This is a genomic window from Variovorax sp. Soil_C_12, from assembly GCF_057657375.1.
Genome location: NZ_JBDGIO010000005.1, coordinates 278,422 through 480,239, shown reverse-complemented (window position 1 = coordinate 480,239; position 201,818 = coordinate 278,422). Strand labels below are relative to the sequence as shown.

Genomic DNA, 201,818 nt, shown 5'->3' with positions numbered 1-201,818 from the left:
GTGGTAGTAGCTGATGTACTGGAGCGCGGCGGCAACCGACTCGATCAGGTCGGTTTGCTGGATGATGGTCATGGCAGAGTCCGTGGGAGGGGAAAGTACTCGCGCAAATGCGAGCCGTTCTTGTTTGCAACGATACTGGGCGGATGCCCTGGTGCGCCAGGCGCGCCCTCCATTTTGACAGCGGAGCTTTTTTCATGGCGATATCCACCCAGACCCGAATCGAACGCGACACCTTCGGCCCGATCGAGGTGCCGGCCGGCAAACTGTGGGGGGCGCAGACGCAGCGCTCGCTGCAGAACTTCGACATCTCCGGCGAGCAGCAGCCGCGCGAGATCATCAAGGCCCTGGCGCAGGTCAAGCGTGCGTCGGCAGTGGTGAACCATGCGCTGGGCTTGCAGGACGAGAAGAAGACGCAGGCCATCGTCGCCGCGGCCGACGAGGTGATCGCGGGCAAGCACGGCGACGAGTTCCCGCTGGTCGTCTGGCAGACCGGCTCCGGCACGCAGACCAACATGAACGTGAACGAGGTGCTGGCGAACCGCGCCAGCGAGCTGCTGGGCGGCGAGCGCGGGGAAGGGCGTCTCGTGCATCCCAACGACGACGTGAACCGCAGCCAGTCCTCGAACGACGTGTTCCCGACCGCGATGCATGTCGCGGCGGTCGAGGCGCTCACGCACCGGCTGCTGCCGGCCATCGCGCAGCTGCGCGGGACGCTGGACAAGAAGTCGAAAGAGTTCGCCGACATCGTCAAGATCGGCCGCACCCACCTGCAGGACGCAACGCCGCTCACGCTGGGCCAGGAGTTCTCGGGCTATGTGGCCCAGCTGGCCCATGGCGAGGCGCACGTGCGGGCCGCGCTGCCGCATCTGTGCGAGCTGGCGCTGGGCGGCACCGCGGTCGGCACCGGGCTCAATGCGCCCAAGGGCTATGCCGAGCAGGTGGCGGCCGAGCTCGCGAAGCTCACCGGCCTGCCCTTCGTCACCGCGCCCAGCAAGTTCGAGGCGATGGCCTCGGTCGATGCGTTGGTGCATGCGCACGGGTCGCTCAAGACGCTGGCCGCGAGCATGACCAAGATCGCCAACGACGTGCGCTGGCTCGCCAGCGGGCCGCGCAGCGGCATCGGCGAGCTGAGCATTCCGGAGAACGAGCCGGGCTCGTCGATCATGCCCGGCAAGGTCAACCCGACGCAGAGCGAGGCCGTCACCATGCTGGCCGCGCAGGTGTTCGGCAACGACGTCGCGATCAACATCGGCGGCGCCTCGGGCAACTTCGAGCTCAACGTGTTCCGCCCGATGGTGGCGCACAACTTCTTGCAGAGCGTGCGCCTCCTGGCCGACGGCATGCGCAGCTTCAACGACCACTGCGCGGTCGGCATCGAGCCCAACCGCGAGCGCATCACCGAGCTGGTGCAGCGCTCGCTGATGCTGGTGACGGCGCTCAACACCCACATCGGCTACGACAAGGCCGCCTTCATCGCGAAGAAGGCGCACAAGGAAGGCAGCAGCCTGCGCGAGGCGGCGATCGCCTCGGGCCACCTCACGGCCGAGCAGTTCGACCAGTGGGTGGTGCCGGAGAAAATGACCGGCCGCTGAGGATCAGTGACCGGCGGAAGGCGGCGGCGCCATCAGCCGGTCGGTGAACGCGATCGCCATCGCCGACAGCAGGAAGGCGATGTGGATCGCCGTCTGCGCGATCAGCACGCGGTCGGTGTAGTTGTCGGCGTTGATGAAGGTCTTGAGCAGGTGGATCGAGCTGATGCCGATGATGGCGGTCGCCAGCTTGACCTTCAGCACGGACGCATTCACGTGGCTCAGCCACTCGGGCTGGTCGCGGTGGCCTTCGAGGTTCATCCGGCTCACGAAGGTCTCGTAGCCGCCGACGATCACCATGATCAGCAGGTTGGAGATCATGACCACATCGATCAGCGCCAGCACCACCAGCATGATCACCGTCTCGTTGAGCGTGGTGACCGGGGCCGTGGTCTTGTAGCCGATGCTGGTGATCAGCGATTTCAGCGCCTCCTCGCTGCCGAAGGCCGCTTCCACCAGATGGAGCAGCTCGACCAGGAAGTGCACCACGTACACGCCCTGCGCGACGATCAGGCCCAGGTACAGCGGCAACTGCAGCCAGCGGCTGGCGAAGATCAGGTTGGGCAGGGGGCGCAGCGGCGAGGATTTGCCGGCGTGTTTCTGGAGGATGGGGTCGAGATTGGACATCGGTGGGCAGGCCGGTGGGGTGGGGGCGGGGAACGCGCGATTCTAGAGTGCCCCCGCGGCGCCGATCGGAGTGCCCCTAGGGCGCCGATGTGTCACGATGCAGTCGCTAACATGGAGCGTCAGTCATCCGTAAGTGCGGGCGCTGACATTAGCGCCCGTCAGTTTCCAGCTATCTACCGGAGGCAAAGAATGAGCAGCACGATCGAGTCCGTCCTGGTCGAGAACCGCGTGTTCCCGCCCGATGCCCGCGCCGCGAAGGGCGCACGCATCGACAGCATGGCCGCCTACGAGGCCCTGTGCAAGGAGGCCGCCGACGACTTCGAGGGCTTCTGGGCCCGACAGGCCAAGGCCAACGTGGTGTGGACCAAGCCCTTCACGCGCACCCTCGACGAATCCAAGGCGCCGTTCTACAAGTGGTTCGAGGACGGCGAGCTCAACGCCTCGGCCAATTGCCTCGACAAGCACATTGGCACGCCGGTCGAGAACAAGACGGCCATCATCTTCGAGGCCGACGACGGCAAGATCACCCAGGTCACGTACAAGGAGCTGCTGGCGCGCGTCTCGCAGTTCGCCAACGCGCTGAAGGCGCAGGGCATCCGCAAGGGCGACCGCGTCATCGTCTACATGCCGATGACCATCGAAGGCGTGATCGCGATGCAGGCCTGCGCCCGCATCGGCGCGACGCACAGCGTGGTGTTCGGCGGCTTCTCCGCCAAGGCGCTGCAGGAGCGCATCATCGATGCCGGTGCGGTGGCGGTGATCACGTCCAACTTCCAGCTGCGCGGCGGCAAGGAGCTGCCGCTCAAGGCGATCGTCGACGACGCACTCGCGCTCGGCGGCTGCGACACGCTCAAGACCGTGCTCGTCTACCAGCGCACCGCGACCGCCTGCAACATGGTCGCCGGCCGCGACAAGACTTTCGATGAGGTGCTCAAGGGGCAGGGCAGCGAATGCCCGCCGGAGCCCGTGGGCGCCGAGCACCCGCTCTTCGTCCTCTACACCTCGGGTTCGACCGGCAAGCCCAAGGGCGTGCAGCATGCCACCGGCGGCTACCTGCTGTGGGCCAAGCTCACCATGGACTGGACCTTCGACATCCGGCCCGAGGACGTTTTCTGGTGCACCGCCGACATCGGCTGGATCACCGGCCACACCTACGTCGCCTACGGTCCGCTCGCGGCCGGCGCCACGCAGGTGGTGTTCGAGGGCATCCCCACCTTCCCGCACGCGGGCCGCTTCTGGCAGATGATCGAGAAGCACAAGGTCACGGTCTTCTACACCGCGCCGACCGCGATCCGCTCGCTGATCAAGGCTGCCGACAGCGACGAGAAGGTGCATCCGAAGAACTGGGACCTGTCCTCGCTGCGCATCCTCGGCACGGTGGGCGAGCCGATCAATCCCGAGGCCTGGATGTGGTACCACCGGAACGTCGGCCGCGAGAAGTGCCCGATCGTCGACACCTTCTGGCAGACCGAGACCGGCGGCCACGTGATCACGCCGCTGCCCGGCGCCACGCCGCTGGTGCCCGGCTCCTGCACGTTGCCGCTGCCCGGCATCATGGCCGCGATCGTCGACGAGACCGGCAAGGACATCCCGAACGGCGCCGGCGGCATGCTGGTGATCAAGCGGCCCTGGCCCTCGATGATCCGCACCATCTGGAACGACCCCGAGCGCTTCAAGAAGAGCTACTTCCCCGAGGAGATGGGCGGCACCATCTACCTGGCCGGCGACGGTGCCGTGCGCAGTGCCGACCGCGGCTACTTCCGCATCACGGGGCGCATCGACGACGTGCTCAACGTCTCGGGCCACCGGCTCGGCACGATGGAGATCGAGTCGGCGCTGGTCGCCAAGACCGACCTGGTGGCAGAGGCCGCAGTGGTCGGCCGCCCCGACGACGTGACGGGCGAGGCGGTCTGCGCCTTCGTCGTGCTCAAGCGCGGCCGTCCGAGCGGGGACGAGGCCAAGCAGCTGGCCGCCGAGCTGCGCAACTGGGTGGCCAAGGAGATCGGGCCGATCGCCAAGCCCAAGGACATCCGCTTCGGCGAGAACCTGCCCAAGACCCGCAGCGGCAAGATCATGCGGCGCCTGCTGCGCAGCATCGCCAAGGGCGAGGCCATCACGCAGGACACCTCGACCCTCGAGAACCCGGCCATCCTGGAGCAGCTGGGCCAGGCTTACTAGCCCAGCCACGCCCGGCACCCGGGCCTCCGTCCGACAGGGGCGGAGAGCCGGATGCGTTACAAACAACCCATCGAATGTCGAGGAGAGACTTCCATGGGATTGAGAACAGGCGTGCTGCTGGTGGTCGTGCTGCTGATCGCAGCGCTTGCGGCCCTCAACTGGGGCGTGCTCGCCGCGCCCACCATGATGTCGCTCGGCTTCATGCAGGTGACGGCGCCGCTCGGCTTGATCATGCTGGCGCTCACGGCGCTGCTGGGCATCTTCTTCGTGGCCTATTTGGTCTACCTGCAGACCACGGTGCTGCTCGAGACGCGCCGCCATACGAAAGAGATGCAGGCCCAGCGCGACCTGGCCGATCGCGCCGAGGCCTCGCGCTTCACCGAGCTGCGCAACTTCCTGGAAACGCAGGAGAACACCCACATGGCGCGCAACGCCGAGCGGCATGCGGCGCTGCTGGCGCGTGTGGAGCAGCTGGAGACCATGATCAAGGTGCGATCCGACCAGACCGACAACACGCTGGCCGCCCACATCGGCCAGCTCGAAGACCGTTTCGACCGCAGGTCGCCGGCCACGACGGTGGCGGCGCCCGTCGCGGGCATGCCGCCGCCCGTTTGAGCGCCGCTACTTCGCCGACAGCACCCAGGCCGCCAGCTTCTTGGCGTCGGCGTCGCTGACCTGGTTGTTGGCGGGCATCGGCACCGCGCCCCAGACGCCGGAGCCGCCCTTCACGATCTTGGTGGCCAGCATGTCGGCCGCGCCCTTGTTGTCCTTGTACTTGACCGCGATCTCCTTGAAGGAGGGGCCGAGGATCTTGCGGTCGACGGCGTGGCAGCTCATGCAGTTCTTGGAGGTGGCCAGTGCCAGGTCGGCCAGGGCGGGGGCCGAGGCGGCCAGGCCCAGGGCGGCGACGAGAAGCGCTCTTTTCATAGGGGCGGGTGACGTGGGTGCGTTAAAGTCGATCCAACGCGATTGTAGGTAGCGCGGTGCACGGCCCATCCTCATGCCGGCCGGACGATCGGAGGAGTTCTTTCATGTGGTTTCTTTTGCTCGGCCTGATCGCAGTGGGCCTCAAGTACTTCGAGGTCGGCTTCGTGGCGCAGTGGAGCTGGTGGGTGGTGCTCATCCCGTTCGGGCTGGCCGTCGCCTGGTGGGCCTGGGCCGACGCCTCGGGCTACACCAAGCGCAAGGTGGTCGAGCGCGAGAATGAACGCCGGCAAGCCCGCATCGACCGGCAGCGCAGTCAGATGGGGCTGCTGACCAGCCGCTCCAACCGCCGCCGCCGCGGCCGCTGAGCCGCCCGGCCTGCTTCGCGCTCGAGCGCGCATGGACGAGCAGCTCGTCAACCGGGCGCTGCTGATCTTCTTCGGCGCCTGTGTTCTTGGCCCGCTGTCGGGCGCCTTGCTGGGTTGGAAAAAGGGCTTCGAAAGCGGCATCGCGCTCGGCTGCCTGGTCATCGGGCTCACCGGGCTGGCGATGGCGGGCTGGGTGGCACTGCAGCGCCAGGCCTCGATCGCGGGTACCGAAGTCGTTCAAGGGCGGCTGGTCGAGTTCGTCGAGGAAACCCACAAGGACGCCAAGGGCCAGCGCACGACCACCGTCGCGCCGATCGTCGAATACACGGCGCCCGATGGCCAACAGCGCCGCGTCAAGGGCCTGGGCGGCAGCCAGCGCCATGCCGAGGTGGGCGAGGCCGTCGAACTGCGCTATCGCCCGGCCGATCCTTCCCAGGCCGTGGTGGCGGACTTCCAGAACCTCTGGGGCGCCGTGCTGGGGCTGGGCATCTTCGGGCTGTTCCCGACGCTCTTCGGCCTTTTTTTCGTCGGCGCCCTGCGCGACGCTCGCCGCGGCCCGGTTTCGCGCGCGGAGGCGACGCCGGCGCAGCAGCAGCGGCGCACGCGCCTGACCGTCATCGCCAACGTGGTCTTCCTGGGTGGTTTCGTCATCACCTTTGTCGGCGACGATGTCGCGCGCTCGCTGGGCGCAGGCTTCATGACGATCGGTGCCGGCGCGCTGCTTCACTTCGTGGCCCAGAGCCTGCCGCCGGCAGCGGCCTTCCAGCCGCGCTTCATCCTCGTGATCGTGGGACTGGGCTTCGGAATCTTCGGCGCCAGCGCCTGGGTGTTGGCGGGCTAGGCGGGCTAGGCGCCCAGGCTGTCGCGGGCGATCAGCGGCGCGACGAAGCGCCGGCCCAGCTGGTGGAGCGACCAGAAGACTCCGGTGATGACGCCCGCCAGCACCAGCCCGGCCACGATGTCGAGCGGGAAATGCACACCCACGTAGATGCGGGCCCAGCCCGTCAGGACGGCGAGCGCCAGGATTGCGAGCCCGATCTTCCTGAGCGCCGGCCTCATGCAGAACACCAGGCCGACGGTGAACATCACGGTGGCATGCGCGCTCGGCAGCGAGCCGCGGATGCCATGCTCGATATGTGCCGGGCTCAGGCCCAGGACGAAAGGCCGCGGCATCGCGAAGACTTCGGCCAGCTCATGGGCCAGCAAGGAGGCCGCGGCGGCCGTGACCAGCGCTGCCAGCGCATAGAGCCGCTGCGCGGGCCACCGCCATGCGGCCCATGCCATCAGGGCCACGCACACCCAGGAGGCGCCCTCCGCCACGTTGCTGGCAAACCAGAGAAGCAGTGCATCGGGATCGTGGCCGGCGCCGAGTACCTGGAAGAGTGCGATGTTCAGCGCCTGCATGCCGGGCATGATAGAGCCGAGGTGCGGCGATTTGATGAATGCACCCTGAACGCTCCGTTCAGGATCGTCTCGGGACGTACCGCAGCCTCAACCCACGCCCAGCAACTGGTGCAATCGCGTGCTGGTGGTGGTGTACTGCAACGGCACCGCCTTGCCGGGGAACACGATCTCGGTGGCGCCCCAGGCCGCCAGCGTGGCCTCGTGGAAGCCGCAGACGATCAGCTTCTTCTTGCCCGGGTAGGTGTTGATGTCGCCGACCGCGAACACGCCGGACTCGCGCGTCTGGAAGCGTTCGGTGTCGACCGGGATCTGCTTGCGCACCAGGTCCAGCCCCCAGTCGGCGATGGGGCCGAGCCGGGGCGAGATGCCGAGGCAGGCGATGAGCGCATCGAGCGGCAGGCTCAGGGTCTGCGCGTCGGGTGTGGCGATCTGCAGCGCCTGGCCATCGAAGGCTGTGGGCTGGCCCACGGCGAAGCGCAAGCTCCCTTCGGCCACCGCCGCCCGCATGCGCGCCACCAGCCCCTCGTCGGCCTGGAAGCCGTCGCGCCGGTGCACCAGCGTGACGTGGCGGGCCCGGCCCACCAGCGCGAGCGCGGTGGCCAGCGCAGCGTCGTCCCCGCCATTGACCACCACCGCCTGGCCGTCGAAGCGTTCCAGCGATTCCGGGTGATAGAAAAGCGCCGTGCCCTCGAAGCGCTGGATGTCCTCCAGCGCGATGCGCTTGGGGACGAAGGCGCCCACGCCCGCGGCGATGAAGACCGTCTTTGCGAGAAAGCTTGTGCCCTTGGAGGTGCGAAGCAGCAGGCGCTGGTCGGGCTGGCGTTCCAGGCTCGCGACCTGCTGCTCGAAATGGAAGCTGGGCTTCAGCGGCGCGAGCTGCTCCAGCAGCGCAGTTGCCAGGCCATGCCCGCTGGTCGCCGGAATGCCCGGGATGTCGTAGATCGGCTTGTCGCCGTAGAGCTGCACGCACTGGCCGCCCGCCGCGGGCAGCGCGTCGACGATGTGGCAGGGGATCTCGAGCAGGCCCAACTGGAAGGCCTGGAACAGCCCGACCGGGCCGGCGCCGATGACCAGCGCGTCGGTCTCGATGGGCGCGGGAAGCGTGCTCAGCGCACCAGCTCCCCGATCTTGTCGGTCTTGTCCTTCCACTCGTCGGCATCCGGCAGCGCGGGCTTGCGCTTGGTGATGCTCTTCCAGCCATCGGCCAGGGCCAGCTCGGCGTTGAGCTTGATGAAGGCGAGCTGATTGGCGGGGAGGTCTTCCTCGGCGTAGATCGCGTTGACCGGGCACTCGGGGATGCAGACCGCGCAGTCGATGCACTCGTCCGGATCGATCACCAGCATGTTGGGACCTTCCCTGAAGCAGTCCACAGGACAGACATCGACGCAATCGGTGTACTTGCAGCGGATACAGGCTTCGGAGACGACGTGGGTCATGGCGGGGCGTTGGATCGTTCGGGAAAACCAGGAATTTTAGGCCTTTGCCGGCGAGGGCTGCACGAGCACGGCCGCCGAGGTGCGGTGGGATGCGGTGTCGACCAGCACCAGCGAACCCAGCGCGCGCGATTGCGCGAAAGGCAGCACGGCGAGCGGCTGCTGCAGGGAGAGCACCACGTCGCCGATCGAGTTGGGCTCCAGCCGGTCCGCGGGCTCGGAATCGAGCGTCGTGATGTTGACGCGGTCGATGATGCGCGCCACCTTGGCCTTGACCCAGCGGTGGCCCTGCAGCGCCCAGTAGACGCGGCCCGCGGCCAGCGGCTCGTCGTCCAGCCAGGCGATGGTGGCGGTGATCTCGCGCACCGGCTCGAAGGCCTCGGGCGCCAGCAGCCAGTCGCCGCGCGAGACGTCGAGCTCGCGGTCGAGCACGATGCCGGCGCTGTGGCCCGCATGCACGGTCTTGGGCTGGCGCGTGTGGCTCAGCACTTGCGCCACGGTCGCGACCTGGTTGCCCGGCAGCACGGCGACGCGCTGGCCCGGCTCCACGTGGCCGCTGGCCACCCGGCCCCAGAACACGCGGCGGCCCTTGGAGGTGTCGGCCGAGCCGGAGAACTTCTCGACCCACTGCACCGGGAAGGCGAAGGGCACGGCCTCGTCCTGCTGGGTGACGGGCAGGTCCTCGAGCAGCTCGATGAGGCTCGGGCCCTCGTAGCCGCACCAGTCGGCATGGCGCGAGGCCACGTTCCAGCCCTTCAGCGCCGAGATCGGCACGGTGGCCGCGACATTCACGCCGGCGGCCTCCGCGAAGCTCGCGAGTGCTTCCGAGATGCGCTCGAAGGCGAGCTGTGCATCGGCAATGGCATCGAGCTTGTTGACGGCGAAGACGATGGACTGCACGCGCAGCAGGTGGCACAGAAGCGTATGACGGCGCGTCTGCGGCAGCAGCTCGCGCTTGACGACCTCGCCGTCACCCACCTCGGCGGCCCAGGCCAGCTTGGTCGCGTCGACCAGCACCACGGCGGCGTCGGCGCTGGAGGCGGCGGTGACCATGTTGCGCGTGTACTGCTCATGGCCCGGCGCGTCGCCGATGATGAACTTGCGCCGCGCCGTGGAGAAGTAGCGGTAGGCGACGTCGATGGTGATGCCCTGTTCGCGCTCGGCCGAGAGGCCGTCGGTCAGCAGCGCCAGGTCGGTCTCTCCGCCGCGCTGCACACCAGCCAGCTGGTCCTGCAGCACCGTCTTGCTGTCGACCAGCAGTCGGCCGATCAGCGTGCTCTTGCCGTCGTCGACGCTGCCGCAGGTGATGAAGCGCAGGGCCGTGCCGGTGTCGCCGTGGATGGCCTCGGCCGCGGAGGAAGTGGTGGTCGTCGCAGTCATCAGAAGTAGCCGTCTTTCTTGCGCTTCTCCATCGAAGCCTCGGAAGTCTTGTCGTCCATGCGCGTGGCGCCGCGCTCGCTGACCTCAGCGGCCAGCGTTTCGATCACCACGTCGGCGGCATCGGCCGCCAGGCTCTCGACCGGGCAGGTGCAGGTGATGTCGCCCACGGTGCGGAAGCGCACGTCGCGCAACTCGATCTGCTCGCCGTCGCGCGGCGGCGTGAGCTCGGTCACCGGCACCAGCAGGCCGCGGCGCTCGATCACCTCGCGCTTGTGGGTGTAGTAGATCGAGGGCAGGGCGATCTTCTCGCGCTCGATGTACTGCCAGACGTCCAGCTCGGTCCAGTTCGAGATCGGGAACACGCGGAAATGCTCGCCGGGCGCCAGGCGGGTGTTGAACAGGGTCCAGAGCTCGGGGCGCTGGTCCTTGGGCTGCCATTGGCCGAAGGCATCGCGGTGGGAAAAGATGCGCTCCTTGGCGCGGGCCTTCTCCTCGTCGCGGCGCGCGCCGCCGATCAGCGCGTCGAAGCGGAATTCCTCGATCGCTTCGAGCAACGTCACCGACTGATGCACGTTGCGCGACTCGCCCGGATGCGCCAGGCGCACGGTGCCGCGTGCCATCGAATCCTCGACGCTGCGCACGATCAGCTCGGCGCCCAGTTCCTGCGCACGGTGGTCGCGGAAGGCCGTCACTTCCGGGAAGTTGTGGCCGGTGTCGATCATCAGCAGCGGGTAAGGCAGGCGGCCGGCGCCGAAGGCCTTCTCGGCGCACTTCAACAACACGAGAGAGTCCTTGCCGCCCGAGAACAGCAAGGTCGGGCGCTCGAAGGAGGCAGCGACCTCGCGCAGGATGAAGATGGCCTCTTCCTCCAGCGCATCGAGCTGCGTGTTCGACAGGCGGGTCGGAGCGTGTGCGGTGTGCAGCAGCAGGTCGTGTTCGGTTCTGGCGTTCATCGGGTGCGGTGCTCAGTGCGGGATATCAGTGAAACGTTGGCGCTCAATGCGCGAGATGCAAGCCGCATTCGCGGTTCTCTTCGCCCTTGGTCGGGTCCACGTAGTCGAAGTTGTTGGGCAGGCCATGCGCTTCGCAGTAGGCATACAGATCCTTGGACGACCAGTGCAGCAGCGGGGCAACCTTGATCAGGCCATCCGGATTGACGCTGACCGCGTCCATTTGCGCGCGCACGGCTGTGTCGGTGGCCCGAAGCGCGGTGAACCAGACCTTCGGTGCCGTCTCGCGCAGCGCACGGGCAAAGGGCTCCAGCTTCACTTCCTCCGTGAAAGCGGCATGGCGCGGATCGTCGAGCGCCGGCGTCGGGCCCTCGACCGCTTCGCGATGCGCCCGCGAGCGGCGCGGCAGATAGATATGCAGATCCAGACCGAGCAGCTTCGTCACCTCGTCGGCAAACCGGTAGGTGGCCTCGGTGTTGTAGCCGTTGTCCATCCAGACCACGGGAACATCAGCCTTTGCGCGCGTCACCATGTGCAGGATCACGGCCTCGAACGGGCGAAAATTCGTGGTGACGATGGCGGGCTGGCCCAGGCCGATCGCCCAGTCCACCAGGCCCTCCGCGTTGTGGCCGAGTTCGGAGTTGATGCGTGGAAGATCGATGCTCATGTCGAAGGTTCTCATGCGGCCTTGGATGCCGCCGAGGCGAAGTGCGGCGTGGGCTGCACCGCATCGCCCTGGTAATAGGTCGCGAAGCGGTCGAACTGGCGCTGGGCTGCCGAGGCGTCCACGCCTTCCTTCAACACGGCGCTGGAGAAGCCGGTGCGCTGCATCTGCACCAGCTGGTCGATCAGCACGTCGCCGGTGGCGCGGATGTCGCCCTTGAAGCCCAGGCGGCGGCGCAGCAGGAAGGCCTGGCTGTAGGCGCGGCCGTCGGTGAATTTCGGGAAGTCCAGGTCGATGCGGTCCACGTCGTCGAGGCAGACCTCGATCGCCAGCGGGTCGGCGTCGTTGGCGAGCTGCAGCACGTTCGGCTCGCCGTCGTCCACATGCTCCTCGGCCGAGAGGATGCGAAGCGTCTTGTTCATAGGGCCCCCACGCTCGGCACTGTCGTGTCCTCGCTGCCCCCCAAGGGGGCGCGAGCTTGCTTGAAGCGGTTCTGCGCTGCGCTCATGCCGCCTCCTCCACCTTGAAGCGCGCACCGTTGGCCGCGGCCTTGAAGGGCTCGATGCCCACGCGGCGCAGCGCGTCGATGAAGGTCTCGCCGGCCTCGCGGGTGTCGCGGTAGGTGTTGAGCACTGCCTCGATCACCTCGGGCACCTCGGCCGCCGAGAAGGACGGGCCGACCACCTTGCCCGGCTGCGCCGCACCCGACAGCGCCGAGCCGTCGGAGCCGCCCAGCGTGACCTGGTACCACTCCTTGCCGTCCTTGTCGACGCCCAGGATGCCGATGTGGCCGCTGTGGTGGTGGCCGCAGGAGTTGATGCAGCCGCTGATGTGCAGGTCGATCTCGCCCAGGTCGTCGAGCTCGTCCAGGTCCTGGTAGCGCTCGGTGATGGCTTCGGCGATCGGGATCGAGCGCGCATTGGCCAGCGCGCAGAAGTCGCCGCCGGGGCAGGCGATCATGTCGGTCAGCAGATGCACGTTGGCGCTGGCGAAGCCGGCCTCGCGGGCGGCGAGCCACAGCGCGTGCAGGTCCTCGGCATGCACCCAGGGCAAGAGCAGGTTCTGGTCGTGCGTGACGCGGGCCTCGCCGGCCGAGAAGCGGTCGGCCAGCCGGGCCGCGGTGTCGAGCTGGTCGGCCGAGGCGTCGCCGGGCGCCTGCCCGATGCGCTTGAAGGACAGCGTGACCGCGCGCAGCGCCGGGTTCTTGTGCGGCGCCACGTTTCGCTGCAGCCAGCGCGCGAACATCACGTCGTCGGCGGCCTGCGCACGCAGCTCGGCATCGGTCTGCTCGGCGCTCTGGAACACGCGGGTCGCGAGCTGGGGCGGCACGAAGGAGGCGGCCACGCGGTCGAACTCGGCCTGCGGAATGGTGTGGGGCGCGCCGTCGTGCTCGAGGATCTGCTTGTACTCGGCCTCGACGTCGTCGATGTAGCGCTGGCCCTCGGCCTTCACCAGGATCTTGATGCGCGCCTTGTACATGTTGTCGCGCCGGCCGTAGCGGTTGTAGACCCGCACCACGGCCTCGAGGTAATTCATGATCTGGTTCCAGGGCAGGAACTCGCGCAGCACGGTGCCGACGATGGGCGTGCGGCCCATGCCGCCGCCCACCTGCACGCGGAAGCCCAGCTCGCCGGCCTCGTTCTTCAGCAGCTTCAGGCCGACGTCGTGCCAGCCGGTGGCGGCCCGGTCCTCGGCGGCGCCGGTGATGGCGATCTTGAACTTGCGCGGCAGGAAGGCGAACTCCGGATGCAGCGTGCTCCACTGCCGCATGATCTCGGCGAAGGGGCGCGGATCGGCAGCCTCGTCCACGGCGATGCCGGCGCGCTCGTCGCTGGTGATGTTGCGGATGCAGTTGCCGCTGGTCTGGATGCCGTGCATATCGACCGACGCCAGCAGGTCCATCACGTCGGCCGACTTCGACAGCGGAATCCAGTTGTATTGCACGTTCTGGCGCGTGGTGAAGTGGCCGTAGTGCGTGGGCAGCTTGTGCGTGCCGAGCAGGCCCTGGGTCTTCTGCGCGGTCTTGTAGACCTCGGCCTCGGGCTCGTCGTACTCGCGCGCGATGCGCGCCAGCACCCGCAGTTGGGCGCTTGAGAGCTCGCCGTAGGGCACCGCCACGCGCAGCATCGGCGCGTAGCGCTGCACGTACCAGCCGTTCTGCAGGCGCAGCGGCCGGAATTCGTCCTCGGCGAGCTTGCCGGCCTGCCAGCGTTCGAGCTGGTCTCGGAATTGCGCAGCGCGCTGGCGTACGAACTGGCGGTCGAAGTCTGTGTATTGGTACATCGTGTTTTTCTGCTGCTGGAAGGCGTGCGTCCACGGCCCCGTCAACGCGAGCCGGGACTTTAAAAGCGGGCCTTATGGAAACAAACTATTTTTTGGTTCGCGCTTTATGCGGATAAGCTTATTCACCAGTCCCCATGCGGGTTTCGGGGCGATGGAATGCTTATTCGGGATAAAGGCCGAAGGCAGCGCAGCCGCCTCCGGCGCGCGCGTCGCGCCTCGAACACCAGCTGATTCTAGGAAGCGGTGCCGCGGCTTGCACCGAGCGCGTCCTGGATGTCCTCCAGCCCGCGCCCGCGCGTCTCGATGCCGCTGCGCACCAGCATCAGCGCCGCCACCGCCATCGGCAGCGCGATCAGCAGGGCCGAGACGGCGAAATGGCCGAACACGCCCAGCACGCCGAAGCCCGCGCCCAGGATGCCGCCGAACTTGGAGCCGGCCGCCACCACGCCGGAGCCGGTGCCGCGCAGGTGGACCGGGTAAATCTCCGCGGCGTAGGGGATCAGCATCGCGATCACCCCGCTAGAACTCACCAGCAGCAGCGCGGTGGTCAACACCATCGCGAGGCTGGACTGCACCCGCGCCAGCCCCAGCGCAAAGAACAGCAGCAGCGTCGCAGCCGTGAGCGCGATGAACAGCACCAGTGCCTTGATGCTGCTCCAGCGGTGGTAGAGCCAGATGACGATCGCGATGCCCGGCAGGGCCAGCAGGGCCGACCGTGCCAGCAGCGCGCTGGCGGCGGTGGGGTCCATGCCCATGCTGCCCAGGTTGGTCGGCAGCCACAGCAGGAAGCCGAAGTTCACCAGGCCCCAGGCCACCCCGCAGACCATCAGGCCCCAGGTGATGCGCGCGTGGCTGCCGCGCAGCAGCTGCCGGATGCCGCCGGCCGGCGGTTCCTCCTCGGCCACCACGGCGGCGGCGTCGGGCTGCCTGGCCCTCGCGGCCTCGGAGCCGGCGAAGCGCGCGAGCACCGCGCGCGCCTCGTTGTCGAGCCCCGCGTTGGCGAGGAAGCGCGGCGATTCGGGGATGTAGCGGCCCAGGAAGACGATCAGCAGCCCGGTCGGCAGGCCCAGCAGCCACAGGGCGCGCCAGCTGAATTCCGGCACCAGCAGCGCCGCCGATCCGGCCGCCAGCAGGTAGCCGGCCGAGGTGCCGACCCCGCCCAGCGCCACCAGCAGCCAGCCGCGGTGCGCGGCCGGCACGGTCTCGGCCATCAGCGTGAAGGTGATGGGCAGCAGCCCGCCGGCCGAGGCACCCATCAAAAAGCACATGGCGAGGTTCCAGCCGAAGGCGGGCATCGCGCCGCAGATCGCGGTGCCGATGAACATCAATGCCGACAGCAGGATCGCCGCGCGGCGCCCGAACACATCGGCCATCCGGCCCCAGAGCACCGAGCCCACGGTGGTCCCCGTGAGCGCCACCAGCGCCAGCACGCCGGCGGTCTGCTTGCTGATCTCGTATTCCTTCGTCATGCCCGGCATCACGAAACCCAGCGTGGCGGGCTTGAGCACGTCCACCGCGAGGGCGATCACCAGCACGATCACCAGCTTCCAGTGCTCGCCGTTGAGCGGCACGCCGTCGGCCACATGGAACTGCAGGTGGCGGTCGCCGTGCAGGCTCTTCTTCATCTGCGCGATGCGCGGCATCAGGCCGTACATGGCCAGCAGCACGCCCAGCGGGATCATGGCCATGCCGGCGAGCATGGTGGCGTCCATCTCCATGCCCACCATCTGGTAGCCGGTGTGGCGGCCCATCATGAACATCGGCGCATGGGCCAGCACGCCGCCGATGATGGCGATGCAGCCGAGCCAGAAGGCGATGGGGTGGTGGAAGGAGAAGTTCTGGGGCTTCATGCGTGTTCTCGAGGATGGCGCTGCATGTTAGCGAAGGGCGCCTGCGCGGCTCAGCGGCACAGGCCCCAGCCGCCGACCTCGAGGTGGAAGTGATCCGCATGCACGGCGTTGTAGTCGGGGCCGAGCACGCCGTCGAAGAAGCGGCAGGCGCCGGCATGCGCATCGCGCAGGAAGAGCGCCTCGGCGTCGCCGTCCTCCCAGTCGCGCCGCACGGTGATGCGCCGCCGGTCCTCGCGCACGAAGCCCGCGACGTCGAGCGCATCCGCGGTCGCGTGGCGGCTGCGGCGGCCGCTCGTTCGAGCCTGGCCTTCGCCGGTGTTGATATCGCGACAGGCATAGCTGCCCAGGTGCTCCAGTGTCACGATGGGCACGCCCAGGCGCAGCGTTGCCGCCGGCTGCAGCGCGTGGCGCTCCCACATCGCGAAGGACAGCGCGGCCCCGCAGCTCAGCACTGTCGGCGAAGACAGCGCCAGGCTCTGGCCGCTGCGCAGGCGCACCGCATTCTGGAAGCCGCAGCCGGGCCCGGTGCTGCGGTCGGGGACCGTCTCGTACGCCAGGCCGGTGCCGGCCAGGGCAGCCAGGCAGCGTGCCGGGTCGCGGCGCGCGTGGCGCAGCTTGAAGCCGGTCAGCAGGTTCGGCTCGGCCGCCACGTCGAGCGGCGCCCACGGGTTGAAGGCTTCGGGAATCCGGATCGAGCCGCTGTGCAGGGCCCAGCCCAGCGAGAGCAGCGCCGCCAGCACGGCGATCCATGCCAGGTGAACGACGATGCGGCGAGCGCGGGAAGAGGAGGGGGCAGGCACGTCGCCCCAAGTCTAGGGGCCCCTAAAGGACGAAGTGCGCCACCGTCACGTAGTGGCTCGCCGTGCCCGCCAGCACGAACAGGTGCCAGGTGCCGTGCGCATGCCGCCAGCCCAGCGGGTTGCGATAGAACACCGTGCCCGCCGAGTACCACAGGGCGCCAACCAGCAGCCAGGCCAGCCCGGCACCATCGAGTCGCTCGACCAGCGGCACCGCCGCCAGCACGCCCAGCCAGCCCATGCCCAGGTAGAGCGCCAGCGAAGGCGCCGGCGGCTCGCCCGGCCGCATCTCGCGCACGATGCCGAACAGGGCTGCGCCCCACGCCGCGGCCAGCAGCGCCCAGCCCCAGGCGCCCTGCAGCGTGACCAGCGCGAAGGGCGTGTAGCTGCCGGCGATCAGCAGGTAGATCGCGCAATGGTCCACCCGCTGCCAGAACAGCTTCGTGCGGCCGCGCGTGCTGTGGAACAGGGTGGAGGCCCCGTACAGCGCCACCATCGACAGCCCGAACACCAGGGCGCTCGCGGTCTTGGCCGGGTCGTTGCCGGGCATCGTCTTCGTCAGCAGCAGGGCGGAGCCGGCCGTGGCCAGCATCAGGCCGAGCAGGTGGCTGTAGCCGTTGAAGCGTTCGCCTTGGTACATGGGGTCACCTCAAAGGAATTGGGTCGAGTGGGCCGCGGCATTGCTGCGCCGTCATGACATCTGACAACGAACGTCGCGCTCGCGCATCACCCGTTGGGCTTAGACGTACCGCATTCGCGGGACCCCCAAAAGCACTGGCCAGCCTGCTTGGCGCAGGCGCGCGCCTCAGCGCAGCAGCAGCGCCGACAGCCCCTGGCCCGCCAGCAGCCCGCCCAGCAGCAGCATCACGGAGCCCACGAAGGCATCGAGCCAGCGCCAGGCGGCCGGCTGTGCGAAGAGCGGCGCCAGCAGGCGGGCGCCGATGCCCAGCGTCACGAACCAGCCCGCGCTGGCCAGCGCGCTGCCGGCGATGAAGGCGGCCTTGCCGGCGCCGGGCTGCTGCGCGCCGACGGCGCCGACCAGCAGCACGGTGTCGACATACACATGCGGGTTGAGCAGCGTGAAGGCTGCCGTCTGCGCCAGCACGCGCGGGAGCGGACTGGCGCCGCCGCCGGCCCGCGCCGCATGCAGCGCACCGGGGTTCAGCGCACGCCGCCAGGCCAGGGCCGCATAGGCGAGGAGGAACAGGGCGCCGCCGAGGGTCAGCAGGGGCGCCAGCGCCGGCAGGCTGTCGAGCACCCGGCCCATGCCGAGCACGCCGACCGCGACCAGGAGCGCGTCGGCCGCGGCGCAGAACAGAACCACCGGCAGCACGTGCTCGCGCCGCAGGCCCTGGCGCAGCACGAAGGCGTTCTGCGCGCCGATGGCGACGATCAGGCCCAGGCTCAGGGCGAATCCGGTGGTGAAGGAGGGGAGGAAGAAGCGATCCATGCGCCGATCATTGGCGCTGCTGCAGAATCAGTCCAGTTAACTTATCTGCGGCTGCATTAGGAATACTTCATTGCTCGACTACCTTTCCCTCTCGGCCGTTGCGCAGGTGGTGCGCGAGGGCAGCTTCGAGCGCGCGGCGCGCGCCCTGCATGTCACGCCCTCGGCGGTGTCGCAGCGCGTCAAGCAGCTGGAAGACCGGCTGGGCCTGGCGCTCATCGTGCGCGGCACGCCGTGCGTCGCGACCGAGGCGGGCGCCTGGCTGTGCCGCCACGTGGAGCAGGTCGGCATGCTCGAGCGAGAGCTTCACAGCGCCCTGCCGGCCCTCGGCGCGCTCGATGCGGGCGAGCAGCGCGTGACCCTGCGCGTCGCCGTCAACGCCGACAGCCTGGGCACCTGGCTCATGCCCGCGATCGCGGCCTTCGGCGCGCGCGAACCGGCCCTGGTGAACCTGAGCATCGACGACGAGACGCACACGGCCGAATGGCTGCGCACCGGCGCCGTGCTCGCCGCCGTGACCGCCAGCCCCAAGCCCGGCCAGGGCTGCCGGAGCGTGCCGCTGGGCCGCATGCGCTATCGCGCGACGGCGAGCCCTGCTTTCAAGAAGAAGTACTTTGCGCGCGGCGTGACGGCGAAAGCCCTGGCCGAGGCGCCGAGCCTGGCCTTCAGCCGCAAGGACAAGCTGCAGGCCCAGTGGCTGCAGGCCGTGTGCGGCCAGGCTGTCGAGGTGCCGCGGCACTGGCTCCCCTCGACCCAGGCCTTCGTGGCGGCCAGCGTGGCCGGCGTGGGCTGGGGCATGAACCCCGCGACGCTGGTGGAGCCGCACCTGCGCGACGGCAGCCTGGTCGAGCTGGTTCGCGGCGCTGACCTGCAGGTGCCCCTGTACTGGCACCACGTGCGGTTGAGGATCCCGATGCTGGAGCGGCTTACCCAGGACGTGGTGGCGGCGGCGCGCGAGGGGTTGGAGCCCTGGGACGACGTCAAGGCCACCAGTGCCGGACGGTGACCGCGATCACCCGCGCTGCCTGGGTGCGCAGATCGCGGGCCGGTGCGGGCAGCGGCGGCGCGCGCCGCGGCGGGAGAGGGGGAATCAGGAAAAGATGCCGGCCTTGCGCCGGTGCGCAGGCGGGGGGATGGAGGGTGTGCATGCCGGGGTGCCTTTGGTTTTTTCTTGGGACGGCAGGGCATCTTAGCTGTATAAAAATACAGTGTCATGACAGCCTCCTGCCAAACCCCCATCCGGCTCGGAAGAAGAGCGCCGGCCGTTCCTCAGCCGCCGCTGCGCCGCACCTGCACCGTCGCCTCCAGGCCCTCGTAGGCCTCGGGCTTGCCGAACCAGCTCCCGCTGATGGGCGCCGCCAGCGACGGATCGCGCGCGACGCCCACGCGGATGAGCAGGCCGCTGCCCATCAGCAGGTTGTTGGTGGGGTCGAAGGCCACCCAGCCGGCGCCGGGCAGGTAGGCGTGCAGCCAGGCGTGCGTGGCGCCCGCGCCGGTGATCGTCTCGCCGGGCGCGGCTGTATCGCCATCGAGCGCCGAGTCGTAGAGATAGCCCGAGACGAAGCGCGTCGCCACGCCGAGCCGGCGCGCCGCCTCCATCATGAGCAGCGCGTAGTCGCGGCAGCTGCCGCTGCCCAGCGTCAGCGTCTCCAGCGGCGTCTGCGTGCCTTCCTCGTCGCGCGACGTGTACTGCAGGCTCTGGCCGATGTGGGCGTTCATGCGGGTCAGAACCTCGAGCGTCCCATTGGGCTTGTCGACGTGCAGGAACTGGTGGGCCCAGCGGATCAGTGTGCCTTCCGGGTCGTCGTGGTGGGGGCGCAGGTAATGTTCCAGGTCCAGCCGCTCCTGCACCGAGTAGGCGAAGGGCAGGTACTCGGCGGCCGGCTCCAGCGTGAGCAGGTCCGGCGGCGCCGGCACGTGCTCGATGGTGAAAGAGCACACGATGCGCAGCTCGGTCGCCTCGCCCTTCGGCTGCACCAGCGCGATCGAGTTGGAGTAGGGGTCCTGGATCATGCGCACGTGCGCCTCGGGGCTGACCTGCAGGTCGGTGGCGAGCACGCGCAGGTCATGGCTGTCGCGCGGCCTGAACATCACGCGGTGCAGGCCGAAGCGCACCGGCTGCTTGTAGCGGTAGACGGTGGTGTGGGTGATGTCGTAGCGGATGGTCATGGCGGATTGTCTTGCTTCGATGTGACGGCATCCATCCCTTCGGTCGCCGCAGGCGCGCCGTGGCGCTGCGCGGCCGGCCCGCGCTGCGCGTCGAGCGCCCGGGCCTGCGCGGCCGGCAGCGGCAGGGGTTCGCCATGCCAGCGCGCCGCCAGCAGTTCGGCGCACAGCGCGGCAAAGCTGAGCCCGCGCGAGCCCATCGCCGTGCACAGCCAGATGCCGCCTGGCGCCTCCGCGTCCCGCGGCCCGACCAGCGGCCGCCGGTCGCTGGAGGCGCAGCGCACGCCGGCCCACGCCTCGAGCTCGCCACGCTCGAACAGCGGCGCGAGCTGCCGTGCCGCCTCCGGATGCAGGCGCGCGAGACGCTCGCGGTTGGATTCGGTGTCGTCGCTGCGAAGACTCGCCTCGCCGTTGTCGCGATCGAAGGTGGCGCCGGTGAGCCAGAGCGGGCCACCGGGGTCGGGCACGTGGGCGATGAGGTGGCCGTCGCCGTTGATGGGCATCGGGGGCAGGCGCATGTGCGCGGCCATGCGTCCCCAGGCGAGCTGGCCACGCACCGGCTGCAGCGGCATCGCCGGTGCCAGCGCCGAGCTCTCATGGCCGGCCGCGATCACCACGCGATCCGCCTCGGCCAGCAGTTCGCCTTCGGCATCGCGCAGCAGCCAGGGGCCGGAGCCTTCGATCCGCGCGACGCGGCATCCCATCCGCACGCGGATGCCGGGCTGATCCAGCCAGGCCTCGACCAGCCGCGCAGGCCGCACCCAGCCGCCGCGCGCGTGCCAGATCCCCACCGCATTTGCGGGCAGGCCGGCCTCGCGCAACTGCTCGGCCGAGGCGTGCCAGGACTCGTTCGGCCCCTCGGCGCTCCAGCCCAATGGCAGGCGGGCGGTGTCGGGGCTGCGACGCTCGAGCACGCCGCCGGCGCGCCAGTCCTTGCCTTCGGCCAGCAGCGTGCATGCCTGTTGCCAGGTGGCCCGCACGCCCGCGCGCGTGAGGCGCGAGAGCAGAGCGTCGTCGGGCGAGACATGCGGCGCGAGCACGCCTGCGGGCAGGCCCGAAGCGCCCGCTGCTGGACGGGCGCCGGCCTCCAGCACCAGCACCTGCCAGCCGCGCCGCGCCAGGCTCGCCGCGACGGCAGCGCCAGCCAGCCCCGCGCCGACCACGACGCAGCGACCGGGCGAGGAGACCACCGCCGGGTCCAGCCCGCGTTGCCGCAGCGGCCACGAAGGCTCGAACACGCCCTGCAGGCAGTCGCGCTTGGGCGGCAAGCCCGCTGCCTTGTGCAGCTGAAAGCCGCAGGGCGCCAGCGCATCGCGCACCCCCCGCGCCACGGTCCAGGTCGCCAGCCGCGTGCCGCGCCGCGCGAAGCGGGCGACGGCCTTGAGCGTCTCGGCCGACCACATCTGCGGATTGCGCTCCGGGCTGAAGCCGTCCAGGAAGATGCTGTCGGCCTCGAAGCGATGCAGGGCGCGCAGCATGGGCTGCACATCGCCGATGCACAGCGTCAGCAGCACCTGCCCGCCCTCGAACGCCAGGCGGTGGAAGCCGGGGAGCAGCCCCCACCACTGCGCGGCCAGTTCGGCGGCCAGGGGTGCGAGCCCGGGCTGCGCCGCCGCGGCTCGCAACAGGTCATCGCGCGCGACCGGGTAGGCCTCGATCGAGACGAAATGCAGCAGCCGTGGCCGCTGCGGATCGGCCCGCCAGGCCTGCCAGCTTGTCAGAAAGGAAAGGCCGAGCCCGAAGCCGGTTTCGAGAATCCGCCATTGCGGCTGGCCGGCCCAGGCCTCGGGCAGGCCGCAGCCGCCCAGGAACACATGCCGGGCCTGCGCCACGGCACCGCTTTCGGAGTGATAGATGTCGCCGAAGCGCGTGCTGTGCGGCACACCGTCGGCGCCCCAGGCGACCGGCTCGGCCATCGCGCGAGCCAGGGGATCAGTTGGGCGGCGGGGGAACGTAACCCTGCGCGACGTCGGCACCTTCGCCGAAGAAATGCTTTTCCATCTGGCGCGCCAGGTACTGGCGGGCGCGCGCATCGGCCAGGTTCAGCCGGTTCTCGTTGACCAGCATGGTCTGCTGCTTGAGCCAGGCGGCCCAGGCCTCCTTGCTGACGCTTTCCCAGATGCGCTTGCCGAGTTCACCCGGGTAGGGCGGGAAATCGAGCCCCTCGGCCTCTTTGCCGAGCTTGATGCACTGGATCATGCGTGCCATTTGGATTGCCTCTTGAAGCGGTGGGGGTGGCTTAGTTGATTTGGCTATTTAGAACTGAGAACTCGGTCGTTCCCCTTTCCTTATGCCGAATTCAGAATTCGAAGCTTCACTGTTATGCCTTCCTGAAGCACAAGACCATGAGCTACCGCCGCGACTTTATCAAGCTTTCCCTCGCCGCCGCCGCTGCGGCCGGCATCGCCCTCACGGCATTGCCGTCGTTCGCGCAGGGCGTGACGCTGCTCAATGTCTCCTACGACCCGACGCGCGAGCTCTACGTGGACTACAACAAGGCCTTCGCCGCCTACTGGAAGGGCAAGACCGGCCAGGCGGTGACGGTCAAGCAGTCGCATGGCGGCTCCGGCAAGCAGGCGCGCTCGATCATCGACGGCATCGACGCCGACGTCGCCACGCTGGCGCTGGCCGGCGACACCGATGCGCTGGTCAAGCATGGCGGCCTGGTCAATGCCGACTGGCAGAAGCGCCTGCCGCACAACTCGGCCCCCTACACCTCGACCATCGTGTTCCTGGTGAAGAAGGGCAACCCCAAGGGCCTCAAAGACTGGGACGACCTCGCCAAGCCCGGCGTGCAGGTGATCACCCCCAACCCCAAGACCTCGGGCGGCGCGCGCTGGAACTACCTGGCTGCCTGGGAATTCGGCAAGCGCAAGTTCGGTGGCGATGCCAAGGCCAAGGAATTCGTGTCGAAGGTCTACAAGAACGTGCCGGTGCTGGACACTGGTGCGCGCGGCTCCACCATCACCTTCGTCCAGCGCGGCGTGGGCGACGTGCTGCTGGCCTGGGAGAACGAGGCCTTTCTGGCGCTGAAGGAATTCGGCCCCGAGAAGTTCGAGATCGTGGTGCCCTCGGTCAGCATCCTGGCCGAGCCCACGGTGACGGTGGTCGACAAGGTGGTCGACAAGAAGGGCACGCGCGCCGTGGCCGAGGAATACCTCAAGTACCTGTACTCCGACGAAGGCCAGGACATCGCGGGCCGCAACTACTACCGCCCGACCTCCGACAAGGCCAAGGCCAAGTACGAGAAGCAGTTCCCCAAGCTCACGCTGTTCACCATCGACCAGGCCTTCGGCGGCTGGGCCAAGGCGGACAAGGAGCACTTCGCCGACGGCGGGTCCTTCGACCAGATCTACAGCGCAAAGTAAGAGCGCCCCGATCGTGACTGTTCTCCTGATTGCCGGCAGCCCGTCGGCCCCTTCGCGCTCGGCCGTGCTGCTCGATGCGGTGGCCGCGCGGCTGGCGCTGCGCGACGTGCCGGTCGAGCGGATCGCGATCCGCGAACTCGCGGCGCATGCGCTGCTGCTGGGCGAGGCCTCACATCCGGCGATCCAGCATGCCGCCGAGCAGGTGCGAAAGGCCGATGCGATCGTGATCGCGACGCCGGTCTACAAGGCCGCGTACAGCGGCGTGCTCAAGGTCTTCCTCGATCTGCTGCCGCAGTCCGCGCTGCGCGGCAAGACGGTGCTGCCGCTGGCCACCGGCGGCAGCCCGCACCACATGCTGGCGCTGGACTATGCGCTGCGGCCGGTGCTGCAGTCGCTGGCGGCGCGGCACATCCTGCCGGGCGTGTATGCGACCGACGGGCAGGTGACGCTGCAGCCCGAAGGGGCCTACCAGCTGCAGAGCGAGCTGGCCCAGCGCCTCGACGACGCGGTGGACGCCCTCGCGCACGAAGGCCTCAAGCTGCCGGCGACGAACGGCTTCGAACCGGTGCCCTTCTCGCGCGTGCGATGTAGCGTCTGAAGCCCGGGCCCGCGGGCCCGGCGCGTCTCTCTCCCTCCCAATTCTTCCTGCGTTCTTCGCCGCCGCGCGTGCGGCGTGGGACGGCTCACGCCTGAAAGACACTCACCATGAAGACCTTGCATTCATCGAAGCGCCGTGCCTTGATCCGCGGCGCCGCCGCGGCGATCGCCCTGCCATCCCTGGCCGCGTTCGCCCAGGCACCGGCGCGGCAGTTGCGCATCGGCCACCAGAAGGGCGTGCTGAGCCTGCTCAAGGGCCGCGGCACCCTGGAGAAGCAGCTGGCGCCGCTGAACGTCTCGCTCAAGTGGACCGAGTTCACGGCCGGGCCGGTGCAGCTCGAAGCGCTCAACGTCGGCTCGATCGACTTCGGCGATGTCGGCGAAGCGCCGCCGATCTTCGCGCAGGCCGCGGGTGCGCCGCTGGCCTACGTGGCGGCCACGGTGCCGCGCCCGCAGTCGGAAGCGGTGCTGGTGCCCAAAGGGTCGGCGATCCGTTCGGTGGCCGAGCTCAAGGGCAGGAAGGTCGCGCTCAACAAGGGCAGCAACGTGCACTACTTCCTGGTCAAGCTGCTGGACAAGCATGGCCTGGGCTATGGCGACGTCAACGTCGTCTTCCTGCCGCCCGCGGATGCGCGCGCCGCCTTCGAGAAAGGCTCCGTCGACGCCTGGGTGATCTGGGACCCCTTCCTCGCCGCGGCAGAAAAGGCGCTCGAGGCCCGGGTGCTGGCCGACGCCGCGGGCGTGGTCGGCAACCGCGGCTACTACTTCTCCTCGCTCGGCTATGCAGAGAAGAACGCCGATGTGATCCGGATCCTGACCGAGGAGATCAACAAGGTCGACCAATGGGGCCAAGCGAACAAGAGCGCCTACGCCGCCGAGCTGTCGCAGCTGTGGGGGATTCCGCAGCCGGTCGTCGACGTCGTGGTGGGCCGCTGGAAGTACGGCACCGGGCCGATCACCAAGGCCATCCTGGCGGAGCAGCAGAAGATCGCCGACACCTTTTTGTCCCTCGGGTTGATCCCCAAGAAGATCAACGTGCTCGATGCAGCGGCCGCCGGCATTGCCTGACAGCGCGCTGTGGCGCCTGCGCGCCGTGCGGGTGCTTCGCACCACGGCACGGGAGTGGGGCCTGCGGCGCTTTCTCTTCGCCATCTGATCGAGATCACACCATGCAAGTCTTCTGGTTTCTTCCCACCCACGGCGACAGCCGCTACCTCGGCACGACCGAAGGTGCACGTCCTGTCGACCTGGCCTATCTGCAGCAGGTCGCCGGCGCGGCCGACCAGCTCGGCTACGAGGGCGTCTTGATCCCCACCGGCCGTTCCTGCGAGGACCCGTGGGTGATCGCGGCCAGCCTGATCGGCGCGACGCGCCGGCTCAAGTTCCTGGTCGCGGTGCGGCCCGGCCTGCACCAGCCCAGCCTGGCCGCGCGCATGGCCGCGACCTTCGACCGGCTCTCGGGCGGGCGCGTGCTGGTCAACCTGGTGACCGGCGGCGACCAGGCAGAGCTCGAGGGCGACGGCGTCTTTCTCGACCATGCATCGCGCTACGAGCAATCGGCCGAGTTCATCCGCATCTGGCGCGAGATCATTGCGCGCAGCCATGAGGGCCAGGCCTTCGACTATGAGGGCAAGCACTTGAGCGTGAAGGGCGCGAAGCTCTTGTACCCGCCCACGCAGAAGCCGTATCCGCCGGTGTGGTTCGGCGGCTCCTCGGCGGCGGCGCACGAGCTTGCGGCGGAGCAGGTCGATACCTATCTGACTTGGGGCGAGCCACCCGCCGAAGTCGCGAAGAAGATTGCCGACGTTCGCGAGCGTGCCGCAGGCAAGGGCCGCACCGTGAAGTTCGGCATTCGCCTGCATGTGATCGTGCGCGAGACGGATGACGCGGCGTGGAAAGCTGCCGAGGACCTGATCAGCCGCGTCGATGACGCCACCGTGATCCGCGCCCAAGCGGCCTTCGCGCGCATGGACTCCGAAGGCCAGCGCCGCATGGCCGCGCTGCATGCCGGCGGTGCCAAACGCACACGCGCCGAGCTCGAGATCTCGCCCAACCTCTGGGCCGGCGTGGGCCTGGTGCGCGGCGGCGCCGGCACGGCGCTGGTGGGCGACGCGAAGACCGTGGCGGCGCGCATCGAGGAGTACGCGGCGCTGGGCCTCGACAACTTCATCCTCTCGGGCTACCCGCACCTCGAAGAGTCGTACCGCTTCGCCGAACTGGTGTTCCCGCTCCTGCCGCGCAAGCGCCGCCCGAGCCTGCCGGGCGGGTCGCTGACCGGCCCTTTCGGCGAAGTCGTCGCCAATCTCGATGCGCCTTCGCGCCTCGTTTCCCAAAGCTGATCGCGAGGATTTCTACTCATGACTGAACAAGTGCAGCCACTGCCGGTCGCGGCGCCTTTGCTGGGGCCAGCTCGAGCCTTCGGGCTCGGCGTCGCCAGGCGTCTCGTGCCCTGGCTCGTGCCCGTGGGGCTGATCGTCGCGTGGCAGATCGCCTCGTCGCTCGGCTGGCTCTCCACCCGCGTGCTGCCGGCGCCGGTCGACGTGGTCAAGGCCGCGTGGACGCTGGCCGTCTCCGGCGAGCTGTGGACCCATGTGAAGGTGAGCGCCGGCCGGGCCTTGTCGGGCCTGGCCATCGGCGGCGGGCTCGGGTTGGCGCTGGGGCTCCTGACCGGCTCGGTCAAGTTCTTCGAGACGTTGCTCGACTCCACCATCCAGATGGTGCGCAACATCCCGGCGCTGGCGCTGATTCCGCTGGTGATCCTCTGGTTCGGTATCGACGAGTCAGCCAAGCTGTTCCTCATTTCGGTGTCGGTGTTCTTCCCGATCTACCTCAACACCTTCCACGGCATCCGCAACGTGGACCCGCAATTGATCGAAATGGGCCGCACCTACGGGCTCTCGCGCTGGCAGCTCTACAAGGAAGTGATCCTGCCCGGCGCGCTGTCATCGATTTTGGTGGGTCTGCGCTTCTCGCTCGGACTCATGTGGGTGATCCTCATCGTGGCCGAGACGATCTCCGCGCAGGCCGGCATCGGCTACCTCACGATGAATGCGCGCGAGTTCCTGCAGACCGACATCGTGCTGGTGGGCATCCTGCTCTACGCACTGCTCGGCAAGCTGGCCGACGTGTTCGCCCGCGGGCTCGAGCACTGGTGGCTGCGCTGGCACCCGGGCTACCAGTCAAAGTGAAGGAGGAGGGCGACATGACTTCTTCCCTCACTCGCCGCGCCGCGCTGGGCGCACTGGCTTCGCTGGCGGGCGGCGTGGCCTTCGCGCAAGGCGCCGCATCGTCGACGATCCGCATTGGCTACCAGAAATCGTCGACGCTGACCGTGGTGCTGAAGGCCCAGGGCACGCTGGAGCGCCAGCTCGCACCGCTGGGCGTCAAGATCAGCTGGCACGAGTTCAGCAGCGGCCTGCCGCTGCTCGAGGCGCTCAACCTGGACAACCTCGACTTCAGCGCCGACGTGGCCGACACCGTGCCGGTGTTCGCCCAGGCCGCGGGCGCCAAGCTGACCTTCGTCGCGCAGGAGGCGCCGTCGCCGGCCGCGCAGGCGATCGTCGTGCGGGCCGATTCGCCCCTGCAGTCCGTGGCCGACCTCAAGGGCAGGAAAGTCGGCTTCGCCAAGGCCGCCGGCGTGCACTACCTGCTGATCGCGGCGCTCGACAAGGCCGGCCTGTCGTTCAAGGACATCGAGCCCGCCTACCTGACGCCGGCCGACGGCCGCGCCGCCTTCGAGCGCGGCGCGATCGATGCCTGGGTCGTGTGGGACCCCTTCCTCTCCGCGGCGCAGCGCCAGTCGAAGCTGCGCGTGCTGGCGGACGGCACCGGCATCGCGTCGTACCAGCGCTACTACCTGGCCGGAACGCCGTTCGCGAACGCGCGCCCCGACGTGCTGCGCGTGCTCTACGCCGAACTGCACAAGGCCGGCCTCTGGGTCAAGCACAAGCCCGCCGAAGCGGCCGCGCTGCTGGCCCCGGTGTGGGGGCTCGACACGGCCACGGTCGAGCAGGCCAACGCCAGGCGCAGCTACGCGGTGCGGCCCGTGGTGGCCGGCGGACTCGCCGAACAGCAGCGCATTGCCGATGCCTTCTTCGCCGAGAAGCTGCTGCCCCGAAAACTCAATGCGCTCGACGCGGCGCTCTTCAACCCCGGAGCCTGAGAAACAACATGAGCGCCATCCTCCAGCAAGGCCATCCCGGCGTGCGCCTCGAAGCGCGCGGCCTCCACAAGCGCTACGGCACGCGCGAGGTGCTGCGCAACACCCAGCTCACGATCGAGCCGGGCCAGTTCATCGCCATCGTCGGCCGCAGCGGCTGCGGCAAGAGCACGCTGCTGCGCCTCGTCGCGGGCCTCGAAGAAGCCTCCGAAGGCGGCCTCTACACCGACGGCCAGCCCGTCGACGGACTGCACGACGACACGCGGATCATGTTCCAGGAGGCGCGCCTCTTGCCCTGGCGCCGTGTGCTCGACAACGTCACGCTCGGCTTGCCGCCGGCGGCGCGGGCGCGCGGCGAGGAAGTTCTGGCGCAGGTCGGCCTGGCCGATCGCAAGGCAGAGTGGCCGGCGCGGCTGTCGGGAGGGCAGCGCCAGCGCGTCTCGCTGGCCCGTGCGCTGGTGCATCAGCCGCGGCTGCTGTTGCTCGACGAGCCGCTGGGCGCGCTCGATGCCTTGACGCGCATCGAGATGCACCGGCTGATCGAGAACCTGTGGCAGCGCCACCGCTTCACGGCCCTGCTCGTCACGCACGATGTGCAGGAGGCGGTGGCGCTGGCCGACCGCGTGATCCTGATCGAGGACGGCCGCATCGCGCTCGACGAGAACATCGCGCTCGCGCGGCCGCGCTCGCAGGGCGATCCGGCCTTTGCGGCGATCGAGAAGCGCATTCTCGACCGCGTGCTGCAGAAGCCCGATGGCGAGCCGGCCAAGGACACGCGCTGGGCCTACGGGCCGGCGCATGCCCTGCGCTGGGCCGTCTGATCCCTTTCTTCTCTTTTCTTTTTTTCAACAGGAGCTACCCATGTCCATCCAAGCCATCAACGTCCGCAACCAGTTCAAGGGCAAGGTCCGCGAGATCATCCGCGGCGATGTCGTCTCCGAAGTCGACGTCGAGACCGCCTGGGGCATCGTGACCTCGGTCATCACCACGCGCTCGGTCGACGAGCTTCAGCTCAAGCCCGGCTCCGACGTCGTTGCGCTGGTGAAGTCCACGGAGGTGTCGATCGCCAAGCTCTAGGGCCCTGCGGCGGGGCCCCGAGCCTCGCCCCTTTCAATCGGATTAACCCCTGCATATGCAGCACTGAGGTCGTGTAAAGCAGAAGCGTTAGCGACTTTGGTTGAAGACGGTAATCTTCACCTCGACATTGCCGCCCGTTCTTTGTTCAGCTATCTTCCGCCGTCCTAAAAGTCAGGGAGAAAGAGTTGAAAGAATGGGTACGACCCCTTGCCTGCGGCGAGGGCGCAGCCACGCCGGCCACGACAACAACGTCCGCACCAAAGCCCCATCCGGCACTCGTTGCACTTTGCACGCTGGCGCGCCTGCATCAGGTCGCCGCAGATCCGTCGACCTTGGCGCATCAGCTGAGTCTTGGTCCCTGCGATGTGGTCGACACCCCCATCGTGCTGCGCGCGGCCAGGCTGCTGGGGCTCAAGGCCAAGCTCTCGCGCACCACGCTCGATCGCCTGGGCATGACGCCGCTGCCGGTGCTGGCGCTGATGCACGGCGACGAAGGCAAGACGCGCTGCGTGATCCTCGGCCGGTGCGATGCGCACCGCGTGCTGTTCCAGGATGATCCTTCCCAGGGCTCTTCCTGCCCGGTGATCGAGCCCCTGGAAGTCTTTGCGCAGCACTGGACCGGCGAGATCATCCTCATCACCAGCCGCGCCAGCCTTGCGGGCGAGGTGGCCAAGTTCGACTTCTCCTGGTTCGTGCCCAGCCTCGTCAAGCACCGCCGCCTGCTGGTCGAGGTGCTGGCCATTTCCTTCATGCTTCAGCTCTTCGCGCTGGTGAGCCCGCTGTTCTTCCAGGTCGTGATGGACAAGGTGCTGGTGCATCGCGGCCTCACCACCCTCGATGTCCTCGTCGTCGGCCTGCTGGTGGTGGTCATTTTCGAGAGCCTGCTCAACGGGCTGCGCGGCTACATCTTCGGCCACACCACCACCCGCATCGACGTCGAGCTCGGCACGCGACTGTTCCGCCATCTGGTGCAGCTGCCCCTGGCCTACTTCCAGGCTCGCAGGATCGGCGACTCGGTGGCGCGCGTGCGCGAGCTCGAGAACATTCGCAGCTTTCTCACCGGCAATGCGCTCACCGTCGTGCTCGACGTGCTGTTCTCGGCGATGTTCATCGGCGTCATGCTGTTCTACAGCGTCTCCATGACGCTCATCGTGCTCGCGAGCCTGCCGCTGTACTTCGGCCTGAGCCTCGCCGTCGTGCCTGTGCTGCGCCGGCGCCTGGACCAGAAGTTCGCCCGCGGCGCCGAGAACCAGGCGCTGCTGGTGGAGACCGTCGGCGCCATCCAGACCGTCAAGGCCACCGCACTCGAACCCGTCTTCGGCCGCCGCTGGGACGAGCAGCTCGCCGCCTACGCCTCGGCCAGCTTCCGCACGCAGAGCCTCGCGAGTTGGGCCCATGAGGGCATCAACCTCATCGGCAAGCTGGTCAACGCCGCCACGCTCTGGTGGGGTGCGCACCTGGTGATGGACAACCAGCTCAGCGTCGGCCAGTTCGTCGCCTTCAACATGTTCGCCCAGCGGGTGGCGCAGCCCATCATGCGCATGGCTCAGCTGTGGACCGACTTCCAGCAGACCGGCATCTCGATGGCGCGGCTGGGCGACATCCTGAACAGCCGAACCGAGGTGCCGTCCCATGCGGCGGCGCAGCTGCCGGCGCTGGAAGGGAGAGTGACGCTGGAGAACCTGACGTTCCGCTACCGTCCGGAAGCCGCACCCGTGCTCGATGGCGTGAGGCTCGACGTGTGCCCCGGCGAAGTGATCGGCATCGTCGGGCGCTCCGGCTCCGGCAAGAGCACGCTGACCAAGCTGGTCCAGCGCCTCTACCTACCGGAGCAAGGCCCTGGTGGATGGGATCGACATCCGGCAGATCGACGCAGCCCAGCTGAGAAGACAGATCGGTGTGGTGCTGCAGGAGAACGTGCTGTTCAACCGCAGCGTGCGCGAGAACACCCTGAACAGCTGGTACGCGGGGAGTCAATACCACGTCGAGGAGTTCAGGACCAGCGACGGCCATGTGCTGATCGACACCCAGGTGCAGAACCTGGTGCAGGCGATGGCCAGCTTCTCGCCGCCGGCTCCTGGCTCGGTGACCGCGACGCCATTGAATGATCAGGCCAGGCTGGTGCCGACGCTTGCTTCTCCGCTCTGGGGGTAAAGAAGCAGGTGCAGGCGCTGGTCGCGTCCGCGGGGGCGCTCAAACCAGCGTCGCCCTCCGCACCGCCAGCTCCCACCGCGCCATCTTCTCCTGCGCCTTCTCACGGCTCAGCGTCGGCAGGAAGCGCCGCTCCACCCGCCATTGCTTCGACAGCTCCCCCGTATCGCGGTACACACCGGTCGACAGTCCGGCCAAGTACGCAGCGCCGAGCGCCGTGGTCTCGATGACCTCCGGCCGCACCACCGGAATGCCCAGCAGGTCCGCCTGGAACTGCATCAGCAGGTCGTTCACCGCGGCACCGCCATCCACCCGCAGCTCCGCCACCGGCGTGCCACCCGCGGCCACCGCGTCGCGGCTCATGGCCTGCAGCAACGCAGCGCTCTGGTAGGCGATGCTCTCCAGCGCCGCGCGCGCGATATGCGCGACGGTGGTGCCGCGCGTCAGCCCCGTGATCGTGCCGCGCGCATCCGCATTCCAGTAGGGCGCGCCGAGCCCGGTGAAGGCCGGCACCATCATCACCCCACCCGCATCGGGCACGCTCTCGGCCAGCGCCTGCACCTGCGCGCTGCCCTGGATGGCCTTCAGCCCATCCCGCAGCCACTGCACCACCGCGCCGCCGACGAACACGCTGCCCTCCATCGCGTACTGTGGCGGCATGCCGGGCGCCTGCGCGGCGCTGGTCACGAGCAGGCCGTTGTGCGAAGGCTGGAAGTCGCCGCCCGTGTGCATCAGCAGGAAGCAGCCGGTGCCATAGGTATTCTTGGCCATCCCGGCCTCGAAGCAGGCCTGGCCGAAGAGGGCGCTCTGCTGGTCGCCGGCCACGCCGCCGATGGGCAGCGGCCGGTCGAACAGGCCCACGTCGGTGTCGGCGAAATGCGCGCTCGAAGGTTTGACCTGCGGCATCAGCGAGGCGGGGATGTCCAGCGCCTTGAGCAGGTCGGCATCCCACTGATGCGTGTGCACATTGAACAGCATGGTGCGCGAGGCATTGCTCACGTCGCTCACATGCTGCTTGCCGCCTGTCAGCTGCCAGATGAGCCAGCTGTCGACCGTGCCGAAGGCCAGCTCGCCGCGCTCGGCCGCGGCGCGCGCGCCGGGCACGTTGTCGAGCAGCCAGCGCAGCTTGGTGCCGGAGAAGTAAGCGTCGATCACCAGGCCGGTCTTCTCCTGGATCGTGCCGGTCATGCCGTCCTCGCGCAGCTTCGCGCACATCGGCTCGGCGCGGCGGTCCTGCCAGACGATGGCGTGATGCACGGGCTGGCCCGTCTTGCGGTTCCACAGCACCGTTGTCTCGCGCTGGTTGGTGATGCCCACCGCGTGGATGTCGCTCGCCTTCAGCTTGGCCTTGGCCAGCACCTCGTGCGCGGTGGCGAGCTGGCTGCTCCAGATTTCCATCGGGTCGTGCTCGACCCAGCCGGGCTGCGGATAGATCTGCGTGAGCTCCCGCTGGGCGATGGCGACGATGCGGCCTTCGCGGTCGAAGACGATGCTGCGGGAACTGGAGGTGCCCTGGTCGAGGGCGAGCAGGTAGGTCATAAGGAAAGGTCCTTGATCAATGTTCGCGCGCGATCTCGCAGCGGACCTGCGCCTGCGCCAGCAGCTCGGGGAAGGGCGGTGGCGGCTCCGCGTCGGTGAACAGGCAGTCGATCTGCGACAGCTTGGCCAGCTCGATCATCGCCGGGCGGTTGAACTTGCTCGCGTCGGCCGCCAGCCAGACCTCGCGCGCCTGCGCAATGATGGTCTGCGCCACCTTCACCTCGCGCAGGTCGAAGTCGCGCAGCGTGCCGTCGGACTCGATGCTGGAGACGCCGATCAGCGCGATGTCGACCTTGAACTGGCGGATGAAATCGACCGTGGCCTCGCCCACGATCGCGCGGTCGCGCAGCCGCACCGAGCCGCCCGCCACGATCACCTCGCAGTTCGGGTTGTCGCTCAGGATGGTCGCCACGTTGAGGTTGTTGGTGATCACGCGCAGCCCGCTGTGCTGCAGCAGCGCCTTGGCGATGGCCTCGGTGGTGGTGCCGATGTTCAGGATCAGCGAGCAGTCGTTCGGCACCCGCGCGGCGACGGCGTGCGCGATGCGCGCCTTGCCCTCGGCATGCAGGGTCCCGCGCTGCTGGTAGCCGATGTTCTCGGTGGTCGAGCTCGGCACCCGCACGCCGCCGTGAAAGCGCGTCAGCAAGCCTTCGTCGGCCAGGCGCTGCACGTCGCGGCGCACCGTCTGCAGGGTCACGTCGAGCATGTCGGCCAGCTGTTCGACCGTGACCGAGCCGCGCGTGCGCACGGTGTTGAGGAGCTTGAGCTGGCGAGGATTCGAATTCACGCGAATGGAAGAGAGCGCAAGGCGGGTTACTTTAGAACGAAAGAAAACGAAGAGTCTTAAGGGTTAACGACTAGGAAAATCGCGCCTTAAGGAACCAAAATGAAAAAAAGCGAAGATTCTTCGAGCAAAATTCGAGACCCCGAGAGACCCATTCCAAGACCGTGAGTGCAACCCCTCCATCCTCCTCGGCCGCCGCCCTGGCTGCCTGCGACGTGCTGATCGTCGGCGGCGGCATCAACGGCTGCGGCATCGCGCGCGATCTGGCGGGCCGCGGCTGGCGCGTGTTGCTGTGCGAGAAGGATGACCTCGCGGCGCACACCTCTTCTTCTTCCACCAAGCTGATCCACGGCGGGCTGCGCTACCTCGAGTACTACGAGTTCTCGCTGGTGCGCAAGGCGCTGCAGGAGCGCGAGGTGCTGCTGCGCAGTGCGCCGCACATCATGTGGCCGCTGCGCTTCGTGATGCCGCACGACCCTTCCATGCGGCCCGCCTGGATGGTGCGCATGGGCCTCTTCCTCTACGACCACCTGGCCCGGCGCGAGGTGCTGCCGGCTTCGCGCGCGGTCGACCTGCGCGCGCACGCGGCCGGCGCGCCACTCAAGCCGCAGTTCAAGCGCGGCTTCGTGTATTCGGACGGCTGGGTCGACGATGCGCGGCTGGTGGTGCTCAATGCGCTGGATGCGCGCGCCAAGGGCGCCGAGGTGCTGACGCGCACGCGCTGCGTGAGCGCGCAGCGCGATGCCGACGGCTGGACCGCCGTGCTAGAAGGCCCGGCCGGCCGGCGCACGGTGCGCGCCCGCGCGGTGGTGAACGCCGCGGGCCCCTGGGCCGAGTCCTTCCTGCGCGGCGTGGCGCAGCCCGCCAAGGGCGAGGCCCTGGCGACCCGGCATCTGCGCCTGGTCAAGGGCAGCCACATCGTGGTGCCGCGCCTCTTCGCACACGACCATGCCTACATCTTCCAGAACCCCGACAAGCGGATCATCTTCGCGATCCCCTACCAGGACGCCTTCACGCTGATCGGCACCACCGACATCGAGCTGAGCGGCGACGACCCCGGCGCGGCGCGCATCGGCGCGGACGAGATCGACTACCTCTGCACCCAGGCCAGCCGCTATTTCGAGAAGCCGATCGTGCCGGCCGACGTGGTCTGGACCTACTCGGGCGTGCGCCCGCTGCTCGACGATGCCTCGGGCGATCCGTCGGCGGTGACGCGCGACTACATGCTCGAATCGAACACCACCGCGGCGCCGCTGCTGTCGGTGTGGGGCGGCAAGATCACGACCTTCCGCAAGCTCTCGGAGGACGCGGCCGAAGAGGTGGGCCGCATGCTCGGCGAAGCGCGCCCGGCCTGGACCGAGGGCTCCTTCCTGGCGGGCGGCGACCTCTCGGGCTGGATCGGCGCCGCCGCGCGCCCGGACGAAGACTTCGGCCGTTTCGTGGCCGCAGTCCGTTCGAGGCATCCGTGGCTCGATGCCGCGCTGGCACGCCGCCTGGCGCGCGCCTACGGCGCCCGCGTCTCGGCCGTGATCGGCGGGGCGCAATCCATGAACGACATGGGCCGTGCCGTGGCCCCCGGCCTGCACGAGCGCGAGCTGCACTACTTGCGGGACGAGGAGTGGGCCTGCAGCGGCGAGGACGTGCTGTGGCGCAGGTCCAAGCTGGGCCTTCATTTCACGGCGGAAGAACGCGAACGGGTCGGTGCCTGGATGCAGCAGCAGGCCCGGACCCAAGAGCAGCAAGAAGGAGTTGCATGCAGCTGACACTCGAGCGCATCACCAAGAAGGTGGGTGCGCAAACCTGGCTCTACGAGCAGAGCATCGCGCCGAGGCACGGCGCGGTGACGGTGCTGCTCGGCGCCACGCAAGCCGGCAAGACCAGTCTGATGCGGCTGATGGCCGGGCTGGACACGCCCACCTCGGGCCTGGTCCTGGTCGACGGCAAGAACGTGACCGGCGTACCGGTGCGCGAGCGCAACGTGGCGATGGTCTACCAGCAGTTCATCAACTACCCCTCGCTGAAGGTGGCCGACAACATCGGCTCGCCGCTCAAGCTGCGCGGCGAGAAGAACGTCGAGGCGCGCGTGCGCGAATTGGCCGAGAAGCTGAGCATCGGCATGTTCCTCGACCGCTACCCCGCCGAGCTCTCCGGCGGCCAGCAGCAGCGCGTGGCGCTGGCGCGCGCGCTGGCCAAGAACGCGCCGCTGGTGCTGCTCGACGAGCCGCTGGTCAACCTCGACTACAAGCTGCGCGAAGGCCTGCGCGAGGAGCTCACGCAGCTCTTCGCCACCGGCGACTCCACCGTGATCTACGCCACCACCGAGCCCGGCGAGGCCCTGCTGCTGGGCGGCTACACGGCGGTGATGGATGCCGGCGAGCTGCTGCAGTACGGCCCCACGGCCGAGGTCTTCCATGCGCCGCAGTCGCTGCGCGTGGCGCGCGCCTTCAGCGACCCGCCGATGAACCTGCTGGCCGGGCGCGTGGCGGCCGGTGGCGTGCAGCTGGCCGGCGGCCCGCTGGTGCCGCTCACGCTCTCGCCGGGCGTCGACGGCGCCGTCACCATCGGCCTGCGCTCCAGCGCATTGGACGTGCGGCCGGGCGAGGGCGACATCGCGATCCCCGGCAAGGTCGAGCTGGCCGAGATCTCGGGCTCCGACACCTTCGTGCACGTCGAGACTTTGGTGGGCGAACTGGTGGCCCAGCTGACCGGCGTGCACCGCTTCGAGCTGGGCGCCGCGATCACGCTCTATTTCCCGGCCTCGCAGGCCTATCTGTTCGACAGCGCCGAACGGCTGGCCGTGGCGCCCGCCTGGCGCAGACAAGGAGGCTGAGGTGGCACGCATCGACCTCGACCTGGCACACGCCTATCGCCCCAACCCCACGCAGGACAGCGACTATGCCTTGCTGCCGCTCACGATGAGCTTCCGCGACGGCGGCGCGTACGCCTTGCTCGGCCCCTCGGGCTGCGGCAAGACGACCATGCTCAACGTCATCTCGGGCCTCTTGGTGCCCTCGCGCGGCACCGTCAGCTTCGACGGGCGCGATGTCACGCACGCGTCGCCGCAGGAGCGCAACATCGCGCAGGTGTTCCAGTTCCCCGTGATCTACGACACCATGACCGTGGCCGAGAACCTGGCTTTCCCCCTGCGCAACCGCAAGCTGCCGGCCGAGCAGATCAGGAAGCGCGTGGGCGAGATCGCCGAGATGCTCGACATGAGCGGCCAGCTGAACCAGCGCGCCGCCGGCCTGGCGGCCGATGCCAAGCAGAAGATCTCGCTGGGGCGCGGGCTGGTGCGCAGCGACGTGTCGGCCGTGCTCTTCGACGAGCCGCTGACGGTGATCGACCCCAACCTCAAATGGCAGCTGCGGCGCAAGCTCAAGCAGATCCACCGCGAGCTCAAGCTCACGCTGATCTACGTCACGCACGACCAGGTGGAGGCGCTGACCTTCGCCGAGGAGGTGGTGGTGATGACGCGCGGCAAGGCGGTGCAGGTGGGCAGCGCCGATGCGCTCTTCGAGCGGCCGGCCCATACCTTCGTCGGCCATTTCATCGGCTCGCCGGGCATGAACTTCCTGCCGGTGCTAAGCAGCGGCTGGTCGCTCGAAGTGGCGGGCATGCGGCTCACGACGCAGCGCACGTTGCCCGAGGGCGCGCTCAAGCTGGGCATTCGTCCCGAGTACGTCACGCTGGCCGAGCCGAGCGCGGCCGGAGCGGTGGCGGCGACCGTCGTGCAGGTGCAGGACGTGGGCACGCACCAGATGCTGACGGCGCAGGCGGGGGAGAGCGTGATCAAGGCGCGGCTGCCTTCCGACGTGGAGGTGCCGGCGGCGGGTTCGCCGGTCTGGCTGAAGGTGGTGGACGCGCATACGTGCTTCTACCGAGACGAGGAGCTCGTGGCATGAACGGAACAACCAAGCCGATCAACCAGAAGGCCTGGTGGCTGGTGCTGCCGGTGCTGCTGTGCGTGGCCTTCTCGGCCATCGTGCCGCTGATGACGGTGGTCAACTACTCGGTGCAGGACATCATCTCGCCCGAGCGCCGCGTCTTCGTCGGCACCGAATGGTTCGCCGCGGTGATGCGCGACGACGAACTGCACGGAGCGCTGTGGCGCCAACTCGGCTTCTCGCTGGCGGTGCTGCTGGTCGAGATTCCGCTGGGCATCTGCCTGGCCCTGTCGATGCCCTCGACGGGTTGGAAGTCTTCCGCCGTGCTGGTGATCATTGCGCTGTCGCTGCTGATCCCCTGGAACGTGGTGGGCACCATCTGGCAGATCTACGGCCGTGCCGACATCGGCCTGCTCGGCTGGGCCCTGCAGAAGCTGGGCATCGACTACAACTACACGGGCAGCGCGACCGATGCCTGGCTCACGGTGCTGGTGATGGACGTCTGGCACTGGACGCCGCTGGTGGCGCTGCTGTGCTATGCCGGCCTGCGCTCCATCCCCGACGCCTATTACCAGGCCGCGCGCATCGATGGTGCCAGCCGCTTCGCCGTGTTCCGCTACATCCAGCTGCCCAAGATGCGCGGCGTGCTGATGATCGCGGTGCTGCTGCGCTTCATGGACAGCTTCATGATCTACACCGAGCCCTTCGTGCTGACGGGCGGCGGGCCGGGCAACGCCACCACCTTCCTGAGCCAGTACCTCACGCAGAAGGCCGTGGGCCAGTTCGACCTGGGTCCGGCGGCGGCCTTCTCGCTGATCTACTTCCTGATCATCCTGCTGTTCTGCTTCGTCCTCTACAACTGGATGCAGCGGGTGGGTACGCAGGCCGTGGAGGAGCCCCAATGAACGAGAAGAGATTCCGCAAGCGCAGCATCTTCCTGCTGCTCTACATCCTGTTCGCCCTGTTGCCCATCTACTGGATGGTCAACATGAGCTTCAAGACCAACGAGGAGATCCTTTCGAGCTTCTCCTTCTTCCCGCAGCACTTCACCTGGGCCAACTACGCGCGCATCTTCACGGACGAGTCCTGGTACTCGGGCTACATCAACAGCCTGATCTACGTGGGCATCAACACCGTGGTCTCGCTCACGGTGGCGCTGCCGGCGGCCTATGCCTTCTCGCGCTACTCGTTCCTCGGCGACAAGCATGTCTTCTTCTGGCTGCTGACCAACCGCATGACGCCGCCGGCGGTGTTCCTGCTGCCATTCTTCCAGCTCTACACGACGGTGGGGCTGATGGATACGCACCTGGGCGTGGCGCTGGCGCACCTGCTTTTCAACGTGCCGCTGGCGGTGTGGATTTTGGAAGGCTTCATGAGCGGCATCCCGCGCGAGATCGACGAGACGGCCTACATCGACGGCTACTCCTTCCCGCGCTTCTTCCTCACCATCTTCCTGCCGCTGATCAAGGCGGGCGTGGGCGTTGCGGCCTTCTTCTGCTTCATGTTCAGCTGGGTCGAGCTGCTGCTGGCGCGCACGCTGACCAGCGTGAATGCGAAGCCCATCGTGGCAACCATGACGCGCACCGTGAGCGCCTCGGGCATGGACTGGGCGACGCTGGCGGCGGCGGGCGTGTTGACGATCGTGCCGGGCGCGATCGTGATCTGGTTCGTGCGGCATTACATCGCGAAGGGCTTCGCGATGGGGCGGGTTTGACAAAAGAAGAAAGGAGCTCGAGATGTTCGAATGGATGGTCTGGACCACCCCCGTGGCGGTCTTCTTCAGCTGCATCGCACTGATGCTGGTCGGCATGACCGTATGGGAATTCAAGTCGCCGACGACCCTGCGCCGCGGCTGGCTGCCGATGGAGACCACGCGCGGCGACCGGCTCTTCATCGGCCTGCTGATCGCGGCCTACATCAATTTGATCTTCATCGGCCTGGCCGGCAAGTTCCAGGAATGGCTGGCGCTGGAGGCCGAGCCCTCGATCTGGATCAGCTTCGTGCTGTCGATGCTCGTGCTCGCCCTGGTCATGCGCAAGGGCTGAATTCTTTTCACGCTGTCCGGCTCTTCGCTTTCCCGGGGCCGGGATCTGCACAACACCGGGAAGCACCTAGAGGAGACATCCATGAAGATTCGCTACACAGCGCTGGCACTGGCAGCGGCGGCGCTCGCCATGCAGAGCGCCTCGGCGGGCGAAGCCGAGGCCAAGAAATGGATCGACAGCGAATTCCAGCCGTCGACCCTGAACAAGGACCAGCAGACCGCGGAGATGAAATGGTTCATCGACGCCGCGAAGAAGTTGCAGGCCAAGGGCGTGCGCGAGATCTCGGTGGTGTCGGAAACGATCACCACGCACGAGTACGAATCCAAGACATTGGCCAAGGCCTTCGAGGAGATCACCGGCATCAAGGTCAAGCACGACCTGATCCAGGAAGGCGACGTGGTCGAGAAGCTGCAGACCTCGATGCAGTCGGGCAAGTCGATCTACGACGGCTGGATCTCCGACTCCGACCTGATCGGCACGCACTACCGCTACGGCAAGGTCATGAACCTGACCGACTACATGGCCGGCAAGGGCAAGGAATACACCAACCCCGGGCTGGACCTGAAGGACTTCATCGGCACCAAGTTCACCACCGCGCCCGACGGCAAGCTCTACCAGCTGCCCGACCAGCAGTTCGCCAACCTCTACTGGTTCCGCGCCGACCTGTTCGCGCGCCCGGACCTGAAGGAGAAGTTCAAGGCCAAGTACGGCTACGACCTGGGCGTGCCGCTCAACTGGAGCGCCTACGAGGACATCGCCGAATTCTTCAGCGTGGACGTGAAGACCATCGACGGCAAGCCGATCTACGGCCACATGGACTACGGCAAGAAGGACCCGTCGCTGGGCTGGCGCTTTACCGATGCGTGGCTCTCGATGGCCGGCACCGCCGACATCGGCACGCCCAACGGGCTGCCGATCGACGAGTGGGGCATCCGCGTGGGCGACGACAAGTGCACGCCGGTGGGCGCCAGCGTGTCGCGCGGCGGTGCGACCAACTCGCCGGCGGCGGTCTATGCGCTCACCAAGTACGTCGACTGGATGAAGAAGTACGCGCCGCGCGAAGCCACCGGCATGACCTTCGGCGAAGCCGGCCCGGTGCCCGCGCAGGGCCAGATCGCGCAGCAGATCTTCTGGTACACCGCCTTCACTGCCGACATGACCAAGCCGGGCCTGCCGGTGGTCAATGCCGACGGCACGCCCAAGTGGCGCATGGCGCCCGGCCCGAACGGCCCGTACTGGAAGCAGGGCATGCAGAACGGCTACCAGGACGTCGGCTCGTGGACCTTCTTCGCCGCCCACGACGAGAACCGCACCGCGGCCGCCTGGCTCTATGCGCAGTTCATCACTGCCAAGACCACTTCGCTGAAGAAGACCATCGTCGGCCTGACGCCGATCCGCGAGTCCGACATCCAGTCGAAGGCGATGACCGACATGGCGCCCAAGCTGGGCGGCCTGGTCGAGTTCTACCGCAGCCCGGCGCGCGTCGCCTGGTCGCCCACCGGCACCAACGTGCCCGACTACCCCAAGCTGGCGCAGCTGTGGTGGAAGAACGTGGCCGAGGCGGTGACGGGCGAGAAGACCCCGCAGAAGGCGATGGACAACCTGGCCGACGAGATGGACAACGTGATGGGCCGCCTGCAGCGCGCCGGCATGGCCAAGTGCGCGCCCAAGCTCAACGCCAAGGGCGACGCGGGCAAGTGGCTGAGCGACCAGCATGCGCCGTGGAAGAAGCTGGCCAACGAGAAGCCCAAGGGCGAGACCATCGACTACGACAAGCTGCTGACGGCCTGGAAGGAAGGCAAGGCGCGCTGAGCATCCGAGCGTCCTGCAAGGGCTGCTGTGCGACGGGCACAGCAGCCCTTTTTGCTTTGGGTCGGCGGCTTTGCTAGCCTCGCGCGATGCTCGGGCGACGCGAATTCATCCTGCTGGCCGCGGCCCTGGCCGGCCGTGCCCATGCGCAGCAGGGCGACGACGCGATGGCCGAACGCTTGCGCGCCGGCCGCTGCGCGGTGTTGTGGCGCCATGCGCTGACCACTTCGGGCGTGGGCGATCCGCCCGGGTTCAGGCTGGACCAGTGCGACACCCAGCGCAACTTGAGCGATGCGGGCCGGGCCCAGGCCCGCGCGGCCGGCGAATGGTTCCGCAGCCGCAGCCTGCGGCCGCGCGCCGTGCGCTCCAGTGCGTGGTGCCGCTGCAAGGACACGGCGGAGCTGGCTTTCGGTGCGCACGAACTGTGGACGCCGCTCAACTCCAGCTTCGGCAATGCGCAAGTCGCGCCCGAGAACCGGAAGCTGCTGCTGGAAGGCCTGGCGCGCATTCCGGCCGGCGCCTTCGAGGTCTGGGTCACGCACCAGGTCAACATCACGGCGTTCACCGGCGAGGCCGTGGCGATGGGCGCGGCCGTGGTGGTGGACCGCGCCGGCCAGGTCGTGGCGCGCGGGCTGTTCGGCGCCTGATCAGGCGATCGCGCCCTGCAGGTTGAGGCGGGCCTGGGCCTCCAGGCGCGCGCGGATCGACGGCGTGAGGTAGAGCGGATCGCGCGCCAGGAAGCCGCCGAGGATCTGGCGCCGCCGCGGCTCGAAGACCTCGGGCGGCACATGGGCGTATTCGATGCGGATCTGCTGCTCGTACTCGGCGAAGCGCGGCGCCGGCGCGCCGAGGATCGAGAGGTCGATGTCGACCAGCAGTTGCGCATCCGCCTCCTCGGGCTGTGCCTGGTGGCGGGTGGCCATCACCAGCGCATGCACGCGCTGCGCGGCCCCGGCGTCCACGCCGGCATCGCGCAGGGCCTGCCGAGCCCAGTCGGCACTGCGTTCCTCGTTGTCGTGGCGGTGCACGTCGTAGATCGCGTCGTGGAACCAGAGGGCCAGCGCGATCTCGGCAGGGCGCATGGCATGGCGGCGCTCGAGCGCCAGGCCATCGAGGCATTCGTCCAGATGCTGCAGCGTGTGGTAGGCGCGATGTGCCTCGCCGTAGCGCGCGAGCAGCGTATTGAAGAGTGCATCGTCAGGCGCCTGCACACCCAGCGCGCACCAGGCCTCGGCCCATGCGGCATGGCGCGCATCGGCCTGCATCAGTTCTCCATCGCGGCGCGCACCTCGCGCCCCAGCTCGATCACCGACATCGCGTAGTAGCTGCTCCAGTTGTAGCGCGTGATCACGTAGAAGTTCTGCGTGCCCGCCACGTAGCTGGGCGCGTCGGCGCCGTTCTGCAGCTCGACCAGCGCCAGCAGGCCCTTGTGCCGCAGCGCCTCGCCCTCGAGCACCGCGCCGCCGGCCACGAAGCTGTCGGCGCTGAAGCTGGGCAGGATGTCGGGCGCCAGCAGCACCTCTTTCTTGAGGCGCGCCTCGTCGAAGCCCACGGGGTAGATGGGCTGCATGCCCGGCTGCCAGCCGAAGGCCTTGAAGTAGCTGGCCACCGAGCCGATCACGTCGGTCGGGTTGTTGACCAGGTCGATGCGGCCGTCGCCGTCGAAGTCGATCGCGTACTTGGCGATGCTGCTGGGCATGAACTGCGGCATGCCCATCGCGCCGGCATAGCTGCCCACCGGCACCATCGGGTTCTCGGCGGTGCGGCTCTCGGTGCTGAGGAAGCTCTCGAGCTCGCCGCGAAAGAAGGCCTGGCGCTCGGCCGCGCGCGGATGACCCTGCGGGAAGTCGAAGGACAGGGTGGCCAGCGCGTCGATCACGCGGAAGTTGCCCATGTCGCGGCCGTAGATGGTCTCGACCCCGACGATGCCGACGATGATCTCCGCCGGCACGCCGTACTCGGCCTCGGCGCGCGCCAGCGTGGCGGCATTGGCGCGCCAGAAGCGCACGCCGGCGGCGATGCGTACCGGGTCGATGAAGCGGCTGCGGTAGACGCGCCAGTTCTTCGCCGTGCCGCGGGGCGCCGGCAGCATCAGCCGCGGCACGCTGGGCAGCAGGCGTGCGTTGCCGATGGTGGCGCGCACCCAGGCGCGGTCGAGGTTGCGCCGCGCGGCCACGTCGTCGGCGAACTGCATCGCGTCATCGCGCGTGGCGTAGGGCGTTTCGCCGCGCACCACTTTCTGGGCCGAGGCGGGAAGGGCGGGGAGGGCGGCGCCCAGCAGGACGAGGGCCAGGGAGAAGGCGGTCGGGAGGAGGCGTCGCATGGGTGCCGATTGTGCCGTCCGCGTGCAAGTCCCCGGCGCGCGACACAAGTGGTTTCAGCGCGGCCAGGGCAGGTGACGGAACTCGGCGCGCAGGGCCGCCAGCGTCGGGCCGGGCGTGGCGGCATAGCGCTGCGCCTCGAGGCGCAGCAGCCAGTCCTGCGCGGCCTGTGCGCCGTTGCCGAAGCGTTCGGCGAGGCGCCCGGCCATCTGGCGCGGCGGCGTGCCCTCGGGCAGCTCGATGCCGGCTTGCCCGAGCCGCGTGCGCGCCTGGCCCAGCAGCCGGAGCCAGGGGTCGTGCCGGCTGCGCTCCCACAGCGTCCAGCCGGCGCCCGCCAGACTCGCCAGCACCACCAGCGCCAGCAGGACGGTCGCCAGGTCCTGCAGGCTGGGTGCCTCGAAGCCGAGGTTCTTCAGCAGGTCGAGCTGGCGGCTCTGGGTGTAGCTGAGCACCCACTGGTTCCAGCCGTTGTTCACCGCCTCCCAGGCGGCGCGCAGGTTCTGCGCCAGCGTGGGGCTCATGGCGACCATCGCGCCTGCGAACAGGCCCGGCTGCGGCACCAGGCGCTGAAACTGGCCGACGCGGTCGGGCGAGACGGCGCCGGTCGGATCGACGCGCACCCAGCCCGTGCCTTCCTGCCACACCTCGGCCCAGGCATGGGCGTCGCTGTGCCGTAGCGTCCAGTAGTTGTCGACGCCGTTGAGCTCGCCGCCCTGGTAGCCGGTCACGATGCGCGCCGGGACGTCGAGCGCGCGCATCAGTACCACGAAGGCCGAGGCGATGTGCTCGCAGAAGCCGGCCTTCTTGTCGAACCAGAACTCGTCGGCGGTTTCCTGGCCGTAAAGGCCGGGCTCCAGCGTGTAGCTGTAGCCGCCGGTGCGCAGGCGCTGCAACGCAGCCTGCACGAAGGCGCGGGTGTCGGCGCCGGCGAGGCTGGGGTCGCGCTTCATTTGCGCGGCCAGTGCTGCGGTGCGCGGATTGGAGCCCGGCGGCAGCGCAACGTAGGGCCGCAGCCCGGCGCCGCGGCGCTGCGGCCCGCTCTGGAACTGCGTGTAGCTCTCGGCGCGGTAGCGCACCAGGTCGTTGATCGGCCGGTTCGCCAGCCATTGCAGGTCGGCCGTGCCGAAGAGCTCGTAGCCCGCCAGCTCCGGCTTCTCGGGCGTGGCATCGAGCGTCAGAAGCCAGGGGCGGTTGCTGGGCTCCAGCGTGACCTGGTAGCCGATGGGCTGGCCCTGCACGCGCAGGTTCTGCGCGGTGCCGCGCGACAGGAGCGGGGAGGCGGTCCATTCGCGGCCGTCGAATTGCGACAGCACCGGGCCGCGGAAATACAGGTCGCGCTGCGCCGGCACGCGGTCGTCGTCGAACTTGATGCGCGCGGCGATGCCGTCGTCGAGCGCCAGCTGCGCGATGCTGCCCACGCGCATCGTGTTCGACAGACCGCTGCGCCCGGCCATGGCGTCGCCGGGCGTGCCCCACAGCGGCGCCATGCGCGGGAAGAGCAGGAACAGCACCAGCATGATCGGCGCGCCGAGCAGCGCCATCCAGCCGGCGGTGCGCGCCGCAAGCATCAGCGGCGGCCGGCCGACCGGCATGTGGGCATTGACCAGCGCGGTCAGCAGGCCCAGCAGTGCCAGCAGCATGGCGAACGCCGTCAGGAGCGACTGCGAGTAGAAGAAGTTCGTGAGCATCGTGAAGAAGCCCAGGAAGAAGACCACGAAGGCATCGCGGCGCGCGCGCAGCTCCAGCGTCTTGAGGGCCAGCAGGATCACGATCAGCGTCACGCCGGCGTCGCGGCCCAGCAGCGTGCGGTGGGTGGCGTAGGTCACGAGCAGCGTGACCGTGAGCAGCCCGATGCGCCACCACTTGCTGGGCAGCGGGCGGGCCTGCACCGCGAGGCTGCCGCGCCAGAGCAGGACGACGGCGGCGAGGGTGCTGCACCACCAGGGGATGTTGGGGAGCTGGGGCAGGAGGATGAGGGCGATCACGCCCAGCAGGAAGAGCGTGTCGCGGGCTTCGCGGGGGAGGGCCTGGAGCTTGAGGGCGGGCTTCGCGGGGATCAACATAGCGCCAGCACCTCCAGGCAACGCCGCCTGTGTGCCTCGCCTTGCGACGGCGTCACGGTCCGGCCGGCAACGCGCAACCCGTAGTCCACGCCCAGCCGATCCGCCATCAGCACCCACGCGCAAAGCCGCGACAGGCGCCCCTCCGCATCGGCCAGCCCCGTCGCCTGCGCATCCAGCCACAGCTCCTGCCGATGCGCCTGCTGGGTATCGCGGCTCACGAGGTCCTCGGAGCCCACGGCCTGCGCTTGCGCCGCGCGCTTCCAGACCACCAGCTTCAGCGGATCGCCGCGCCGGTACGCCCGCACCCCGTCGTACTCGCCCGCCACGCTGGCGCGCAGTGCCGAGGAGGCGGCCTGCCCGGCCAGCGGCTCGCCCGGCGGCAGCGGCGGCGGGTGCGACTCGGGCGCGGGATAGACCAGCACCTGCGAGGCCGGCCGCCACACGGTCCAGACGCGGAAGGTGCCGAGCGGGAAGCGGGTCTCGGCCGTGAGCGTGGGCGCCGGATGCAGCCCGCGGCGGTCCGGCCTGAAAGCGACCTCGACCGTGGCGCTGCCCTGCGCCGGCACGTCGCTCCACGACCATTGCCCGCTGTGGCGCACCGCCAGCCCGATGCCGTAGCGCGTGCTGCGCCGCGCGTTGTTCAGCACCACGCGCAGCACGGCCGCCGCCCCCGCGTACTGCGGGTCGGGCGCCATCAGCCGCAGGCCCAGGCCGCGCAGCGTGCCGTGGCCCACGTGCATCCCGACGGCCACGCTGCCGGCCAGCAGGAAGGTCAGCAGGTAGCCCAGGTTGAGCTGGTAATTGATCGACCCGATCAGCAGCAAGAGCAGCGTGGCACCCAGCATCCAGCCCGCTGTCGAGGGCACGATGTAGACGTTGCGCTGGGTGAGCTCCAGCGTGTCGGAGGGCGGCCGGCGCGACAGGAACCAGCCGTCGATGCGCGAACGCAGGGCCGCCGTCATGCTTTACGGGAGCGGGACGGCGGCGACCATGGCACGCACCTGCTCGACCGCGCCGCGCCCGGCATCGCCGACCGGCGTGAGCCGGTGCGCGATCGTCTGCGGCAGCACGGCCTGCACGTCGTCGGGCGCCACGTAGTCGCGGTTGGCCAAGAGCGCCTGCGCCTTGGCGGCGCGCAGCACCGCGATGCCCGCGCGCGGCGACAGGCCCTGCAGGAACCAGCGGCCCGAGCGCGTCGCGGCGATCAGGTCCTGCACGTAGTTCAGCAGCGGCTCGGCCGCATGCACCTGCAGGACGCGCTGCTGCAGCGCGGTGAGCTCGCCGGCGGTCAGCAGGGCCGGCAGGCGGGCCAGCATCTCGCGGCGGTCGGCGCCGGCGAGCAGCTCGCGCTCGGCCGCGCGGTCGGGGTAGCCCAGCGAGATGCGCATCAGGAAGCGGTCCAGCTGCGATTCGGGCAGCGCGAAGGTGCCGAGCTGGTCGTGCGGGTTCTGCGTCGCGATCACGAAGAAGGGCGAGGGCAGGGGGCGGGTCTCGCCCTCGACCGTGACCTGCTTCTCCTCCATCGCCTCGAGCAGCGCGCTCTGGGTCTTGGGGCTGGCGCGGTTGATCTCGTCGGCCAGCAGCACCTGGGCGAAGATCGGCCCCGGGTGGAAGACGAAGGCCTGCTCGATTCGGTCATAGATGGCCACCCCCGACAGGTCGCCGGGCATCAGGTCCGCCGTGAACTGCACGCGCGAGAACTGCAGCCCGAAGGTGTGCGACAGGGCGTGGGCCAGGGTGGTCTTGCCGACCCCCGGCACGTCCTCGATCAGCAGGTGGCCGCCGGCCAGCAGACAGGCCACGCAATCGCGCACCTGCGCCTCTTTGCCCACGATCACCGTGTTAAGCTGGCCGAGCAAACTGGCGAGCTTCGCGGCGACGTCCATTTTTGTATCCATATGCAAACAATACCGTAAGCCTTGCGGCCCCATGCCGCGTGAGGCTACGACGCGATTCGATCATGGGCAAAACCGGCTATTTCACACACCGCGACTGCTGGAAGCACGAGATGGGCCCCGGCCATCCCGAATGCCCCCAGCGGCTCGATGCCATCGAAGACAGGCTGCTGCTGACCGGCGTGACCGATGCGCTCGAACGCGGCGAGGTGCCGCTGGCCACGCTGTCCCAGATCACGCGGGCCCACAGCGTCGCACACATGGAGCACCTGGAAGCCCTGAACGATCGCCTGGTCGCCGACGAGCCGTCCGGCGGCCCGTGCTATGCGGCCATCGATCCCGACACCACCCTCTGCCGTTCCACCGTTCTCGCGGCCCGGCGCGCCGCCGGCGCAGCCATCGCCGCGACCGACGCGGTGATCGCGGGCGAGCTCGACAACGCCTTTTGCGCCGTGCGCCCGCCCGGCCACCATGCCTGCCACGACCGGGCGATGGGCTTCTGCTTCATCAACAACGTCGCCGTGGGCGTGCGCCATGCGATCGAGGTGCATGGCCTGGAGCGGGTGGCGATCGTCGACTTCGACGTGCACCACGGCAATGGCACCGAGGACATCTTCAGCAACGACCCGCGGGTGCTGATGGTGAGCTTCTTCCAACACCCTTTCTATCCGTACAGCGGCACGGATCATCCGGCGCCCAACATGCTCAACATCCCGGTGCCGGCCTACACCAAGGGCATGGACGTGCGCGAGTTGATCGAGGCCTGCTGGATTCCACGGCTCGACGAATTCCAGCCGCAGATGATCTTCGTCAGCGCCGGCTTCGACGCGCACCGCGACGACGACCTGGGCCAGATGCGGCTCAACGAGAACGACTTCGCCTGGATCACCGAGCGCATCCGCGACGTCGCGCGGCGCCACGCCAAGGGCCGCATCGTCTCGATGCTGGAGGGCGGCTACAACCTCGATGCGTTGGCTACGAGCGTCGAGGCGCACGTGCGGGTGCTGGCAGACCTCTAGGCCGATGAATTTCGACGATTTCCGCCAGCGGCTCAGCCAGATCCACGCCGAGACCCTCTGGGTCGAGATCGCCGCGCTGGTCGCCTGCGTGGCGCTGGCATGGGGCCTCTGCCGCTGGTTCGGCCGCGACCAGCCCAAGGATTCGATCTGGTTCGGTGAGCGCACCTTCGACGGCCTGCTGTTCCCGGTGCTGGCGCTGCTGCTGACCGACCTGGCGCGCCGCTTCGTGCTGGATTTCCAGCCGGTGCTGGTGCTGCGCATCGCCGTGTCGGTGTTCCTCTCGCTCGCGGCAATCCGCTTCTTCGCGCGCGTGCTGCGCGCCGTGTTTCCGGCCTCCGCGCTGGCGCGGCTGGTGGAGCGCACCATCTCGTGGGTCGCCTGGGTCGCGGCCGTGCTGTGGATCGTCGGGCTGCTGCCGGCGGTGCTGACCGAGCTCGACAACATCAAGCTCGCCTTCGGCAAGAACCAGGTCAGCCTGCGCACCATGCTGGAGGGCACGCTGTCGGCCGCGCTGGTGCTGATGGTCGCCCTGTGGGTCGCGTCGACAGTGGAAAAGCGCATCCTGCGCACCGCGGTGACCGACCTGTCGATGCGCAAGGTGGCCTCCAACGCGGTGCGCGCCTTCCTGCTGCTGATCGGCCTGCTGTTCGCGCTGTCGGCCGTGGGCGTGGACCTGACCGCGCTCTCGGTGCTGGGCGGCGCCCTGGGCGTCGGCCTGGGCTTCGGCCTGCAGAAGCTCGCGGCCAACTACGTGAGCGGCTTCGTGATCCTGCTGGAGCGCTCGATCCGCATCGGCGACAACGTCAAGGTCGACGGCTTCGAGGGCCGCATCACCGACATCAAGACCCGCTACACGCTGGTGCGGCAGGGCAACGGGCGCGAGTCGATCGTGCCCAACGAGTCGCTGATCACGAGCCGGGTGGAAAACCTCTCGGTGTCCGACCTCAAGTTCAACCTCACGACCAGCATCGTCGTCGGCTACGACAGCGACGTGGCGCAGGTGCAGGCCATCCTGTGCGAGGCCGCCGCCGCGCAGCCGCGCGTGCTCGACGACCCTGCGCCGGTCGCCTTCCTGACGAACTTCGCGCCCGACGGGCTGGAGTTCACGCTCAACTTCTGGATCGCCGACCCGGACAAGGGCAAGGACAACGTGCGCTCGCCCATCAACGTCGCGATCCTCGAAGCGCTGCGCAAGGCGAAGATCGACATTCCCTATCCGCAGCGCGTGCTTCGCGTCGAATCGTTACCAACTGGCGTGCCTTCCCTCGACGAAGCTCGCCTATAATCGCAAAAAAGCACGACCGTTCTTTTCTTGCGCCCCGGCGCCCCATGATTGAAATGAACAGCTCGCGCGGAGGCCGGCGCCTAAAATCTTCGGTTCCTCTGCACCCCGGTTTCGCAATTCAATGGAGTCAAGCCAATGAAGGTCCTGGTCCCCGTCAAGCGGGTCGTTGATTACAACGTGAAGGTGCGCGTCAAGTCCGACGGCACCGGTGTCGATATCGCCAACGTCAAGATGAGCATGAACCCCTTCGACGAGATCGCCGTCGAAGAAGCGGTGAGGCTCAAGGAGAAGGGCGTCGTCACCGAGATCATCGCCGTGTCCTGCGGCGATGCGAAGTGCCAGGAGACCCTGCGCACTGCCATGGCCATTGGCGCCGACCGCGGCATCCTGGTCGAGACCACCGAAGAGCTGCAGCCGCTCGCCGTCGCCAAGCTGCTCAAGGCGCTGGTGGACAAGGAACAGCCCGGCCTGGTGATCCTGGGCAAGCAGGCCATCGACGACGACGCCAACCAGACCGGCCAGATGCTCGCGGCGCTGGCTGATCTGCCGCAAGCCACCTTCGCCAGCAAGGTCGAAGTGTCGGGCGACAAGGTCAACGTCACCCGCGAAGTCGACGGCGGCCTGGAGACCATCTCGCTGAGCCTGCCGGCGGTCATCACGACCGACCTGCGCCTGAACGAGCCGCGCTACGTCACGCTGCCCAACATCATGAAGGCCAAGAAGAAGCAGCTCGACACCGTCAAGCCCGAGGACCTGGGCGTGGACGTCAAGCCGCGCCTGAAGACCCTGAAGGTCAGCGAGCCGCCCAAGCGCGGCGCCGGCATCAAAGTGCCCGATGTCGCCACGCTGGTGGACAAGCTGAAGAACGAAGCGAAGGTGATCTGACCATGACCGTCCTTGTTATTGCCGAACACGACCACGCCACCGTCAAGCCGGCGACCCTCAACACCGTGACCGCGGGCCTGGCCTGCCAGAGCGGCGATGTGCATGTGCTGGTGGCCGGTGCCAATGCGGCGGAAGCCGCGGCTGCCGCCGCCAAGATCGCCGGCGTGGCCAAGGTGATCGCCGCCGACAGCCCGAGCCTCGCCGAGAACCTGGCCGAGAACGTTGCTGCTCAAGTTCTTGCCATTGCCAAGAACTACAGCCACATCCTGTTCCCGGCGACCGCCAACGGCAAGAACGTCGCGCCTCGCGTCGCCGCCAAGCTGGACGTGGCCCAGATCAGCGACATCACCAAGGTCGACAGCCCCGACACCTTCGAGCGCCCGATCTACGCCGGCAATGCCATCGCCATCGTGCAGAGCAGCGACGCGATCAAGGTGGTCACCGTGCGCACCACCGGCTTCGACGCGGCGGCGGCCACCGGCGGCAGCGCCACGGTGGAGAACGCCGAAGGCGTGGCCGACAGCGGCAAGTCGAGCTTCGTGGGCCGCGAGGTCACCAAGAGCGAGCGTCCCGAGCTGACGGCGGCCAAGATCATCGTCTCGGGCGGCCGAGCGCTCGGCAGCGCGGAGAAGTTCCAGGAGGTGATGGCACCGCTGGCCGACAAGCTCAACGCCGGCCTGGGTGCCAGCCGCGCCGCGGTCGACGCGGGCTACGCCCCCAACGACTGGCAGGTCGGCCAGACGGGCAAGATCGTCGCACCGCAGCTGTACATCGCCTGCGGCATCTCGGGCGCGATCCAGCATCTGGCGGGCATGAAGGACTCCAAGGTGATCGTGGCGATCAACAAGGACCCGGAAGCGCCGATCTTCTCGGTGGCCGACTACGGCCTGGAAGCCGATCTGTTCACGGCCGTGCCGGAACTCGTCAAGGCGCTCTGATCGCCTGCTTCAACACCGTCCATCGAAGAAACCAGGGCATCGTTCGCGATGCCCTTTTCGTATCCGCCTAGCCAACGTCGCATTGGAGACAGCCATGAGCTACATCGCCCCCGTCAAGGACATGCTCTTCGACATCGAGCATCTCGCCGACATCGCGCAAGTCGCGCGCATGCCCGGCCTGGAGGACGCCGGCCTCGAGACCGCGCAGGCCGTGCTCGAGGAATGCGCGCGCTTCAACCAGGACGTGGTCGCGCCACTCAACGAGGCGGGCGACAAGCATCCCTCGACGTTCAAGGACGGCAAGGTCGCGACCACGCCTGGCTTCAAGGAAGCCTTCGCGCAGTACGTGGCGGGCGGCTGGCAGGGCCTGCAGCATCCGGCCGAGTTCGGCGGCCAGGGCCTGCCCAAGACCATCGGCGCGGCCTGCGGCGAGATGCTCAACTCGGCCAACATGAGCTTTGCGCTGTGCCCGCTCCTGACCGACGGCGCGACCGAGGCCTTGCTCACAGCCGGCTCCGACGAACTCAAGGCGATCTACCTTGAGAAACTCGTGAGCGGGCAGTGGACCGGCACCATGAACCTGACCGAGCCCCAGGCCGGCAGCGATCTCGCGATGGTGCGCAGCCGTGCCGAGTCGCAAGGAGACGGCAGCTACAAGGTCTACGGCACCAAGATATTCATCACCTACGGCGAGCACGACCTGGCGGAGAACATCGTGCACCTCGTGCTCGCGCGCGTGACCGGCGCGCCCGAGGGCGTGAAAGGCATCAGCCTGTTCGTGGTGCCGAAGTTCCTCGTCAACAAGGACGGCTCGCTGGGCGAGCGCAACGACGTGCACTGCGTGAGCATCGAGCACAAGCTGGGCATCAAGGCCAGCCCGACTGCGGTGCTGCAGTACGGCGACCACGGCGGCGCCGTCGGGTATCTGGTGGGCCAGGAAAACCGCGGCCTCGAGTACATGTTCATCATGATGAACTCGGCGCGCTACGCCGTGGGCATGCAGGGCATCGCGATCGCCGAGCGCGCCTACCAGCACGCAGTGGCCTATGCCAAGGAGCGGGTGCAGAGCCGCCCGGTCGACGGCTCGCTCAACGCCAGCGCGCCTATCATCCACCACCCCGACGTCAAGCGCATGCTGATGACGATGCGCGCCTACACCGAGGGCTGCCGCGCCATGGCGAGCGTGGCCGCCGCCGCCTACGACGCGGCCCATCACCATCCCGAGGCAGAGACGCGCAAGCAGAACCAGGCCTTCTATGAATACATGGTGCCGCTGGTCAAGGGCTACAGCACCGAGATGAGCCTGGAGGTCGCCTCGCTGGGCGTGCAGGTGCACGGCGGCATGGGGTTCATCGAGGAGACGGGCGCGGCGCAGTACCTGCGCGATGCCAAGATCCTCACCATCTACGAAGGCACGACCGCGATCCAGGCCAACGACCTGGTGGGCCGCAAGACGGCGCGCGACGGCGGCCAGGTCGCCAAGGCCATTGCGGGCCAGATCGAGAAGACCGAGGCCGAGCTCGCCAAGCGCGACAGCGCCGAGGCGCAGGCCGTCGCCAAGCGACTGAAGGCGGCGCGCGAGGCCTTTGTCGACGTGGTCGCGTTCGTCGCCGGCGGCACCAAGAGCTCGCCCAACGCGGTGTTCGCGGGCAGCGTGCCTTACCTGATGCTGGCGGGCAACTTGGTCGCCGGCTGGCAGCTCGCCCGCTCGCTGCTGGTGGCCGAGGAGCAGCTCAAGGCCGGCCACGACGTCGCCTTCATGCAGGCCAAGATCGCCACGGCCCGCTTCTATGCCGAGCACATCCTCAACAAGGCGCCGGGCCTGCGCGACAGCATCGTCGACGGGGCCGAGAGCGTGACGGCGTTGGCGATCGACGCTTTTTAAGACAAGGACATCCGTATTTGGTTTTCTTTCGCGCCTCGCGTACGGATGTCCACTTTCAAACCTCAATATCGACCCGGAGAACCCATGTCCAAGCTCCCCCCAGTCCTCGCCAAGCTCCCGCTGCCCATCATCGGCTCGCCGCTGTTCATCATCAGCAACCCCAAGCTCGTGATCGAGCAATGCAAGGCCGGCGTGGTGGGCGCGATGCCTGCGCTCAATGCGCGCCCGGCCTCGCAGCTGGAAGACTGGCTGGCCGAGATCACCGAGGCGCTCGCTGCCCACGACAAGGCAAATCCGGACCGGCCCGCCGCGCCCTTCGCGATCAACCAGATCGTGCACAAGAGCAACGACCGCCTGGAGCACGACATGGAGATGGTCGTGAAGTACAAGGTGCCGATCGTCATCACCTCGCTGGGCGCACGCACCGACGTCAACGATGCGGTCCACAGCTACGGCGGCGTGACGCTGCACGACGTCATCAACAACGCCTTCGCCCGCAAGGCGATCGAGAAAGGCGCGGACGGCATCATCGCAGTGGCGGCCGGCGCCGGCGGGCATGCGGGCATCAAGAGCCCTTTCGCGCTGGTGCAGGAAATCCGCCAGTGGTTCGACGGCCCGATCGCGCTGTCGGGCTCGATCGCCACCGGCGGCGCGGTGCTGGCGGCGCAGGCCATGGGGGCGGACTTCGCCTACATCGGCACCGCCTTCATCGCCACCCGGGAGGCGCGTGCGAGCGAGGATTACAAGCAAGCCATCGTCGCCGGCAACTCCGACGACATCGTCTACTCGAACCTCTTCACCGGGGTGCACGGCAACTACCTCGCGCCCAGCATCGTGGCCGCGGGCATGGACCCGGCCAACCTGCCGCAGGGCGACCTCAAGACCATGGACTTCGGCGGCGGCGAGGGCAGCAAGGCCAAGGCCTGGAAGGACATCTGGGGCTCGGGCCAGGGCATCGGGGCGGTGACCGAGGTCGGTTCCGCCGCTGCCTTCATCGAGAAGCTCAAGCGTGAGTACCAGGAAGCGCGCCAGCGCCTTGCCCTCTGAAGCCGGTGTGAGCGAATCCGCAGTGCGCACGACTGCGGTGCCCGCGGCCGCGGCGCGCATGCCGCTGCTCGATGCGGCGAAGGGCCTGGCCTGCGCGCTGATCGTCGGGCATCACCTCGCGCGCTACGGCCCGCTGCCGGCCGGTGCCTCGACGCTCGCGCCGGGGCTCTTCGAATGGCTGGCCCAGGACGGCCGGCTCGCCGTGCAGGTGTTCCTGGTGATTGCGGGTTTCCTGGCGGCGGGCAGCCTCGCGCCCGATGGCGTGCTGCGCATCGACCGCCCGGTGCTGCGCGTGTTCCAGCGCTACGGCCGTCTCGCCATGCCCTACCTGGCGGCGCTCTGCGTCAGCGTGCTGGCCGCCGCGCTGGTGCGGCCCTGGCTCATCGACGAGGCCGTGCCGCCGCCGCCCGGCATGGCGCAGCTGCTGGCGCATGGGCTGTTGCTGCAGGACCTGCTCGGCTATGAAGCGCTGTCTACCGGCGTGTGGTACGTGGCGATCGACTTCCAGCTCTTCGTGCTGGCGCTGCTGGCAATCGGCCTCTCGGAGGCGCTGCAGCGCCGCTGGGTCCTGGGGCCGGAGCGCGCGCGCTGGCTGGCGGTGGCCCTGGTGCTGGCGCTGGCTGTTGCTTCGCTCGCGGTGTTCAACCGCAATGCGGACCTGGACGACACGGCGCTCTATTTTTTCGGCGCCTACGGCCTGGGCATGCTGGTCTTCTGGATCGGCCGCGCGACGCGGCGCAGCACCTGGCAGTTCGCGGTGGCGTTGCTGATGCTGGTGGGTGCTGCGGCTCTGGCGCTCGACTGGCGCAGCCGCATTGCGACCGCGCTGGTTACGGCGCTGCTGCTGGCCGCGGCGCAGCGGCGCGGCGGTTTGGCACTGGCGGCCTGGCCACCGTTGGTGCGGCTGGGGCGCATCTCTTACTCGCTGTTCCTGATCCACTTTCCCGTACTGCTGCTGGTCAGCGCAGTGGTGGCGCGGCTCACGCCCACCGGGCCTTGGGTCGATCTCTTCGGACTGTTGGCCACCTTCGCGCTGTCGATCGCTGCGGCGGTGTTGCTGTACCGCTGGGTCGAATCGCGGCCTGCGACCTGGCGCGGGGTGCTGGTCCTGTTCGCCGGGCTGCTGGTCTGTGGGGCCATGACCTGAGGCTGCGGCCTTGGCCCTGAGGCCGCTCAGCCGCGGAGGGCAAGCGCCTGCGCGTAATGCGCCGAGAACTTCCGCGCCACCGAGTCCCAGTCGTAGCCCTTGGCCTTGCGCTGCGCGGCCTCCGACATCGCGGCGCAGCGCGCGGCGTCGAGGCCGGTGAGTTCGCGGATCGTGGCCAGGTCCGCGGCGCCTCGTTCGAAGTCGAGGAAGAAGCCGTTGCTGCCCCGCTCGACGAAGCCATTGATCGGCGCGATGTCACGACACAGCACGATCTTGCCGGCCGCCATCGCCTCCAGGATGCCGACCCCGAAGCCCTCGTACTCGCTGCCGGTGACGAACACGGTGCGCTGCTGCAGCTCGTGCATCAGCGCGGCGTCTTCGATATAGGGATGCAGCCGGACCGAAGCATCGAGCTTCAGCGTGCTGATCTGGTTCTGCAGCGACTCGCGCAACTGGTCGAAGTCCGGCCCGGCGATCAGCAGGTCGATCGCGATGCCCTGATCGCGCGCCATCGCGACCGTGTCGATCACCGCGTCGATGCGCTTGTTGCGCGACCAGCGGCCCCAGTAGATCCACTTGGCCGGATCGGGCGTGCCGGTCAGCCGGCCTTGCTGGAACTTGGCGTAGGCGATGCCGTTCTCGCACTTCTCGACACGGTCCGAGAACTGGCTGAAATACGCAGTGTCCGACTCGCTCGTCGCGAGGATCTTGCGGTAGTGCCGCAGCAGGGTGCGCATCAGCAGGCGCTCGTGCAGCCACTTGATCGACTGGTGCCGCGTCGTGTGGCGAAAGCCGCCGTGCGTGCTGAGCACGGCGGGGATGTGCCGGCACTGCAGCAGCACGTTGCCGGTCAGCATCATCAGCTGCGGATCGTGCACATGCAGCAGGTCATAGCCGGCGGCGAGGCGGCCGAAGTCGCGCGCATAGCCGGCGAGCCGGTTGCCGACCACGGGCACGCGGTAGACCTTCAGCCCGTCCACCTCGCTCACGGAGGCCTCCGACAGCTTGGCCGAGACATGGGCCACGTCCACCTGCACGCCGTGGCCGGAGGTGCACCTGGCCAGTTCGCGGACCACGGACTCGATGCCGCCCACTTCGGGAAAGTAGGTCGGCGTGATGGAAAGAACTTTCAATTTGGGGGGCTCCAGCTGGGCGGTCACATTGGCGCAGTAGCTTAGCGGGTGCCGGGGGCGGGGCGGCCAAGCGTCGTGGCGGGTCTTTGGCGCGAAGATAGCGAAGGCGGCGTCACATCTTTTATGATTCAGGAAATTTCAGGAAATTCTGAAATTACACGAAATCCAAGCATGACTTCCCCCGCATCGACCGCAAGCCTCGAGCGCCTGGCCCCGCCGCCGCGCGTGGCCAGCCTGGTCCAGGGCGCCGCTGCCTTGCTGTGGTTGCCGCAGGCCGCCTTGCTGGCCTGGGCGGTCGATGGCCTGGCGAGGGGAGAGGGCCTGCAAGCGGTGCTGTGGCCTGCGCTCGGCATCGTGTTGCTGGGCTTGCTGCGTGCTATTTGCGAAGCCTGGGGCACGCGCCGCGTGTTCGCTGCCGCGCGCGCGGCGCTATCGGCGATGCGGGCGCAGGCCGCCGCGGTGCTTGCTGCGCATTCGCCGCTGGACCGTGCCCGTCCGGCCTCCGGCCTGGCCGCGAGCACGATCGCGCAGCAGGCCGAGGCCGTGGTGCCCTACTTGGTGCGCTATGCCCCGGCGCGCTGGCGCGCGATGGTCGTCCCGCTCTTGATCCTGCCGTTGGTCGCGGCCTATTCGTGGGTCGCGGCGGCGATCCTGCTCGTGGCTGCACCGCTGATTCCGCTCTTCATGGCCATCGTCGGCTGGCGCGCCCGGGCCGCGAGCGAGGCGCACATGGTCGAGGCCGGCGGCATGCACGCCTTCCTGCTCGACCGCCTGCGCGGCCTGGCCAGCCTGCGCGCGCTCGGCGCAGTCGATGCCACCGCGCTGCGGCTGGGCGAGGCGGCGCAGGGGCTGCGCCGGCGCACGATGGCGGTGCTACGCATTGCCTTCCTGTCCTCGGCCGTGCTGGAGCTGTTCTCGGCGCTGGGCGTCGCGATGGTCGCGGCCTACGTGGGCTTCCATCTGCTCGGCACCTTCGAGTTCGGCACCTGGGGCCGGCGCCTGAGCCTGGGGGAGGGCCTGTTCGTGCTGCTGCTGGCGCCGGCCTTCTTCGAGCCCCTGCGCGAGCTGTCGGCGGTCTGGCACGACCGCGCCGCCGGCGAGGCGGCCCTCGCGGCGCTGGATCGGCTGGGGCAGGGCGGGACGATGCTGCCGGGCGCGAATGCCGCGTTTCCATCCGAGGAGCGCCGCTCCGCCGGTGGCCCGCCGTCCGTGCGTCTGCGCGCAGTGCACCTCGCCCATGCCGGCGGCGGCGCGGTCTTCGAGGGCCGCGACCTGCGCATCGCCGCCGGCGAGCATGTGGCACTGATGGGCGCCAGCGGCTCGGGCAAGACGGCCTTGCTGAGCCTGATCGCGGGCCTCATGCCGTCGCAGCAAGGACAGGTCATGGTGGGCGACGTACTGCTCTCCGACCGGACGGCAGCCGCGCTGCGCCAGCGCATGGCCTGGATGGGCCAGAAGCCCCATGTGTTCGCCGGCTCGGTCGAGGCCAACGTCGCGCTGGGCCGTGCCGGCGTGCAGGCGGCGCAGGTCGAGGCCGCGATGCGCTTCGCCGCGCTCGATGCGGTGGCGCAGGCCCATCCGCGCGCCAGCCTGGGGGAGGGCGGCCGCGGCCTTTCGGGCGGCGAGGCGGCGCGGCTGGCGCTGGCCCGGCTCGCGGTGCATCCCGACGCCGACCTGCTGCTGGTGGACGAGCCCACGGCCCACCTCGACACCGCGACCGCGGCGCATGTGGCCGAATCGCTGATCGCGCTGGCCCAGGGCAAGACCTTGATCGTTGCCACCCACGACCCCGTGCTGGCCGCGCGCCTGGACCGCGTGATCAGCCTCGATGCCATGCCCGTGCAGGAGGCCGCATGACGAAGCGCTGGGGCGACCTGCACACGGTCTGGGGGCAGTTGCTGGCGGCCGAGCCGCGCCGGCTGGCGCTGGGCGCGGGGCTGGCGGCGCTCACCGTGCTGATGGGCATGGGCCTGCTGGGCCTCTCGGGCTGGTTCATCACCGCGACCGCGCTGGCCGGCCTGCATGCGGCCAGCGCCATGCTCTTCGATGTGTTCATGCCCTCGGCGGGCATCCGCCTGCTGGCGCTGGGGCGCACCGGCGCGCGCTACGGCGAACGCCTGCTGACGCACGATGCCACCTTCGCCGCGCTCGCCGCGCTGCGCGTGCGCCTGTTCCGCGGCTGGGCCCGGCCCGATGCCGCGCGCCAGCTGCTCGCACGGCCGGCGCGGCTGCTGTTCCGGTTGAGCGCCGACATCGACGCGCTGGAGTCCTTCTACCTGCGCCTGCTGGTGCCTGCCGCCGCGGCGCTCGGGGCGGCGCTGCTCGCCGGGCTGGTGCTTGGTGTCATGAACCTGTGGATGGGTCTGCTGCTGGCGCTGTGGCTGCTCGGCGCGGGTTGGGGCATCGCGCTCGTGCTCGCGCGGCGCGCGCGGCCGGCTGCCGTGCGCCGGGCGCAGGCGATGGAAAGCCTGCGCGCCCGCACGGCGGACCTGGTTGCTGGCCAGACCGAGCTGATCATGGCGGGCCGCATCGAGGCCCAGCGCGAGGCGCTGGCCGCGGCAGACCGCCACCTGGCCGCGGCCGATCTCGTGCTCAACCGCCTCGAGGCGGGCGCCGGCATGGCCTATGGCCTGGCCGGCACGCTGACGCTGGCTGCGGTGCTGCTGGCGGTGGGCCTGCTGGCAGGCGAAGGCGCCATCGGCGCGCCCGCCGCCGCGCTGGCGCTGCTCGTGGCGCTGGGCGCCATCGAGCCCTTCGCCGCCCTGCGCCGCGGCGCCCTCGAGGCCGGCCGCAGCTGGCTCGCGGCGCGGCGCCTGGCACCGCACATGGCGGCCGGCCCCGAGCCGATGCTCGTCCCGCACGCGCCCGGCGAAGGCCTGGCGCTGCAGGCGCACGCGCTGACCTTGGCCCACCCCGGCAGCCGCCGGCCCGCGCTGCACCGCAGTGCCTTCACCGTCGCCACGGGCGAGCGCGTGGCCGTGATCGGCCCCAGCGGCGCGGGCAAGTCGACCCTGCTCGCCGCGGCCGCGGGCGAGCTGGCCCCCGCGGAAGGCGAGTTGCGGGCCCTCCCGTCCTGCCTGCTGACGCAGCGCACCGACCTGTTCCAGGACACCCTGCGCGACAACCTGCGCCTGGCCGACCCTTCGGCCGACGACGCCCGGCTGTGGTCCGTGCTCCAAGCAGCAGGCCTCGCCGACGAAGTGCGCGCCATGCCCTCGGCCCTCGACAGCCTGCTCGGCGAAGGCGGCCTGGGCCTCTCGGGCGGCCAGGCGCGCCGCCTCGCACTCGCCCGGCTGCTCCTGCGCAACGTACCCTTTTGGCTGATCGACGAACCCACCGAAGCGTTGGACACTGCCACCGCACACGATGTGCTGCTGCGGCTGCGGGCCCAGGCTGCGGGCCGGACGCTGTTGATCGCCACCCATCTGCGGCGCGAGGCCGCGCTGGCGGACCGGCTGCTCGTCCTGCGGTCCGGCCGCATCGTGGCCGATCTGCGGCGCGGCACGGCCGCCTTCGAAGCGGCCCTGAGCGCCCTGCGCCCCGACTAGCGGCCACGAGCCACGAAGCACAAGAACCCGGAAGGAAAGCCCCCATGGACCTCGACATCGTTGCACTCTCCCGCCTGCAGTTCGCGCTGACGGCGCTCTACCACTTCCTCTTCGTGCCGCTGACCATCGGCCTGGCGGTGCTCGTCGCCATCATGGAGACGGTCTACGTCATGACCGGCCGCACCATCTGGCGCGACATGACGAAGTTCTGGGGCCTGCTCTTCGGCATCAACTTCGCGATGGGCGTGGCCACCGGCGTGGTCATGGAGTTCCAGTTCGGCATGAACTGGAGCTACTACAGCCACTACGTGGGCGACGTGTTCGGCGCGCCGCTGGCCATCGAGGGGCTGATGGCCTTCTTCCTCGAGGCCACCTTCGTCGGCCTGTTCTTCTTCGGCTGGGACAAGCTCTCCAAGGTGGGCCACCTGATCGCCACCTGGGCGGTGGCCATCGGCTCCAACTTCTCCGCGCTGTGGATCCTGATCGCCAACGGCTGGATGCAGAACCCCGTGGGCGCCGCCTTCAACCCGCAGACCATGCGCATGGAAGTGACCGACTTCTACGCCGTGCTGACCAACCCGGTGGCGCAGGCCAAGTTCGTGCACACGGTGTCGGCCGGCTACACGGTGGCGTCCATCTTCGTGCTCGGCGTGTCGGCCTGGTATGTGCTGCGCGGCCGGCACCTGCAGCTGGCCAAGCGCTCGATGACGGTGGCGGCCTCCTTCGGCCTGGCGGCATCGCTGTCGGTCGTGGTGCTGGGCGACGAGAGCGGCTACCTCTCGACCGAGCACCAGAAGATGAAGCTGGCCGCCGTCGAGGCGATGTGGAAGACCGAGCCCGCGCCGGCCGCCTTCACCGCCTTCGGCTTCCCCGACGAGGCGTCCCGCGAGACGCACTACGCCATCCACATCCCGGCCGTGATGGGGCTGATCGGCACCCGCTCGCTCACCACCGAGATCCCCGGCATCGACGACCTGGTGCACCGCGCCGAGCTCAACATCCGCGTCGGTATCTCGGCCTACGACGCGCTGCAGAAGATCCGCGAGGCCGGCAGCGATGCGGCCGTGCCCGAATCGGCGCGCAAGATCTTCGAGGACAACGGCCATGCGCTGGGCTATGCGCTCTTGCTCAAGCGCTACGTCGACGACCCGCGCAAGGCCACGGCCGAGCAGGTCGCCCAAGCCGCGCGCGACACCGTCCCGCCGGTGGCGCCGCTGTACTGGGCCTTCCGCACCATGGTCGGGCTGGGCATGTTCTTCATCCTGCTGACGGGCACCTTCTTCGTGCTCTCGGCGCGGCGCAGGCTGGATGCGCATCCGTGGCTGCTCAAGGTGGCGGTGTTCGCGATCCCGCTGCCCTGGCTCGCGGCCGAGTGCGGCTGGATCGTGGCCGAGCTGGGCCGCCAGCCCTGGGTCATCGAGGGCGTGCTGCCCACCGCGGTGGCAGTGTCGAACCTGGGCGCCGGCACGGTGCTGTTCACCATCGCCGCCTTCACGCTGCTCTACACCGTGCTCTTCGTGATCGAGATGAAGCTGATGCTGAAGACGATCCGCAAGGGCCCCGAGGAACACCCGGTGCCGCCGCCGGCCGCCTACCGCGCCGAGGCCGATCCGGAGCTGGCCGCGCTGCCGCGCACGCCGCTCGCCGCCGCCGACTGAACGGAGAAGCACCATGATCCTGCACGAACTCATCACCTACGAAACCCTGCGCTTCATCTGGTGGCTGCTGATCGGCGTGCTGCTGGTCGGCTTCGCCGTGACCGACGGCTTCGACCTGGGCGCCAACATGCTGCTGCCCTTCGCCGGCCGCACCGACCTCGAGCGCCGCGTGATCATCAACAGCGTCGGCCCGGTGTGGGAGGGCAACCAGGTCTGGCTGATCGTCGGCGGCGCCGCGCTCTTCGCGGCCTGGCCGCAGCTCTACGCCGTGTCCTTCTCGGGCTTCTACCTCGCGATGTTCGCGGTGCTGGTGCCGCTCATCCTGCGGCCCGTGGCCATCAAGTTCCGCAGCAAGCACGAGGATGCGGCGTGGCGCGCGCGCTGGGACTGGACGCTCTTCGTCACCGGCCTGGTGCCCGCGCTGATCTTCGGCGTGGCCGTGGGCAACGTGCTGCAGGGCGTGCCCTTCCGGCTGGCGCCCGACATGCGGATCTTCTACGAGGGCTCCTTCTTCGGGCTGCTCAATCCTTTTGCGCTGCTGTGCGGGCTGGTTTCGCTCGCGATGCTGGCGATGCACGGCAGCGCCTGGCTGCAGCTGAAGGCGGCAGGGCCGGTGGCGGAGCGCGCGCGCAGCTACGGCAGCGTGGCGGCACTGCTCACGCTGGTGCTCTACGCGCTGGCGGGCCTGGTGCTGTGGTCCTGGATCGACGGTTACCGCGTGACCAGCGCGCTGCCCACGGGCGGGCCGTCGAATCCGCTGCTGAAGACCGTGGCTCATCAACCGGGCGCCTGGTTCGCCAACTACGCAGCCCACCCGTGGCTGTGGATTGCGCCGGGCCTCGGCCTCGCGGGTGCGTTGCTGGCCTTCGTGGGGATGCGCATGCGGCGCGAAGGGATGGCGCTGCTGGCCAGCGCACTCGGCATCGCCGGCATCGTCTTGAGCGTCGGCGCCTCGATGTTCCCCTTCATCCTGCCTTCGTCGCTGGACCCGCGCGCCAGCCTCACGGTGTGGGACTCCTCGTCGAGTCACCTGACGCTGTTCATCATGCTGGTGGTCAGCGCCATCTTCATCCCGATCATCGTGGCCTACACCAGCTGGGTCTACAAGGTGATGTGGGGCAAGGTCGACGCCGATGCCATCCGCGACGAGCGCGGCCACGCCTACTGATCGATCAAGCAATCAAGAAAGGAACCGAACCATGTGGTACTTCGCCTGGCTGCTGGGACTCCCCCTCGCCGCGACCTTCGCGGTGCTCAATGCGATGTGGTACGAGCTGATGGACGATGAGGCGATCCGACGGGACAAGCTGGGGAAGCCCCTTTAGACCGCCTTCTTGCCCTTGGCCCCGGTGATGCGGTCCTTGAGCCCCAGCACCTTCGTCACCGTCGCCCCCATCCCCATCAGCTGCATCGCCGTCTCCGGCGCGAGCCGCTGCACGTCGTCGAACCACTTCATCAGCCGGTCGATCAGGTCGTGCATCTCGCGCATGCGCTGCTGGGCGTGGCGTTCCTCGTCGTTCGTGGGCTTTTCCAGCAGCGCCATGCGCAGCATCGACAGCGTGGGCTCGATCTCTCGTCTGCGCCGCTCCTCGGCCAGCACGCGGAAGATCTCCCACACGTCGGATGGCGCTTCGAAGTACTCGCGCCGGTCGCCGGCCTGGTGGCGCAGCCGCACCAGACGCCAGGACTGCAGTTCCTTGAGCCCCATGCTCACGTTCGAGCGCGAAAAGGCCAGCGCCTCCGCAATCTCGTCTGCGTTGAGCGCGCGCTGGGAAATGAAGATCAGCGCGTAGATCTGTCCGACGGTGCGGTTGATGCCCCACTTGCTGCCCATCTCCCCGAAGTGGGCGATGAACTGGCGGCTGAGCGGGGGCAGGGTGTCGGTGGGCATCGGCCGATTCTCGGGCCGAATTGCTGTAGCTTCAAGAAAGACTGAAAAGTCTGCAGGCCGGCGCCGCCGGCGCAGCCCCGTTCAGGCCCAGGGCGTCGGCGGCGGCACCTCGCACACCGGCTCGACATCGATGCTCTTGAAGTCGGCCGGCGAGACGATCTCCAGGTACTCCATGTCGGGCGAGTAGTCGAACAGGTAGTGCCGGATGCCCGGGCGCTGGTGCACCACGTCGCCGGCTTGCACCAGCGTCACCTGGTCCTCGTACATGAAGCGGGCCCAGCCGTTGACCATGATCACGATCTGGAATTCCGCCTCGTGGCGGTGCCAGCCGGTGCCCGCTTCCGGTGCCATGTTGGCCTTGACCAGATGCGCGATGACCTTGCCGTTCGTGGCCTCGGCGACGCCCAGGTCGCGGTACAGGAAGAAGTCGCGCAGCCCGCCCGACACATAGTCGGTGTCGCCGGGCTTGACGTGGGAGAACTTCGTGTCGGTGCGGTCCAGCATGAATGCTCCTTGCAGGGTGGGGATGCCGTGACGCGATGCATAAAGCGTTCCCGCCGCGCTTGACAAGCTGCCGCCGCGCTTCGAAATTCAACCCATGGTTCGCCCTGACGCCGGCACCCTCGATGCCGCCAAGCTCGTGTCTGCGGCAGGCGATGCCGGCCGGCTCGCGGCGCGCGAGGCGGCGCAGGCGCTCTACCGCAGCGAGTCGCGCCGCATCTTCGCGACCCTGGTGCGGCTCCTGGGCGACTTCGACCTGGCGGAGGAGGCGCTGCACGACGGCTTCCGCGCCGCGCTGGAGCAATGGCCGGTGCAGGGCGTGCCGGCCAACCCGCGCGCCTGGCTGGTCTCGGCCGGGCGCTTCAAGGCCATCGACGGCATCCGCCGCCGCGCGCGTTTCGAGCCATGGGACGATGCCGCCGACGCGGTCGAGACCAGCGCCGACCCCGCCCTGGCCTGGGACGAGCGCGACCCCGATGCCGAGGCGCTGGAGGACGACCGCTTGCGCCTCATCTTCACCTGCTGCCATCCGGCACTGGCCCCCGATGCGCAGGTGGCGCTGACGCTGCGCGAGGTCTGCGGCCTTGCCACCGAGCAGATCGCCGCCGCCTTCCTGGTGCCGGCGCCCACCATCGCGCAGCGCATCGTGCGGGCCAAGAACAAGATCCGCGAGGCGCGCATTCCCTACCAGGTGCCGCCCGTGAGGGAGCTGCCCGAGCGGCTCGACGTGGTGCTGCGCGTGGTCTACCTGGTGTTCAACGAGGGCTATGCCGCTTCGTCCGGCGAGGCGCTCACGCGGCCGGACCTCTCGGCCGAGGCCATCCGGCTGGGCCGGCTGCTGGTCGAGCTGCTGCCGGAGCCCGAGGCCATCGGCCTGCTGGCGCTGATGCTGCTGCACGAGTCGCGCCGCGCGGCGCGCAGCTCGGCCGCGGGCGAGATGGTGCTGCTGCAGGCGCAGGACCGCACGCGATGGAACCCCGCGCTCATTGCCGAGGGCAGCGCGCTCGTGACGCGGGCCCTGTCCTCGCGCCGCTTCGGCCCCTACACCCTGCAGGCCGCGATCGCGGCGGTGCATGCGGAGGCGGCCGATGCCGCCGCCACCGACTGGGCGCAGATCGCCGGCCTCTACGACGTGCTGCTGCGTGCCGAGCCCTCGCCGGTGGTGGCGCTCAACCGGGCCGTTGCCATCGCGATGCGCGACGGGCCGGCCGCCGGCCTGGCGCTGATCGACGCGCTGCTGGCGCGCGGCGAGCTTGCGGACTACCACCTGGCCCATGCCGCGCGGGCCGACCTGTGCCGGCGTCTCGGCCGCGTTGCCGACGCTCGCGCGTCCTACGAGCGCGCGCTGGCGCTCGCGCGGCAGGCGCCCGAGCGGCAGTTCCTCGAACGGCGGCTGGCCGCGCTGCCCGCGACGGGCGATGCATCTTGAAACAACTGGGCCGGCGCAAAGCCGCCCGGCCTGTCGAAATCCGGCCCGGCCATTCGACCAGGGGCATCCCCTCAACCCTTCTTCCAGGAGATGCGCATGAAATACCTTTGCCTGGTCTACTTCGATCCCGCGCTGCTGACCACGATGTCCGCCGGCGAACGGGCGAAGCTGGACAACGACTCGATGGACTACGACGATGCGCTCGCGGCGCGCGGCCAGTTGATCGTCGCCGAGGCCCTGCAGCCCCCGAAGTCTGCCAAGGTGGTGCAGACGCGCGGTGGCAAGCTGTCGCAGACCGACGGTCCCTTCGTCGAGACCAAGGAGCAGCTCGGCGGCTTCATCCTGGTCGACGTGCCCGACCTCAACGCCGCGATCCAGGTGGCGGCCCGCATTCCGCTGGCGAAGTACGGCGCCATCGAAGTGCGGCCCATCGCCAAGGTCGAGAGGATCGCATCATGAGATACCTCTGCATGATCTTCGCCACCGAAGCGCAGATGGGCACGATCCCGCCCGCCGAGATGGCGGCCTTCGTCAACGAGCACCTCGACTACGACGACCGCCTGCGCGCCAGCGGCCATCTCGTCGAGTCCGAAGGCCTGGAGGCCGCGAGCACCGCCGCCGTGGTGCGCGTGCGCGACGGGCGGCTGTCGGTCACCGACGGCCCCTTCATCGAGACCAACGAGCAGCTCGGCGGCTTCTACCTGGTCGAGGCCGCGAGCGGGGAGGAGGCGGTGCGCCTGGCCGCCGGCATTCCGTCCGCGCGCGTCGGCAGCATCGAGCTCTGGCCGGTCTTCGAGCTCGCACGCCCGGCGGAAGGAGCGCAGCCATGACCGCCGCGCACGCCACCCCGCACAAGGCGGGCGCTCGCGAATGGACCGGCCTGGCCGTGATCGCGCTGCCCTGCATGCTCTACGCGATGGACCTCACGGTGCTCAACCTCGCGGTGCCGCACCTGAGCGCCGCGCTGCGCCCGAGCAGCGCGCAGATGCTGTGGATCGTCGACATCTACGGCTTCATGCTGGCCGGCTCGCTCATCACCATGGGCACGCTGGGCGACCGCATCGGACGGCGCCGCCTGCTGCTGATCGGCGCCGCCTTCTTCGGCCTGGCCTCGGTGCTCGCCGCTTTCTCGACCACGGCCCCCATGCTGATCGCGACCCGCGCGCTGCTCGGCGTGGCCGGCGCCACGCTGGCGCCGTCGACGCTCTCGCTGATCCGCAACATGTTCCTCGACGCGCAGGAGCGCACCGTGGCCATCGGCGTCTGGATCGCGAGCTTCTCGATCGGCGGCACCATCGGGCCCTTGATCGGCGGCGCGCTGCTCGAGCACTTCTGGTGGGGCTCGGTGTTCCTGGTCAGCGTGCCGGTGATGGCATTGCTGCTGCTGATCGGGCCCTGGCTGCTGCCCGAGTACCGCGACCCCGGGGCAGGGCGGCTCGACCTGCTCAGCGCGGCGCAGTCGCTGCTGGCGGTGCTGGCCGTGATCTACGGGCTCAAGCGCTTTGCCGAGCACGGCCCCGGCTGGCTGCCGCTGGCGGCGGTCGTGCTGGGCGTGGCGATCGGCTGGGCCTTCTTCCGCCGCCAGGGCCGGCTCGCCGATCCGCTGATCGACCTGGCGCTGTTCCGCGCGCCCGCCTTCAGTGCGGCGCTCACCATCAACACGCTGGCCTTCTTCATCGCCTTCGGCAGCTTTCTTTTCGTCGTGCAGTACATGCAACTGGTGCTCGGCCTGTCGCCGCTGCAGGCGGGGCTGTGGAGCGTGCCGTCGGGGGCGGCCTTCGCGGTGGGCTCGACGCTGGTGCCGCGGATCGTGCGCCGGGTGCGGCCGGGCTTCGTGATGGCCGGCGGGCTGCTCACCGCGGCGGTGGGCTTCGCGCTGCTGGCGCAGGTCGATCGCACGGAGGGGCTGGCGCTGTTGGTGGCCGCCTACGCGATCCTCTCGCTGGGCCTGTCCTTCGCCTTCACGCTGGCGGTCGACATGATGGTGGGCACGGCCCCGCCCGAGCGGGCCGGCGCGGCCTCGGCGATCCAGGAGACCAGCTCGGAGTTCGGCGGCGCCCTGGGCATCGCGATGCTGGGCAGCCTGATCGTGGCCGTGTACCGGAACGCGATGGCAGGCAACGCGCTGGAGGGCGTGCCGCCCGCGGTGGCCGAGGCGGCCCGCAGCGGGCTGGGCGTTGCGGCGGATGCGGCGGCGGCGCTGCCCGGGCCGGCCGGCGCGGCCTTGCTCGAGGCCTCGCGCGAGGCCTTTGCGCAGGCCTTCGGGCTCACGGCCTCGATCAGCGCCGCCGTGGCGCTGGCGGCCGCGCTGCTGGCTGCCTTCATGCTGCGCGGCGTGGGCGGCCCGCCGCGGGCGGCGCCCGCAGCGCCTGCGCCGTGCCCCTCCGCCAGCGAGGCCTGAAGCCTTGCGGGGATAATCCCCGCCCATGAGCGGCAACACCTTCGGCACCCTTTTCGCGGTCACCAACTTCGGCGAATCCCACGGCCCCGCGATCGGATGCGTCATCGACGGCTGTCCGCCCGGCCTGGCGCTCAGCGAGGCCGACATCCAGGGCGACCTCGACCGCCGCCGCCCCGGCACCAGCCGCCACGTGACCCAGCGCAACGAGCCGGACGCCGTGCAGATCCTCTCCGGCGTGTACGAGGGCAAAACCACCGGCACGCCGATCGCGCTCCTGATCCAGAACACCGACCAGCGCAGCAAGGACTACGGCCAGATCGCGCAGCAGTTCCGCCCCGGCCATGCCGACTTCACCTACTGGAAGAAGTACGGCATTCGCGATCCGCGCGGCGGCGGCCGTTCCTCGGCGCGGCTGACGGCGCCGATGGTGGCTGCCGGCGCCGTGGCCAAGAAGTGGCTGTTCGAGAAGTACGGCACCGTGTTCCGCGGCTGCATGGCCCAGATCGGCGAGATCGAGATCCCCTTCGAGAGCTGGGAGCATGTGCCGAACAACCCCTTTTTCGCGCCTGTGGCCGACGTTTCGAAACTCGAGGCCTACATGGACGCCCTGCGCAAGGCCGGCGATTCCTGCGGCGCGCGCATTCGCGTGACGGCCTCGAAGGTGCCGGTGGGCCTGGGCGAGCCGCTCTTCGACAAGATGGACGCCGACATCGCCTGGGCCATGATGGGCATCAACGCCGTCAAGGGCGTGGAGATCGGCGCCGGCTTCGGCAGCGTCACGCAGCGCGGCACCACGCACGGCGACTCGATCCGGCCCGATGGCTTCGACAGCAACAACGCCGGCGGCACGCTGGGCGGCATCACCACCGGGCAGGACCTGGAGGTGAGCATCGCGATCAAGCCCACCAGCTCGATCATCAGCCCGCGCCAGTCGGTGGACGTCCACAACCAACCGGTCGAGGTGGTCACCAAGGGCCGCCACGACCCCTGCGTCGGCATCCGCGCCACGCCGATCGCCGAGGCCATGCTGGCGCTGGTCGTGATGGAACACGCGCTGCGCAACCGGGCCCAGTGCGGCGATGTGATCGGAGCGCCGGATCCGGGGCAGTCCAACGCTGAAGGCACGTCACCCCAGGCGTCCTTCCTCTAGTGGCCGCGGGCCGGGGCCACCTGCTCGCCTTCGCCGGCCTGTCGGCGAGCTACTTCGCCCACATCGGCTTCTTCAATCCCTACCTGCCGCTCTGGCTCCAGAGCCTGGGGCTGCCGATCTTCACCATCAGCCTGCTGACCTCGGTGCAGTCGATCACGCGCGTCTTCGCGCCCTATGCCTGGGGCGCGCTGAGCGACCACACGGGCCAGCGCGTGCTGCTGCTGCGCATCAGCGCGGCGGTGGCGCTGTTCGCCTCGCTGGGCTTGTGGTGGAACGGCGGCGCCTGGTGGCTGGGGCTGGTGCTGCTGGTGATGTTCACCCACACCAGCTCGATGATGTCGCTCACCGAGGCGGCCATGGCCCACCTGGTGGCCGGCGACTGGGGGCGTTACGGGCGCATCCGGCTGTGGGGCTCGGCCGGCTTCCTGCTCACGGTGTTCGTCGCAGGCGAGTGGTTCGAGCGTTTCGGCATGGGCCATTTCCCGGCCTGGGCGGGCGGCACGCTGGCCATCGTGCTGATCGCGACCCTGCGCCTGCCGGACACGCGCGACGCGCCGCTGGCCCACGCGGCGCAGCAGGAGCCGGTCGGGCCGGTGCTGCGCATCCCGGCGGTGCGCTGGTTTTTCGCCTCGCTGTTCTTCCACGTGATGGCGCATTTCGCGGTCTACGGATTCCTTTCGCTGTACCTGGACTCGCTGGGCTACGGCAAGGGCGTGATCGGCCTGTTGTGGGCGCTGTCGGTGGGCGCCGAGGTCGGCTGGTTCTTCCTCCAGGGCCGGCTGCTCGAACTCTTCGCGATGCCGCGCTGGCTGCTGATCTGCGGAGTCGCGGCCGTGCTGCGCATGGGGCTCACCGCCGGCGGCGGGCAGTGGCTCTGGGCATTGGCGGCGGCGCAGCTGCTGCATGCGCTGTCCTTCGCGGCGCACCACACGACCTGCATCGCCATGGTGTCGCGCCATTTCCCGGGCCGGCTGCGCGGGCGCGGGCAGGCGCTCTTCACCGTGATCGGCTATGGCTTCGGCGGCGTGCTGGGCGTGCTGGCCGGCGGCGCCATCGCCCAGCATTTCGGCTATGTGGCGATGTTCGGCGTGGCGACCCTGCTGGCGGTGGTGGGGAGCGTGTGCGCGTGGCGCACGCAGCGGCTGGAAGCGGGGCGTTGACCGTTGACCCTCGAAGTGGCTAAAGTAAGGATTCCTTACTTCAGGAATTTCGCCATGCTTGCCAAGATGACCTCCAAGAACCAACTCACGCTGCCGCGCAGCGTGACCGAGCAGGTGGGCGCGGCGGAGTATTTCGAGGTCGAGGTGCGCGAAGGCCAGATCGTGCTGACGCCGGTGCGCATCCAGCGCGGAGACGCCGTGCGCGCCAAGCTGGCGGCGCTGGGGCTGGGTGAGGCCGATATCCGCGATGCCATCGACTGGGCGCGGCAGACGACCGAGCCCGAGCAACTGATGGCCGCCGAGCCGCGGCCGGTTTATCGCGTCACGAGCACCGCCGCCACCAAGACGAAGCGCAAGGCCTGATCGCGTGGCCGCCCCGCGCGTAGTCTTCGACACCAACGTGGTGCTCTCGGCGCTGGTGTTCGGCGGACCGGCCACGCGCCGGCTGCGCGGACTGTGGCAGCAGGGCGCCTGTACACCCCTGGTCAGCACGGGCACGGCGGGTGAACTGCTGCGGGTGCTGGCCTATCCGAAGTTCCGGCTTTCCCCCGCGGAGCGCGAAGAATTGCTGGCGGACTATCTGCCCTACGCGAAGGTCATGACGCTGCCGGATCCGCCGCCCGCCGTGCCGGATTGCCGCGATCGCTTCGACCTGCCTTTTCTGCAACTCGCGGCGGCCGGCAAGGCCACACTGGTGACGGGCGACCGCGATCTGCTGGTGCTCTCAGGCAAGGCTGCGTTTCCCATTCTCGGGATCGATGCATTCATCGAGGGCTTCGAGATTCGGTAAAGCGGTCGGAGTGGCTGAGCTAGGCCGAGGATGGGTGACCATTGCCCTTCAGCCCAAGCCGCCCCAGCTTCTTGATCAGGCCGACGCGCGAGATCCCGAGTTGTCGCGCGGCTTCGGACTGGCTGCCGCCGCTCGCGGCCAGGGCTTCCGAGATCAGGCGGGTTTCGAGTTCGGCGATCGCCGCATCGAGGAAGCCCATCCCCTCGATGCCGGCCGCCGGCCTGGCGTCGAGCTCCCCGACGCTTTGCGTGTCGCCGCTCGCAAGGCGCAGAAGGTCCGCGCCCACCTGCGTATGGCCGGGCAGGATCAGTGCGCCCCCGGCCTCGACCACCGCGCGCAACTGCCGAACGTTGCCGGGCCAGGCCTGGGTGCGCAGCCAGGCGAGCGCGTCGGGGCCGAGCGCAGCCTTGGGCGCGACGCGCTGCAGGAAGCGGGTGGCGAGCAGCGGTATGTCGGCTGCGCGCTCGGTGAGTGCGGGCGTGCGCAGCACCACGCCCTTGAGGCGGTAGTACAGGTCTTCGCGGAAGCTGCCCTCGCGCACCATCTGCTCGAGGTCGCGATGCGTGGCCGCGACCACGCGCACGTCCGCGTGCTTCGGCATGCGGCCGCCCACCGGGACGAAGCTGCCCTCCTGCAGGAAGCGCAGCAGCTTCACCTGCATGGGTGCCGGCATCTCGCCCACTTCGTCGAGGAAAAGCGTGCCGCCGTGCGCGGTCTCGACCAGGCCCGGCTGGTCGCGGTAGGCGCCCGTGAAGCTGCCCTTGAGATGGCCGAAGAGCTCGCTCTCGAGCAGCTCGGTGGAGAGCGCGCCGCAGTTGATCGCCGCGAAGGGGCCGTCGCCGCGCGTGCTGCACTGATGGATCGCGCGTGCCGCGAGCTCCTTGCCGGTGCCGGTCGGGCCCAGCACGATCACGCTCACGTGCGTGGGCGCCACGCGGCGGATCATGGCGCGCAGGTTCTGCATCACCGGCGCCTGGCCGGCCAGGCCGAGGTCCTGGTCGGCATCGCGTGCGCGCAGGGCCTTGAGCTCGGCATCGAGTCGCGCCTTGTGCAGCGCCCGCGCCACCACGAAGCCGAGCATGTCGGGGTCGATGGGTTTGGTCAGGAAGTCCCAGGCACCGAGCTCCACCGCTTTCAGATTGAGCTCGCGGTCGCCGTGGCCCGAGAGCACGACCACGACCGCGGGCGCGAAGCGTGGGATCAGCGCCAGCCCCGCCTGCGGGTCCATGCTGGGCGGCATCGCGAGGTCGAGCAGCACGACGTGCGGGCGGTCGGCCTCGAAGGCGGCGAGCGCCTCATCCGCATCGCCGGCCACGCTCACGCGATGGCCGAGGTTCATCAGGAAGGAGCTGCCCAGCCGCTGGTAGGCCGATTCGTCGTCCACCAGGAGCACGTGGCCGCGGGTCGATGGGCGGGTCATGGCGCCGCCGGAAATGTGAGGGTGAAGCATGTGTTCCATGGCGGTCGGTCGTCCAGCCGCACCGAACCGCCGTGCGCGGCCATGATGCGGGCCACGATGGCCAGGCCCAGGCCGGTGCCTGCCGGACTGCGCGAGGCGAAGGGCTCGAAGAGCCGTTCGCGCAGGTCCGCAGGCACGCCGGCGCCGTCGTCGCAGACGTGCAGGTGGACCTGCGTGCCCCTGCGCTCGGCGTCCACCAGCACGCGGCGTACGCCGGGCGCGGCACGCGCGTTGGAGAGCAGGTTGCCGATGGCTTGCGCGAAGCGCATCGGATCGGCCAGCAATGGCAAGCTGTCCTCGAGGCCGCGGCCGATCTCGACTTCGGGCACATGGCGGGCCGCCTCGCGAACCTGCAAGGCAGCGTCGACCGGCACCGGCCGCACCTGCCAGGGCTTGGCGTAGTCCAGCAGATCTTCGGCCAGATGCGAGATCCGGCCGACCTGGCCGGCGACCTCGCGCCGCACCTCGGGCGGTGTGGTGGCCACGGCCATCGCGATGATGTTCAGCGGATTGCGCAGGTCATGCGCCACGCTGGCTGCCAGCGCACCCAGTTCGGCCAGCCGGGCCTGCAACTGCCGCTCGCGCTCGCGCTGCTCGGCCAGCGCCGCGTGCCGCAGCCGGCCGGCGGCCTCGGTCAGCACCTCGGCGAAGAGCTCGGCGAGCCGGCGCGATCCGGGCGGTGCCGAATCCCAACCCTGCAGCTCGGTCGTCCAGCCCGATGGCGATTCGCGGCAGGCCAGCATCGGCGCGGCGGAGACGGCATCGGCCGCCGTGCCTACCCGCACTTCGACGCGCAGGCCGACGCGTTTCGAGAGCAACTCGGCGGCCGAGGACGCCAGCGCGTCCCATGTTGCGGCAGGGGCCAGCGCATCCCTCCAGGCCTGGAGGTCCGCGACGCTCGCGGTGCCACCCGGATAGACGATGCGTTCCGCGAAACGCCGCACCGGCCCGTTGAGCGCGAGGCACACCACGGCCACGGCGGCACCGCTGAGCCAGCGCGAATCGAGCGGCAGCAGCAAGGTCAGCGGCACGGCCAAGAGGCCCAGCCCCACGAGGAGCGTCCAGGCCAGCGCGCGCCGGGCCCAGGCATTGGCGACGAAGACCTGGTAGCGCAGGATGCCGTAGACCAGGATGACCGGATAGGCCGGCATCGCGAGCACCTGCCACGGGTACTGCGCAATGCCCAGCGCGGCGAAGCCGTAGCCCGAGGCGCAGACCAGGCCCCAGCCGCAGGACACCGCCACCGCGGCGAGCTGCCGGCGCTCGCGGGGGTCGTTGGTGCGCCAGAGCCGGTGAAGAAGGATCGAGACGCCGGCCGCGGCCAGCAGCGCCCAGACCATCGAGGCGGTCCAGCCGGCCCAGTTCGGCACCACGACCCATTCCACGCCGGTGAAGGCCGGGAAGTGGATGAATTCGCCCGGCAAGACGATCCAGGTCAACAACATCACGGCGACGGCGATGACATAGGCCAGCCGCACCCCGTGCACGAAGCGCTTCTCGAGCCCGCAGAAGCGCACGCAGAAATGCAGGAAGGCAGCCGAGGTCAGCGGAATGGTGGCGCCCAGGCGCAGGGCCCATGGAATGGCGGCGGGGCCGATCCAGTTCGGCAGCTCGTTGCTGACGATCCACGTGGCCACGCCCAACAGGAAGACCGTGAGCAGCCGCGCGCCCGGCACGGCCTTGGCCCAATGCAGCAGCACGCCGGCCAGAACCAGCGTTTCCACGAGCGACAGGGCCAGGACGATGTGCAGTGTCATTTGCTGGGGTCGGACTGTAAACGAGGTTGACACCCGGCCTGCGCGAGCTGTCAACCACGGCAACAGTTCCGTGAAAAAGTCCTTTGGTATCAAGCACTTGCCGCGTGGCACGGCGACTGCAACAGGGAAGGCATGAAGCTCCATTCCCTTCCCTGGATCGCCGGCGCCGCAGATGAGACGCGGCCCGCCCTGGACCTGCAGTCATTGCTTGGCGAAGAAGGCTGGCGCCGTCTGCCGGCCGCCGTGCAGCGCCGCTTCGCGCGGGCGCATCGCGACGTCGTCTACGCCGGCGAACTCGCGATGCATTGCTCGCCGATCGGCCGGGTTTTCGCGTGGGCCAGTGCCTTGCTCGGCGGTCCGTTGAGCGCCGCGCGCGGCGATGCGGCCGCGCGGGTGCGGGTCTACGGCGACGGCCGGGGCGGCGTGGTCTGGGAGCGCCACCTCGCGCTCGCGGGTCAGGAGAAGGTCGTGCGCTCGACCAAGCTGGCCGATGCGCGCGGGCGGCTGGTCGAGCGCACCGACGGCGGCCTGTCGATGGCGCTCGAAGTCTTCGAGGAAGACGGTGCGCTGGTCTTCCAGAGCCGCCGCTACTTCTTCGCCCTGGCGGGCCGGCGGCTCTCCATTCCGCATGTGCTGACGCCGGGCACCTGCCGCGTCGAGCACCACGACCTGGGCGCGGGTCGTTTTCGCTTCGTCCTCTCCATGGTCCATCCGTGGTGGGGCATCACCTTCCGCCAGTCCGGCGTGTTCCACGACCCCGAGGAGATCCGCGCATGAACGCCTTCTATTCCCTTCTGCTTGCGCAGGCGTTGCTGGGCGCCTTCGACAACCTGTGGCACCACGAGCTCGGCGCGCGGCTGCCGCAGCGGGCCTCCGCGCGGCTCGAGCTCGCGCTGCATGCGGCGCGGGAGGCGGTCTACGGCCTGCTCTTCATCGGCCTTGCCTGGCTCGAGTGGCGGGGCCTGTGGGCATTGCTGCCCGCCGGTCTGCTGATGGCCGAGCTGGTCATCACCTGCGCCGACTTCCTCGAGGAGGACCGCACGCGCACCCTGCCTCCGCTGGAGCGGGTGCTCCACACGGTGCTCGCGGTGAACTTCGGCGTCCTGCTGGGGCTACTGGCGCCGGTGTTCCTGCATGGGTTGCGCAGCCCGACTGCGCTGGTGCCCGTGCATCACGGCCTGTGGAGCTGGTTCTTCACGCTCGGCGGAGTCGTGGTGCTGTTCTGGAGCGTGCGCAACGCGCGGGCTGCGATGCACTGGCATGCACGGAGGGCCCACGCGGGCGCGGCCCTGCCGCGGGCCGATCGACCCGCCGCAGGCGCGAACACCGTGCTCGTCACCGGCGGCACCGGCTTCGTGGGCACTGCGCTCGTGCGCCGGCTGCTCGATGAGGGCCAGCGCGTCATCGTCTTGACCCGAGACGTGCGTCAGGCGCGTCGCCTGTTCGACCACCGCGTCTGGGCGGTCGACCGGCTCGACGACATCCCGTGCGAGACGCGCATCCAGTCCATCGTTCATCTTGCAGGCGCGCCGGTGCTGGGCTTTCCATGGACCGCCGCGCGCCGCCGGCTGCTCGTCGAGAGCCGCACGCAGACCATGGAACGGCTGCTGCAGCTCATGCGCCGCCTCGACGAAGCGCCATGCGTGCTGGTCAGCGCATCGGCCGTGGGCTACTACGGACTGCCCGGCGCACAGCTCCAGCTCAACGAGGCGGCGCCGCCGCAGCCGGGCCGCTTCCAGTCGGCGCTGTGCGTGGCCGCGGAGCACGAAGCTCAGCGCGCCGAAGCCCTGGGCGTGCGCGTGGTCCGCGTCCGCCTGGGCATCGTGCTGGGCCATGGCGGCGGCGCCTTCCCGGGGCTGGACTTCGCGGCGCGCCTCGGTCTCGGCGCCTGCATCGGCAACGGCCGGCAGCCGGTGCCCTGGGTGCATCTGGACGATGCGATCGCACTGATGCGCTTCGCGATGGCGCACGAAGGCCTGCATGGGCCGGTGAACGGCGTCGCGCCCGAGGTGGTCGCGCAGGCGAAGTTCGCGCGGGAAATGGCCGCGGTCCACGGGCGCAGAACGCGACTGCGCGTGCCTGCATGGATCCTGGAGCGCACGCTCGGCGAGATGGCGGAGTTGCTCACGCAAGGCCAGCATGCGGCGCCGATCGTGGCGCTGCGCGCCGGCTTCCGATTCGCCTATCCCTCACTGTCGGCGGCGCTGCGGCAACTGGCGGACGCAGCGAGGCCCCTCAACGCAGCTCCGAGCGCCTCGGCAGGTCGGCACCGCGGCGCGAGCAGGTGAGGGCGGCGGCGCGCGCCGCGAAGCCGAGCGCGCTCTGCAGCGCCGCGGCGTCGAGCCCGGCCAGCGCCTGCGGCGTCAAGGCATCCTGCTCGTCGAGCCAGGCCAGCAGCGCGGCCTGGAAGGTGTCGCCGGCGCCCACGGTGTCGACCACCGTGATGGGCGGCGAGGGCGCATCGGCGCGTGCCTCCCGGGTCCAGGCGGTGGCGCCGTCGCGGCCGCGCGTGACCACCACCAGGGACGCGCCCAGGCCCAGCCAGCGCTCGGCAATCTGCTCGGGACTTTCGTCCGGATAGAGCAGGGCCAGGTCCTCGTCGCTGGTCTTCATCAGATGCGCCAGCGGCGCCATGAAGCCGACCACATCGCGCCAGTGCGCGAGGTCGGGCTCGACATTGAGCCGCACGTTCAGGTCGTAGGCGATCAGCCGCCGCGCGCGCTCGCGCGCCGCCAGCGCGCGCAGGGCGCTGCCGACCGGCTCCACCGCGAGCGCGTAGGAGCCGAACTGCAGCACGCGCGTGGCGTCCGGCAGGGCCGGCATCGTCTCGTGCGTGATCTGTCGGTCGGCCGCGTCCTTGCCGTGGAAGGCGTAGCGCGGCACGCCGGCAGCGTCCAGGCTCACCACGCTGAGCGTGCTGGGCGCGTCGCCGCGCAGCACCAGCGAGGTGTCGACGCCCTCGGCGCGCAAGGACGCCAGCAGGCGCTCGCCGGAGGCGTCGGTGGACAGGCCCGTCAGGAACGCCACCGGCCGTTCCAGCCGGGCCAGCCCCTGCGCCACATTGAGCGGCGAGCCGCCGACGCGGGCATCGAGCGTCAATCCGGTGGAGGTCCACTCGCCCATGTAGACATCCATCAGCGCTTCGCCGCAGACCACGAACATGGCCGTCTCCCTGTCCTTGTGTGTGAATCGAGTGCGATCAGCGGGGCGACTGCCAGCCCTTGTAGTCCTTGACGTTGGTGCGCGTGATCAGCGTCGAGGGCAGCAGCGTCATCGGCTCGGCCGGCTTCTTGCCGTTCATGATGTCGTGGCCGATCTCCACCGCCTTCTGCGCGATCATGTACGGGTCCTGGCTGGCGGAGGCCTGCACCTGGGTGTCGCTCTTCAGCGCGGTCTCGATGTCGGGCGCGCCGTCGACCGAGGTGATCACGATGTTCTTGCGGTTGAGCTGCCTGGCCGCCAGGTCGGCACCGATGGCCTGCGGGTCGTTGATGGCGAACACCGCGTCGACCTTCGGGAAGCGCGTGAGGTGGTTCTGCATCACGTTGAGGCCGCCCTCGCGCGAGCCCTTGGCGTCCTGGTCGTCCGACAGCACCTTGATGTCGGGGTTCTTCTTGAACACCGTCTTGCAGCCGTTCACGCGGTCGATCACCGCCGACACCTGCGGCCCGTTCTGGATGATCACGTTGCCCTTGCCGCCGAGCTTCTCGACGATGAACTGGCAGGCGATCTCGCCGGCCTGCACGTTGTTGGTCTGCACCGTCGCATCGGCGCCGTTGGCCGCCACGTCCACGCCCACCACCACGATGCCGGCCTTCTTGGCCTTCTGCAGCGCGGGCTCGATGGCCTTGGCGTCGACCGCGTTGACCAGGATCATGTCGGCGCCCGAGGCGATGAAGCCGTCGATCTGCGAGAACTGCTTGTTCAGGTCGTAGTCGGCCGACAGCGCGTTGACCTTGGCGTTCGGGCTGTACTGCTTGACCTTGGCCTCGGCGCCTTTGGCGAGCGCGACGAAGAAGGGGTTGCCCATCGAGCCGAGCGTGATGCCGACGCTCTTGATCTGCTTGTTCTGGGCCTGCACGGCGGGGGCGGCGAGCGCCGCGGCGATCACGGCGAGGGCGAACAGGGATTTGCGCATAGGAACAGTCTCCGTTGGTGGTTGAGTGAGTGAAGGGAAGAGGGGCTCAGGTCCGAGCAGAGTCTTTGCGGCGATAGCGATCCAGCGCGACCGCGCCGATGATCACCAGGCCCTTGACGATGTACTGCCAGATGTCCGAGACACCCATCAGGATCAGTCCGTTGGTCAGCACCGCGATGATCAGCGCGCCGATCAGCGTGCCGAGGATGGAGCCGGTGCCGCCGACAAAGCTGGTGCCGCCGAGGATCACCGCCGCGATCGCGTCCAGCTCGTAGGACGCGCCCAGCTGCAGCCCGTTGGCCGCGTAGAGCCGGGCCGAGGCCATCACCCCGCCCAGCCCCGAGAGCAGCCCCGAGGTGCAGTACACGAAGAGCAGCACCGCCCAGACCTTGATGCCCGCCAGGCGCGCCGCCTCGGGGTTGCCGCCGACCGAATAGATGTTCAGCCCCAGCACCGTGCGGCGCAGGATGAACCACGACAGCGCCACCACCGCGAAGGCGATGATCACCAGCCAGGGAATGCCCAGCACCTCGCCGTTGCCGATGAAGGCGAAGGGCAGCTGCGGGTTGAACACGGTGGTGTCGTTGCCCAAGAGGCGCGCGATGCCGCGCACGGCGGTCAGCGAGCCCAGCGTGACGATGAAGGGCGGCAACTTGAGGAAGGCGATCAGCACGCCGTTGATCAGCCCGAACACCAGCCCGCAGCCCAGTCCCGCTGCGATGCCCAGCATGCCCAGGCCCGGGATGTTGGACACCAGCATCGCCGCCACCGCCGAGACGGCGAGGATCGAGCCCACCGACAGGTCGATGCCGGCGGTAAGGATCACGAAGGTCATGCCGGCGGCCAGCACGATGTTGATCGAGGCCTGCTGCGTCATGATCGACAGGTTCTGCAGGCTGAAGAAGTTCTCGCTCGCCAAGCTGAAGCCGATGCACAGCAGCACCAGCACCGGCAGCATGCCGAGGGCGCGCATGATCTCCTTGCCGCTGGCGCCGCGCAGGGCGCCCGGCAGGGCGGGGTTGTGGGGCGTCGCGAGGGCGGCGGTGTGCTTGTTCATGTCGATGTCTCCTGGATGCGCCGCGGGCTTCAATGCAGCACGAGCGTGTGGGTGGCGGCCGCGCCGGTGGCGAGCGCGACGATGTTTTCCTGCGTGATGGCCAGCGCGCTCGCGCCGCCGACCTCGCCGACCAGGTGGCCTTCGCGCATCACGATCACGCGGTCGCAGATGCCCACCACCTCGGCCAGCTCGCTCGAGATCACCAGCACGGCGACGCCGCGCCGAGCCAGCTCGTCGATCAAGCGATAGATCTCGCTCTTGGCGCCGATGTCGACGCCGCGGGTGGGCTCGTCGAGGATCAGCACCTTCGGCGCCAGCTCCAGCAGGCGCGCGAGCAGCACCTTCTGCTGGTTGCCGCCCGAGAGCGAGCCGACGTTGATGCGCGCCGAGGGGACGCGGATGGAGAGCTGCGAGATCGCGTCGCGGGCACGCTGCGCGGCGCGCTTGCCGTCCATCACGCCGCCCGGCCTGGCGTCGCGCGGGCTCACCATCACGTTGATGTTGTCGCGCACCGAAAGGTCGAGGAACAGGCCCTGGCCCTTGCGGTCCTCGGTGAGGTAGAGGATGCCCGAGCGGATCGCGTCGATCGGCCGCGCGATGTCGAGCACCGCGCCGCTGCCGTTCAGCGACACATCGCCGCCGGTGCGCGGATCGGCCCCGAAGATCAGCCGCGCCAGCTCGGTGCGGCCGGCGCCGACCAGCCCGGCCAGGCCCAGCACCTCGCCCGCATGCATCTCGAAGCTGCAGCCGTGCACGCGCCGGCCGTCGCGCAGGTCGCGCACCGTCAGCGCCTTCTCGCCGGTGTGCTGGCCGTGGTGTTCCTTGCGGTAGAAGCCCGAGAGGTCGCGGCCCACCATCATCTTCACCAGCCGGTCGCGCGAGAGCTCGGCGCGGCTGAGCGTGCCCACGTAGCTGCCGTCGCGCAGCACCGTGACCTCGTCGGCCAGCTCGTCGATCTCGTCCATGCGGTGGCTGATGTACAGAATGGCCATGCCCTCGTCGCGCAGCCGGCGGATCAGCGCGAAGAGGCGGTCGGTCTCGTGCGTGGACAGCGGCGTGGTCGGCTCGTCCATCACCAGGATGCGGCAGTCGAAATGCACCGCGCGCGCAATCTCCACCAGCTGGCGCTGCGCGATCGACAGCTCGGCCACGCGCACGGCCGGCCCGAAGTCGGCGCCCAGCCGCTGCAGCGTCGCCTCGCAGGCGGCGTGCATGCCGGCGCGGTCGACCAGGCCGGCGCGGCGCAGCGCCCGGCCCATGTAGATGTTCTCGGCGGCCGTGAGGTTGGGCGCCAGGCTCAGCTCCTGGTAGATCACCGACACGCCCAGGTGCTTGGCTGCCAGCGGCCCGTCGATGTGGACCGGCTTGCCGTCGATGAGGATCTCGGCGCCGGGGTCGGGCATGTAGGCGCCAGAGAGCACCTTCATCAGCGTCGACTTGCCGGCGCCGTTCTCGCCCATCAGCGCGTGGACGCGGCCGGCGCTGGCGCGCAGCTGCACGTCCTGCAGCGCCTTGACGCCGGGGAAGGTCTTGGAGATCTTGCGCAGCTCGAGCAGCGCAGGCGGGGAGTCATGCATTCGCAGTCTCCTGGTGGCGGGGGTGGGAATGGCCGCGCAGCACGTCCGCGCGCGGCGAGAAGTTGAAGAACATCGGCAGGCTGGCCGCGCCGATGGCGCCGGCGTCGGCGCGGAAGCTGCCGCGCAGGATGCGTGGGGTCTGGCGCGCCTCGGGGGCGATGGCGCGCAGGCCCTGGTCGAGGCCCTGCATCAGCTGGTCGATCAGGCCGCTGTCGATGTCGCAGTCGATCACCACCACCGGCAGGTCCAGCACCGCCAGCGAGGCGCGGGTGGAGGGCACCAGCGCGTCGATGCAGTCCTCCAGCCATTCGCTCACCTCGGGCCGGCCCGCTTGGACGCAGGCGTCGAGGCCGGCGTGGTCATGCACCGCGATGCCCTGGTGGCGCAGGTGGCGCGTGAGCGCGTTGAGCGAGGCGCGCGACAGCAGGATGTCCCAGCGGCGCGCCGGCACCGGCGCCGAGGCCAGGCGGCTGGGCGGCACCGGCATCAGGCCCAGGTCGGCCGCGTTGCCGCTGGCGCCGCGCAGGCTTTCGCCGCCGATCACCGCGCCGGCGCCCAGCGCCGCGCCGATGAAGATGTAGAGGAAGTCGTTTTCCTCGCGCCCGACGCCGAAGAACAGCTCGGCAATGGCGGCCGCGTTGCCGTCGTTTTCCTTGAAGACCGGCTGGTCGACCGCCTGCGCCAGCATCTCGCCGAAGTCCACCTCGTCCCAGATGCGGAAGTCGGCTTCCAGGTCGAGCTCGCGCAGCCAGGCGCCGAGGTTGTAGGGCTGGGCCAGGCCAATGCCCATGAGGCGGCCGCGCTGGGCGCGGTCGAGCGTGTCGATCATGCGCAGCACGTCCTCGCGCACCAGCGCGAGCGCCTTGTCGGGGTGGGGCAGCAGCAGGTCGTGCGCGGCGCGCGCCAGGATGCGGCCGCCCAGGTCGATCATCACCGTCTCGATGCTGGTGCGGTCCAGCCGCACGCCGATGCCGTAGGCGCCCTCGGGATTCACGCGGTACAACCCGGCGGGCTGGCCGCGCTGGCCTTCCTGGCGGCGGCCGGCGGGCTCGATCAGGCGCGATTCCTCCAGCGACTGCACGATGCTGCCCACCGCCGTGTTGGTGAGCTGGGCCCAGCGCGCGAGGTCCGCCTTCGAAGCCTCGCCGGCGCGGCGCAGGCGCTGCAGCAGGCTGCGCTCGTTGTAGAGGCGCAGGTTGACCGAGTTCGTGCCCCGACCGGGACCGGCTGTCGTCACTGGCTGTCTCCTTGTTCTGCGGAAGCGCTGATTAATTAATTCAAGTTGAATAAATAGTAGAAGCGGGCCGTGGCAAGGCCATCCCGGGTTAACCCGGAAAAATGCAAAAAAGTATGTGTTCAGGCGGGTGGCGGGCCTCTGTGGAGGGGTAGGGCGGCATCACGGTATCGATCCGCACCCCTTGCAATCCGCGGACTCGGACAAACCCCTATTCCGCGCGAAAGTCGCACAGCAGCGATCGATGATCGAACGCGGCGCTCGGCCGTCACATTGCCGGCGATCCCAGGGCAGACCTACAGTCGCCTCGCCCCCAATCCAACGGAGACATTCCATGAGCAAACCCCAGGAGCACGAGCCCAGCGGCCGGCACCAGTCGAAGAAGGCCGCCGCCAGCGGCTGGATCGGCTCGGCGCTCGAGTACTACGACTTCTTCATTTACGCCACCGCGGCGTCGCTGATCTTTCCGCAGATCTTCTTCCCCAAGGGCGATCCGAAGATCGCCATCGTCGCCTCGCTGGCGACCTACGGCGTCGGCTACGTGGCGCGGCCCATCGGCGCCTTCTTCCTCGGCCACTGGGGCGACACCCATGGCCGCAAGCAGGTGCTGGTCCTGTGCATGTTCCTGATGGGCTTCTCGACCATCGCGGTCGGCCTGCTGCCCACCTACGACCAGGTCGGCCTGCTGGCCCCGCTGCTGCTCGTGATCTGCCGCCTGGTGCAGGGCTTCGCGGTGGCCGGCGAGATCTCGGGCGCCAGTTCGATGATCCTGGAGCACGCGCCTTTCGGAAGGCGCGGCTTCTTCGCCAGCTTCACGCTGCAGGGCGTGCAGGCCGGCCAGATCCTGGCGGCGGCGGTGTTCCTGCCGCTCGCGCACTACATGCCCACCGAGCAGTTCAACAGCTGGGGCTGGCGCATTCCCTTCCTGCTGAGCTTCATCGTGATCGTCGCGGGCTACATCATCCGCCGCGAGGTCGACGAGACGCCTGCCTTCGCCGAGGAAGGCCAGCAGCACCAGCGCCCGCGCTCGCCCATCGTCGACGCCTTCAAGTACAGCTGGAAGGACATGCTGCGCGTGGTGTGCATGGCGCTGATGAACGTGATCCCGGTCGTCGCCACCATCTTCGGCGCCGCCTACGCGGTGCAGGCCGCCTACGGCATCGGCTTCGCGAAGGACATCTACCTGTGGATTCCTGTGCTGGGCAACATCCTCGCGGTGGCGGTCATTCCCTATGTGGGCAACCTGTCCGACAAGATCGGCCGCAGGCCGCCCATCATCTTCGGCGCGCTGGCGTCGGGCCTGCTGGCCTTCGGCTACCTCTATGCGATCAGCATCAAGAACGTGCCGCTGGCGATCTGCATGTCGCTGCTGATGTGGGGCGTGGTCTACCAGGGCTACAACGCCGTGTTCCCGAGCTTCTACCCCGAGCTGTTCCCGACCCGCACCCGCGTCTCGGCGATGGCGATCTCGCAGAACATCGGCACCGCCATCACGGCCATGCTGCCGGCGCTGTTCGCCACCGTGGCGCCTCCCGGCGCACCCAACATCCCGCTGATCGTCGGCTCGCTGGCCTTCGGCATCACGGTGATTGCGGCGATTGCCGCGCTGAGTGCGCGGGAGACGTATCGCATTCACATGAACGATCTGGGCAATCCGGATGCAGTGCCGGTGCCTAAGCCGGACTATGAGCGGATGCGGGAGCAGACGATTGAGGATGGGAGGTTGGCGAAGGCGGCGGGCTGAGGGCCGGAGAGCTGGCATCAAGCGGAGGCCGCAAGAGGGGGAATTTCGTTCCTGGCCTCTTGCGGCCTTTTGCTTTCTCAGGCGACCCTGTAAAGATGCTTGTTCAACTCTTTGCCTCCCAACACCCGGGGGAGGCCAAGCCAGCGCGTCAGCGCTGCGGCCCCACTCCCGTCGAGGGGCCGGATTCTGGGGCCGATCAGGCCAGAGTAAATCTGGTCTTTTGTCGCTGAAATGTGTCCTGGCTCACCGTTTCCGGCCTGCCGGCGTCCCCGCTCCCAGCGCTACCAGAGGGACAGGACGTCAGTCACGCGCTTTTTCGCAAAGACCAAATGTTTCCCCGGCCAGCGGCGAATGAGCTGTCCCAGCTTCGGCCGCCAGCTCCTGCGTCGGCGCAGTCTCGATCGGCGTGAGTTCGAAGCGCTGCAGGAAGCCGTCGATGCGTTGCACTTCGATGGACCAGGCGAAGGGTTCGCTGCGCCGCTCTTTCAGATCAGATTGCGCATCGCCTGCGCCGTCTCGCGCAGCAGGGGCAGTACGCGGGCGACCGCATCGTCGCTGCTTTCGTGGCCCATCGGCATGGTGATGTTGAGCGCGCCCACCAGCTCGCCGTGCCGGTCGCGCAGCGGCACCGCGATGCCGCGCGAGTTGAGGTCCAACTGCTGCTCCGACAGCGCCCAGCCCTGCGCGCGGATGCGCGCCAGCTCCAGCTTCATGCGCTCCTTGCTCGAGATGGTGTGCGAGGTGAAGACGGTGAGCTCGTGCGTGGCCAGCCAGTGGCCGCGTTCCTCGTCGCTGCGCATCGCCAGCATCAGCATGCCCGAGGCCGTGACCTGCGCCGGCACGCGCGCGCCCAGCACGTAGCCGGTGCTCATGCTGCGGTTGGGGCCGTTGCGTGCGATGTAGACCACCTCGTCGCCGTCCATCACGCTGAGGTAGGCGATCTCGTGCGTGCCCGCCGCCACGCGCTGCAGGAAGGGCTGCACGATGCGCGGCAGCCGCGCCGACTCCAGGTACGACTGCCCCAGGCGCAGCACCCGCGGCGTCAGCCAGAAGAGCTTGCCGTCGCCCGCCACGTAGCCCATGTGCTGCAGCGTCAGCAGGTAGCGCCGGGCGGCGGTGCGGGTCATGCCGGTGCGCTGGCCCGCCTCGCTGGCGGTCATGCGCGGGTGGGCGTCGTCGAAGGCCTCGATGACCGACACGCCGCGCTCCAGGCCGGCGATCCAGTCGCGCTTGTCGAGTCCGGGCGGGGCAGGGGAGGCATCGATGGTCATTGGGGACAAACCCTGGATTCGTTCGATTATCGATCGCGTTCGAGCGATGAGCGCGCTATTCTGCTGCCTTCCTCTTGGGTCGTGCAAGCCGGCGTCCTACATTAGCGGCGCTCCCCGGCAATTTGCGCGATAGCCGAACAACACCGAGCGAGACAAAAGCCATGTTCCCCTTCATCGCAGGCAGCACCGACCTCTACCTGATCCCCGGCGATCCGGTGACGAACGTTCGCCTGCCGCGCATGTTCAACGCCGTCTTCGAGCGCTTCGGCATCGACGCGGTGATGGCGCCGGCACGCGTGGCGACGCGCGACTTCGCAGTCTTCGTCAAGGCCTCTTTCCTCGCCAAGAACGTGCGCGGCATGGTGATCGCGCCGCCGCACAAGCCGCTGGCGGTGGACCTGCTCGACGGCGCCGGCCTGTTCGGCCGGGTGGCCGGCTCGGTCAACGTGGTCAAGCGCATCGCCAACGGCGAGCTCGAGGGCGACCTGTTCGACGGCGAAGGCCTGCTGGGCGCGCTGGACCACTACAACATCCCCTTCCGCGGCAAGCGCGTGCTGATCCTGGGCGCCGGCGTCAGCGCGGCGGCGGCCGGCGTGGCGCTGGCCGAGGGCGGCACGGTCAATGGCGCGGAGCACATCGCCTTTCATGACATCTCGGCCGGCAAGGCCGCCGGCGTCGCGGCCAAGCTCGACGCCTTCTTCGACGCCACCACCGTCGCGGTCGACAGCAGCGACCCGGCCGGCTACGACCTGGTCGTCAACGCCACGCCGCTGGGCCTGAAGGAGGGCGATGCCCTGCCGGTCGACGTGGCGCGCATGGAGCCGCACGCGGCGCTGTTCGACATCCTGCTGCGCAACCAGCCCACGCCGCTGGTGCAGGCAGCCCGCGCGCGCGGCCTCAACGCCCAGGCCGGCTTCGAGATGCTGATCCAGCAGATGCCGTACTACCTCGACTTCTTCGGCCACACGGCCGCGGCGCATGGCGTGCGCGAGGACGCGCGCTTCCTGCGCGAGCTGATCTATCCCCAGGCGATGGCGGCGGAGATCGACGCGCCGCTGCGCTACCACTCCGACAGCGTCGCCTGACCCGGCACGCACCACACACACCATGGCCATCTCGCTCGACCGCTTCGGCTTCAACACCGTCACCATGGGGGGCGACCTCGGCCACAAGCTCGAATGCATGAAGGCCGCGGGCTTCGCCGGCGTCGAGCTGTGGGCGCGCGACCTGATCGCCCATCCGGCCGGGGTCGAGAAAGCGGCCGAGCTTGTGAAGTCCAGCGGCCTGAAGGTGACCGACTTCCAGCCGCTGCGCGACTTCGAATGCGCGCCCGACGCCATGCGTCCGCACCGGCTCGAGATGGCGCGCGAGCAACTGCGCCAGATGGCGCTGGTCGGCACCGACCTGCTGCTGGTGTGCTCCACCACCTCGCCGCTGGCCATCGACGACCCCGAGCGCGCGGCCGAGGACCTGCGCACCCTGGCCACGCTGGCCACGCCGCTGGGCATTCGCATCTGCTACGAGGCGCTGTCCTGGGGCCGGCACGTGAACCGCTGGCACCAGGCCTGGGACATCGTGCGCCGCTGCAACCGGCAGAACGTGGGCCTCAACCTCGACAGCTTCCACATGTCGGTGCACGGCGACGACACGCCCGAGACGCTGGCGCAGCTGGCCGAGGTGCCGGTGGAGAAGATCTTCCTGGTGCAGCTGGCCGACTACTTCTTCGAGTACAGCGACCGGCAGGCCGACATGATCGAGCTGGCGCGCCACCAGCGCCTGTTCCCCGGCGAGGGCCTGCACGACGTGCGCGACCTGGTGCAGCTGCTGGAGCAGAAGGGCTACCGCGGCCACTACACCTTCGAGGTCTTCAACGACGACTACGTGAACTCCGACCCGATGGTAGTCGGTCAGCGCGGCATGAAGAGCGCGCGCTGGATCAGCGAGTCGGTCATCGGCGCATAGAAAACAAGACGGCAACAGGAGACAAGCAATGACAAAAATCTTTTCGTGGTACTGCCGGGGGCTCGAGGGCTTGATGGCACTGATGCTCGCCATCATGGTCGTGATGGTGTTCGGCAACGTGGTGCTGCGCTACGGCTTCAACTCGGGCATCACGGTGTCGGAGGAGGTGTCGCGCTGGCTCTTCGTCTGGATGACCTTCCTGGGCGCTATCGTCGCTGTGCGCGAGCACGGCCACCTGGGCACCGACATGCTGATCGCCAAGCTGCCGACCTGGGGCAAAAAGCTGTGCCTGGTGGTGGCGCACGTGCTGATGCTCTTCGCCTCCTATCTTCTGCTCACCGGCAGCTGGCAGCAGACGCTGATCAACTGGGACGTGAGCGCGCCCACCACGGGGGCCTCGGTCGCCATCTTCTACGTCGTCGGCGTGGTGTTCGGCGTCTCGGCGATCGTGTTCCTGCTATACGACCTGTGGCGCGCGCTGAGCGGCCAGCTGAGCGACGCCGAGCTCGTGATGGTTCACGAGTCGGAAGAGCAGGGCGACATCGACAAGATCAACGCCGAGCTGGCCCGCCGCGATGCCGAAGAAGCCGCGCAGCGCCGCACCAACAACCCGACGAACGGACGCTGACATGACGATCGCCATCTTCCTCGGTGCCCTGCTGGGCGCCATGGCCATCGGCGTGCCGATCGCCTACTCGCTGCTCTTGTGCGGCGTCGCGCTGATGTGGCACCTGGACCTGTTCGATGCGCAGATCCTGGCGCAGAACGTGATCAACGGCGCCGACAGCTTCCCGCTGCTGGCCGTGCCCTTCTTCATGCTGGCCGGCGAGGCCATGAACCAGGGCGGGCTGTCGCGGCGCATCGTGAACCTCGCGCTGGCGGTGGTGGGCCATGTGCGCGGTGGGCTCGGCTACGTCGCGATCGTGGCGGCCTGCATCCTGTCGGCGCTGTCGGGCTCCGCGGTGGCCGATGCGGCCGCGCTGTCGGCGCTGCTGATCCCGATGATGGTGGCCGCCGGCCACGACAAGGCGCGCTCGGGCGGCCTGATCGCGGCTTCCGGCGTGATCGGCCCGATCATCCCGCCCTCGATCGGCTTCGTGATCTTCGGCGTGGCGGCCAACGTGTCGATCTCCAAGCTGTTCCTGGCGGGCATCTTCCCCGGCATCCTGATCGGCGCGTCGCTCTGGTTCACCTGGTGGTGGCTGGTGCGCAGGGAAACGATCCAGCCGCCGCCGCGCAAGTCCAGGGGCGAGGTGCTCAAGGCGCTGCGCGACTCCTTCTGGGCGCTGCTGCTGCCCTTCATCATCCTGATCGGGCTGCGCTTCGGCATCTTCACGCCGACCGAGGCGGCCGTGGTCGCGGCGGTTTATGCGATCTTCGTCGCCACGGTGATCTACCGCGAGCTCAAGCCCTCGCAGTTCTATGGCATGTTCGTCTCCGCCGCCAAGACCAGCGCGATCGTGATGTTCCTGGTGGCCGCCGCCATGGTTTCGGCCTGGCTCATCACCGTGGCCGACCTGCCGAGCAAGCTGGTGGCGCTGCTGCAGCCGCTGATCGCCAGCCCGATGCTGCTGATGTTCGTCATCATGCTGCTGGTGATCGCGGTCGGGACGGCCATGGACATGACACCCACCATCCTGATCCTCACGCCGGTGCTGATGCCGGTGATCAAGGCCGCGGGCATCGACCCGATCTACTTCGGCGTGCTGTTCATCATCAACAACTCGATCGGCCTCATCACGCCGCCGGTGGGCACGGTGCTCAACGTGGTGGCCGGGGTGGGGCGCATGAAGATGGACGAAGTCACCCGCGGCGTGCTGCCCTTCGCCATTGCCGAGTTCGCCATGATGTTCCTCATGGTGCTGTTCCCCCAGCTCGTCATCTGGCCGGCGCGCCTGCTCAGCGGCTGAGAATTTTTTTGCTTTCCCGATTTAACCCAAGGAGACTCACGTCATGAAAAACATCTTTCGCAACACCTTGATCGCCGTGGCCGCCGCCGTCGCCATGGGCGGTGCCGCCGCCCAGGTGAAGGAGCGCACGCTCAAGTTCGCCTTCCAGAACCAGACCGGCCACCCGCAGGCGCAGGGCGCGCAGAAGTTCGCCGACCTGGTGGCGGAGAAGTCGGGCAAGAAGATCACGGTCAAGCTGTTCCCCGGCGGCACGCTGGGCGGCGACCTGCAGACCGTGTCTGCACTGCAGGGCGGCACCATCGAGGTCACGGTGCTCAATGCCGGCATCCTCACGGCGCAGGTGAAGGAGTTCGCGGCCTATGACTTCCCCTTCCTCTTCAACAGCGCGCAAGAGGCCGATGCGGTGACCGACGGCCCCTTCGGCAAGAAGCTGCTCGCCAAGCTCGACGAGAAGAGCCTGCACGGCCTGGGCTACTGGGACCTGGGCTTCCGCAACCTGACCAACAGCAAGCGCCCGATCGCCAAGGCCGAGGACATCGCCGGCCTCAAGATCCGCGTGATCCAGTCGCCGATCTACATCGACCTCTTCAACACGCTGGGCGCCAACGCCACGCCGATGCCCTTCCCGGAGCTGTACTCGGCGCTGGACCAGAAGGCGGTCGACGGCCAGGAGAACCCCAACACCGTGATCGCCTCCTCGAAGTTCGCCGAGGTGCAAAAGCACATCACGCAGACCCGCCACATCTACAACCCGCAGGCGCTGATCATCAGCAAGAAGGCCTGGGACGGCATGAGCGCCGAGGAAAAGAAGATCATCGAGGACTCGGCGGCCGAAGCCACGAAGTTCCAGCGCGAGACCTCGCGCGCGGCGGCCGACACCGCGCTCGACTCGCTCAAGAAGGCCGGCATGATCGTCACCGAGCTGCCGCCGGCCGAGATGGCCAAGCTGCGCGACAAGGTCAAGCCCGTGATCGACAAGTATTCGGCCTCGGTCGGCGAGGCGACGGTGAAGGAACTGATGGCCGAGGTGGCTAAAGTCCGCAAGTAGGCCCGGGCGTCGGGCCTGAAGGAGAGCACCATGGGGAAGCTGCGTCTCGCGATCGCCGGGGCCGGCCTGATCGGCCGGGCCCACTGGAAGCGCATGCTCGCGAGCAGCGCCTGCGAGCTGGCGGCCTTCGCCGATCCTTTCCCCAGCACGGCCGCGCTGGCTGCCGAGGCCGGCGTGCCCCTGTACCCGACGCTCGAGGCGATGCTGGCCGCCGAACGGCCCGACGGCGTGATCCTGGCCACGCCGAACGCGTTGCACGTATCGGGCGCGCTGGCCTGCGTCGAGGCCGGCGTGCCGGCGCTGGTCGAAAAGCCCGTGGGTGGCTCGCTGGACGAATCCAGGCAGCTGGCCGATGCGGCCGAAGCAGCCGGCGTGCCGATCCTCGTCGGCCACCACCGGCGCCACAGCGGCATCCTGGAAGCCGCCTGCGACACCATCGCCAGCGGCCGCCTGGGCCGGCTGGTGGCGGTGACTGCCAGCGCCACCTTCCACAAGCCCGACGACTACTTCGACGCCGACTGGCGCCGGCGGAAGGGCGGCGGCCCGATCCTGATCAACCTGGTCCACGAGATCGACAACCTGCGTGCGCTGGTGGGCGAGATCGTCGAGGTGCAGGCCTTCGGCTCCCACGCCGTGCGCGGCTTCGAGGTCGAGGACACGGTCGCCGTCAACCTGCGCTTCGCCAACGGCGCGCTCGGCACCTTCATGCTCTCGGACGCGGCGGCGAGCCCCCGCAGCTGGGAGCAGAACTCGGGCGAGAACGCCGCTTTCGAGCAGCACCCCGACCAGGACTGCTACGTGATCGCCGGCACGCGCGGTTCGCTGCAGGTGCCCACGATGTGCCTCTACGAGTACCTGGGCCCGGCCTCCTGGCAGAACCCGCTGGTGAAGAGCCGGGTCGAGATCCGCGAGATCGATCCGCTGACACACCAGCTCGAACATTTTTGTGCCGTCGTGCGGCGCGAGGCGCCGCCGCGCGTCACGGTGCGCGACGCCATCCGCACGCTGGCCGTCACGCTGGCCGTCGAAGAGGCGGCGCGAACAGGCCTTCGGGTCCCCATCACATCATGATCAACATTTCAGGCAAGACCACCCTCATCGCGCACGTCGGCTATCCGACCGAGAGTTTCAAGGCGCCGATGATCTACAACCCCTGGTTCGAGGCCCGCGGCATCGACGCGGTCGTCGTGCCCATGGGCGTCAAGCCCGAGGACTACGAGGCCTTCTTTCCCTTGCTGTTCCGCATGAGCAACATCCGCGGCGCGCTCGTGACCATGCCCCACAAGGTCACCACCATGGCGCTGGTCGACGAGCTCACGCCCGCCGCAAAGATCGCCGGCGCCTGCAACGCCGTGCGCAAGGAGGCCGACGGCCGGCTGGTCGGCGACCAGTTCGACGGCGCCGGCTTCGTGCGCGGCGTGCAGCGCAAGGGCTGCAAGCTGGAAGGCGCGCGCGTGCTGGTCTCGGGCAGCGGCGGCGTGGGCTCGGCCATCGCGGCCTCGCTGGCCGCGGCCGGCGTGGCCGAGCTCTCGCTCTTCGACACGCGGGCCCAATCGGCCGAGGCGCTCGGCGAGCGGCTGAAGGCGCATTACCCCGCGCTGCGCGTGGCCAGCGGCTCCAAGGACCCGGCCGGCCACGACCTGGTGGTCAATGCCACGCCGCTGGGCATGAAGAAGGACGATCCGCTACCCTTCGACGTGGACCGCATCGCGCCTTCGACCTTCGTCGGCGAGGTCGTGATGAAGTCCGAATACACGCCGCTGCTGCGTGCCGCCAAAGACAAGGGCTGCGCGGTGCAGGTCGGCACCGACATGCTGTTCGAAATGATCCCCGCCTACCTCGAGTTCTTCGGCTACGGCACCGCCACGCCGGACGAGCTGCGGGCGACGGCGCGCGTCGCTTACTGAAGCTTCCCATGAGCATCTTCGAGGGCTTCCTCTCCACCTCCGAAACCCTGGCCGCCTTCAGCGACCACGCCTTCGTCGCCGCCATGCTGCGCTTCGAGTCCGCGCTGGCGAATGCGCAGGCGGCCGAGGGCCTGATCCCCGAATCGGCCGCGCGCTCCATCGTCGGCAGCTGCAAGGTCGAGCTCTTCGACGTCGCCAAGATCGTGCGCGACAGCGGGCGCGCCGGCAGCGTCGCGATCCCGCTGGTCAAGAGCCTCAAGGAGTCGGTCGGCCTCTTCAACGCCGAGGCCGTGCCCTTCGTGCATTTCGGCAGCACCAGCCAGGACGTGATCGATAGCGCGATGGCCCTGGTCACGCGCGAGGCCGTGGCGCTGGTCGAGGCCGACCTGCACAAGGCTGCGCAGGCGCTGCTCGCGCATGCGAAGCAGCACGCTGCCACGCCCATCCTCGCGCGCACGCTGATGCAGCCGGCCTCGGTGACCAGCTTCGGCCTCAAGTGCGCCGGCTGGGCCGCGCCGCTGGTGCGCAGCCGCGCGCGGCTGGCCGAGGCGGCGCGCCGCGCGCTGCAGGTGCAGCTCGGCGGCGCCGTCGGCACGCTGGCGCAGATGAAAGGGCAGGGGCCCGCGGTGCGCCGCCGCATGGCGCAGGAACTGGGCCTGGGCGACCCTGGCCAGACCTGGCACACGCAGCGCGACGAATGGGTGGCGCTCGGCTGCGAGCTGGGCCTGATGGTCGGCAGCCTCGGCAAGATCGCCAGGGACATCGCGCTCATGGGCCAGTACGAAGTCGGCGAAGTCGCCGAGCCCAGCGAGCCCGGCCGCGGCGGTTCGTCCGCCATGCCGCACAAGCGCAATCCCGTGGCCTCGATGGTGGCGCTGGCCGCCGCGCAACGTGCCCCGCAGCGCGTGGCCGCGCTGCTGGCCGCCATGCCGCAAGAGCACGAGCGCGCCCTGGGCGCCTGGCAGGCCGAGCTGGCCGAATGGCCCCAGTTGCTGATGAGCGCGCACGGCAGCGTGCGCGCCCTGGCCGCGGCCTTGCCCGGCCTGCAGATCGACGCCGCGCGCATGCGTGGCAACATCGAGCGCCTGCGCGCCGAGCTGCCGGCCGAGGCCGCCGACGAGTGGTTCGACCCGGCCATGGCCGGCGCGGCCTCCACCATCGCGCTGGCGCAGGTTCATGCCCTGCAGGACCAGTTGAACCAAGGGAACCACGCACGATGACCGCATCCTCCTCACCGCCCGCCGGCGACTACGAAGCCGGCCTCCTCAACCGCCGCCGCATCCTCGGCGATGCCTGGGTCGACAAATCCCTGGCCAACCGCAACGCCTTCAACAGCGAGTTCCAGGAACTGATCACGCGCCACGCGTGGAACGACATCTGGGGCCGCCCGGCCCTGGGCGACAAGACGCGCCGCTTCATGGTGCTGTCGATGATGCTGGGCATCCATGCCTACGAGGAATTCGCAATGCACGTGCGCGCCGCGCTCGATGGCCCGCCCGAGTCGCGCCTGTCGCCCGAGGAGATCAAGGAAGTGATCATGATGGCCGCCATCTATTGCGGCGTGCCGGTGGCCAACCATGCCTTCGGCATCGCCACCGCGATCCTGCGCGAGAAGGGCCTGCTCGAGGAGCGCAGCAAGGAGGACAAGGCATGACGCGTCTCAACGTGCTGCGCGAGGGCGAGGGCCCCATCGTCGTGCTGAGCCATGCGCTGGGCTGCGACCTGCACATGTGGGACGGCGTGGCCGAGGTGCTGGCGCGGGCCCATACGGTGCTGCGCTACGACCACCGCAACCACGGCGCTTCGGAGGTGGTGCCCGGCCCGCTGAGCCTGCAGGCGCTGGCCGACGATGCCGCCGCGCTCATCGCGCGCGAGACCGAGGGCGAGCCGGTGCATTTCGTCGGGCTCTCGATGGGCGGCATGACGGCGCAGGCGCTGGCGCCGAAGCATCCCGAGCTGCTGCGCAGCGTGGTGATTGCAAATTCCTCCGCCTGGTACACCGACCGCGCACCGTGGCGCACACGCGTCGAGACGGTGCAGGCGCAGGGCGTGGCGGCCATCGCGCCCGGCGCCGTCGCGCGCTGGCTCACCCCCGCCTACGTGAGCACGCCCGAGGGTGCCGAGACCGCGCGCCGCCTGCACGACACCCTGGTCGCCACCGACGCGGCCGGCTACATCGCCAGCTGCGAGGCGGTGGCTGCCATCGACTTCCGCGAGAGCAACCGCGCCATCCGCACGCCCACGCTGGTGATTGCCGGCAACCAGGACGAGGCCACCCCGCCCGCCATGTCCGAGGCCATGGCGCAGGCCATTCCCGGCGCGAAGCTGGCCCGCATCGATGCCGCGCACCTCAGCGCGGTGGAGCGGCCGGTGGAATTTGCCCAGCTGCTGATCGACTTCTGGCGCGGCCTCTGAAGCGCTGAAGGGGCCATGGAACCCTAGAGCTTCCCGCGTTACTCAGGCAGGAGTACCTCCATGCGAGGGGGTACGAACCGTTTCACTGCCGGAGTCACGCCTGTGAGCTTTCATTTCGATCCCCAGTACGTCAGCCAGCGCCTCGGCGAGGTCGGGCCCGACGCCGAGAACCTTTCGGTCATCGTCCAGGACGACGATTCCACCTGGACACTCGCCTTCGAGAGCGAAGTCACCGTTCTCATCCTCGCCGAATGGGCCGAGGAGCCTGCCCGCCTGGTCCTGAGTGCCGACATCGGCACGCCGCCGGAAGGCCGCGCCGCCCAGGTTCACAAGACTGCACTTTCCTACAACACGCTGTGGCGCGACACCGGTGGCGCCCGTATCGGCATGGGCGGCGAGGCAGGGGATCTGCTCCTTGTGCGCGAGCTGGACCCGGAGAGCGTGCAGGGCGGCGAATTCGCGCGCGTTCTCGAGCAGTTTGCGGCGGTTGCGCAGTGGTGGGAAGGCTATGTGACCAGCGAAGAAATTGCCATTCCTGCATCTGCGCCGGCGATGGCGCAAATGGCGGCTCGGATTTAAGGAGAAGAACGATGGGTAACAAGGTAAACAATTACAAGCCTCAGCAGAGCTTCGACAGCTTGGTGGTCGCTTTCGACGGCGCTTTGACAACCAATAAAGGGAAATATCTCATCGCTGAAAAAGAGAAAGGCGAACACGAGATAGATGGAATCATGCGGGATGACGTCTGGTGTCTTGATCGGAAGGGCGCAGATAACGGTGTGCGGGCTGCGGCGTACCGCCTGAGTGGGCGCAGGGCGGAGGATTACAAGGAAGCCAGAGTACTTTTGGACGCCTTGGTTACCCGCGCCGTTGAAGAAGGAGTTATAGACAGTGGCCATAAATCGGTAGTAGGCATCAACAAGATCCTCCAGACAAGCAGTTCCAAGCGTCGCATCAAAATAAATGAGATCAGCGCGCACGTCAATAGCATCATCGAGGCCAGCAAGACCAAAGTACAAAAAACCGCGGAAGCAGTACAAAAAGACATTTTCGTTGAGAACAATGAGATATTTCATTTTATCGATGACGTCGCGACACTAAAACTGCAGAGTGATCCTGGGCCGCGCGAAAGTGCATTTAAACGCGCCGATGAGCGCGGTAGCGGCACCCTGTTAAGAGAAATTGACGCTATCAATTGGCAGGCTGCCACGCTTCTTTCGAAACTGGGTGCCAAGACTGCCGATCGCCTGAAGTTGGCCAAGCCATCCTTCACTACGTCTAAAAAGGCCGAAAGAGCAACGCCCAATCCTGGGAATTTGCTTAAAAAAATTTCCGATTGGCCAGAGATTAATTTCCAAATTGAGGTGAGCTCATTTTTTGAGGCCACCAGCACACCTGACGCCTTCAAAGAAGCAAGCAAGAAATTGCTTGTGGCCTTGGCCGAGCAGGAGTCTGTTCTGCGATTGACAGGAAATTTATTGGCTGAGGAGTTTCTGGAAACAATCGACAAAGAAGATCAGGACAAACTTAAAAAATTGGTTCAGGAAGCGAAAGCACTTCTTGAGAAGGTTGAGGGTAAACATTCGCCTTTTGCTAATCTGAAGGAACTGGCCTTTTCGGGATACAACCGGCCGGTCGAGACCGCTCCGGAAGTGGTAACTATGCGGACAGATCTTCTGCTCTCGTCAAGCCAGACGGTCCCGCCGCATCTCAAGGGAAGTTCGGTCGTCAACCCGCCTCCGATCGTCAACCCGGCGCAGGGCGCCAACCCGCCTCCGATCGTCAACTCGGCGCAGGGCGCCAACCCGCCTCCGATCGTCAACCCGGCGCAGGGCGCCAACCCGCCTCCGATCGTCAATCAGGCGCAGGTCGTCAATCCGGGTTCGAGCGGCCTCGCTCAGACTCTCTACGCAAAAGCCCAGACGAGTTCTACCGCGCTTCGCACGCGACTGGATGAATTTGGCGAGCGCATGGGAACCAAGTACGAGGAAGCCATGGTGTTCTTCGGAGGGCAGGCCAAGAAGGCCGAGAACGGGCTGCGTGCGATTATCTTCGCCGAAGCGCGTGCGAAGCGTCAGGCTGAGAATGCCAAACGGCAAGCACACAACAATTCGCTTCTTGCTGGATTTAAACTGGCACTACTTCGGTTCCCACGGTGCTCGCCGACGCGTTCTTGGAGATCTGCGAAGTAAAGGGCCCGAAACAGCATATTTTTTCCACCGTCACAAGGTGGGTGGAAAACCACTTCGAGTCCCTCAAAAAGGATGAACAAGCGGCTGCTCCCAATGAACTGGCAAAAAAGACGCTTGCTGTACTGAATTTGGCCGTGAAGTGCAAGAGTGGCTTGAACGAGTCTGAGGACAGAAGCGACTTCTACCGAGATGTCGAGCCATTCCTGGCAGACCTGCCAGTGCACAATAACAACTCCTGGGTCACAAGTGCGGCAATTGATAATCTCTTTACGTACGGCATCCGGGGACTAGCGTCAACAATGTTGGAGGCGCAAATTGGAGGCCTGTTCAAGGCGGCAGATCACATGGCAAAAACCACGGAGGCATTCAATCAGCAGCCGCAGTCCACGGAAGCGTCTGAAAAGCTCGGAAAAGCAATGAAGCAGTTCAAGGCGCAGGCAGAGTCGGTGCGGTTGACGATTTCTCAGGCTATCGACTACAACCATTTTGCGGCGAAGTTGTTCACTGACGAGGAGTTTGTGGTGAACGCTCCAATTGCGGTCCGGCCGCTTATGCGGCGTCTAGGAAAAGCGCTACAGGACTTGATTGAAACCGCCCTTGAGCCGAACGGACCCGTTGCTGCCGCATATCGCATGGCCGACGCAGCGGCGATTGCGCCAGACGACGTCTTCTCGCATCTGAACGCAGGCGTGTCGGCTCCGCCTGTCACCGAGGTTTCATCGCCGGAGGTTGTGCCGCTGTCGCCGTCGGCTGCCGTTCGGCCGCGTCCGAAACACCCCCTGGTTGCCAAACAGTAGGGCCATGACGACCGCGGCGCCCCGCACGTCTGCGGCCACCTTCATGATTGCGGTTTTTCACGAGCCGCCATCAGCCCATGCCCTCCCACCTCCGCATCGACTTCGTCTCCGACATCTCCTGCCCCTGGTGCGCCGTCGGCCTCGGCGCCCTCGAAGCCGCACTGAAGCGCGTGGCCCCCGAGATCACCGCCGACCTCCACTTCCAACCCTTCGAGCTCAACCCCCACATGCCGCCCGAAGGCCAGGACGCCTACGAGCACCTGCACGAGAAATACGGCAGCACGCGCGAGCAGCAGGCCCAGAACCGCGAGGCGATCCGTGCCCGTGGCGCTGCAGTGGGCTTCGAGTTCCGCAGGGAAGGGCGTTCGCGCATCTACAACACCTTCGACGCGCACCGCCTGCTGCACTGGGCCGCGCTCGAGGATGCAGCCAAGCAGGTCGCGCTCAAGAAGGCGCTGCTCAAGGCCTGCCACACCGATGGCGAGAACCCCTCCGATCCCGAGGTGCTGGTGCGCCTGGCCGCCGAAGCCGGCCTCGATCCACAGCGCGCACGCGCCATCCTCGACAGCGACGAATACGCCGCAGAGACGCGTGAGCGCGCGCGCCTCTACACCGATGCCGGCATCCACTCGGTGCCGGCCATCATCATCGACAACCAACACCTGATCTCGGGTGGCCAGCCGGTGGAAGTGTTCGAGCGCGCCCTGCGCCAGATCGCTGGCGCCGCGCCGGCCACCACCGCCATGGCCTGAGCGCAAGTTGTCTCGCGTTGCTGGGGGAAAATCCCGCATCCAAATTGAGCGGCGCCTTGGTCCTGCGGCCGCATCCATTGCATGAACCAGCACCTCAAGACCGGCCAACGTCCGCCACGCACCGAGCGCCAGGTCCGCATCGACCTCGCCGCCGCCTACCGCATGGCCGCGCAGAACGGCTGGGACGACACCATCTACACCCACCTGTCGGCCAGCGTGCCCGGCGAGCCCGGCCACTACCTGCTCAACCCCTTCGGCGCGACTTTCGACGAGATCACGGCATCGAGCCTGGTCAAGGTGAACGTGCGCGGGGAGGTCGTCGACGGCTCGGGCGCGCCCGTCAACCCCAGCGGCTTCGCGATCCATGGCGCGGTGCATGCGGCGCGGCCTGATGTCGAGTGCGTGATCCACCTGCACACGCCCTGGGGCGTGGCTTTGTCGATGCTGCCGGAAGGCCTGCAGCCGACCTCGCAGTACGCCATGCGGCTGCACCATCGGCTCGGCCGCCATGCCTATGAAGGCCTCGCGCTGGGCGCCGACGAGCAGCGGCGGCTGGTGGCGGACCTCGGTGCGCTCGATGGCCTGATCCTCGACAACCACGGCCCCCTGGTCGTCGGCCGCACCGTGGCCGAGGCATGGATGCTGATGCACCTGCTCGAGCGCGCCGCGCAGGCGCAATTGCGCGCCATGGCGGCCACCGGCGGCGCGGTGCGCGTGGTGAGCGAGACGCTCGCTGCCCGGACCTATGGCGAGTGGGTGGGCGACGGAAGCGAGTGGGACGGCGACCTGGAATGGCCAGCCCTCTTGCGGCGGCTGGACCGCAGCGCGCCCGGCTATCGCGATTGACCGACCCGCCGATCAACCATTCAACGACCCACACCGGAGAGACCCCATGCCCACCATTCGCGTCGAGATGTTCGAAGGCCGCACCCTCGAACAGAAGCGCGCGCTCGCGCAAGCCCTGACCGAGGCCACCGTGCGCACGCTCGGCGGCTCGCCCGAGGCCGTCGACATCCTGTTCTACGACATCGCGAGGCAGGACTGGGCCACCGGCGGCAAGCTCTGGAGCGATCCGGCGCCGCCGCCGGCCGGCTGAGCGCGCGTGCCCGCGCGCCGGCGCCGGGGGCACAATGGCTGCCCATGCGCCGCCTTATCGTCGTCTCGATCCTGAGCACCCTCGGCACCTTGTCCGGTGCGGAGGTGATCCGTTGTGCCGACGCTGCCGGCAACGTGAGCTACACCGACAGCGCCTGCCCGGCGGGTGCCAGTCCCGTGGGGCGCGTTTCGACCCCGCCCCCGGCACCGCCACCGGGCGAGCGAAACGCCGATGCCGGCCGGCCGAGCCTGCCGCCACGCCCAGCGATGGAAGCCGCTGCGCCCGCACCGCCGCAGGCGCCATCCGGCCCGGTCATCATCGACCACCGCGCCGGCGCCGACCGGCCCACCGATTCACGCCGCAGCGATCGCGGCGACGACTACTCGGTGATCGACGACGGCTACGGCTATCCCGGCGCCTATCGCCAGCCCCGGCCGCCGCGCGACATGCGCCCGCGCATCCGCAACTGCGACGCCACTGGCTGCCACGACACCCAGGGCAACCACTACGACCGCGCCGGCCAGTTGGACCGCTACCAGGGCCTCGACGGCAAGACCTGCCGGCCGGTGGGCACCACGACGATCTGCCGCTGAGCCCCTCGGCGCATCAGCGCTTGTCGAGCATCTCGATCAGCCGCGCCAGCGCCACCGAGGGCGTGCCGCGCCACACCAGGTGCGTGCGGTTCGCGCGCACGCGCTCGGGCAGCACATGCTGGCGCACGTCGGCCGTGGCGCGCAGCGCCTTGAGCACCGACAGCGGCACGATCGCGAAGCCCGTGCCCGCCGCCACGCAGGCGATCATGGCCTGGTAGGAAGAGAACTCCAGCGAGCGCGAGGGCAGCACGCCGCCCTTGCCCAGCCATTGCTCCAGCAGCCGCCGATAGGAGCAGCCCTGCGCGAAGGCGATCAGCGTGGCGCCGGCCAGGTCGCCCGGGCGCGTGACCGAGGCCACGCTGCGCGCGGTGATCAGCACCAGCTCTTCCTCGAACACCGCGAGCGACTCGAAGCCGGCCGCGGAGAAGGGCTGCGAGACGAAGGCAGCCTCCACCTCGAAGGCTTCCAGGCGCTTGAGCAGTGCACCCGTGGTGCCGCTGACCAGCTCGACCACCACGCCCGGATAGAGCTTGTGATAGCGCGAGAGCACCGGCGGCAGCCGGCTGCCCGCGGTGCTCTCCAGCGAGCCCAGCCTGAAGGTGCCGGCCGGCACCTCGCTGCGCAGCTCGCTCTCGGCTTCCTCGGCCAGGCGCAGCAGGCGGTCGGCGTAGGGCAGCAGCTTGCGCCCGGCCGGCGCCAGCGCGAGCGAGCGGCCCTGGCGCAGGAAGAGCCTGTGGCCCAGCCGCTCCTCCAACTGCCGGATGCGGGTGGTGACGTTCGATTGCACGCGGTTGAGCTTGCCCGCCGCGCGGATCACGCCGCCTTCGCTCACCACGGTGCGGAAAATCTCCAGGGAGTCGAGGTCGATCGTTCTCATGGTTCTCGAATCGAGAATGGTTGTTCTCGATAATTCATTTGTGGAACTCCCGGATTCTGCGTCCAATGGACTCCCATGTCGAACCCCTCTCTCAGCCTGCCCCGGCCTTCCTTCGCGGCGATCTGCCTGGCCGGCCTGATCGCATTGGCGATCGCGATGGGCATCGGCCGCTTCGCCTTCACGCCCATGCTGCCGCTCATGATCCGGGCCGGCAGCGCCGACGTGGCCGCGGGCGGCTGGCTGGCCGCGGCCAACTACGCGGGCTACCTGCTGGGCGCGCTCACCACGGCGCGCCTTCCGCTCACACCGCAGCGCGTGGGCTTGCTGGCGCTGGCGTTGATCGTGGCCTCGACCGCCGCCATGGGCTGGACCGCCTCGCTGCCGGCCTGGCTGCTGCTGCGCTTCGTGGCTGGCGTGGCCAGCGCCTGGGCGCTGGTGAGCACCAGTGTCTGGTGCCTGGCCTGGCTGTCGCGCTTCGAGCGGCCTGCTGGCCCGGGCTTGCTGTATGCGGGCGTGGGCACGGGCATCGCGTTGGCCGGCCTTTATTGCTGGCGCGCGGGCGCGGCCGATGTCGCGCCCGATGCGCTGTGGCTGCAGCTCGGCGCGCTGGCGCTCGTGGGCCTGGCTGCGGTGGCGCTGCTGATGCCGCGCGGCGCGCCCGGCGCACCTGGCGCCGCTTCGCCTGCGCCCGCGGCGGCCGGGCCGGCGACGGCGGGCGGCGTGGCCTGGGGCCTGGTGATCAGCTATGGGCTGCTCGGCTTCGGCTACATCCTGCCTGCCACCTTCCTGCCGGTGCTGGCGCGCGCGGTGGTCGACGATCCGGCCGTCTTCGGCGCCGCCTGGCCGGTGTTCGGCGCGGCGGCTGCAGTCTCCACGCTGTTCGCGAGCCTCGCGCTGTCGAAGATGGCGCGGCGCCATGTGCTGGCCGGCAGCCATGCCCTGATGGCGCTGGGCTGCCTGCTGCCGGTGCTGCACTTGTCGGCGCTCACCGTGCTGCTGGCCGCGTTGCTGGTGGGCGGCACCTTCATGGTCGCGACCATGGCCGGCATGCAGGAGGCGAGGGCGCGCAGCCTCGGCGACCCCACGCGCGCGCTGGGCCGCATGACCGCGGCCTTCGCGATCGGCCAGATGGCGGGGCCCATGCTGTCGTCCCTGCTCAGCGGCAGCACGCAGGGCTTCGGCGGCCTCTTCGTCGCACTGGCGATCGGCGCGCTGGCTTTGGCGGGCAGCGCCTGGTGGCTGGCGCGTGCCGCATGATCCGCACCTCATCTCTTCGCTGAAAGGAAAGCATCCATGTACGAACAAGGCCATACCCGACCCTGGGCCGAGCGCCTGCCGATGCCGGCGGCCGACACCATGTCCGAGGCGCAGCGCAAGGCTGCGCAGACGCTGATCGACGGCCCGCGCAAGGGCGTCTTCGGCCCCTTCATCCCGTTGCTGCAAAGCCCGGTGCTGATGGAGCGCATCGGCAGCCTGGGCGAGTACCTGCGTTTCGACAGCGGCCTCGATGCGCGCGTGCGCGAGCTGGTGACCAGCGCGGTCTCTCGCGAAGTCGGCAACCAGTTCGAGTGGCTGCTGCATTCGCAGGCAGCGGTCAAGGCCGGCGTGAGCGCCGAGGCCCTCGAGGCGCTGCGCCTGGGCCGCCGCGCAGCGCCCCTGGCCGACGACGAGCAGCTCGCCCTCGACTTCGCCCTCGAGCTGCTGCGCCACCATGGCGTGAGCGAGCCGACGTACGCCGCGGCCGAAGCGCGCTTCGGCAAGCAGATCGTCGTCGAGCTCAGCACGCTGGTGGGCTACTTCGTGATGGTGTGCTGGGTGATGAACGTCGCGCACACGCCGGCGAAGGGCGCAGAGGGGCAAGCGGGGCTCGAGGCCTTCCCGCTGTAGTCGGGCGCCCCGGCCGGGCCGGGCCGCGATCAGGGCTTGGTCAGGTTCGCCAAAGGCAGCACGGGCAGGATGGCGCCGCGCCGCGGACAGGGTCTGCGATTCCGACCCTGCCTCTCCGCTGCCCATGCTCGACAAACGCTTCTTCCCCCGCCAGGCCGTGGCCGCCGGCGGCAACCGCTGGGACTGGGCCCTGCTGCCGCTGGTCCTGGCCCTGCTGTTCGCGCTGGCCTGGGGTGGTTCGCAGATGGTCCGGCCCTACGAAGTGGGCGAGGCGATGCCGATCAGGCTCGATGCCTGGGTGCTGCCGTACTACCTGCTGCGCACCACGCTGCGCATGTTCCTCGCGCTGGCAGCCTCGCTGGTCTTCAGCTGCATCTTCGCCACGCTGGCCGCCAAGTACCGCGCGGCGGAGCGGGTGCTGGTGCCGGTGCTCGACATCCTGCAGTCCATACCCATCCTCGGCTTCCTGTCGATCACCGTCACCGGCTTCATCGCGCTCTTCCCGGGCAGCCTGCTGGGTGTGGAGTGCGCGGCGATCTTCGCGATCTTCACCTCGCAGGCCTGGAACATGGCCTTCAGCCTGTACCAATCGCTGCGCACCGTGCCGGCCGAGCTGCGCGAGGCGGCGGCCGTGTTCCAGCTCTCGGGCTGGCAGCGCTTCTGGCGGCTGGAGCTGCCCTTCGCGATGCCGGGCCTGCTGTGGAACATGATGATGTCGATGTCCGGCGGCTGGTTCTTCGTGGTGGCCTCGGAGGCCATCTCGGTGTCCCACCAGAGCATCAAGCTGCCGGGCGTCGGCTCCTACATCGCGATGGCGATTGAGGCGCGCGACCTGGGCGCCATCGGTTGGGCCATCGGCGGCATGCTGGTGGGCATCGTGCTCTACGACCAGCTGTTCTTCCGGCCGCTGATCGCCTGGGCCGACAAGTTCCGGTTCGAGGAGAGCGGCGGCGAGGACGCGCCGCGCTCCTGGCTGCTGACCTGGCTGCGCCGCACCGACCGGCTCAAGCGCATCGGCCTCGGCATCGCCCGGCTGCTCGAGCGTTCGCTGCTGCTGTTGCGGCTCGACCATGACGGCACCTCGATCAAGGCCCGCCCGCGGCCGCCGCACCGCGCGGCGGAGCGCGTGTGGGACGCCACGCTCGCGGCCGCCGTGCTGCTGGCGGTGGTCTGGCTGGTGCGCTTCATCCACACCGAGGTTGGCTGGGCCGAGGTCGGGCACGTGTTCGTGCTCGGGCTCTACACGCTGGCGCGGGTGCTGGTGCTGATCGCGCTGGCGGCGCTGATGTGGGTGCCCTTCGGCATCTGGGTCGGCATGAGTCCGCGCTGGGCGGGGCGGCTGCAGGGCGTGGCGCAGTTCCTGGCCGCCTTCCCGGCCAACCTGATGTTCCCGGTGGCGGTGCTCTTCATCGCGCGCTGGCACCTCAATCCGAACATCTGGCTGTCGCCGCTGATGGTGTTGGGCACGCAGTGGTACCTGCTCTTCAACGTGATCGCCGGCGCCTCGGGCGTGCCGACCGAGCTGCGCCTTGCAGCTCGCAACCTCGGGCTGACCGGCTGGCTGCGCTGGCGGCGCTACCTGCTGCCGGCCGTGTTCCCGAGCTTCGTCACCGGGGCCATCACGGCCAGCGGCGGCTCGTGGAACGCCAGCATCGTGGCCGAGTACGTGAGCTGGGGCGACACCACCCTGCAGGCCGACGGCCTGGGCAGCTACATCGCGCACATGACCGCCATCGGCGACTTTCCGCGCATCGCCTTGGGCATCGGCGTGATGTGCGTGTTCGTCATGGCCCTGAATCATTTCGTCTGGCGGCGGCTCTACGAGCTGGCCGAGAACCGGATGCACTTTTGAACCGAAGCGAAGGAGAAAGCCATGGCCGAAGCCATCGTCGAACTGCAGGGCGTGGGCAAGTCCTTCCGCTCTTCCGAGGGCGCGGCCCGCTCGGTGCTGGAGGGCGTGGACTTCCGCCTGGCCGAGGGCGAGATCGTCGCGCTGCTGGGCCAGTCGGGCTCGGGCAAGTCGACGCTGCTGCGCATCCTCGCCGGCCTGATCGGCGCGGACGCCGGCGCCGTGCGCTACCGCGGCCAGCCGCTGTATGCGCCGGCGCGCGGCGTCGCGATGGTGTTCCAGTCCTTCGCGCTCTTCCCCTGGCTCACGGTGCAGCAGAACGTGGAGCTGGGCCTGGAGGCGCGCGGCATCGCGGCGGCCGAGCGGGCACGCCGCGCCGCGGCGGCGATCGAGCTGATCGGGCTCGCCGGCTTCGAGGGCGCGCTGCCGCGCGAGCTCTCCGGCGGCATGCGCCAGCGCGTGGGCATCGCGCGCGCGCTGGTGGTCGAGCCCGAGGTGCTGCTGATGGACGAGGCCTTCTCCGCGCTGGACGTGCTCACCGGCGAGCGCCTGCGCGACGACATCCTGCGGCTGTGGGACGGCGGCGCCATGCCGACCAAGGCGATGCTCGTGGTGTCCCACAACATCGAGGAGGCGGTGCTGATGGCCGACCGCGTGTTGATCTTCGCCAGCGACCCGGGCCGCGTGCGGGCCGAGCTGCCGATCTCGCTGCCGCGGCCGCGCGACGGCGACAGCCTGGAGGTGCGCGCGCTGATCGACGAGGTCTACGCGCTCATGACCGGCGGCGCCGGCCTGGCGCGCGTCGAGCCGCTGCACCTGCAGCTGAGCCACCGCCTGCCCGACGCCGACGTCGGCCGCATGGAGGCGCTGCTGGAGATGCTGATCGACGGCGAGCGCCAGGGCCGGGTCGACCTGCCGCAGCTGGCGGAGGAGGCCGAGCTCGCCGACGACGCGCTGCTGCCGCTGGCCCAGGCGCTGGCGCTGCTCGGCTTCGCGCACTTGGCCGATGCCGACCTGCACCTCACGCCGCTGGGCCGGCGCTACGTGGAGGGCGCGCACACGCTGCGCCAGGAGCTCTTCGGCCAACAGCTGCTGGCCCGTGTGCCGCTGGCCGCGCACATCCGCCACAGCCTGGAGCAGGCGCCGTCCGGCGAGCTGCCGCAGGAGCCTTTCCTGCAGCTGCTGAGCGACAGCCTTGACAGCGCGGTCGCCGAGCGCGTGCTGCGCACCGCGATCGAATGGGGCCGCTACGGCGAGGTGTACGAGTACGACTTCCACACCGGCCTGATCCACCTGCCGGTCGGCGATGACGCAGGAGACGCGGGGCCTGGCTGAGCGGCCGGCTGGGCCGCGTGGAACCCTTGCACGCGCGCGTGATCCGAGTGGGCTGAGCACCTGCCGTCACAGGCCGTTACCAGCGTCGCGGCTGCCGCGGCGCCGCATGGCGTCCAATGGTGGGGCTCATGAAAAGGAGAGATGCCCCATGCCCGAACGCGAGTTCGACGATCTGAGGCCGGCGCGCGAATCCTCGCTGTGGATCCTCGTGGTGCTGGTGGTGCTGGCGCTGGCTGCCGGTGCCGTCTGGTGGCGCTGGACGCACCAGCAGGCCGCGCCTGTCGAAGCGACCTCGGCGGCCACCGCGCCGCAGCCCGACACACCGGCTCCGCCGCCTGCGGCAGTGGCACCGGCGCAGCCGCAGAACCCGGTCGAGACCACGGCCGACGCCACCCTGCCCAAGCTCGAAGACGCCGACGCCCACGTGCGCTCCGCACTGGCCGAACTGCTTGGCGCCAAGTCCGTGGGCAGCTTCCTGCAGACCGACGGCTTCGTACACCGCTTCGTCGCCACCGTCGACAACCTGCCGCGCGACCAGGCGGCGGCGCGCATGTGGCCGGTGCAGCGCACGCCCAAGCGTTTCATGGCCGGCGGCAGCAAGGAGGCGCAGACCATCAACCTCGACAACTCGGCGCGCTACACGCCCTTCGTGCTGTTCGCCGAGTCCGTGAATCCGCAGCGCGCGGCGGCGCTCTACCAGAAGCTCTATCCGCTGTTCCAGCAGGCGTACGAGGAGCTCGGCTATCCCAACCGCCATTTCAACGACCGCCTGGTCGCGGTGATCGACCACCTGCTGCAGGCACCCGAGCCGACGGGGCCGCTGCAGGTGAAGCTGGTCGAGATCAAGGGCGACGTGCCCTCCGAGCGGCCCTGGGTGCACTACGAGTTCGTCGACCCGGCGCTCGAATCGCTGTCGGCCGGGCAGAAGATGATGATCCGCACGGGCGTGGTCAACGAGCGGCGGCTCAAGGCCCGGCTGCGCGAATTTCGCGGACAGATCGCTGGCGGCGCGCTCGCGAAGAAGAAGGCCGAATAGTCAGTCCGGTGCCTGCCGCTCGTTGGCCGGCAACGGCCTCCCCGAGCACGCCAGCGCCCGCATCAGCAGCAGCTTGCGCTCGCGCGCATTGCGCGTGAGCGAGGCCGCGTGCTGGAACTCCGCGCAGGCCTCGGGCTTGCGGCCCAGCTTGGCCAGCAGGTCGCCGCGCACGCTGGGCAGCAGGTGGTAGCCCTGCAGCAGCGGCTCGTCGCGCAGCGCATCGACCAGCTCCAGGCCGGCAGCCGGCCCGAAAGCCATCGACAACGCGACCGCGCGGTTGAGCTCGACGATGGGTGAGGGCGCGAGCTGCGCCAGCGCCTCGTAGAGCGCCGCGATGCGCGTCCAGTCGGTCTGCTCGGGCGTGCGGGCGCGCGCATGGCAGGCGGCGATGGCGGCCTGCAGCGCGTAGGGGCCGAGCGCGCCGCCCAAGGCCTCGGCGCGCGCCAGCGCGGCGAAGCCGCGGCGGATCAGCATCTGGTCCCAGCGTGCGCGGTTCTGGTCCAGCAGCAGCACCGGCTCGCCCTGTGCATCGACGCGCGCGGCCGAGCGCGAGGCCTGGATCTCCATCAGCGCGACCAGGCCATGCACTTCCGGCTCGCCGGGCACCAGGCCGGCCAGGATGCGGCCCAGGCGCAGCGCTTCCTCGCACAGCGCCGGGCGCATCCAGTCGTCGCCGGCGGTGGCGGAGTAGCCCTCGTTGAAGACCAGGTAGATCACCTCCAGCACCGAGGCCAGGCGCGCGCCGAGCTCATGCGCGCGCGGCGCCTCGAAGGGCACACGCGCCGCCGCGAGCGTGCGCTTGGCGCGCACGATGCGCTGCGCGATGGTGGGCTCCGGCACCAGGAATGAACGTGCGATCTCGTCGGTGGTGAGCCCGCCCAGCAGGCGCAGCGTGAGCGCCACGCGCGCCTCGGGCGACAGCACCGGGTGGCAGGCGGTGAAGACCAGGCGCAGCAGGTCGTCGCCCACGTCGTCGTCGAGCGCGGCATCGACCGCCTCGGCAAAGTCCGCCGCCGCCATCTCGTGCTGCGCGTCGATCTCGCGACCGATCTCGCCCTCCTTGCTCGCATGCAGCTTGCGCCGGCGCAGCAGGTCCAGCGCGCGGTGCTTGGAGGCCTGCATCAGCCAGGCGGCGGGGTTGTCCGGCACGCCCTCGCGCGGCCATTGCTCGAGCGCGGCGACCAGCGCGTCCTGCGCCAGCTCCTCGGCCACGCCCACATCGCGCACCATGCGCGCGAGCGCGCCGATGATCTTCGCCGACTCGATGCGCCAGACGGCGTTGATGGTGCGGTGGATGTCGGGGGCGGTCATGCGTCTTCAGCGCTTTTGCATCTCGGTGAACCCTTCGGCCGCCTTCTGCACATCGGGCGGGAAATCCTCCATCTCCTGCACCTGGCGGATCTCGATGGTCTCGTTCTCCGAGCCGGGGCAGCGCGAGGCCCAGGCGATGGCCTCTGCTTGGGACTTCACGTCGATCATCCAGTAGCCGCCCAGCACCTCCTTGGCTTCGGCGAAGGGGCCGTCCGTTACCTTGGGCTTGCCGCCGGGGAAGCTGACGCGCGCGCCCTCGGAGGGTGGCCGCAGGCCGTCGAGCGTGATCAGCACGCCGGCGTCCCTCAGCGACTTGTTGTACTTCATCATGGCCTCGACCGCCTTCGCGTCGGGCATGGTGCCGGGGGCCGCGCTCTCGTAGCCCTTGGGGATCATCAGCATCATGAATCGCATGTCTTCACTCCTTGGATAGCGAGCCAGGCCGCCACCCGATGCGGGCAGCTCGAGAAAAACCTGAGGCTCTATCTGGACGTCGAACGAGGCGCGGCCGGATCGACAGGGCAGCTGATTTTTTCAACCGGCCACGGGGTGGATCTCGACCTCGGGCCGCGCCTGGGCGAAGGGATAGCGCCGGACCCAGGCAATGGCTTCGTCCATGGAATCGGCCTGGATCAGCCAGAAGCCGGCGACCAGTTCCTTGGCTTCGGCGAAGGGGCCGTCCATCACGCTGGCTTTGCCGTTGCCAACGCGCACGCGCGTGCCACGCGCGGTGGAGCGCAGGCCATCACCCGCCAGCAGCAGGCCGGCGCGGACGCCCTCGTCGTTGCGCCGCGCCATGGCCGCGAGTTTCGCGGGATCGCTGGGCGCCTCGGCCTCGGTGTCCGCATCGGCTTTCACCAGGATCAGGAAGCGCGGCTGGCTGGCAGTGCCCGAAGGATCGACCCCTGCCAGCCCGCCGGCGCAGCCGGTCTCGCGGATCTCGAAGCCGGCTTCGTCCTCACCACCGGCCGCGTCACGCAGCCACTCGGCGACCGCCTGACGCGACTCGGCCTCGACGATGCCGAGGCCCGCCACGCGCGTCGCGCTCGGGAAAGGGACGCGTGTCTCTTCGGGGCCGGCGTCCGTAAAGCGGACGTGGATGCCGACCGCATCGGCGGCGACCGGCGCGTTCTCGTGCAACGTGATGCCGGCGGAAGGCGATGGAACCGGGACGGCCTGTCCGGAGGGGCCGGCCTGGCTCAGGATCACGAATCTCATGCGATGCAGTCCTCTGCCAAAAGAAGGACAGCAAGCATATAGCGCGTCCCTCAGCGCCCTCAGTTCCTGCCCGCGGAACGCTTCTCGGCCGCCTCGCGCAGCCACGCCTCGTGCTTGCGCATCTCGGGCGTGAATTCGGCGCCGAAGTCCTCGGCCTCGTAGACCTGCCGGATCTCGATCTCGACGTTGCCGCCGCCGTCGATAGGCGGCCAGCGCTTGACCCACTCGATGGCCTCTTGCCTGGACTTCACCTGGATCAGGCTGAAGCCGGCGACCAGTTCCTTGGCCTCGGTGAAGGGACCGTCGATCACCGTCGGCTTGCCGTTGTCGAACTTGACGCGCGCGCCCTTGATGCTGGGCTGCAGGCCCATGCCGTCGAGCATGACGCCCGCCTTGATCATCTCCTCGTTGTACTTGAGCATGTCGGTGACCAACTGCTCGGTGGGCATCACGCCGGCTTCGGTGTCCTTGTCGGCTTTTCGAATCACCATGAATTTCATTGTCGAATCTCCGTCAGAGGGTGGATGGCCGTTCAGGACTTGCCGCGGTTCTTTTCCACCTCGGCCATCACGCGCTTTTCCTGCTCGCGCAGCTCAGGGGTTAACTCGGCGCCGAAGTCCTCCATCTCGAAGACCTGGCGCAGCTCGAGCTCCTCGCCGTCGGTGAAGGGCGCGCGCTTGAGCCATTCGATGGCCTCGTCCCGGGAGCGCACCTGCCACAGCCAGAAGCCGGCGATCAGTTCCTTGGTCTCGCTGAAGGGGCCGTCGGTCACGGTGCGGGTCTTGCCGTCGAAGCGCACGCGCGCGCCCTTGGACGTGGGCTGCAGGCCCTCGCCGGCGAGCATCACGCCGGCCTTGACGAGCTCCTCGTTGTACTTGCCCATCTCGGTGAGCATCTTTTCGGTCGGCATGACGCCGGCTTCGCTGTCCTTGTTGGCTTTCACAATCACCATGAATCGCATGTCGTACTCCTGAAGGGTTGGGTGGCGAGTCTCGGAATGAGGCTCTACAGGGACGTCGAAGCAGAGCGCATCCGATCGACATCGAGAGTTGTAAATTTTTGCAACGGCGACGCGGCTCAGCGGCCGATCTGCCGGACGACCCCCGGCACTTCCCCCGCCAGCTCGCGCGCCAGGTAGCCCAGGGGTCCGACGCGCCGGCCCAGCTTCCTGCCCGCCACTGCATGGACCACCACGGCCCACGCCGCCGCCTGCTCCGGCGGCAGGCCGCGCGCCGCGAAGCCGCCCATCAGCCCGGCCAGCACGTCGCCCGAGCCCGAGGTGGCGAGCCCGTTCGAGCCTCCGTCGAAGCGCCAGGCCCGGCCATGCGGCGTCGCGATCACCGTGCTTGCGCCCTTGAGCACCACGCAGGCCTTCCAGCGAATGGCCGCTTCGCACGCCACCTGCAGCGCTTCCTGCGCGACGAGCTCCTTGGGCAGGCCGCACAGGTGCGCCATTTCGCCTGCATGCGGCGTCAGGAGCACCGGCTGGTCGAAGGCTTTCATGGCCGCCACCGACATCGCGATCGAATCCAGCACCACGGTCCGCTCGCGAAAGAGCCGCAGCAGCCGGCGCACGAAGGCCATGCTGCCGCGCTCGTCGCAAAGGCCCGGTCCGACGACCACGGCCGCCACCTGAGCGGCCAGTGGGGCCAGGCTCTCGCAGCCACGTGCGGCCAGTCCACCGCCGCGCGTCTCGGGCAGGGCGATGACGCGCGACTCGGGCACCGCGAGCGCCAGGCCCTGAGCGACGCACGCGGGGCATGCGAGTGTGAGCTTGCCCGCGCCCGCCCGCAGCGCCGCGGTGCCGGCGAGCAGCGCGGCGCCGGGCATCTCGCCGCTGCCCGCGATGACCAGCACACGGCCGCGCGCCTCCTTGTCGGCGTCGGCGCCCGGGTCGGGCAGGGGCCAGCGCGCCAGCGATGCGTCGGTCAGGGCTGCGGCGCGCGGCGTGGCCATGGCACCGGGAGGAGCCTCAGGGCTTGGGGGCCGCCGGCTGGTCGGGCGCGCGGGTCACCGGCGTGGCGGCTTCGCGCAGCGGGGCGAGGAAGTTCACCAGATCGAGCTGGAGCACCTCGTCCTCCTGTTCGCGGCGCTCGGCGCGGTAGGAGGTGATGGCGCAGTTGGGCACGTCGCCCTGGCGGTCGATATCGAGGATCTGCTGCTCGTCCATGTGCTCGAGCAGGTAGCGCAGGCAGTTGACGATGACCTGGTGCGCCACCACCAGCACGCGCCGCTCCGCGTACTCGCGCGTCACCATCTCGAGGACGCTGCGCAGGCGCAGGATCACGTCGCACCAGCTCTCGCCGCCGGGCGGGCGGAAGTAGAACTTGCCCACGTGCAGGCGCTGCTCGTTCAGCTCGGGATGCTTCTGGCGGATGCCCAGCTTGGTCAGCCGGTCCAGGATGCCGAACTCCTTCTCCCGCAGGCGCTCGTCCACGCGCAGCTTGATGCTTTCGCCGGACAGGCCGCCATGCTCGGCCACCAGCTCCGCGGTGGCGCGGGCGCGGACATAGGGCGAGCACAGGATCACCTCGGGCTTCTCCTGCGCCGGCAGCCGGGCGAACCAGTCGCCGAGCGCGATCGACTGCTCGATGCCCAGCTCGGACAGCGGCACGTCGATGTCGCGCCACGCCAGCTCGATCAGCGGGAGCCCGCCGGCTTCGGCCGCATCGCGCGCGACATTGCCGGCGCTTTGGCCGTGGCGAACGATCCAGAGGGTTTGGGGCCAGTTGGATTGCATGAGACGAGCCCATGCTAGGAGCCCCTCGCCGCGCGCCCCGTAGGCAAAGACCTATTTCGCCCGGTGCGCGCCGGGCGCCATCACGCGTAGTCGGCCACTGGCACGCAGCTGCAGAACAGGTTGCGGTCGCCGTAGACGTTGTCGATGCGGCCCACCGGCGGCCAGTACTTGGCGTCCTTGACCGAGGCGATGGGGAAGGCGCCGAGCTCGCGCGAGTAGGGCCGGGTCCATTCGCTGGCCAGCAGGCTGTCGGCCGTGTGTGGCGCGTTCTTCAGCGGGTTGTCCTCGCGCGGCCAGATGCCTTCCTCGATGCGGCGGATCTCGCCGCGGATCACGATCATCGCGTCGACGAAGCGGTCCAGTTCGGCCAAGGGCTCGCTCTCGGTCGGCTCGACCATGAGCGTGCCGGGCACCGGGAAGCTCAGCGTGGGCGCGTGGAAGCCGTAGTCGATCAATCGCTTGGCCACGTCCTCGGCCGTCACGCCGCTGCTGTCCTTGAGCGGGCGCAGGTCCAGGATGCACTCGTGCGCCACGTGGCCGTTGGGGCTGGCGTAGAGCGTGGGGTAATGGTCCTTGAGCCGCGCGCTGATGTAGTTGGCGCTCAGGATCGCGACCTCGGTCGCGGCCTGCAAGCCGGCCGCGCCCATCATGCGGCAGTACATCCAGCTGATCGGCAGCACCGCTGCGTTGCCCAGCGGCGCGGCCGACACGGCGCCCACGCCGTTCGAGGGGAGGCCGCCGCTCACGTGGCCGGGCAGGTAGGGCACCAGGTCCTCGACCACGCACACCGGTCCCACGCCGGGCCCGCCGCCGCCGTGCGGGATGCAGAAGGTCTTGTGCAGGTTGAGGTGGCTGACGTCGCCGCCGAACTCGCCGGGCGCGGCCACGCCGACCAGCGCGTTCATGTTGGCGCCGTCGACGTACACGCGGCCGCCGTGCGCATGCACGATCTCGCACAGCTCCTTGACGCGGGTCTCGAACACGCCGTGGGTGCTGGGGTAGGTGATCATCACCGCGGCCAGGTCGTCGCGGTGCTGCTCGCAGGCGCGCGTGAGGTCGTCCATGTCGATGTTGCCCTGCGCGTCGCAGGCGGTCACCACCACCTTCATGCCCACCATCTGCGCGCTCGCCGGGTTGGTGCCGTGGGCGGAGGAGGGGATCAGGCAGATGTTGCGGTGGCCGTGGCCCTGGGCTTCGTGGTAGGCCTTGATGGCCAGCAGGCCGGCGTATTCGCCCTGCGAGCCGGCATTGGGCTGCAGGCTGATGCCGGCGTAGCCGGTGGCCTCGCACAGCCAGGCGCGCAGCTGCGCGTCGAGCTCGGCGTAGCCCTGCAGCTGCTCGGCCGGCGCGAAGGGATGGATGTCCGCGAACTCGGGCCAGGTGATGGGGATCATCTCGCTGGTCGCGTTGAGCTTCATGGTGCAGCTGCCCAGCGGGATCATGCTGCGGTCGAGCGCGAGGTCTTTGTCGGAGAGGCTGCGGATGTAGCGCAGCATCGCGGTCTCGCTCTTGTGGGTGTTGAACACGGGGTGTGCGAGGAAGCCGCTGGTGCGCTGCAGGTCCAGCGGGATGCGCGAACCGACCGTGGCCGAGAGCTCCTCGAAGCGCGGCATCGGCGTGCCGGCCGGCACGAACAGGGCCCACAGGGTCTCGATGTCGGCGCGGGTGCTGGTCTCGTCCAGCGAGATGCCCAGGTGCTGCTGCAGGCCCTGGCGCAGGTTGACCGAGGCGGCCTGGGCGCGCTCCAGGATCTTCGGCGTGTCCTCGCCGGTCAGGACCGTGAGCGTGTCGAAGGCGGTGGCGTTGGCCAGCTCGCGGCCCATCTGCTCCAGGCCCTGCGCCAGGATGGCGGTGAGGGCGGCCACGCGCTGCGCGATGCGCGTCAGGCCTGCGGGCCCGTGGTAGACAGCATACATGCTCGCGACCACTGCCGGCAACACCTGCGCCGTGCAGATGTTGGAAGTGGCCTTCTCGCGGCGGATGTGCTGCTCGCGCGTCTGCAGCGCCAGGCGGTAGGCCGGGCGGCCCTGCGTGTCGACGCTGACGCCGACCAGCCGGCCGGGCAGCGAGCGCTTGAATTCATCGCGGCAGGCCAGGTAGGCCGCATGCGGGCCGCCATTGCACAAGGGCATGCCGAAGCGCTGCGTGGTGCCGCAGACGATGTCGGCGTCCCATTCGCCGGGCGGCGCCAGCAGGGTGAGCGCCAGCAGGTCGGCCGCCACGCAGAAGGCGGCGTCGCAGGCGTGGGCATGGCCGGCCAGCGGGCGCAGATCGTGCACGTGGCCGGTGGTGGCGGGGTACTGCGCCAGCGCGCCGAAGAAATCGCCGCCGGCCATCAGGTGCGGCAGCGTCTCGGAGACGGTGCTGACCTTGACCTCGATGCCCAGCGGTGCGGCGCGCGTCTTGATCACCTCGATGGTCTGCGGATGGCAGTCGCCCGAGACCAGGAACACCTTGCTCTTGCTCTTGACGCTGCGGCGCGCCAGCGTCATCGCCTCGGCCGCGGCGGTGGCCTCGTCGAGCATCGAGGCGTTGGCGATCGCCATGCCGGTCAGGTCGCAGACCATGGTCTGGAAGTTGAGCAGCGCCTCCATGCGGCCCTGCGAGATCTCGGCCTGGTAGGGCGTGTAGGCCGTGTACCAGGCCGGGTTCTCCAGCACGTTGCGCAGGATCACGCCGGGCGTGTGGGTGCCGTAGTAGCCCTGGCCGATGAAGTTCCGCGCCACCTTGTTCTTCGCCGCGATGGCGCGCAGCTCGGCCAACGCGCCGGCTTCGGTCACGGGCGCGGGGAGCTGCATCGGATGGCTGCGGCGGATGGCCGGCGGCACGATGCCGTCGATCAGCTCGGCGCGCGTCTTGGAGCCGACGGCGGCGAGCATGCGCGCCTCGTCCTCGGCCTCGATGCCGATGTGGCGGGCGATGAATTCGCCGGCATTCTCGAGATCGGCGAGGGTGGGCAGGGAGGGCAGGGAGGACTTCGGCATGGAGGGGCTCAGGGGAGGGGGAACAAACGCGGCGGCTGTCCGCTTTTCAGTTCTCTTCGGCGAACTTGTCGTAGGTGGTCTTGTCGAGCAGGGCGTCGAGCTGCGCGGGCTCGGTGATCTTCATCTTGAAGAACCAGCCTTCGCCTTCGGGCGCGCTGTTGGCCAGCGAGGGGTCGGCGCGCAGCGCCTCGTTGACTTCGGTGATCTCGCCCGCGACCGGCATGAAGACGTCGGCCGCAGCCTTAACCGACTCCACCACGCCGGCGACTTCGCCCTGGGCGTAGCCCTGGCCGACCTGCGGCAGGTCGACGAAGACCACGTCGCCCAGCGCGTCCTGGGCGTGCAGCGTGATGCCGACGGTGGCGTTGTCGCCCTCGGCGTTCACCCACTCGTGGTCCTTGGTGTATTTGATGGTCATGGAATGGCTCCTGGGGGAAGAGAAAGGGAAGGAAGAAAGAAAGGAAGAACTAGCCGCGCCAGTAGCGCGCGGGCACGAAGGGCAGGGTGCTGACTTCCATCGGCACCGGCTTGCCGCGCACGATGGCCTGCAGGCGGGTGCCGGGCTCGGCGTAGGCGAGGGCGACATAGCCCATCGCGACGGGCCGGTCGACCGTCGGGCCCAGCAGGCCGCTGGTCACCTGGCCGATGGGCAGGCCCTCGAAGGATTCGAGCAGCGTGCCGTCGCGCACCGGCACGCGCTCCAGCGCCACCAGGCCGACGCGCTTGCGCTTGAGCGTGTCGTGGTCGAGGCGGCCGGCCGTGCCGCTGTCGGCCGTGAGTTGCGCCAGCACCCGCGCCGCGCCGGGAAAGCCGCCCTCGCGCGCGCCGCCGCTGCGGCGCACCTTCTGCATGGCCCAGTTGAGCGAGGCCTCGACCGGGGTGGTCGTGGTGTCGATGTCGTTGCCGTAGAGGCAGAGGCCCGCTTCGAGGCGCAGCGAATTGCGCGCACCCAGGCCGATGGGCTGCACCTCGGGCTGCGTCAGCAGCAGCCGGGCGAGCGCCTCCGCGTCAGGTGCGGCGACCGAGATCTCGAAGCCGTCCTCGCCGGTGTAGCCGCTGCGGGTGGCGAAGGCCGCGATGCCGCCGATCTGCACCTTGCCGCCCGTCATGAAGACGAAGCGCTCGATGCCGGGCGACAGGCGCGCCAGCACGCCCGCGGCCTGCGGGCCCTGCAGCGCGAGCAGGGCGTGGTCGGGCAGGGGCTGCACCTGGCAGCGCTGGCCGATCTTCGCCTGGATGTGGGCGATGTCGGCGGCCTTGCAGGCGCCGTTGACGATCACGAAGATCGAATCGCCGCCCTCGTTGAAGAACATCAGGTCGTCGAGGATGCCGCCCTGGTCGTTCAGCAGCAGGCCGTAGCGCTGCTTGCCGGGCGCCAGGCCGATCACGTCGACCGGCATCAGGGTCTCGAAGGCGGCAGCGGCCTCGGGCCCGACCAGGCGCAGCTGGCCCATGTGCGAGATGTCGAAGAGGCCCGCGGCTGTGCGCGTGTGCTTGTGCTCGGCCATCAGGCCGGCGGGGTACTGCACCGGCATCGAATAGCCCGCGAAGGGCACCATCCGGGCGCCGAGCTCCACATGCAGGTTGTACAGAGGGGTCTTTTGCAGATCGTCGGGAGCAGAGGCCAAGGCACTCTCCATCAGGGGCAGTCCAGATCCATGGCAGCAAAGCCATGGGCCACCCCTGCTGTCCGCTTTACCTGAGAGATTCGCCCCACGATCGGGGTTTGCTCCTTCGGTGGACGGGCTTTGCCAAAAGCAAAGCGCCGCCTCTCTCCAGCAAGGAAACGCCCGAAAGAACGGGCGCCTCGTCAGTCCTTTTGCCTGAGCGTTCGGGCCCGTTCTTCGAGGGGCCCTGCGCCTTCGGCGGCCCCGCGCTGCGGGGCTCTCTCCTGACCGGGTCGAGTGTAAGGGAAACCGCGCCTACGACCGCTCCAGCCGCAGCCGCCGCAGCAGGAATTTCTCCCACAGCTTGTCCGAGAGGAACTGCAGGGAGCGCCGGACGTGCTCGCGCAAGTTGCGGGCATCGTAGGGCGAGCGGATGTCGGCGCCTGCCTGGCGCGCGCGCAGGCTCAGCATGTGTTCCGAGAGACAGCAGCGCGCCTTCATGCGCAGGTCCTCGAAGTTCTCGGTGCCGAGTGGGCTGGCCCTGTGCCATTCGTGGTCCCACTTGAAGCGGCGCCTCTTCTGCTCGCCCTCGCCGTCGTCGCTGATCAGCCAGGCGGACACGAAATCGACATACGCCTCGCCCACGTGGTCGCGGAACACGCCGCGGCCGGGCTCGAACTGCTCGTTCACCAGCGAATCCAGCAGCGCGTTGCCGGGCGAGAGCGTGCCCAGCCGGTGGCGCAGCGTGTTGTTCATCGCGAAGCAGTAGGTCGAGACCCATTCGAGCAGGGGCCCCATGGGGGTCATGGTCGAGCGCGGAAAGTCGTTGATCTCGCCGAAGAGCCAGGGCCCCGGATGCAGGGCGAGCTTGCGGATCTCGCCGCCGAAGCGCTCGAGCCGCCGTTCGCTCCAGGCGTGGTTGAGGGCCACCGTGTCGTTCGAGAAGATCCAGACGTCGGGCTGTTCGCCGCGCGCGAGGAGGGTCTCGATGCCGGTGTCCCAGCCAGAGAATTCGCGGTTGCTGTTGTCGCCGGTGACCACCAGGCCCTGCGCGGAGTCCGAGCCGGTCGCGCTTTCCGCGTGTACGGCGCTGGCGTTGTCGACGATCACGCTGGAGAAGCGGTCGCCATCCTGGGCCAGGCGGATTCGCAGCTTGTCCAGCACCTGGAGCGAACGCTCGCGGTGCTGGTCGCCGAATTCCAAGTGAACGAAACCGTAGCTTGTCATTTGCCTTCAGGGGAGAGAAGAAAAGAGAAGCGGCGGGTTGTCGCCCCATGCGTTCCTCGCCGGTTGCGGCCGCGTGAACATGTTACCGCCTGAATGCGGAAACGGCGACGCTGGCCGCGCGAAGCAGCCGCAACTCCCCAAGCCTATTCAGAAAGAGGGGTGCCGCGTGTCAGCCAAGGCGCCGTACCGGGGCCCATGCTGTAACCCTTGTTTTCAGTGCACGGCCTCCTCGGCCGGCAGCAGGCGCAGGATGCGGTCGCGGATCGAGCCAGCGCGCTCGGCGCCCGCGAGCTTCTCGATTTCGCCCAGCATGGCCTCGGCGACCGACAGCATCGATTCGCGGTCGCGCGACTCGCGCAGGGCCTCGCGGAACTGCCCGGCCAGCACCGGATCGCGGCGCACGAACATGCGCTCGCACAGATCGAAGAGGAACATGCGCGTGGTGGCGAGCGAACGCTTGCCGTCGAAGGTGTCGGCCGAGACCGCCGCCTGCGGGATGGCTTCGGGCGCCTGGCGTGCCGGCGCGGGCACCGCGGATCGCAGGGGCCGCGAGTCCAGCAGGTAGCCTTGCTGCACCAGATGCAGCGCCACGCGGCCGGCCTCGTCGCGGCCGCCGAAGAGCTCGCCGAAATCGGTGACCGAGCGCTGGCCGTCGGCCATCAGCAGCAGGGCGCGCTCGCGCTGGCCCAGGGTGCGGCGGCCCGGCTGCAGTTCCTGGCGCGCTTTCTCGGTCTTGATGAAGAACATGGGGATGCTGTGGCGTTCGGAATCGAAGCGCCGCAGCATCGGCCACGTGCATGACACCCCGGTGAAACCCGAAGGCTCAGGCCCTCATGCGTGAACTACTTCGCATAAACGAGGTCGCGCAGCCCCAAGGAGATGCCCGGCACGTAGGTGATGACCATCAGGCAGGCCAGGATCACCAGCACGAAGGGCACCAGGTGCGTGACGATGCGGTCCAGCGAGATGCGCGCCACCGTGCAGGCCGCGAACAGGTTGACGCCGAAGGGCGGCGTGATCATGCCCAGCGCCAGGTTGACCACCATCACCAGCCCGAAATGCACCGGGTCGATCCCGAAGTGCATCGCCACCGGCGCGAGGATGGGCGCCAGCACGATGATGGCCGCGCTGGTCTCGATGAACATGCCGATGACGAACAGCGCCGCGTTCACGCCCAGCAGGAACATGGCCGGCGACTGCAGCACGGCCTCGAGCCAGTGGCCGATGGCCTCGGGCACGCCGGCGCGCGTGATCAGGAAGGCGAAGAGGCCGGCGTTGGCGATGATGAACATGATCACCGACGACGAGATCACCGACTTGCGCAGCACGGCGTAGAGCTGCGGCAGCTTGATCTCGCGGTAGATGAGCATGCCGACGACGAGCGCATAGAGCACCGCCACCGCCGAGGCCTCCGTCGGCGTGAAGATGCCGCCGTAGATGCCGCCGAGGATGATCACCGGCATCAAGAGCGCCCAGCCCGCGCGCCAGGTGGCGACGCCCACGCCCAGGCGCCCGTCGCCGTCGTTCTTGCCCAGGCCCTTGACCTTGCAGTAGACGTAGACGAAGGCCATGAGCGCCAGGCTGATCAGGATGCCCGGGCCGAAGCCGGCGATGAAGAGCTCGCCGATCGACACCTCGGCGCTCACGCCGTAGAGGATCATCGGGATCGAGGGCGGGATGATCACGCCCAGCTCCGCGCTCGTGGCCTGCAGCGCCGCCGCGTAGCTGGTGGGGTAGCCGTGCTTGATCAGCGCCGGGATCAGGATGGCGCCGATGGCGAAGGTGGTGGCCACCGAGGAGCCCGACACCGCCGCGAAGATCATGCAGGTGAGCACGCAGGTCATGGGCAGCCCGCCCTGCACGCCGCCCACCAGGCTCTTGGCGAATTCCACCAGCCGGCGCGAGATGCCGCCGGTTTCCATCAGGTTGCCGGCCAGGATGAAGAAGGGGATGGCCGCGAGCGGAAACTTGTTGATCGCGTTGAACATCTCCTTGACGGAAATCAGCATGTTGGCGTTCGAGGCCTGGATGCCGACCACGGAGGCCAGGCCGATCGAGACCGCGACGGAGATGGTGAGTGCGAAGCACACCACCATCGTGGTGACCATGATCGGGGTCATTGCGCTGTCTCCAACTCTTGCCGCTGCGGGTCGAGCAGGTTGCCTACGATCCCGATCACGCTGAACAAGCCGCCGATGGGCATCGCCACATAAGCCCAGAACATCGACACCGATTCGAGCCCCGCCATCGACTGCACGCCGCCGCGCTTCGCGTAGTCCCAGCCCCACCACACGATGACGCCGATCAGCGTCAGCGCGGCCAGGCACACCAGCCAGTCGAGCACGCGCCGCATCTTCGGCGGGCTCCAGCGGTACAGCACGTCGACGCTGACCATCGCACCCTGGCGGAAAGCGGTGGGGATGCCCATGAAGACCATCCAGATCAAGCTCACGCGGATCAGGATCTCCGACCATTCCGCCGGCTGCTCGAGCACGAAGCGCGTGACGATCTGGAACACGCCGAGCGCCGAGGCGATCACGAGCATGAGGCAGGCGACGGCCATGGACAGCGAGTTGGTCCAATGGTCGAGCCGGAGGAAGGCGGATTTCATGAGCGAGGCATGCAAAGGTCGATAAAAAACGCCCGCCAGCCGGTGCTGCGCGGGCGTGCGCCGCGGGTCATCGCGGCAGCGGGATCACTGGAAGTTGCGGATCTTGTCGATGTTGGCCTTGCCGAACTGCTTCTCGAACTCGGCGTTGACCGGCGCCAGGGTGCTGACGAACTTGCTCTTGTCCACGTTCTCGATCACGGTCATGCCCTGGGCGCGCAGCTCCTTCACGCCGTTGGCGTCGTCCTGGTCGACGCGGTCGCGGTTCACCTTCGCCGCCACCTTGGCGGCTTCGAGGAAGGCGGTCTTGTCGGCGGCGCTGAGCTTGTCGAAGGCGGCCTTGTTCATCAGGAAGATGCAGGGCGAGTAGACATGGCCGGTCAGCGACAGGTGCTTCTGCACCTGCGAGAACTTGGCCGCCATGATCACCGACAGCGGGTTCTCCTGGCCGTCGACCGTGCCCTGCTGCAGCGCGGTGAACACTTCCGGGAAGGCCATCGGCGTGGTGATGATGCCCAGGCCCTTGTAGGCCGCGATGTGCACCGGGTTCTCCATGGTGCGCATCTTCAGCCCCTTGAGGTCTTCCGGTGCCTTGACGTCGCGCTTGCTGTTGGTCATGTGGCGGAAGCCGTTCTCGGCCCAGGCCAGGGCCTTGAAGCCCTTGGCGTCGAACTTGGTCAGCAGCTCCTGGCCGATCGGCCCGTCGAGCACCGCGCGCGCATGGGCCTTGTCGCGGAACAGGAAGGGCACATCGAGGATCTTGGCCTCGGGCACGAAATTGGGCACCGGGCCGGTGGAGGAGAAGGCCAGCTCCTGGGTGCCGAGCTGCACCGCCTCGATCGACTCGCGCTCGCCGCCCAGCGAGCCGTTGTAGAAGGTCTCGATCTTGTAGCGGCCGTTGGTGCGGGTCGCCACTTCCTTGGCGAAGGCGTCGATGGCGACGCCCTGGTGCGAGTTCTGCGCGGTCGAGATGCTGATCTTCATGGCCGTCTGCGCAAAAGCCGCGCACGCCATGCCGAGGCCGAGGACGAGGCCGGCGGCCAGTCGGTTCAACTTCATTGGGAGTCTCCTGTCGATGTGACGTTTTGCAAACGTATGACTATGCATTGGCCGGCAGCTTCACGGCGTCGGGATTTTCACGGACGTAGTCGCGGATCACGTCCTCGAAGCTCGCATCGGGCAAGAGGCCCAGGCCGCGCGCGCGCCGAGCCTCGATGCGGCCCGGCCAGGTCTTCACGATGCGCTGGATCGCCGGATCGGGCGTGCGGTCGAGCAGGGCGGTGGCGGCCTTGCCGGCCACACGTTCGAGCGCTGCGGCCATGCCGCCTACCGTGAGGCTCAGCGAGGGCAGGTTGAGCGCGGTGCGCGGGCCCCATTGCGCATCGCTGGCCTCCGCGGCGCGGACGATGCCTTCGACGGTGCGCGCCGGGGAGGCCAGCGCCACCAGCGTCTCGTCGGGCACCGGGCAGGCCGCGCGGATGCCGGCGAGCGGCTCGCGGATCATGCCGCTGAAGAAGCCCGAAGCCGCGCCGTTGGGTAGGCCGGGGCGCACGCTCACCGTCATCAGCCGCACGCTGCGGCCGCGGATGAAGCCCTTGCGCGTGTAGTCGGCCACGAGTTGCTCGCCGATGAACTTCTGGATGCCGTAGCTGGTCTGCGGCGTGGGCAGCGTGTTGTCGTCGATGATCTCGGGCAGCGGCTGCTCGGGCGAATTGCCGAAGACCGCGAGGGAGCTGGAGAACACCAGCACCGGGGCGGTGCCGGCGGCGCGCAGGCGTTCGAGCAGGGCGTTGGTGGCGCCGAAGTTGCTGCGCATGCCGAGGTCGAAGTCGGCCTCGCATTCGCCGCTGACCGCGGCGGCGAGGTGGAAGACGGCGTTCGCCTCGGCCCAGTAGGCGGCGTCGGCGTCGGCCAACTGGGCGTTGAGGTCGCCGACGACGGCGGCGATGCGGGAGTCGGCCGCGAGATCGGCCGGGGGCGCCGCGCGGTCGACCAGGGTGATGCGTTCGATGGGCTGGGGCGCGGCGCCAGCCAGTGCGAGGCTGCCTTGCGCGAGCAGCGTGCGCGCCAGGCGTGCGCCCAGAAATCCGGCGCCGCCGGTGATGACGATGTGCATGGTGTCTCCTTCGGGTTGGTCAGTCTATCTCCGCCTTTGCTCCCTCCCCTTCGGGGAGGGGGTAAGACATGGTGCAATGCCTTCTCGAGCAAGACCTTCCTGCGCCCCATGAACCTGCGATTCGTCGAAGCCTTCCACTGGGCCGTCGCCCTCAAGAGCGTCACGCGCGCGGCCGAAAAGCTTCACCTCACCCAGTCGGCCCTGTCCAGCCGCATCGCAGCCCTCGAGCGCGAGCTGGGCGTGCTGCTGCTCGACCGGCGCGACAAGCAGTTCCGCCTCACCGTCGCCGGCCAGCGCTTCCATGCCTTCGCCCAGCGCCTGCTCGAAATGCAGATGCACATCAAGGCCGAGATGGGCTCCGGCGCGGTGCGCGCGACCGTGCTGCGCGTGGGCGCGATCGAGTCGGTGATCCACAGCTGGCTCACCGGCTGGCTCAAGCACATGCAGGCGACCTACCCCGATTTCGAGCTGGAGCTCACGGTCGAGACCACGCCGGTGCTGGTCGACCAGCTGCAGCGCGGCAAGCAGGACCTGATCTTCGCCGCGCTGCCGGCCGCCGGCGACGGGGTGCGAACGCGCGCGGTGCCGCCGATGCCGATGTGCTTCGTCGGCCACCGCGAGCTGCACCTGCGGCGGCGCTACAAGCTGCACGACCTGCTCGCGCTGGACCTGCTCACCTTCCAGCGCGGCTCGCAGCCGCACGTGGCGCTGCTGGAGCTGTTCCGCGACGCGGGCAGCCCCGCGCCGCGCGTGCATGCCATCTCCTCGATCTCGGCGATGGCCCAGCTGGTGGAGGCCGGCTTCGGCGTCGCGACCCTGCCGCGCGCCGTGGTCGAGCCGCTGGCGCGGCGCCTGCCGCTGCGCGTGCTGCCCTGCGAGGACACGCTGGAGCCGCTGCCCATCTACGCGAGCTACCGCGACGATCCCTCCTCGCCGCTGCTCGAGGCCGCGCTCGGCTCCGCCGTGGTGCATGCCTCGCACGGTTCCAGGTCATCAAAAAAATCGATGAGCTGAGCAAGAAACTTTGCGTTGGCGTTCGGAAGGGCGGATTCCCACAATCGGCCCCATCACCTCACGGACGCCTTCATGTCGACGCTTCAAGCCCCTTTCCGCACGCCCGACGCCGCGAGCGGCGCGCGCGACGTGCGCCTCGCCGCCCGCAGCGGCGCGCTGCAATCGCACACCAGCGGCCTGGCGAGCGCGCACGTCCAGGGCAACCTGGTCATCCTGCCGAAGTCGCATGCCGCGGACTTCCTGCGCTACTGCCAGGCCAATCCCAAGCCCTGTCCGCTCCTGGGCGTGTCGGAGCCCGGCGATCCTGCCTTGCCGATGCTGGGCGAGGACATCGACATCCGCAGCGACCTGCCGCGCTACCGCGTGTGGCGCGACGGCGAGCTGGTCGACGAGCCCGGCGACGTGCGCGCGCTGTGGCGCGAAGACCTGGTGAGCTTCGTCATCGGTTGCTCCTTCACCTTCGAGCATGCGCTGATGGCCGAGGGCATCGAACTGCGGCATGTCGTGCAGCAACGCAATGTCGCGATGTACCGCACGAACATCGCCACCGTGCCGGCCGGCGTCTTCCGCGGCCCGATGGTTTGCTCCATGCGCCCGCTGCGCGCCACCGATGCGATCCGCGCGGTGCAGATCACCTCGCGCTTTCCGGCCGTGCACGGCGCACCGGTCCACCTGGGCGACCCGGCGCTGATCGGCATCCGTTCGATCGCGCACCCCGACTACGGCGACCCGGTCGACGTGATGCCCGACGAGCTGCCGGTGTTCTGGGCCTGCGGCGTCACGCCCCAGGCCGCGCTGGCCGAGGCGCGGCTGCCCTTTGCCATCACCCACGCGCCGGGCGCGATGCTGGTCACCGACCTGCCGCATCACCGCCTGGCGTGCTTCTGACGCAAGCACCTCGATTCAAGAAACCTAGGAGACAAACGCATGAACACAGCGGAACCCATTCAACCCGGCGCCGAGGCGTCGACCGGCGGCAGCTGGCTGACGACGCTCGACCGCAACGAGAAGCGCACGCTGGCCGCATCCTTCAGCGGCTACGCCGTCGACGCCTTCGACTACTACACGCTGCCGCTGGTCACGCCCATCCTGCTCGCGATGTGGGGCATGAGCAAGACCGAGGTCGGCTTCATCGGCACCGCCACGCTGGTGGCCTCGGCGCTGGGCGGCTGGCTGGCCGGCATCCTGGCCGACCGCTATGGGCGCGTGCGCATCCTGCAGCTCACCATCCTGGTGTTCGCGATCTTCACCTTCGCCTGCGGCCTGGCGCAGACGCCCGAGCAACTGCTGATCGCGCGCACGCTGCAGGGCCTGGGCTTCGGCGGCGAATGGGCGGTGGGCTCGGTGCTGATCGCCGAGATGATCCGGCCGGCCTACCGCGGCAAGGCGGTGGGCCTGGTGCAGAGCAGCTGGGCCGTGGGTTGGGGCGCGGCGGTGCTCGTGTCGATGGCGCTGTTCTCCTTCCTGCCGCCGGAGATCTCGTGGCGGGTGATGTTCCTGCTGGGCCTGCTGCCGGCGGTGCTGATCGTCTTCATCCGCCGCTCGATCCGCGACCCCGAGATCTACGTGCAGACCCGCGCCGCCATCGCCCGCGGCGAGCGCAGCGGCAACTTCCTCGCGATCTTCAAGCCGGGCATCCTGGGCACCACGGTGCTGGCGAGCCTGCTGTTCACCGGCATGCAGGGCGGCTACTACGCCATCGGCGTGTGGCTGCCGACCTTCCTGAAGAACGAGCGCCACCTCACGGTGCTCGGCTCGGGCGGCTACCAGTTCATGTTCATCGCCGGAGCCTTCCTCGGCTACCTGTGCGGCGCCTACCTGTCGGACCGCCTGGGGCGCCGGCTGGCCTTCATCCTGTTCGCGATCGGCGCCGGCACGCTGGTGTACGCCTACACGCTGCTGCCGATCACCGACGCCATGATGCTGATGCTGGGCTTCCCGCTGGGCTTCTTCATGTCGGGCATTTTCAGCGGCGCGGGGGCCTTTCTCGCCGAGCTGTTTCCCAACGAGCTGCGCGGATCGGGGCAGGGCTTTTGCTACAACTTCGGGCGCGGCATCGGCGCCACGTTCCCGGCCCTCGTGGGCGTGCTGAGCGATCGGATGCAGCTGTCGCTGGGCACCTCGATCGGCGTGTGCGCGGCAGTGGCCTACGCGATGGTCGTCGTGGTTGCGCTGTGCCTGCCCGAGACGCGGGGCCGCGACCTGCACCAGAACTGACGCCTTTCCCTCCGTCCTTTCGTCCGTATGCGGCGGCCCGCCGGGGCCGCCCTGTCCCTCCGCGACCTCTTTCCCCACCATCATGAGCACGCATCCCATTTTCTCGACCTCCCGCTGGCAGTTCTGGATCGACCGCGGCGGCACCTTCACCGACCTGGTCGGGCGCGACCCCGAGGGCCGCCTGCACACCCTCAAGCTCTTGTCGGAGAACCCCGAGCAGTACCGCGACGCCGCGGTGGAGGGCATCCGCCGGCTGCTGGGCCTGCGGGCCGGCGAGCTGGTCACGCCCGAGCGCGTCGAGTGCGTGAAGATGGGCACCACGGTGGCCACCAACGCGCTGCTGGAGCGCAAGGGCGAGCGCACCGTGCTCGTCGCCACCGCCGGCTTCCGCGATGCGCTGCGCATTGCCACCCAGGCCCGGCCGCGCCTCTTCGATCGGCGCATCGTGCTGCCCGAGCTGCTCTACGAGCGCGTGATCGAGGCGGACGAGCGCGTGGCGGCCGATGGCGAGGTGGTCCGCGGGCTCGACGAGGCCGGCCTGCGCGCCGCGCTGCGGGAGGCCTTCGATGCCGGCCTGCGCGCCTGCGCCATCGTCTTCATGCACGGCTGGCAGCACCGGGCGCACGAGCTGGCGGCCGAGCGCATCGCCCGCGAGGCGGGCTTCACGCAGGTGTCGGTCTCGCACAAGACCAGCCCCTTGATGAAGCTGGTGCCGCGCGGCGACACCACCGTGGTCGATGCCTACCTGAGCCCGATCCTGCGGCGCTACGTGGACCAGGTGGCGCAGCAGATGCCGGGCGTGCCGCTCTTCTTCATGCAGAGCTCGGGCGGGCTGACGCAGGCGCAGCGCTTCCAGGGCAAGGACGCGATCCTGTCCGGGCCGGCCGGTGGCATCGTGGGCATGGTGCGCACCGCGCTGGAGGCCGGCCATCCGCGCGTGATCGGCTTCGACATGGGCGGCACCTCGACCGACGTGTCGCACTACGCCGGCGAGTTCGAGCGCTCCTTCGAGACCCACGTGGCCGGCGTGCGCATGCGCGCGCCGATGATGAGCATCCACACGGTGGCGGCGGGCGGCGGCTCGGTGATCGCCTTCGACGGCGCGCGGCTGCGCGTCGGGCCCGAATCGGCGGGTGCCAACCCGGGCCCGGCGAGCTACCGGCGCGGCGGGCCCCTGACGACTACCGATGCCAACGTGCTGCTCGGCAAGATCCAGCCGGCGCATTTCCCGAAGGTCTTCGGGCCCGGGGCCGACGAACCCCTGGACCTCGAAGCGGCGCGTCGCGGCTTCGCCGCCATGGCGCAACGCATGAGCGAGGCGACGGGCCGAGACGTGAGCGCAGAACAGGTCGCCAGCGGCGCGCTGCGCATCGCGGTGGCCAGCATGGCCAATGCGGTCAAGCGCATCTCGGTGGCGCGCGGCTACGACGTCACGCAGTACACCCTGCAATGCTTCGGCGGCGCGGGCGGCCAGCACGCCTGTCTGGTGGCCGATGCGCTGGGCATGCAGCGGGTCTACCTGCATCCCTTCGCCGGCGTGCTGTCGGCCTTCGGCATGGGGTTGGCGGACCAGCTGGCGATGCGCGAGCGGGCGCTGGAGCGCCGGCTCGATGCCGACGGGCTCGCGGCGGCCCGCAGCACGGCGCTCGCGCTGGCGGACGAGGCCATCACCGAGCTGCATGCCCAGGGGGCGGCCGGCGCCGGCATCGGGGCCGTCCATCGGGTGCAGCTGCGCTACGAGGGCACCGACACCGCGCTGGCCTGCACGCTGCCCATGGCGCTGCCGCAGGGCGAGGCGTTGGACACGCTGCGCAGCGAATTCGAGGCCGCCTACCGCCGCCGTTTCGCCTTCCTGATGCCGGAGCGCGCGCTGGTGATCGAGGCGGTGACGGTGGAGGCCACGGCCGCCGGCGAGCGTGCCGCTTCACCTCCGGACGCCGGCGAAGCCATCCGGCACGCGCCGCAGCCCCATGCCGCGGTCCGCGTCTTCTGCGAGGCCGATGAACAGCCGGCCGGCTGGCGCGACGCGGCGCTGCACCTCGAAAGCGAGCTGCGCCCCGGCGCCGCGATCGACGGCCCGGCCATCCTCGCGGGCCGCAACGCCACCACCGTGGTCGAGCCGGGCTGGCAGGCACGCGCGACCGCGGCCGGCGTGGAGCTGCACCGCGTGCGTCCGCGCGTGGCGGCGCAGGCCGTGGGCACGCGGGCCGACCCGGTGATGCTGGAGGTGTTCAACAACCTCTTCATGAACATCGCCGAGCAGATGGGCCTGCGACTGCAGAACACGGCCTACTCGGTGAACATCAAGGAGCGGCTGGACTTCTCCTGCGCGCTGTTCGACGCCCTGGGCAACCTGATCGCCAACGCACCGCACATGCCGGTGCACCTCGGCTCGATGAGCGAGTCGATCCGCACCGTGATCGACGGCAACCCGGGCATGAAGCCGGGCGATGTCTACATGCTCAACGACCCGTACCACGGCGGCACGCACCTGCCGGACATCACGGTCGTCACGCCGGTGTACCTGGCGGCCGGGGACGCGAAGCCTTCGTTCTACGTGGCCTCGCGCGGGCACCACGCGGATGTGGGCGGGATCACGCCGGGCTCGATGCCGCCCTTCTCGAAGACCATCGACGAGGAGGGCGTGCTGATCGACAACTTCAAGCTGGTCGAAGAGGGCCGCCTGCGTGAGGCTGCGCTGCGCACGCTGCTCGGCAGCGGCCCGCACCCCTCGCGCAACATCGAGCAGAACCTCGCCGACCTGCGTGCGCAGATCGCCGCCAACGAGAAGGGCGTGCAGGAGCTGCAGGCGATGGTGGCGCAGTTCGGGCGCGACACCGTGGCCGCGTACATGGGCCACGTGCAGTACAACGCGGAGGAGTCGGTGCGGCGCGCCATCACCGCGCTGAAAGACGGGCAATACACCTTGCCGCTGGACAACGGCGCGCAGATCCGCGTGCGGGTGCAGGTCGATGCCGCTGCGCGTGCCGCCACGGTGGACTTCACGGGCACCAGCGCGCAACTGCCCAACAACTTCAACGCGCCCAGGGCCATCACCATGGCGGCCGTGCTCTACGTCTTCCGCACGCTGGTGGACGACGACATTCCGCTCAATGCCGGTTGCCTCAAGCCCATTCGCGTGGTCGTGCCGCAGGGCTGCATGCTCAACCCGGTGGCGCCGGCGGCGGTGGTGGCGGGCAATGTGGAGACTTCCAGCTGCGTGACCAATGCGCTCTACGGCGCACTGGGCGTGGTGGCGGCCAGCCAGTGCACGATGAACAACTTCACCTTTGGCGACGGCGAGCACCAATACTACGAGACCATCTCCGGCGGCTCGGGCGCGGGGCCGGGCTTCGACGGCACGAGCGTGGTGCAGACGCACATGACCAACTCGCGGCTTACCGATCCGGAGGTGCTGGAGTTCCGTTACCCGGTGCGGCTGGAGAGCTACGAGATCCGCACCGGCTCGGGCGGGGCAGGGCGCTGGCGCGGCGGCGACGGCGGGGTGCGGCGCATCCGCTTCCTGGCGCCGATGACGGCCTCGATCCTGAGCAACGGCCGCACGCACGGCGCCTTCGGCGGCGCGGGCGGCGAGGCCGGCACGGTGGGCATCAACCGGGTCGAGCGCGCCGGCGGCGCGGTCGAGGCGCTGGGCCATATCGGGCAGGTGCAGATGCAGCGTGGCGACGTGTTCGTGATCGAGACGCCGGGTGGCGGGGGGTGGGGCTGCGGGGGCGTTCGACCCGGAGGAACCCACAGGCACCGCTGGTCTCTGGGCTGACACCGGGTCAGAATGCGTCGTTTTGCGCTCGGACACGGAGGTGCCATGAGACCCGATCCCCACATGCCTCGTCTTGCCGCAGCCTTGTTGGGCGCCGCCGCGCTGGGCGGCTGTGCTTCGATGTCGGAGCCGGGCGTTCCGCGTGCGTCCATGGCGACCCTCCCGAGCGCCATCCAGGCGCCCGCGGGCGAGCGCCCGGCCTTCACCTGGCAGGCCACCGGGTCGCAGATCTACGAATGCCGCGCCGCCGAGAAGGGCGGCTTGGCCTGGCAGTTCGTGGCGCCCGAGGCCGATCTCTTCGGCGCCGGCGGGCAGAAGATGGGCACCCACGGCGCCGGTCCGCACTGGACCGCGCTCGACGGCAGCCGAATCGTCGGGACGGTGAAGGCGCGCGCCGATGCGCCGCGGGCTGCCGACATCCCCTGGCTGCTGCTGTCCGCGAAGTCGGCCGGCACTGCCGGCCGTATGGACAGCGTCACGAGCGTGCAGCGCATCAACACCGTCGGCGGCGTCGCGCCGGCGAAGGGCTGCGAGACCCAGGCCGACCAGGGCAAGCGCGCGAAGGAGCGCTACAGCGCCGACTATGTGTTCCTGGTGGCGCGATAGGGGGCCGGCCTCCGCGCGTTCCTACATCCCCACGTAGTTCGGCCCGCCGCCCCCCTCGGGCGTGACCCACACGATGTTCTGCGTCGGGTCCTTGATGTCGCAGGTCTTGCAGTGCACGCAGTTCTGCGCGTTGATCTGCAGCCGCTGCTTGCCGTTCTCGCCCGCCACGAACTCGTAGACGCCGGCCGGGCAGTAGCGGGCCTCGGGGCCGGCGTACTCGGGCAGGTTGATCTCGGTGGGCACTGCGGCGTTCTTCAGCGTCAGGTGCGCGGGCTGGTTCTCCTCGTGGTTGGTGTTGCTGATGAACACCGAGGAGAGCCGGTCGAAGGTGAGCTTGCCGTCCGGCTTGGGGTAGACGATCTTCCTGGCGTGCGCGGCCTTCTTGAGCCGCTCGTGGTCGGCCTGATGGCGATGCACCGTCCAGGGGATGTGGCCGCGCAGCACGTACTGCTCGATGCCGGTCATCAGCGTGCCGACCGTCAGGCCCTTCTTGAACCACTGCTTGAAGTTGCGCGCCTTGTTCAGCTCGCGGTACAGCCAGCTCTTCTGGAACGAGGCCGGGTAGGCGCTGAGCTCGTCGTGCTGGCGTCCGGCCATCACCGCGTCGAAGGCGGCCTCGGCGGCGAGCATGCCGGTCTTGATGGCGGCGTGGCTGCCCTTGATGCGGCTGGCGTTCAGGTAGCCGGCGTCGTCGCCCACCAGCGCGCCGCCGGGGAACACCGTCTTGGGCAGCGACAGCAGGCCGCCCGCGGTGATGGCGCGCGCCCCGTAGCTCAGGCGCTTGGGCGCCTTCAGGCCCTGGTCCTGGCCCTCGAAGTACCAGCGGATGTTCGGGTGGGTCTTGAAGCGCTGGAACTCCTCGAAGGGGCTCATGTGCGGGTTCTGGTAGTCCAGGCCGACCACAAAGCCGACGATCACCTGGTTGTTCTCGGCGTGGTAGAGGAAGGAGCCGCCGTAGGTGTCGGGCGGCAGCGGCCAGCCCGCGGTGTGCACCGCCAGGCCCGGCTCGTGGCGGGCCGGGTCGATTTCCCACAGCTCCTTGATGCCGATGCCGTAGCTTTGCGGGTCCTTGCCGGCGTCGAGCTTGTACTTGGCGATCAGCTGGCGGCCCAGGTGGCCGCGCGCGCCCTCGGCGAAGATGGTGTACTTGGCATGCAGCTCCATCCCGAGCTGGAAGTTCTCGGTGGGCTCGCCGTCCTTGCCGATCCCCATGTTGCCGGTGGCCACGCCGCGCACCTTGCCGTCCTCGGTGTAGAGCACCTCGGCCGCGGGGAAGCCCGCGAAGATCTCCACGCCCAGGGCCTCGGCCTGCTGCGCCAGCCAGCGCACCACGTTGCCCAGGCTGACGATGTAGTTGCCCTCGTTGTGGAAGTTCTTGGGCAAGAGGAAGTTGGGCGTGCGGTAGGCGCTGGTCTCGCTGAGTATCAGGAAGGTGTCCTGCGTCACCGGCTGGTTGAGCGGGGCGCCTTGCTCCTCCCAGTCGGGCAGCAGCTCGTAGAGCGCGCGCGGGTCCATGATCGCGCCCGACAGGATGTGGGCGCCGGGCTCGGAGCCCTTTTCGAGCACCACCACCGAGATGTCCTTGCCGTGCGAGGCGGCCAGCTGCTTGAGGTGGATGGCAGTGGCCAGCCCGCCGGGGCCGGCACCGACTACCACTACGTCGTATTCCATGGCTTCGCGGGGGCCGTACTGGGCGAGGATTTCGTCGTGGGTCATGTGGGGTCTCGTCGATAATGATTTTGGGAGGGTGGCGAGGCGCCGCGAAGGGCCGGGCCATTTTATGCGGCGCCTTATGCTTGTCCGGAATGTCGCTTATCCAAACCAGCAGGGACGGTCTTCATGGCTTACAGCATCGATCTTTCCGGCCGCGTGGCCTTCGTCACCGGCGCATCGAGCGGGCTCGGCGCGCAGTTCGCCAAGACCCTGGCCCGTGCCGGCGCCGCGGTGGTGCTGGCCAGCCGCCATACCGACCGCCTCAAGGAGCTGCGCGCGCGCATCGAGGGCGAGGGCGGCGATGCCCACGTGGTGGAGCTCGACGCGACCGATGTGAACAGCATCAAGGCCGCCGTGGCGCGCGCCGAGACCGAGGTCGGGCCCATCGACATCCTGGTCAACAACTCGGGCGTGAGCACCACCCAGCGGCTGGAGGAGGTGAAGCCGCAGGACTACGACTTCATCTTCGACGCCAACGTGAAGGGCGCCTTCTTCATCGCCCAGGAGGTGGGCAAGCGCATGCTGGCGCGGGCCCGCGGCGCGGCGCCCGGCACCTACATCGGCGGGCGCATCGTCAACATCGCCTCGGTGGGCGCGCTGAAGGTGATCCCCAAGATCGGCGTCTACTGCATGAGCAAGGCCGCCGTGGTGCAGATGACCAAGGCGATGGCGCTCGAATGGGGGCGCTTCGGCATCAACGTCAACGCGCTGTGCCCCGGCTTCATCACGACCGACAACAACGAGGACCACTGGGCCTCCGACGACGGCCAGAAGCTCGTCGGCGGCCTGCCCCGCAAGCGCCTGGGCAAGCCGGAAGACCTGGACGGCCTGATCGTGCTGCTGGCCAGCGGCCAGGGCCATTTCGTCAATGGCGCGGTGATCGCGGCCGACGACGGATACGCGCTCTGAGGCCCGGCGCGGTCATCGGCATCGCGGCCGGCCTGGCCGCGGGTGCGCTGTGGGGCCTGGTGTTCGTGGTGCCGCGCATGGTGGGGCATTTCGGCATGGTCGACATCACGGCGGCGCGCTTCCTGGTCTTCGGCGCGGTTGCGAGCCTGGCGCTGGGGTGGCGGCCGGCCGATCGGCGCTGGCCCAGCGCGCGCCAGGCCCTCGCCGTGCTCGGACTGAGCGGGCTGGGCTTCAGCGGCTACTACCTGTTGCTGGCCTTCGCCATCGTCGAGGCGGGCACCGAGGTGCCGAGCCTGGTCATCGGCACCATCCCGGTCTGGATGATGCTGCTCGGCCGGCCGGCAGGGTTGCGCATGGCGGCCTTGCTGCCGGGCCTGGCATTGACCGCGGCCGGCATCGCGTTGATGGTCTGGTCGGCCTGGCCGCAGGATGGCATCGGCGGCGGCGCGCGGGCGCACTTCGGGCGGGGCCTGCTGCTCGCCACGCTCGCGATGGCCAGCTGGACCGCCTTCGGCCTGCTCAACGCTGCCTGGCTGAAACGCCATCCCGAGGTGCATGCGGCCGACTGGACCAATTGGCTGGGCATCGCCACCGGCCTGGGCGCCTTCGTGCTGTGGCTGGCCGCGGGCTCCGACCTGGCGACCCTGCGCGCGCAGCCCGACGGGGCCTTGTTCGTGCTGCTGGCGCTGGCCGGTGGGCTGGGCTCTTCGTGGCTGGCAACCGTGCTGTGGAACATTGCGAGCCAGCGGCTGTCGGCGAGCTTGTGCGGACAGCTGATCGTGAGCGAGACGCTGTTTGCCTTGCTCTATTCGTTTTTGTGGGATGGCCGCTGGCCGCATGCGAGCGAGCTTGGGGCGGCGCTGCTGTTTGTGATGGGCATTCTTGCGTCTATCAAGGCGCATCGGTGAGAGCCGGAACCTCGAGGCAAGAGCGGGTCTGAGCTGGAGTCCGGGGGCAGGGCGGCCCCAATGTGCGATCAGGTCGTGGTCGTGACGTCAAGCTCGGGCAAGCGGCCAGCCTGCCAGAGATCCAGATAGCGCTCGATCCTGTCCACCACGGCGGACCGGAGCCGCGCGTACTGCGTTTCGGTCAACGAGTAGCCGCGATTCGTCGCATGGTTGACGATCCGGTCCACGCCGAGGCGTCCGCTGCCCGGCAATGCAGCCCTGCGCAGGACCAGGCCGAGGCGATCGGCATATTCAGTGGCCGCGCTTGCAGTCTCTTTGTTGAGGCGGCGCAGGGCATTGAAGGTGCCAGGCTCAGCGAGGTAGTCCAACAACTGGTTCATCCAGGGCCGTTCGGGCCGCACGTCGGAACCGGTCCAGCTCTTCATGATTATTTCAACAGCCCAGCGCGTCATATGCGCTTGGATCTGCTGATTGCGAGCCACCACCTGCGCTGCGATTCCGGAGGGCACACTGCGCTTGAGGTCGGCGGTTACCGGCCGCAGTTCCAGCAAACAGTGGTTGATCCTGTGCACATCGGTCCATTGCGAGAAACTCAGGTGCGCAATCTGCTGCGCATCCAGGGCCAGGCTCGTGATGCCTAAGGCAGGATCGAAGAGCTTCGATATCCAGCCAAACGGACGGGTCTCGTCTGCCTGGCTGCCCAGCAGCTCCAGATCCACGAGCCGGCCCTTGCCGCCGGCAGCGACGACGGCCTCGCCGAACACATCGACCAGAAACGCGCTCGACCGCACATGCAGGCTGCGCACCTTAGCCTGCTCGATCCACATTTGCGCTTCGTAGACCGCGAGCTCGGCAGCGAACTCACCCTGCAGCGTGAACTGCTCGATCCATTGGCTGCGCAGGAGCTTGGGCAGGAATCCCGGCGCCAGCACCACCGGTGGGTCGCCGCCCATCAGGCACAGCCCGCGCAACTTCGTTTTCGCAAGCTCTTGCGCCAACGATGCCGGCACCATGACCTGCTCTTCGACACGAAAGACGATGCCCAGCGTTCGCATCCCCGGCGCCTGCGGCTGGGGGGCAGCTTTCGAGTTATCGATGTCATCGGTGGACATCGATTCGGGCGGCGACTGCTTGAGTGCCGTTTCAAGGCTCTCGATGTCACCGTCGCTGCCGATCGTCACCGTGACATCGCATGCGATGCCATACGACAGGATGCTTCCAAGTATCGGCACCTGCATCTCGATGCCATCGACATGCACGAGGTTCGAGAAGGCCGGCCAGCGTCGCTGGATCGCCACCACGACGTCCATGCGATTCGTCTTGCCGCACCAGGCGATACACGCCTGGAATGCCTCGCGGCGCGGCTCCCTGCCTTGAGCGGCCACTTGCACTGCTTCGCAAATCTCCGTATAGCCTTCCAACATCGATTGGACCTGCGCTGCCGACTCCGGATCGGCCGCTTCGTCGGTCGCTTGTTCGGTCGCTCCGATGCGCGGCAACATACAAACCTCCTTCGACAGCGCCGAGGTCGCAATCCTCGTCAAGCCCTGTCGGAGCGACGAAAGCCGCGGATCGACGAACCACGCCCGCCCGTCGAACTGATGGGTGATCCAGCGCAGGTCCTCGTCGGCCAAGGCCTCTGCCGACCTGATCAGTTCGTCGAGCATGTTCTCGACGTCGGGCGCTTTCGTCCCGCGAAACAGCGACGTCATCGTTCGCGATGTGCTGGCCAAGCTGGCGAGGTCTTTCACTGTCAGGTAGCTCAACACCCTCTGCAGCGCATCACGGTTGACATTCGGCATGCCCATCTCTTGGGTCATGAAGTAGTCGGACCAACGCTGCATCCCCCCGCATGGCTTGGTCGCGGAGTCGATCTCGGTTGTTTCGCAGGTGTGCTTCGACATCGGCGTGAAGTGCTGCGGCATCCCCGGCGTGGGAACCGCCAGAAATCTCAAGCTGGGTGATCGATCGACAGGCGAGAACGGCTTTTATAGAGGCGGGAACGCCGTACGCATCCACGATGGAAGGGCTCAACTCGAGATATGAAATGTGCGCTTGCTTTCGCAAGAGCATGCCCAGGTCGATGTTGCAAGCTTCTTCATGCTGGATGCGTCGCAGCTTGAGCTTCTCGATGCGACATTCTTTTCCGGCGGCGTCGACGGCTTGCACACAGGTTCGGAGCACCTCATCGTTGGCCGTAATGTAGATTTCTTTCAACGGACCGCGCAGAGCCTTCTCGAGGACAGGCCTCAGTCCTGCACAGTCGATGTTCGGGCTGTCGCTTTCGAACCGGATGCGCTCGATCGTCGTGGAGGCCAGGACCGACAACAGCGACTTGCCGTGCGGGTCGCGGTCGCCTGGAAACAGCGTGAGCTCGCCGACCGAGCGCGCTTCGGCAATGGCCTCGAAGACCGGCATCGATGCCTCGAAATCAAACTCGCCCTTACGGTGCCAGTCGATCTTGACGGCACGGATCTCCACGTTTGGATAGGAAAGAATACCAACGGCGGCTCCAACAGACTCTTTCTTGTTGACTTTCAGGTTGAAGGCGATGCCAATGGCGCATGCCGCTTCAAGTATGTCCTTCTCATGCGCGGCGATGTAGTCGATGAAGTGTGGGTATCTGACTTGAATGGCGTGTGCCAGCTCCATGCAACGATGCTCGAAGCACCAGAACAGCGTATCTTTGAATATGCGGTCAACGTCGTTGACAGGGTCGGGGGTGCGGCCAGTGAGAAAATCGACCACGCAACCGACGTGAACATCCGGTAATTCCGGCATGCCCATTGCCAGATAGCGTCTCTTGTCAGCGACCTGCGGTGCCGTCACGTCTGCGAGTTCCTGCACGAGACATCGGGCGTAGGCGTAGGGCAGCCGATGGTCCATGTATTCCAAGGACGATATCCCGAACACGCGCTTCGCCCCGTGCCGTGTTTGTTGCAGACTCAGCACGGCTTCAGACCGCCAGGAAGCCGAAAGTCCCAACTCCACCTTGTACGACCCCCATCCTGCGCCGTTCAATGCAATCGCATTGGCGTAGGCATCTGCCAGTTGACCGCTCATCGAGCCAGGATCGTGTCGCGCCAGGATCTGGCGCAGGATGCGCCTGCCGAGATCCGGCCAGGCGTCGTCGTGCCATGCGAGCCCGGGGCCCATGAGAACGCTTAGAAGCTCTGGATTGGCGATCGCTTCAACGATGAATGCCGTCTCCAGTTCGCACTTGCCTTCCACGGGACCGTACAAGTACAGATGGTGCATCGAAGGGCAATGGGCGATGGCGCGCCCAAGGCCGGCTACCAAGCTGCCGGCGCTGACCCGGTCCCATGCTGGAAATTGCAGGCCGAGACTCTGGATCTCGCACTGCGGGCTCGCAAGACAGGCCGCCAGATGCAGGGCCATCGCAGGGTCGTCCAAGGTGAGCCTCAGATCGCAGATGATGCGGTGCGAGGTCAGCGCCGCAACGGCAGAGGCCGCGTTGCTCGCCTGGAGGGATCTCAGATCGACGGGAGCACGAAACGTCGGAAACGTTAGCTGCATGCCCGCCACGATGTCGAGGCGCCCGCGCTGCAGGCACCATTTGACGCAGGATTCGAAGTGCTGCGGCGCGGGCGTCTCGTCATGAAGAAGCGCATCCAGCGCCGGGCATTCCAGCGCCTCTGGCGCAGGGCCACCAAATAGTTCTTTCTCTAGCCCTTGATTGAGGGCACGCGCATTGGTCCGCTCGGACTGGGAATTATTGAATTGGGAAGCTTGGAGAGCTTGGATAGGCACACTGGATTCACGTTTCATCGCTTGGGTCGAATTGGGGGAAAGCCTATGTCTGTGACCTCGACGCCCGCTTGGTTCCAGCGCGCCGAAGCCGGCGGAACTCGCCCCTCATGCCGCTTCAGCACAATCCGGCCTCGACCCCGGTCACCACCCCGATTCGGCCCGCGAGAGCTGCGGCAGCTTCTCGGCGCGGTGGCTGCTCTACACTTTTCTGTGGGACGGCCGCTGGACCCATGCGAGCGAGCTCGCGGCGACGCTGCTGTCGGTCCTGGGCATCCTCGCCTCCATCAACGCACACCGATGAAAATCGAAATCCCCGAAGTCAAGAAACTGGTCTACGAAATGACGATCCCCATCCGCTGGGGCGACATGGACGCGATGGGCCACCTCAACAACGCGAGCTACTTCCGCTTCCTCGAGACGGCGCGCATCGACTGGTTCCATTCGCTCGGTACCGTGCCCAGTCCGGAGGGGCAGGGCATGGTGATCGTGAATGCCTTCTGCAACTTCTACAGGCAGCTCGAATACCCGGGGGACGTGCGGATCAAGATGTACGTGAGCGACCCCGGCCGCACCACCTTCGAGAGCTGGGCCACCATGGCCCGCACCGATGCGCCCGAGGTGATCTGCGCGGCGGGCGGGGCGACGACGATCTGGGTGGACGTCGTGAAGCAGAAGGCACTGCCGCTGCCGGACTGGCTGCGGGCGGTCGTGAGCTGAGCGTTCAGTACACGTAGACCGCGCCCGCAGCTGGCGCGCTGTTGTCCTGCTGGTTGCCCCCGACGCCGGTCGCGGCACTGCCTTCCCAGATGGCGCCCACTGCCAGGGTGCGTGCGTAGGCGTCGAGGGAAACGGCATAGCCGAAGGCGTCCATTGCGTCCGGATTGGGTGCCTTGACAAAGGCCGTGCGGCTCCAGATGTTGGGGGTCTTTTCCCCATAAAGGTGGACGGCCCCCGTCCTGAAGCTCGCGGCTGCAGAGGTTTCCGTGCCGTTGACGCCCGCCGACGTGGCTGCGTCGCCGGGGGCGCCGACTGCCAGGATCCTTCCGTCGCCCGACAGAGCCACCGCCTCGCCGAAGCCATTCTCGAAGCTCAGGGAGGGTGCCTTGATGTAAGCCCCGCGATTCCAGGTGTTGGCCAGCTGCCAGTAGACGAATGCGGCGCCGCTCGTCACTGCCAGTTGCGTCGTGTCCGGATTGATGCCGGTTCCCATGGAGTTCTCTGTCGGCGCGCCCACAGCCAGCACGTTCCCCGTGTGCGACAGCGCGACCGAGGAGCCGAAGTTCGAATAGGCACGCTGGTTCGTCAAGCGCGCATGCAGGGGCCATGCATTGCCTGAGCGTCGGAAGACATGAACCGCGCCTGCCGCCTGCAAGGACGTATCGGGTGGCCACGGCAGGGTGACAGTTTCGTTTCTCGCGCCCACCGCCACCGTGCTCCCGTCGGCGGACATCGCAATGGCGCTGCCGAACATGGAGATCGATTTGGGCGACGCCGCGAGCAGCTGGGCCTGAGGGCTCCAGCTTGCGCCGGTCCGGCTGAAGACATAGGCGGCGCCTGCACGGTCCGCTCCGCTCGAATCCGAGATGGCGCCGGCGGCCAGGAGGTTGCCATCGGAGGACAGCGACACCGAGTGGCCGAAGATGGCGGTGGTGCTGGCGCCGAATGGCTTGAGCAAGGCCTGTTGCGTCCAGCCGAGCGCGCCGTTCGCGAAGACATACACGGCGCCCGTGGAGGGCGCGCCATCGTCGTTGCTGGCGCCGATGGCCAGCGTTTGCGCGTTGCTCGAGAAGGCGACCGCGGTACCGAAGCCGTCGCCCGGCTTGGGATTGGGCGCGCTGAGCGTGGTCCGCAAGCTCCAGCCCGTGCCGATCCGGGCATAGACATGAACCGCACCCGGGGCAGGCGTGGGCGAACCATGGAGGATGCCGGGCGCTCCGACGGCCATCCATTTGCCGTCGAAGGAGAGGGCGACGGCGTAGCCGAAGAAGCGCTGAGTGGCCGTATCGCCGGCCTTGAAGTAGCCGATGGCCTGCTTCATGTCCGGAACGACGGGCTGCGAGGACGAGCACCCGCCCGCGTTGCACGCGCTGATGACGAACTTGAGATTGGCGAACTGCGGCAGGAACAGATCGGACAGCTGGTAGCTCGTGGCCGTGATGTTGTTGACGCGCGTGACGAAGAAATCCGGCATCGTCCACATCAGGGTGTTGTCGAGCAGCTGGTAGTAGGTGGCACCGGGACTCGGGGTCCACGAGAAGCGCAGCGACTTCAGGTCGTAGCCGACACTCACGTTCGCCGGGGGCGGCGGAGCTTCCACCCGAGGGGAGCACACGGCCTGGACGCTGTCGGCCGGCGAGCTGGCCACGCCGGCCACTGCGGTGACTGCGCAGAGCTGCGCCGCCGTTTGGGTCTGCACCATCGCTGCACGCAGGCGGTACGGCGGACCACCGGGCTGGGGAGAACCGGACGCGCGGTCAGCGGCCATCGTCGGCCCCTCGCCGCTGTCGCTGCGCAGCACCGCGGCGCCCTTGAGCCCCTCGTCGGTGCCGCCGGGGACGGCCTGTTCGGATCGGGTGGACGAGGGCGAAGCGCCGAGCAGCGGCGTTGCATCGCCGCCGCCTCCACCACAACCCGCCAGCAGCAATGCCGCGAGACCCGTTGCCAAAGCCATCCCCTGGATGGCACCGGACAGACCGTCCCGCCGCACGCGAACTTCTTCCACCATGCCCCTCATCCGTTGTTTACTTTTGTTAACAACGAATGGTAACAGCGGAAGATCAGGCTCTCATGCCGCCTCCAGCACGATCCGCGCCTCGAACCCGGTCGCCGCCCCCGGCGGCGGCGAGGACAGCTCCAGCCGCGCCCCGTGCTTCTCGACGATGGTGTTGACGATCGAGAGCCCGAGCCCATAGCCCGCGCTGTCGGAGCTGTGGCGCACGTGCCGTTGCTGCAGCGTGCGCAGCTGCGCGCTGCCCACGCCCGGGCCGAAGTCGCGCACGGCCAGGGTGGCGGGCGCCATCACCTCGACCACGACGCGGCCGCGGCCGTAGCGCAGGGCGTTCTCCACCAGGTTGCGCAACGCGATCGCCAGCGCATCGACATCGCCGAGCGCCATGGGCGCTTCGGCGTCGGGCACCTTCAGCGACAGGCGCTCGTTGACGCGCGGGTCCTTCCAGAACTCCTGCGCCACGGTGCCGGCGAGCTGGACCAGGTTGACTTTGGCGCGCGTGAGCGAGGCGCCCGACTCGGCCCGCGAGAGCTGCAGCAGCTTCTCGGCGCGGTGGCCCAGCACATGCAATGCATCGAGCGCAGCCTCCACGTCGTGGCGCCGCAGGTCGTGCTCCAGCGCGGTCTGCAGCCGCAGCCGGGCGGCCGCGAGCGGCGAGCGCAGCTCGTGCGCCGCGTTCGCCGCGAGCGCACGCTCGACGTCGAGCGCGTGCGACAGTCGCTGCATCAGCCGGTTGACGTCGTCGCCCACCGAGCGCAGCTCGCGCGGCAATCCGGCGAGCGGGATCGCCCGCAGGTCCGAGCCGTTGCGCAGCGCGATCTCGCCGGCCAGCACCTGCAGGCCGCGCAGCTCGCTGCGCGCCACGTTGCGCAGCACCAGCGCCAGCAGGGGCAGCATCGCCATCAGCGGAATGATCAGGCCGAGCAGGGTCCGGTTGAGCGCGGTGCGGCGCTCGTCCAGCGGGTCGGCGACCTGGAGGTAGAGGCCGAGCGTCGGGTGGCGCGCGGTGTAGATGCGCCAGGCTTCGCTGTCGGCGAAGCCCTTGGCCAGCGGCACATCGAAGGCATTGGCCGGCGCTTCGGCGGAGCGCAGCAGCACGCGCTCGTGCACGTCCACCATCTGGTAGAGCACCGCGTCGGTGGGGTAGAGCTGCGGCCGCGGGACCAGCGGCAGGGTGGTGTCGGGGCGCTCGGCGCGCAGCTTGTCGAACTCATGCACCGCCGTGTCGAAGGTGCGGTGCGCGACCTCGGCCAGCTCGTTGTCGAAGTTGTGGTTGATCTCGCGGTCCACATACCAGACCACGCCCAGCACGCACAGCAGCCAGACGCCGCCGACCCAGACGATGAGCGTGCGCGTCAGCCGCCCGGCGAGCGAATCGCGGGAACCGAGCTCGGCCTGCGCCTGCTGCAGGAAGCCGAGCTTCATTCGTCCTCGTCCTCGGGCGAGTACGACAGCCGGTAGCCCAGGCCGCGCAGCGTCTGGATGTGGTTGCGGCCCAGCTTGCGCCGCAGGCGGCTGATGAAGACCTCCAGCGTGTTGCTGTCGGCCTCGTCGCCGAAGCCGTAGAGCGCATCGGCCAGGTTGTCGCGCGTGTGGATGCGTTCGGGCCGCGTCGCCATCACGCGCAGCAGCGCCCATTCCTTCTGCGTGAGCGTCACCGGCATGCCGTCCTTGCGCACCAGGTCGCGCGCCAGGTCGATCTCGAGCGTGCCGAACTGCAGCACCGGCGTGCTGGCGCTGCTGCGGCGGCGCTCGACGGCGCGCAGCCGCGCCAGCAGCTCGGCCGGGTCGTAGGGCTTGATGAGGTAGTCGTCGGCGCCGGCGTCCAGGCCGCGGATCCGGTCGGTGACCTGATCGCGCGCGGTGAGCACGATCACGATCGGGCGGTCGCGCAGGGCGCGCACGTCCGGCAGCAGCGACAGGCCTTCGCCGTCGGGGAGGTGCAGGTCGAGCAGCACGGCGGCGTACTGCACCGCCGCCAGTGCGGCGCGCGCCTGCGCGAGGCCGGGCGTCACGTCGACCACGAAGGCCTTGGCCTCGAGGTAGCTGCAGACCGCGCTGGCCAGCGCGGCGTCGTCCTCGACCAGCAATATGCGCACGTCGCCTTCCTTCTTGTCCAAAGAGTGCGAGTCTAGTGTGCCGCGCGGGCGCTTCAGGCAGCGTTCAGCAGGCGGGCTTAGGCTCGCGCGTCCATGTTCCGTTCGATGCCCGTACGCCCCCTTGCCTGGACACTCCTGGCCTTGCTCCTGCTCCTGCTCTGGGACGCCACCGGTCTCGACCTCGCGCTGGCCCGGCTCGCGGGCACGCCGACGGGCTTCCCGTGGCGCGACAACGGGTTCCTGGTGCATGTGATGCATGAAGGCGCGAGGTCGCTGAGCTGGCTGCTGCTGGTCGCGCTCGTCGCCGCCATTCGCTGGCCGGTGGGCGTGCTGCGCCGGCTGCGCACGCGCGAGCGGGCCCAGCTCGCCTTCACCGTCCTGGCCGGCGTGCTGGTGGTGTCGCTGGTCAAGCAGGCGAGCGCGACCAGCTGTCCCTGGGACCTGAAGGCCTTCGGCGGCGCGGCCGACTACGTGTCGCACTGGGCCTGGGGCCTGCGCGACGGCGGGCCGGGCGGCTGCTTTCCGGCGGGCCACGCCTCCGCCGGCTTCGCGTACGTGGGTGGCTGGTTCGTGCTGCGGCGCGCCTCGCCGCCGGCGGCGCGCGCATGGCTGGCCTGCGCGCTGGCGAGCGGGCTGCTGCTGGGCCTGGCGCAGCAGCTGCGGGGGGCCCACTACATGAGTCACACGCTGTGGACGGGCTGGCTCTGCTGGACCACGGGCTTTGCCGTCGACGCGCTGCTGCGGCTGATGCGGGATCGCAGCGGTGCGGCGGCGGGCGCCACGCCCAAGCTGAACGAAACCTGAGCCGGGCATTCAGTGAGTTTTCAGTCCGGCTTCCGAGACTTGCCGGATGCCTTTCTCGACTGTCCGGAATTCCGCCCTTTCCCCCGAGCCCCTGGCGCAAGCCTCGACCGAAGAGGCGGCCGTACCCCCGTGGCGGCGCATCGACGCCCGACTGGCACAGCCGCGATCGGCACGCAGCGTGGTCCTCTGGCTGAGCCTCTATCTCGCGCTGGCCGCCAACTGGCCCCTGTGGGCAGAGCTGGCCCGCATCGGCGGGGCGCCCAGCATCTACCTGCCCCAGATCGCGCTGATGGCGCTGCTCACCGTCTGCGGCACCGTCGCCCTGCTGGCGCTCGTCGCCTGGTCGCGCTGGATGAAGCCGCTGTGGTTCGCCGTGGTGATCGCGGCCGCGGTGGCGCAGCACTTCATGCTGAGCTACCACGCCGTGATGGACCCGAGCATGCTGGCCAACGCGATGCAGACCGACGTCCACGAAGCACGCGACCTGATGGGCTGGAGCCTGCTGTCCCACGTGCTGCTGGTCGCGGCTTTGCCCGCCTGGGCGCTGTGGCGCGTGCGCGTGGCGCCCATGGGCCTGTTGTCGCAGGCATGGCGCAATGCACTGCTGCTCGTCGCGGCCGTTGCGCTGGCGGCCGGCGGCGCGCTGGCGATGAACCGGCAGCTCGCGCCGCTGATGCGCAACAACGTCCACCTGCGCTACATGATCAATCCGCTGGCCAGCCTCTATTCGGCGGGCGCGGTGGCGCTCAAGCCGCTGTTCAGGCACAGCAGGAAACTGATCCCGGTCTCGGGCGGCACGGCACTGGGCGCCAGCTACGCGGCGCAGGCCCGGCCGCCGCTGTTCGTGCTGGTGGTCGGCGAGACGGCGCGGGCCGATCATTTCGGGCTGAACGGCTATGCGCGCAACACCACGCCGGAGCTGGCCGCGCGCAAGGTGCTGTCATGGCGCGACGTCCACTCCTGCGGCACCAACACGCTGGCCTCGGTGCCCTGCATGTTCTCGCCCCTGGGGAAGGCCGCCTTCGAGGCGCGCAAGGACGACTACGAGAACCTGATGGACGTGCTGCAGGCCGCCGGCCTCGCGGTGTTCTGGCTCGACAACCAGCCCGGCGGCTGCAAGGGCGTGTGCGACCGCATCCCGCACGCCTTCGCCTTCGACCAGCTCGGGCCGGAGGTGAAGAGCGCGCTGTGCGACGGCGACGAATGCCTGGACGACGCCATGCTCCGGGGCCTGGACGAGCGCCTGGCTGCGTTGCCGGCCGATCGCCGCGCCAAGGGGGTGGTGCTGGTGATGCACCAGATGGGCAGCCATGGCCCGGCCTACTACAAGCGCTCTTCACCGGATGCCAAGCGCTTCGTGCCCGAATGCAAGACCAACGCGCTGGCGGAGTGCAGCCATGCGGAGCTGGTGAACGGCTTCGACAACTCGATCGCCTACACCGATCGTTTCCTCGGGAAGACCATCGACTGGCTGCAGGCGCAGTCCAGGCGCTACGACCCGGCCTTGCTCTACCTGAGCGATCATGGCGAGTCGCTGGGCGAGTACGGGCTGTTCCTGCACGGCGTGCCCTACAGCTTCGCGCCGGAGGTGCAGAAGCACATCCCGATGGTGATGTGGTTCGGGCCGCGCATGCGTGAGCGCGCGGGGCTGTCGCAGGCCTGCATGGAGGCGGGGCTGGATGCGCCGCTCACGCATGACAACCTCTATCACACGGTGCTGGGCGTGATGGATGTGCGGACGCCGAGCTACAAGGCGGGGCTGGATGCACTGGCAGCGTGCCGCGGCGCTGGGCCCTCTGCCTCTCTTGCTCCCTCTCCCTCTGGGAGAGAAAGCTACTTCTTGGCCTTGGGCACCCGCCCCAGCAGATAGAACTCCGCATTCGGCTGCATCCCGCTGAAGCTCGCCATCCGGTTCGAAAGCCCGAAGAAGGCGGTGATGGCCGCAATGTCCCAGATGTCCTCGTCACTGAAGCCGTGCGCATGCAGCGGCGGGAAGTCGCTGTCGTCGATCTCGTGCGAATGCTCGCAGACCTTCATCGCGAACTCGAGCATCGCGTGTTGGCGCGGCGTGATGTCGGCCTTGCGCCAGTTGACCGCCACCTGGTCGGCCACCAGGGGCTTCTTCTCGTAGATGCGCAGCAGTGCGCCGTGCGCCACCACGCAATAGAGGCAGCGGTTGGCGGCGCTGGTGGCGGTGACGATCATCTCGCGCTCGCCCTGTGTGAGCGAGCCTTCCTCCTTCAGCATGAGCGCGTCGTGGTAGGCGAAGAAGGCGCGCCACTCGGCCGGCCGGCGTGCGAGGGCGAGGAACACATTGGGGACGAAGCCGGCCTTCTCCTGCACCTCGAGCACCTTGGCGCGGATGTCTTCGGGCAGGTCCTTCAACTCGGCGAGGGGATAGCGCGATGCGGTCATGGTGTCTCCGTGTGTTGCTGCCGCCCATCATAGGAGCGAGGGTCTTCGGCACGCTGCGGGCAGTCGCGGGCCTTGCTGCAGTGCGGGCAGGCGGAAGGCGGCAGGGGGCTAGGCGCCGGGCCCATCGAGCGCCGGAGTTGAATCCTCCGACGCGAGCACAGCCGACGCGCTTTCGTCCTTGAGCGCCACGCCCGTCAGGCCGCGGCGCAGCGCTTCGCGGACGAACCAGGCGAGCTTGAACGCGGCAGCCTCGTAAGACAGCCCCTCCGGGCGCACGTTCGAAATGCAATTGCGCTCGGCGTCATGCCGGCCGCGGCGTGGCGCGTGGGTGATGTAGAGGCCGAGGCTGTCGGGCGAGCTGAGGCCGGGGCGCTCGCCGATCAGCATCACGGCCATGCGGGCGCCGAAGGCCTCGCCCACCTCGTCCGCGAGCGCGACGCGTGCCTGCGTGGCGATCACGATGGGCGCGAGCCGCAGCGCGGCCGGCAGTTGCGGGCGCAATGCAGACAGCAGCGGCAGCGCATGGCGCGTCGCAGCCAGCGAAGAAAGTCCGTCGCCGATCACGAGGCTGAGATCGACCGGTGGGCCTGCCCGGGCGCGCAGGGCCTGCGCATCGTCGTCGTCGAGCTGTCGGCCCAGGTCGGGGCGGCGCAGGTAGGTGGTACGGTCCGTCGCGCGGCTGCGCGCCCGCAGCACCTCCCAGCCCTCGCTGCGCAGCGCGGCCTCGAGGGCATCGACATCCAGGGCCGCGTGGATTGCGTCGCGCGCCATCGCATGCGCCCAGCCGAAGCGCAGGATCTCGTCGGTCGGCATCCCGGCGCCGGCGCGGCCGAGCGCGAGGCGTGCCGGCGTGGCGCTGCGCCAGTCGGCCCAGGGGCTGTGCGTGACCGGGTCGGCCATTGGAGTACCTCCGCCTTCGGTTGCGGTGCGAGCGCCTTCGGGCGGCCGGGCGGCGCTCATGTCAGGGCCTTCAGCGAACGCATGTCCGCGAGCAGCGGGTTGGAAGAGGGCGCTTGCAGCCGGCCCGTGCCATCGGTGATCTGCATCCGCTGCAGCCAGGCCTCGAACTCGGGCGCGCGCTTCAGCCCCATCGACTCGCGCAGGAACAGCGCGTCGTGGAAGGAGGTGCTCTGGTAGTTGAGCATCACGTCGTCCGCACCCGGCACGCCCATGATGAAGTTGATGCCGGCCGTGCCCAGCAGCACCAGCAGCGTGTCCATGTCGTCCTGGTCGGCCTCGGCATGGTTGGTGTAGCAGACGTCGCAGCCCAGCGGCAGGCCCAGGAGCTTGCCGCAGAAATGGTCCTCCAGCCCGGCGCGGATGATCTGCTTGCCGTCGTAGAGGTACTCCGGCCCGATGAAGCCGACCACGGTGTTGATCAAGAGCGGCTGGTAGCGCCGCGCCAGCGCATAGGCGCGCGCCTCGCAGGTCTGCTGGTCGACGCCGAAGTTCGCATCCGCCGAGAGCGCGGAGCCCTGGCCGGTCTCGAAGTACATGAGGTTGTTGCCCACCGTGCCGCGCGCGAGCGACTGCGCGGCCGCATGCGCCTCGTCCAGCAGCTCGGGCGTGACGCCGAAGGAGCGGTTGGTCTTCTCCGTGCCGCCGATGGACTGGAACACCAGGTCCACCGGCGCACCGGACTCGACCAGCTTGAGCGCATGGGTCACATGCGTCAGCACGCAGCTCTGCGTGGGCACCTCGAAGCGCTGGATCACCTCGTCGAGCATGCGAAGCAGGTCGCCCAGGTGCTGCACGCTGTCGGTCACGGGGTTGATGCCGATCACCGCATCGCCGGCGCCCATCAGCAGGCCGTCGAGCATGGAGGCGGCGATGCCGCGCAGGTCATCGGTCGGGTGGTTGGGCTGCAGCCGCACCGCGAGATGGCCGGGCAGGCCGATGGTGTCGCGGAAGCGCGTCACCACGCGGCACTTGCGTGCCACCGCAATCAGGTCCTGGTTGCGCATCAGCTTGGAGACGGCGGCCACCATCTCGGGCGTGAGGCCGGGCGCGAGCGCCGCCAGGGCTTCGGTGCTCGCTTGCTCCGAAAGAAGCCAGTTGCGGAAGTCGCCGACCGTCAGGTGGGCCACCGGCGCGAAGACCGCTGCATCGTGGCCGTCGATGATCAGGCGGGTGATGTTGTCCTCTTCGTAGGGGATCAAGGCCTCGCTCAGGAACTGCTTGAGCGGCGTCTCCGCCAGGACGTGCCGCGCTGCCATGCGCTGCTGCGCGGTGGCCGCACCGATGCCCGCCAGGTAGTCGCCCGACCGTGCCGGGCTGGCGAAGGCCATGACCTGCCGGAGGTCGTCGAACGCGAAGACCTGCGAATCGAGAGTGGTCCGGTAGCGCATGCGGCAAGGAAGAAGTTCAGCCCATGGTGGAGAGCAGTTTGTCGGGTGCGGCGGCTTCGCGCTGTGCGGCCGTGAGGCGGAAATAGCCGTAGGCCAATGCCATCAGCACCAGGAACAGCAGCGCCAGCTTGCCATTGAACCAGATCATCGCGCTCAGGCACACCAGGCCCAGCAGCAGGGCGATGGCGGGGAAGACGGGGTAGAAGGGCGCGCGGTAGGTGCGCTCCAGCTGCGGCTCGCTGCGCCGCAGCTTGAAGAGCGCGGCCATCGAGATGAGGTACATCACGATCGCGCCCAGCACCGACATGGTGACGATGTTGGCCGTGAGCGTCTGCCCGCCGAACTGCACCCACTCGTCGCTGAAGATCGCGGCGACGCCGATGACGCCGCCGGCCACCAGTGCGCGGTGCGGCGTATTGAAGCGCGGGCTCAGCGCGGCGAAGGTGGCGGGCAGGTAGCCGGCGCGCGCCAGCGCGAAGATCTGGCGCGAATAGCCCATGATGATCCCGTGGAAGGAGGCGACCAGCCCGAACAGGCCGATCCACACCAGCATGTGCAGCCAGCCGCTCTGCTCGCCGACCACGGCCTTCATCGCCTGCGGCAGCGGATCGTTGATGTTGGCGAGCTGGCGCCAGTCGCCGACGCCGCCGGCGAAGATCATCACACCGAAGGCCAGCACGACCAGCGTGACGATGCCGGTGGTGTAGGCCAGCGGGATGGTGCGGTGCGGATCGCGCGCCTCCTCGGCCGCCATGGCCGCGCCCTCGATCGCCAGGAAGAACCAGATCGCGAAGGGAATGGAGGCGAAGATGCCCGGGATCGCCGCACTGCTGAAGTCCGAGTTGCCTGACCACCCGTGGGCCACGAAGTTGGCGAGCGACCAGCCCGGGGCGACCACGCCCATGAAGACCAACAGCTCGAAGATCGCAAGCACGGTCACGAAGAGCTCGAAGGCCGCCGCGATGCCGATGCCGACCCAGTTGAGGGCGATGAAGATCACATAGGCGCCGAGCGCGAACCACTTGGGGTTGATGCCGGGGAACTGCACGTTGAGGTAGGCGCCGATCGCCAGCGCGATGGCCGGCGGCGCGAAGACGAACTCCACCAGCGTCGCGAATCCCGCGACGAAGCCGCCGTTGGGCCCGAAGGCGCGCCGTGCATAGGCGAAGGGCCCGCCCGCATGCGGAATGGCGGTGGAGAGCTCGGTGAAGCTGAAGATGAAGGTGGTGTACATGGTCGCGACCAGCACGGTGGCGACCAGGAAGCCCAGGGTGCCGGCGGTGTTCCAGCCGTAGCTCCAGCCGAAGTACTCGCCCGAGATCACGAGGCCGACGGCGATGCCCCAGAGCTGGATGGGGCCGAGCACTTTCTTCAAGCCTGTGGTCATGCACACTCCTTGTTGTTGAATGGGACCAAAGCCTCACAGCAAGAGCGATGCCATGGCGGGCATGCGCCGCAATAATGGACTGTTTTCAACCAACCCGGGAGACCGTCTCGTGCATTCCTTCTTTCGTCTTACGGCCGCAGCCCTCGTGTCCTTGTGCGCCCTGCCGGCCGCGCTGGCGCAGAGCGCCCCCGTCACTACCCCGAGCGGGCTGATCTACCAGTCGCTGAAGGAGGGCACCGGCGCTTCGCCCTCGGCCACCGATGTGGTCAAGGTGCACTACCGCGGCACCTTTCCGGACAGCGGCAAGGAGTTCGACAGCTCCTACAAGCGCAATGAGCCGACAGAGTTTCCGTTGAACGGCGTGATTCCCTGCTGGACCGAAGGGGTGCAGAAGATGAAGCCGGGCGGGAAGGCCAAGCTGACCTGCCCGCCTGCCATCGCTTATGGGGCGAAAGGGGCGGCTGGGGTGATTCCGCCGAATTCGACGCTGAACTTCGAGGTCGAGTTGATCTCGGTGACGAAGCGCTGAGCGGGGGCTTGGGGCCTACCTGGCCCTCAGAAACTCCCCCACCTCCAGCAACACCAGTTCGTTGTCATCCGCCTTGTTCGGCTCCCGGCTGCTCGAAAAGGGCAGGTTGTTGTCGTTCCCCACCACGATGTGCGTCGCATCCACCACATCCACGTTCTCGATCGTGAAGAAGGGGAAGCTCAGCACGCCTTCCACCGTGGGCTTGCGCGACAGCTTGTTCGGGTCGGCGATCTGCAGCAGGTCGATGTAGCCGATCTTGCGCACTGGCTGGCCGACGTTGGCATCGCTCATCTCTATCTTGTAGACGCGCTTGAACTTCGCAATGTCGTGGAAGCAGTCGGCGCGCTTCTGGCCTTCGGGGCAGGCCTTGTCGGGCGTGCCTTCGCCGTTGTCGCGCTCGATGGTCAGGCCGGTGGTGCCATCGATCATGTTGAAGTCGCCGATGGCGTTGCCGTTCGCCTCCAGCGGGTACTTCCAGTGGCGGCCGGTCCACTTCTCGCTCGCGACGTCGAACTCCAGCACGCGCAGCGCTTCCTTGCCGTCGACGCGCTCGTAGTCCTTGGTCTCCGCGTTCCACACGGGGCCCTCGAGCAGCGCATAGAGCTTGCTGCCGTCCCTGGAGGCGGCCATGCCTTCGAAGCCCTTGGAGCGCCTGACCTGGAAGTCGACCGGGCCGCCGGGTGCGCCCGGCGTGGTCACGGCCGGATGGTCGGGCGAGCGCACCGCCTTGCCGTCGACCTGGGTCTCGAACACCGCGAGCACCTTGCCCTTGCGGTCGGCCTTGATCAGGTAGGGACCGAACTCCTCGCCGATCCACAGTGCGCCGCCGGCGAACTGGAAGCTCTCGGGGTCGAAGTCCGAACCCGTCAGGTAACGCTGCTTGCTGCCTTCATGGACGATGCGGAAGGGCACCTTCTTGTCCGGGTCGTGCAGGAAGACGGTGCCCAGGCGCTGGAACCTGCCGCTGCCGAAGTCCACCTTGTAGTGGTTGAGGTAGAGCATGAAGTCAGGCGAGTTGGCCTTCGAGCCGGCGCCGTTGTCGGTGAGGATCCAGAAGCTGCCGTCCTCCATTTTTTTGATGCCCGACTGGCCCTGCGCCGGCTGCCCCTTGAAGGGCAGCGAGACGCCCGTGCCGCGGCCGCCCGACAGTCCTTCCACGCTGCCGATCTGCTCGACCCGCTTGCCGGTGGTGAACTTGCCGCTCGCCTGCAGGTCGGCCGGCGCATCCTTGGGCGCGGCGATGAAGCTCCGGGCCGGCATCAGCGCATGGCCGGCGAGCGTGGCGGGGTAGGCGGTCTGGGCGCTCGCCGGGCTGCAGGCCAGGGCGGCGGCGAGGGCGACGAGGGAGAAGACAGTACGTTGCATGGTCCGGAAGCTTCTTGTGATGAAAGCCCGGACCATGCCGCTGGCGGGTGACGCGGCCATGACATCGGCGCCCGCCGGCGCCTGATTGGCGCGACGCTGTACACCGTCGCCGCGGGCTCAGCCCGGCTGGTACTGGTACAGCCAGGTCTCCGTCAGCGTCTGGTCCCCGGTTTTCATGAACAGCCGCATGTCCACCGCCTCCGTGCCTTCGGCGGTGAAGTCGAACTGCGCGCGCCAGTGGCCCGCCACGCCGTTGGGCACTGCCTCCGCGAAGATGTACGAGAACTTGCCGCGCGAGGCCGTGAGCACCAACTCGGGCTTGACGCCGAAGGGTATGGCTTCGAGCGGCTTGCCGATGAACTCGACCATGAACTTGCGCACCCCCGCCGGGCGCTGCGTGCCCGGCTCGCCGCCGCGGCCCATGCGAGTGGCAACGCAGCGTGCCAGCGGCGACGGGAAGGGCTCCTGGTCGGTCCAGTGCAGCCGGTACTTGAGCGAATAGCTCGCACCGGCCTTGGCCGGCGCCTTGGGCACCCAGCAAGCCAGGATGTTGTCGTGGATCTCGTCGTCGGTCGGGATCTCGATCAGCTGCACCGAGCCCTCGCCCCAGTCGCCCTGCGGCTCGACCCAGAGGCTGGGCCGCTTCTCGTAGAGCACGCCGTCCTGGTAGTGGTCGAAGTTGCGGTCGCGCTGCAGCAGGCCGAAGCCGCGCGGGCGCGTGTCGCTGAAGGCCGAGGCACGGGTCTGGGTCGGGTTGTTGAGCGGGCGCCAGATGCGCTCGCCGGCGCCGTTCCAGATCGCGAGGCCGTCGGAGTCGTGCACCTCGGGCCGCCAGTCGATGGCCGTGGGCTTGACGGTCTCGCCGTACCAGAACATCGAGGTCAGCGGCACCAGGCCGAGGCGGCCGACGTCGCGGCGCAGGAACAGGCGCGCCTCGATGTCCATCAGCACCGCCTTGGTCCGCTGCATCACGAACTTGTAGGCGCCGGTGATGCTCGGGCCTTCGAGCAGGGCGTACACCGTCATCGTGTTGGCATCGGGCGTCGCGGGCGGCTCGAAGTAGAAGCGGGTGAAGTTGGGGAACTCCTCGGGCCGGTCGGGCATGGCCGCGTCGAGGGCGATGCCGCGCGCCGACAGCCCGTACTGGTAGAGCTCGCCGATGGCGCGGAAGTAGGAGGCGCCGAGGAAGGCGACCCAGTCGTTGGTCTGCCAGGCCAGCTTCTTCTGGTCGCCCAGGCGGCTCTCCTGCAGCCGGAAGCCGGCGAAACCTGCGCCCTCGCGCAGCTGGCGCGCGGGGCTGTCGGCGGGCATCGTGAAATAGTCGCTGTCGTAGAGGATCTCGCGCGCGAAGCCATCGCCGCTGGCGGCCTCCGTCACGTACATGTGGACCGGCAGCTGGAAGTAGCGGCCCAGGTGGAAGAAGGTGACGGGGAAGGGGCCGGGGCCGTCGCGAAACACGGCGAGATCGGGGTTGTACTTGATCTTGCCGTGCGCGTCGTAGTCGATGCGCTGCAGCACGTCCGCGGGCAGCGAGGTGTCGGCCACGTAGGGCCGGCCTGCGAGCGCCCTGGCTTCGGTAACAAGACGTTCGAAGGAGAAAGGACGGGGTTGGCTGAGCTTGATTCCCCCGGCCGCGAGGGCATCTGCAGGGAATCCGAGGGCGGCCAGCGCCATGGAGGCGCCGCCGGCGGTGAGGAGTGAACGGCGATCGATCATCGGCCAAGATGGTAACGAGGCTCGGGGCAGGGGCCCGTAGGCCGAGGGCGCAAGCAAAAAACGCCGTTGGCGGCCTTGTCCTACGATCTCCTACGATCGAATTCGAAAGCAAGACCCGGAGTGCGCATGCGAGGCCCGATCTCCAGAATCGGTGCATCGATCCATGAAAAGCCTGAAGGACTTGCAATGAACATGATGAGCAACCCCAACGAAATCCGCGCCCTCGAAACCGCGAGCGACCCGCGCTGGGCGGCGGTGGTGGCACACGACGCCGCGGCCGATGGACAGTTCTTCTACTCGGTGAAGAGCACCGGCGTGTATTGCCGGCCGTCCTGCGGGGCGCGCCAGCCGCGGCCCGAGAACGTGGCCTTCCACGCGACAGCCGCCGACGCGGAGCGCGCGGGCTTCCGGCCCTGCAAGCGCTGCAGGCCGGACCAGCCGGCACGCAACGAGCAGCAGGCGGCGCAGGTGGCCGAGCTGTGCCGCTTCATCGCGAACGCCGACGAGACGCCGACGCTCAACGCGCTGGCCGAGCGCGCCGGGCTCAGCAGCTTTCACCTGCATCGCCTCTTCAAGGAGGTCACGGGCCTCACGCCGAAGGCCTATGCCGCGGCACACCGCGACCGGCGCGTGCGCGAGGCGCTGGGGCGCAGCGGGACGGTGACGGATGCGATTTACGACGCGGGCTACAACTCCAACGGCCGCTTCTACGAGCGCTCGAACGAGGTGCTGGGCATGACGCCGACACGCTTCCGCGCGGGCGGCGCCGACACCGAGATCCGCTTCGCCATCGGCCAGTGCGCGCTCGGCGCGATCCTGGTGGCGCAAAGCGCGCTTGGCGTCTGCGCCATCGCGCTGGGCGACGACCCCGATGCGCTGGCGCGCGAGCTGCAGGACCGCTTCCCGCAGGCTCGGCTGATCGGCGGCGACCCGGCCTTCGAGCAGCTGGTGGCGCGCGTGGTGGGCTTCGTCGAGGCGCCGGGCGTGGGCCTGGACCTGCCGATGGACGTGCGCGGCACCGCCTTCCAGCAGCGCGTGTGGCAGGCGCTGCGCGAGATCCCGCCGGGCAGCACCGCAAGCTACGCCGAGATTGCCGAGCGCATCGGCAGCCCGAAGTCGGTGCGCGCGGTGGCGCAGGCCTGCGGCGCCAATGCGCTGGCGGTGGCGATTCCCTGCCACCGCGTGGTGCGCAGCGATGGCGGGCTCTCGGGCTACCGCTGGGGCGTGGAGCGCAAGAGCGCGCTGCTGAAGCGGGAGGCGAGCGCTGCATGATCGATTGGCAACAGGTGGCGCTGGACCTCGACGGCGAGGGCAGCGCGCTGATTCCAGGCCTCTTGACGCGCGACGAGTGCGCGTCGCTGGCTGCGCTCTATCCGCTCGACCCCTTGTTCCGCAGCCGCGTGCTGATGGAGCGCCATGGCTTCGGTCGCGGCGAGTACAAGTACTTCGACTACCCGCTCCCCGAAAAGCTGGCCGGGCTGCGCGAAGCGATGTACCCGCAGCTCGCGCCCATTGCCAACCGCTGGAACCAGGTCATGGGCATCGAGGTGCGCTACCCGCCGCGGCATGCGGACTTCATCGCGCGCTGCCATGCGGCGGGGCAGACGCGGCCCACGCCGCTGCTGCTGCAATACGGCGAGGGCGACTACAACTGCCTGCACCAGGACCTGTACGGCGAGCATGTGTTCCCGCTGCAGCTGGTGATCCTGCTGTCCGAGCCGGGCCGCGATTTCACCGGCGGCGAGTTCGTCATGACCGAGCAGCGCCCGCGCATGCAGTCGCGGCCGATGGTGCTGCCGCTGCGCCAGGGCGATGCGGCGGTGATCGCGGTGCATCACCGGCCGGTGCAAGGCACGCGCGGCGTTTATCGCGTGAACCTGCGGCACGGCGTGAGCCGGGTGCGCTCGGGGCATCGACATACGGCGGGCATCATCTTTCACGATGCCGCCTGAGGTTATGACGCTCGACCTCTTCGAAGGGCTTGAAGAATCTGCGCTGCCTGCCATGCAGCCGCTCGCGCCCGGCGCGGTGCTGCTGCGCGGCTTTGCGCGTGCGCAAGAGGTGCAGCTGCTGGCCGGCGTGGAAGCGGTGTTGGCGCAGGCGCCGCTGCGTCACCTGATCACGCCCGGCGGCTTCCGGATGTCCGTGGCAATGAGCAATTGCGGCCGGCTGGGCTGGGTCTCCGACCTCAGCGGCTACCGCTACGACGCGTCCGATCCCGACAGCGGCCGACCCTGGCCGGCGATGCCCGCCGCCTTCCGCGAGCTGGCCGCGGCCGCCGCACGCGCGGGCGGCTTCGAGGGCTTCGCACCGGACGCCTGCCTGATCAACCGCTACGAGGCCGGCACCCGGCTCTCGCTGCACCAGGACCGCGACGAGGGCAACTACGACTGGCCCATCGTCTCCGTCTCGCTGGGCCTGCCGGCCGTGTTCCTGTTCGGCGGGCCGAAGCGCTCGGACAAGGCGCAGCGCGTGCCGCTCGCGCATGGGGACGTGGTGGTGTGGGGCGGGGCTTCGCGGCTGCACTATCACGGGGTGCTGCCGGTGAAGGAGGGCGAGCATCCGCTGACGGGGGCTTGCCGCATCAACCTGACCTTTCGCAAGGCGGGCTGATCTGCTCAGGCCGGCGGCTGGATGTCGTACGAGATGCGACCGGCCGGCAAGTAGAACAGTGCGATCACCGCGCCCCCCTTCGCTTCGGGATAGTGATGGCTCCCCGGCGCCGGCGCCGTCCACCCCCCATAGCACCAGCCGTTGGGTCCGGCAAGCGCCGCGCCTTCGTCCAGCGGCACCACCATGTTGAACTCGCCATAGGGATGCGCGTGGTAGTCGCCGCGGAAGCTGCCGCCGTCGTTGCCCTGGTCGTTGCCGGTGCTGTCCATGTAGACGGTGGTGATGCTGAAGCCCAGCGTCTGCGGCGTGGCCTCGCTGATGCGGCTGCGGCGGTAGCGCTCGCCGCGGATCTCGACGTTGGCGGCCCAGCCGTCGCGCACGCCGGCCTTCACCAGCCCTGCGAGCCGTTCATAGAGCGGGCTGCCGGGGCCGTGATTCGCGTTCAGCCACGTCTCGACCTCGGTGCCCGCGGTCATGTTCTTGATCTGCTCGAGGAAAGGCAGGCTGGTGGCGATGAGTTCTTCCTGGTCGGTCATGGGGTGCTCTCCTTGTGTTGTCACTCGTCGGCCTTGAAGCCGGATGCGGCCACGATCGGCTTCCACCGCTCGCGCTCGGCAGCGATGGTCTGCACATACTCGGCCGGGCCGACGTAGGCGGCCTCCAGGCCGATCTGCTCCAGGCCACCGGCCAGCGCCTTGTCGGCGGCGGCAGTCCGGGTGGCGGCTGCGAGGGCGGCGACCACCGCGTCCGGCGTGCCGGCCGGCGCGAACAGGCCATAGCTTTCCACGCCCACCACGGAGCCGAACCCCTGCTCGGCGAAGGTGGGAACGTCCTTGATGAAGCGGGAGCGCCGTTCGCTGGTCGCGGCCAGCAGCCGCAGCTTGCCGCTGCCCAGGTACTGCAGGAAGTCGCCGACGAAGCCGAGGTAGGCAGGCACCTGCCCGCCCAGCAGGTCCTGCAGGGCCGGCGCCGAGCCGCGGTAGGGCACGTGGGCCAGCGGGACTCCCGCAGCCTGGGAGAAGCGGAAGCCGAGGAACTGGGCCAGCGAGCCAGCGGCGGGCGAGGCATAGCTGCGGCCGCTCTCGTTGGCCTTCAGCCAGCGGACATAGTCGGCCAGCGTGCGCACCTCGGCGGGCACCGCCGCGCTGATCGCCAGCACGCAGGTGGACGATGCGAGCGCGGCGACCGGACGCAGGTCGCGGACCGGGTCATAGGCCAGGCGCGTGTAGACATGCGGGTAGATCGTCATCGCCGAGGTCTGGGTGCACAGCACGACGCTGCCGTCCGCGCGTTCGCGCTTCATCTGGGCGGTGGCGATCCGGCCCGCGGCGCCGGGGCGGTTGTCCACCAGGTAGACGCGGTTCTGTGCGCGCCAGGACTCGGCCAGGCGCCGCGCGGTCTGGTCCATCGTCCCGCCGGCCGGATAGCCGACCACGATGCGGCCCGGCGCGCTGTCCGGCTGCGCTCGCGCCGGGGTGGCGAGCATGGCGGGGACCGGCACGAGGCAGGCCACATACTTGGCGAATCGTCGCCGGGAGAGTTCAGTCATCGCGGGCTCCATCGGTTTCGGTGCAGGCCTGGACATTGCCAGCGCTGCACCGCTGCCGGAAGCGACGAATCTGCAACCGCCACATGCACGAGGTGCAACATGACCACCAGAGCGCAGGCCGCGCTGAACGCGAGACGCATCGACCTGAACCTGCTGCGCGTCTTCGACGCCGTGTTCGAAGATCGCAACCTGCTGCGCGCGGGCAAGCGGCTGCACCTGAGCCAGTCCGCCATCAGCCATGCATTGGGGCGGCTGCGCGAGGCGCTGCAGGACGAGCTCTTCGTGCGGACCCCCAAGGGCATGGAGCCGACCGCGCGCGCGCTGGCCATGGCGCCTGCCCTGCGCGAGGCCTTGCGCAGCATTCACGACACGCTGGGCGTGCAGCCCTTCGACCCCGCGAGCACGGCGCGCAGCTTCGTGGTCGCGGCCAACGACTACGTGACCTCAGTGCTGCTGACGCGGCTGGCCGCCTGCATTGGCGAGGTGGCGCCCGCGATCGATCTCGTGGTGCGCCCTTCGACGCGGCTGGACCTGGCGGAGCAGATCGACGTCGGTCGCATCGACATCGCGCTGGGCATCTTCGCCGAGGTCCCGGCCCGCTTCCAGAGCGCGCGCCTGTGGCTACAGGAGGACGTGCTGGTCTTCCGGCGCGGGCATGCGCTCGCACGGCGCAAGCCGCGCATCGCCGATCTCGCCGACTTCCCGTTGCTGACGGTGTCGCTGGGCGGCCAGGAGGAGGGCGCGGTCAGCGGCTTCATCGCGGAGCGCGGGCTGGCGCGCCAGTCGGAGATGTTCGACCGCGCGGCGCTGGAAGACGCACTGGCCTCGGCCGGCCTGCGCCCGCGCTACCGGATCACCGTGCCGCATTCGCTCGCGGTGCCCGATCTGCTGGCCGGCAGCGACATGGTGTCGATCGTTCCGGCGCCGCTGGCGCAGGCCTTCGTGGCGCGGCGCGAACTGCTGGCGAAGGCACTGCCCTATGCGACCCAGCAGGCCACGATGCGCGCCGTCTGGCATCGGCGGCACGAGCACGACCCGGCGCATGTCTGGCTGAGGGAGCAGCTCGCCCGGCTCGCCCTGTCGTTTCGTGCATGAGCATCTTGCGCAATGTTCAGTGGATGCCGGCGCGGCGCTCGGGCACCATGGCGGCATGACGAAAGCAGATCCCGTGGTGGCCGAGGGCGACGCCGTTGCCGGCATCGTGGACGCCGTGATCCGGTCGCGAAGAGCCGTGCGCGCCTTCAGGCCGACACCGGTCCCGCGCGCGGTGGTGGCGGACATCCTCAGCGTGGCGCGCTGCGCGCCGAGCAACTCCAACTCCCAGCCCTGGAGGGTGCATGTGCTGGAGGGCGAGCCCAAGCGGCGCCTGAGCGAAGCGCTGATGCAGGCGCACGAGCGCAACGAGCTGCCGCCTTCGCCGCATTTCCCGGCCGACCTGCCCGCGGAGTGTGCGTCCCGGCAGGCCGACTTCGGCGCCCGGTACTACGCCGCGCTGGGAATCGACCGCAAGGACCTGTCGGCGCGCTACCGGCAGTCCGGGCGCAACCTGTGCTTTTTCGATGCGCCGGTGGGGCTGCTCTTCACCATCGACAGCCGGCTCACCCGGCACAGCTGGGCCGACTACGGGATGTTCCTGCAGACGATCATGATTGCCGCGAGGGCCCGGGGGCTCGATACCTGCCCGCAGGTCTCGTTCGTGCGCTACGAGCCGGTCATCTCGCAGTTCCTCGGCCTGCCGTCCGGGCAGGCGCTGGTCTGCGGCATGTCGCTGGGTTATGCGGAGGTCGAGGCCGAGGTGAACGATCTCGGGATGCCCAGGGAAGCGGTCGAGGATTTCGCGGTGTTCTGGGGCTAGCAGGCCACTTAGGGCCGCGAGGACGGCTCCCAGCGATCCGGCGTGGTCGCGACCAGGCTCTTGAGGTCTGTCCACCGCCTGCCGCCCGGCACCGTGGAGGCGCCCGTCACGGCCGCCTTCGCGAAGGCGACCATGCGTTCCTGCAGGTAACGCAGGTCGTCCGCGTCCCAGGTCTCGATGGAATGCGGGCCGCGCGCCACCACGATCTCTTTCAGGCCGCGGATGCGGTCGTAGGCGGCGATGGTCCCCTCGACGCTCTCGGCGCGGTCCCACAGGCCCTTGCCGAAGAAGGCGGCCGGCCAGCGCGGCATGCCCGCGAGCGTGGCCGAGTTGGGATAGAAGACGATGTGATGGTCGGCCGCCATGCCGCCGAGGAACAGGTTGCGGTCTGCCAGGTCGCGCGCGGCCGGCACGTAGCCCGCGCCGCTCGCGAAGGAGGCGAGCAGGATCGCGCCCTTGATGTTCGTGTAGCCCTTGGGCGGCGAGCAGGCGGCGACCGGCATGTCGTAGCTGCAGGACTCGACGAAGTTCTTCGTCATCGCCCAGGCGGTGGACATGGAACCGCGCGAGTAGCCGCCGAGCAGGATCGGGATCTGCCTGGCCTTCATGCCGGCCAACAGCCGGCCGCCCGCCGCACTGCCTTCGATCAGCTGGCCCGAGGGCGTGAGCAGGCGCATGCCGTCACCCTTTTCCAGCTGCTCGAGCACGCGGAACACGTCCTCGCCCTGTTCGAGCGTGTTGGTGTCGCTGAAGCCGCCTGAGATGCCCTCGCCGCGACGGTCGTAGGCCAGCACGTCGAAGCCGGCCGCGTTCAGCGCCTGCAGGTTCTCGCGCCACCAGCGCTGGCCCATGGTCTCGGTGGTGGTGTTGGGGAAGCTGATGGCGATGGTCCGGCCGGTGGCGGCGTCGATGCGGTAGGACTTCTCGTCCGGGTGCTGGATGGCCGTCATCTGCCCGCCGCCGCCATTGGCCATGATCGCCAGCGCGCGCAGCCGGCCGCCCTTGCCGTCATCCACCCCCGCACCCTCGATGTACCAGCCGCGCAGCTTGATGGTGTCCTGCATCTTCAGGTCGATGCGCTCGAAGGTGTCGCGCGGCGCGCTGAACTCGACGGTGTAGGTGCGCGGCTCGGCCTCGGCGATGGACTCGCGATAGGGTGCCTTGGCGAAGAAGGCCGGGCGCCGGATCTGGCGCAGGTCCACCTGGCCGTCGGGATCGATGCGGCCGGAAGGATCGACCACGCCGGTGGAGCGCCTGGCCCGCTCCTTGTTGGGCGGCAGCCAGCGCTGCATCTGGGCGTCGATGCGCTGGAAGCAGGCGGTGTCGGTCTTGCACCAGCGCCAGCGGGCCTTCAGCCTGGCGTCGGTGTATTCGTCGACGTAGAAGTCGCGGCCCTTGTAGTCCGGAGGAGGGCGTCTGGCGGTCAGCAGCAAGGGGACGCAGACAGTCGCACCATTCGCGCCGGGCAGCAGGTAGCCCGGCAGCTCGGCGTTGCGGTCGGTGCCCACGCGTGCATGGCAGTCGGTGGGTGGCGGCGCGGCGCGGGACGACGCACGGTCGCTGCCGGGGAGGGCGCAGCCGGCAACGACGAGCAGCGCCAGCGCCGCGCTTCTTCGAAGCGGCTCAGCCAAAGCGCAGCGCATGAATCGGCGGCGGGGTGCGAGGTGAGGCACGGCGGCATGATGCGCCGCTGCACCCGAGGCTTCAAGTGCGCGGGGCGCGCTGACGAGGTCCCGGCCTTTCTGTTGCCGAGCCTGCAGAACTGCAGGGGCCGGGAACCCTTTCGGGTTACTCCGAAGCCGGCTTTAGGTCGCCTGCTTCAGGTAAAAGCTGTCATTAGCATTTACTGGATTTGCTCTGCTTACGGCAGTCGCCTCTCGGATCGTCGCCCTCGACCTCCATGCGTCGTCGAAACCAGTCAGCCCCACGAGACTGCGGACGCACGCGCATCCGCACTCTGGTGGAGCTGGGGGGAATCGAACCCCCGTCCGACACACTTGAGCTTCAAGCTTCAGGGACCTCCGGCGGATTGCGCCATCGGACCCACACGATCATTCATCAACTGCAGGCGACGAACATGCCTCGTTGACCCAAGCTGAGTGGCACGAGCTTGAAAAACGTTCCATGCGCTAAGCCGCGATGAGCTTCTGCACCAGTTCCGCGGTCGTCGCCGCGGCATATTTGCGCATTAACCGCGCGCGATGGATCTCGACCGTGCGGTGGCTGATCCCCAGCGCCCGCCCGATTTCCTTCGAGGTCAGGCCCTTCATCAGCTGCGCCGCCACCTCGCGCTCGCGCGGCGTGAGCTCGGCCTTGGCCGCGCGGCGCGAACCCAGGTCCTCGAAGGTCCAGATGCCGGCCTCGTGCGGCGCCGCGCGATTGAGCGCCTGGCCGCTCACATGGCACCAGAAGGTCTCGCCCGCAAAGGCGCCGTGCAGGCCACCCACGCGCCGCATCATGCGGTTGTCGGCATAGCGGCCGCTGGCGTTGAGGATCGGCTCCATGCGCTTGCCGATGCGCTCGAATTCGACGACGCTCGGGTAGAGCACGCGGAAAGACTGGCCGACCAGCATCTCGCGCGTGGCACCGAACATTTCGCACAGGCGCACATTGCAATCGACGATGATCCGGTGGCGCGACAGCACCATGCCCACTGGCGCCTCCTCGAAGGCGAGCCGGTAGTCGATGGGGGCGAGGGCGGTGTCGGGTGTCTCCATTACGAAATACTACGTATGCGCATACGTAGTATCGTGCGGGTTATCCATCAACCACCATTTCCGAACGAGGAATCATGGCGAACAAGATCTATCCCTCCGCCGACGCGGCGCTCAAGGGCGTCGTCGCCGATGGCCAGACGCTCGCGGTCGGCGGCTTCGGCCTCTGCGGCATTCCCGAAGCCCTGATCGATGCCCTGCACGATTCGGGCGTCAAGAACCTGACCTGCATCTCCAACAACGCCGGCGTCGACGGCTTCGGCCTGGGCAAGCTGCTGGAGACGCGCCAGATCAAGAAAATGATCGCGAGCTACGTCGGCGAGAACAAGGAGTTCGAGCGCCAGTACCTGGCCAAGGAGCTGGAGCTCGAGTTCACCCCGCAGGGCACGCTGGCCGAGAAGCTGCGCGCCGGCGGTGCCGGCATCCCGGCCTTCTTCACCAAGACCGGCGTGGGCACGCTGGTGGCCGAGGGCAAGGAGCTGCGCGAGTTCGACGGCGAGACCTACGTGATGGAACGCTCGCTGGTGCCCGACGTGGCGCTGGTCAAGGCCGATGTGGCGGACAAGTCCGGCAACCTGCGCTTCCGCCTGACGGCGCGCAACTTCAACCCGGCGGCGGCGATGGCGGGCAAGATCTGCATCGTCGAGGTCGAGAAGATCGTCGAGATCGGCGAACTGGCGCCGGACGACATTCACCTGCCCGGCATCTACGTGCACCGCATCGTGCTCAATGCCAGCCCGGAGAAGCGCATCGAGAAGCGCACCGTGAGCGCGGCGGTCGACGTGGCCGCCGCCAAGGTCGAGGCCCAGGCCGCAATTGCCCAGGCCGCCGCCGGCAGCGAGGTGCCGACCCCCGTCAAGAACAGCAGCAACAAAGGAGCCTGAGATGCCCTGGACCCAAGACCAGATGGCGGCGCGCGCCGCCCAGGAGCTGGAAGACGGCTTCTACGTGAACCTCGGCATCGGCATCCCCACGCTGGTGGCCAACTTCGTCGGCGACAAGGAAGTCTGGCTGCAGAGCGAGAACGGCATGCTCGGCATCGGCCCCTTCCCGACCGAGGACCAGGTCGACGCCGACCTGATCAACGCCGGCAAGCAGACCGTGACCACGCTGCCCGGCTCGGCCATCTTCGGCAGCCACGACAGCTTCGCGATGATCCGCGGCGGCAAGATCAACCTGTCGATCCTCGGCGCCATGCAGGTCAGCGCCAAGGGCGACCTGGCCAACTGGATGATCCCCGGCAAGATGGTCAAGGGGATGGGCGGCGCGATGGACCTGGTGGCGGGCGTCAAGCGCGTGATCGTGCTGATGGAGCACGTGGCCCGCAAGAAGGACGGCACCGAGGACCTCAAGATCCTCGAGGAATGCACGCTGCCGCTGACCGGCGTGGGCGTGGTGGACCGGATCATCACCGACCTGGCCGTGATGGACGTCACGCCCGAGGGTCTGAAGGTGATCGAGCTGGCCGAGGGCGTCACCTTCGAGGCACTGCAGGCGAAGACCGGCGTCAAGCTCCTGCACTAGGGTCTTACTCCCTCTCCCCTTGGGAGAGGGCAGGGATGAGGGCAGCAGCGCTCGAACTCGCGCGGCGGCACCGAGCCCCCATGGGAACGCCTGAGCCGACCTGCCCGTTCTTCGCGCGAAACAGCACCAGCGTCTCGCCGAACATGCGCACCTTGATCGGCAGCTCGCCCAGCTCGGAGGACAGCGTTCACATGATCGATGCGGAGAGTTCAGTTTTTCCGAACCTCAGGGTTCACCCGCACGGGGCCTCGGCCCGCTCCGGCGCGAACATCGCCTCCATCTCGCGGCGCAGCTTGTACGCATGCGTCGTGGTGTCCATCGCGACATCGGCCCAGCAAAGGCTCTGGCCTTTCTTCACCGGGCGCACCAGCTTCACGTTGTGCGCGAGCCCGAGCGGCAATCCGCCGAGCCGCAGCGAGCGCTCGGCCGGCAGCAGCTTGCCCCACACGGTGTAGCCGCCTTCGCCGTCGAGCGTCTCGCCCGCTGCGAGGTCGCGCTTGGCGGTGGCGACCACGTCGGCGTTCCAGCAGGTGGCCACGCCGGTAGGCTCGCCGCGCAGCGCCACGCTCGCCACCGAGACGCCGACCTCCAGGCCGATCAGGTGCCAGCGCTTGTAGAGCGTGAAGTAGCGCCCGCTCGGGTCGGTGTGGGCGTTGTATTCCTCGAAGCAGTTCCGGATGTAGTCGGTCTCGGCCTCGACCGTGACCCACACGCCCATGCGGATGTCGTAGGGGATGCGGCGGCCGTCGGCCTCCAGCGAGGACACCACCTCCACCATGCCCTTGCGCTCGAGCACGCCGCCTTCGCTCTTCGGCCGCGTGACGAAGGGGATGTCCTCCACGCTGGCCGGCGGGTAGAGCAAGCCGTCGGAGGGCACGCCGAGGCCGGTGGCGTTGGCGACCGCGGCGCTTTCGATCGAGGGCTTGGAGCCGTCGAGGAAGCTGTTGAACATCTTCGGGTTGAGGCCGCCGCGCGTCGCCTGCTCGGGCGTGAGGCCGTAGTGGCCCCACACCGTCTCGGGCGTCGATTCGCTGAAATGCGGCAGCCACTTGTGGCCGCGCCCGGCCGCCACGACCGGGAAGCCGCAGGTGCGCGCCCAGTCGACCAGGTCGCAGATCAGCGCCGGCTGGTCGCCGAAGGCGAGCGAGTACAGCACGCCGGCCTGCTGCGCGCGGCGCGCCAGCAGCGGGCCGCAGAAGGCGTCGGCCTCCACCGTGACGTTCACCACGTGCTTGCCGTTCGCGAAGGCATCGAGGCAGTGCTCCACGGCGGCAACGGGGTTGCCGGTGCACTCGACCACGATGTCGATGGACGGCTCGCGCGTCAGGGCTTGCCAGTCCTCGGTGATCCAGGTCGTGCCGTTCTGCAGCGCTTCCTGCACCGAGCGGGCGGCGGCGCGCTCGGGCTTCCAGCCGACGCGCTGGAGGTTCGTGCGCGCCGCATCCGGAGACAAGTCCGCAATGGCCACGAGTTGCACGCCGGGGGTGCGCGGGATCTGCGCCAAGTACATGGCGCCGAACTTGCCGGCGCCGATCAGGCCGATGCGCACCGGCTTGTTCTCGGCGGCGCGCTGCTGGAGTCGTTGATGCAGGCTCATGGCTTCAGCTCCTTGCGTGTGGTCGATGTTGTAGGCGCCGCGCGAGCTCCAGGCGTTCGATCAGCTCCTGGGGAAGTCGCCGCGCCCGCGCGATGTCCACCGCGTCGCGGCCCTGCGGATCCGCGATCGACGGATCGGCGCCAGCATCGATGAGAAGACCGAGCGTCTTGATCCGCTTCAGCCTCGCCGCGTAGAAGAGGGCGGTTTCGCCTTCAGCCCTCAGGTCGAGCGCCGGCCTGGTCTTCAGCAGTTCGCGGCACATCGCATCGTCGTCTCGCCAGACCACGGCCCAGAGCGAGTGGCTGGCGTTCGCGCCCCGTTGCAGGAGGAAGCGGACCAAGGGAAGGTTCTCGCCGCGCGCCACGGCATGCCAGAGGGGCGTCGCACGAAAGTCGCCTTCGTTTTCATCCATCGGCACCGCGCCCTCCAGCTCGGCGCCGGCGTCGAGCAGGCAGGTCACGGTCTCGATGCCATTCGGTTCCGCGAGCTGCGCGCTGCTGTCGGGCTTGACCGTGCATGCCAGGTGCAGGGCGGTGCGGCCGCGGGGGTCGCTGGCGTTGACCAGCTCAGGCGCGGCGGCCAGCGCGGCCGCGACGGCAGGCGCGTCCCAGTTTTTGGCCGCCGCGAAGAGCGATGTCCTGGACGGCGGTCGCATGTTCATCGCCGCGAGCAGACGCTGACGACCACCTTGCAGGGCTCGGTCGGCAGATGGCTTTCACATTCGCCTGCCGCCGCCTTGCTCGCGGCGCTGGCCGTGGGCGCGATGGCCGTGCCCCACTCCCCGTAGTTGCCGGTGGCGAGCGCGCCGCAGGCGCGATCGAAGTAGGCGCGGACGGCACAGGCGCCCGGGCGGCCCGCTGCGCGATCGCACTGGGCGCGGGCGGCAAGCTCGGCGGCGCCGCGGGAAGGTTGGTCGAAGGCGTAGCCGTACCACCCCTGCTGGGTCGCGATCGCGCCCCAGCTCGGGCTGGGCTCGGCTTGCACCGGGCACGCGGCGAGCGCCCAACATAGCAGCGCAAGCGGGCCAGACAGACGAACAGAACATGATCGAAAGCGCATCCCCAAAGGATCGCACAACTAGCCAGGGACGATGCCGCCGGCGCTGAGGTGCAGCACCCGGTCGGCCCGCGCCGCAGCCGCCTCCGAATGCGTGACGAGCACCAGCGAGGCGCCGTGCTCGCGCGTCTGCGCGAAAAGCACCTCCATCACCTTGGCAGCGGTGCCCGGATCGAGATTGCCGGTGGGCTCGTCGGCCAGCAGCAGCGCAGGCCGGTGTACCAGCGCGCGCGCGATGGCCACGCGCTGGAGCTGGCCGCCGCTCAGCTGCTGGGGCAGGCGTTCGCCCAGGCCCGCGAGGCCCACCGCCTCGAGCATGTGCGCCACGCGCGCCGGGGTTGCCTGCTTCAGCAGCATCAGCGGCAAGGCGACGTTCTGCGCCACGTCCAGGTGGGGCAGCACATGGAAGGCCTGGAACACGAAGCCCACCTGCCGGCGGCGCCAGAGCGCGCGCGCCTCGCCGTCGAGCCCGCCGATGTCGACGCCGTCGTGCACGATGGTCCCCGCGTCCCAGCTGTCCAGGCCGGCCATGCAGTTGAGCAGCGTGGACTTGCCCACGCCCGATTCGCCCACGATGGCGACGAACTCGCCAGGCGCGACCGCGAGCGAGACCTGCTCGAAGACGGTGCTGTCGCCGTAACGCTTGGCCAGGCCCTCGACCTTCAGCGTCATGGCGTGCCTTTGCCTTCGGCTGCGCTCATGCGATCTCGCCCACAGCGGCCACGATGCGCGCGATCGCATCGGGCGCCTCGGCCGGCACGATGCGGCGTGCGGGCATGCTGCGCAGCCAGGTGATCTGCCGCTTGGCCAGCTGGCGCGTGGCCGCGATGCCGCGCTCGCGCAGCTCGGCCAGGGGCCAGGCGCCGTCCAGCGCCTCCCAGGCCTGACGGTAGCCCACGCTGCGCATCGAGGGCAGGTCGGGCGCGAGGTCGCCGCGCGCGCGCAGGGCCAGCACCTCGTCGAGGAAGCCGGCCGCGAGCATCGCGTCGAAGCGCCCGGCGATGCGCTCGTGCAGCCAGGCGCGTTCCGTCGGCTCGAGCGAGAAGAGTGCCACCGGCGGCAGGCCGCCTGCCCGTTCCGTCGCATGGAAGCTGGAGATCGCGCGCCCGCTGGTGAGCCAGACCTCCAGCGCGCGCTGGATGCGCTGGCTGTCGTTGGGTGCGAGCCGCGCGGCGGTGGGCGCATCGACCTGCGCCAGCCGCGCATGCATCGCGGGCCAGCCCAGTGCGGCGGCCTCGGCTTCCAGGCGGCTGCGCACGTCCGGGTCGGCCGCGGGCATCGCATCGATGCCGTCGGCGAGCGCCTTGAAGTACAGCATGGTGCCGCCCACCAGCAGCGGCAGGCGGCCCCGTGCGCGGATCTCGGCGACGAGGCGCGTGGCATCGGAGACGAAGGCCGCCGCGCTGTAGGGCTCGCGCGGATCGCGGATGTCGATCAGGTGGTGCGGCGCGACGGCGCGCTCGTCGGCGCTGGGCTTGGCGGTGCCGATGTCCATGCCGCGGTAGACCAGGGCCGAGTCGACGCTGACGATCTCCACCGGCCGCGCACGGGCGATTGCAAGCGCGGCTGCGGTCTTGCCCGAGGCCGTGGGTCCGGCCAAAGCCACGTAGCCGGCCTCAGTGGCCATGGGCTTCGCCGCGGCGCACCAGCGCGGGGAACGTGCGCGAGGCGGGGGTGAGGGCGGGAGCTGCGGTGGGCGGCATGCGCCCGAGGGTAGCAAATGCGATCCGCCGGGGCGGCCGGGCGGGCGAGGATCAGATCTTGTGCGGCGGCGCCGAGCCGGCATCGCGCTGGTCGGCCGGCGGCATCGGCCGCGCGGCAGGCGTCACGCGCGGCGTTGCCGCTTCTTCGTGGGCCTGGGCCGCAAGCACGGTGGGCGGCTTCATGCGGAACAGCTGGGCCAGCGCGGCGCGGTACTGCACCTCGCCGATGGAGCCGGTACTGTGGTGCGAGCCGCCCTCGACCAGCACGAACTGCTTGGGCACGGTGGCGGCCTCGTAGAGCTTGCGCCCCAGCGTGGGGTTGATCAGGCTGTCGGCGCTGCCATGCACCACCAGCAGCGGGGCGCCGATGTTCTTGACCTTGGCGATCGCCTCGAAGCGCTGCGTGATGAAGGGGCCGAAGGGCAGCCAGCCCCACTTGAAGCTGCCGACCACGTCGGCGATGGAGGTGAAGGTGCTCTCGACGATGGTGCCGCTTTCGTCGTTCACCTGCGCGGCCAGGTCGATGCCGATCGCGCCGCCCAGCGAGTGGCCGAAGATGTAGCGGTGCTGCTTCGGGTGCCGCGCCGCCAGCCAGATCCAGGCGGCGCGCGCGTCCTCGCGGGCGGAGTCCTCGGAGGGCAGGGCCTTGCTGCTCTTGCCGAAGCCGCGGTAGTCGATGGCCAGGACCGAGAAGCCCAGCTCGTGCATGCGCCGCATGCGAGGCGCCGAGCCGGCCACGTTGTACTTGGCCCCGTGCAGGTAGAGCAGGACCGGGGTGTCGGCCGATTCCGGCGCGCCGCCCAGCCAGAGGCCGTGCAGCCGGACCGGCTGGCCCGTGACCTTGGAGTCGAAGTCGATCCAGACATGCTCCATGCCTTCGCTCATGGCCTCGGAGTTGCCCCAGCTGCGGTCGCTGGGTTGGAAGATCCATTCGCGCTGCCGCTCGTCGAGGGTGGAACAGCCCCCGGCCAGCAAGGCGACCAGGGCAGTAGCAGAGGCGAAGAGGGACCAGGACTTCATCGGAAAGCTGAGTGACAGGCGATTGAGACGAAAGTTCAACTCAAGATGCCATGCAACGGCCGTGCCCGGGGTCTCGATGACGCGTGAAAACCCTTGGTTACGCGGCCAACTCGCGACAAATGTGCAGAAGTTGGCGGCAAGCAGCCTCAGCGGCCGCGCATGAACAGGCTGTCCAGCTCTCGGACGGAGAGCTGGCGCCAGGTCGGCCGGCCATGGTTGCACTGGTCCGAGCGCTCGGTCGCTTCCATCTGGCGTAACAAGGCGTTCATTTCGTCGACGGTCAGCCGGCGGTTGGCGCGCACCGCGCCGTGGCAGGCCATCGTCGAGAGCAGCTCGTTCTGGGCCCGCTGCACCACGGTGCTGGCGTCGTGCTGCGCCAGTTCGGCCAGCACGCTGCGCGCCAGCTCCACCGGGTCGCCGTCGGCCAGGGTCCCGGGCACCGCCCGCACCGCCAGCGTGCGCGGCGAGAAGGGCGTGATCTCCAGGCCGAGCGCGGGCAGCACCGCGGCGCAGGCCTCGGCGGTGGCGACTTCCTGGGGCGTGGCGGCGAAGGTGGCCGGGATCAGCAGGGGCTGGCTGGCGATGGCGGCGCCGTCCAGCTGGGTCTTCAGGCGCTCGTAGACGATGCGCTCGTGGGCTGCGTGCATGTCGACGATCACCAGCCCCTGGCTGTTCTCGGCCAGGATGTAGATGCCCTGGAGCTGGGCCAGGGCGCGGCCCAGGGGCCAGGCTTGGTCGTCCGCCGGCGGCGCGGGCCGGGCGGCGGGCTGCGCGAAAGCGACGGCCGGGAAGGCCTCCGCCGATGCCGGCGCAATGGCGGAGGACGGCGTCGCCAGCGGCTCGCGCCGCTCGCTCGGCCACATCGCTGCGGCATCGCCCAGGCCGCGCTCGGCCGCGAAATGCATCGACGGTTGGCTCCACGCGGGGACGACCGGCGCGCTGCGCGGCTTGAAGAAGGGCTCGGCCGGCCCCGATGCTGCATCGCCAGCGCGCGGCGCGGCCAGCGCGTTCTCGATCGCATGGCGCACCGCCTGGTGCACCTCGCGCCCATCGCGGAAGCGCACCTCGATCTTGGTCGGATGCACGTTGACGTCGACTCGCGCCGGATCGATCTCGAGGTACAGCGCGTAGACCGGCTGGCGCTGGCCGTGCAGCACGTCTTCATAGGCGCTGCGCACCGCGTGGGCCAGCACCTTGTCGCGCACGAAGCGGCCGTTGACGTAGAAGAACTGCTGGTCGGCCCGCGAGCGCGCAGCATCGGGGATGCCGGCGCGGCCTGTCACGCGCACCGGCCCGGTGGCATGCTCGACCGCCACGCTCTGCGCTACGAAGTCGTCGCCCAGCGTGTCGGCCAGGCGCGGGTCGCGCGCCTCGGCGGCGCGCCATTGCTCGACCAGCTTGCCTTCGTGCCAGACCGCGAAGCCGACCTCGGGCCGGGCCAGCGCATGGCGCCGCACGGCCTCGATGCAGTGGGCCAGCTCGGTGGCGTCGGTCTTCAGGAACTTGCGGCGCGCGGGCGTGGCGAAGAAAAGCTCGCGCACTTCGACCGTGGTGCCGGTGGCGCGCGCCACCGGGCGCAGCTCGCCGGTGCGGCCATCGAGCGCGAAGGCGCCGTCGGCGCCTGCCGCGCGCGACAGCAGGCTGAGCTCGGCGATGGCGTTGATGGCGGCCAGCGCCTCGCCGCGAAAGCCCATGGTGCCCACGGTCTCCAGTTCGCCGAGGCTGGCGATCTTGCTGGTCGCGTGGCGGCGCAGCGCCAGCGGCAGCTCGTCGCGCGGCAGGCCCTGGCCGTCGTCCTCGACCGAGATCAGGCGCACGCCGCCGGCCGCGAGCCGCACCGTGATCTGGCGCGCGCCGGCGTCGAGGGCGTTGTCGAGCAGCTCGCGCACCACCGAAGCCGGACGCTCCACCACTTCGCCGGCGGCGATCTGGCTGATCAGTTCATCGGGGAGTTCGCGGATGGGGCGGCGCGCGGCCGGGGGGAGGGCAGAGGGAAGGGCGCTCACGCGGTCATTCTAGAAGGGCTTCCCGGAGGACACGTGCGTTGCACCCGGATAATGCGCGGCCATGGAAATCATCAGCTTCTTGGTCGACTTCATCCTTCATGTCGACAAACACCTGGAGACCTTCGTCATCGCCTATGGCCCCTGGGTCTATGCGCTGCTGTTCCTGATCGTCTTCGTCGAGACTGGGCTGGTGGTCATGCCCTTTCTTCCGGGCGATTCGCTGCTCTTCATCGTGGGTGCGCTGTGCGGCGCGGGGCTGATGAGCTTCGGGATCGCGGTGCCGGTCCTGATCGCCGCGGCGATCTTGGGCGACCAGTGCAACTACAGCATCGGGCGCTACTTCGGGCCCAAGGTCTTCCAGTGGGAGAGCTCGCGCTTCTTCAATCGCAAGGCCTTCGACCAGGCCCACGACTTCTACGAGCGCTATGGCGGCATCACGATCGTGCTGGCGCGCTTCATGCCCTTCATCCGCACCTTCGCGCCCTTCGTGGCGGGGGTGGCCGAGATGACGCGCGGCAAGTTCAGCCTCTACAACATCGGCGGCGGCCTGCTGTGGGTGGTGGGCCTGTGCACGGCCGGCTACCTGTTCGGCAACCTGCCCTTTGTGAAGGAGCACCTGGACAAGATCATCTGGGCATTGATCATCGTGCCGGGGTTGATTGCGATCTTCGGTGCCTGGCGTGCGGGCCGCACGCCTTCCTCGGCGCGCTGATCGCGGGGCGAAAAAAAAAAAGGCGTGCCATCGGCACGCCTTCCGCATTCACGCGGGAAGCGGGGGCTCAGTAGGTCGGCCCGTTGTACGGGTAGTAGTTGCTGCTGCGCTGGCCGCGGTAGTAGTTGCGTTCGTCGGCGCGGCGACCCACCTGGTTGCCGATCAGGCCGCCGATGGCGGCACCGCCCACCGTGCTGGCCGTGTTGCCGCCGATGGCGTTGCCGACCACCGCGCCGCCCACTGCGCCGCCCGCAGTGCCCCATTGCTCATTCGGTCCTGCTGCGCAGCCCGCCAGCGTCATGATGGCCGTGGCCGCACCGGCCGTGATCCAGAGACGTGTGTTCATGATGTCCACCTTTCGATGAGTGATGGACTCATTCTGGGAAGTTGCGGTCTCGTGGTTGTAGGAGCCGACCGCTCCCCCTTGCCCGAGAGGGTGCGCAGAGTCCGTGCAACTAGAAGCAACAGCGAAGTCGTCCGTGTGACCGCGTCAGCGCTGTGACGCGGTCACTGCAATGCCGCGGATCTGCCCGGCGGCGCGCGACGGCGCAGGCCGCGGAAAAGCCTTCGAATCGAAGCGGTACAGCAGTTCGGCCTCGCGCACCCGCGCGAGCGTGACGTTGGCCTGCTTCACATGGCCGAAGCCGCGCATCTGCATCGGCAGCAACGCGATCTCGGTCGCGATCTTCAGGCGCTCGGCGCTGAGCGTCGGCAGCAGCGACTCGATGCGCCGGCGGTAGTCCTCGATCAGCGCGCGCTCCATGCGCCGCTCCTCGGTGTAGCCGAAGGGATCGAGCGCAGTGCCGCGCAGCCGGCGGCCCTGGGCCAGCAGCTTCATCGCCGGCATCATCCAGCCGCCCAGGCGCAGCTTGCGCGGCGGCCGGCCCTGGCGCGACCGGCTCAGCACGGGCGGCGCCATGTAGAACTCGAGCTGCAACTCGCCCTCGAAGTGCTGCTGCAGCGAGCGCGCGAATTCGCCGTCGGTGTACAGGCGGGCCACCTCGTACTCGTCCTTGTAGGCCATCAGCTTGAGCAGGCCCTGCGCCACCGCGCGCGTGAAGGGCAGCGTGGTGTCGGCGTGCAACGCGGCCTCGCGCTGCTGCACTGCGGCAATGGTGTCGGCATAACGCTTGGCGTAGTCGGTGTTCTGGTAGGCGGCCAGGTGGGCCACGCCGCGCTCGATCACTGCCTCCAGCGGCTCGGGCTGCGCAGGCTCGGCCGACTTGCTGCGCAGCAGCGCGGCCGCGGCCTCCGGGTCGCCGGCGGCCAGGCGGCCGAGCGAGAAGGCGAGCTTGTTGTTCTCGACCGCCACGCCGTTGAGCTCGATGGCGCGCAGCAGCGCCTCCAGGCCCACCGGCACCAGCCCGCGCTGCCACGCGTAGCCGAGCGCGAGGATGTTGGAGACGATCGAATCGCCGAGGAAAGCCTCGGCCAGTGCCTGCGCGTCGAGCGTCTCGACGCGCTCGGCGCCGGCGGCGAAGCGCAGCTTGTCGAGCAAGAGCGGCGCCTTGAGGCTGGCATCGGGGTTGTGCAGGCTCTCGGCCACGGGCGTCTCGTGCGTGTTGGCGAGGATGCGGGTGCGGCCGTGGCGCACGGTGGAGAGCGCGTCCGCGGAGGCGCCCACCACGAGGTCGCAGGCCAGCAGCGCATCGGCCTGCTGGGTGTCGATGCGCACCTGGTTCAGGCGCCAATGGATGTCGGCCAGGCGCACGAAGCTGAGCACCGAGCCGCCCTTCTGCGCGAAGCCCATGAAGTCGAGCACGCTGGCGCTCTTGCCCTCGAGGTGCGCCGCCATCGCGACCAGCGCGCCGACGGTCACGACGCCGGTGCCGCCGACGCCGGTCACCAGCAGGTCGTAGGGGCCGGTCCAGGCATGGGGCGCCGGACGGGGCAGCGCGTTCACGCGCCGCATGAAGGCGTCGGCGCCGGCGGCCAGCGCGCCGGTCTTCTTGCGCGGGCCACCGCCCAGCACGCCGACGAAGCTGGGGCAGAAGCCCTGGACGCAGGAATAGTCCTTGTTGCAGCTGCTCTGGTCGATCTTGCGCTTGCGGCCCAGCGGCGTTTCCAGCGGCAGCACGGCGATGCAGTTGCTCTGCACAGAGCAATCGCCGCAGCCCTCGCAGACGCGGTCGTTGATGTAGACGCGCCGGGCCGGATCGACCAGCTCGCCCTTCTTGCGGCGGCGGCGCTTCTCTGCGGCGCAGGTCTGCTCGTAGATCAGCACGGTGACGCCGGCGATCTCGCGCAGGCGCCGCTGCACTGCATCGAGCTCTGCACGGTCGTGGAACTCGGTGCCGGCGGGGAAGCGCTTCCGGAGGCTCTTGTACTTGTCGATGTCGTCCGACACCACCACCACCTGCTTGACGCCTTCGGCCTCCACCTGGCGGGCGATGCCGTCGACGCTGATGATGCCGTCCACCGGCTGGCCGCCGGTCATCGCCACCGCGTCGTTGAAGAGGATCTTGTAGGTGAGCGTGGCCCGCGCCGCGACCGCCTGGCGGATCGCGAGGTAGCCCGAGTGGTAGTAGGTGCCGTCGCCGAGGTTCTGGAACACGTGCGGCACGCGGGTGAACATCGCGTGCGACACCCAGTCCACGCCTTCTCCGCCCATCTGGATCAGGCCCTCGGTCTCGCGGTCCATCCAGCTGGCCATGAAGTGGCAGCCGATGCCGGCCTGCGCATGCGAGCCCTCGGGCACGCGGGTGCTGGTGTTGTGCGGGCAGCCGGCGCAGAAGTAGGGCAGGCGCTTGACGCTGTCGCTCGCATTGGACAGCAGCTCCGGCGGCGTGAAGTCGCGCACCAGGTGGCGCCGGTCGAGGTCGGGGAAATGGCGGGCCAGCCAGTCGGCAACGACCTGGATCAGGCGCGAGGGCCGCAGCTCGCCGAGCGCGCTCACCAGCGGCCGGCCTTGCGCATCCTGCTTGCCGACGATGGCCGGGCGCTCGGCGGCGTTGTAGAACATGGTGCGCAGCTGGTCCTCGACCACCGGGCCCTTTTCCTCGATCACCAGCACTTCCTTCAGGCCCTGCATGAAGCAGTTCATGCGGGTCGGCTCGACGGGATAGGTGAGGCCCAGCTTGTAGATGCGCAGCCCGTGGACCGCAAGGGCCTCGGTGGTCACGTCCAGCCGGCGCAGCACCTCCATGAGGTCGTAGTGCGCCTTGCCGGCGGTGACGATGCCCACCGTCGCATCGTCGCTCTCGACGATCTGGCGGTCGATGCTGTTGACCCGGGCGAAGGCGCGCACCGCGTCGAGCTTGGCGTGCAGGCGCTGCTCGATCTTGAGCGACGGCAGGTCGGGCCAGCGGTAGTGCAGGCCGTCGGCCGGCGGCGCGTAGCCGGTGATGCGGCGCACGGTGTCGCCGTCCTGCCAGGTCGCGGCGCGGGCGTTCACGAGGTCGAGGTCGACCGTGGTGGCGCTCTCCACGATCTCCGACAGCGCGGTGAAGCCCACCCAGTTGCCCGAGAAGCGCGACAGCGCCCAGCCGTATAGCCCGTACTCCAGGTACTCGGCGACGCAGCTCGGCGAGACCACCGGCGCATGCCAGGACTGGAAGGCCTGGTCGCTCTGGTGCGGCATCGAGGAGGACACGCAGCCGTGGTCGTCGCCGGCCACCATCAGCACGCCGCCGTGAGCCGAAGCACCGTAGGCGTTGCCGTGCTTGAGCGCATCGCCCGCGCGGTCCACGCCCGGCCCCTTGCCGTACCACATCGCGAACACGCCGGCGCAGGTGCGCTCGGGATCGGCCTCGACGCGCTGGGTGCCGAGCACGGCGGTGGCGCCGAGCTCCTCGTTGATGGCGGGCAGGAAGCGGATACCGCTTTCGTCGAGCTTCTTGCCGGTCTTCCACAGCGCCATGTCCACCATGCCGAGCGGCGAGCCCCGGTAGCCGCTGATGAAGCCGCGCGTGTCCAGGCCGGCGGCCGCATCGCGCTGGCGCTGCATCAGCATCAGCCGCACCAGCGCCTGCGTGCCGGTGAGAAAGACGGACCCGCCGCTGGCCCAGAGGCTGTCGCTGAGGCGGTAGTCGGGGCGGACCAGGGGCGCGGGGGCGGTTGTGTCGGCCATGGGCTTGGATATCTCCTCGCGAGACTAACGCTGGATGATGACGAAGAATGCAGGACTTCGCCGCGCGTCGCGCAATGGCCGATGAAGCCGGCGATGTCGTCGAGCCACGGCGCCGTATCGCTTACAGCTCGCGGCTGCGTGCCAGCGGCGGGTTCTGCGCGAAGTAGCGGTGGATGCCGCGCATCAGCGCATCGGCCAGGTCTTCCTGGTAGGCCACGCTGCGCAGCTTGGCCTCTTCTTCCGGGTTGCTGATGAAGGCGGTTTCCACCAGCACGCTGGGAATGTCGGGCGCCTTGAGCACCGCGAAGCCGGCCTGCTCGACCCGCGGCTTGTGCAGCCGCGCGCCGATGCCGCGGATCTCGCCCAGCATGGCGCCGCCGAGCTTGAGGCTGTCGTTGATCTGCGCCGTGGTGCTCATGTCGAGCAGGGCGCGCTGCACCTGCGCCTCGTGCGAGCCGACGTTCACGCCGCCCACCTTGTCGGCCTGGTTCTCCTTGTTGGCGAGCCAGCGCGCGGCGCTGCTGGAGGCACCCGTCTGGCTCAGGGCGAACACGCTGGCGCCGCGCGCCTCGGGCGTGGTGAAGGCGTCGGCATGGATGCTCACGAACAGGTCGGCCTGCACCCGGCGCGCCTTCTGCACGCGCGTGCCCAGGGGGACGAAGAAGTCGGCGTCGCGCGTGAGGAAGGCGCGCATCGGGTTGCCGTTGACGCTGCTGGCGTTGATGCGGTCGCGCAGGCGGTGCGCGATCTGCAGCACGATGTCTTTCTCGCGCGTGCCGTTGGGGCCGATGGCGCCGGGGTCCTCGCCGCCATGGCCGGGATCGAGGGCGACGATGATGATGCGGTCGGTGCGGCTCGCGGTGGCGGTGCCGCCGTTGCCGTTGCGTGCCGTCGCCGACGGTGGCGTGGCGGGCATGACCGGCGCCGTGCCCACGAGCGGCGGCAGCGGTGCGGGTGCGACCAGCGCCGGGGCAGGCGCGGCCGCGCCGCTGCCGGGCGAGGGGGCGGGGCGCATCGACTGCTGCGCCATCAGCTCGCCCAGCGGGTCCACGGCTGGCGGCGCCGGACGCAGCGGCGCGGGCACGTCGCCGGCCGCGCCCGCATTGTGCGGCGCGATGCCGGCGACGGTGCTGTCGCGCCCCTGCGCCTTGGGCGCATCGCGCAGGCGCTCGGCGATCAGCGCTTCCATCGGGTCGATGGCCTGCTGCGGGTAGAGGTCCAGCACCAGCCGGTGCTGGTAGGCCGCCACCGGCGCGAGCGAGAAGACCTGCGGCGCGACCGTTTGCTTGAGGTCGAACACGATGCGCACCACGCCGGGGGCGAACTGGCCGACGCGCAGGCCGTTGATGAAGGGATCCCCGGGCTTGATCTTGCCGACCAGCTCGCGCAGCGCCGGGTTGAGCTCGATGCCGTCGATGTCGACCGCCAGCCGCGGCGGGTTGCCGACCACCAACTGCTGCGAATTGAGCCGGCCATCGGATTCGATGGTGACGCGCGTGTATTCGTTCGCCGGCCACACGCGCACCGCCACGATGGTGGCGCCGCGTGCGATCTCGTGCACCCCGAGCAGCAGGGCGAGGCTGCCGCCTTGCAGCAGCAGCGCCCGTCGATGCAGTCCTTTCGGGTTCATGCAGCGGCCTCGAGCAAGCGGCTGCCGAGCGCGGTGTTCGCCTGCAGTGTCACGGTGCGGGTATCGTCGGTCATTGCTTCGATTTTAATAGCAAGGTCGGCAAGCGGAATGCGCCCTGCAGCATTGTCGGGCCACTCCGCAAGCTTGAGGCCGGGGCCCGCGAAGATGTCGCGGAAGCCGGCGTCGTCCCATTCGTGCGGATCGCTGAAGCGATAGAAGTCGAAGTGGAAGATGGCGAGCCCGCCGGGTGCCTCGTGCGGCTCGACCACCGCGTAGGTCGGGCTCTTGATGCGCGAGCCGATCCCCAGCGCCCGCAACAGGTGGCGAACGAAGGTGGTCTTGCCGGCGCCGAGGTCTCCATGCAATGCGATGAACGCATCGCCCAGCGCTTGCGATGACGCGAGCTTGACCGCGAGCGCATCGCAGTCGTCCTCGCTCAGCCAGCGTTGCACCAGGGTTCGCGTTTCTACAATCGGCAGGTGATCGGAAGCCATCAACTCGTGAGTCGGATTCAGGCCTGGGCCCGGGAGCTTGGATTCTCCCAAATCGGGATTGCGGGTGTCGATCTGTCGAGCGCGGAGGCGGGCCTCGCGCAGTGGCTCGCGCAGGGCTTTCACGGCGAGATGCACTACATGGCCGCGCACGGCACGCGGCGGGCGCGGCCGGCCGAGCTGGTGCCGGGCACGGTGTCGGTGATCACCGCGCGCATGGACTACCTGCCGCGCGGCACCCCCGAGGATTGGCAGGCGATCGAGTTCGACCGGCTGCGGCGTCCAGGGGAGGCCATCGTTTCGCTCTATGCCCGCGGCCGCGACTACCACAAGGTGATGCGCGCGCGCCTGCAGAAGCTGGCCGATCGCATCGGCGAGGAGGTCGGGGCCTTCGGCCATCGCGTCTTCACCGACTCGGCGCCGGTGCTCGAGGCCGAGCTCGCCTCGCGCAGCGGCCAGGGCTGGCGCGGCAAGCACACGCTGGTGCTGGACCGCGAGGCGGGATCGATGTTCTTCCTGGGCGAGATCTACGTCGATATGGCGCTGCCGGCCAGCGCACCGGTCAGCGCGCATTGCGGCAGCTGCAGCGCCTGCATCGAGGTCTGTCCCACGCGCGCCATCGTCGCGCCGCACCGGCTCGATGCGCGACGCTGCATCTCCTACCTGACGATCGAGCATGCCGGGCCGATCCCGCTCGAGCTGCGGCCGCTGATCGGCAACCGCATCTACGGCTGCGACGACTGCCAGCTGATCTGCCCCTGGAACAAGTTCGCGAAGAAGAGTGCGCTGCCCGATTTCGATGCGCGCGAGGGGCTGACCGGGCACCAGCTCGGCGAGCTGTTCGCATGGAGCGAGGCGGAGTTCCTGCGCTTCACCGAAGGCAGCCCGATCCGCCGCATCGGCCACGAGCGCTGGCTGCGCAACATCGCGGTGGCGCTGGGCAATGCGCTGCGCGCCGGGCAAGAGCAGGCGCGCGACGCGCTGGCCACGCGGCGCGGCCATCCCAGTGCGCTGGTGCGCGAGCATGTCGAATGGGCCCTCGGCGAGGGCGCATAGCGCTCAGCGCCGCAGGATGGCCGAAACCTGCGCGGTGGCGGCATCGAGCGAGCGCATCGAGCTCAGCCGCAGCGAGGCGTACTTGAGGGCCGGGTTGTTGATCAGCTTGCCGGCGAAATGGCCGTTGAAGCGCGCGTCCTTGCAGCCGCTCATGTCGAGCTCGAGCGAGGCATTGGCGGAAGAGACGAAGTCGGTGCTGGAGCCGCTCAGGGTGCAGGCCGCGTCGGGGAGCTGGCCGCGCACGCTGCCGTCGTTGGCGATCTGCAGGCTGCCGTCGAAGACCGCCGGCGGGCCCTGCGCGCCGGTGTCCTGCTGCGTCACGTAGAGCAGGAACGGGCCCTGCCACTCGCCCTGGTAGCGGGTGTACTCCTGGGCGTGCAACGCTGGCGCAAGCGATGCCGCAGCGAGAACCAGCAGGGAGCGCATCGGCGAGATGGTAGTCCTAGCGGCCCAGCGAAAGGGCAAAAGGAAGGCTCGCGACGCCCAGCAGCGTGGACAGCGTCACCAGGCCCGCGACATAGGCGCCGTTGTAGCCCATGCGCGCAGCCAGTACGTAGGCGCTGGAAGCGGTGGGCACGGCGGAGAAGGTCATCAGCACCGCCGCCTGCGCCGCATCGAGCTTCAGCCCCAGCGCCAGGCCCCAGGCGATCAGCGGCAGCACCAGGTGCCGGATCGCCAGGACCGAGACGGCCAGCGTCTTGCCGCGCGCCAGCGTCGCGAACTGCATGCCGGCGCCCGCAGCCATCAGGCCCAGCGCGAGCGAGGCGGCGCCGATGCGCGTGAGGGTGGGGGTCAGCCAGTCCGGCACGGTGAAGCCCAGCAGGTTGGCCACCAGTCCGCTGAGCGTGGCGATGATCAGCGGATTGCGCAGCAGCTGGCGCGCGAAGCCGGTCTGCGCGTGGCGCGTCATCGGCCAGACCGCGGCGATGTTGAAGAGCGGCACGCACACGCCGATCAACACCGCGATCATCAGCAGGCCGGCTGGTCCCGCCATGCGATCGGCCAGCGCCAGGCAGATGAAGGAGTTGAAGCGAAACGCGATCTGTGCGCTGGCCGCGTGGTCGCTGCGGTCGATGTGCGTGCGCAGCCACGGCAGGAAGGGCAAGGCGTAGGCCAGTGCGATACCGGAGAGGCCGACGCCGACGCCGGCGGTCAGCAGGTGCGAGGTGGCGCCGAAGTCGAGCGGGCTGCGCACGATCGAATGAAAAAGCAGCACCGGGAAGAGAAAGTAATAGACCAGGCTCTCGACCTGGTCCCAGACCCGGCGGTTCAGCGCGGTGTAGCGGCACAACAGCCAGCCGCAGGCGATGAGGGAGAAGTCGGGGAAGAGCAGCTGGGCATAGTTCACCCGTCCGAGGATAAACGTCGTCTTTCCATGGGTTATCCACGAACTGGGGCGTGTGCGAAGCCGTTAGCATCCCAGCTTTCGAATTTTCGATCTCCAGGAGCCTTCTTCATGCAACGTCGTCAATGGAACGCACTCGCCGGCGCCGCCGCGCTGGCGCTGGTCGCCGGTCCCGCCTGGTCGCAGGGTTATCCCAATAAGCCCATCGAGCTGCAGGTGCCTTTCGCACCGGGAGGCACCACCGACATCGTGGCCCGCGTGATCGCCGAGCCGCTGGGCAAGCACCTGGGCCAGAGCGTGGTGGTGATCAACAAGGCGGGCGGCGGCGGCATCGTGGGCGCGGCCGAGACCGCGCGCGCCACGCCGGACGGCTACAGGCTCGGCGTGGCGACGGTGTCGAGCACGGCCGCCAACCCGGCCATCAACCCGAAGACGCCCTACGACCCGATCAACGACTTCACGCCCATCATCAACATCGCGGCCACGCCGAACATCATCGCGGTGCACCCGAACTTCCCGGCCAAGAACTATGCGGAGTTCTTGGCCGAGATCAAGAAGAACCCGGGCAAGTACTCCTACGCCTCCTCGGGCACCGGCGGCATCGGCCATCTGCTGATGGAGCTCTACAAGAGCCTGACCACCGCCTTCGTGACCCACATCCCCTACCGCGGCGCCGGCCCCGCGCTGAACGACACGGTGGCCGGGCAGGTGCCGATCATTTTCGACAACATCCCCTCGGCGATGCCCTTCATCAAGGCCGGCAAGCTGGTGCCGATCGTGGTGGCGGCGCCGCAGCGCCTGAAGGACCTGCCCAACGTGCCGACCTTCAAGGAAGTGGGCCTGGAGCCCGTCAACCGCATGGCCTACTACGGCATCCTCGGGCCCAAGGGGTTGCCGAAGGAGGTGGTCGACAAGATCAACGCCGGCGTGAAGAAATCGGTCGAGGACCCGGCGGTGCGCAAGCGCATCGAGGACACCGGCTCGTTGATCGTGGCCAACACGCCCGAGCAGTTCGCCGAGCAGATCAAGGCCGAGTTCGCGGTGTACAAGCAGGTGGTGGTCAAGCAGAAGCTCACGCTGGACAACTGAAGCACCCGGCGCTTCCCCCAGAAAGCCGCCCGCGATCCGGGCGGTTTTTGTTTTTTTGCTATCTTGCCGTCCCATGACTGCGGCCACCGTCGACACGCCCCTCGCCACGCCCGAGATCGATGACTTCATCGATGCGCTCTGGCTCGAGGACGGCCTGTCGAAGAACACGCTGGCGGCCTACCGGCGCGATCTGGCACTGTTCGCGCACTGGCTCCGTGCCCAGGGAGGCCGGGCGCTGGATGCAGCGCGCGAAAGCGATCTGCAGGCCTACATGGGCGCGCGGCTCACGGCCCGCGGCAAGGCGACCTCGGCCAACCGGCGGTTGACGGTGTTCAAGCGCTATTTCCGCTGGGCCGTGCGCGAGCGGCGCATCGGTGCCGATCCCAGCCTCCGGCTGGTGCCCGCGAGGCAGGCGCCGCGTGCGATCAAAACCCTGTCGGAGAAGCAGGTGGACGACTTGCTGGCCGCGCCCGACGTCGACACGCCGCTGGGCCTGCGCGACCGCGCGATGCTCGAGCTGATGTACGCGAGCGGGCTGCGCGTGAGCGAGCTGGTGGCGCTCAAGGTCTTCGAGCTGAGCCTCAACGACGGCGTGCTGCGCGTGCTGGGCAAGGGCAGCAAGGAGCGGTTGGTCCCCTTCGGCGGCGAGGCGCGGCGCTGGATCGAGCGCTACATGCACGAGTCGCGGCCGGCCATCCTCGACGGCCAGCAGACGGCCGACCTCTTCGTCACCGCGCGCGGCGCGGGGATGACGCGCGTGATGTTCTGGATCATCGTCAAGAAACACGCGCAGGCGGCGGACATCCATGTGCCGCTGTCGCCGCACACGCTGCGCCACGCTTTCGCCACGCACCTGCTCAACCACGGCGCCGACCTGCGCGCGGTGCAGCTGTTGCTTGGCCATGCGGACATCTCGACCACCACGATCTACACGCACGTCGCGCGCGAGCGCCTGAAACAATTGCATGCGCAGCACCATCCGCGCGGATGAAGTGCGCACGTGTGAAGGCATCAAGCCGACAAGGAACGAAGCGATGACCCGGAAGCTTTCCCCTCGCGTCCGTGGCTGGCTGCTGGGCCTGGCCTGCAGCCTCGCCGTCGCGGCCGTGCATGCGCAGGCTGTCCCGAAAACCATTCGCATGGTCGTGGCCTATCCGGCCGGCGGCGTCAGCGACGTGGTGGCGCGTGCGCTGGCCGAAAGGCTGGCCGCCCAGCTGGGCAGCACGGTGGTGGTCGAGAACAAGGCGGGCGCCAGCGGCACCATCGGCATGGACGCGGTCGCCAAGGCCGCGCCCGACGGCGCGACGCTGGGCTTTGCGGCTATCAGCCCGCTGGTGCTGAACCCGCACCTCGGCAAGTCGCCCTTCGACCCGCTGAAGGACATCGCGCCGGTGGCGAGCGTCATGTACTCGCCCGTGCTGCTGCTGGCCACGGAGGCCACCGGCACGCGCGATTTCCGCACGCTGATGGAGGACGCGCGCGCCCGGCCGGGCGCGGTGCGCTGGGCCACTTCGGGCCAGGCCTCGCTGGGCCACATCCTGCTGGAGCAGTTGCGCAGCGCGGCCCGCGTGGACATCACCCATGTGCCTTACAGGGGCGGCGCGCAGCAGATGAACGATGCGCTGGGCGCGCAGTTCGAGATCCTGTCGATCAACGCCGGGCCGGCGGTGGCGCCGCATATCCGCTCGGGCAAGCTGCGCCCGCTCGCGGTGGGTGCGCCGGACCGGCTGCAGAGCCTGCCGAAGGTGCCGACGCTGGCCGAGCTGGGCTTTCCGGCCGCCAACCTCAGCTCCGTGTTCGGCGTGTTCGCGCCCGCCCGCACGTCCGCCATCCTGATCGCCAAGTACAACGCCGAGATCAACAAGGCACTGGACAGTCCCGAGCTGCGCGCCCGTCTGGTGGCCACCGACAACGTGCCCGCCGGCGGCGGGGCGGAGGCCTTTGCCGACGAGATCGCCGAAGAGTACGAGAGCAACGCGCGCATCGTGAAGGCGGCGGGCATCAAGGGTGACTGAAGCAGGGCGGGCCCCATGTGCGGGAGGGCTTGTGCGGGAGGGCTTGCCAGGCGACACTGACTACCTTATAGTAGGTAGATGAATTCCACTTCCGTCGAAGCTGCCGGCGCCACCACCCGCGAGCAGATCCTGAGCGTGGCGCGCGAGCTCATCCAGACGCGCTCCTATCTGGGCTTCAGCTTCCAGGACGTGGCCGACAAGGTCGGCATCCGCAAGCCGAGCCTGTACCACCACTTCCCGACCAAGGAAGCGCTCGGCATCGCCGTGCTGCAGGATGCGACCCAGGCCTTCAAGAACTGGACCGGCGCCAAGGTGCGCACGCCGCAGGCCGCGCTCGACGCCTACTTCCGCATGTACCGGGACGGCCTGCGCGCCGGGTTCAGCGTCTGTCCCGCGGGGGCGCTGGCGCCGGGCTGGGACGTCATCAACGACGATCTGCGGCAGGCGGTGCGCGAGGTGCGCAGCACGCAGGTGCTGTGGCTGACGGGCGTGCTGGGGGCGCTGCTGCCTGAGCGCAAGTCGGCCACGCCGGTCGGCGAACTCGCCGCCTATGTGTTCGCGGTCTGCCAGGGCGCGCTGCTGGCGGCGCGCATGACCGGCCGCGTGGACGACTTCGACGAAAGCATCGCACAGCTGAAGCGCTCGCTCGCCAGCTGATCCTTTGTCCCGGCACCTCCAGGTGCCTTTTTTCTGACCTATAACCCTACCTATTGGTTGGTAGTAAATCTTGCAATTCTCAAGGAAAAAACCCATGAAAGCCGTGATTGCCGGGTACGCCCGTTCCCCCTTCCATTTCGCCAAGAAAGGCGCCCTGGCCGAGGTGCGGCCGGACACGCTGGCCGCCGAAGTGGTCAAGGGCCTGCTGCAGCGCACCGACCTCGACCCCGCGTTGCTGGAAGACGTGATCCTCGGCTGCGCCTACCCCGAGGCGGCCCAGGGCAACAACCTGGCACGCATCGTCGGTCTGCTGGCCGGCCTGCCGCACGAGGTGGGCGGTATGACGGTGAACCGCTTCTGCGGCTCCTCGATGCAGGCCGTGCACATCGCGGCGGCACAGATCGAGGCCGGCATGGGCGAGGCCTTCCTGTGCGTGGGCGTCGAATCGATGACCATGGTGCCGCAGGGCGGCTTCAACTTCTCGCCCAACCCGGAGCTCAAGGCGAACACGGCCACCTATCTGTCGATGGGCGAAACCGCCGAGAACGTGGCCGAGCGCTGGCACGTGAGCCGCGCCGACCAGGAGGAACTGGCGGTGCAGTCGCACCGCAAGGCCGCGGCCGCGCGCGAGGCGGGGCGGCTGGCGGACGAGATCGTGCCGATCCACGCCGCCTCGGGTGAGCTGATCAGCGCGGACGGCTGCATTCGCCCGAGCACCTCGACCGAAGCGTTGGCAGGCCTGAAGCCGGCCTTCCGGCCCGACGGCGTGGTGACGGCGGGCACCTCCTCGCCGCTGACCGATGGCGCCGCCGCGGTGCTGGTCACGAGCGATGCCTTCGCTGCAAAGCACGGCTTGCAGGCGCTTGCGCGCATCCGGTCCTTCGCCACGGTCGGCGTGGACCCGGCGGTGATGGGCATCGGCCCGATACCCGCCACGCGCAAGGCGCTGGCGCGCGCCGGGCTGACGGTGGCCGACCTCGACGTGGTGGAGATCAACGAGGCCTTCTCTTCGCAGGCGCTGGCCTGCATCCGCGAACTGGGTTTGAACCCGGCGACCGTCAATATCGATGGCGGCGGTCTTGCCATCGGCCATCCGCTGGGTGCGACCGGCGCGCGCATCACGGGCAAGGCGGCCTCGCTGCTGGTGCGCGAGAACGGGCGCTATGCGCTGTCCACGCAGTGCATCGGCGGGGGGCAGGGCATTGCCACCGTGCTCGAGCGCGTCTGAAGAAGGCCGCGCGTGCCAACATCGGCATCCCACGACAAGGAGAGCACCATGGCCGGTACGCTGTACCTGGAAGATCTATCCCCCGGCGACCGCTTCACGAGCGGGGAGCATGCGCTGGATGCGGCGCAGATCATCGAGTTCGCGCAGCGCTTCGATCCCCAGCCTTTCCACCTGGACGAGGAGGCCGCCAAAGGCACCTTCTTCCAGGGCCTGGCCGCCAGCGGCTGGCACACCGCCTCGATCACCATGCGCCTGCTGGTGCAAAGCGGCCTGCCGCTCGCCGATGGCGTGATCGGCTCGGGCGGCGAGATCCAATGGCCGCGCCCGACCCGGCCGGGCGATGTGCTGTACGTGGAAAGCGAGGTGCTCGAAGTGACGCCCTCGCGTTCGCGCCCCGAGCGGGGAATGGTGGTGGTGCGCAGCGAGACGCGCAACCAGCATGGGGAGGTGCTGCAGCGGCTTACCACCAGGCTCGTCGTGTCTAGGCGTCCTGCTGCGAAGAAGGCGTAGCTGTCGGGGAGGCGAGCGCGTCCAGTTCCTCCGGGGTGAAGCCTGCGCGCGCCCGGGCCTCGAGGTTGAAGGGGGCCCGCAGGCGCGGCGCTTCGTGGCGGCGGTAAAGCACGCGGTAGTGCGCGATCGGGTCCAGCCCCTCGCGCTCGCAAAGCCAGCGGTACCAGCGGTTGCCGATCGCCACATGGCCGATCTCGTCGCGCAGGATGATGTCCAGGATCTCGCAGGCCCTGATCGCATCCGGCGTGTTCACGCGGCGCAGCTTGGCCTGGATCAACGGGGTTGCATCCAGCCCGCGCGCTTCCAGCGTGCGCGGCACCAGCGCCATGCGCGCCAGCACGTCGTGCCGGGTCTTCTCGCACATGGTCCACAGGCCGTCGTGGCCCGTGAAATCGCCGTAGCGCCAGCCCATGCCGCGCAGGTGCGCGTGCAGCAGGGTGAAGTGCAGGGCCTCCTCGTCGGCCACGCGCAGCCAGTCGCGGTAGTAGTCCTCGGGCATGCCGTCGAAGCGCCAGGCGGCGTCGAGGGCGAGGTTGATCTATTGGAAGCTTGATATTATGGTCAGATGAGACCCAAACCTCTGGCCTTTGCCTATGTGCGTTTTTCCAGTGAAAAACAAGCCGCAGGCAGCTCCGTAGAGCGTCAGCTCAAGGAAGCTCAAGATTACGCAAACGAACACGGCCTTCAACTCGATGACACCACGTATCGAGACCTCGGCGTCAGCGCGTACCGTGGCAAGAACGCGATAGAGGGCAAGCTTGGCTTGTTCATCGCTGCGGTGGAAGCAGGGCGAATACCTAAGGGGTCGTACTTGCTTGTCGAGAACTTCGACCGCATGTCACGCAACGTTGTCAGCGAAGCCCAAGCCCTCCTGCTCAACCTCGTCAATCGAGGAATCATCGTCGTCACCATGCGGGACAAGCACGTCTTCTCCAAGGAGACGATAGACGGTGCTGATGGTGCCCACAAGATGATCATTTCCGTGCTTGAGATGATTCGGGCACGCGAAGAGTCGAAGCGCAAAGCAGATTTGGTCACCAAGGGTTGGACCAAGGCCCGCGAAAAGAAAAAGATCTTCACCCGCATGGCTCCCGCCTGGTTGTCCACCGAGGACATGACAACGTGGATCATCAATAAGCAACGAGCTGAGGTGGTGAAGCGCATCTTCAAGATGGCCCACGATGAAGGCATGGGCAGCCCAACAATCGCCCGACGATTGAACGATGAGAAGGTGCCAACGTTCGGTGATGCAGAGGGTTGGTCTGCTGGTGTCGTTGCCCACGTCCTCAAGAACAAGGCGGTGATTGGCACCTTGGAAACACCCAAGGCAGGAACGATGGAAGGCTACTACCCGGCCATCATCGAGCGTGAAATCTTCGATGCTGTTGGATCGCTTCTTCAAAAGCGGAACTTCGCTCCAGGCGTGAGAGGTGAGGGCAACATCGGGAACATTTTCGCTGGACGGTCCTACTGTGGCATCTGTGGAGCACGCATGAAGTCCGTTTCGCAGCACGCCAACGGCCTCTACATTCACTGCGAACGTGCTTACAGCAACAAGGGATGCAATGCCAGTCGCGTGGCGTACCACGCCTTTGAGCATGACATCCTTGCGCACCTAATCATTGCGCAGCATCGAGCGCTGTTCAAACTACAAGATGAGGTCGCCATCGATCCAAGCGTTGCCATTCGAGCTGCCCTTGAGGCGAAGGAAAGGGACATTGAAAAGCTGCTCGACTACATGCTGACCATGGACAAGTCCGAAATCTTGGCAGGTCGATTGGCGAAGGCAGAGGCTGAGCGGGATGAGCTGCGAAGCAAGCTACGAAACGCTGTCCCCATTCCGAAGACCACCCAAGTTCTTCGTGATCTGCTTGGCACCTACAAGCGATACCTTGAGCTGCAGCAGACAGAAAAAAGCGGCGAAGAGTACAAGACCCTTCGCCGCACTCTTCAAGTTGGGCTGAGGAACGCGGTCAAGAAGATCGAGTTCCATCACAAGCCCGGGGGTGGTGGTTCTGAATACTACCGCGTCACGTTCCTCTCGGGCACCGAGCGTGAGCGAACCTACCGGCGACCGGCACAGGGCTTCCAGCCGGGCAACAAGAACGGCAAACGCTGAATATCAGCCTTCAACGCTTCTCACCTAACGCTGAACGACAATAGTCGCTGATTTTTCCAAACTTGCGCCATAGCAATTTCGCTAGGCAATTGGAGAAATCGAATGGCTCATAAAGAGTTGACCCCTGCTGAATCGCAGGCGATCAAGGAAGAGGTGCGAGAGATGGCTGCTGCGCGCGGGGCCAGCCTCGCTGAGTGCAGCGTCGAACTGGTCTACGGTGAGGACGGCACTTTGCACTACCTCAAAGTGTTTTTCGGCGACAAGTACTGGCTCAAGCCAAAGAGTGAGCTGGCGATTGCCATGGCGAACAGGGGCGAGGTCATGAAATCGGCGACGCAGTCAACACGGGGCGTGGTCATGGCTGGGGTCTTCGACCCCGTTGATCTGAACACGCTGCCTATGTCGGAGGTGCCGCAATGAATCGCAGAATCGGTAAGCCACGCACCGCCACGAAGATCAACGGCGGCAAGGGCCTCGTCATCCACAGCAAGGATGTCCACTTTCCTACCTTCGAGAACCGCATCCAGTTCAAGTACGACGGCAGGGATGCGTGCCTCATCATCACGCACGACTACGACCGTGCCTCGGGCTACTTTGTCACTGCTGGTCTTGAACTCGACGGCAAGAAGCTCGACGTGGACGCCTACGTGCAGGAGCACGGTGACGATGGATGGATGGACTACGTCTACTCGCAGTTCCGCGGTGAGTTCATGGCGAACCTCCACACGCTGCAGTTGCCTCGTCCCTTCGTGAAGATGATCGAAGAGCGCTTGGCCTTCATGGCAGCGGAGGTGGCGTGATGGACGATTTCGAGCGTGAGGCAAGCTTCACTGCGAGTGATTTCAGCTTTACTTGGAACGGGCAGCTCTGCTTGCTCACCATCCGCAGACACAGCGCTGACTACGAGCCGGTGCATTTTGTCCCCAAGCTCTGCGTGCATCGTGAACATGGCGGGCGTATCGATTGCTTCATCACAGTCGGCGATGAACCTCAGTTGCACAAAGCCCTTCACGCAATTGACTGGACTGCGGAGACGGTTGCGCTTCCTGACGAGGTAAAGAAGATGCTTGCTGCACTCGTGGATCGGCTCGCGGGCGTCAGGAGGGAGCCATCATGAGCTTCGGCACCTCACCTGAACAGTTCGAGGAATGGAATGTGAGTATGGCAGGCAGTAGCAAAGACGTTAGCCCCGAGCAGACAAGATACGTTGTGAGTCGTGCCATACAGCAGGGGCTGGAACGCGGTGACATCCTTGCTGACGATGCCAAGATGCTGCACTATTTTCTTGAGGCCGTAAAACTGCCGCTTGGGGCAGCTAGGGGCAACGCGAGCCCGCTTCGATTGAGCCCACAGCAATGCTCTCGCTTGTTGTACGCGATCAAGGAATATCGGAATCCCGAAGAGTACAGAAGGTTCGTATTGGCTAATCCAACTCCGCTTGGGGCAAGTGGCGACGGGCCAGCGCGGCGTCGAATACTGCGAATGCGCCATAAAGCCAGTAATGGTGGGCTAGTGCGATGATGGGGGCCGAGGGCAAGCGCGTTGCACTATCGAGCAACATCAAGAAGGCTTTGGAGCAAGGCGTCATCACCCACGATGACGCCAACATGCTGAACTTCTTCTTGCGCCATCCGGTGGTCAACCCAAAAGACGGCTTCAGAAAGCTGCCGATGGACCCTGACCTGCTTAAGACGCTGTTCTTTGCTCTCTTGATCTACCGGAATCCCGGTGAATTAGAGAAGTTCAAGCAGGCAGACCACCCGCCGATTGGCGAGCATCGAGAGAACCACGTGCGAAGGAGACAACTCACCTTCTTCTGAGCATGAAAAAGCCCTCCTAGCGAGGGCTTCTCTTTGGGACCATCAGCGGGCGTAGACGAACATCACTCCGTTGAACTCGTCGTTCGGAATGAAGCCGCGATCCGCGAGCCACATGATGTTGTAGCACGCAAGGATCGCTTGACCCAAGGGCAGTGGAGCGACCTTGGCCGCTGCGGCCAGAGCGCCGAGCTGCGCGAGGTACGTGGCGACGAGGCTCGTCCCGAGGCACGCATCGCTGTCACGCATGTACTGCTTCACCGTGTCTCCGGTGAACATCTCCGTGAGCTCTTCTGGCGAAAAGGCCGGAGGCCTGAGCGTCAAGCCCAAACCATCCGGCTGATCGTTCTTCCAGAAGAACGATGCTTGGACGATCACTGCGCAGCCGGTTCGGGGGCAGGAGCGGGAGCCGGAGTGGGCGTGGTGATGAAGGCTTGCAGAGCCTCGGAGAGCTTGGCGAGTTGGGTCAGCTCGTCCTTCGTCACCTTGTTCTTCAAAGCTGCTTGCTTGAGCGCTTCGCTGATCCGGGTGAATGCAGGAACCGGGGGCTTCGCCGGCTTCTTGGGGGCCTTGGGGGTGGTTTGTGCGTTGGTAGCCATTTGGAATACTCCTATTGAGGTTTTTGAACTACTGGATGGATATCCAGTAAAGAAATAGTATCCTCGGCAGGGATTTCGGGCGGCTAATTGGCGACTTTTACACTTTCGAGGGTGGGAGGTGTTCAGAGGTGTTTTCCATGAGGGCCAATATGTACTATCACAACTCCCGTTTCAAACTTACTGCGTGCATTCTGGAGGTACGCAGCGACAAATGCGCGTGGAATTCCAGCGCTTTCCCAAAGCGTTTTGCGTTCCCGTGCATCCGAATCGCCTCACTGCTCAGGTGAACCCGGAGCGTTACACACCCGCTGTGTACTTCCGGGGTCTGGCAGGAATAATCAAGTTATCGAAACTTGATGAGCTGAATCCGATGTTCCAACCCGGCCACACTCCAAAGCACAAGGGAAAAACCACCACGGTAGACCCGATCAAAACGCTTGACGCAATCGCTCAAGTAAAAGCGCACATCAAGCATCACACCCGGAATTACGCGCTCTTCGTCGTGGCGGTCAATTCCGCTCTTCGAGCTGGCGATCTGGTAAGGCTCACGTGGATGGACGCTCACGACGATGGCGTCACGATCACGCTTCGAGTGCTTGAGGGAAAGACCAAGAAGCCCCGCAGGATTCCGCTCAATGAGGAAGCATCCCAGGCGTTGCGTGATTGGCGAGTCAAGTGTGAGAGCGAGTACATCTACAGCGGCCAACGTGGAGCCCTAACGACAGCCCAATGGGGACGCATGGTGAAAAGCTGGTGTCTTGCAGTTGGTTTGGAAGGCCAATTCGCATCGCACACCACGCGCAAATCCTTTGTCCGGATTCAGCACGACCAATTCGAGACCTCGCTCACGACGCTGATGGTCATCCTAAATCACAGCACTCCAACCCAAACGCTCACCTACATGGGTCGCATGGCTGATGACGTTGAGAAGGCGTACAAGAACTCTATTTGAGTAAATACCTTCGTCCGCTACGGGAGGCATTCGACCTCCCGGGTATGAGACGTAAAGGTATTCACATGAAGACAATTGAGAAGGTTTCGGCCTATCCAGCTTTCCACAAGACTGATTTCAAAGGCCGCGTTCTAGGCACCTACCGCATCAAATCTGTAGATGACAAAGGTGTCGTCCTAGAACTTGACGAACACTACTCCCCAAAACAACTGTACATCCCTCGTGAGGCTGTGCCTGAAGGCATCATAGGATATGTCGTTGAAGGTCGAGACATGAATGAAAACTGGTTTAACCCAGATGCGGTGGTGTATCTGTCGCAGAACTATCCAGGCACTAAGTTTTTCTGGCAGTCAGAGAGCTGATCTTTTAGCCCGCATTTCACGAAGGAGGGCGTCTAGCTCTCCTGGCTGGCGCTTGTTGTTCACCAGCTTGAACGCCTCGTGAACCGGAGTCCACACGCGCGGCTTGCGCTTCTTGGATACCGTTCCCCCGACGTTTTGTAGTGGGTGGCCTTCCTTGAGTAGGAAGTTCTTCCACCAAGTCTCGCTGCGCGCACCCTCTGGGTCCAAAATGTCCATGCGCAGGGTGCTTCTCTGCTTGTGATACCTAACCCACTCATACGCTCGCTTCACATCTTCCCCGTTCTCGATAGCCCTTCGATGCTGCTTCCAACGCGCTTCTGGATCGAGCGCGACACCGCAGTAGAAGTAGATTGGCGCATCGTCAGGGCCGACGGCCAATGCGTAAACTTGATCGATTTGAGGTTGTGGGTCCAAAAAATAGTTCCAAACGTGAGTCAGGAAATATTTAATTGACGAAGCGAAATTGAGGGTGACGGCGAGCGGAAGGCCCATAAGCTTTCTTGAAGGCGTTAACAGAAGGGTAGATAGTCTTGCCATCAAGCGTGCATGGTTTGCTCAGTGCAGCCGAAATCTTTGCGCTGTACGCAGCAGAAAATACGCAATGTCTGGCGTCGTCTCTGCTAAGAAGGTTGTAGACATTAGGAAATGCGTTCACCCATCTACGTTCGACTGTCTTAGACTCTTCGACGCCATCCACCCAATCAATGAACTCGAAATCGAAGCGGTCGCCTGCGTCGTAATCAGCTTGCACGCCAGGATTGTGGTGAATTCCCTTCCGCATTGCGTGCTTGTGATTGACGAACCTAGTATGTGGGTTCTTTGTTCGCCCAACGTAGATCTTGCCGGTCTGCTGGTTGGTGAGGGTGTAGATTGTGTACGTGGTCATGGTTGGTCTCCCTTTTTATTGTTGAAGTGCTGTCGCAATAAATACATCGAGCAAGTTGCCATACAAGCTCGAACTGATGCATTGTGGTAGATGCATGGTTTCTCCGAAAAGGTGCCCGCGATTCTTAGGGGTAGGATTCGCGGGCATTCTTTTGCTCCGAAGATGGGCTATGCAGCGTGTGGCGTGCTTGACCGATCAGAAAGCTTGCGTCATATCCAGCGGTCAACGCCATTTCGATAAGGTACTTGCGCTCATTAAGAAGTTGCGCAATCTCACTCATTACGGCTTTGAGGGATTGAGGATCGAAAGAGCGGCGGCGCTTGCTGTAGGCGCACTCAAGGTTCAACTCGATCTTGTAGAACTGATCGATGAGATACTTGCGGGTGATTGGGGTAGTAGTTAGGGTGAGCATTGGTTTCTCCATAGTTTCTGTACGAATGCCGTACAGGAATATTTATGGAGAAGCGTGCTTTTTCCGCAAAAACGCCCCAATGCGCTAGATTCCGGACAACAAAAAGGGCTCCGAAGAGCCCAAGTCCACTGAAGAATGAGACGCTTACACGTCTTCTGCTATTTCAGACAATCCATGATGTCCTTCGGTGCCCCAGGCACACGTGCTACCACCGCATCCATGCACTGATTCTCACGACGCTCACGATCTGCAATGGCGTTGCCAATCATCATGCCCAAGAGCGCAGCACTCGAAGACGCTTGAGGCTCGTAGTTTGGAACGTACCAGCCAGAGACGTTGCCTCCATTGCCGCCGCAGTTCGTGCATTGATTGAGTTGGTCGCGCTGTTGTTGGATGAAGCGTTGATGGCTCTCGTATTGACGGTTGAGCTGTTCTTGATACTGCAGTTGGTTTTGCAACTGATTCATGAACTCCGTTTGAGCGTTCGCCGTGAAGGCGCAAAACGCAAGGACTAATGCAGCAAGTTTCACGGTTGACTCCTTTAAGTTACAGGTAGTTCTTATTTTAATTAGACTGCCGTCTTTTTACGGACGTTACACTCCCCGTTTTTCTGCCCAAAAGTCCGTGCCAAGGTCCATTGTCGGTGGCTTCCGCATCGCCTTGAGTCGTGCAATCAAATAGTCTGGTGCTGCCTCGCTCCATATCGCATACTCGATAACGAACTCAAGGTCTAACCCGTTGTAGTTCACAAATCGTTCAATCGATTGGTCGCTTGCACGCTCATCAGAGTTGTGTAGGTCGATTAGGAACTCGCTGACCAGCTCTTCCTGGCGTTGCATTTCGTAAAAGTTCATGCTGTCTCCTTTTTGTTATTGTTGTCCGCTCTGATCCTGGCTGAAACTGGTGTCTGCGGGTACTTGTGACAATCATAATGCTTAGCTGTAGTTGGAAAATTCTGCCTCACTCGTCTTTGCTGATGGTCAAGTCAAATCCCGTCTCTTCTCGAATTCGATTGGACAGTTCAACGCAATCAACTTGCACGTCCGTTCTGAACCCGTCATGCTCAGTAAAGTGCTTCACGTTCCGTTCGGTTAGATAGCGCACGATCACGTCCAACACCTTTCGCTCTAAGTGGAAGTAGAGGTTCCATTTCGCTGAACCCGTCTTCATGGACCGTTCCAACTTTGCTGCGATGACCTTCCACATGTTCTTGATCGACGTGCGAAGAAGCTTTAGCTCAACGTCTTCTTGAAGTTTCCGCATCTTCCGCCGATCACGTCCAAGCATCTTGAAGATCGCGCAAGCATCTGAGCACTGCAGGCGGGCACCATTGAATAAACTGTTCAAGATCCTCTTTGCCATTTGGTACTCGATCCCTGCCAGCTCCGCTATGCGCCTGCGCATCTGAGCTTTATTGGACAGGTACTTCTTGATGGGCTCTTGGATTAGCCAGTTCTGTCCGCACTTTTCGGAAAGCTGCTGAAGGATTGTTGGCGCACAAGCCTGGATGTCATAGTTATGCGGCAGGCCAGCCTTCTTCCAAAAGTTGAACTTCAACGTATTCGGCATCTGCTGTAGGCCATGACTTAGACGGCCAGACACGCCTTCCTTGTAGTTGAAGGCCAGGCTCTCCACTTCATCAGCATACCGTTCAGCAAGCTTGCTAGTCTCTTCCTCTACGACTTCAGAAGAAGTGACAATCATAATACTGGCATCTAATTTGGTTTCGACGTACTCAATGCCTGCTGGGTTCAAACGGTATGAGAACGGATGTCCTTTTACTGTGTCGGTCCGGACTTTGTAGTTACCTTCACGGATCAAGATGGTGTCGTGCAAGAACCGTCCTAGAGGTCGATCTGTCCGACCGATGCCTGCGTTGAGCTTGACTGCGTAGATTGGCTTTGCAACGTACTGCGAGAAGTATGTCTTTGCAAAGGCGAGTCCTTTTGCGGCAGCCTTCTGAATACGAGGATCACGCCAGTTTGGTTCGCTTGCTGCTAAAGCATTATGATTGTCACTTCTTCCCTGGTGCGACACATCTGAAGAAGCCAAAACAACCCGATGCTGAGCAAGAGGCTGCAGTGCGCTCAATGCTGCTAAAGCATTATGATTGTCACTTCTTTCCGCCGAGTCCGGATTTGCTCCAGATATATGATTGTCACTTCTTGCCCCTGACGGGTCTTTTTGGTCGGTCATTGTCTTTCTCCCTTTTGGTAGTAAAGGGGGAGTGGAGGTACCAGCTCCACTCCCAAGACAGGTCATGACTCCTGTCTCTCTCCTAATCAGTTCTGTTTGCTCTCTTGATCTTCGAGGGTGTCCATTACATGCAGGATGAATCCAACGCCAATGCCAACACAATATCCGAATACAAACATTGGAGGCGTGAAGTAGCCAATCGCAAAACAGAGGGCTAGGTAGCCGATGAAAGCTTTCTTCATTTTGCTGCCTTCAGCGCCTTACGTGCTGCGACTGCTGCCTTGAATTCTTGAGATGCCTTCCGCTTACGTGCTGCGTGGATAGCATCCTCAAAGGTCTTGAGGTGAGACGCAGATACTAGGCCGCTGCTACGAGCGACGATCACTGCATTCTGAATGGCTTGCACCACTTCATTGATATCGTTGTTCATACGCTGTCCTCTTCAGGTAGTAGACCGTGCTTGACAAGAGTCGCATGCCATACACCCATTTCGCTCGTCAGCAATTCAGCGCCAGTGGAGGTCACGATTACTGTGTGATGAGGGTGTACGTTCTCGCTGAGCCACTTGATTAGTGGCAGAGCAGCTTCCTCAAAGGATGTATGAAATTTTTGTTCTGAGTCGGTCATGGATCTCTCCCTTGTTTTAGTGTTTTTATTTATACAGAAGTCTCAATCTCCTGAAATCTGCGATCACACCTACCCAAATGGCGTCTCTTTGGTCGAGCTTCAACCACTGTGCATCCATCCAGTGGTCACACGTCGCTCTTTGCAATCAGCCACCGACCTGCCATCCACTCGTCAACCTGAAAAACGCCCAACCGCAGGTTAGGGTTAAGGGATTATTTTCAAAGTAATCTATTCACGTCAAAACTACTCTTGGATACTGGGCAGTCCTTGTCAATCCCAATAATCTGAGGCAGGTCAACGTCTGATTACAAGATGATTAGCTCAGCCTCAGAGCACTTGAATCCTTCAGATGATGGAGCTGTCACCTAAAGGATTTCAAGTGTTTAGGGCCTCATCTGTCCCCTCGAAGGTAGGCTTGGTCCTTCTCGATCACTCGACGATCCCCAATGGTCTAGGGTGATTTAGCAACGTGGAAATGGGATCAAAAAGGAAAGTGGGCATGCCCTAGCTAGACTAGGGCTTGGAGCACTACTGGGATTATTTCAATCTTTAGCTACCTGATTAGTCAGCCGTTTGGTCATTTTCACTAAATAAAGCTGTCTTAACAACAACTTTAGGAGTGACATATGAAGATCGAAAAGAATCCGGTGACCGAAATTGTGGCAGCTCTGACAGCCTCGCTGCCACGATCAAGCGGCCTGTTCATTGATCCAATCGACGAGTGCATTGGCAAGCTCAAGAAGGCCACGTACATCCTCGAACTGCTACGAGGTCAGTCCGTCACAGATGCAGAGGTCGAGGAGCACCGTAACGCCAAGAAGGCCGCAAACGCTCAGGTGCTGAAATTTGAAGCACAGTTGCGCAAGCTGGTGCTGGAAGCGTCTGAGGAGTCGAAGTGATGGACCGCCTACATTTCACCCACACGCTCAGCATCCGCCTCAGCGAAGTAGAGCAAGCTCGAAAGCAACTGGAAGCGCTCTACAACTTTCAATCGCGTCATGAGAATTCAGTCGAGGCTGCCAAATTCCTGACGCAAGAACTAAAGCAACGCGAAAAGGCGGTAATCCAGCACGTCATGGGCGGCTACGAAATCAAAGTAGCTCCGGAAGCGTCTGGCAACACGACGTTGTCCGCTGGCGGCACCATCTTGGAAGCGTCTGGGGAGTCGAAGTAATGGCACAAATCACCGCATTCCAAGTCGACGCCGTCACTGGCGGCTTCATCCTGTCGTACATCGACACTGACCTAAGACAGACCACCCGCGAAGTCCACGCAACGCGCCGCAAGCTTCAGCACCGAATCAACGAGCTTTTGAACGCTCTGGAAACGTCGGAATCCGGGGAAGCGTCGTTGACCGATCGAGTTCGGATGGAGCAGATCGAGAAGATGTTCGGAATTCCAGGAGAGGGCGCGGAATGACTGGGAACCCAACTCTCATCAAAGCTGAGATGGAACGCAAGGTTGCGGCCCTGACCCCGGAACAGCGAACCAGATACGACGAGAACTGCCGCAAGTACGCCGCGTACGGGAACGCAGTGTGGATTAAAGAGGTGCTGAAGAAGGTGGTGGTCGCGATGTCATTCGATACGTCATTCTTTACTGACGAAGAAGTGCAGCAGCTTCGAGCGATGTACGACCGAGCCGGTGAACGCCTCAAGACCATTCAACCGCCGAAGTGGGACATGACTGGTCCAAAGTACCCGGAAGACTTGGAGAAGATGTTCCCGCTGGAGGACACGCAATGACCCAGAACATTAAAGACCTCAAGTCGCTGTTCAAAACTCTAACGCTTCGTGAAGGCGCGACCGACTTGGAAAAGGGTGTTGCGCTTGGCGAACAGCTCAAGGAAGTCTGGCCGATCTTGAGCAACTACGACCAGAACAAGGTCGTCGAGTGCATTGATCGCGGCCTACGCAAGCTTGCAGACAAGACGCTAACAACAAAGAAGGGAGAACAGCAATGACAGATTCAAACTTCAGGAAGAGCCTTGACAGCAAAGCTGCGTACGCGAAGGCACTGTCCGTCAAGCACTATGAACGACGCGGACCACTTCAGCCACACGAAAAGTTTGTTGGCCTGTCTACCGTTGACGAGTACGTCCAACATCACACATGGCTAGCGCCGAAGAACTACAAGCTTGTTGAGAAGGACGGGCAGTTCACGGAACTTGGCAGTGCCGTTGATGCAGAGTGGACGAAGCGTGGCCTGCCACCTATCGAGGTTAAGAACGCCGACACTGACTCGGAAGTGTGCAAGAAGTGGCGCGACATTCTCAAGGGGGATGCAGTATGAAGATTGAACGCGGCTGGAACAAGTCACAACCAGAGCAGAAGCCTACTGAATCGACAAACGTCTTCATCGACATCGGCGTGGGCGTGGGCGAGCCGACGATATGGGAACAGCGTGCAGATCACATCAACGATCCGGGCACCTGGGAGAAGGTCGAGCACTCGCACGACGTGACGGACCCAGGCCATAGCCACGGGAACACCACGCAGCGTCAAGCCTTAGCAGCTTTCAATTATCTAAACACGCGGATGGTCGAGCTTCGGCTTGACGGAAAAGCCGAGACGGTTGAGGAAGCGTACGAGATGGCCTGGGCTGAATGGGCTAAGTTCGCCTAACTCATGAAGCCCTTAAGTTAATCGCTCAAGGGCTTCTTTTGCCCAAGCGCTTCTCCCTAGTCCTCTTCCGAAGCTCTGTGTCGCGCTTCCTGCGGCGCTCATTGCTATCCTTCTTGTCTGCGCCCCAGAAAGTCTCGGAACCGATGGCTCCCGGCGTTGCATGGCGCTCCAGCCAGTAGAGCGCTTCGTACCACGTCGGTTCTATTACTTCTCCACGGGCTTTCGCAGCCTTGTACTCCTCACGGGCCGCGTACCACGGCAGCTCAGGGCTCGCCCAGCGCTCAGGGTCTTCTGCCTCAAGGCGCGTCAGCAATGCTTCGATCTGCTTGAGTTCTTCAAGCAGCGCTTCGCCTTCCTTCTGAACGCCTGCGGGATCGACAAGCAGTCGTGACGGGAGATTCGCACGCCTTAGCGCTGGCTTGTTGCGCATAAATCGCGCAAGCCATGCGCCTCTTCGCTTGGAGTCTTCTTTCATACGTGTGCTTTCACTAAATACGAGATCAACGTATTTAGGGCCATCGACCCAAAGAAGGTCGAACCACATTACACATGCAAGACGACGACTCGTTGCCAGAACCATCTGAGCATCTTCCAAGACCAAACGGTCCAAAGCCCCTCGACTCACAACAGATCGCACAACTCGAATCTGACGACGCCTACCTACGTGGCACTGCTGGCCTAAGCATCGTCAATGAATCGCTTCGTGAGATGGGCGTTCATATCCCGCAAAACTATGTCTTCAAGAAGCGAGACCGCAAGGCAGTAGAGACCGCAATCCACTCGACGTTCGACCTTATGGGCGGCGTGCCGGGAATGATCGCTTGGGCGATCAAGAACCCGAACAACTTCTACAGCGCCTTCATGAAGTTGGCTCCGGTGGAAAGCAACGTGCTTGGTGTAGCGCAAGTCATCATCAACTCTCAAGTCCCTGACAGCCCGCTCGACATTGTTGAGATTGACGCCCAAGGTAGGGTCATCGACGTAGGCGGTGACGATGACTTCTGATGGAACTCAGACCGTCAACCTTGCCTACCAGCCACGCGAACAGTTCAAAGCATTCCACCAGCGTCGTCAGCGTTGGTCAATCCTTGTCTTTCACCGCCGTGCAGGCAAGTCCCGCGCAACTATCAACGACCTTGTAGCGAAGGCACTTCGCTGCCGCAAGCCAAACGGAAAGTTCGCTTACATAGCACCGCTCATGGGACAGGTAGATGCCATCGCATGGACCTACCTCAAGGATGCAGTCAAAGACATTCCGGGTGCCCACATCGATCTTACGAAGAAGCGGGTACGGGTTCCATCAGCCCATGGCACAGAAGCTGAAGTTCGACTCTTCGGCGCTGACAATCCTGACAACCTTCGAGGTCAATATTTCGACGGCGTTGTGCTTGACGAAGTTGCTCAGATGAAGCGTCACGTTTGGGGTGAGGTCATACGACCAGCACTCTCCGACCGCAAAGGTTGGGCCGTCTTCATCGGTACGCCGAAGGGCCGCAACTTCTTCTATGAACTTTATGAGAAAGCACGCAAAAACCCAGACCGTTGGTTCTGCCAAGTGCTCAAGGCCAGTGAGAGCGGCATCCTTACTGACGAGGAACTAGAAGATTCACGCGCTGAGCTGGACGAAGAGGCGTACGAACAAGAGTACGAATGCTCGTTCACCGCAGGTATCAAGGGCTCGTACTACGCAACCTTGATTGAGAAGGCAGAGGCCGAGGGCCGCATCTGTGATCTGCCTGTAATCAATGCCGCGCCTGTCCATGTCGTCTTCGACCTTGGTTTCACTGACGCAACCGCAGTGTGGTTCTTCCAAGTTCTGAATGGTCGCCTCCACGTAGTTGACCACGCTGAATGGGAGCAAGTAGACATCGGGCGCATCGTAGAGGACATCAAGGCCAAGCCATACAAGTTTGGCGACTGGTGGCTTCCACACGATGCGAAGCAGCGCAACTTGCAGACCGGCAAATCAACGATTGAGCTGTTCCGGGACATGGGCATCCGTCCTCGTGCAGTTCCATCGCTCAGCGTTGTTGATGGCATTGCCGCAGTTCGCCACACGCTGCCAAAGGTGCTCTTCGATGAGACCCGCTGCTATCAAGGCATCGAGGCTCTGAAGCAGTATCAGAAGAAGTGGAACGCAGAGCGCGAAGTTTTCAGCAAGGTTCCTGAACACGATTGGTCATCGCACTCGGCTGACTCGTTCCGCTACTTGTGCCTGGCTGTCCGTGACATCGACTTGAAGGAGTCAATGGCTCCAGTGTCAACGAAGACAAGACCACAGAAGCCGGTAGTGCAGTCTGCAACCTACGTGGACTATGTACCAGCCAAGCCAACTACCACCTTGACATTTGACGAAATGTGGGACTCGCAGCCATCGTCAACCTACACACGCATCTAAGGGATCAACATGAAAACACTTCAAGAACTACTCGCACAAGCAGCCTACCTCGACTGGCTGGCCCACGACATTAAGCAAGACCCGAAGGGCTTCACGATTCGCATCCAGCTGCTTGACATGTTCGCCAAGCAGCTTGGAGCAATCGCAAAGCCTATCGCTGAACAGTGGGCGTCAGGCCAAGACGTTAAAGCTGAATCGGAAGCATCGGCGCCTCTAAATACAGAAACGCCGAGCTGAGCATTCTCCAGTGGTCGGCCAACAAGAACAACTACAAGAGAACCGATTCGATGGGATATGAAACAGACAAGGGGCTCGCGCAGCGTCACTGGGTAAACGAACTGAAGTCCTCCGACAAGGAGGTTGAGGCGTGGCACAACCAGTGCAAGAACATCATCAACGTCTACCTTGACAAGCGCAAGAAGGGCGATCGCTCTCGCAAGTACAACCTCTTCAACAACAACGTCAACATTCTGCGTGACTCGCTGTTCGGCCGCATTCCGAAGCCAGACGTTTCCCGCCGCTTCAAGGACTTCTCCGATCAGCCTGGACGTGTGGGTTCGCAGGTACTGCAGCGCGCAATGATCACTGAGCTGGAGACGGACGGCTACACGACGAGCACGGCCAAGAACGTCATCAAGGATCGCCTGCTTACTGGCCTCGGCATCTGCCGAGTCAGTTACCGCCACACCGCCACTGGCGAAGAGCCATTCAGCGTTTCAGATGAGGTCGATGAACAGTTGGCAGAAGAGCAGGG

The 201,818-nt window shown here is 67.7% G+C and carries 207 protein-coding genes, 1 pseudogene and 2 riboswitches (1 of these 210 running past the window's edge); of the genes and pseudogenes, 113 read left to right on the top strand and 95 right to left on the bottom strand.

Annotation, left to right across the window (positions count from 1 at the left end; genetic code table 11):
* Window positions 1–194 precede the first annotated feature (194 nt).
* Window positions 195–1,592: a class II fumarate hydratase gene (fumC, locus tag AC3A6X_RS17050; RefSeq protein ID WP_106558368.1), complete on the top strand. Its 1,398-nt coding sequence runs from the start codon at window positions 195–197 to the stop codon at window positions 1,590–1,592.
* Between the two features lie 3 nt (window positions 1,593–1,595).
* Here fumC and AC3A6X_RS17045 read toward each other — a convergent pair whose 3' ends face one another.
* The gene (locus AC3A6X_RS17045; protein ID WP_309962199.1) at window positions 1,596–2,216 is read right to left on the bottom strand and encodes a YqhA family protein; all 621 of its coding nucleotides are present in this window, start codon (window positions 2,214–2,216) and stop codon (window positions 1,596–1,598) included.
* A 189-nt stretch (window positions 2,217–2,405) separates the two neighbouring features.
* Between AC3A6X_RS17045 and acs the strand changes: the two genes are divergently transcribed.
* Both acs and AC3A6X_RS17035 read left to right on the top strand, forming a co-directional pair.
* The gene (gene acs, locus AC3A6X_RS17040; RefSeq protein WP_487843289.1) at window positions 2,406–4,394 is read left to right on the top strand and encodes an acetate--CoA ligase; all 1,989 of its coding nucleotides are present in this window, start codon (window positions 2,406–2,408) and stop codon (window positions 4,392–4,394) included.
* Window positions 4,395–4,487: 93 nt separating this feature from the next.
* Window positions 4,488–5,009, top strand: a complete 522-nt coding sequence (locus AC3A6X_RS17035) for a LapA family protein (RefSeq protein ID WP_487843288.1) — start codon at window positions 4,488–4,490, stop codon at window positions 5,007–5,009.
* A gap of 6 nt (window positions 5,010–5,015) precedes the next feature.
* Here the strand turns inward: AC3A6X_RS17035 and AC3A6X_RS17030 are convergent, their stop codons facing one another.
* Entirely contained in the window at window positions 5,016–5,321 is a 306-nt protein-coding gene (locus tag AC3A6X_RS17030) for a c-type cytochrome (RefSeq protein ID WP_487843287.1), read from the bottom strand.
* 104 nt (window positions 5,322–5,425) lie between these two features.
* Between AC3A6X_RS17030 and AC3A6X_RS17025 the strand changes: the two genes are divergently transcribed.
* Both AC3A6X_RS17025 and AC3A6X_RS17020 read left to right on the top strand, forming a co-directional pair.
* Window positions 5,426–5,686, top strand: coding sequence for a TIGR04438 family Trp-rich protein (locus tag AC3A6X_RS17025; protein WP_309962205.1), 261 nt, complete (start codon window positions 5,426–5,428; stop codon window positions 5,684–5,686).
* 31 nt (window positions 5,687–5,717) lie between these two features.
* Window positions 5,718–6,527, top strand: a complete 810-nt coding sequence (locus AC3A6X_RS17020; RefSeq protein WP_487843286.1) for a DUF3592 domain-containing protein — start codon at window positions 5,718–5,720, stop codon at window positions 6,525–6,527.
* A 5-nt stretch (window positions 6,528–6,532) separates the two neighbouring features.
* Here AC3A6X_RS17020 and AC3A6X_RS17015 read toward each other — a convergent pair whose 3' ends face one another.
* The 12 genes from AC3A6X_RS17015 to AC3A6X_RS16960 form a co-directional block, all read right to left on the bottom strand.
* Window positions 6,533–7,099: a phosphatase PAP2 family protein gene (locus AC3A6X_RS17015; protein ID WP_487843285.1), complete on the bottom strand. Its 567-nt coding sequence runs from the start codon at window positions 7,097–7,099 to the stop codon at window positions 6,533–6,535.
* Between the two features lie 78 nt (window positions 7,100–7,177).
* Complete coding sequence (locus AC3A6X_RS17010; protein WP_487843284.1) at window positions 7,178–8,239, bottom strand: NAD(P)/FAD-dependent oxidoreductase; 1,062 nt, start codon at window positions 8,237–8,239, stop codon at window positions 7,178–7,180.
* Window positions 8,197–8,526 carry a ferredoxin FdxA gene (gene fdxA / locus AC3A6X_RS17005; RefSeq protein WP_162580749.1) on the bottom strand — a complete coding sequence of 110 codons (330 nt, stop codon included), beginning with the start codon at window positions 8,524–8,526 and terminating at the stop codon, window positions 8,197–8,199. Before fdxA ends, AC3A6X_RS17010 begins: the two co-directional genes overlap by 43 nt.
* A gap of 36 nt (window positions 8,527–8,562) precedes the next feature.
* Window positions 8,563–9,903 carry a sulfate adenylyltransferase subunit 1 gene (locus AC3A6X_RS17000; protein WP_487843283.1) on the bottom strand — a complete coding sequence of 447 codons (1,341 nt, stop codon included), beginning with the start codon at window positions 9,901–9,903 and terminating at the stop codon, window positions 8,563–8,565.
* Window positions 9,903–10,856, bottom strand: a complete 954-nt coding sequence (gene cysD / locus AC3A6X_RS16995; RefSeq protein WP_487843282.1) for a sulfate adenylyltransferase subunit CysD — start codon at window positions 10,854–10,856, stop codon at window positions 9,903–9,905. The genes AC3A6X_RS17000 and cysD overlap by 1 nt, the downstream gene beginning before the upstream one ends.
* Before the next feature lie 43 nt (window positions 10,857–10,899).
* Window positions 10,900–11,520: a phosphoadenosine phosphosulfate reductase domain-containing protein gene (locus AC3A6X_RS16990; protein ID WP_106558379.1), complete on the bottom strand. Its 621-nt coding sequence runs from the start codon at window positions 11,518–11,520 to the stop codon at window positions 10,900–10,902.
* An 11-nt stretch (window positions 11,521–11,531) separates the two neighbouring features.
* Complete coding sequence (locus AC3A6X_RS16985) at window positions 11,532–11,939, bottom strand: DUF934 domain-containing protein (RefSeq protein ID WP_487843281.1); 408 nt, start codon at window positions 11,937–11,939, stop codon at window positions 11,532–11,534.
* 82 nt (window positions 11,940–12,021) lie between these two features.
* On the bottom strand, window positions 12,022–13,800 hold the full coding sequence (locus AC3A6X_RS16980) for a nitrite/sulfite reductase (protein WP_487843280.1): 1,779 nt from the start codon (window positions 13,798–13,800) through the stop codon (window positions 12,022–12,024).
* Between the two features lie 233 nt (window positions 13,801–14,033).
* Window positions 14,034–15,650, bottom strand: a complete 1,617-nt coding sequence (locus AC3A6X_RS16975; RefSeq protein WP_487843279.1) for an MFS transporter — start codon at window positions 15,648–15,650, stop codon at window positions 14,034–14,036.
* 50 nt (window positions 15,651–15,700) lie between these two features.
* Entirely contained in the window at window positions 15,701–16,450 is a 750-nt protein-coding gene (locus AC3A6X_RS16970) for an extensin-like domain-containing protein (RefSeq protein WP_487843278.1), read from the bottom strand.
* 22 nt (window positions 16,451–16,472) lie between these two features.
* Window positions 16,473–17,087: a PAQR family membrane homeostasis protein TrhA gene (gene trhA / locus AC3A6X_RS16965; protein ID WP_487843277.1), complete on the bottom strand. Its 615-nt coding sequence runs from the start codon at window positions 17,085–17,087 to the stop codon at window positions 16,473–16,475.
* Window positions 17,088–17,252: 165 nt separating this feature from the next.
* Window positions 17,253–17,897, bottom strand: coding sequence for a LysE/ArgO family amino acid transporter (locus tag AC3A6X_RS16960; protein ID WP_487843276.1), 645 nt, complete (start codon window positions 17,895–17,897; stop codon window positions 17,253–17,255).
* Between the two features lie 70 nt (window positions 17,898–17,967).
* Here AC3A6X_RS16960 and AC3A6X_RS16955 point away from each other — a divergent pair, with 70 nt between their 5' ends.
* Window positions 17,968–18,900, top strand: a complete 933-nt coding sequence (locus tag AC3A6X_RS16955) for a LysR family transcriptional regulator ArgP (RefSeq protein WP_487843275.1) — start codon at window positions 17,968–17,970, stop codon at window positions 18,898–18,900.
* Window positions 18,901–19,163: 263 nt separating this feature from the next.
* Here the strand turns inward: AC3A6X_RS16955 and AC3A6X_RS16950 are convergent, their stop codons facing one another.
* From AC3A6X_RS16950 to AC3A6X_RS16940, 3 genes are read right to left on the bottom strand one after another with little or no spacing between them, the layout of a single operon-like run.
* Window positions 19,164–20,063, bottom strand: coding sequence for a transglutaminase family protein (locus AC3A6X_RS16950; protein ID WP_487843274.1), 900 nt, complete (start codon window positions 20,061–20,063; stop codon window positions 19,164–19,166).
* Window positions 20,060–21,976: a bifunctional tRNA (5-methylaminomethyl-2-thiouridine)(34)-methyltransferase MnmC2/FAD-dependent 5-carboxymethylaminomethyl-2-thiouridine(34) oxidoreductase MnmC1 gene (mnmC, locus tag AC3A6X_RS16945; protein ID WP_487843273.1), complete on the bottom strand. Its 1,917-nt coding sequence runs from the start codon at window positions 21,974–21,976 to the stop codon at window positions 20,060–20,062. The genes AC3A6X_RS16950 and mnmC overlap by 4 nt, the downstream gene beginning before the upstream one ends.
* A gap of 16 nt (window positions 21,977–21,992) precedes the next feature.
* On the bottom strand, window positions 21,993–22,268 hold the full coding sequence (locus tag AC3A6X_RS16940) for an oxidative damage protection protein (protein WP_309962238.1): 276 nt from the start codon (window positions 22,266–22,268) through the stop codon (window positions 21,993–21,995).
* A 137-nt stretch (window positions 22,269–22,405) separates the two neighbouring features.
* Between AC3A6X_RS16940 and AC3A6X_RS16935 the strand changes: the two genes are divergently transcribed.
* From AC3A6X_RS16935 to AC3A6X_RS16895, 9 genes are all read left to right on the top strand, one after another.
* Window positions 22,406–23,428, top strand: coding sequence for a sulfate ABC transporter substrate-binding protein (locus AC3A6X_RS16935; RefSeq protein WP_487843272.1), 1,023 nt, complete (start codon window positions 22,406–22,408; stop codon window positions 23,426–23,428).
* Between the two features lie 13 nt (window positions 23,429–23,441).
* Window positions 23,442–24,026, top strand: coding sequence for an NADPH-dependent FMN reductase (gene ssuE, locus AC3A6X_RS16930; RefSeq protein ID WP_106558391.1), 585 nt, complete (start codon window positions 23,442–23,444; stop codon window positions 24,024–24,026).
* 107 nt (window positions 24,027–24,133) lie between these two features.
* A complete protein-coding gene (locus tag AC3A6X_RS16925; RefSeq protein ID WP_487843271.1) occupies window positions 24,134–25,093 on the top strand; it encodes a sulfonate ABC transporter substrate-binding protein in 960 nt (319 codons plus the stop codon).
* 101 nt (window positions 25,094–25,194) lie between these two features.
* Window positions 25,195–26,364, top strand: a complete 1,170-nt coding sequence (gene ssuD, locus AC3A6X_RS16920) for an FMNH2-dependent alkanesulfonate monooxygenase (protein WP_487843270.1) — start codon at window positions 25,195–25,197, stop codon at window positions 26,362–26,364.
* An 18-nt stretch (window positions 26,365–26,382) separates the two neighbouring features.
* Complete coding sequence (gene ssuC, locus AC3A6X_RS16915; protein ID WP_487843269.1) at window positions 26,383–27,213, top strand: aliphatic sulfonate ABC transporter permease SsuC; 831 nt, start codon at window positions 26,383–26,385, stop codon at window positions 27,211–27,213.
* Window positions 27,214–27,227: 14 nt separating this feature from the next.
* Window positions 27,228–28,187: an aliphatic sulfonate ABC transporter substrate-binding protein gene (locus AC3A6X_RS16910; RefSeq protein ID WP_487843268.1), complete on the top strand. Its 960-nt coding sequence runs from the start codon at window positions 27,228–27,230 to the stop codon at window positions 28,185–28,187.
* An 8-nt stretch (window positions 28,188–28,195) separates the two neighbouring features.
* Window positions 28,196–29,005 carry an ATP-binding cassette domain-containing protein gene (locus tag AC3A6X_RS16905; RefSeq protein WP_487843267.1) on the top strand — a complete coding sequence of 270 codons (810 nt, stop codon included), beginning with the start codon at window positions 28,196–28,198 and terminating at the stop codon, window positions 29,003–29,005.
* A 40-nt stretch (window positions 29,006–29,045) separates the two neighbouring features.
* A complete protein-coding gene (locus AC3A6X_RS16900) occupies window positions 29,046–29,261 on the top strand; it encodes a TOBE domain-containing protein (RefSeq protein ID WP_028250350.1) in 216 nt (71 codons plus the stop codon).
* A 185-nt stretch (window positions 29,262–29,446) separates the two neighbouring features.
* The gene (locus AC3A6X_RS16895) at window positions 29,447–31,369 is read left to right on the top strand and encodes an ABC transporter transmembrane domain-containing protein (protein ID WP_487843266.1); all 1,923 of its coding nucleotides are present in this window, start codon (window positions 29,447–29,449) and stop codon (window positions 31,367–31,369) included.
* 85 nt (window positions 31,370–31,454) lie between these two features.
* Here the strand turns inward: AC3A6X_RS16895 and glpK are convergent, their stop codons facing one another.
* Together glpK and AC3A6X_RS16885 are read right to left on the bottom strand one after the other, a co-directional pair.
* The gene (gene glpK / locus AC3A6X_RS16890; RefSeq protein WP_487843265.1) at window positions 31,455–32,951 is read right to left on the bottom strand and encodes a glycerol kinase GlpK; all 1,497 of its coding nucleotides are present in this window, start codon (window positions 32,949–32,951) and stop codon (window positions 31,455–31,457) included.
* Between the two features lie 16 nt (window positions 32,952–32,967).
* Window positions 32,968–33,738, bottom strand: a complete 771-nt coding sequence (locus AC3A6X_RS16885) for a DeoR/GlpR family DNA-binding transcription regulator (RefSeq protein WP_487843264.1) — start codon at window positions 33,736–33,738, stop codon at window positions 32,968–32,970.
* Window positions 33,739–33,899: 161 nt separating this feature from the next.
* Here AC3A6X_RS16885 and glpD point away from each other — a divergent pair, with 161 nt between their 5' ends.
* From glpD to AC3A6X_RS16845, 8 genes are all read left to right on the top strand, one after another.
* A complete protein-coding gene (gene glpD / locus AC3A6X_RS16880; protein ID WP_487843263.1) occupies window positions 33,900–35,498 on the top strand; it encodes a glycerol-3-phosphate dehydrogenase in 1,599 nt (532 codons plus the stop codon).
* The gene (locus AC3A6X_RS16875; protein ID WP_487843262.1) at window positions 35,489–36,565 is read left to right on the top strand and encodes an ABC transporter ATP-binding protein; all 1,077 of its coding nucleotides are present in this window, start codon (window positions 35,489–35,491) and stop codon (window positions 36,563–36,565) included. Before glpD ends, AC3A6X_RS16875 begins: the two co-directional genes overlap by 10 nt.
* 1 nt (window position 36,566) lies before the next feature.
* The gene (locus tag AC3A6X_RS16870) at window positions 36,567–37,637 is read left to right on the top strand and encodes an ABC transporter ATP-binding protein (protein ID WP_487843261.1); all 1,071 of its coding nucleotides are present in this window, start codon (window positions 36,567–36,569) and stop codon (window positions 37,635–37,637) included.
* A complete protein-coding gene (locus AC3A6X_RS16865; RefSeq protein WP_106554350.1) occupies window positions 37,634–38,524 on the top strand; it encodes a carbohydrate ABC transporter permease in 891 nt (296 codons plus the stop codon). The genes AC3A6X_RS16870 and AC3A6X_RS16865 overlap by 4 nt, the downstream gene beginning before the upstream one ends.
* Window positions 38,521–39,333 (top strand): carbohydrate ABC transporter permease, encoded by an 813-nt coding sequence (locus tag AC3A6X_RS16860; protein WP_106554351.1) that lies wholly within the window; start codon window positions 38,521–38,523, stop codon window positions 39,331–39,333. The genes AC3A6X_RS16865 and AC3A6X_RS16860 overlap by 4 nt, the downstream gene beginning before the upstream one ends.
* A gap of 22 nt (window positions 39,334–39,355) precedes the next feature.
* Window positions 39,356–39,664, top strand: a complete 309-nt coding sequence (locus AC3A6X_RS16855; RefSeq protein WP_487843260.1) for a DUF2160 domain-containing protein — start codon at window positions 39,356–39,358, stop codon at window positions 39,662–39,664.
* An 81-nt stretch (window positions 39,665–39,745) separates the two neighbouring features.
* Window positions 39,746–41,476, top strand: coding sequence for an ABC transporter substrate-binding protein (locus AC3A6X_RS16850; protein ID WP_487843259.1), 1,731 nt, complete (start codon window positions 39,746–39,748; stop codon window positions 41,474–41,476).
* 86 nt (window positions 41,477–41,562) lie between these two features.
* Window positions 41,563–42,120: a histidine phosphatase family protein gene (locus tag AC3A6X_RS16845; RefSeq protein ID WP_487843258.1), complete on the top strand. Its 558-nt coding sequence runs from the start codon at window positions 41,563–41,565 to the stop codon at window positions 42,118–42,120.
* Here AC3A6X_RS16845 and AC3A6X_RS16840 read toward each other — a convergent pair whose 3' ends face one another.
* The 5 genes from AC3A6X_RS16840 to AC3A6X_RS16820 are packed head-to-tail and all read right to left on the bottom strand — an operon-like array spanning window position 42,121 to window position 47,743.
* On the bottom strand, window positions 42,121–42,738 hold the full coding sequence (locus AC3A6X_RS16840; protein ID WP_487843257.1) for an HD domain-containing protein: 618 nt from the start codon (window positions 42,736–42,738) through the stop codon (window positions 42,121–42,123).
* The gene (gene mltB / locus AC3A6X_RS16835) at window positions 42,738–43,796 is read right to left on the bottom strand and encodes a lytic murein transglycosylase B (protein WP_487843256.1); all 1,059 of its coding nucleotides are present in this window, start codon (window positions 43,794–43,796) and stop codon (window positions 42,738–42,740) included. Before mltB ends, AC3A6X_RS16840 begins: the two co-directional genes overlap by 1 nt.
* Before the next feature lie 54 nt (window positions 43,797–43,850).
* Entirely contained in the window at window positions 43,851–45,857 is a 2,007-nt protein-coding gene (locus AC3A6X_RS16830; protein ID WP_487843255.1) for a transglutaminase TgpA family protein, read from the bottom strand.
* Window positions 45,851–46,819 (bottom strand): DUF58 domain-containing protein, encoded by a 969-nt coding sequence (locus AC3A6X_RS16825; RefSeq protein ID WP_487843254.1) that lies wholly within the window; start codon window positions 46,817–46,819, stop codon window positions 45,851–45,853. The genes AC3A6X_RS16830 and AC3A6X_RS16825 overlap by 7 nt, the downstream gene beginning before the upstream one ends.
* A 3-nt stretch (window positions 46,820–46,822) precedes the next feature.
* Window positions 46,823–47,743, bottom strand: a complete 921-nt coding sequence (locus AC3A6X_RS16820; protein WP_106554359.1) for an AAA family ATPase — start codon at window positions 47,741–47,743, stop codon at window positions 46,823–46,825.
* A gap of 74 nt (window positions 47,744–47,817) precedes the next feature.
* On the opposite strand from AC3A6X_RS16820, the gene AC3A6X_RS16815 reads away from it, so the two are divergent.
* The 7 genes from AC3A6X_RS16815 (at window position 47,818) to AC3A6X_RS16785 (ending at window position 55,958) form a co-directional block, all read left to right on the top strand.
* Window positions 47,818–48,771, top strand: coding sequence for a histone deacetylase family protein (locus tag AC3A6X_RS16815; RefSeq protein WP_487843253.1), 954 nt, complete (start codon window positions 47,818–47,820; stop codon window positions 48,769–48,771).
* Between the two features lie 4 nt (window positions 48,772–48,775).
* Entirely contained in the window at window positions 48,776–50,056 is a 1,281-nt protein-coding gene (locus tag AC3A6X_RS16810; protein ID WP_487843252.1) for a mechanosensitive ion channel family protein, read from the top strand.
* Between the two features lie 135 nt (window positions 50,057–50,191).
* A complete protein-coding gene (locus tag AC3A6X_RS16805) occupies window positions 50,192–50,941 on the top strand; it encodes an electron transfer flavoprotein subunit beta/FixA family protein (RefSeq protein WP_487843251.1) in 750 nt (249 codons plus the stop codon).
* A gap of 2 nt (window positions 50,942–50,943) precedes the next feature.
* Window positions 50,944–51,879 (top strand): electron transfer flavoprotein subunit alpha/FixB family protein, encoded by a 936-nt coding sequence (locus tag AC3A6X_RS16800; protein ID WP_487843250.1) that lies wholly within the window; start codon window positions 50,944–50,946, stop codon window positions 51,877–51,879.
* 94 nt (window positions 51,880–51,973) lie between these two features.
* The gene (locus AC3A6X_RS16795; RefSeq protein WP_487843249.1) at window positions 51,974–53,764 is read left to right on the top strand and encodes an acyl-CoA dehydrogenase; all 1,791 of its coding nucleotides are present in this window, start codon (window positions 51,974–51,976) and stop codon (window positions 53,762–53,764) included.
* An 84-nt stretch (window positions 53,765–53,848) separates the two neighbouring features.
* Window positions 53,849–54,811: an NAD(P)H-dependent flavin oxidoreductase gene (locus AC3A6X_RS16790; RefSeq protein ID WP_487843248.1), complete on the top strand. Its 963-nt coding sequence runs from the start codon at window positions 53,849–53,851 to the stop codon at window positions 54,809–54,811.
* A 58-nt stretch (window positions 54,812–54,869) separates the two neighbouring features.
* Window positions 54,870–55,958 carry an acyltransferase family protein gene (locus AC3A6X_RS16785; RefSeq protein WP_487843303.1) on the top strand — a complete coding sequence of 363 codons (1,089 nt, stop codon included), beginning with the start codon at window positions 54,870–54,872 and terminating at the stop codon, window positions 55,956–55,958.
* 26 nt (window positions 55,959–55,984) lie between these two features.
* Here AC3A6X_RS16785 and AC3A6X_RS16780 read toward each other — a convergent pair whose 3' ends face one another.
* On the bottom strand, window positions 55,985–57,091 hold the full coding sequence (locus AC3A6X_RS16780; protein ID WP_487843247.1) for a glycosyltransferase family 4 protein: 1,107 nt from the start codon (window positions 57,089–57,091) through the stop codon (window positions 55,985–55,987).
* 171 nt (window positions 57,092–57,262) lie between these two features.
* Here AC3A6X_RS16780 and cydD point away from each other — a divergent pair, with 171 nt between their 5' ends.
* Genes cydD through cydX form a run of 5 tightly spaced genes read left to right on the top strand, consistent with a single transcriptional unit; the run spans window position 57,263 to window position 63,622 of the window.
* The gene (gene cydD / locus AC3A6X_RS16775; RefSeq protein WP_487843246.1) at window positions 57,263–58,948 is read left to right on the top strand and encodes a thiol reductant ABC exporter subunit CydD; all 1,686 of its coding nucleotides are present in this window, start codon (window positions 57,263–57,265) and stop codon (window positions 58,946–58,948) included.
* Window positions 58,945–60,639, top strand: a complete 1,695-nt coding sequence (locus tag AC3A6X_RS16770) for an ATP-binding cassette domain-containing protein (RefSeq protein WP_487843245.1) — start codon at window positions 58,945–58,947, stop codon at window positions 60,637–60,639. Before cydD ends, AC3A6X_RS16770 begins: the two co-directional genes overlap by 4 nt.
* A 44-nt stretch (window positions 60,640–60,683) precedes the next feature.
* On the top strand, window positions 60,684–62,297 hold the full coding sequence (locus AC3A6X_RS16765; RefSeq protein ID WP_487843244.1) for a cytochrome ubiquinol oxidase subunit I: 1,614 nt from the start codon (window positions 60,684–60,686) through the stop codon (window positions 62,295–62,297).
* A gap of 13 nt (window positions 62,298–62,310) precedes the next feature.
* Window positions 62,311–63,465 (top strand): cytochrome d ubiquinol oxidase subunit II, encoded by a 1,155-nt coding sequence (cydB, locus tag AC3A6X_RS16760; protein WP_487843243.1) that lies wholly within the window; start codon window positions 62,311–62,313, stop codon window positions 63,463–63,465.
* A gap of 31 nt (window positions 63,466–63,496) precedes the next feature.
* Window positions 63,497–63,622, top strand: coding sequence for a cytochrome bd-I oxidase subunit CydX (gene cydX, locus AC3A6X_RS16755; protein WP_309964558.1), 126 nt, complete (start codon window positions 63,497–63,499; stop codon window positions 63,620–63,622).
* On the opposite strand, the gene AC3A6X_RS16750 is transcribed toward cydX, so the two are convergent.
* Complete coding sequence (locus AC3A6X_RS16750) at window positions 63,619–64,188, bottom strand: GbsR/MarR family transcriptional regulator (protein ID WP_487843242.1); 570 nt, start codon at window positions 64,186–64,188, stop codon at window positions 63,619–63,621. The two genes, cydX and AC3A6X_RS16750, sit on opposite strands and share 4 nt — an antisense overlap.
* Before the next feature lie 81 nt (window positions 64,189–64,269).
* Window positions 64,270–64,692 (bottom strand): cupin domain-containing protein, encoded by a 423-nt coding sequence (locus AC3A6X_RS16745; RefSeq protein ID WP_309964561.1) that lies wholly within the window; start codon window positions 64,690–64,692, stop codon window positions 64,270–64,272.
* A gap of 94 nt (window positions 64,693–64,786) precedes the next feature.
* On the opposite strand from AC3A6X_RS16745, the gene AC3A6X_RS16740 reads away from it, so the two are divergent.
* The 8 genes from AC3A6X_RS16740 to AC3A6X_RS16705 all read left to right on the top strand — a co-directional run bounded on the left by AC3A6X_RS16740 (window position 64,787) and on the right by AC3A6X_RS16705 (window position 71,619).
* A complete protein-coding gene (locus tag AC3A6X_RS16740; protein ID WP_487843241.1) occupies window positions 64,787–66,118 on the top strand; it encodes an RNA polymerase sigma factor in 1,332 nt (443 codons plus the stop codon).
* Between the two features lie 96 nt (window positions 66,119–66,214).
* Window positions 66,215–66,577, top strand: coding sequence for a YciI family protein (locus AC3A6X_RS16735; protein ID WP_487843240.1), 363 nt, complete (start codon window positions 66,215–66,217; stop codon window positions 66,575–66,577).
* Window positions 66,574–66,948, top strand: coding sequence for a YciI family protein (locus AC3A6X_RS16730; protein ID WP_487843239.1), 375 nt, complete (start codon window positions 66,574–66,576; stop codon window positions 66,946–66,948). The genes AC3A6X_RS16735 and AC3A6X_RS16730 overlap by 4 nt, the downstream gene beginning before the upstream one ends.
* A complete protein-coding gene (locus AC3A6X_RS16725; RefSeq protein ID WP_487843238.1) occupies window positions 66,945–68,519 on the top strand; it encodes an MFS transporter in 1,575 nt (524 codons plus the stop codon). Before AC3A6X_RS16730 ends, AC3A6X_RS16725 begins: the two co-directional genes overlap by 4 nt.
* A 25-nt stretch (window positions 68,520–68,544) precedes the next feature.
* The gene (gene aroC, locus AC3A6X_RS16720; protein WP_487843237.1) at window positions 68,545–69,669 is read left to right on the top strand and encodes a chorismate synthase; all 1,125 of its coding nucleotides are present in this window, start codon (window positions 68,545–68,547) and stop codon (window positions 69,667–69,669) included.
* A complete protein-coding gene (locus AC3A6X_RS16715; RefSeq protein ID WP_487843236.1) occupies window positions 69,669–70,829 on the top strand; it encodes an MFS transporter in 1,161 nt (386 codons plus the stop codon). Before aroC ends, AC3A6X_RS16715 begins: the two co-directional genes overlap by 1 nt.
* A 54-nt stretch (window positions 70,830–70,883) precedes the next feature.
* Window positions 70,884–71,192: an AbrB/MazE/SpoVT family DNA-binding domain-containing protein gene (locus tag AC3A6X_RS16710; protein ID WP_487843235.1), complete on the top strand. Its 309-nt coding sequence runs from the start codon at window positions 70,884–70,886 to the stop codon at window positions 71,190–71,192.
* A 4-nt stretch (window positions 71,193–71,196) separates the two neighbouring features.
* Window positions 71,197–71,619 carry a putative toxin-antitoxin system toxin component, PIN family gene (locus AC3A6X_RS16705; protein WP_487843234.1) on the top strand — a complete coding sequence of 141 codons (423 nt, stop codon included), beginning with the start codon at window positions 71,197–71,199 and terminating at the stop codon, window positions 71,617–71,619.
* 19 nt (window positions 71,620–71,638) lie between these two features.
* Here the strand turns inward: AC3A6X_RS16705 and AC3A6X_RS16700 are convergent, their stop codons facing one another.
* Window positions 71,639–73,039, bottom strand: coding sequence for a sigma-54-dependent transcriptional regulator (locus tag AC3A6X_RS16700; protein WP_487843233.1), 1,401 nt, complete (start codon window positions 73,037–73,039; stop codon window positions 71,639–71,641).
* Complete coding sequence (locus tag AC3A6X_RS16695; protein ID WP_487843232.1) at window positions 73,036–74,835, bottom strand: sensor histidine kinase; 1,800 nt, start codon at window positions 74,833–74,835, stop codon at window positions 73,036–73,038. Before AC3A6X_RS16695 ends, AC3A6X_RS16700 begins: the two co-directional genes overlap by 4 nt.
* A gap of 132 nt (window positions 74,836–74,967) precedes the next feature.
* On the opposite strand from AC3A6X_RS16695, the gene AC3A6X_RS16690 reads away from it, so the two are divergent.
* Together AC3A6X_RS16690 and AC3A6X_RS16685 are read left to right on the top strand one after the other, a co-directional pair.
* On the top strand, window positions 74,968–75,612 hold the full coding sequence (locus AC3A6X_RS16690) for a DUF4166 domain-containing protein (RefSeq protein ID WP_487843231.1): 645 nt from the start codon (window positions 74,968–74,970) through the stop codon (window positions 75,610–75,612).
* Window positions 75,609–77,123, top strand: coding sequence for a TIGR01777 family oxidoreductase (locus tag AC3A6X_RS16685; protein WP_487843230.1), 1,515 nt, complete (start codon window positions 75,609–75,611; stop codon window positions 77,121–77,123). The genes AC3A6X_RS16690 and AC3A6X_RS16685 overlap by 4 nt, the downstream gene beginning before the upstream one ends.
* On the opposite strand, the gene AC3A6X_RS16680 is transcribed toward AC3A6X_RS16685, so the two are convergent.
* From AC3A6X_RS16680 to AC3A6X_RS16660, 5 genes are read right to left on the bottom strand one after another with little or no spacing between them, the layout of a single operon-like run.
* Window positions 77,071–77,997 carry a carbohydrate kinase family protein gene (locus AC3A6X_RS16680; protein ID WP_487843229.1) on the bottom strand — a complete coding sequence of 309 codons (927 nt, stop codon included), beginning with the start codon at window positions 77,995–77,997 and terminating at the stop codon, window positions 77,071–77,073. The two genes, AC3A6X_RS16685 and AC3A6X_RS16680, sit on opposite strands and share 53 nt — an antisense overlap.
* Before the next feature lie 37 nt (window positions 77,998–78,034).
* Window positions 78,035–78,973 carry an ABC transporter substrate-binding protein gene (locus tag AC3A6X_RS16675; protein WP_487843228.1) on the bottom strand — a complete coding sequence of 313 codons (939 nt, stop codon included), beginning with the start codon at window positions 78,971–78,973 and terminating at the stop codon, window positions 78,035–78,037.
* A gap of 46 nt (window positions 78,974–79,019) precedes the next feature.
* Window positions 79,020–80,030, bottom strand: a complete 1,011-nt coding sequence (locus AC3A6X_RS16670) for an ABC transporter permease subunit (protein WP_106554381.1) — start codon at window positions 80,028–80,030, stop codon at window positions 79,020–79,022.
* Window positions 80,031–80,059: 29 nt separating this feature from the next.
* Window positions 80,060–81,607, bottom strand: a complete 1,548-nt coding sequence (locus AC3A6X_RS16665; RefSeq protein ID WP_487843227.1) for a sugar ABC transporter ATP-binding protein — start codon at window positions 81,605–81,607, stop codon at window positions 80,060–80,062.
* Window positions 81,600–82,844, bottom strand: coding sequence for an ROK family protein (locus tag AC3A6X_RS16660; protein ID WP_487843226.1), 1,245 nt, complete (start codon window positions 82,842–82,844; stop codon window positions 81,600–81,602). The genes AC3A6X_RS16665 and AC3A6X_RS16660 overlap by 8 nt, the downstream gene beginning before the upstream one ends.
* Before the next feature lie 331 nt (window positions 82,845–83,175).
* On the opposite strand from AC3A6X_RS16660, the gene AC3A6X_RS16655 reads away from it, so the two are divergent.
* Entirely contained in the window at window positions 83,176–84,585 is a 1,410-nt protein-coding gene (locus AC3A6X_RS16655; protein ID WP_487843225.1) for an MFS transporter, read from the top strand.
* 300 nt (window positions 84,586–84,885) lie between these two features.
* On the opposite strand, the gene AC3A6X_RS16650 is transcribed toward AC3A6X_RS16655, so the two are convergent.
* On the bottom strand, window positions 84,886–85,032 hold the full coding sequence (locus AC3A6X_RS16650) for a hypothetical protein (protein WP_487843224.1): 147 nt from the start codon (window positions 85,030–85,032) through the stop codon (window positions 84,886–84,888).
* Window positions 85,033–85,070: 38 nt separating this feature from the next.
* Window positions 85,071–85,856, bottom strand: a complete 786-nt coding sequence (locus tag AC3A6X_RS16645) for an IclR family transcriptional regulator domain-containing protein (protein WP_106561269.1) — start codon at window positions 85,854–85,856, stop codon at window positions 85,071–85,073.
* A gap of 161 nt (window positions 85,857–86,017) precedes the next feature.
* Here AC3A6X_RS16645 and AC3A6X_RS16640 point away from each other — a divergent pair, with 161 nt between their 5' ends.
* The 17 genes from AC3A6X_RS16640 (at window position 86,018) to AC3A6X_RS16560 (ending at window position 100,528) form a co-directional block, all read left to right on the top strand.
* Window positions 86,018–86,941, top strand: coding sequence for a shikimate dehydrogenase family protein (locus AC3A6X_RS16640; RefSeq protein WP_106561268.1), 924 nt, complete (start codon window positions 86,018–86,020; stop codon window positions 86,939–86,941).
* A 22-nt stretch (window positions 86,942–86,963) separates the two neighbouring features.
* A complete protein-coding gene (locus AC3A6X_RS16635; protein ID WP_106561267.1) occupies window positions 86,964–87,818 on the top strand; it encodes a sugar phosphate isomerase/epimerase family protein in 855 nt (284 codons plus the stop codon).
* Between the two features lie 28 nt (window positions 87,819–87,846).
* Window positions 87,847–88,446, top strand: coding sequence for a TRAP transporter small permease (locus AC3A6X_RS16630; RefSeq protein WP_487843223.1), 600 nt, complete (start codon window positions 87,847–87,849; stop codon window positions 88,444–88,446).
* A 1-nt stretch (window position 88,447) separates the two neighbouring features.
* A complete protein-coding gene (locus tag AC3A6X_RS16625) occupies window positions 88,448–89,728 on the top strand; it encodes a TRAP transporter large permease subunit (RefSeq protein ID WP_487843222.1) in 1,281 nt (426 codons plus the stop codon).
* Window positions 89,729–89,771: 43 nt separating this feature from the next.
* On the top strand, window positions 89,772–90,776 hold the full coding sequence (locus tag AC3A6X_RS16620; RefSeq protein ID WP_487843221.1) for a TRAP transporter substrate-binding protein: 1,005 nt from the start codon (window positions 89,772–89,774) through the stop codon (window positions 90,774–90,776).
* A 30-nt stretch (window positions 90,777–90,806) separates the two neighbouring features.
* Window positions 90,807–91,847, top strand: a complete 1,041-nt coding sequence (locus AC3A6X_RS16615; RefSeq protein WP_487843220.1) for a Gfo/Idh/MocA family protein — start codon at window positions 90,807–90,809, stop codon at window positions 91,845–91,847.
* Window positions 91,844–92,683: a shikimate dehydrogenase family protein gene (locus AC3A6X_RS16610; protein WP_487843219.1), complete on the top strand. Its 840-nt coding sequence runs from the start codon at window positions 91,844–91,846 to the stop codon at window positions 92,681–92,683. Before AC3A6X_RS16615 ends, AC3A6X_RS16610 begins: the two co-directional genes overlap by 4 nt.
* An 8-nt stretch (window positions 92,684–92,691) precedes the next feature.
* Window positions 92,692–93,903 carry a 3-carboxy-cis,cis-muconate cycloisomerase gene (gene pcaB, locus AC3A6X_RS16605; protein WP_487843218.1) on the top strand — a complete coding sequence of 404 codons (1,212 nt, stop codon included), beginning with the start codon at window positions 92,692–92,694 and terminating at the stop codon, window positions 93,901–93,903.
* Window positions 93,900–94,337, top strand: a complete 438-nt coding sequence (locus tag AC3A6X_RS16600; RefSeq protein ID WP_487843217.1) for a carboxymuconolactone decarboxylase family protein — start codon at window positions 93,900–93,902, stop codon at window positions 94,335–94,337. The genes pcaB and AC3A6X_RS16600 overlap by 4 nt, the downstream gene beginning before the upstream one ends.
* Window positions 94,334–95,098, top strand: coding sequence for an alpha/beta fold hydrolase (locus tag AC3A6X_RS16595; RefSeq protein WP_487843216.1), 765 nt, complete (start codon window positions 94,334–94,336; stop codon window positions 95,096–95,098). The genes AC3A6X_RS16600 and AC3A6X_RS16595 overlap by 4 nt, the downstream gene beginning before the upstream one ends.
* 102 nt (window positions 95,099–95,200) lie before the next feature.
* The gene (locus AC3A6X_RS16590; RefSeq protein ID WP_487843215.1) at window positions 95,201–95,677 is read left to right on the top strand and encodes a type III secretion system chaperone; all 477 of its coding nucleotides are present in this window, start codon (window positions 95,201–95,203) and stop codon (window positions 95,675–95,677) included.
* 11 nt (window positions 95,678–95,688) lie between these two features.
* A complete protein-coding gene (locus AC3A6X_RS16585; RefSeq protein WP_487843214.1) occupies window positions 95,689–97,290 on the top strand; it encodes a hypothetical protein in 1,602 nt (533 codons plus the stop codon).
* The gene (locus AC3A6X_RS16580) at window positions 97,254–98,087 is read left to right on the top strand and encodes a hypothetical protein (protein WP_487843213.1); all 834 of its coding nucleotides are present in this window, start codon (window positions 97,254–97,256) and stop codon (window positions 98,085–98,087) included. The genes AC3A6X_RS16585 and AC3A6X_RS16580 overlap by 37 nt, the downstream gene beginning before the upstream one ends.
* A gap of 77 nt (window positions 98,088–98,164) precedes the next feature.
* The gene (locus AC3A6X_RS16575; RefSeq protein ID WP_487843212.1) at window positions 98,165–98,839 is read left to right on the top strand and encodes a DsbA family oxidoreductase; all 675 of its coding nucleotides are present in this window, start codon (window positions 98,165–98,167) and stop codon (window positions 98,837–98,839) included.
* An 81-nt stretch (window positions 98,840–98,920) separates the two neighbouring features.
* Window positions 98,921–99,685: a class II aldolase/adducin family protein gene (locus tag AC3A6X_RS16570; protein ID WP_487843211.1), complete on the top strand. Its 765-nt coding sequence runs from the start codon at window positions 98,921–98,923 to the stop codon at window positions 99,683–99,685.
* Window positions 99,585–99,935: a 4-oxalocrotonate tautomerase gene (locus AC3A6X_RS16565; RefSeq protein ID WP_487843210.1), complete on the top strand. Its 351-nt coding sequence runs from the start codon at window positions 99,585–99,587 to the stop codon at window positions 99,933–99,935. The genes AC3A6X_RS16570 and AC3A6X_RS16565 overlap by 101 nt, the downstream gene beginning before the upstream one ends.
* Window positions 99,936–99,979: 44 nt before the next feature.
* On the top strand, window positions 99,980–100,528 hold the full coding sequence (locus tag AC3A6X_RS16560) for a hypothetical protein (protein ID WP_487843209.1): 549 nt from the start codon (window positions 99,980–99,982) through the stop codon (window positions 100,526–100,528).
* A gap of 13 nt (window positions 100,529–100,541) precedes the next feature.
* Here the strand turns inward: AC3A6X_RS16560 and AC3A6X_RS16555 are convergent, their stop codons facing one another.
* Window positions 100,542–101,405 carry a LysR family transcriptional regulator gene (locus tag AC3A6X_RS16555; RefSeq protein WP_487843208.1) on the bottom strand — a complete coding sequence of 288 codons (864 nt, stop codon included), beginning with the start codon at window positions 101,403–101,405 and terminating at the stop codon, window positions 100,542–100,544.
* Between the two features lie 75 nt (window positions 101,406–101,480).
* Here AC3A6X_RS16555 and AC3A6X_RS16550 point away from each other — a divergent pair, with 75 nt between their 5' ends.
* The 5 genes from AC3A6X_RS16550 to AC3A6X_RS16530 all read left to right on the top strand — a co-directional run bounded on the left by AC3A6X_RS16550 (window position 101,481) and on the right by AC3A6X_RS16530 (window position 107,512).
* On the top strand, window positions 101,481–102,662 hold the full coding sequence (locus AC3A6X_RS16550) for a YbfB/YjiJ family MFS transporter (RefSeq protein WP_487843207.1): 1,182 nt from the start codon (window positions 101,481–101,483) through the stop codon (window positions 102,660–102,662).
* Window positions 102,663–102,698: 36 nt separating this feature from the next.
* A complete protein-coding gene (locus AC3A6X_RS16545; RefSeq protein WP_487843206.1) occupies window positions 102,699–103,292 on the top strand; it encodes a carboxymuconolactone decarboxylase family protein in 594 nt (197 codons plus the stop codon).
* Window positions 103,293–103,416: 124 nt separating this feature from the next.
* On the top strand, window positions 103,417–105,144 hold the full coding sequence (locus AC3A6X_RS16540; RefSeq protein WP_487843205.1) for an ABC transporter permease: 1,728 nt from the start codon (window positions 103,417–103,419) through the stop codon (window positions 105,142–105,144).
* Window positions 105,145–105,165: 21 nt separating this feature from the next.
* The gene (locus AC3A6X_RS16535) at window positions 105,166–106,476 is read left to right on the top strand and encodes an ABC transporter ATP-binding protein (protein ID WP_487843204.1); all 1,311 of its coding nucleotides are present in this window, start codon (window positions 105,166–105,168) and stop codon (window positions 106,474–106,476) included.
* 148 nt (window positions 106,477–106,624) lie between these two features.
* Complete coding sequence (locus tag AC3A6X_RS16530) at window positions 106,625–107,512, top strand: DUF3014 domain-containing protein (RefSeq protein WP_487843203.1); 888 nt, start codon at window positions 106,625–106,627, stop codon at window positions 107,510–107,512.
* On the opposite strand, the gene AC3A6X_RS16525 is transcribed toward AC3A6X_RS16530, so the two are convergent.
* The 16 genes from AC3A6X_RS16525 to denD all read right to left on the bottom strand — a co-directional run bounded on the left by AC3A6X_RS16525 (window position 107,513) and on the right by denD (window position 123,323).
* Window positions 107,513–108,823 carry an RNA polymerase sigma factor gene (locus AC3A6X_RS16525; RefSeq protein ID WP_487843202.1) on the bottom strand — a complete coding sequence of 437 codons (1,311 nt, stop codon included), beginning with the start codon at window positions 108,821–108,823 and terminating at the stop codon, window positions 107,513–107,515.
* 6 nt (window positions 108,824–108,829) lie between these two features.
* Window positions 108,830–109,237 (bottom strand): YciI family protein, encoded by a 408-nt coding sequence (locus AC3A6X_RS16520; RefSeq protein ID WP_487843201.1) that lies wholly within the window; start codon window positions 109,235–109,237, stop codon window positions 108,830–108,832.
* Between the two features lie 120 nt (window positions 109,238–109,357).
* Window positions 109,358–110,041 (bottom strand): YciI family protein, encoded by a 684-nt coding sequence (locus tag AC3A6X_RS16515; protein ID WP_487843200.1) that lies wholly within the window; start codon window positions 110,039–110,041, stop codon window positions 109,358–109,360.
* 59 nt (window positions 110,042–110,100) lie between these two features.
* Window positions 110,101–110,541, bottom strand: coding sequence for a YciI family protein (locus AC3A6X_RS16510; protein WP_487843199.1), 441 nt, complete (start codon window positions 110,539–110,541; stop codon window positions 110,101–110,103).
* Window positions 110,542–110,573: 32 nt separating this feature from the next.
* Window positions 110,574–111,002, bottom strand: a complete 429-nt coding sequence (locus AC3A6X_RS16505) for a YciI family protein (protein WP_487843198.1) — start codon at window positions 111,000–111,002, stop codon at window positions 110,574–110,576.
* Between the two features lie 116 nt (window positions 111,003–111,118).
* Complete coding sequence (locus AC3A6X_RS16500) at window positions 111,119–111,997, bottom strand: NAD(P)H-hydrate dehydratase (RefSeq protein ID WP_487843197.1); 879 nt, start codon at window positions 111,995–111,997, stop codon at window positions 111,119–111,121.
* Between the two features lie 16 nt (window positions 111,998–112,013).
* On the bottom strand, window positions 112,014–112,781 hold the full coding sequence (locus AC3A6X_RS16495) for a histidine phosphatase family protein (RefSeq protein ID WP_487843196.1): 768 nt from the start codon (window positions 112,779–112,781) through the stop codon (window positions 112,014–112,016).
* 80 nt (window positions 112,782–112,861) lie between these two features.
* Window positions 112,862–115,765 (bottom strand): aminomethyl-transferring glycine dehydrogenase, encoded by a 2,904-nt coding sequence (gene gcvP, locus AC3A6X_RS16490; RefSeq protein ID WP_487843195.1) that lies wholly within the window; start codon window positions 115,763–115,765, stop codon window positions 112,862–112,864.
* Window positions 115,766–115,811: 46 nt separating this feature from the next.
* On the bottom strand, window positions 115,812–116,183 hold the full coding sequence (gcvH, locus tag AC3A6X_RS16485) for a glycine cleavage system protein GcvH (RefSeq protein WP_487843194.1): 372 nt from the start codon (window positions 116,181–116,183) through the stop codon (window positions 115,812–115,814).
* A 49-nt stretch (window positions 116,184–116,232) separates the two neighbouring features.
* Window positions 116,233–117,405 (bottom strand): glycine cleavage system aminomethyltransferase GcvT, encoded by a 1,173-nt coding sequence (gcvT, locus tag AC3A6X_RS16480; protein ID WP_487843193.1) that lies wholly within the window; start codon window positions 117,403–117,405, stop codon window positions 116,233–116,235.
* A gap of 36 nt (window positions 117,406–117,441) precedes the next feature.
* Window positions 117,442–117,554: riboswitch (glycine riboswitch) on the bottom strand.
* A gap of 16 nt (window positions 117,555–117,570) precedes the next feature.
* A riboswitch (glycine riboswitch) is annotated at window positions 117,571–117,669 on the bottom strand.
* A gap of 18 nt (window positions 117,670–117,687) precedes the next feature.
* Window positions 117,688–118,599: a hypothetical protein gene (locus AC3A6X_RS16475; RefSeq protein WP_487843192.1), complete on the bottom strand. Its 912-nt coding sequence runs from the start codon at window positions 118,597–118,599 to the stop codon at window positions 117,688–117,690.
* A 213-nt stretch (window positions 118,600–118,812) separates the two neighbouring features.
* The gene (locus AC3A6X_RS16470) at window positions 118,813–119,385 is read right to left on the bottom strand and encodes a hypothetical protein (protein WP_487843191.1); all 573 of its coding nucleotides are present in this window, start codon (window positions 119,383–119,385) and stop codon (window positions 118,813–118,815) included.
* Between the two features lie 56 nt (window positions 119,386–119,441).
* Complete coding sequence (locus tag AC3A6X_RS16465; protein WP_487843190.1) at window positions 119,442–120,719, bottom strand: TRAP transporter large permease; 1,278 nt, start codon at window positions 120,717–120,719, stop codon at window positions 119,442–119,444.
* Window positions 120,716–121,210: a TRAP transporter small permease gene (locus AC3A6X_RS16460; protein WP_106560262.1), complete on the bottom strand. Its 495-nt coding sequence runs from the start codon at window positions 121,208–121,210 to the stop codon at window positions 120,716–120,718. Before AC3A6X_RS16460 ends, AC3A6X_RS16465 begins: the two co-directional genes overlap by 4 nt.
* 84 nt (window positions 121,211–121,294) lie before the next feature.
* Window positions 121,295–122,266, bottom strand: coding sequence for a TRAP transporter substrate-binding protein (locus tag AC3A6X_RS16455; protein ID WP_487843189.1), 972 nt, complete (start codon window positions 122,264–122,266; stop codon window positions 121,295–121,297).
* A 40-nt stretch (window positions 122,267–122,306) separates the two neighbouring features.
* Window positions 122,307–123,323 carry a D-erythronate dehydrogenase gene (gene denD, locus AC3A6X_RS16450; RefSeq protein ID WP_487843188.1) on the bottom strand — a complete coding sequence of 339 codons (1,017 nt, stop codon included), beginning with the start codon at window positions 123,321–123,323 and terminating at the stop codon, window positions 122,307–122,309.
* A 108-nt stretch (window positions 123,324–123,431) separates the two neighbouring features.
* Between denD and AC3A6X_RS16445 the strand changes: the two genes are divergently transcribed.
* The 5 genes from AC3A6X_RS16445 to AC3A6X_RS16425 all read left to right on the top strand — a co-directional run bounded on the left by AC3A6X_RS16445 (window position 123,432) and on the right by AC3A6X_RS16425 (window position 130,941).
* A complete protein-coding gene (locus AC3A6X_RS16445) occupies window positions 123,432–124,337 on the top strand; it encodes a LysR family transcriptional regulator (protein ID WP_106560265.1) in 906 nt (301 codons plus the stop codon).
* A gap of 72 nt (window positions 124,338–124,409) precedes the next feature.
* Complete coding sequence (locus AC3A6X_RS16440) at window positions 124,410–125,225, top strand: putative hydro-lyase (RefSeq protein WP_487843187.1); 816 nt, start codon at window positions 124,410–124,412, stop codon at window positions 125,223–125,225.
* A 39-nt stretch (window positions 125,226–125,264) separates the two neighbouring features.
* Entirely contained in the window at window positions 125,265–126,554 is a 1,290-nt protein-coding gene (locus AC3A6X_RS16435) for an MFS transporter (RefSeq protein WP_487843186.1), read from the top strand.
* Between the two features lie 82 nt (window positions 126,555–126,636).
* Window positions 126,637–130,335 carry a hydantoinase B/oxoprolinase family protein gene (locus AC3A6X_RS16430; protein ID WP_487843185.1) on the top strand — a complete coding sequence of 1,233 codons (3,699 nt, stop codon included), beginning with the start codon at window positions 126,637–126,639 and terminating at the stop codon, window positions 130,333–130,335.
* A 45-nt stretch (window positions 130,336–130,380) separates the two neighbouring features.
* Complete coding sequence (locus AC3A6X_RS16425; protein WP_487843184.1) at window positions 130,381–130,941, top strand: DUF3455 domain-containing protein; 561 nt, start codon at window positions 130,381–130,383, stop codon at window positions 130,939–130,941.
* Between the two features lie 21 nt (window positions 130,942–130,962).
* On the opposite strand, the gene AC3A6X_RS16420 is transcribed toward AC3A6X_RS16425, so the two are convergent.
* Complete coding sequence (locus AC3A6X_RS16420; protein ID WP_487843183.1) at window positions 130,963–132,657, bottom strand: electron transfer flavoprotein-ubiquinone oxidoreductase; 1,695 nt, start codon at window positions 132,655–132,657, stop codon at window positions 130,963–130,965.
* 123 nt (window positions 132,658–132,780) lie between these two features.
* Between AC3A6X_RS16420 and AC3A6X_RS16415 the strand changes: the two genes are divergently transcribed.
* Window positions 132,781–133,563 carry an SDR family oxidoreductase gene (locus tag AC3A6X_RS16415; RefSeq protein ID WP_309964685.1) on the top strand — a complete coding sequence of 261 codons (783 nt, stop codon included), beginning with the start codon at window positions 132,781–132,783 and terminating at the stop codon, window positions 133,561–133,563.
* A gap of 20 nt (window positions 133,564–133,583) precedes the next feature.
* Complete coding sequence (locus tag AC3A6X_RS16410) at window positions 133,584–134,471, top strand: DMT family transporter (RefSeq protein WP_487843302.1); 888 nt, start codon at window positions 133,584–133,586, stop codon at window positions 134,469–134,471.
* 68 nt (window positions 134,472–134,539) lie between these two features.
* Here AC3A6X_RS16410 and AC3A6X_RS16405 read toward each other — a convergent pair whose 3' ends face one another.
* A complete protein-coding gene (locus tag AC3A6X_RS16405; RefSeq protein WP_487843182.1) occupies window positions 134,540–136,273 on the bottom strand; it encodes a hypothetical protein in 1,734 nt (577 codons plus the stop codon).
* The gene (locus AC3A6X_RS16400) at window positions 136,254–138,260 is read right to left on the bottom strand and encodes a hypothetical protein (protein WP_487843181.1); all 2,007 of its coding nucleotides are present in this window, start codon (window positions 138,258–138,260) and stop codon (window positions 136,254–136,256) included. Before AC3A6X_RS16400 ends, AC3A6X_RS16405 begins: the two co-directional genes overlap by 20 nt.
* A gap of 279 nt (window positions 138,261–138,539) precedes the next feature.
* Here AC3A6X_RS16400 and AC3A6X_RS16395 point away from each other — a divergent pair, with 279 nt between their 5' ends.
* A complete protein-coding gene (locus AC3A6X_RS16395) occupies window positions 138,540–138,959 on the top strand; it encodes an acyl-CoA thioesterase (protein WP_487843180.1) in 420 nt (139 codons plus the stop codon).
* 4 nt (window positions 138,960–138,963) lie between these two features.
* Here AC3A6X_RS16395 and AC3A6X_RS16390 read toward each other — a convergent pair whose 3' ends face one another.
* From AC3A6X_RS16390 to AC3A6X_RS16380, 3 genes are read right to left on the bottom strand one after another with little or no spacing between them, the layout of a single operon-like run.
* Complete coding sequence (locus tag AC3A6X_RS16390) at window positions 138,964–140,967, bottom strand: hypothetical protein (protein ID WP_487843179.1); 2,004 nt, start codon at window positions 140,965–140,967, stop codon at window positions 138,964–138,966.
* Window positions 140,968–141,027: 60 nt separating this feature from the next.
* The gene (locus AC3A6X_RS16385; protein WP_487843178.1) at window positions 141,028–142,395 is read right to left on the bottom strand and encodes a sensor histidine kinase; all 1,368 of its coding nucleotides are present in this window, start codon (window positions 142,393–142,395) and stop codon (window positions 141,028–141,030) included.
* Window positions 142,392–143,069 (bottom strand): response regulator, encoded by a 678-nt coding sequence (locus AC3A6X_RS16380; RefSeq protein ID WP_487843301.1) that lies wholly within the window; start codon window positions 143,067–143,069, stop codon window positions 142,392–142,394. Before AC3A6X_RS16380 ends, AC3A6X_RS16385 begins: the two co-directional genes overlap by 4 nt.
* 93 nt (window positions 143,070–143,162) lie before the next feature.
* Here AC3A6X_RS16380 and AC3A6X_RS16375 point away from each other — a divergent pair, with 93 nt between their 5' ends.
* Together AC3A6X_RS16375 and AC3A6X_RS16370 are read left to right on the top strand one after the other, a co-directional pair.
* On the top strand, window positions 143,163–143,873 hold the full coding sequence (locus AC3A6X_RS16375; RefSeq protein ID WP_487843177.1) for a phosphatase PAP2 family protein: 711 nt from the start codon (window positions 143,163–143,165) through the stop codon (window positions 143,871–143,873).
* A gap of 46 nt (window positions 143,874–143,919) precedes the next feature.
* Entirely contained in the window at window positions 143,920–145,743 is a 1,824-nt protein-coding gene (locus tag AC3A6X_RS16370; protein WP_487843176.1) for a phosphoethanolamine transferase, read from the top strand.
* Here AC3A6X_RS16370 and AC3A6X_RS16365 read toward each other — a convergent pair.
* The 4 genes from AC3A6X_RS16365 to eat form a co-directional block, all read right to left on the bottom strand.
* Complete coding sequence (locus AC3A6X_RS16365) at window positions 145,707–146,288, bottom strand: peroxidase-related enzyme (protein ID WP_487843175.1); 582 nt, start codon at window positions 146,286–146,288, stop codon at window positions 145,707–145,709. The genes AC3A6X_RS16370 and AC3A6X_RS16365 overlap by 37 nt on opposite strands.
* A 108-nt stretch (window positions 146,289–146,396) precedes the next feature.
* A complete protein-coding gene (eutC, locus tag AC3A6X_RS16360) occupies window positions 146,397–147,188 on the bottom strand; it encodes an ethanolamine ammonia-lyase subunit EutC (protein ID WP_487843300.1) in 792 nt (263 codons plus the stop codon).
* Between the two features lie 56 nt (window positions 147,189–147,244).
* Window positions 147,245–148,636, bottom strand: coding sequence for an ethanolamine ammonia-lyase subunit EutB (locus AC3A6X_RS16355; RefSeq protein ID WP_487843174.1), 1,392 nt, complete (start codon window positions 148,634–148,636; stop codon window positions 147,245–147,247).
* Window positions 148,637–148,652: 16 nt separating this feature from the next.
* Window positions 148,653–150,023 (bottom strand): ethanolamine permease, encoded by a 1,371-nt coding sequence (gene eat, locus AC3A6X_RS16350; protein ID WP_487843173.1) that lies wholly within the window; start codon window positions 150,021–150,023, stop codon window positions 148,653–148,655.
* Window positions 150,024–150,084: 61 nt separating this feature from the next.
* Between eat and AC3A6X_RS16345 the strand changes: the two genes are divergently transcribed.
* Window positions 150,085–150,552, top strand: a complete 468-nt coding sequence (locus AC3A6X_RS16345) for an FKBP-type peptidyl-prolyl cis-trans isomerase (protein WP_487843299.1) — start codon at window positions 150,085–150,087, stop codon at window positions 150,550–150,552.
* Window positions 150,553–150,567: 15 nt separating this feature from the next.
* Here the strand turns inward: AC3A6X_RS16345 and AC3A6X_RS16340 are convergent, their stop codons facing one another.
* Entirely contained in the window at window positions 150,568–151,917 is a 1,350-nt protein-coding gene (locus AC3A6X_RS16340) for an esterase-like activity of phytase family protein (protein ID WP_487843172.1), read from the bottom strand.
* Window positions 151,918–152,034: 117 nt separating this feature from the next.
* Window positions 152,035–153,633: an OpgD/OpgG family glucan biosynthesis protein gene (locus tag AC3A6X_RS16335; protein WP_487843171.1), complete on the bottom strand. Its 1,599-nt coding sequence runs from the start codon at window positions 153,631–153,633 to the stop codon at window positions 152,035–152,037.
* A 192-nt stretch (window positions 153,634–153,825) separates the two neighbouring features.
* Here AC3A6X_RS16335 and ada point away from each other — a divergent pair, with 192 nt between their 5' ends.
* From ada to alkB, 3 genes are read left to right on the top strand one after another with little or no spacing between them, the layout of a single operon-like run.
* Window positions 153,826–154,905: a bifunctional DNA-binding transcriptional regulator/O6-methylguanine-DNA methyltransferase Ada gene (gene ada, locus AC3A6X_RS16330; protein ID WP_487843298.1), complete on the top strand. Its 1,080-nt coding sequence runs from the start codon at window positions 153,826–153,828 to the stop codon at window positions 154,903–154,905.
* Window positions 154,902–155,585, top strand: a complete 684-nt coding sequence (locus AC3A6X_RS16325; RefSeq protein ID WP_487843170.1) for a 2OG-Fe(II) oxygenase — start codon at window positions 154,902–154,904, stop codon at window positions 155,583–155,585. The genes ada and AC3A6X_RS16325 overlap by 4 nt, the downstream gene beginning before the upstream one ends.
* Before the next feature lie 4 nt (window positions 155,586–155,589).
* The gene (alkB, locus tag AC3A6X_RS16320) at window positions 155,590–156,246 is read left to right on the top strand and encodes a DNA oxidative demethylase AlkB (protein ID WP_487843297.1); all 657 of its coding nucleotides are present in this window, start codon (window positions 155,590–155,592) and stop codon (window positions 156,244–156,246) included.
* A gap of 5 nt (window positions 156,247–156,251) precedes the next feature.
* Here the strand turns inward: alkB and AC3A6X_RS16315 are convergent, their stop codons facing one another.
* Complete coding sequence (locus AC3A6X_RS16315) at window positions 156,252–156,782, bottom strand: 4-hydroxylaminobenzoate lyase (protein ID WP_487843169.1); 531 nt, start codon at window positions 156,780–156,782, stop codon at window positions 156,252–156,254.
* Between the two features lie 20 nt (window positions 156,783–156,802).
* A complete protein-coding gene (locus AC3A6X_RS16310; protein ID WP_487843168.1) occupies window positions 156,803–157,795 on the bottom strand; it encodes a tripartite tricarboxylate transporter substrate-binding protein in 993 nt (330 codons plus the stop codon).
* A 99-nt stretch (window positions 157,796–157,894) separates the two neighbouring features.
* Between AC3A6X_RS16310 and AC3A6X_RS16305 the strand changes: the two genes are divergently transcribed.
* Entirely contained in the window at window positions 157,895–158,890 is a 996-nt protein-coding gene (locus AC3A6X_RS16305) for a LysR family transcriptional regulator (RefSeq protein WP_487843167.1), read from the top strand.
* A gap of 55 nt (window positions 158,891–158,945) precedes the next feature.
* Window positions 158,946–159,650: a nitroreductase gene (locus AC3A6X_RS16300; RefSeq protein WP_487843166.1), complete on the top strand. Its 705-nt coding sequence runs from the start codon at window positions 158,946–158,948 to the stop codon at window positions 159,648–159,650.
* A gap of 8 nt (window positions 159,651–159,658) precedes the next feature.
* Here AC3A6X_RS16300 and AC3A6X_RS16295 read toward each other — a convergent pair whose 3' ends face one another.
* Both AC3A6X_RS16295 and AC3A6X_RS16290 read right to left on the bottom strand, forming a co-directional pair.
* Complete coding sequence (locus tag AC3A6X_RS16295) at window positions 159,659–161,293, bottom strand: alpha/beta fold hydrolase (protein WP_487843165.1); 1,635 nt, start codon at window positions 161,291–161,293, stop codon at window positions 159,659–159,661.
* 486 nt (window positions 161,294–161,779) lie between these two features.
* Window positions 161,780–162,367 carry a LuxR C-terminal-related transcriptional regulator gene (locus AC3A6X_RS16290; RefSeq protein WP_487843164.1) on the bottom strand — a complete coding sequence of 196 codons (588 nt, stop codon included), beginning with the start codon at window positions 162,365–162,367 and terminating at the stop codon, window positions 161,780–161,782.
* A gap of 74 nt (window positions 162,368–162,441) precedes the next feature.
* On the opposite strand from AC3A6X_RS16290, the gene AC3A6X_RS16285 reads away from it, so the two are divergent.
* Both AC3A6X_RS16285 and AC3A6X_RS16280 read left to right on the top strand, forming a co-directional pair.
* Window positions 162,442–163,248: a CoA transferase subunit A gene (locus AC3A6X_RS16285; RefSeq protein WP_487843163.1), complete on the top strand. Its 807-nt coding sequence runs from the start codon at window positions 162,442–162,444 to the stop codon at window positions 163,246–163,248.
* A 1-nt stretch (window position 163,249) separates the two neighbouring features.
* Window positions 163,250–163,888: a 3-oxoacid CoA-transferase subunit B gene (locus tag AC3A6X_RS16280; RefSeq protein ID WP_068682473.1), complete on the top strand. Its 639-nt coding sequence runs from the start codon at window positions 163,250–163,252 to the stop codon at window positions 163,886–163,888.
* Between the two features lie 232 nt (window positions 163,889–164,120).
* Here the strand turns inward: AC3A6X_RS16280 and AC3A6X_RS16275 are convergent, their stop codons facing one another.
* The 7 genes from AC3A6X_RS16275 to mutL form a co-directional block, all read right to left on the bottom strand.
* Entirely contained in the window at window positions 164,121–165,485 is a 1,365-nt protein-coding gene (locus AC3A6X_RS16275; protein WP_487843162.1) for an NAD(P)H-dependent oxidoreductase, read from the bottom strand.
* A 4-nt stretch (window positions 165,486–165,489) separates the two neighbouring features.
* A complete protein-coding gene (locus AC3A6X_RS16270) occupies window positions 165,490–166,146 on the bottom strand; it encodes an ankyrin repeat domain-containing protein (protein ID WP_487843161.1) in 657 nt (218 codons plus the stop codon).
* Window positions 166,143–166,469, bottom strand: coding sequence for a DUF4189 domain-containing protein (locus AC3A6X_RS16265; protein ID WP_487843160.1), 327 nt, complete (start codon window positions 166,467–166,469; stop codon window positions 166,143–166,145). Before AC3A6X_RS16265 ends, AC3A6X_RS16270 begins: the two co-directional genes overlap by 4 nt.
* A 93-nt stretch (window positions 166,470–166,562) precedes the next feature.
* Window positions 166,563–167,213, bottom strand: coding sequence for an ABC transporter ATP-binding protein (locus tag AC3A6X_RS16260; RefSeq protein WP_487843159.1), 651 nt, complete (start codon window positions 167,211–167,213; stop codon window positions 166,563–166,565).
* A gap of 25 nt (window positions 167,214–167,238) precedes the next feature.
* Entirely contained in the window at window positions 167,239–168,168 is a 930-nt protein-coding gene (miaA, locus tag AC3A6X_RS16255; RefSeq protein ID WP_487843158.1) for a tRNA (adenosine(37)-N6)-dimethylallyltransferase MiaA, read from the bottom strand.
* A gap of 127 nt (window positions 168,169–168,295) precedes the next feature.
* A complete protein-coding gene (locus AC3A6X_RS16250; RefSeq protein WP_487843157.1) occupies window positions 168,296–169,264 on the bottom strand; it encodes an alpha/beta hydrolase in 969 nt (322 codons plus the stop codon).
* A gap of 146 nt (window positions 169,265–169,410) precedes the next feature.
* Window positions 169,411–171,270 carry a DNA mismatch repair endonuclease MutL gene (gene mutL / locus AC3A6X_RS16245; protein WP_487843156.1) on the bottom strand — a complete coding sequence of 620 codons (1,860 nt, stop codon included), beginning with the start codon at window positions 171,268–171,270 and terminating at the stop codon, window positions 169,411–169,413.
* 61 nt (window positions 171,271–171,331) lie between these two features.
* Between mutL and AC3A6X_RS16240 the strand changes: the two genes are divergently transcribed.
* Window positions 171,332–171,982, top strand: a complete 651-nt coding sequence (locus tag AC3A6X_RS16240) for a DedA family protein (RefSeq protein WP_106554282.1) — start codon at window positions 171,332–171,334, stop codon at window positions 171,980–171,982.
* A 67-nt stretch (window positions 171,983–172,049) separates the two neighbouring features.
* Here the strand turns inward: AC3A6X_RS16240 and AC3A6X_RS16235 are convergent, their stop codons facing one another.
* The 4 genes from AC3A6X_RS16235 to tsaE all read right to left on the bottom strand — a co-directional run bounded on the left by AC3A6X_RS16235 (window position 172,050) and on the right by tsaE (window position 178,175).
* Window positions 172,050–172,328, bottom strand: coding sequence for a YMGG-like glycine zipper-containing protein (locus AC3A6X_RS16235; RefSeq protein ID WP_487843155.1), 279 nt, complete (start codon window positions 172,326–172,328; stop codon window positions 172,050–172,052).
* Between the two features lie 144 nt (window positions 172,329–172,472).
* A complete protein-coding gene (locus tag AC3A6X_RS16230) occupies window positions 172,473–176,051 on the bottom strand; it encodes an indolepyruvate ferredoxin oxidoreductase family protein (protein WP_487843154.1) in 3,579 nt (1,192 codons plus the stop codon).
* Between the two features lie 121 nt (window positions 176,052–176,172).
* Window positions 176,173–177,681 carry an N-acetylmuramoyl-L-alanine amidase gene (locus AC3A6X_RS16225; RefSeq protein ID WP_487843153.1) on the bottom strand — a complete coding sequence of 503 codons (1,509 nt, stop codon included), beginning with the start codon at window positions 177,679–177,681 and terminating at the stop codon, window positions 176,173–176,175.
* On the bottom strand, window positions 177,678–178,175 hold the full coding sequence (tsaE, locus tag AC3A6X_RS16220; protein ID WP_487843152.1) for a tRNA (adenosine(37)-N6)-threonylcarbamoyltransferase complex ATPase subunit type 1 TsaE: 498 nt from the start codon (window positions 178,173–178,175) through the stop codon (window positions 177,678–177,680). The genes AC3A6X_RS16225 and tsaE overlap by 4 nt, the downstream gene beginning before the upstream one ends.
* Between tsaE and queG the strand changes: the two genes are divergently transcribed.
* Complete coding sequence (gene queG / locus AC3A6X_RS16215; RefSeq protein WP_487843151.1) at window positions 178,161–179,228, top strand: tRNA epoxyqueuosine(34) reductase QueG; 1,068 nt, start codon at window positions 178,161–178,163, stop codon at window positions 179,226–179,228. The genes tsaE and queG overlap by 15 nt on opposite strands.
* Window positions 179,229–179,231: 3 nt before the next feature.
* Here queG and AC3A6X_RS16210 read toward each other — a convergent pair whose 3' ends face one another.
* A complete protein-coding gene (locus tag AC3A6X_RS16210) occupies window positions 179,232–179,654 on the bottom strand; it encodes a hypothetical protein (RefSeq protein WP_487843150.1) in 423 nt (140 codons plus the stop codon).
* A 16-nt stretch (window positions 179,655–179,670) separates the two neighbouring features.
* Window positions 179,671–180,576: an AEC family transporter gene (locus AC3A6X_RS16205; RefSeq protein ID WP_309964415.1), complete on the bottom strand. Its 906-nt coding sequence runs from the start codon at window positions 180,574–180,576 to the stop codon at window positions 179,671–179,673.
* Between the two features lie 108 nt (window positions 180,577–180,684).
* On the opposite strand from AC3A6X_RS16205, the gene AC3A6X_RS16200 reads away from it, so the two are divergent.
* From AC3A6X_RS16200 to AC3A6X_RS16175, 6 genes are all read left to right on the top strand, one after another.
* Window positions 180,685–181,662 (top strand): tripartite tricarboxylate transporter substrate binding protein BugE, encoded by a 978-nt coding sequence (locus AC3A6X_RS16200; protein WP_487843149.1) that lies wholly within the window; start codon window positions 180,685–180,687, stop codon window positions 181,660–181,662.
* A 73-nt stretch (window positions 181,663–181,735) separates the two neighbouring features.
* Entirely contained in the window at window positions 181,736–182,653 is a 918-nt protein-coding gene (gene xerD, locus AC3A6X_RS16195) for a site-specific tyrosine recombinase XerD (RefSeq protein WP_487843148.1), read from the top strand.
* 43 nt (window positions 182,654–182,696) lie between these two features.
* Window positions 182,697–183,677, top strand: coding sequence for a Bug family tripartite tricarboxylate transporter substrate binding protein (locus AC3A6X_RS16190; RefSeq protein ID WP_487843147.1), 981 nt, complete (start codon window positions 182,697–182,699; stop codon window positions 183,675–183,677).
* Between the two features lie 78 nt (window positions 183,678–183,755).
* Window positions 183,756–184,334, top strand: a complete 579-nt coding sequence (locus AC3A6X_RS16185) for a TetR/AcrR family transcriptional regulator (RefSeq protein WP_487843146.1) — start codon at window positions 183,756–183,758, stop codon at window positions 184,332–184,334.
* 94 nt (window positions 184,335–184,428) lie between these two features.
* On the top strand, window positions 184,429–185,562 hold the full coding sequence (locus tag AC3A6X_RS16180; RefSeq protein WP_487843145.1) for a thiolase family protein: 1,134 nt from the start codon (window positions 184,429–184,431) through the stop codon (window positions 185,560–185,562).
* Between the two features lie 48 nt (window positions 185,563–185,610).
* Window positions 185,611–186,072, top strand: a complete 462-nt coding sequence (locus AC3A6X_RS16175) for a MaoC family dehydratase (RefSeq protein ID WP_487843144.1) — start codon at window positions 185,611–185,613, stop codon at window positions 186,070–186,072.
* Here AC3A6X_RS16175 and AC3A6X_RS16170 read toward each other — a convergent pair.
* Window positions 186,044–186,610: pseudogene (locus AC3A6X_RS16170) on the bottom strand (ferritin-like domain-containing protein); the annotation flags it as partial. The gene AC3A6X_RS16175 and the pseudogene AC3A6X_RS16170 overlap by 29 nt on opposite strands.
* Window positions 186,611–186,637: 27 nt before the next feature.
* On the opposite strand from AC3A6X_RS16170, the gene AC3A6X_RS16165 reads away from it, so the two are divergent.
* From AC3A6X_RS16165 to AC3A6X_RS16140, 6 genes are all read left to right on the top strand, one after another.
* Window positions 186,638–188,191, top strand: a complete 1,554-nt coding sequence (locus AC3A6X_RS16165) for a recombinase family protein (protein WP_487843143.1) — start codon at window positions 186,638–186,640, stop codon at window positions 188,189–188,191.
* A 102-nt stretch (window positions 188,192–188,293) separates the two neighbouring features.
* Window positions 188,294–188,611 carry a hypothetical protein gene (locus AC3A6X_RS16160; RefSeq protein WP_487843142.1) on the top strand — a complete coding sequence of 106 codons (318 nt, stop codon included), beginning with the start codon at window positions 188,294–188,296 and terminating at the stop codon, window positions 188,609–188,611.
* Window positions 188,608–188,991, top strand: coding sequence for a hypothetical protein (locus AC3A6X_RS16155; protein WP_487843141.1), 384 nt, complete (start codon window positions 188,608–188,610; stop codon window positions 188,989–188,991). The genes AC3A6X_RS16160 and AC3A6X_RS16155 overlap by 4 nt, the downstream gene beginning before the upstream one ends.
* The gene (locus tag AC3A6X_RS16150; RefSeq protein ID WP_487843140.1) at window positions 188,991–189,308 is read left to right on the top strand and encodes a hypothetical protein; all 318 of its coding nucleotides are present in this window, start codon (window positions 188,991–188,993) and stop codon (window positions 189,306–189,308) included. The genes AC3A6X_RS16155 and AC3A6X_RS16150 overlap by 1 nt, the downstream gene beginning before the upstream one ends.
* A complete protein-coding gene (locus AC3A6X_RS16145; protein ID WP_487843139.1) occupies window positions 189,305–189,712 on the top strand; it encodes a hypothetical protein in 408 nt (135 codons plus the stop codon). Before AC3A6X_RS16150 ends, AC3A6X_RS16145 begins: the two co-directional genes overlap by 4 nt.
* Complete coding sequence (locus AC3A6X_RS16140; protein WP_487843138.1) at window positions 189,709–190,011, top strand: hypothetical protein; 303 nt, start codon at window positions 189,709–189,711, stop codon at window positions 190,009–190,011. Before AC3A6X_RS16145 ends, AC3A6X_RS16140 begins: the two co-directional genes overlap by 4 nt.
* A 42-nt stretch (window positions 190,012–190,053) precedes the next feature.
* On the opposite strand, the gene AC3A6X_RS16135 is transcribed toward AC3A6X_RS16140, so the two are convergent.
* Window positions 190,054–190,386 carry a hypothetical protein gene (locus AC3A6X_RS16135; protein WP_487843137.1) on the bottom strand — a complete coding sequence of 111 codons (333 nt, stop codon included), beginning with the start codon at window positions 190,384–190,386 and terminating at the stop codon, window positions 190,054–190,056.
* Window positions 190,383–190,607, bottom strand: coding sequence for a hypothetical protein (locus AC3A6X_RS16130; RefSeq protein ID WP_487843136.1), 225 nt, complete (start codon window positions 190,605–190,607; stop codon window positions 190,383–190,385). The genes AC3A6X_RS16135 and AC3A6X_RS16130 overlap by 4 nt, the downstream gene beginning before the upstream one ends.
* Window positions 190,608–190,818: 211 nt before the next feature.
* On the opposite strand from AC3A6X_RS16130, the gene AC3A6X_RS16125 reads away from it, so the two are divergent.
* Both AC3A6X_RS16125 and AC3A6X_RS16120 read left to right on the top strand, forming a co-directional pair.
* Window positions 190,819–191,559: a tyrosine-type recombinase/integrase gene (locus AC3A6X_RS16125; RefSeq protein WP_487843135.1), complete on the top strand. Its 741-nt coding sequence runs from the start codon at window positions 190,819–190,821 to the stop codon at window positions 191,557–191,559.
* 65 nt (window positions 191,560–191,624) lie between these two features.
* Window positions 191,625–191,921, top strand: coding sequence for a hypothetical protein (locus AC3A6X_RS16120; protein ID WP_487843134.1), 297 nt, complete (start codon window positions 191,625–191,627; stop codon window positions 191,919–191,921).
* On the opposite strand, the gene AC3A6X_RS16115 is transcribed toward AC3A6X_RS16120, so the two are convergent.
* The 9 genes from AC3A6X_RS16115 to AC3A6X_RS16075 all read right to left on the bottom strand — a co-directional run bounded on the left by AC3A6X_RS16115 (window position 191,910) and on the right by AC3A6X_RS16075 (window position 196,042).
* The gene (locus tag AC3A6X_RS16115; protein WP_487843133.1) at window positions 191,910–192,413 is read right to left on the bottom strand and encodes a GIY-YIG nuclease family protein; all 504 of its coding nucleotides are present in this window, start codon (window positions 192,411–192,413) and stop codon (window positions 191,910–191,912) included. The genes AC3A6X_RS16120 and AC3A6X_RS16115 overlap by 12 nt on opposite strands.
* Entirely contained in the window at window positions 192,367–192,807 is a 441-nt protein-coding gene (locus tag AC3A6X_RS16110) for a GIY-YIG nuclease family protein (RefSeq protein WP_487843132.1), read from the bottom strand. Before AC3A6X_RS16110 ends, AC3A6X_RS16115 begins: the two co-directional genes overlap by 47 nt.
* Window positions 192,808–192,931: 124 nt before the next feature.
* A complete protein-coding gene (locus AC3A6X_RS16105) occupies window positions 192,932–193,219 on the bottom strand; it encodes a hypothetical protein (protein WP_487843131.1) in 288 nt (95 codons plus the stop codon).
* 158 nt (window positions 193,220–193,377) lie between these two features.
* Window positions 193,378–193,749: a hypothetical protein gene (locus tag AC3A6X_RS16100; protein ID WP_487843130.1), complete on the bottom strand. Its 372-nt coding sequence runs from the start codon at window positions 193,747–193,749 to the stop codon at window positions 193,378–193,380.
* Window positions 193,750–193,812: 63 nt separating this feature from the next.
* Window positions 193,813–194,073, bottom strand: coding sequence for a hypothetical protein (locus tag AC3A6X_RS16095; protein WP_487843129.1), 261 nt, complete (start codon window positions 194,071–194,073; stop codon window positions 193,813–193,815).
* A gap of 106 nt (window positions 194,074–194,179) precedes the next feature.
* The gene (locus AC3A6X_RS16090) at window positions 194,180–195,415 is read right to left on the bottom strand and encodes a hypothetical protein (RefSeq protein ID WP_487843128.1); all 1,236 of its coding nucleotides are present in this window, start codon (window positions 195,413–195,415) and stop codon (window positions 194,180–194,182) included.
* Window positions 195,416–195,501: 86 nt separating this feature from the next.
* On the bottom strand, window positions 195,502–195,657 hold the full coding sequence (locus tag AC3A6X_RS16085) for a hypothetical protein (protein WP_487843127.1): 156 nt from the start codon (window positions 195,655–195,657) through the stop codon (window positions 195,502–195,504).
* A complete protein-coding gene (locus AC3A6X_RS16080; RefSeq protein WP_487843126.1) occupies window positions 195,654–195,845 on the bottom strand; it encodes a hypothetical protein in 192 nt (63 codons plus the stop codon). The genes AC3A6X_RS16085 and AC3A6X_RS16080 overlap by 4 nt, the downstream gene beginning before the upstream one ends.
* Window positions 195,842–196,042: a hypothetical protein gene (locus tag AC3A6X_RS16075; RefSeq protein WP_487843125.1), complete on the bottom strand. Its 201-nt coding sequence runs from the start codon at window positions 196,040–196,042 to the stop codon at window positions 195,842–195,844. Before AC3A6X_RS16075 ends, AC3A6X_RS16080 begins: the two co-directional genes overlap by 4 nt.
* 626 nt (window positions 196,043–196,668) lie before the next feature.
* Between AC3A6X_RS16075 and AC3A6X_RS16070 the strand changes: the two genes are divergently transcribed.
* From AC3A6X_RS16070 to AC3A6X_RS16040, 7 genes are read left to right on the top strand one after another with little or no spacing between them, the layout of a single operon-like run.
* The gene (locus tag AC3A6X_RS16070; RefSeq protein WP_487843124.1) at window positions 196,669–196,941 is read left to right on the top strand and encodes a hypothetical protein; all 273 of its coding nucleotides are present in this window, start codon (window positions 196,669–196,671) and stop codon (window positions 196,939–196,941) included.
* Window positions 196,941–197,216, top strand: a complete 276-nt coding sequence (locus AC3A6X_RS16065) for a hypothetical protein (protein ID WP_487843123.1) — start codon at window positions 196,941–196,943, stop codon at window positions 197,214–197,216. The genes AC3A6X_RS16070 and AC3A6X_RS16065 overlap by 1 nt, the downstream gene beginning before the upstream one ends.
* Window positions 197,216–197,461 carry a hypothetical protein gene (locus tag AC3A6X_RS16060; protein ID WP_487843122.1) on the top strand — a complete coding sequence of 82 codons (246 nt, stop codon included), beginning with the start codon at window positions 197,216–197,218 and terminating at the stop codon, window positions 197,459–197,461. The genes AC3A6X_RS16065 and AC3A6X_RS16060 overlap by 1 nt, the downstream gene beginning before the upstream one ends.
* Before the next feature lie 29 nt (window positions 197,462–197,490).
* Window positions 197,491–197,787 carry a hypothetical protein gene (locus AC3A6X_RS16055; protein WP_487843121.1) on the top strand — a complete coding sequence of 99 codons (297 nt, stop codon included), beginning with the start codon at window positions 197,491–197,493 and terminating at the stop codon, window positions 197,785–197,787.
* Window positions 197,784–198,005, top strand: coding sequence for a hypothetical protein (locus tag AC3A6X_RS16050; protein ID WP_487843120.1), 222 nt, complete (start codon window positions 197,784–197,786; stop codon window positions 198,003–198,005). The genes AC3A6X_RS16055 and AC3A6X_RS16050 overlap by 4 nt, the downstream gene beginning before the upstream one ends.
* Window positions 198,002–198,334, top strand: a complete 333-nt coding sequence (locus AC3A6X_RS16045) for a hypothetical protein (RefSeq protein WP_487843119.1) — start codon at window positions 198,002–198,004, stop codon at window positions 198,332–198,334. The genes AC3A6X_RS16050 and AC3A6X_RS16045 overlap by 4 nt, the downstream gene beginning before the upstream one ends.
* Window positions 198,331–198,666, top strand: coding sequence for a hypothetical protein (locus tag AC3A6X_RS16040; RefSeq protein ID WP_487843118.1), 336 nt, complete (start codon window positions 198,331–198,333; stop codon window positions 198,664–198,666). The genes AC3A6X_RS16045 and AC3A6X_RS16040 overlap by 4 nt, the downstream gene beginning before the upstream one ends.
* Before the next feature lie 25 nt (window positions 198,667–198,691).
* On the opposite strand, the gene AC3A6X_RS16035 is transcribed toward AC3A6X_RS16040, so the two are convergent.
* Window positions 198,692–199,141, bottom strand: coding sequence for a hypothetical protein (locus AC3A6X_RS16035; RefSeq protein ID WP_487843117.1), 450 nt, complete (start codon window positions 199,139–199,141; stop codon window positions 198,692–198,694).
* A gap of 74 nt (window positions 199,142–199,215) precedes the next feature.
* Here AC3A6X_RS16035 and AC3A6X_RS16030 point away from each other — a divergent pair, with 74 nt between their 5' ends.
* The 4 genes in view from AC3A6X_RS16030 to AC3A6X_RS16015 are tightly spaced (at most 50 nt apart) and all read left to right on the top strand, a layout consistent with a single transcriptional unit that may run on beyond the window.
* Window positions 199,216–199,671 carry a hypothetical protein gene (locus tag AC3A6X_RS16030; protein WP_487843116.1) on the top strand — a complete coding sequence of 152 codons (456 nt, stop codon included), beginning with the start codon at window positions 199,216–199,218 and terminating at the stop codon, window positions 199,669–199,671.
* Complete coding sequence (locus AC3A6X_RS16025; RefSeq protein WP_487843115.1) at window positions 199,661–201,064, top strand: terminase large subunit domain-containing protein; 1,404 nt, start codon at window positions 199,661–199,663, stop codon at window positions 201,062–201,064. The genes AC3A6X_RS16030 and AC3A6X_RS16025 overlap by 11 nt, the downstream gene beginning before the upstream one ends.
* Window positions 201,065–201,073: 9 nt before the next feature.
* Window positions 201,074–201,301 carry a hypothetical protein gene (locus tag AC3A6X_RS16020; protein ID WP_487843114.1) on the top strand — a complete coding sequence of 76 codons (228 nt, stop codon included), beginning with the start codon at window positions 201,074–201,076 and terminating at the stop codon, window positions 201,299–201,301.
* Window positions 201,302–201,351: 50 nt separating this feature from the next.
* Window positions 201,352–201,818: the 5' portion of a hypothetical protein gene (locus AC3A6X_RS16015; protein WP_487843113.1), read on the top strand. Its footprint extends 1,786 nt past the window's final position; the window shows 467 of its 2,253 coding nt (coding positions 1–467); the start codon lies at window positions 201,352–201,354; its stop codon lies off the right edge, out of view.

Coding starts and splice junctions, on each gene's coding strand:
- AC3A6X_RS16865 (WP_106554350.1), top strand. CDS start 37,634: ATGAACGGAACAACCAAGCCGATCAACCAGAAGGCCTGGTGGCTGGTG.
- AC3A6X_RS16815 (WP_487843253.1), top strand. CDS start 47,818: ATGGGCAAAACCGGCTATTTCACACACCGCGACTGCTGGAAGCACGAG.
- AC3A6X_RS16045 (WP_487843119.1), top strand. CDS start 198,002: ATGACAGATTCAAACTTCAGGAAGAGCCTTGACAGCAAAGCTGCGTAC.
- eat (WP_487843173.1), bottom strand. CDS start 150,023: ATGACCACAGGCTTGAAGAAAGTGCTCGGCCCCATCCAGCTCTGGGGC.
- gcvT (WP_487843193.1), bottom strand. CDS start 117,405: ATGGAGAGTGCCTTGGCCTCTGCTCCCGACGATCTGCAAAAGACCCCT.
- AC3A6X_RS16065 (WP_487843123.1), top strand. CDS start 196,941: ATGGACCGCCTACATTTCACCCACACGCTCAGCATCCGCCTCAGCGAA.
- AC3A6X_RS16670 (WP_106554381.1), bottom strand. CDS start 80,030: ATGAACAAGCACACCGCCGCCCTCGCGACGCCCCACAACCCCGCCCTG.
- AC3A6X_RS16545 (WP_487843206.1), top strand. CDS start 102,699: ATGTACGAACAAGGCCATACCCGACCCTGGGCCGAGCGCCTGCCGATG.
- AC3A6X_RS16560 (WP_487843209.1), top strand. CDS start 99,980: ATGCGCCGCCTTATCGTCGTCTCGATCCTGAGCACCCTCGGCACCTTG.
- AC3A6X_RS16140 (WP_487843138.1), top strand. CDS start 189,709: ATGATGGGGGCCGAGGGCAAGCGCGTTGCACTATCGAGCAACATCAAG.
- AC3A6X_RS16735 (WP_487843240.1), top strand. CDS start 66,215: ATGAAATACCTTTGCCTGGTCTACTTCGATCCCGCGCTGCTGACCACG.
- cydB (WP_487843243.1), top strand. CDS start 62,311: ATGATCCTGCACGAACTCATCACCTACGAAACCCTGCGCTTCATCTGG.
- AC3A6X_RS16300 (WP_487843166.1), top strand. CDS start 158,946: ATGACGAAAGCAGATCCCGTGGTGGCCGAGGGCGACGCCGTTGCCGGC.
- AC3A6X_RS16990 (WP_106558379.1), bottom strand. CDS start 11,520: ATGAGCATCGATCTTCCACGCATCAACTCCGAACTCGGCCACAACGCG.
- AC3A6X_RS16090 (WP_487843128.1), bottom strand. CDS start 195,415: ATGACCGACCAAAAAGACCCGTCAGGGGCAAGAAGTGACAATCATATA.
- AC3A6X_RS16725 (WP_487843238.1), top strand. CDS start 66,945: ATGACCGCCGCGCACGCCACCCCGCACAAGGCGGGCGCTCGCGAATGG.
- AC3A6X_RS16950 (WP_487843274.1), bottom strand. CDS start 20,063: ATGACCATCCGCTACGACATCACCCACACCACCGTCTACCGCTACAAG.
- AC3A6X_RS16290 (WP_487843164.1), bottom strand. CDS start 162,367: ATGGAGACACCCGACACCGCCCTCGCCCCCATCGACTACCGGCTCGCC.
- AC3A6X_RS17045 (WP_309962199.1), bottom strand. CDS start 2,216: ATGTCCAATCTCGACCCCATCCTCCAGAAACACGCCGGCAAATCCTCG.
- AC3A6X_RS16675 (WP_487843228.1), bottom strand. CDS start 78,973: ATGCGCAAATCCCTGTTCGCCCTCGCCGTGATCGCCGCGGCGCTCGCC.
- AC3A6X_RS16415 (WP_309964685.1), top strand. CDS start 132,781: ATGGCTTACAGCATCGATCTTTCCGGCCGCGTGGCCTTCGTCACCGGC.
- AC3A6X_RS16285 (WP_487843163.1), top strand. CDS start 162,442: ATGGCGAACAAGATCTATCCCTCCGCCGACGCGGCGCTCAAGGGCGTC.
- AC3A6X_RS16925 (WP_487843271.1), top strand. CDS start 24,134: ATGAAGACCTTGCATTCATCGAAGCGCCGTGCCTTGATCCGCGGCGCC.
- ssuC (WP_487843269.1), top strand. CDS start 26,383: ATGACTGAACAAGTGCAGCCACTGCCGGTCGCGGCGCCTTTGCTGGGG.
- AC3A6X_RS16750 (WP_487843242.1), bottom strand. CDS start 64,188: ATGCCCACCGACACCCTGCCCCCGCTCAGCCGCCAGTTCATCGCCCAC.
- AC3A6X_RS16690 (WP_487843231.1), top strand. CDS start 74,968: ATGAAGCTCCATTCCCTTCCCTGGATCGCCGGCGCCGCAGATGAGACG.
- AC3A6X_RS16075 (WP_487843125.1), bottom strand. CDS start 196,042: ATGACCGACTCAGAACAAAAATTTCATACATCCTTTGAGGAAGCTGCT.
- AC3A6X_RS16105 (WP_487843131.1), bottom strand. CDS start 193,219: ATGCTCACCCTAACTACTACCCCAATCACCCGCAAGTATCTCATCGAT.
- AC3A6X_RS16280 (WP_068682473.1), top strand. CDS start 163,250: ATGCCCTGGACCCAAGACCAGATGGCGGCGCGCGCCGCCCAGGAGCTG.
- AC3A6X_RS17025 (WP_309962205.1), top strand. CDS start 5,426: ATGTGGTTTCTTTTGCTCGGCCTGATCGCAGTGGGCCTCAAGTACTTC.
- gcvP (WP_487843195.1), bottom strand. CDS start 115,765: ATGCCGAAGTCCTCCCTGCCCTCCCTGCCCACCCTCGCCGATCTCGAG.
- AC3A6X_RS16185 (WP_487843146.1), top strand. CDS start 183,756: ATGAATTCCACTTCCGTCGAAGCTGCCGGCGCCACCACCCGCGAGCAG.
- tsaE (WP_487843152.1), bottom strand. CDS start 178,175: ATGGCTTCCGATCACCTGCCGATTGTAGAAACGCGAACCCTGGTGCAA.
- AC3A6X_RS16165 (WP_487843143.1), top strand. CDS start 186,638: ATGAGACCCAAACCTCTGGCCTTTGCCTATGTGCGTTTTTCCAGTGAA.
- AC3A6X_RS16230 (WP_487843154.1), bottom strand. CDS start 176,051: ATGGCCGACACAACCGCCCCCGCGCCCCTGGTCCGCCCCGACTACCGC.
- AC3A6X_RS16080 (WP_487843126.1), bottom strand. CDS start 195,845: ATGAACAACGATATCAATGAAGTGGTGCAAGCCATTCAGAATGCAGTG.
- AC3A6X_RS16240 (WP_106554282.1), top strand. CDS start 171,332: ATGGAAATCATCAGCTTCTTGGTCGACTTCATCCTTCATGTCGACAAA.
- AC3A6X_RS16095 (WP_487843129.1), bottom strand. CDS start 194,073: ATGAACTTTTACGAAATGCAACGCCAGGAAGAGCTGGTCAGCGAGTTC.
- AC3A6X_RS16225 (WP_487843153.1), bottom strand. CDS start 177,681: ATGAACCCGAAAGGACTGCATCGACGGGCGCTGCTGCTGCAAGGCGGC.
- AC3A6X_RS16525 (WP_487843202.1), bottom strand. CDS start 108,823: ATGACCGCCCCCGACATCCACCGCACCATCAACGCCGTCTGGCGCATC.
- AC3A6X_RS16370 (WP_487843176.1), top strand. CDS start 143,920: ATGCCTTTCTCGACTGTCCGGAATTCCGCCCTTTCCCCCGAGCCCCTG.
- AC3A6X_RS17030 (WP_487843287.1), bottom strand. CDS start 5,321: ATGAAAAGAGCGCTTCTCGTCGCCGCCCTGGGCCTGGCCGCCTCGGCC.
- AC3A6X_RS16830 (WP_487843255.1), bottom strand. CDS start 45,857: ATGTTGATCCCCGCGAAGCCCGCCCTCAAGCTCCAGGCCCTCCCCCGC.
- AC3A6X_RS16700 (WP_487843233.1), bottom strand. CDS start 73,039: ATGACCCGCCCATCGACCCGCGGCCACGTGCTCCTGGTGGACGACGAA.
- AC3A6X_RS17035 (WP_487843288.1), top strand. CDS start 4,488: ATGGGATTGAGAACAGGCGTGCTGCTGGTGGTCGTGCTGCTGATCGCA.
- AC3A6X_RS16190 (WP_487843147.1), top strand. CDS start 182,697: ATGACCCGGAAGCTTTCCCCTCGCGTCCGTGGCTGGCTGCTGGGCCTG.
- eutC (WP_487843300.1), bottom strand. CDS start 147,188: ATGGCCGACCCGGTCACGCACAGCCCCTGGGCCGACTGGCGCAGCGCC.
- AC3A6X_RS16585 (WP_487843214.1), top strand. CDS start 95,689: ATGGGTAACAAGGTAAACAATTACAAGCCTCAGCAGAGCTTCGACAGC.
- AC3A6X_RS16235 (WP_487843155.1), bottom strand. CDS start 172,328: ATGAACACACGTCTCTGGATCACGGCCGGTGCGGCCACGGCCATCATG.
- cydD (WP_487843246.1), top strand. CDS start 57,263: ATGACTTCCCCCGCATCGACCGCAAGCCTCGAGCGCCTGGCCCCGCCG.
- AC3A6X_RS16555 (WP_487843208.1), bottom strand. CDS start 101,405: ATGAGAACGATCGACCTCGACTCCCTGGAGATTTTCCGCACCGTGGTG.
- AC3A6X_RS16765 (WP_487843244.1), top strand. CDS start 60,684: ATGGACCTCGACATCGTTGCACTCTCCCGCCTGCAGTTCGCGCTGACG.
- AC3A6X_RS16435 (WP_487843186.1), top strand. CDS start 125,265: ATGAACACAGCGGAACCCATTCAACCCGGCGCCGAGGCGTCGACCGGC.
- AC3A6X_RS16040 (WP_487843118.1), top strand. CDS start 198,331: ATGAAGATTGAACGCGGCTGGAACAAGTCACAACCAGAGCAGAAGCCT.
- AC3A6X_RS16620 (WP_487843221.1), top strand. CDS start 89,772: ATGAAAAACATCTTTCGCAACACCTTGATCGCCGTGGCCGCCGCCGTC.
- AC3A6X_RS17000 (WP_487843283.1), bottom strand. CDS start 9,903: ATGACTGCGACGACCACCACTTCCTCCGCGGCCGAGGCCATCCACGGC.
- AC3A6X_RS16340 (WP_487843172.1), bottom strand. CDS start 151,917: ATGCAACGTACTGTCTTCTCCCTCGTCGCCCTCGCCGCCGCCCTGGCC.
- AC3A6X_RS16980 (WP_487843280.1), bottom strand. CDS start 13,800: ATGTACCAATACACAGACTTCGACCGCCAGTTCGTACGCCAGCGCGCT.
- AC3A6X_RS16785 (WP_487843303.1), top strand. CDS start 54,870: ATGCCGCTGCTCGATGCGGCGAAGGGCCTGGCCTGCGCGCTGATCGTC.
- AC3A6X_RS16520 (WP_487843201.1), bottom strand. CDS start 109,237: ATGCGATTCATGATGCTGATGATCCCCAAGGGCTACGAGAGCGCGGCC.
- AC3A6X_RS16905 (WP_487843267.1), top strand. CDS start 28,196: ATGAGCGCCATCCTCCAGCAAGGCCATCCCGGCGTGCGCCTCGAAGCG.
- AC3A6X_RS16540 (WP_487843205.1), top strand. CDS start 103,417: ATGCTCGACAAACGCTTCTTCCCCCGCCAGGCCGTGGCCGCCGGCGGC.
- AC3A6X_RS16295 (WP_487843165.1), bottom strand. CDS start 161,293: ATGCGCTGCGCTTTGGCTGAGCCGCTTCGAAGAAGCGCGGCGCTGGCG.
- AC3A6X_RS16685 (WP_487843230.1), top strand. CDS start 75,609: ATGAACGCCTTCTATTCCCTTCTGCTTGCGCAGGCGTTGCTGGGCGCC.
- AC3A6X_RS16275 (WP_487843162.1), bottom strand. CDS start 165,485: ATGAGCCTGCATCAACGACTCCAGCAGCGCGCCGCCGAGAACAAGCCG.
- AC3A6X_RS16175 (WP_487843144.1), top strand. CDS start 185,611: ATGGCCGGTACGCTGTACCTGGAAGATCTATCCCCCGGCGACCGCTTC.
- AC3A6X_RS16160 (WP_487843142.1), top strand. CDS start 188,294: ATGGCTCATAAAGAGTTGACCCCTGCTGAATCGCAGGCGATCAAGGAA.
- gcvH (WP_487843194.1), bottom strand. CDS start 116,183: ATGACCATCAAATACACCAAGGACCACGAGTGGGTGAACGCCGAGGGC.
- AC3A6X_RS16805 (WP_487843251.1), top strand. CDS start 50,192: ATGAAGGTCCTGGTCCCCGTCAAGCGGGTCGTTGATTACAACGTGAAG.
- AC3A6X_RS16825 (WP_487843254.1), bottom strand. CDS start 46,819: ATGACGGCGGCCCTGCGTTCGCGCATCGACGGCTGGTTCCTGTCGCGC.
- AC3A6X_RS16645 (WP_106561269.1), bottom strand. CDS start 85,856: ATGACCATCGATGCCTCCCCTGCCCCGCCCGGACTCGACAAGCGCGAC.
- AC3A6X_RS16595 (WP_487843216.1), top strand. CDS start 94,334: ATGACGCGTCTCAACGTGCTGCGCGAGGGCGAGGGCCCCATCGTCGTG.
- AC3A6X_RS16150 (WP_487843140.1), top strand. CDS start 188,991: ATGGACGATTTCGAGCGTGAGGCAAGCTTCACTGCGAGTGATTTCAGC.
- AC3A6X_RS16425 (WP_487843184.1), top strand. CDS start 130,381: ATGAGACCCGATCCCCACATGCCTCGTCTTGCCGCAGCCTTGTTGGGC.
- AC3A6X_RS16050 (WP_487843120.1), top strand. CDS start 197,784: ATGACCCAGAACATTAAAGACCTCAAGTCGCTGTTCAAAACTCTAACG.
- AC3A6X_RS16610 (WP_487843219.1), top strand. CDS start 91,844: ATGATCAACATTTCAGGCAAGACCACCCTCATCGCGCACGTCGGCTAT.
- AC3A6X_RS16145 (WP_487843139.1), top strand. CDS start 189,305: ATGAGCTTCGGCACCTCACCTGAACAGTTCGAGGAATGGAATGTGAGT.
- AC3A6X_RS16385 (WP_487843178.1), bottom strand. CDS start 142,395: ATGAAGCTCGGCTTCCTGCAGCAGGCGCAGGCCGAGCTCGGTTCCCGC.
- AC3A6X_RS16565 (WP_487843210.1), top strand. CDS start 99,585: ATGGCGAGTGGGTGGGCGACGGAAGCGAGTGGGACGGCGACCTGGAAT.
- AC3A6X_RS16840 (WP_487843257.1), bottom strand. CDS start 42,738: ATGCAGGCCGATGCGCGCCATGCCGCATGGGCCGAGGCCTGGTGCGCG.
- AC3A6X_RS16665 (WP_487843227.1), bottom strand. CDS start 81,607: ATGCATGACTCCCCGCCTGCGCTGCTCGAGCTGCGCAAGATCTCCAAG.
- AC3A6X_RS16740 (WP_487843241.1), top strand. CDS start 64,787: ATGGTTCGCCCTGACGCCGGCACCCTCGATGCCGCCAAGCTCGTGTCT.
- AC3A6X_RS16855 (WP_487843260.1), top strand. CDS start 39,356: ATGTTCGAATGGATGGTCTGGACCACCCCCGTGGCGGTCTTCTTCAGC.
- AC3A6X_RS16460 (WP_106560262.1), bottom strand. CDS start 121,210: ATGAAATCCGCCTTCCTCCGGCTCGACCATTGGACCAACTCGCTGTCC.
- AC3A6X_RS16495 (WP_487843196.1), bottom strand. CDS start 112,781: ATGCAATCCAACTGGCCCCAAACCCTCTGGATCGTTCGCCACGGCCAA.
- AC3A6X_RS16115 (WP_487843133.1), bottom strand. CDS start 192,413: ATGGGCCTTCCGCTCGCCGTCACCCTCAATTTCGCTTCGTCAATTAAA.
- AC3A6X_RS16055 (WP_487843121.1), top strand. CDS start 197,491: ATGGAACGCAAGGTTGCGGCCCTGACCCCGGAACAGCGAACCAGATAC.
- cydX (WP_309964558.1), top strand. CDS start 63,497: ATGTGGTACTTCGCCTGGCTGCTGGGACTCCCCCTCGCCGCGACCTTC.
- ssuD (WP_487843270.1), top strand. CDS start 25,195: ATGCAAGTCTTCTGGTTTCTTCCCACCCACGGCGACAGCCGCTACCTC.
- AC3A6X_RS16475 (WP_487843192.1), bottom strand. CDS start 118,599: ATGACAAGCTACGGTTTCGTTCACTTGGAATTCGGCGACCAGCACCGC.
- AC3A6X_RS16405 (WP_487843182.1), bottom strand. CDS start 136,273: ATGCCGAATGTCAACCGTGATGCGCTGCAGAGGGTGTTGAGCTACCTG.
- AC3A6X_RS16960 (WP_487843276.1), bottom strand. CDS start 17,897: ATGGATCGCTTCTTCCTCCCCTCCTTCACCACCGGATTCGCCCTGAGC.
- AC3A6X_RS16465 (WP_487843190.1), bottom strand. CDS start 120,719: ATGACCCCGATCATGGTCACCACGATGGTGGTGTGCTTCGCACTCACC.
- AC3A6X_RS17015 (WP_487843285.1), bottom strand. CDS start 7,099: ATGCCCGGCATGCAGGCGCTGAACATCGCACTCTTCCAGGTACTCGGC.
- AC3A6X_RS16730 (WP_487843239.1), top strand. CDS start 66,574: ATGAGATACCTCTGCATGATCTTCGCCACCGAAGCGCAGATGGGCACG.
- AC3A6X_RS16530 (WP_487843203.1), top strand. CDS start 106,625: ATGCCCGAACGCGAGTTCGACGATCTGAGGCCGGCGCGCGAATCCTCG.
- AC3A6X_RS16790 (WP_487843248.1), top strand. CDS start 53,849: ATGTCCAAGCTCCCCCCAGTCCTCGCCAAGCTCCCGCTGCCCATCATC.
- AC3A6X_RS16695 (WP_487843232.1), bottom strand. CDS start 74,835: ATGACACTGCACATCGTCCTGGCCCTGTCGCTCGTGGAAACGCTGGTT.
- aroC (WP_487843237.1), top strand. CDS start 68,545: ATGAGCGGCAACACCTTCGGCACCCTTTTCGCGGTCACCAACTTCGGC.
- AC3A6X_RS16600 (WP_487843217.1), top strand. CDS start 93,900: ATGACCGCATCCTCCTCACCGCCCGCCGGCGACTACGAAGCCGGCCTC.
- AC3A6X_RS16430 (WP_487843185.1), top strand. CDS start 126,637: ATGAGCACGCATCCCATTTTCTCGACCTCCCGCTGGCAGTTCTGGATC.
- AC3A6X_RS16020 (WP_487843114.1), top strand. CDS start 201,074: ATGAAAACACTTCAAGAACTACTCGCACAAGCAGCCTACCTCGACTGG.
- AC3A6X_RS16710 (WP_487843235.1), top strand. CDS start 70,884: ATGCTTGCCAAGATGACCTCCAAGAACCAACTCACGCTGCCGCGCAGC.
- AC3A6X_RS17020 (WP_487843286.1), top strand. CDS start 5,718: ATGGACGAGCAGCTCGTCAACCGGGCGCTGCTGATCTTCTTCGGCGCC.
- glpK (WP_487843265.1), bottom strand. CDS start 32,951: ATGACCTACCTGCTCGCCCTCGACCAGGGCACCTCCAGTTCCCGCAGC.
- AC3A6X_RS16110 (WP_487843132.1), bottom strand. CDS start 192,807: ATGACCACGTACACAATCTACACCCTCACCAACCAGCAGACCGGCAAG.
- AC3A6X_RS16900 (WP_028250350.1), top strand. CDS start 29,046: ATGTCCATCCAAGCCATCAACGTCCGCAACCAGTTCAAGGGCAAGGTC.
- AC3A6X_RS16345 (WP_487843299.1), top strand. CDS start 150,085: ATGCGCCGCAATAATGGACTGTTTTCAACCAACCCGGGAGACCGTCTC.
- pcaB (WP_487843218.1), top strand. CDS start 92,692: ATGAGCATCTTCGAGGGCTTCCTCTCCACCTCCGAAACCCTGGCCGCC.
- AC3A6X_RS16635 (WP_106561267.1), top strand. CDS start 86,964: ATGGCCATCTCGCTCGACCGCTTCGGCTTCAACACCGTCACCATGGGG.
- AC3A6X_RS16820 (WP_106554359.1), bottom strand. CDS start 47,743: ATGGACGTCGCCGCGAAGCTCGCCAGTTTGCTCGGCCAGCTTAACACG.
- denD (WP_487843188.1), bottom strand. CDS start 123,323: ATGCACATCGTCATCACCGGCGGCGCCGGATTTCTGGGCGCACGCCTG.
- AC3A6X_RS16570 (WP_487843211.1), top strand. CDS start 98,921: ATGAACCAGCACCTCAAGACCGGCCAACGTCCGCCACGCACCGAGCGC.
- AC3A6X_RS16125 (WP_487843135.1), top strand. CDS start 190,819: ATGCGCGTGGAATTCCAGCGCTTTCCCAAAGCGTTTTGCGTTCCCGTG.
- AC3A6X_RS16250 (WP_487843157.1), bottom strand. CDS start 169,264: ATGAAGTCCTGGTCCCTCTTCGCCTCTGCTACTGCCCTGGTCGCCTTG.
- AC3A6X_RS16400 (WP_487843181.1), bottom strand. CDS start 138,260: ATGAAACGTGAATCCAGTGTGCCTATCCAAGCTCTCCAAGCTTCCCAA.
- AC3A6X_RS16625 (WP_487843222.1), top strand. CDS start 88,448: ATGACGATCGCCATCTTCCTCGGTGCCCTGCTGGGCGCCATGGCCATC.
- AC3A6X_RS16515 (WP_487843200.1), bottom strand. CDS start 110,041: ATGAGATTCGTGATCCTGAGCCAGGCCGGCCCCTCCGGACAGGCCGTC.
- AC3A6X_RS16420 (WP_487843183.1), bottom strand. CDS start 132,657: ATGACCCACGACGAAATCCTCGCCCAGTACGGCCCCCGCGAAGCCATG.
- AC3A6X_RS16390 (WP_487843179.1), bottom strand. CDS start 140,967: ATGGTGGAAGAAGTTCGCGTGCGGCGGGACGGTCTGTCCGGTGCCATC.
- AC3A6X_RS16395 (WP_487843180.1), top strand. CDS start 138,540: ATGAAAATCGAAATCCCCGAAGTCAAGAAACTGGTCTACGAAATGACG.
- AC3A6X_RS16270 (WP_487843161.1), bottom strand. CDS start 166,146: ATGAACATGCGACCGCCGTCCAGGACATCGCTCTTCGCGGCGGCCAAA.
- AC3A6X_RS16200 (WP_487843149.1), top strand. CDS start 180,685: ATGCAACGTCGTCAATGGAACGCACTCGCCGGCGCCGCCGCGCTGGCG.
- AC3A6X_RS16260 (WP_487843159.1), bottom strand. CDS start 167,213: ATGACGCTGAAGGTCGAGGGCCTGGCCAAGCGTTACGGCGACAGCACC.
- AC3A6X_RS16935 (WP_487843272.1), top strand. CDS start 22,406: ATGAGCTACCGCCGCGACTTTATCAAGCTTTCCCTCGCCGCCGCCGCT.
- AC3A6X_RS16180 (WP_487843145.1), top strand. CDS start 184,429: ATGAAAGCCGTGATTGCCGGGTACGCCCGTTCCCCCTTCCATTTCGCC.
- AC3A6X_RS16615 (WP_487843220.1), top strand. CDS start 90,807: ATGGGGAAGCTGCGTCTCGCGATCGCCGGGGCCGGCCTGATCGGCCGG.
- AC3A6X_RS16210 (WP_487843150.1), bottom strand. CDS start 179,654: ATGCGCTCCCTGCTGGTTCTCGCTGCGGCATCGCTTGCGCCAGCGTTG.
- AC3A6X_RS16510 (WP_487843199.1), bottom strand. CDS start 110,541: ATGAAATTCATGGTGATTCGAAAAGCCGACAAGGACACCGAAGCCGGC.
- AC3A6X_RS16365 (WP_487843175.1), bottom strand. CDS start 146,288: ATGACCGCATCGCGCTATCCCCTCGCCGAGTTGAAGGACCTGCCCGAA.
- AC3A6X_RS16940 (WP_309962238.1), bottom strand. CDS start 22,268: ATGGCACGCATGATCCAGTGCATCAAGCTCGGCAAAGAGGCCGAGGGG.
- fumC (WP_106558368.1), top strand. CDS start 195: ATGGCGATATCCACCCAGACCCGAATCGAACGCGACACCTTCGGCCCG.
- AC3A6X_RS16500 (WP_487843197.1), bottom strand. CDS start 111,997: ATGGCCACGCCGCGCGCCGCAGCCCTGACCGACGCATCGCTGGCGCGC.
- AC3A6X_RS16325 (WP_487843170.1), top strand. CDS start 154,902: ATGATCGATTGGCAACAGGTGGCGCTGGACCTCGACGGCGAGGGCAGC.
- AC3A6X_RS16070 (WP_487843124.1), top strand. CDS start 196,669: ATGAAGATCGAAAAGAATCCGGTGACCGAAATTGTGGCAGCTCTGACA.
- AC3A6X_RS16810 (WP_487843252.1), top strand. CDS start 48,776: ATGAATTTCGACGATTTCCGCCAGCGGCTCAGCCAGATCCACGCCGAG.
- AC3A6X_RS16505 (WP_487843198.1), bottom strand. CDS start 111,002: ATGCGATTCATGGTGATTGTGAAAGCCAACAAGGACAGCGAAGCCGGC.
- mnmC (WP_487843273.1), bottom strand. CDS start 21,976: ATGGCCGAGCCGGTCGCCTGGGGCGCCGACGGTGTGCCGCACAGCACG.
- AC3A6X_RS16860 (WP_106554351.1), top strand. CDS start 38,521: ATGAACGAGAAGAGATTCCGCAAGCGCAGCATCTTCCTGCTGCTCTAC.
- AC3A6X_RS16335 (WP_487843171.1), bottom strand. CDS start 153,633: ATGATCGATCGCCGTTCACTCCTCACCGCCGGCGGCGCCTCCATGGCG.
- ada (WP_487843298.1), top strand. CDS start 153,826: ATGATGAGCAACCCCAACGAAATCCGCGCCCTCGAAACCGCGAGCGAC.
- AC3A6X_RS16060 (WP_487843122.1), top strand. CDS start 197,216: ATGGCACAAATCACCGCATTCCAAGTCGACGCCGTCACTGGCGGCTTC.
- AC3A6X_RS16850 (WP_487843259.1), top strand. CDS start 39,746: ATGAAGATTCGCTACACAGCGCTGGCACTGGCAGCGGCGGCGCTCGCC.
- AC3A6X_RS16155 (WP_487843141.1), top strand. CDS start 188,608: ATGAATCGCAGAATCGGTAAGCCACGCACCGCCACGAAGATCAACGGC.
- AC3A6X_RS16745 (WP_309964561.1), bottom strand. CDS start 64,692: ATGCTGGACCGCACCGACACGAAGTTCTCCCACGTCAAGCCCGGCGAC.
- AC3A6X_RS16655 (WP_487843225.1), top strand. CDS start 83,176: ATGAGCAAACCCCAGGAGCACGAGCCCAGCGGCCGGCACCAGTCGAAG.
- AC3A6X_RS16455 (WP_487843189.1), bottom strand. CDS start 122,266: ATGAAGTTGAACCGACTGGCCGCCGGCCTCGTCCTCGGCCTCGGCATG.
- xerD (WP_487843148.1), top strand. CDS start 181,736: ATGACTGCGGCCACCGTCGACACGCCCCTCGCCACGCCCGAGATCGAT.
- AC3A6X_RS16305 (WP_487843167.1), top strand. CDS start 157,895: ATGACCACCAGAGCGCAGGCCGCGCTGAACGCGAGACGCATCGACCTG.
- AC3A6X_RS16800 (WP_487843250.1), top strand. CDS start 50,944: ATGACCGTCCTTGTTATTGCCGAACACGACCACGCCACCGTCAAGCCG.
- AC3A6X_RS16120 (WP_487843134.1), top strand. CDS start 191,625: ATGAAGACAATTGAGAAGGTTTCGGCCTATCCAGCTTTCCACAAGACT.
- AC3A6X_RS16470 (WP_487843191.1), bottom strand. CDS start 119,385: ATGCTGCGGCGCTTCGATTCCGAACGCCACAGCATCCCCATGTTCTTC.
- alkB (WP_487843297.1), top strand. CDS start 155,590: ATGACGCTCGACCTCTTCGAAGGGCTTGAAGAATCTGCGCTGCCTGCC.
- AC3A6X_RS16445 (WP_106560265.1), top strand. CDS start 123,432: ATGAACCTGCGATTCGTCGAAGCCTTCCACTGGGCCGTCGCCCTCAAG.
- cysD (WP_487843282.1), bottom strand. CDS start 10,856: ATGAACGCCAGAACCGAACACGACCTGCTGCTGCACACCGCACACGCT.
- AC3A6X_RS16770 (WP_487843245.1), top strand. CDS start 58,945: ATGACGAAGCGCTGGGGCGACCTGCACACGGTCTGGGGGCAGTTGCTG.
- AC3A6X_RS16985 (WP_487843281.1), bottom strand. CDS start 11,939: ATGAACAAGACGCTTCGCATCCTCTCGGCCGAGGAGCATGTGGACGAC.
- AC3A6X_RS16085 (WP_487843127.1), bottom strand. CDS start 195,657: ATGAAGAAAGCTTTCATCGGCTACCTAGCCCTCTGTTTTGCGATTGGC.
- AC3A6X_RS16630 (WP_487843223.1), top strand. CDS start 87,847: ATGACAAAAATCTTTTCGTGGTACTGCCGGGGGCTCGAGGGCTTGATG.
- AC3A6X_RS16030 (WP_487843116.1), top strand. CDS start 199,216: ATGCAAGACGACGACTCGTTGCCAGAACCATCTGAGCATCTTCCAAGA.
- AC3A6X_RS16795 (WP_487843249.1), top strand. CDS start 51,974: ATGAGCTACATCGCCCCCGTCAAGGACATGCTCTTCGACATCGAGCAT.
- AC3A6X_RS16310 (WP_487843168.1), bottom strand. CDS start 157,795: ATGACTGAACTCTCCCGGCGACGATTCGCCAAGTATGTGGCCTGCCTC.
- AC3A6X_RS16035 (WP_487843117.1), bottom strand. CDS start 199,141: ATGAAAGAAGACTCCAAGCGAAGAGGCGCATGGCTTGCGCGATTTATG.
- AC3A6X_RS16130 (WP_487843136.1), bottom strand. CDS start 190,607: ATGGCTACCAACGCACAAACCACCCCCAAGGCCCCCAAGAAGCCGGCG.
- AC3A6X_RS16375 (WP_487843177.1), top strand. CDS start 143,163: ATGTTCCGTTCGATGCCCGTACGCCCCCTTGCCTGGACACTCCTGGCC.
- acs (WP_487843289.1), top strand. CDS start 2,406: ATGAGCAGCACGATCGAGTCCGTCCTGGTCGAGAACCGCGTGTTCCCG.
- trhA (WP_487843277.1), bottom strand. CDS start 17,087: ATGTACCAAGGCGAACGCTTCAACGGCTACAGCCACCTGCTCGGCCTG.
- AC3A6X_RS16355 (WP_487843174.1), bottom strand. CDS start 148,636: ATGCGCTACCGGACCACTCTCGATTCGCAGGTCTTCGCGTTCGACGAC.
- AC3A6X_RS16575 (WP_487843212.1), top strand. CDS start 98,165: ATGCCCTCCCACCTCCGCATCGACTTCGTCTCCGACATCTCCTGCCCC.
- AC3A6X_RS16875 (WP_487843262.1), top strand. CDS start 35,489: ATGCAGCTGACACTCGAGCGCATCACCAAGAAGGTGGGTGCGCAAACC.
- AC3A6X_RS16550 (WP_487843207.1), top strand. CDS start 101,481: ATGTCGAACCCCTCTCTCAGCCTGCCCCGGCCTTCCTTCGCGGCGATC.
- AC3A6X_RS16440 (WP_487843187.1), top strand. CDS start 124,410: ATGTCGACGCTTCAAGCCCCTTTCCGCACGCCCGACGCCGCGAGCGGC.
- AC3A6X_RS16535 (WP_487843204.1), top strand. CDS start 105,166: ATGGCCGAAGCCATCGTCGAACTGCAGGGCGTGGGCAAGTCCTTCCGC.
- AC3A6X_RS16640 (WP_106561268.1), top strand. CDS start 86,018: ATGTTCCCCTTCATCGCAGGCAGCACCGACCTCTACCTGATCCCCGGC.
- AC3A6X_RS16680 (WP_487843229.1), bottom strand. CDS start 77,997: ATGTTCGTGGTCTGCGGCGAAGCGCTGATGGATGTCTACATGGGCGAG.
- AC3A6X_RS16845 (WP_487843258.1), top strand. CDS start 41,563: ATGCTCGGGCGACGCGAATTCATCCTGCTGGCCGCGGCCCTGGCCGGC.
- miaA (WP_487843158.1), bottom strand. CDS start 168,168: ATGGCCACTGAGGCCGGCTACGTGGCTTTGGCCGGACCCACGGCCTCG.
- AC3A6X_RS16025 (WP_487843115.1), top strand. CDS start 199,661: ATGACTTCTGATGGAACTCAGACCGTCAACCTTGCCTACCAGCCACGC.
- AC3A6X_RS16315 (WP_487843169.1), bottom strand. CDS start 156,782: ATGACCGACCAGGAAGAACTCATCGCCACCAGCCTGCCTTTCCTCGAG.
- AC3A6X_RS16975 (WP_487843279.1), bottom strand. CDS start 15,650: ATGAAGCCCCAGAACTTCTCCTTCCACCACCCCATCGCCTTCTGGCTC.
- AC3A6X_RS16910 (WP_487843268.1), top strand. CDS start 27,228: ATGACTTCTTCCCTCACTCGCCGCGCCGCGCTGGGCGCACTGGCTTCG.
- fdxA (WP_162580749.1), bottom strand. CDS start 8,526: ATGACCCACGTCGTCTCCGAAGCCTGTATCCGCTGCAAGTACACCGAT.
- mltB (WP_487843256.1), bottom strand. CDS start 43,796: ATGCGACGCCTCCTCCCGACCGCCTTCTCCCTGGCCCTCGTCCTGCTG.